We start from the raw sequence: 226,005 nt of genomic DNA, 5'->3' as shown, positions 1-226,005 counted from the left end.
CGTTCAGCAGGCGCAGCAGCGTTGACTTCCCTGATCCGTTGGCACCGATCACGGCAATGCGTTGTTCGTCAAGCGTCAGGGACAGGGGGGACAGAATGCGTTTCGGTTCCTTGATGCGTGGATCGGCGGAGGCGATGCTGACGCCTGCGCTGGCCAAAACAATGGAATTTGTCACTGGTGAATTCACTTGCGCCGGCGCACCAGCAGGTCGGGGAAGGCGCGGTGCAGGCTCAGTGCGATGGCCACGGCCACTACGTTCTTTAGGATGTCGCCGGGCAGGTAGATGACATCGGCCGTGACGGCGGCGGAAAGGGCCATGCCCTTGGCCATGAACCCGGCGATGCCAAACGCATGAATGACCACTGTGCCAACCATGGCCGCACCAAAGAGGCCGGCCATGCGCCAACGGCTGCGCACAGCGAGGGTTGCCAGCAGGCCCACCACGGCTGCGCCAAAGATGAACCCGACGATGTAGCCGGCGGAGGGGCTGGCCAAGACGGCAGGCCCGGCACGGAAGCCGCTGAAGATGGGCAGCCCAATCAGGCCCAACAGCACGTACAGGCCCACGGCTGCTGTGCCGCGAGAGAATCCTAGCACCAGCCCGCACAGGCTCACCACCAGGGTCTGCAAGGTGATGGCAACACCCAGGGGGCCAACGTTGATGCCGGGGACGGCAATCGAGGCAGCCATCAGGGCCGCAAAGACAGCAATGAGTGAGAGATCCATCGCACCCCAGCGGCGGCGCCCGGAACGGGGCGTTTCTGGCTGTGGCCCGCCGTCGGGCAGCGCGTGGGAAGTGCTCAGGGCCGTGCCCTTGTGACTCAAAGGACTCATTGTTGCTGCTTTCACTCAATTTTTCAGGGGGCGGGATTTTCGCCGCACCGGAAGGTCGTTAGACTAGATAGGTTGTGCAAGGTGTTTCTGCCCGTTTGGGCCGGATGCGTTGACGACACTTGCCCGCTTATGTGAAAGGTTACTACGTTGATATCGGTCCAAGACCTTGAGTTACGTGCTGGAGCTCGATTGCTCATGGACGAAGTATCATTCCGCATCGACAGCGGCGACAAGATCGGTCTGGTGGGCCGCAACGGTGCCGGCAAGACCACCTTGACCCGCGTTCTGGCCGGCGAGGCACTCCCCGCAGGCGGCACGGTCACGCGCACCGGAGAAATCGGCTATCTGCCGCAGGACCCGCGCACCCCTGACATGGAGCAGCTGGCCAAGGACCGCATTCTTGCGGCCCGCGACATGGACAAGGTCATCGCCAAGCTGCGCAAGGCCGAGGACGACATGGCCAGCGAAGACAACACCATCCGCGACAAGGCAATGCGCCGCTACGACCGTCTGGATGCCGAGTTCCAGGCCGCCGGCGGTTATGCTGCCGAAGCCGAGGCTGCATCCATTTCCTCCAACCTGGCCCTGCCCGAACGCATCCTGAACCAGCCGTTGAAAACCCTTTCCGGTGGACAGCGCCGCCGTGTCGAGTTGGCGCGCATCCTGTTTTCCGGTGCGAAGACCATGCTCCTTGATGAGCCCACCAACCACCTTGACGCTGATTCGGTGGCCTGGCTGCGGGACTTCCTCAAGAGCCACAATGGCGGTTTGATCGTGATTAGCCACGACGTCGAACTCCTGGATGCGACCGTGAACAAGGTCTACCACCTGGATGCCAACCGGGCCACGATTGACCAGTACAACCTCGGTTACAAGAAGTATCTGTCGCAGCGCGAAACCGATGAACGCGCCCGACGCCGGGAACGCGCCAACGCTGAAAAGAAGGCCGGCGTCCTGATGGATCAGGCCAACAAGATGCGGGCCAAGGCCTCCAAGGCCGTTGCCGCTCAGAACATGGCCAAGCGCGCCGAACGCCTGCTGGCCGGACTCGAAGAGGTCCGGGCCCAGGACAAGGTGGCGGCACTACGCTTCCCAGATCCTTCTCCGTGTGGGAAAACTCCGCTGATGGCCGAAGGGCTCAGCAAGTCTTATGGTTCATTGGAAATTTTCATGGATGTCAGCCTCGCCATCGACCGCGGCTCCAAGGTTGTCATCCTGGGCCTCAACGGTGCCGGTAAGACGACCCTGCTGCGCATGCTGGCAGGCGTGTCCAAGCCTGACACCGGCGAGATCATTGCCGGCCACGGCCTGAAGGTTGGCTACTACGCCCAGGAGCACGACACCCTTGACGTAAACCGCACCGTCCTGGAGAACATGCGTTCAGCGGCCGGGGACATGAACGACGCCGAAGTTCGCGGCATCCTTGGCTCGTTCCTGTTCTCAGGTGATGACGTGAACAAGCCCGCCGGCGTCCTTTCCGGTGGCGAAAAGACCCGCCTGGCCCTGGCCACGATCGTCGCCTCCAGTGCCAACGTGCTGCTGCTTGATGAGCCCACCAACAACCTTGACCCCGCCAGCCGTGCGGAGATCCTGGGGGCCCTGAAGAACTACACCGGCGCCGTTGTCCTGGTCAGCCACGATGAGGGTGCCGTAGCGGCCCTTGACCCCGAGCGTGTGGTGCTGCTGCCCGACGGCGACGAGGACTTGTGGAACCCGGAATACTTGGACCTGATCACGATGGCCTAAGCTGCCAGCAACCGATGGCCCACGCTCGCCAGGTTGCCGGGAAGTCGCCTCAGCGATTTATCGGGGCCGTGAGTGGGGAACGACGGCGGGAGGCGACTTGGACATCCAAGTCATCTCCCGCTGTTCTGCTTTGTGGGCCCACGGCTTTGAGGGTTCCCTCGCGAGCTTGCGAGCGGAGGGCGAAGCTGGGGACTAGCGCACGGCAGTTTCAGTTGCCCCTGTTGCTTCAAGGAGCTGCTGGTAACTGATGGAGAGCATGGCCTGGTGGCTGCCGGCGCCGGCCCACAGCACCGGATACTGGGCCAGGTCCGTGTCGAGGAAGCTGCGGATGGGGGACGGGTGCCCTAGGGGTGCCACACCACCAACAGGCTGGCCGGCGTGCTCGAGCACAAATTCCGGGGTGGCACGGCTGATCTTGGGGAGCCCGTGGTCGCGGGCTACTCTCCGGGTGTCCACCTTGGCGCCCCCGCTGGAGAGGATCAGGAGTGGCTTGCCGCCGCATTCAAAAATGAGGCTGTTCGCGATGGCGCCAACCTCACAGTCCAGAACCGCCGCGGCCGTGGCAGCGGTTGCCACCGAGTCCGGGACAACGATGACGGTGTCATCCAGCCCGGCCGAGGTGAGGGCAGCCCGGACGTTTTCAACGACGGGATCAAGAACCTCAGTATTATTGTGCGCGCTCATGGGCTAAGCCTAGCGGCCGAGGGGCTCGTTGCGAGCTTGCGAGCGATGGGAGGCTGCTAGGCGCTAGCGGCCGAGGGGCTCGTTGCGGGCATGCGAGCCATGGGAGGCCGATAGTCACTATGACAAACATCTCAGCGAAGCGGTTGGCGGTGCAGGGTTTGGCGGCCTGCCGCTTAGAACCCCTGGGAGTCAAGCAGGGCGTCTTCGGCTTCTTCGGCGGTTGGCTGGGCGCCCGGCTTGCGAACCTTGGTGTGCCTGCGTGGATGGAATGCCGAACCGCGGCCGTACAGCTCTTCCACGGGAACACCTGATTCGGCGGCTTCCATGGCGTCGTAGTCGTCGTTGCGGCGCTGCATGCGGGCGGCGTAGCCAAAGCCCACAAAGGCCAGGACGCCAAACGCTATCCACTGGAGCGCATAGCTGAGGTGGGAGCCTTCATCGATCGACGGTGCGGGGAAGGGTGTGGGGTTGGCAGCGGCCGCCGGTGATTCTGTGGCGAGCTGTGCGTAGGCGCCGGTCTTAATGTCATAGGGGAGTTGTGTGGCGTACTCGGCAAGGTCGATGGAGGCCAGCTGCCCTTCCGGGGCGCCCCGGTCCAGTGTGGGTTCCACCGGCTTGAGCCTGGCCACGACCGTCACCACTCCGGCCTCGGGCTGCGGAACAAAGTCCGGATGTCCGGGCACCTTGTAGCCGATGGGCAGCCAGCCGCGGTCGATGATGATGGTGTCGCCGTTGTCCAGCGTGAGCGGCACCAGCACCTCATAGCCGGGGGCGCCGTTGAGGGGGCGGTTGCGGACAATGCGCTCATCCGATGTCTGGTAGGTGCCGTTCATGCGCACCTGTGTCCATTCCCTGGCGGGGTCAAGGGTGTCGAAGTTCTTCGCAATGTCCTGGTAGTCCGCCACCTGTCCGGCATAGTTTTGCTGGATCTTGGAAATGTTCTCCACGACGGCGTTGCGCCTGTTCATCTGCCAGTTCCCCAGTGCTACACAGGCCACGGCAAAGATGAGTGCCATGGCAAAGTAGCCCATCCACCTGCTGGAGAAAAGAAACTTGTACGTCTTCATGAACTAGGCGGAATCCTTAGGAGTCAACGGTTGCGGGTTCGGCTGCGAGTTCAAGGGGAGGGTTTCCTTCCACAGGGAACGGCTCTGGAGATAATCTTCAAGCCAGCCGACATGGTCCTCGCACGCCAGCCAGATCTTACGCCGCTCAACTGTGTGAATCTTGGGATTGTTCCAGAGCAACTGCATGGTGGCGTCGGCACGGCAACCCTTGCGGGAGCACTTGGGTGTCTCGGGAGCCGGCGGTCTATTCTGCCCTTCGCCTGTCTGTCCTTCGCCGGACAGCATGTCAAAGATGTTCATGGTGTTTCTCCTCCTGCGCAGCTTCCTGCGCCGGCTCCGTGGGGTCACTTGGAATGCCGGGGCCCATGGGCCAGGCGAAACCCCCAGCGGCGTAGGCGCCTGCAGGGGGCGTGCCTTCGCCGGCAAAGTTGTCCTCGCCATTGGCGGGCGTGCTCTCGCCGGCCGGGGTGTCTTCGTCTGTGTCGGGGACGAGCTCGCCGGTGAGGATGTCACCGGGGGAGGGTGCGCCGTCGAACGTTTCCGGATCCCCAACCCCCAAGGAGTACAAGGGTGCCTCGTCAAGGAGCTCCACGGTCTCGTGCGCGTTGATGTCCGCGCCGCTGTTGGCGATCATCACGGCGACCCACGGCAGCACCACGGCGCCGATGATGGGCACGAGCTTGAACCATCCGTCAAAGACGAAAATGGCGGCCAGGCACACCATGCGGATGCCCATGGTGACCGAATATTGCACCATGCGTCGGCGCATGTCTTCGCTGTGGGGATCGGCGGCGTTGGTAATGGCTTGAACACCGGTGTCGGGGGCGCTGTGACGGTACTTGCTGCGCCGGCCGGCACCGAATTTCGGCGTAGCTGATTGGTCTTTCATCACACTCCAAGGGACGCCTCCATTCTCTCACTGCCCGGGTGCACAACCAAAAAGCCAAGTGTGTGCCGTGGCGGCTTTCACCGTAGGATTCACTAACTGAAGCTGAATTAGCCATAGAAGAATCAAGATTGACTTCCAGGAGGAATACATGAGTGCACCGGCAGGCGAAGAGCGCCAGGGTCGCAGTGTTTTGGTTACCGGCGGAAATCGCGGCATTGGTCTGGCCATTGCCAAGGCCTTTCTGGCCAACGGTGACAAGGTCGCCGTGACCTACCGCAGCACCTCGGAACTGCCCGACGGAATTCTGGGCGTCCAGGCCGACGTCACGGATGCTGCCTCCATCGACGCCGCCTTCACCGAGGTTGAGGCCGCCCACGGCCCGGTCGAGGTGCTGGTTGCCAACGCCGGCATCACGAAGGACACCTTGCTGATGCGCATGAGCGAAGAGGACTTCACCTCCGTCGTGGACACGAACCTCTCGGGCGCGTTCCGGGTCATCAAGCGCGCCTCCAAGGGCATGATCCGCCTGCGCAAGGGCCGCGTGGTGCTGATTTCCTCCGTGGTGGGCCTGTATGGTTCGCCCGGGCAGGTCAACTACGCCGCTTCCAAGGCCGGCCTGGTCGGCATTGCCCGCTCGATCACCCGTGAACTCGGCTCACGCGGCATCACGGCCAACGTGGTTGCCCCCGGTTTCATCAGCACCGACATGACGGCCGAACTGCCGGAAGCCACCCAGAAGCAGTACCTGTCGACGATTCCGGCAAACCGCTTCGCCTCGGCCGATGAGGTCGCCAACGTGGTCCGCTGGGTTGCCAGCGACGAGGCCTCCTACATCTCAGGCGCCGTCATCCCCGTTGACGGCGGACTCGGCATGGGCCACTAAGGCACGACGGCGCGTGCCCGGCCGGTGCCGCAGCGCGTGCCGCGGCGCCGATGTACTCGGAAGTACGCCGCGGCGCCGCTAAGATTCGACATGGATGGCCCGGGCGGGCACCCGAAAGGGTCCCGCCGCGTGGAACGTAGAAATTGGATGTAAGGAAAGTATTTATGGGAAAGCTTGACGGAAAGACAGCCATTGTCACCGGCTCCTCACGCGGCGTCGGCGCCGACGTGGCAAAGTTCCTGGCCGCAGAAGGTGCCGCAGTGGTGGTCAACTACCGCCAGAAGGCTCCCCGCGCCAACAAGGTTGTGGCGCAGATACAGGAAGCCGGCGGCCGCGCAATAGCCGTGGGCGCGGACCTGACCACCCAGGAAGGCGTGCAGGCACTTGTCAGCGCTGCCCTGGAAAACTTTGGTTCGCTGGACCTGGTGGTGCTGAACGCATCGGGCGGCATGGAAAGCGGCATGGCCGAAAACTATGCCCTGGCGCTCAACCGCGACGCACAGGTCAACCTGCTCAACGCCGCCATGCCGGTGCTGCCGGCCGGCTCACGCGTGGTATTTGTCACAAGTCACCAGGCGCATTTCATCGAAACCGTGCCCACGATGCCCGAATACGAGCCCGTGGCCAGGAGCAAGCGTGCCGGCGAACACGCACTGCGCGCGTTCATCCCGAACTTGGCCGCAGAGGACATCTCACTTGTTGTGGTCTCCGGCGACATGATCGAGGGCACCGTGACGGCCACCCTGCTGGACCGTGCCAACCCGGGCGCCATCGAGGCCCGCCGCGCCGAGGCCGGCCGTTTGTACTCCGTGGCGGAATTTGCCGCCGAGATCGCCAAGATGGCCACGGCCGAGGTGCCCAGCGGCCACACCGAATACGTTGGCGGAGCCGACTACTTCAACTAGCCCCTGCCCCACCCCGGCAGACGCTCCTGCAGATCCGGGGTTGTTTTCCCAAACGCTCCTGCAGATCCGGGGCATAATCAACAAACGCTCCCTCACATCAGGTGGGGGAGCGTTCGTTGTTATACGACAGAGCCGGAGGAAGCGGCGCCGGTTACGGCAGGTCGGGCTAGATGTTGGCCAGCGCCAGCGCCACGTCAAGGTTGGGGATGTTGATCTGCGCGTCGGCCACTGCACGCACGGCAGGCTTGGCATTGAAGGCAACCCCGAGCGCCGCAGCGGCCATCATGTCGAGGTCGTTGGCGCCGTCGCCAATGGCCATGGTGGCCTTCACCGGAATGCCCGAGAGCGCACTCCACTCGCGCAGCTGCACGGCCTTCGCCGCCCGGTCAACCACGGCGCCCGAGACCTTGCCGGTCAGGTGCCCGTTCACGATCTCAAGGTCATTGGCCAGTGCGAAGTCCAGGCCCAGCCGTTCCGCCAGGGGCGCCAGAATCTGTGAGAATCCGCCCGAGACAGCGCACACAACGTGTCCCGCTGCCTTGGCCTGCGCCACGAGCCGTTCGGCGCCTTCCGACAACTTGATCTTCTCGCCCACCTCGGCCAGCACGCTGACGGGCAGCCCGCCCAGGGTGGCGACGCGGTGGTGCAGGCTCTCAGCAAAGTCCAGGTCGCCGCGCATGGCCGCCTCCGTGACCTTGGCAACTTCCGTCTCGGTGCCGGCATGGGCGGCCAGCAGCTCAATGACCTCCTGCTGGATGAGCGTCGAGTCGACGTCCATGATGATGAACTTGCGCTTGGCATTGCGCAGGGAGTCAGGAACGACGGCGGTGCTCACGTTCTCAGTGCCGGTCTCCACAAGGGCCTTGCGCAGGCGGGCCAGGCGTGCCGCAGCCTGGGCGTCGCTGGCTCCGCTGGGATCAAGGGACCCCAGTTCAAGCACGGCAACTTCGAAGCCGGGATGGCTCTCCGCGCGTTCAGAGGCAACCGTGTAGCCGTGTTCGGACAGGACGGTCCGGATGTTTTCAAGGACTGAGGGGGAGAGCGTTTGGCCATAGCTGACTGCTGTAAATGTGGAGGGCATGATTGTATTCTAGCCAAGAGCACCCGCGCTGGCCCCACCTGGAGAGTGCGCTGGTTAGCGCTGGCCGCCTTTCGTGTCATAGGCTCAGTGCTTATGAGTGAAGTTTTGGGTTTGGCCGGTGTCAGCGTAGTCCGCGGCACCAAAACACTGTTGGACAACATCGATTGGCGTGTCACGGAGGGCGAACGTTGGGTGGTTCTTGGCCCCAACGGTGCCGGCAAGAGCACCTTGTTGCAGATCGCCGGAGCGCGCATGCACCCCACCCGCGGTGTTGCGGGGATCCTCGACGAGGTTCTGGGCGCCGTTGACGTCTTTGAGCTGCGCCCGCGCATCGGCCTGGCTTCCGCGAGCCTGGCCCACCAGATTCCGGAGCACGAGAAGGTACTGAACGTGGTGGTGACCGCTTCCTATGGCGTCACCGGGCGCTGGCGTGAGGATTACGAGCGCGACGACGAACGCCGCGCCTTTGGCTTGTTGGAGGAGTGGGGGGTTTCCACGTTCTTCAACCGCCCCTTTGCGTCGCTGAGCGACGGCGAACGCAAGCGTGTGCAGATCGCCCGCGCCCTGATGAGCGATCCCGAACTGCTGCTGCTGGACGAGCCCGGCGCAGGCCTGGACCTCGCCGGCCGCGAAGGCCTGGTCAAGCGCCTGAGCGAACTGGCAGCCGACCCCCTGGCACCAAGCACGGTTCTGGTCACCCACCACCTGGAGGAAATCCCCCCGGGCTTCACGCACGCATTGCTGCTGCGCGACGGCGGAATCGTTGCCCAGGGCCCCATCGCGGACGTCCTGACGGAGGAGAATCTCTCCACTACCTTCGGCCTGCCGCTGTCTGTCACAAGCACCGCCGGACGGTACACGGCGACGGCACGCGCCTAACCGCCGTCGTACGCTCCCGCCCCCTTTTTCCCATCAAGGCTGTTCCCACGCCCCTTCCCACGCAGCCCTTCACGCCCGCCACTCCTTGAATAGGACCCCACCACAGCAGTGAACGCGCTTGAATCCTTCTTCATCCTGCTTGGCGGGCTGTGGGCCGGCACCATCAACACGGTGGTCGGTTCCGGCACGCTGGTCACGTTCCCCATCCTGATCGCGCTGGGGGTTGCCCCCGTCATGGCGGTGGTCAGCAACGCCATGGGCCTGATCGCGGGGGGCATCTCCGGCACGTGGGGGTATCGGCGCGAGCTGAGCGGCATGAGGGCGAACCTGCGCAGGCTCATGCCCGCATCGATTCTGGGCGGCATCACGGGCGCGGCACTGCTGCTGCACCTGCCGGAGTCGGTGTTTGCGCTGGTGGCGCCGGCTCTGATTGTGCTGGCGCTGGCACTGGTCATCTTCCAGCCGAAACTGCAGCGAGCCATCAAGGCAAGGCGCGACGCCGGCCCCTCCACCCGCTCGCACGACGCCGCCATGGTAGTGCTCGTGTACCTGGCGGGCGTGTACGGCGGCTATTTTGTTGCCGCGCAGGGGGTGCTGCTCGTCGCGATCCTGGGCATCTTCATGTCCGGCACGCTGCAAAACGCCAACGCCGTCAAGAATGTGCTCTCGCTGAGCGTCAATGTCGTGGCCGCCATCTCCTACCTGATCTTCGCCCCGGAGAAAATCATCTGGCAAGTGGTGGCACTGATCGCCGTCAGCTCCCTCGCCGGCGGCTTCATTGGCGCCCGCATCGGCCGGAAACTGCCGCCGCTGGTGCTGCGCAGCGTCATCGTCGTCCTGGGTCTCGTGGCCTTGTTCTTTATGATTCAGAAACTGGTTGCCCCATGATCATCCATCTTGACAACGCCGCCGACCCCCGCGTCAGCGACTACGTCTCCCTGACGGACGTCCAGCTGCGGAAGGTGAAGGAACCAGCCGAGGGCCTCTACATTGCCGAAAGTCCCAAGGTGGTGCGCCGCGCACTGGCCGCCGGACACCGGCCGCGGTCCTTTTTCCTGGCGGAGAAGAGACTGCCGGAGGTGTTGGACGTGCTCGAAGCCCACCCAGACGTCCCCGCGTTTGTGGGCACCGGCGCCATGCTCGAGCAAATCACCGGCATCAACCTCCACCGCGGAGCCCTGGCCGCCATGCACCGCCCCGCACCGGTGAACCTGCCCGAGCTGCTGGCCGGTGCGCGACGTGTGGCCGTGCTGGAAGACGTCAGCGACCACACCAACATTGGCGCCATCTTCCGCTCCGCCGCGGCGCTCGGCGTCGACGCCGTCCTGATCAGCCCGAGTTGCGGCGACCCGCTGTACAGGCGCAGCATCCGTGTCAGCATGGGTGCGGTGTTCCAGGTCCCGTGGGCACGCCTGACGGATGGGCCAGCCGGACTGGATGTGCTCCATGAGGCCGGATTTACGACGGCGGCACTTGCCCTGGTCGCGGAATCGCTCACCATCAAGGAACTCGCCGCCCGCAACGATCACAAACTGGCTCTCATCCTCGGCAGCGAGGGCAATGGGCTCAGCCCCGATACTCTGGCGCGCGCCAAGCACACCGTCATGATCCCCATGCACGCAGGCGTGGACTCCCTCAATGTTGCCGCCGCCAGCGCGGTGGCGTTCTTCGCCACTGATCCACGGGGCTGAAACGGCTCGCCGGATGCCGCATCCAGGCCGCCCGCCACGAGTAGTGTGGAAGCATGAAGATTGATGAGAAAGTGCCCGCCTTTTCGCTCCAGGACCAGCACGGCGAGCTGCGCAGCCTGGCAGAACTGACCGCAGACGGGCCCCTGGTGATTTTCTTTTACCCCCTGGCCGGCAGCGGCGGCTGTACCAAGGAGGCCTGCCACTTCCGGGACCTGGCGGCAGAGTTCGCGAAAGCAGGGGCCTCCATTGTTGGCATCAGCACCGATTCCGTGGCGAAACAGCTCGACTTCGCCACGAAAAACCATTTTGACTATCCCCTTCTGAGCGACACGAAGGGTGAGGTGGCAGATTTGTTTGGTGTCCGGCGTCGTTTGTTGGCAAAGTCACTTCCCACCAAACGGGCCACCTTCATTGTGGATTCCGGCCAAATCCTGCGTTTCCAGGTATCCAGCGAAACCAATATGAACGTGCACGCCAACGATGCGCTGGCTGCCTTGGCCCAGCGGGCTTGGTGAAATCGTCGCAAGCCGGTAAAGTTTCTAGCTGGTCCTTGTGGCCATAACATTCATCCGTCTGGCAAAATCCAGGCAATAACACTCTGAGGTTCATAGTGAAGCAGAACACCCACCCCAAGTACGAAGCAATCGTTTTCAACGACCTGGCTTCCGGCACCAAGTTCCTGACGCGCTCCACCGCAACGTCCAAGAAGACCATCGAATGGGAAGATGGCAACACCTACCCCATCATCGACGTGGAAATCTCCTCAGAGTCACACCCGTTCTACACGGGCAAGCAGCGCATCATGGACAGCGCCGGCCGTGTCGAGCGCTTCAACGCCCGCTTCGCAGGCTTCGGCAAGAAGTAACACTTCTTCCCACAGTTTTTATGGCAGGGCCCGCACCGTATGGTGCGGGCCCTGCTTTTTAATCGAGTACGCAGTTGTTGGACTCGGAAAGCGAATTCCGGAGCTTTTTGGTCCAACAACTGCGTACTCGATTCCAGCGGGCCCAAGTTCGAGGTTGCGGAGTGGTTTTGCGTGGAGCCCGTGTGACGGGAAGATGGAGTCATGTCTTCTCTACTGCACGGCGAATATAAGGTCCATGGCGGAAAATTGGTGGTCGTTGACGTCCAGGTGGCGCACGGGCTCCTCAAGGGAGTCCGTGTCAGCGGAGATTTCTTCCTGGAACCCGACGAGGCGCTGGAGCGCATCAACGATGCACTGAACGGCTTGTCGGCCTCGCTGCCTGCCGAAGCATTGGCGGATGCCATCACGGCAGCCCTGCCGCCTGACGCCGTGCTATTTGGCTTCTCGGCCCAGGCAGTCGCCATCACCGTCCGCCGGGCACTGACCAAGGCAACAAGCTGGATTGACCACGAATGGGACGTGATCGCACCGACGGTGCTGCCCACTGCCATCAATGTCGCCCTGGACGAGGTGCTCGCCGAAGAGGTGGGTGCCGGGCGGCGCAACCCGACCCTGCGTTTCTGGGATTGGGACGAGCCGTCCGTGGTGATTGGCTCCTTCCAGTCGGTGCGCAACGAACTGGACCCGGCCGGCGTCGAAAAATACGGCATCAACGTGGTGCGCCGGATCAGTGGCGGGGGGGCCATGTTCATGGAGGCCGGAAACTGCATCACCTACTCCCTGTACCTGCCCCAGACCCTGGTGGACGGGCTGAACTTTGAAGACTCGTACAAGTTCCTTGACGCCTGGGTGCTGGCCGCACTGGAATCCATGGGCATCGAGGCGTTCTATGTCCCGCTCAACGACATCGCCACCGACAAGGGCAAGATTGGCGGAGCCGCCCAGAAGCGCCTGAGCAACGGCGCCATGGTCCACCATGTGACCATGAGCTACGACATCGACGCCGACAAGATGGTGGAAGTGTTGCGGATCGGCAAGGAAAAACTGTCGGATAAGGGAACCCGCTCCGCGAAGAAGCGCGTGGATCCGCTGCGGCGCCAGAGCGGCATGAGCCGGGCGGAAATCCTGGCCCGCATGTCCGAGACGTTTACCGCCCGCTACGGCGCCCGGCCCTCCACCCTGACCGAGGCCGAACTGGCGGAGGCGGCGCGCAGGGTTGAGACGAAGTTCGGCACAGACGAGTGGCTGCACCGGGTCCCATGAGTTCACGTGCCCGCACCGCCGCGACGCTGAGGAGCCGGTGGCCTAACCAGCCGCCGGCCTCGTTTGCCTTCGTCATGGCCACGGGCATTGTTGCCTCCGCCCTGCTCGACGCCGGCTGGACCGTGGCGTCCTGGACGCTGCTGTGGATCGCCGTCGGTGGCCTGGCACTGCTGTTCATCGGCCTGCTCGGCCGCCTGCTGAACCACACGGACGAGGCCGTCGCTGACTTCCGCAACCCGCACAAGGGTTTCGGCTACCTGACCATGGTGGCCGCCATCAACGTGGTGGGCATTGGTTTCCATCCGGTGGCGCCGGCCGTCACCTGGATCATGGCAGCCATGAGCATCCCGCTCTGGCTGTTCCTGGCCTACGGCGTTCCGCTGTCGATGATGCTGCGCACCGAAATTGGTGAGGCGCTGCGCCCGCGGCTGCTGCCCGTGGACGGCACCTGGTTCCTGTGGGTGGTCTCCACCCAGTCACTGTCGATGGCCGCCGCCTCCCTGGCCTCGGGCGGCAGCAGTGTCCGGCTGCTCAGCGACGCGGCGGTGGCATTGTGGGGCGTGGGCATCATGCTGTATCTCACCCTCACGACCCTTGTCATGCTGCGGTTGCTGACGGGCGGTGAAAACCTGGGCGGGATTGTGCCGACCAACTGGATCTTCATGGGTGCCACCGCCATCACCGTCTTGGCCGGGTCGATGATCCTGCACCTGCCGTCCGAGGTACCCGTCATCGCCATGGCCGGCCCCACGGTGGGCGGCATCAGCTACCTCCTGTGGGCGTTTGGGCTGTGGTGGGTGCCGCTGCTGGTGGCCTTCGGCTTCTGGCGCCATGTGGTGCGGCGCGAGCCGGTGCGCTACACCACTGCCCTGTGGTCGATCGTGTTTCCGTTGGGCATGTTTGCCGTGGCAACGTATAGGTTCGGCACGGAGAACCACATGCCCCTTGTGGCGTGGGTTGGCAATGTGGCAACCTGGGTTGCTGTGGCGGCGTGGCTTGCGGTTGTCCTGGGCATGACCGCCACGTTCCTCCGCTGGGTGCGGCGAGGGACGCCTGCAGCCTAGACCGCAAACGCCCCGCACCATCCGTCACAGCAGGCCAAGCCCGACGGCGCCCGCCTGCCGTTGCGCTGTTATTCGCTACGCGGGCTTGCAGTTAAGCCGCAGCCTGTGCCCGCAGCGCCCGCAGCAACTGGTCCCGCTGCTCGATCACCATCCGCCGCAGCCCGGGCGCCGCAGCCGGGTGCCCAGCGAGCCAGCCGTCGGTGCGGTGCACCACGGGATGGTGCTCGGGGGAGGTGCCGGGCACCAGATCCTGGGACAGGGGGAACAGCCCGCGCACAATGCGCCCCGCAATTTCCAGGCTCCGGCCGTTCCACACGTCCTCAATGGCCAGGAAGTACGGCTCGATGAACGGCTCCAGCAGCGCGGCGTCGCCCACCGTGAAGCCGGCAATCGTGGCACTGAGCAGTTCATTGCTGAGCGCCGTTTCCGCAACGGCTTCCTGCCAACGCTGTGCCTTGCCCTCCGCCACCGGCAGTGCGGCAATCGCCGTGCAGTGGTTGGCCCGGTGCTCGGCCGTCGTGTCCGCCGCCAATTCAGCATCCACATCGGCCACGGTCGCCGCGCCGCGTGCCGCCAGCTGCTGCCACAGCAGCCAGCGTAGGCTGCCGTCAACCACCAGCCCGGGCGGAACGTTGACTCCCGCCAGCCACTCACGGCTGCGCGGGTTGACCGCGTCGGCGCCGCGGCCCAGCAGCGCCAGGGTGCGCGCCCATATGAGCTGTTCGTCGCTGCCCGGCGCCGCCTCCTGCAAATGGTGTTCGACACCGGCACGCAACAGTTCCGCGGCGCCGGCACGATCAGGGGCCGGGCAGTAATGTTCCAAGGCCGACAGTGCATTGTCCGCCAGGGTCTGCAGCAGGCTGGTGTCTGCCTCGCCTCCTGCGTGGGCCACCACCGTGCGCAGGTATACGGCGGCAGGCAGGAGAGCGTCTCGCGTGGCGTTCCACAGCGCCGACCACACGAGGCTGCGTGCCAGCGGGTCCGCAATGGTGCCCACACCGGTCAGGGCTGTGCTGAGCGAAGCAGCGTCCAGGCGAACCTTGGCATAGCTCAGGTCCTGGTCGTTGACCAGTACCAGGTCGGGGGACGGGCGCCCAACAGCCTCGGCAACCACCGTCTCCTGCCCCACCACATCGATGGTGAACGATTCGCTCCGGACCAGGGCTCCGGCGTCGTACTTGAAAAAGCCAACTGCCAGGCGGTGCGGGCGTAGGGCTTCGCTGCCGGTGACCGGGTCGATGGCCGTCTGGGTGATGGTCAGGGAGCTGACGGCGCCCTTGTCGATGTCCAGGTCGGGGGTCAGCGTGGACATGCCGGAGGTGCCCAGCCACTGGCCGGCCCACTCGTCTAGGGCGCGGCCCGAGGCTTTGCTGAGCGGGTCCAGCAGGTCGCCCAGGGAGGTGTTGGAGTACTCATGGGTCCTGAAGTACTCCCGCGAGCCGGCGATGAACGCGTCCTGGCCCACGTACGCCACAAGCTGTTTGAGCACGGAGGCGCCCTTGGCGTAGGTGATGCCGTCAAAGTTGGCCTTGGCGGCTTCCAGGTCGGGAATGTCGGCGACGATGGGGTGTGTGGTGGGGAGCTGGTCCTGCGTGTACGCCCAGGCCTTGCGCCGGCTGGCGAACATGACCCAGGACTTTGGCCCCCAGGGGGTGGCTTCGGCCACGGCGAGGTGGCCCATGAAGTCGGCAAACGATTCCTTCAACCACAAATCGTCCCACCAACCCATGGTGACGAGATCTCCAAACCACATGTGCGCCATCTCGTGCATGATCGTGTTGGCGCGCTGCTGGTAGGCGGTGTCGGTGGCGCGGGAGGCGTGCAGATACGCCTCGGTGAAGGTGACGAGGCCCGGATTTTCCATCGCGCCGAGGTTGTATTCGGGCACGAAGGCCTGGTCGTACTTGCCGAAGGGGTACGGGTAGTCGAAGAGCTCGTTGAAGTACGCCAGGCCAGCCTTGGTGACCGTGAAGATCTCAGCGGCATCAAAGTGGCCCGCGAGGGAGGCCCGGCAATAAGCGGCCAGGGGGATCTCCAGCTCCTGGCCGGCGTGGGCGCTGTCCGCGCCAAAGGTCATGGAGAAGTGGTCCTCCACCTTGAAGTACGGCCCCGCCAGGACGGTGGTGATGTAGGTGGAGATGGGCAGGGTGGGCGCGAAGTCCCAGCGGCGGGCTCCGGTCTCCGGCAGCACGTCATGGCGGGCCACCGACTGGTTCGAGGCAACTTCCCAGCCGTTGGGGGCGGTCACGCGGAAAGTGTAAGGGGCCTTCAAATCGGGCTGTTCAAAGTTCGCAAAGACGCGGCGCGCATCGGCCGGCTCATACTGTGTATACGTGTAGGTCTTGCCGTCGGCGGGATCGACGAAGCGGTGCAGGCCCTCGCCGCTGCTGGAGTACGCGGCAGTGGCGGCGACCACCACTTCGTTCTCGGCAGCCAGGTTCGGCAGGTGGATGCGGGAGCCGTCCACCACCTCGCTGACAGCCAGGGAGGTGCCGTTTAGGACAACCGACTCAACACTGAGTCCGATGAAGTCAAGGAACGTGCCGGCCTGCTCCGTCGCTTCATCGGCAGCGGAGTCATCCGCCGGCACCTCCGCCGCGAAGGTGATGGTGGTGGTGCTGGGGAAGCCTGGGACCGTGGGGTCTTCGGCCAGGCTCAGGTCAAGGTCAACGTCATAGTTGTGAACCGTGATGAGGGATTTTCGGGCAGCTGCTTCGCTTCGCAAAAGATTAAAATTGGACACCAATTCATTCAATCACGGACCCTTGGAAAAGGTGGATCAAGTCAGCAAAGGCTGCTGAGTTGAGAAGGGCGGGTCAGGCCGACATCAGGTGCACCGCGCCGAATGCCAGCGCGGCAATCAGAACCCAGGAACACAGCGCCATGAGCGTGGCCCGCAACCCGGTGGCCAGCAGCTCGCGGACCCGGACACTGGAGCCCAACCCGAACAGTGCCGCACCCAGTGTGATGTCCTGGCCCAGTGCGCCAGCCTCAATGGCACCCTCGGGCAGCCAACCTGTGGTGCGCAGCGCCGCCATGAGCAGGAAGCCGATCACGAACAGGGGGATCACGGGTGGGAACTTGGGGGCCGCCACGGGGTCGGCGCTGGCCGCGCGTTTGAGCTCCAGGGCCTGGGCATGGCGCTTGCGCTCAAGCGCACCGGCCACGCCAACAATGGGGGCCAGCAGCACAACACGGGTCAGTTTGACCACCACGGCGGCGCTCAGGGCAACCGCGCCGGCGGTCTGTGCCGTGGCCACCACTTGTCCCACATCGTGGACTCCGGCGCCCACCCACTGGCCGAACTGCAGTGTGCTGAGCCCAAGCGGATTCATCAGCAGCGGCAGAATACCGATGGCGAGCGTGCCACACAGCGTCACCAGGGCCACCGGGATGACGGTGTCCTCATGCTTAGTGCCCTTGACCGCGGCCATGGCGCCGATTGCGGACGCGCCGCAGATGGAAAAGCCCGTAGCAATCAGCAAGGGAGTGTCGCCCGCCAGCCGGAACAGCTTGCCCAGCACCAGCGTGCCGGCAAAACTGAGCAGCACCACGGAAATGATGAGGGCCACGCTGAGCCAGCCAAGGTCCATGATGTCGCCCAGGCTGAGCTTGAGGCCCAGGAAGACAATGCCGGCGCGCATCAGGTGCTTCCCAGCAAAATTCAGCCCCTTCCGCCACGGCCCCTGGCACAGCGCCGACGTTCCTGGCAGGTTGACCGCTGCAATGCCAAGCACGACGGCGACCGTCATGGCCGGGAGCATCGGCACCAGTGCGTGGACCAGGAGGGAGACGGCCACCGCGGCCAGGGCGACGCCCAAGCCGGGAGCCAGCGTACGTGCCGTCGCAGCGAAACCGGGACTGCCGGCGTCGGGCATCACCACGGGCTGGGCTTGTAGTCCTTGAGGAAGACACCGTATTGGTCCTCGCCGGACTCTCCCATCACGATCGGGTCGTAGACCCGCGCTGCGCCATCCACCAGGTCAAGGGGTGCGTGGAAGCCTTCTTCAGCCAGGCGCACCTTGGTGTAGTGCGGGCGTTCGTCGGTGATCCAGCCGGTGTCGACCGCGGTCATGAGGATGCCATCGGCGTCGAGCATCTCCTTGGCGCTGGTGCGGGTGAGCATGTTCAGGGCGGCCTTGGCCATGTTGGTGTGCGGGTGGCCGGGACCCTTGTAGGCGCGGGAGAACTGTCCCTCCATGGCGGAGACGTTCACAATGTATTTGCGGTGCGCGGTGGATGCCGTCATGGCCGGACGCAGGCGTGAGACGAGCAGGAACGGTGCCGTGACGTTGCACAGCTGGACCTCGAGCATCTCCAGCGGGTCGACCTGGTCGACGACCTGGGTCCAGCTGTTGATGGCCGCCACATCGGGGACGAGGCCCCCGGCGTCAATGGCCGTGCCTGCCTCGATGCGCTCCAGCGAGGCCGAGCCCATAGAGAGCGCCAGCGACGCAAGCTCGTCACCGGCCAGCTTGGGGTGTTCCAGCATTTGCGTGGCCAGCGCCAGGGGGTGCTTGTCATGGGCGTGGCCGAAGGTGACCAGTTCGGGCATGGGGGTGTCCGTGGGAAGATCCTCGAGCTCGGCATCAACCAGCGGCTTGTAGGCGTTGCCGGAACGGCGCACGGTCTGTGCCGCGTTGTTGATGATGATGTCGAGGGGGCCGGCCTCGTTGAGGGAATCGGCCAGGGCCACAACCTGGGTGGGGTCGCGCAGGTCGATGCCTACGATGCGCAGCCGGTGCAGCCATTCGCTGCTGTCTTCCGTGGCGGCGAAACGCCGGGCTGCATCCTTCGGGAAACGGGTGGTGATGGTGGTGTGTGCACCGTCGCGCAGGAGGCGCAGGGCAATGTACATGCCGATTTTGGCGCGCCCACCCGTGAGGAGGGCAGTCTTGCCGCTGAGGTCGGTCCGCGCGTCGCGCTTGGAATGGTTGAACGCGGCACAGTCCGGACACAGCTGGTGGTAGAAGGCATCGACCTGGGTGTAATGCTGTTTGCAGATGTAGCAGGGGCGGGAGCGCAGAAGCGTCCCCGCCGTGTCGCCAGTCGTTGAGGGTTTGAGCTTGTTGCCCCGTGTCTCATCGTCGATGCGGTCCGGCGCCGCCGTCGCGGTCAGCGCAATGACGGCCTTGTCGGCGTCGTTGATGGCGTCACGCTTGACGACCCGGCGGTGCCGCTTGACGGCTTTGAACATCTTTCCTGTGGCCCGGCGTACCAGGACATAGTCGGGATGTTCTTCGTCGTAGACGTGGATGTTCTCCAAAACCTTGAGGCAATTTTGGATTTCTTCAGGGGTCAATTCAGGGGCGCTCACCCAACAATGTTAGCCTCTTCACCGGCCGCCACAGATCCATCAGTAACCGCACTGATGGCCGCGATCTGGTTCGCCACCACTTTCTCAATGGTCTCTGGGGCGAGCTGGTGCCGGTCGATGGCCAGAGCCAGGGCCTCGGGGAGCTCCGCGGCTGCTGCCAGGGCCAGCTGCTTTTCCTGCTCGTCTGGGGGAGAAACAATCTGTCCCTTGCTCAAAACCGTCAATCCCGACTCGGTGATGGTGAAGCCGCGGGCCCTGTCCAACTCCGGGTCCACACCAATGGTGACCCCGGCGGGGATTTTGACGTTCTTGTCGATGATGGCCCTGCGCACCACTGCACCAGCCCCCACCGTCACCTTGTCCATGAGGACCGATTCCTGCACGCGGGCGCCCGCAGCTATATAGACGTCGTGGGACAACACGGAATTTTCCACCACACCGCCGGAGACCACCACACCGGCGGCAACGATGGAGTCCAGCGCCGTTCCGACCGAGTTCTGTTCGCCACGGACAAACTTCGCAGGCGGCGAGGTGGTGCTGCGGGTGAAGATGGGCCATGCCCTGTTGTACAGGTTGAAGATCGGCATGGGGGAAATCAGGTCCATGTGGGCGTCGTAGTAGGAGTCGATGGTCCCCACATCACGCCAGTAGTTCCGATCCCGGTCCGTGGCGTCGGGGATGTCGTTGGTCGAGAAGTCGTAGACGAACGCCTCGTCGCGGTTGACGAAGTAGGGGATGATGTCCCCGCCCATGTCATTCTTCGTGTCTTCCTTGACGGCGTCCTGCTCCAGTGCCTCGACCAGGGCCTCCGTGTCAAAAACATAGTTGCCCATGGAGGCCAGGAACTGGTCGGGGGCATCCGGCAGCCCTGGCGTGGATTCGGGCTTCTCAACGAAGGCAGAAATCTTGTGGGCACCAATCGCACCGGCGACTTCAGCGCCGTCGATCTCTATGACACCGAACTGGTCCGCCATCTCCAAGGGCTGGCGCACGGCGGCAACAGTGGCCCGGGCACCGGAATTGATGTGGCTTTGCACCATCTGATCAAAGTCCATGCGGTAGACGTGGTCGGCACCGACCACAACCACAATGTCAGGTTCGGCATCGACGATGAGGTTCATGGACTGGTAGATGGCATTCGCGCTGCCCAGAAACCAGCTCTTGCCGCGGCGCTGCTGCGCCGGAACCGAAGCAACATAGTTGCCCAATTGTGTGGACATCCGCCATGTTTCCGAAATATGACGGTCCAAACTGTGCGATTTGTATTGCGTCAACACCACAATTTTCAAATATCCCGAATTTGCCAGATTGGACAAAGCGAAATCGACCAACCGGAACCCGGCGAAAGGAACAGCTGGTTTAGCGCGGTCTGCTGTCAAGGGCATCAATCGTTTACCCTCACCGCCTGCTAAAACGATCGCCAGAACTTTCTTGACTGACATGATCCAACCTCCGACAGTTTGAATGGTGCACCTTGCCATGGCCTTGTATGGGTCACAACACCTTCACACTAGAACAAATGTGTCCCGACAGACTACCTTGAGAGTGTGCGTATAGATATTGTGACAAAAGAGTTTCCGCCCGAGATTTATGGCGGCGCTGGCGTGCATGTCGCCGAGCTCAGCCGCGTCTTGGCAGCCAAGGTAGATTTACGTGTACACGCGTTTGGAAATGAACGCGAGATGAACTTTCATGGCGCCACTGTTGCCTCTTATGGGAATCTTCCCGAGCTTTCAGAAGCAAATGCGGCCGTGCAGACTCTTGGTGTTGATTTGCAGGTAGTTTCAGCCATTGAGGGCTCGGACCTGGTCCATTCCCACACCTGGTATGCGAACATGGCTGGTCATATTGCTTCACTGTTGCATGGCATTCCGCATGTGCTCAGTGCCCACAGTCTGGAGCCGTTGCGGCCGTGGAAGGCCGAGCAGTTGGGCGGCGGTTATGCCGTGTCGTCCTGGGTTGAGAAGACCGCGTATGAGGGTGCTGCCGCCATCATCGCCGTCTCGGATGGCATGCGCCAAGATATCTTGCGCAGCTACCCCAACGTTGATCCTGCGAAGGTGAAGGTCATCCACAACGGCATTGACGTTGCTTCCTGGCAGCGTGATGAGAAGGACGACGTCGTCCGTTCCCTGGGGATTGATCCGGACCGTCCCAGCGTGGTGTGGGTTGGGCGCGTGACGCGCCAGAAGGGTGTGCCTTACCTTTTGAAGGCGGCCGCCGCATTGCCGCCGGAGGTTCAGTTGGTGCTGTGTGCCGGAGCTGCCGACACCCCCGCACTCGGCGCTGAGGTCAACGAATTGATTGCAGGCCTCAAGGCGCAGCGCGATGGCGTGATCGTTATTGAGCGCATGCTTCCGCGTGCTGAGCTGATTCAGGTCCTGAGCCATGCAACCGTGTTTGCCTGCCCCTCCATTTACGAGCCGCTGGGCATTGTGAACCTTGAGGCCATGGCCTGCGGTGCCGCGGTTGTTGCCAGCGCCACGGGCGGCATCCCCGAGGTGGTGGCACACGGTGAGACCGGTTTGCTGGTGCCACTGGAACAGGTCGGCGATGGCACCGGCACTCCGCTGGATCCGGATAAGTTTGTTGCCGACTTTGCTGCCGCGATGATCGAAGTGGTCAACGACCCGGCCCGGGCACGATCCATGGGGGTGAAGGGTCGCCAGCGCGCAACCGAACTGTTCTCCTGGGAGTCGATCGTCGAACAGACGCTTGAGGTGTACAGCAGCGTGCTGCCTGAGCAGTAGCTGCTGTTGCAGTGGCGCAGTGGGTGCGATGGTGCAGAAGGTGCAACCTGCTGTTACAGGGGCCTCTGAGGAGGACCCGAACTGCTCATCCCCGCCCAAGGCAACAGCCCCTCGAGTTCTGATCTGAGCGTTGAGATCAGAACTCGACGAATGTCCTAACCAGGGTCGGCATCGAACAAGCTCTACGCCTTCGTGAGCTGGCAGTTGTTGTTCCCAAAAAAGCGATTTGACGGCACCTACTGCCAGTTCGCGGCGGCGAAGGAGAGAGACGGGGAAAAAACTCCGCAAGCACAACCTATTCTCGCGAGGTTTGAGATCGCGCCCTCCCCGAGGCCGCGTCCACCCGAGGACAGGGCGTGATCTCACATCTCGAACCGTAAGCCGACGGCGGGGGGGCACCTTCGCTGAAAAGGTGACCCCCCGCCGTCGGACTTCAGGTGAGCGAAAGGCTACTTCTTCGCGGCCGCCTTGGCCTGGGCGATCAGCACCTTCTCGTCGATCGGCGCATCCGAGCTGGCACGCAGTGCACGGTAGTACTCGCGTGCCTCATCCTGGCGCTCACGCTCAATGCCGGAGGCGATCGGTGCGCGCAGGTGCTCGGGTCCGTAGCCAAACGCGTCGACCAGGTCCAGTGCGTGGGGGCGCAGCTTGGCGAGGACGCGGTTGATGTACGGGGCAAGGGTGCGGGCGCGCTGCATGGAGATGCGGCCGTTCATCAGGTACCAGTCGAGGTGCTTTTCAATCAGGCCAAGGCCAAACAGGTCGCGCAGACGGGTCAGGACATGCTTGGTGCCGGCGTCCTCAACACGGCCAAGAGCCGCAGTGAACGCCTCCCACTGCAGGAGCTCGGCATGGGCGCGGGCAGCTTCAATGAGGTCGTTCTGGTTCTCGTTGAAGATCTCTGCACCCTTTTCCTTGGGCAGCTTTGCAGCCTCCTTCAGGGCGCCGGCAACATCGGCAACCATGGTCTGGACCCGCTCGGTCAGCATCTGGCGCTGCGTGTCCTCGTCCTTGAGCGCCTTGGCCGACTTCTGGGCCGAGCCGGTGTCCGTGACGAACTGCGCCACCTGGCGCAGACCCGTCTTGTGCAAGGTCAGCTCGGCTGCCTGGCCGACGACGAACCGGGCCAGGATACCGAAGTCCAGATTGCGGAACTCCTTGCTGTAGTCGGCCAGCAGGCGCTTGGCCACGAGCTGCAGCAGCACTGTGTTGTCGCCCTCAAAGGTGGCGTAAATGTCGAGGTCCGCACGCAGCGAGGTGAAACGGTTCTCCACCATGAAACCGGCGCCGCCGCAGGCTTCACGGCACTCCTGCAGGGTGTCGAGGGCATGCCATGTGGTCATGGACTTTAGTGCTGCGGCGAGGGTTTCCAGGTCCTGGCGGTCCTCGTCCGTGTCGTGCGCGCCCGAGAAGACGTCGTCGAACTTCACCAGCAGTTCCTCGTGCGCAAACGCGGCCGCATAGGTCGTGGCCAGCAACGGCAGCAGGCGGCGCTGGTGGCGCTGGTAATCCATAAGGACAACCTCTTCGGTATCCGAGGCGGCGTTGAACTGGCGGCGTTCAGTTGCGTACTGGATGGCGATCTTCAACGCCACCTTTGAGGCCGCCACGGCAGCACCGTTCAGTGACACGCGGCCCTGCACCAAGGTGCCAAGCATCGTAAAGAAGCGGCGCCCCGGGCTGGCGATGGGGGAGCTGTAGCTGCCGTCAACGGCCACATCCCCATAACGGTTGAGCAGGTTGGTGCGTGGGATCCGCACATTGTGGAAGGCCAGGCGGCCGTTGTCGATGCCGTTGAGCCCGCCCTTGATATTGTCATCCAGCCCCTCAATGCCCGGCAGGAACTCCATCGTGTCCGGGTCGCGCAGGTCAACGTAGAACGCATGGACACCGTGATTGACGCCCTTGGTGATGAGCTGGGCAAACACGACGGCAGCCACACCGTGCACTGCAGCGTTGCCCAGGAATTCTTTCCAGGCAGCCCGGAAGGGGGTGTTGATGATGAACTCTTGCGTGCCGGCGTCGTAGGTGGCCGTGGTGCCAATGGATGCCACATCAGAGCCGTGGCCAATCTCCGTCATGGCAAAGGCGCCAGGAATGTCCAGGTTCATGATGCCCGGCAGCCACTTGTCCTGATGTTCCTCGGTGCCCAGGTGCAAAACAGCCGAACCGAACAGCCCCCACTGCACGCCACCCTTGATCTGCAATGACGGATCGGCAATGACCAGTTCCTCAAAACCGGCAACATTGCCGCCGTGGTCATCCGAGCCGCCCAAACGCGTGGGGAACGCGCGGTGGACACCGTTTTGCGCCACCAGGATGCCCAGCTGCTTGAAGACCAGCTCACGGTGTGCAACGTGGCTCAGGCCCTCAACTTTGTGCAGTTCCGGCTGTCCTGCAAGCTTGCGTGCCTGCCGGCGCACCTCAGCCCACCGGCCAAGAAGCAATTCGCCAAGCTGTGCAACGTCAACACCGGTGTTTTCGTCGTTGTTGGCGGGCGAAACAGTGGTCATTACATTGGTCATGATTATCCTTCTGTTGCGATTACTGTGCGGGGGAGAGGGCTGGGGCAACCAGCTTCCCCACGCCGTCGAAAAGCCAGGCTGAAATTTGTTCAGCCATGGCCTGGGAATTGGGTTTGGCCGGATTTTCCGGGGTCTGCAGCCATAATTCACCGGCTGTGCGCACCAATCCGATGGCCGCGGCGGGCCAATAGTCCAGGAGCGCCGATTCCGGATCGCCCAACAAGTGCCGCAGCGGGTCCGTGATCATCTCCGTCACCGAGTCGAAGAAGCCGCTCAAGTCACCTGATTGGCGGGCGTCTCCCTCGCTGGTATTTGTGGCGAAGAAATATACGTTGGGGGAGGTCTGTGCCATGTGCAGGTACGCGGCGACCATGGCGGTCACGCCGGTGCGCGGCTCGGAGGCACCCTGCCGGGCAGCCGCAATCGTGTGCTGCATCTGCCGGATGACCACGGCCCCCACCGCCTGCCGCAGTCCTGATTTGTCGCCAAAATAGCGGTAAAACACTGACTTGGATGTGCCGGCGGTGACGGCGATGTCTTCCATGGAAGCATCCGCGCCGAGCCTGTGAATGGCCCTCCGTGTTGCCTTTATTAACGCACGACGGCGTTCCTCGCGGTGCGCTTCCCACCTCGCCGATCGCCCGTCTACAGGAGAGATCGTTGTGGCCGGGGCGCCGCCGCCGGCCGCGGCACGAACTGTATCCACAGCGGCGTGTGCTGTGTCCGCGGCAGGGGAACTGCCCGGAAACGGTTCTGGGGTGGGTGGCGGTTGGCTTGACTCGCGCCGTAACGTGTTCACGATACTCAGCGTATCAGGTACGCTGAGTATCAGTAACCAACGGTGTTTCCCAAGGAGAATGCATTATGACCAGTCCCACAACGCCCACAGCCGCACAGGCCGCCCCGGCCACACCCGCTACACGCCCCGGTCTTCGCAAGGCCGTTGTTGTGGGTGGAAACCGCATCCCCTTTGCCCGCTCGGGCGGTGCGTATGCGCACTCCTCCAACCAGGACATGCTCACGGCTGCACTGGACGGACTCGTTGCCCGCTTCGGATTGGCGGATGAAGAAATTGGTGAAGTTGCAGCCGGTGCCGTGCTCAAACACTCGCGCGATTTCAACCTCACCCGGGAAGCCGTCCTGGGTTCCGCGCTGTCAGCCACCACACCTGCCTACGATCTCCAGCAGGCCTGCGCCACGGGCATGGAAGCCGTCATTGGACTCTCGAACAAGATCAAACTCGGCCAGATTGACTCCGCTATTGCCGGCGGCGTCGACTCGGCATCGGATGCACCCATCGCCGTCAGTGAAGGCCTGCGCAGCATCCTGCTGGACCTGAACCGTGCCAAGACCACCGGCCAAAAATTGAAGATCCTCAGCCGCATCCGCCCCAAGGATCTCTCTCCTGACGCCCCGTCCACGGGTGAACCTCGCACCGGCCTGTCCATGGGAGAGCACCAGGCGCTGACCACTGCACAGTGGAACATCACCCGCGAGGCCCAGGACGAACTGGCCCTGGCCAGCCACAAAAACCTGGCAGCAGCCTACGACCGCAACTTCTTCGATGACCTCATCACCCCGTTCCGCGGCCTGAACCGGGACTCGAACCTGCGCGCCGATTCCTCCATGGAAAAGCTTGCCAAGCTCAAGCCCGCCTTTGGCAAGTCACTGGGGGAAGGCGCAACCATGACAGCAGGCAACTCCACGCCGCTGACCGACGGCGCCTCCACCGTGCTGCTTGCCTCCGAAGAATGGGCCACCGCCCGCGACCTGCCCATCCTGGCCGACGTCGTTGACGGTGAAGCCGCCGCCGTCGATTTTGTGCACGGCAAGGACGGCCTGCTCATGGCCCCTGCCTTCGCCATTCCCCGTCTGCTGGCCCGCAACGGGCTGACACTGGATGACTTTGACTACTTTGAAATCCATGAGGCCTTCGCCGGAACGGTACTTAGCACCCTTGCCGCCTGGGAGGACGAGGAGTTCTCCAAGACACGCCTCGGCCTGGACGGCGCCTTCGGCTCGGTGGACCGCAGCAAGCTGAATGTGAACGGCTCATCCCTTGCCGCCGGCCACCCCTTCGCCGCAACCGGCGGACGACTCGTGGCAACACTGGCCAAGATGCTGCACGAACGCGGCGCCGTTGATGGCCGCCCCGCACGCGGCTTGATCTCCGTCTGCGCCGCCGGCGGCCAGGGCGTCGTCGCAATTTTGGAAGCACGGTAGACGCATGAACCAGCAGAACACATCCTCCAGCACGCGTGGCAGTGCCAACAAGCACGGCGCCGACAAGTACACAGAATTTGTCAGCCGCGGATTCGGCAAGGACCTCGCCAAGCGCTTGGGCCTTCCCCAGCCCGCCATCCTGCGCCGCTACAGCCCCCAGGCCCCGTTGGTTGAGGGCCCCATTTTAGTGGTTGGCCAAGGAGCAGGGTCCGACGGCGTTGCCCAGGTGTTGCTTAATTGGCACCTTGATGTGCGGCGCCATGCGACACCCAAGGAAAAGTTGGGCGCCATCGTCGTGGTGCTGGACGAACTGGACCACCCGGAACAGCTCTCAGCACCCATGCTCACCATTGGTGCTGCCCTGCGCGATTTGAACAAGAACGCCCGGATCGTCAGCATCTCCCGCACGACAACGACAACGACGACCGACGCACCCGCGCTGGCTGCCGCACGCAACGGTGTCGACGGGATCATCCGTTCGGTGGCCAAGGAACTCCGGGCAGGCGCCACGGCCAACGGCGTCCTGCTGACCAATGACATTGCCGCCAATTCGCCCAGCGCCATGGCAGCCCTGCGCTTCTTCCTCTCCGGGCGGTCAGCCTTTGTCGACGGGCAGTTCCTGAGCGCCTCGTCCGCCGGCTCGGATGAAACCCAGGATTGGGTCAAGCCGCTGGAGGGCAGTGTCGCCGTTGTCACCGGAGCCGCCCGCGGCATTGGTGCAGCCATCGCCCGCACACTTGCCCGCGACGGAGCCACGGTGATCGCCGTGGACGTGCCGGCAGCGGGGGACCACCTGGCCGCCGTCGCCAACGAAATCCATGGCACGGCGCTGCAATTGGACATCACGGCACCCGACGCAGGAACACGCATCCTGGACCACGCCATGGAACGCTACGGCCGGATCGACATCGTCGTCCACAACGCCGGGATTACCCGTGACAAGCTGCTGGCCAACATGGACGGCGCCAAGTGGGACTCGGTCATCGCCGTGAACATCTCCTCGCAGCTGCGCATGAACGAGGCGTTCCTGGCGAGCCCCGACTTTGGCGCCAACTCGCGCATCATCAGCGTTGCCTCAACCAGTGGCATTGCCGGAAACCGCGGCCAAAGCAACTACGCCGCTTCGAAGGCCGGGGTCATGGGCATGGTCCGGTCCACCGCGCCCCTGCTGGCCCCGCGCGGTGGCACGGTGAACGCCGTCGCGCCTGGTTTCATCGAAACCGACATGACGGCGAAGATGCCCTTCGCCACCCGCGAGGTCGCCCGTCGGCTCAACAGCCTCCAGCAGGGCGGCAAGCCCAGCGATGTGGCCGAGGCCATCGCCTTCTTTGCCCAGCCCAATGCCGCCGGCGTCACCGCCAACGTGCTGCGGGTGTGCGGGCAGAACATCGTGGGTCAGTAATGGCGCAGACAGTGTTGACCGAGATGCCATCCCTATCCAAGCTGTACTTGAATGCCGCCGCGTCGGCGGCCAAGAACAGGCTGCTGCGCGCCGAGCCGGCGGTGGCCCTGCCGGCCACGGCGGTGGAAGTACGCGGTGTGCGGGCCGACCTGGCCAAGGTCACCGAGTTTGCGCACCTCATGGGGGAGCCCGCCCGCGACGTGCTGCCCTCCGGGTACCTGCACGCCTTCGCCTTCCCCGTGGCCATGAGCGTCATGGTTGCTGACGAATTTCCGCTGCCGCTCTTGGGGATGATCCACCTGCGCAACCAGGTGGAACAGCTGGCTCCCGTGATGTTTGACGATGAATTGTCGATCCGGGCATGGGCGCGGGACCTCACCGGCCACCGCAGCGGGACACAGGTGCAGATCGTTGCCGAGATCCACAACGCCGATGGCACGGCGCTGCTGTGGCGCGGGGTTTCCACGTACCTGGCCAAAGGCATTTTTCTGCCGGGCTTGGACAAGCCGACGACGGCCGGGGAACGGGTGGACTTCGTCCCGCCGGCGCCGACGGCGCAGTGGCGGCTGGGTGTTGACACCGGACGCGCCTACGCCGCCGTTTCGGGTGATTTCAACCCCATCCACCTCAGCGTTTTGAGCGCCAAGGCGCTGGGCCTGCGCCGCTCCATCGCCCACGGCATGTACGCTGCCGCCCGGGTGCTGGCCACGGTGCCGCTGGCCAAGCCACCAGCCTTCAGCTGGGATATTTCCTTCGACTCGCCAATCTTTTTGCCCGCCGCCGTTTCCCTGGAGGTCCTCGACCACCGGAGTAACGACGGCGCCTGGCTGAGTTCGGAGTTCACGGCCTGGAATGCGCACAGTGCCAGGAGGTACTTCAGCGGCACGGTGACCTCCGCCTGAGGCACTGCCCCTCCCCGCCGCTGGCCGGCGGGGAGGGCCCGTACTCGAAGCCTGAGGGCGGGGCCGGGCTAGTTGTTCAGGGATTCCTCGTAGGGGTAGGCGGCAATGACGTCCTGGATGCGGTCGACGGCGGACGGGTCCAGCCGGCTGGGGGCCACGCCGTTCCACGCCTCGACTGCGACGTCGCCGAAGTTGTGTCCGTGGCTGGCCGGCACAGCCTCACCCATGAACATGTCGAAGGCCACCTGCAAATAGGTGACTAGTGGAATCCAGCGCATGGCGTCGCTGACGTCGGGTGCGCGTCCGCCAGTGCTCTTGGTGCCGGCCAGCCATTCGGGTTTCTCCCAAATCAAACGCGGGGTCAGCCACGTCACGGCGTCGGTGCCGTGTTGCAAATAGGCCACCCTTGCTGGCTCCCAGGGCCCCTGCAGTTTGTCGAAATCACCGGTGTTGGACAGCCAGCGAACGTTGCGGCCACCGTCAAACACTGGCTGCCACACGGGCGATCCCGGATCACGTTGGGCCTGCAGGGCGCCCCAAGGCTGGGAGTTGTTGGGTGCACCCGAGAAGACTGCCCCGTCGATGCTGCTGGCGAGGTCGTCAATGCCGGAAAAGGCCGACTGCATGCCGGAGGCGCCAAGACTCAGCCCGTAAACCAGCAAGGCGGGGCGTTCTGTGGCGGGCATGGAATCCCACTCAGCTTTCACCGCGTTGTACAGCGCCTGCCCCGAGTCGCGGGGCAGGTCCTGGTGAAAGAGGAAGGACACCCAGCTTGGCTGGTAGGAGTACTGCATGGACACAATTGCCGTGTCGCCGCCGTGCAAGTATTCCAGCGAGTCAACCGCCTGGCGTTCCAACCAGCCGGATCCTGTGGGTGTGGCAATCATGAGCGTGCCGCGGTCAAAGCCGCCGGTGCGCTTGAGTTCGGCAACGGCCAGTGCAGCCCGTGCCGCCATGGACTCTTCCTGTGCCGAACCAACATAGATTCTCACCGGCTCCAACGCCGGATGACCTGTGACGTTCTCAATGGTGGCTGCGCCCGGGCCGCCACCCACAAAAGCCCGGCCCTGCATGCCCAACTTGTCCCACTCGACGGCTGAACCGGCGCCGGCGGAGCGGTGGTCCTCGGCCGGCTCCACAATGCCTGCGGGCGTTGTTTCGTTCCGCGCCGCATAGACACCGTCGGTGCCCCAGAGTGCAGCCGACACCACAATGCCGAGCCCCAAGGTGGCAGCCAGCAATCCGGCGAGCCATCCGGTCGGGGTGACCAGCCCCGGCGGCAGCCCGGCACGCCGAGCCCCGTGGCGTCCCAGGACGGCCAGCCTGCGCAGGCCCCCACGGAGGCCAAAAACAATGCCGGCCAGCAGTATCGCCACAGCGAAGAACATGCCAACATCCAGCCCGTCAACGGGCGGCATGTCCACATGCGCACGCACATCGTTTTGCCATCTCACGGCCAGGACACCGACCAAGGTCACATAAAGCAGGCCCGCTGCGCCGACAACTTGCCACAACCACCGCGGGAGGTGCAGGGTCACCGGAACGCGCCGCTTTCCCGGGACACCTTGGGTCTCCGGAACGCGCCGCTTTCCCGGACAGGAGTCCATGCGTCGTCGGACGAGGAAAGCAGCAACGCCCCGGTAAAGCCCGGCCGCCGCCACATATGCCAGGGCGAAGCTCACGCCGGCGAGGAAGCCCTGAAAGAGTGCCGGCCGGGGGACCAGCGACGGCGTCAGGGCCAGGGCAACTGCCGAGACACCTGCCAAGAGGCCAACGATGGAGGCGGGCCGGACAGTGTTCATGGGTGTTTTCTTCCCTGTGTCAGAACGAAAGCCCCAGCTTATCGGCAACACGGCGCAGACACGGTGAGCCCTAGTTGATTTCGTCGTTGACCGTGGCCCGTTGACCGGCGGTACTGCCAGCCGCATGCGCAGTGCTCGAACCGTAAGCCATGTCCTGGCGTCGGGCGTTGCGTACATCGGGGTAAAGCTCATGGGCGTGTTCATCGGCCCGTTCCCTCCGGCTCGCCAGCACAAGCTGGTTCCCCGGTTCCCCGGCAACGGCCTCTTCCTTATAGAGGGAGCTCAGCCGGTTAGCGACGGTGACCAGGAACCCCAGCTGGAATTGGCGCCGTTCCAGCGTCTTTTCATAGGCGCTCAGGTGCGGCTTATAGGGATACGCTGCCCACCAACTGGCCATGGCAGTGTCCAATTGCAGCAGCAGCGAGCCGAAGAGCCGGCGAATCTGTGCAACGTCGGACTCGGCACCAATGAGATAGATGACTTTCTTGGACGGCGTGGTGGCCTGTAGCACCTTCACGGTGTCAAAGGCGCTGGCGACGGCGATGAAGCCTCGCGCCTGGCCCACCCGGTACTGCCCGCCCAATTCAAAGCGGTCCTCCACCATGAGTTCCTGCGGCTTGCCGGCCTTGCCCGCTTCGGCGTCGATGGCGGCCTGCTGAATTCCGTACCGCACCATGAGGCGCTCCGCATGTTCCTGGAAGGTCTGCGCCTCGGCAGGGAAGGGGGTGCTCTCAGCCTTGGCCAGCAGTTTCGTGATGAGCTTGAGGGTCTTCTTCGCCTTGTGGGCTGCTTCGTTGTTTGTTTCCATGATGGTTGGCCCCTGTTCCTTGCAGCTGTGATGCTCACGACACTATCTGCCGGGTCTGACATTCTGGCCCGCATTCATGCATTCACGCATTCCAGGCATCCGGGCAAACAAAAAACTCCCCAAGGAACTAATACGTTCCTTGGGGAGTTGCTTTGTGCGCGGAAAGGGACTTGAACCCTCACCCCGTTTCCAGGACTAGCACCTCAAGCTAGCGCGTCTGCCATTCCGCCACCCGCGCAGGTGATCACAGGAAACTGTTTCTCGCTCTCGCTTGAATCGTTGTTTCCTGCAGCAGCGATGAAAACAATAGCACGACTTTTGCCGGAAACCACAATCGAGGGTGTCGACCCCGGTTCCGCACCCGCAGGAGGCGCCCCAAGGTGCCAAAAGGTAGGCTGGATCAAACGCGTCAAACAAAGGAGTTTTCCCTTGAATATGGTCAGGCCCGAGGACGAAGTTGCCGGCATCTGTGCCGATCTCATTCGATTCGACACCAGCAACTTTGCCGACAATGAGGGTCCGGGGGAGCGGGCCATTGCCGAACACACTGCCGCCTTAATTTCCGACGCCGGCCTCTCCCCAGAGCTGTACGAGTCGTCACCGGGGCGGGCCAACGTGGTCACGCGCATCGAGGGCACCGATTCCTCCCTCCCCGCGCTCGTGGTGCACGGGCACCTGGACGTGGTGCCGGCCGAAGCCGCCGACTGGACCGTTGACCCGTTCTCCGGCGAGGAGCGCGACGGGCTGATCTGGGGCCGCGGCGCCGTAGATATGAAGGACATGGACGCCATGATCCTCTCCGTCATGCGCTCCATGGGCAGGGAAGGGCGCAAGCCCAAACGCGACATTGTCTTTGCCTTCTTCGCCGATGAGGAGGCCGGCGGAACGTACGGTGCCCGCTGGTCGGTGGACAACCGTCCCGACCTCTTTGAAGGGGCCACCGAAGCCATTTCCGAGGTGGGCGGCTTCTCCACCGATATCAATGGCAAGCGCGCCTACCTTCTCCAAACCGCGGAGAAGGGCCTGGCCTGGCTGCGCCTGACGGCACACGGGCGGGCCGGGCATGGCTCGCACATCAACAGCGACAATGCCGTCACCCGGCTGGCCCGCGCCGTGACCCGCATCGGCGATTACGAGTGGCCCATCGAATACACCGACACGACGCGCGCCTTCCTGGAGGGCGTCTCGGAACTGACCGGCATTGAATTTGATGAGTCAAACCCGGAAACCCTCCTCAGCCAGCTCGGCACGGTGTCCCGTTTTGTCGGTGCCACGCTGCAAAACACGGCCAACCCCACATTCCTCAGCGGCGGCTACAAGGCTAATGTGATTCCGGGCACGGCCGAGGCCATGATCGACATCCGCACCCTGCCAGGCCAACACGAGCAGGTGCTGGAAATCGTCCGCGAACTGGCGGGCGAGGGCATTGACATCTCCACCATCCACAACGACGTCTCCCTGGAAACCCCCTTCGCCGGCAACCTCGTGGACGCCATGATCGACTCCCTGCATGCCGAAGACCCCGGCTCCACCGTCCTGCCGTACACGCTATCCGGCGGCACCGACAATAAGTCGCTCAGCCGCCTGGGCATCACTGGCTACGGCTTCGCACCGCTGCAACTGCCGCCGGAGCTCGATTTCACCGGCATGTTCCACGGCGTCGACGAACGCGTCCCCGTCGACTCGCTAAAATTCGGCGTCCGCGTCCTTGACCGCCTGCTGAGCAACTACTGATCCTCCCCACCGGCCGGGCCAGTAAATCGCTGGGGCGATTTCCCGGCAACCTGACCGGCGTGGGCCCACCCACCGGCCGGGCCAGTAAATCGCTGGGGCGATTTCCCGGCAACCTGACCGGCGTAGGCCCACCCACCGGCCGGCCAGCCCACTTCCGAGAATGAAAGGCACGATCATGACACCCGAGGATTTGTTGCCCGATGACCTGCTGGAACGCTTTCGCGAACGCGCCAAGGGCTACGACGAGCGCAACGAGTTCTGTCACGAGGACCTCGCCGAGCTGAAGACGCAGGGTTACCTGCGCATGTTTGCCTCCGTGGACGACGGCGGCCTCGGCTTTGGTCTGGAACAGGCGGCTGCCGCCCAACGCAGGTTGGCAACAGCGGCCCCGGCCACAGCCTTGGCGATCAACATGCATTTGGTGTGGACCGGCGTCGCGCATCTTTTGCATGAGCGCGGGGATGACTCCCTCCACTACGTCCTGCAAGAGGCGGTGGCCGGGGAGGTGTTTGCTTTTGGCAACTCGGAGGCCGGCAATGATTCGGTGCTCTTCGACTCAAGCACCGTCGCCGCGCCGCTGGGCGACGGCAGCTATTCCTTCACCGGCACAAAGATCTTCACCTCGCTTTCACCGGCCTGGACCCGCCTGGGTATCTTCGGCAAAGACGAAACCGGGGAGGAGCCGGTCCTGGTGCACGCCTTCATCACCCGCGATGCGCCCGGCTACACCATCAAGGATGACTGGAACACGTTAGGCATGCGTGCCAGCCAGTCCAACACGACAGTGCTCGACGGCGTAGTGGCAGCACCCGAGCGCGTCTTTCGGAAACTTCCGGTGGGTCCCAATGCGGATCCGCTGATCTTCTCCATCTTTGCCTGCTTCGAGACGCTGCTGGCCGCCGTGTATACGGGGCTGGGGGAGCGGGCGTTGGCGATCGGCGTGGCGACGGTGCAAAAGCGTAGGTCCAAGAAGTCGGGGAAGAGCTACGCACAGGATCCAGACATTCGTTGGCGCATTGCCGACGCCGCACTGGCCATGGACGGGCTGTACCCGCAGCTTGAGGCCGTCGCCCGCGATGTGGACAACCTGGTGAACCACGGGAGCCAATGGTTCCCGAAGATGGTGGGGCTGAAGATTCGCGCCACGGAAACGGCACGCACGGTGGTGGACTTGACCATCAGGGTCAGCGGCGGCGGCAGCTACTTTGCCGGCAACGAACTGGGCCGGCTGTACCGGGATGTGCTGGCCGGAATCTTCCACCCATCCGATGACGAGTCGGCGCACGCAACCATTGCCAATGCCTGGTTGGGGCCGATCGAACCCTAAGCCGCAAGCGCCCGCCCGGTGTGGCTGTTGTGCAGCGGGGCCGGGACCGCGCACTGGCATTTAGCTGCACGCGGGGCGGGCCTAGTAAACGTCGAGGGTCCGCTCCACACGCAACACTTTTCGGCGCATGAGGTATTTGCGCTCACCGCCCATATATAGGGTGCTGCGTTCAAGTTCCCATTTGCCGTATTCGGCGTGTTCACGCAGGCGCTGATAGGCGGTGGGAACGGACTCGCCGTGGGTCACGGTGATCAGCAGATATTCATATTGCCGCAGCGGCGCACCGCGTCCGGTGAGCACCGGTTGAATGATTTCCCGCATGAATTGTCCCTCTCTGCCGGCAACCCTTAACTGTGCTGGCTTAACCCAAGCTACCCCTTGCGGATCGATGTGGCGTGCTTCTGGGAAAAGGACTTTCAAGTTCGCGAACTCACTGGTAGCGTCATTCGCATGAGCATCGATCCCCGCGCAGCACTGAGTGCCTTGACCACAGCATTGGAAGAACACTTGGTGGCCGCCTCAGCCCGCCGTGGGGAAGAAGACCCCATTGTTGAAGCCACATTCCTGGGCATCATCGACGCCTTTGAGGCGTATGAGGAAGCACTCTTTGACGCGTTTGATGAGGTGACCCCGCTGGTAATTTACGGTGAGGACGACGACTTCGACGAAGCTGACGCCGACGAAAACGATGACGCGGCTCAGGACAGCAACGACGAGCTGGAACCACTCAGCGACTAGCCAGCAGTTAGAGCCGGGATATTTCGCTCAGTACTGTCACAATCTGCTCCGGTAGGGGTGTGAGCTCGGAATTCAGGATTTCCTTGAGCTGCTCCTGCGTGCGTGGACCCACCACCGCCGCCGAAACTGCCGGATGTTCCAGCAGCCAGCTCAGGGAAACGTCCAAGGGCGTCCGGCTCAGGCCACGGGCGGCCGTGACGAGCGCATCGGTGATCCGCGCCGGACGGCCCTCCAAATACTTCTCCACATAGCTGCTCATGGTGGGACTGGCTCCCCGGGAATCTCCGGGCACACCACCGCGGTACTTTCCCGTCAGTGTGCCCCTCCCAAGGGGTGCCCAGCACAAAAGCCCGGCGCCCACGTGTTCGGCCGCGGGAATGACTTCGCGTTCCGCGTTGCGCTCCAGCAATGAATACTCCACCTGGTTGGCCACCAGCGGAGTCTCACACAAGGTGGCTGCACGGGCCAGCTGCCAGCCGTTGTAGTTGGAAACGCCGGCGTAGCGGACGCGACCGCTGCGTTCGGCGTATTCCAGTGCCCCGAGCGTCTCCTCAAGGGGTACGTTGTCATCCCAGATGTGGGCCAACCACAGGTCCAGGTGGTCGGTTCCCAGCCTGGCCAGCGAGGCGTCCAGCCCCGCCAGCATGGCGCGACGGGACGTGTCGACCATGCGCTTGCCGTTGCGGTGGCTGATGCCGGCCTTGGAAATGAGAACAACATCACTACGGGGAACAACGTCGCCTATCAAGTCGCCAAGAATTGCCTCGCTGCGTCCCTCGCCGTAGCTGACGGCAGTGTCAATCGTTGTTCCGCCCGCTCCCAGGAAATCCCGCAGCAGCAGGCCGGCACTTTCTTCGTCGGTTTCCGTGCCCCAGGTCATTGTGCCCAAGGCCAAGGCCGAGACACGCAGTCCGCTGGTGCCCATGAATCGTTGTTCCATGACGCCAAGCTTACGGTGATTTGCGCAGGCACCGGGGCACCCGCCGTCGTCCATGAACATCCGGGGGCCGGTCCATGCTCTAGGCTAAAATGCGTGAACTGGTTTGAAGCAGCCTTCCTGGGCCTCGTGCAGGGCCTGACAGAATTCCTCCCTATTTCCTCCAGCGCCCACTTATTTGTGGTGGGAAAGTTTCTGCCTTCGGGTGCGGATCCCGGCGCGGCCTTCACGGCCGTCAGCCAGTTGGGCACGGAAACGGCCGTGCTGATCTTCTTCTGGCGCGATATTGTGCGCATCGTCAAGGCCTGGTGGGGCTCCCTGCGGGGACGTGTGCCGCGCACCGACCCCGATGTCCGCATGGGCTGGCTGGTCATCATCGGCAGCCTGCCCATCGCCCTCCTCGGCGTGGTTTTTCAAAGCCACATTGAATCCACCCTGCGCAACCTGTGGCTCGTGGCCACAACGCTCATCGTCTTCGGCCTGATCCTGGCCGTGGCAGACCATGTGGCAAGCCAGAAGCGGGACCTGACACAGCTCACATACAAGCACGGCATTCTCTATGGTTTCGCCCAGGCACTGGCGCTGATCCCCGGCGTTTCCCGCTCCGGCGGCACCATCACGGCCGGCCTGCTCATGGGATACACCCGTGAGGCCGCCGCCCGCTACGCATTCCTGCTGGCCATCCCCGCCGTCTTCGGCAGCGGCTTCTATGAGCTGTACAAGATCTTTGGCGAGCACGAGGGTGCGCAGGGCCCGTTTGGCATTGGTGAGACCGTGCTGGCCACGATCATCGCCTTCGTTGTGGGTTACCTCATCATCGGCTGGTTCCTGAAGTACATCTCCACGAAGAGTTTCCGCCCCTTTGTTTGGTACCGGATTGCCTTGGGTGTGCTGCTGTACATCCTGCTCGGCACAGGGGTCATCACGGCGTAGCCCGGGCGGGTCCGCAAAGCCGCTTCGCATCTCCCGGGCCCTCGGCGTACAGCGCCCATCCACCCCCAAAGTCTCGCTTCGCTCGCTCCGGGCCCTCGGCGTATAGCGCCCATCCGCCTCCCCAAGTCTCGCTTCGCTCGCTCGGGGCCCCTCGGCGTATAGGCTTGGCTCTGTGAAAACTTGGAAGTCCCATGCCCTGCCTCAGCTGCCCGGCCTCATGCCGGCCCTCCACCTGCATGAAACAACCCAGCAACGGGTTGTTCCCTTGCCTGACACGGACCCGGCCAGCATCTACGTCTGCGGCATCACCCCTTACGACGCCACCCACATAGGCCACGCCGCAACCTATGTAGCGTTTGACCTGCTCAACCGTGCCTGGCGCGACCAGGACCGCACCGTCAGCTATGTGCAAAATGTCACAGACATCGACGATCCCCTCCTGGAACGAGCCACCCGCGACGGCGTTGACTGGCGGGAACTGGCCATCTCCCAGACGGCCCTGTTCCACGCGGACATGGAGGCCCTGAACGTGCTGGCCCCGGACGAGTACATCGGCGCCGTCGAGGCCATCGAATGGATCGTCCCCGAGATTGAAAAGCTGGTTGCGGCAGGCATTGCCTACCCTGTCACCGGCACGGATGGGGCGCCCGACGGCGACATTTACTTCTCCGTCGACGCCGCCTCGGCTGCCACCCAGGTAAGCGGTCCGGACGCCGCCTGGTGGCTCGGCCAGGTCTCCGGACTCACCGAAGAAGAAATGCTCCCGTTCTTCGCCGAACGCGGCGGCGACCCCGCCCGTCCCGGCAAGCGCCACCCCCTGGACGCGTTGCTGTGGCGTGTTGCCCGCGACGGCGAGCCGGATTGGGACGGTGCAACGCTCGGCCGCGGCCGGCCCGGCTGGCACATCGAGTGCACCGTCATCGCGCAGAAGTACCTGCCGAAGCCGTTTACGGTCCAGGGCGGTGGCAGCGACCTCGTCTTCCCACACCACGAGATGGGGGCAGGGCACGCCTATGCGCTGGCGCAGACACCCATGGCCCGGCACTACAGCCATACAGGCATGGTGGGCCTTGACGGCGAAAAGATGAGCAAGTCGCTGGGCAACCTGGTGCTCGTGTCCAAGCTGCGGGCCGGTGGCACGGATCCGGCAGCCATCCGCCTGGCCATCCTCGCCAACCACTACCGTTCGGACTGGTCCTGGACCCTGGAACTGCTGGGCGACGCCGAGTACCGCCTGGAGCGTTGGCGCAAGGCAATCCACCTGGCTCCGGAAGGGTCAGGCAAGCCGCTGCTAAAGGAACTGCGTGCAGCGCTCAGCGCCGACCTTGACGCACCCCGGGCACTGGCCGCGGTTGATGCGTGGAGCTCACAAGCACTCTCAGCCGGTACAGCATCCTCGGAGCAGGACTCCGACCTGGTCTCAGACTCCATCGAGGCACTGCTGGGCATCGAGCTCTAAACAATCGATGCTAGGAATCCAGACCCCAGGAATCCAGACCGCAGCAATCCAGTTTTAAGGCTGGTCCTGGCCGCGGCGGCGCAGGTACCGTTCGAACTCCTTGGCAATGGAGTCACCCGTTGCTTCGGGAAGTTCAGCGGTGTCCTTCGCCTCCTCCAACTGCTGGACGTAGGCGGCAATTTCCGCGTCACCGGCGGCCAGCTCGTTCACGCCGCGCTCCCACGCCTGCGCATCCTCTGCCAGGTCGTGGGTGGCGAGGGGAACGTGCAGGAAGTCCTCGATCCTGTTCAAGAGCGCCAGCTCGGCCTTGGGTGAGGGCGCCTGGGCCACATAGTGCGGCACGGCTGCCCACAATGAGATGGTGGGCAGCCCGGCCAGCATGGCCACCTCATTCAGCACCCCCACAATTCCCACGGGGCCCTCGTACTGCGAGGACTCCAGGTGCAGGCTCTGCGCCAGCGCCTCGTCGTCGCACGTTGCGGTGACGGGAATGGGCCGGGTGTGCGGCACGTCAGCGAGCAGGGCGCCCACCAAAATAATGTAGTTGACGTTCAGCTCGGCAGCCTTCGCCAGCAGTTCAGCCGTGTAGGCACGCCACCGGTACGACGGCTCAATGCCGTGCACCAAGACAACATCAATGTCTGTGTCGGGAATGGCGGCCTTGGCAATTTTCGTCAGGGGCCACTTGATCTTGCGCCCGCCACGGGATGTCAGGCGCACTTCCGGTCGGGTGAACTGAAAGTCGTAATATTCGTCAGGTTCAATGACGGCCACACGTTTGGCGTTCCACAGCCGGTGCAGGTGCGCCAGCGCGTCACTGGCGGCCTCACCGGCGTCATTCCATCCCTCAAAGGCCGCCAGCATCACCGTCACACGGTCTTCGCCGGGCAGGCGAACAAGTAGCTGCCTTGCTTCCGCATCATCGTTTCTGCTCACATCTCCACCCTACGGCCCCAATGCTGCACGTGCACTAGTCACCACGCGCGGCCGCAGCAGGAAACGGGCGCCGCGGCGATCCACGTAGACTGGTGGCATGCTTTCACACGCTGCCGATGACCTGCGCCCGAGAACACCAACCCAACCCGAGCTCAAAGCCGTCCTGTGGGACATGGACGGGACCCTCGTGGACACCGAGCCATATTGGATCGCCGCCGAAATGGAGCTGGTCGCCGCCCACGGCGGGCAGTGGAGCGAGGCCGATGCCATGTCCCTGGTGGGCAACGCCCTGGATTCCACGGCGGCCGTGCTGCAAAATGCGGGCGTGCAGCTTGAAATACGCGAGATCATCGACCATCTCTCCAATTCCGTCATCGCCGGCATCCGCCGCCAGTTGCCGTGGCGCCCTGGTGCTAGGGAGCTGCTGCAGGAACTGCACAGCCGCGGTGTCCGCTGCGCCCTCGTCACCATGAGCGAACGCCCCATGGCCACGGAGGTGGTCAAGGCCCTTGACGGGGACTACTTTGAGTTCCTCATCACCGGTGAGGAGGTGGAGAACGGCAAACCGCACCCCGAGCCCTACCTGAAGGCCGTGGAGCAGCTGCGTGAAAGCGACCCCACGCTCACCATCGCCCACTGCGTCGCGTTTGAGGATTCCATCCCCGGCGTGGCCTCGGCCATTGCCTCCGGTGTCGCCACCATCGCCATCCCGCATGCCGTGCCGTTGCCGGAGGATCCCCGCCGCACCACGTGGGAGACCCTGACCGGCAAAACGTTCGACGACGTTCGTGCAGTCGTGTTGTCCCGTGCCGTTACCGCTGGGGCTGCCTTGTGAGCGGTGCCACCCAGGGTGCCAAACCGCGCCGCGAGGGACTCGTCCTTGGCACGGTGCGCGGCACCCCCATCATTTTGGCGAACTCCTGGTTCTTCATCGCTGCCGTCACCGTCCTGATTTTCGGTCCTCAGCTCAAGGGCAGCTTTGGCGGCTGGGCCTACCCTGTGGCGTTTGCCTATGCCCTCCTGCTGCTTTTCTCCGTCCTCATCCATGAGCTGGCTCACGCCATGGCGGCCAAAATGTATGGCTGGCCCACACACAAGATCGTGCTGAACCTCTGGGGCGGACACACCGAGTTTGATTTCAGCAAAGCAACCCCCGGCAAGGCCCTTGTGGTGGCTTTTGCCGGCCCCATCGCCAACTTTGTGTTGGCCGGCCTGGGCTGGCTGGTGCAACTGGCGCTGCCGGCCCCCACCTCCATGGCCGCCCTGATTGCGATCCTGCTGACAAACATCTTCGTCTGGGCCAACCTGCTCATTGGCGCGTTTAACATCCTGCCGGGACTGCCGTTGGACGGCGGCCGGCTTGTTGAGTCGATCGTGTGGAAGAGCACGGGGAGCCAGGAAAAGGGCACCGTCGCCGCAGGCTGGGCGGGCCGGATCATCGTGGTGGTGCTCGTCGCTGCCGTTCTTGGCGTGCCGTACTTCAGCGGTGGCCAACCGGACTTCACCACCTCGTTCATCATGATCTTGCTGGCAGGCTTCCTGTGGATGGGCGCCTCCGCCTCCATCAAGGGCGCCAACATCCGGCTACGCCTGCCCGGCATCACAGCGGGAAGCCTGGCCGCTCCCGCCGTCAGCGCCTCAGCCCAGTGCAGTGTTGCCCAGTTGTGGACGCTGCGCGGGGAATTCCCCAGCGCCCCGATCGTGCTCTTCGGCACCGACGGGCGGCCGAGCGCCGTCGTCGATGAACATGCCTTGGCGAACGTGCCCCCGCAGGCCGCAACCACCACACCGGCAACCGCTGTTGCCAGGACGCTGTCCCAGGGCGCTTATGTCCCCGAGGCAGCGAGCGGCGCCGAGCTCGTGACGTACCTTTCCCAGCTTCCCGATACCGAGTATGCCGTCATAGACGGCCACGGCAAGGTCAGCGGACTGCTGAGCCAGGCCAAGGTTGTTGCAGCCATCACCGGCAAGGCACTGGCCTAGGGCCAAGGCGCCCCACCGGGACCGCCCGGCCACCATCTTTTGCGAGTACCCATCACGAACAGGAACCACCCATGAACCAGCAACAAACCAGCACATCCGCCGCACCGCACGGCGCCGACGTGCGCCGCGGCCCCTTCCGTGCGGGGGAGCGTGTCCAGCTCACCGATGAGCGCGGCCGCATGAACACCGTGACCCTGACACCGGGCACGGCCTACCACACGCACAAGGGCTTTTTGAATCACGATCTGCTCATCGGCGCGCCCGAAGGGTCCATCGTGGAAAGCAACGTTGGCCAGCAGTACCAGGCCCTGCGCCCGCTGCTCTCGGACTTTGTGCTGTCCATGCCGCGCGGCGCGGCCGTGGTCTACCCCAAGGATGCGGGGCAGATCATCACGATGGGCGACATCTACCCCGGCGCCCGCGTCGTGGAAGCAGGCGTTGGTTCCGGCGCGCTTTCCATCTCCTTGTTGCGTGCGGTCGGCGACAACGGCTTCCTGCACTCCTTCGAACGTCGCGAAGAGTTCGCCGACATTGCCCGCGGCAACGTGGAAACCATTTTCGGCGGGCCGCACCCGGCCTGGAAGATCTCACTCGGCGACTTCCAGGACCAGGTCGTGGCGCAGGAAGAGCCCGGCAGCATTGACCGCGTTGTCCTTGACATGCTGGCACCCTGGGAATGCTTGGACGCTGTGGCCACCGTTTTGGCGCCGGGCGGTGTGTGGATCAACTACGTTGCCACCGTCACCCAGCTCTCCCGCACCGCCGAGGCCATCCGTGCCGACGGGCGTTTCACCGAGCCCGACGCTTGGGAGTCCATGGTCCGTGGCTGGCACCTTGAAGGCCTGGCCGTCCGCCCTGACCACCGCATGGTGGCCCACACCGGCTTCCTCATGGTGACCCGCCGCCTGGCCGACGGTGTGACCGGGCTGAACCTGAAGAAGAAGTCCAAGGGTGAATTCAGCGCCGAGGACCTCAACGCCTGGACGCCGGAGGCTGTGGGTGAGCCGGCCGTGTCCGACCGGAAACTGCGCCGCGCCGCCCGGGACGCCTCATCAACGGTGCAGACCAAAGGGACCAAGAGCAAGGCCGCGGGCGAGGTTCCCGCCACGGAGAACCAAGAGCACTAAACTCGAAATTACCAGCCGTCTGCGAAAGGGATACTGGCCATGAGCGATTCACCCCACTCCACCCCCGCCAACCAGGGACCCTCGAATCCCGAACGGTCGACTCCTGTTGGGGGCGACGCTGCGCCCGGTTCACCGGGCGCAGGATATTCCACCGGCCCGGGGCAGCAGGCGGTGCTGGAACGCCAGCTCAACGTCTTACGGGACAAGGCCCGCAACCTGGACCGCCAGTTGGCTTCCGCCACCCAAAACAATGCCAAACTGGTCGCGATGCTGGAGACCGCCAGGGCCGAGATCACCAAGTTGCGCTCGGCGCTGGAGAACGACGGTGAACCGCCCTATGGGTTCGGCACCGTCCTGGCCATCAACACCCCACGCACAGGGTCGGGCGTCAACGCCGCCGTGACCCGGGAGAGCCTGGATATTTTCGCCTCCGGGCGGAAGATGCGGGTCGGTCTGAGCCCGCTGCTGAAGTTGTCCGAGCTCACTGTTGGCCAGGAAGTCCTGCTCAATGAGGCTTTCACCGTCATCGCAGGCCTCGGCTATGAGCAGGTGGGTGAGCTCGTCACCGTCAAGGAACTGCTGGGCAGCACGAGGGTCCTGGTAGTGGGCCGGGCCGACGAGGAACGCGTGGTGCGACTGGCCGGCGCCCTGCAGGACGGCTCCGTCAAGGTCGGTGACGCGCTGACCCTTGAAGGCCGCACCGGCTATGCGCTGGAGAAGGTGCCGCGGTCGGAAGTGGAAAACCTGATCCTGGAGGAAGTCCCCGACATCTCCTACTCGGACATCGGCGGGCTGGCCTCCCAGATCGAGCAGATCCGCGACGCCGTCGAGCTTCCCTTCCTGCATCCTGAGCTATACCGCGAACACGGACTCAAGGCACCCAAAGGCATCCTGCTCTACGGCCCTCCCGGCTGCGGCAAGACCCTGATCGCCAAGGCCGTGGCCAACTCACTGGCCAAGCGTGCGCGGGAACGCTCGGGCGTCAAGGACCAGAAGAGCTACTTCCTGAACATCAAGGGCCCAGAACTGCTGGACAAGTACGTGGGGGAGACCGAACGCCAGATCCGGTTGATCTTCAGCCGCGCCCGTGAAAAAGCGTCGGATGGCAGTGCCGTCGTGGTGTTCTTTGACGAAATGGACTCGCTGTTCCGCACGCGCGGCACGGGTGTTTCCTCTGACGTGGAAACCACCATCGTCCCCCAGCTCCTGAGTGAGATTGACGGCGTCGAACGTCTTGACAACGTCATTGTCATTGGTGCCTCCAACCGGGAAGACATGATTGATCCGGCCATCCTGCGCCCGGGCCGGCTGGATGTGAAGGTCAAGATCCACCGTCCCGACGCCGAGGCAGCCGCGGATATTTTCGCCAAGTACGTCACCACCACCCTGCCGTTCCACCCGGACGACCTCACCGCCAACCACGGTGACCTGCAGGAAACCGTGGACGCCATGATCCAGCGCACCGTCGAGGCCATGTACGCCACGGACAAGTCGAACGAATACTTGGAGGTCACCTACGCCAACGGCGACACCGAAATGCTGTACTTCAAGGACTTCAACTCTGGCGCCGTCATCCAGAATGTGGTGGACCGGGCCAAGAAGTACGCCATTAAGGACCTGTTGACCAGCGGTGAGAAGGGCATCCGGATCGAACACATGCTCCGCGCCGTCGTGGATGAATTCCGTGAGCATGAGGACATGCCCAACACCACCAACCCGGACGACTGGGCCAGGATTTCCGGCAAGAAGGGTGAGCGGATCACGTACATCCGCACCATTGTCCAAAGCAAGGAAGGCCAGAATCCGGGCAGGACGCTGGAGACGCTTCCCAACACCGGGCAGTACCTGTGAGCGTTGTGCGGGTCATGGGCGCGGAAACCGAATACGGCATCCATGCCCCCCAGGGCGGAACGTTCAACGCCACGTGGCTGTCCACCCAGGTTGTCAACGCCTACTCACAGGCCACGCGGCACCGGGCGTCGGCCGGCGGGGAAACACGCTGGGACTACACCGATGAGGACCCCCTGGCCGATGCGCGCGGCTGGTCCATGCCCCGCAGCGCAGCACACCCCAGCCAGCTCACGGACACCGAGCTGACCGCCGCCCAGATTGCCCTGGAAGGCGGCGAAACCGGCGACTCCACCGCACCCTTGATGATGAACATGGTGCTGGGCAACGGGGCACGGCTTTATGTGGACCACGCCCATCCCGAATATTCCTCACCCGAGGTCACCAACCCCCTTGACGCCGTGCGCTGGGACGCCGCGGGGGACCTTGTGGCCCTCGCCGCCGTGCGCAGGATCGCCGCCACGGACGGGCTGCCCGGGATCAACCTGTACAAGAACAACACCGACAACAAAGCGGTGTCCTACGGCAGCCACGAGAACTACCTCATGCCGCGCAGCGTGCCGTTCAAGAACATTGTGTCCGGGCTGACCCCGTTCTTTGTCACTCGGGCCATCATGTGCGGTGCCGGCCGGGTGGGGCTTGGCCAAGACGGCTCCGGAGCAGGCTTCCAGCTCAGCCAGCGCGCCGATTTCTTTGAGGCGGAGGTGGGCCTGGAAACCACCATCCGGCGCCCCATCATCAACACCCGCGACGAACCGCACGCCGTGGCCGACAAGTACCGGCGACTGCACGTCATCATTGGCGACGCCAACCTGAGCCAGGTCTCCAATTACCTGAAATTCGGCACCACCGCACTCGTCCTGGACATGATCGAACGGGGCACCGCCCCCGAACTGGAATTTGCCGACCCCGTGGCGGCCCTGCGGGCCGTCAGCCACGACTGGGCGTTGCGCGAAACCCACCTGTTGACGGACGGCACCCGCGCCAGCGCCCTCGAGGTGCAGTGGCGCTACCTCAACGCCGCAAAGGCACACTGTGCAGCCAACGGCTCCAGCCACCCGGAGACCGGCGACGGGCACACGGGCGCTGTGCTGGCGAAATGGGAGGAGGTGCTCACGGGGCTCGGCCAAGACCCCATGTCGCTGGCCGGGCAGCTGGAGTGGGTGGCCAAGTTGCACCTCCTGCAGCAATACCGCGCCCGGGACAAGATGTCCTGGGACGATCCGCGGCTGGGTCTGATTGACCTGCAATGGTCTGACATCCGGCCGGAGAAGGGGCTGTATTACAAGCTCCTGGAGCGCGGTCGCATGGCGCGTGTGGTCACGGACGAGTCCATTGCGGCGGCAGTCGAGGCGCCGCCGTCGGACACCAGGGCGTACTTCCGTGGCCGCTGCATCCAGGAATTTGGTGCCCATGTGGTGGGTGCCAGCTGGGATTCAGTCATTTTTGAGCTGCCCCAGCTGCGCCGGCTGCAACGGGTCTCCACGAAGGAACCATTGCGGGGAACCAAGGAATTGACGGCCACCTTGTTTGATGAAAATCCCGAGCTGGCGGATTTCCTGGAGCAGCTGCTCGCCACCTCGCATTAGCTGGTGTGTCGCGTCCGGAAAGCAACTCGCACAATCTCGCCCCGTCCGTGGCAGGATGGAAGCCAAGTACCGGCCCCGGTATTCATGACCACGCAAAAAGGACGCATCATGGCTTCACAGGAACAGAAAAACGTCTCTTCCCGTCCCGAAGAGGAACACGTCGAGGACGTGCCGCTGCCGGCACCGTCCCCCGATTCAGCAGCCGCGCAAGCGGCCACCTCGGGCGTCGATGACCTCCTCGATGAGATTGACGGCGTGCTTGAGGTCAACGCCGAGGAGTTTGTGCGCGGTTTCGTCCAGAAGGGTGGCCAGTAGGCACCATGGGCACCCCCATGAGCAGTGGGTTCCCGGCGCTGGAAGCCGGGGGCACCCCGTCGTCGTTCTTTGACCATGTGAGCCGGCGCAATCCTGCGCTGCTGCCGTTTCGGGCAGACCTGCCGGCCGGTGTCGTCCCGGCCACGCCGCACGGCACCACCATCGTGGCCCTGACCTTTGCCGGCGGGGTGCTGATGGCGGGGGACAGGCGCGCCACGATGGGTTCCATGATCGCCAACCGGCACATTGAGAAGGTGTTCCCGGCGGACCGCTATTCGGTGCTGGGCATCGCCGGAACGGCCGGAATCGCCATTGACATTGTGAAGCTGTTCCAGGTGGAGCTTGAGCATTACGAGAAGATTGAGGGCACGCTGCTCAGCCTTGAGGGCAAGGCGAACCGGCTCGGCGCCATGATCCGTGCCAACCTGCCCATGGCGTTGCAGGGGCTGTCCGTGGTGCCGCTGTTTGCGGGGGTTGAGTCCGCCCGCAGTGCGGTGGGGGACGCTGTGGGGCGGCTGTTTTCCTATGACGTCACCGGCGGTCGCTACGAGGAGCTTGAGCACCACAGTGTTGGCTCCGGATCGGTGTTTGCCCGCGGTGCGCTGAAGAAATTGTGGCGTCCGGCGATGACGGCGGCGGACGCGGTCGAGGTGAGTGTCGAGGCACTCATCGACGCCTCCGACGACGACTCCGCCACGGGCGGTCCGGACCTGGTGCGCCAGCTGTGGCCGGTTGTGTATCTTGTGACGAACGACGGCGCCACCCGGGTTCCGCCGCAGACGCTGGCTGCCGTGGTGGAGACTATTATTGCCCGGCGGACCATCGAGCGCAGGGAGGCTTAGCATGGCTCAGCAATTTTATGTTTCCCCTGAACAGGTGATGAAGGACCGCGCCGACTTTGCCCGCAAGGGCATTGCGCGCGGGAAGTCGGTGGTGGTGCTCAGCTGCCGCGACGGGATGGCCCTGGTGGCGGAGAATCCGTCGTCGACCCTGCACAAGATCGGTGAGATCTATGACCGCATAGCGTTTGCCGCTGTGGGCAAGTACAACGAATTTGAGAGCCTGCGCCAGGCCGGCGTGCGCTACGCTGATGTGCGCGGCTACTCCTATGACCGTGTCGACGTCACGGCACGCGGGCTTGCCAGTGTTTACGCCCAAAGTTTGGGCACCGTTTTTACTGCCGAACAAAAACCGTTCGAGGTGGAGCTGGCGGTGGCCGAAGTGGGCCGCAGCGAAGGCGAGGACCACATCTTCCGGCTGAACTTTGACGGTTCCATTGCGGACGAATCCAACTTCCTGGCCATGGGCGGGCAGGCCGAACTAGTCCAGGGCGCACTGGGGAAGTTGTGGACCCCCGGGGCTTCCCTGGGCCAGGCCCTGCGCTGGGCCGTCACGGCATTGGAGGCGCCGAGGGCCCCGGCCGAGAGTGCCGGTACGTCAACCGGGGCAGCAACCCGGGCGGGCGCCAGCGTAGCAGCCGGGACCGGCGCACACCTGCCGGCCGCCATTCTGGAAGTGGCCGTGCTGGACCGCAACACCCCGGCCGTGGGCGGCTCGCACAGGGCCTTCAGGCGGCTGGACGACACCGAGGTTGCCCGGGCGCTGGCAGCAAATCTCTAATCTGCACCATTTGAACCATGACCCAAGGAGACACAACCGGTGGACCGGCGGATATTCGGCATTGAAACAGAATTTGGCGTCACCTATTCCGCGCCGGGCGCCCGGCCGCTATCGCCGGAAGAAGTGGCCCGGTACCTCTTTCGAAAAGTGGTGAGCTGGGGCCGTTCCTCCAACGTTTTTTTGCCGAACGGTTCACGGCTGTACCTCGATGTTGGCTCACACCCCGAGTACGCCACGGCCGAATGTGACGACATTGCCCAGCTCATCGCTCATGACAGGGCGGGGGAGCGGATCCTGCACGAGCTGGTGCAGGAAGCACAGTCCCGCCTCGAATTGGAGGGCTACACGGGGAAGGTGTTCCTGTTCAAGAACAACGTTGACTCGGCAGGCAACTCCTATGGCAGTCACGAAAACTACCTCATCACCCGCAAGGGCGAATTCAACCGGCTGGCAGACATCCTGATCCCGTTCCTTGTCACCCGGCAGCTGCTCTGCGGTGCCGGCAAGGTGCTGCCCGCCCAGCAGGGTGGCAAGTATGCGTTTTCCCAGCGCGCCGACCACATCTGGGAGGGCGTCTCCTCGGCCACCACCCGCTCCCGGCCCATCATCAATACGCGCGATGAGCCCCATGCCGACGCCGAACTGTACCGCCGGCTGCACGTCATTGTGGGTGATTCAAACATGTCCGAGACCACCACCATGCTCAAGGTGGGCAGCGTGGACCTGATCCTGCGCATGGTGGAAGCCGGCACCATCATGGCCGACATGCGTCTGGAAAACCCCATCCGCAGCATCCGTGAAATCTCCCACGACATCACGGGCAAGCACCCGTTGAAGATGGCCGACGGACGCACCCTGACGGCCGTCGAGATCCAACGCCACTACCTGGCCAAGGTCAGCGACTTTGTGCGCACCCACGGCGCCCACAACGACCAGGTGCCGCGCATCCTTGAGCTGTGGGAGCGGACCCTGGACGCGGTTGAGGCCGAGGACTATTCAACGATTGACACGGAGATTGACTGGGCCATCAAGGCCAAGCTGATAGGCGCCTACGCGGACCGGCACAACCTCGAGTGGGGTTCCCCTGAAGTCGCACAGCTCGATCTGCGCTACCACGACATCTCACCCGACCGCGGACTGTTCAACATGCTGGAACGCCGGGGCGCCGCGGCACGGGTTGTTGAGGACGCGCAGATTGCCGAAGCCACGGAGGTGGCGCCGGTGACAACACGGGCCCACCTCCGCGGAAAGTTCGTGACAGCGGCGAGGGATTCCGGGCGAGACTATACGGTTGACTGGGTGCACCTGAAACTCAACGACCGTTCCCACCAGACCATCCTGTGCAAGGACCCCTTCAAGAATGCCGATGAGCGTGTGGATCAGCTCATCGACTCCCTCCGGGCCGACTACTGACAACGGCGCGCCGTGGTGGGCACGGCACGCTGGTGGCTGGGAAGAAACTCATAGGGATTCCCTAGCTTCACAAGGGCTGTATGGGGGAACTGTCCAGCTTGGCCGGATAGGCTGGGTGTTGGTTTTCTGTACAGCCAGCAGCACCATGTCCGCTCGTTCCCGCCGTCGAAAGTGTTTTTTGTGCGCCGACTTCTTGCTCTGCTTCTTCCACTCCTACTCCTGGTGAGCGCTTGCTCCTCGGGGGCCTCCGATTCTGGCGCATCAGGTGATCCCAGCGCGCCAGTGTCCATTCCACCGGCCAACGCCGAGGCACTGTCCTCCGTCAAGGTCGAGGACCAGGGCAAGGGCAAGGCCCCCGCGGTCACCTTTGACAAGCCCCTGGCCATCACGGCCGAATCGGTCAAGGTTGTCACCGAGGGCAAGGGTGAGCCGGTCAAGGCAGGCCAGTCCGTAACACTCCAGGCCATCGGGTTCAACGCCGAGGATGGGAAGACCAACGGTAACAGCTACTCCGACCCCGCAGGCGAAAAGCTCGTCTTCGATGACGCGTTCAAGTCCACCAACCCGTTGGTGTACACCACCTTCGTTGGGGCCAAGGTCGGTTCCTTTGTGGCTTACGCCTTCCCCGGCACGGCAGCGGTTGAGGGCAGCACGGCAGCCCCCGCCCAGCCCGCCCAGCCAACCGTCTTGACGGTCTTCCAGATCGAATCCGCCGCCGATGTTGCCAAGCCGCTAGCCAAGCCCGAGGGCGAGACAGTCACCCCGCCGGCAGGTCTGCCCACCGTCAAGGACAGCGACAAGGGTGTCCCGGTGATCACCGTCGGCGACGCCAAGGCGCCCACCGAGCTCATCGCCCAGGACCTCGTCACCGGCAAGGGCCCCGCAGTGAAGGCCACCGACACTGTCGTCGTCAACTACGTTGGCGTCAACTTTGTGGGCGGCGAAATTTTCGACTCCAGTTTCGACCGTGGCACCCCGTTCACCACCCCGTTGAACAGAGTCATCGAAGGCTGGACCACGGGCCTGACCGGCAAGACTGTTGGTTCACGTGTGCTGCTCGTCGTTCCCAAGGCCATGGCCTACGGTGACGGCGGCCAGGGCAAGGCCAAGGGCGACCTCGTGTTTGTTGTTGATATCCTAGGTGTCCAGTAATCCCCACCAACCCCACCCACAAGGAGCATCATGTCTTTTGGAGCACGCAAGTTTGACCGCACCAAGCCGGAAATCGAATTCCCGGACCACGGCGTCCCCACGGAACTTCTCATTGAGGACCTGATTGAAGGCGACGGCACCGAAGTGGTGCGCGGCAGCGCCGTCTCAACGCACTACGTCGGTGTGGCCTTCTCCACCGGTGAAGAATTCGACTCCTCCTGGGGACGTGGCACCCCGCTGGATTTTAAGGCCGGCATCGGCCAGGTCATCCAGGGCTGGGACCAGGGCCTGCTCGGCATGAAGGTTGGCGGACGCCGCCGCCTGGAGATCCCCTCGGAACTGGCCTACGGCTCACGCGGCGCCGGCGGAGCCATTGGCCCGAACGAAGCGTTGATCTTCGTGGTGGACCTCGTAGCCGTCCGCTGACAGCAGTCCGCTCCCAGCGCTGCGCAAGCCTCTTGAACTGACCCGCAGTAGTGGCTGTTTAACACTAATTTTGACGTGTTTTGCAGCCACTACTGCGGGTCAGATGCTTAAAGGCGACGGCGGGGCCATGGGCGTAACAATCGTGGCGCCTAGTAATGTGGCCATGTGCCCACAAAAATTGATGCGACTGAACGCCTGCTGAATTTGGTGATCGCCCTGTTGGGCACCCAGCGGGGTCACAGCAAGAAATATCTCCGCGCAAACATCAACGGTTACGCCCCCGAGGCGTCCACAGGAACCGAGGAAGCCACACTCCTGCAGTCCTTTGAGCGCATGTTTGAGCGGGACAAGGCCACCCTGCAGGATCTGGGCATCCCGATCTCCCAGTCTGGCCCCGATGGTTCAGACATGCATGAACAGGTGCTGTACCGCATCAATCCCGAGGAATACCGAGTCCCCGAGATCCGTCTCGATGAAGCCGCCATGTCGCTGCTGTCCGTCGCCGCAAACCTGTGGGCCGAGGCCACACTCGGTGCCGCTGCCCAATCGGCCCTGCGCAAGATAGCCTCCCGCGCCGGCACCGGCTGGTACGACGACGATTCCACCTCCCGCTCCCGGATCCGGACCGCGGAGCCCAGCTTTGAGCCGCTGTGGTCTGCCCTGCGCCACCACCACCCCGTCACGTTCAGCTATCGCCGCTCCGGCGCCACGGAGAGCACCACCCGCACCGTCGCGCCGTGGGGGCTGGGCAACAAGTACGGCCAGTGGTATCTGTCCGCTTTTGACACGGACAAGCAGGCAGTGCGCAACTTCCGGCTCTCCCGCATCACTTCCGACGTTCACATCCATGCCACGGAATCCTTCGAGCGCCCGGCTACGTTCGCGATTGCCCCCGTATTGGATACCCTGGGCACCGGCAACGAGCTCACGGCCCGCATCGCCATCCCCACCGGCACGGCACACTGGCTGCGCAGCCGCAGCGGCACCACCGCGGTGCAGGAGCCGTCGTGGCGGCGGGACGGCTGGGACGTTGTGCAGCTGAGCTACCGTGAATCCGAGTTGATGGCCGACGACGTTGCCTCCATGGGTGCCCAGGCGCTGGTCCTGGCACCTGCCGAACTCCGCGACGCCGTGGCGAACCGGCTGCGCGCAGCCGCCGCAGCCGCGACTGCCACGCTGGAACACACCGAGTGGAAGAAACCGCTGGCCGGCCCGCCCGCGAAGAAGAAGGACTCCAGGGACAGGCTCATCCGGCTGCTGTCGATGGTGCCCTACCTGGTTGCCAATCCGGGGGTTGACGAGTCTGAGGTCCTGGCCGAGTTCGGCATCACGGCCAAGCAGTGGGCCAAGGACATGGACACGCTGAACGTCACCGGCCTGCCCGGATATTTTCATGGCGACTTGATGGATGTGACGAACGAAGCGGGACAGATTTTCATCCGTGACGCCGAAACCCTGGCCAGCCCCCTGCGCCTGAGCCAGGAGGAGGCCTGCTCCGTCATGGTGGGCCTGAAGGCGCTCTCGGCGGTTCCCGGCACCGCCCAGGCACATGCGCTCGAGGCCGCCATGGCATCACTGGCCGCGGTGGCGGGCAGGGACGCATGGCTGGCAAACGCCGTCGGACTTGAAATAATTTCAGGGACCGAGACCCAGACCATCGCCGCACTGCAGGCCGCCATCGAGGACGCCCGCGCCTGCAAAATCACCTATCTGGTGCGTTCCCGCGACGAGTTGACCAACCGCACCATCGAGCCGTTCAAGCTGTTCTCGGTAGACGCCGCCTGGTATGTGCGTGCCTGGTGCAGGGAGTCGGGTGCGTTGCGCAGCTTCCGCGTGGAAAGCATCAAGACCTGGCACGACGCCGGTGCGCAACTCGGTGCGCCGAGCACACTGGGTGCGGGGGAAACAGGGAACGGGCTGTACCACCCCACCGCCGACGACGTGCAGGTGGACCTGGTGGCCGACGCCTTGACCGCCCGGCGGCTGGCCCCTGCCTACGACGCGAAGCTCTTTGATGTGGGTGAGGGCAGGGTGGGGCTGCGGCTGCTTGTAGGCAGGACATCAATCCTGCCGGCCCTCATGGCGCGGCTGGGTGGGCATGCAGCCGTTGCCGCACCCGAAACGGCGCGCCTGGAGTCCGCTGCGTGGCTGATGGCCGCCGCCGACAGCTATGACGCTTATGGCTTAACTGTCAAGGATGTTCCCAGCCTCGACGGATAGACTCGGAAAATGCCTTGGTGGTCTTGGATTGTCATTTGGATTGCGCTCATCGCGCTGTCCCTGTTGTTTATGGTCTTTTTGGGCTTCAGGTTGTGGCGCGGGGTGGTGGCGCTGGCCCGCACCTTCAACCAGGTCAGCGCCGAACGCAGCGCCTTCTGGGACAAAAGCCTGGAAAAGGCCCGCGTGGAGCACGTCACAGAGGAACGCACAACCATTCCCGGCGGCGCAGTTTTTGCAACGCCTGAAAAAATGAAGGATGATTACCTAGCTGCCAAGGAAGAACGGCGTTTCGCCCGCCTTCTACGGCGCGTCGCCCGCAGGAAAGAACGCGGACAACTCCAATCCTTGCGCGACATCGAAGCAATACAGGACGTAGGATGAACCAAAAGGAAAGGCGTTACCGTGGGAAGACTTTTTGAGAGCCCCTGGGCTATCACCATCATCATCATTGTTGTTCTGCTGCTCTTCGCAGCACCGAAGCTGCCCGGCATGGCCCGCAGCCTTGGCCAGTCCATGCGGATCATCAAGTCCGAGGTCAAGGAAATGAAGAACGACGGCAAGGACGACGCGCCGTCAGCCGGCCCCACAGCTTCAGCGGCACCAGCCGCCCCCGAGGCGCCCTTTGAAGGCAAAATCGTCAACGATCCGACTCAGGGCAAAGCACCGGGCGAGGGTACCGGAACCGGTACCGGCGCTCAGTCATAGAAGCCATCGCAGAACCGGTGGGCGCAACAAAAGGCCGCAAGGCCAACCCCGAAGGGCGGATGCCGCTCAAGGCGCACCTGATTGAGGCGCGGAACCGGCTCTTCAAGAGTGCCCTGGCGATGATCCCCGGGGTGATCCTTGGCTGGATCGTTTATGAACCGCTCATGTATGCGCTGACGGAGCCTTTGCGGGACATCAGTGCCATCCGCGGCATTGATGCACAGTTGAATTTTGAGGGCGTCACAACGTCCTTCGACCTGAAGATCCAGATCTCGCTGATCCTAGGCCTGATCATTGCCTCACCGGTATGGATCTATCAGCTGTGGGCGTTCATCACGCCAGGGCTGACCAAGAAGGAACGCCGGTACACGCTCTCCTACATGTTCGCGTCTGTGCCGTTGTTCCTGGCCGGCATTTTTGCCGGCTGGATCATCTGGCCGAACATTGTCCGCGCCCTGACCTCCTTCACGCCCGAGGGCGGCAGCAACATTATGAAGGCCATCGATTACCTGCAGTTCGCCTTGCAGTTGATGTTGTTCATGGGTGTTGCCTTTCTGGTGCCGGTTTTGCTGTTTGCATTGAACGCCATTGGGCTGGTGCGGGGGCGGACCTATTTGAAGGCCTGGCGCTTCACCATCCTGGGTGTCACGATCGTCTCGGCCATGGCCGCCCCCGGCTCGGATGTCATGAGCATGTTCTTCCTGGCCGCCCCGCTCCTGGTGCTGTACTTCGGTGCGATCGGCCTGTGCATGCTCAACGACAAGCGCAAGGACCGCCGCACCGCAAGGAAGACGGCCGAGTCCGAGGCCACCGCCGATGTGGCCACGCCCTCAACCGACCTGGAGATCCTCTAAGGTCAGTGGGGCTTGGCGGCTGACGTAGGCTAGAAGCATGCCGAACTCTGAAATGCGCAGTCCTTCCGAACGATACCTGGAAGCCCAGCAGCGCTTCGCGGACCAGGGCAGTAATTTTGCCGCATTCGCCGCCACATTGGCGTTTGAGCTGGATGCTTTTCAAGACACCGCGTGCCGGGCCGTTGAGGCCGGCCGCGGTGTTTTGGTTGCGGCCCCCACAGGCGCAGGGAAAACGATCGTTGGCGAGTTCGCCGTGTACCTGGCCCTGCACAACGGGCACAAGGCGTTTTACACCACCCCCATCAAGGCCCTGAGCAACCAAAAGTTCCAGGAGCTCAGCGAGAAGTACGGGGCCCACAATGTGGGGCTGCTGACCGGCGACACCAGCATCAACTCCGAAGCCCCCGTGGTCGTCATGACCACCGAGGTGCTGCGGAACATGCTGTACGCGGACTCGGCCACGCTAACAGGCCTGGCCTACGTGGTCATGGACGAGGTCCACTACCTGGCCGACCGCGCCCGCGGTGCCGTATGGGAGGAAGTCATCATCCACCTCCCCAGCGAGGTGGCGGTCATCTCGCTCAGCGCCACCGTCTCCAACGCCGAGGAATTCGGCGCCTGGCTCGGCACAGTGCGCGGGGACACAGCCGTGGTGGTGTCCGAGCACCGGCCCGTTCCCCTGTGGCAGCACGTCATGGTCCGCAGCGACCTCGTGGACCTGTTCGCCGAGAATGTGGCCTTCGACGAAATCGCCGCCGGCACCAATGCAGCCGGCTCCACGGTCTCCGCCAAAACACCCAAAATCAACGCCGACCTCCTCAAGCTGGCCCGCAGCGAATCCGTCTCCACGGGCCGGGGGAGCAGCTACGGGCGCAGGGGTGGCAGCCGTGGCAGCCGCGACGATAGGGGCCGCGACGGCGGCCGTAACAACCATGGCGGGGAGCGTGGCGGGCAGAGTTGGGCACGTCCGGCCTCGCGCCCCCAGGTCATCCGGGCCCTTGAAAGCCAGAACCTGCTGCCGGCCATCACCTTCATTTTTTCCCGCGCCGCCTGTGACGCCGCCGTGCAGCAGTGCGCCGCCGCCGGGCTGTGGCTGACCACACGGGACGAGCAAGACGAAATTGCCCGCCGGGTTGATGCCGCCACGGCCGAGCTGCCCGATTCGGACAAGGAAGTGCTGGGCTTCTGGGGCTGGCGCGACGGCCTCCTGCGCGGCCTGGCCGCCCACCACGCAGGGATGCTGCCCAGCTTCAAGGAGGTCGTTGAGGACCTGTTTGCCGACGGCCTGTGCCGTGCCGTGTTTGCCACCGAGACCCTGGCCCTGGGCATCAACATGCCCGCCCGCACCGTGGTGCTGGAGAAGTTGGAGAAGTACAACGGCGAGGCCCACGTTGGCATTACCGCGGGGGAGTACACCCAGCTCACCGGCAGGGCCGGGCGCCGCGGCATCGATGTTGAGGGACACGCCGTCGTGCTGTGGCAGCCCGGCACGGATCCGGGCGCCGTGGGCGGTCTCGCCTCCAAGCGCACCTACCCGCTGAACTCCAGCTTCCGCCCCACCTACAACATGAGCATCAACCTGGTGGCACAATTTGGCCGCGACCGCACACGCGCCATTTTGGAGTCGTCCTTCGCCCAGTTCCAGGCCGACCGCTCAGTGGTTGACCTGGCAAAGCAGGTGCGCTCACGCGAGGAATCGCTGGCCGGCTACGAGAAGTCCATGACCTGCCACCTGGGCGATTTCAACGAGTATGCCAAACTGCGCAGGGAACTCTCCGACCATGAGTCCGGCGCCTCAAAGTCCAAGGCCAAGCAGCGCCGCGACGCCATCACACACTCGGTGGCGGGCCTCCGTGCCGGGGACGTGATCATGGTGACCGGCGGGCGCAACGGGGGGTACGCCGTCGTGCTTGATGACGACGCGCATTCCCGGGCACCCCGGCCCGGCATTCTTGGCTTGGACAAGGAATACCGGCGGCTGAGCCTGCACGACTTGTCCGGCCCCGTTGAGGCGCTGGCGCAGGTGCGCGTGCCCAAGGGCTTCAACCCGAGAGTGCCCAAGGACAAGCGGAACCTGCTGGCCGCGGTGGAGGCGAAACTTGCCGCAGGCAGTGGGGTGCTGCCGCACCGCTCGGCCGCTTTCACCTTCCAGGACCCCGGCGAGGACGAGGCCATTGCCAGGCTGCGCCGGAATTTGCGCGCCCACCCCTGCCATGGCTGCAGTGAGCGCGAGGACCATGCCCGCTGGTCGGAGCGGTGGTGGAAGCTGCGCAAGGAAACCGACGGCATTGTTAGGGCCATCCAGGCGCGCACCAACACGATTGCACGCACCTTTGACCGGGTCATCGACCTGCTGGCGAGCTACGGTTTTGTTGTGGCAGACGACGCCGGCGCCTTGCGTCCCAGCGATGACGGCCAGCGACTGCGCCGCGTGTATGGGGACAAAGATCTCCTCATTGCCCTCGCCCTGCGCCAGGGTTCCTTCTCGGATCTATCCGCGGCCGAGCTGGCCGCTTTCACCACCACCCTGGTGTACCAGTCCAAACGTGACGCCGAGGGCGCCCGGCCGCGCATGCCAAGCGTCAGCCTGGAACAATCCGTGGAAGACGTGATCGTACTCTGGTCCCGGCTGCAGGACGCGGAGGAGTCGCACCGGCTGCCGCTGACGAGCGAACCCGAGCTCGGCCTGGTCTGGCCCATGTACAAGTGGGCACAGGGGCGCAGCCTGCACGATGCGCTCAACGGCACCGACCTGGCCGCAGGTGACTTTGTGCGCTGGACCAAGCAGGTGATCGACCTGCTGGGCCAGCTCGGCCAGGTGCCGTCCCTGCCCGCTGAGTTCGGTGCCGTGTGCAGGAAGTCCGTTGACCTGCTGCGCCGCGGCGTCGTGGCGTACACCGCCGTTATCGATGCGGAGCCGGATATGGATGATGTTCCTGCCATCGACGAGGTTCCGGGCCTGGATGTGATGCCCGATGTGGCGGAAGCGGCCGAGGTGTCCGAGGTGGCGGAAATCGAGGGGAACCCGGTGGCGGAATAGGGACTTTTCTTGCGGCCCCGCTGGTTGTACGTGCTGGTGACCGCTGCCCTGTGGCACGGTGTTGTTTGGATTTATTGCTGATTTTCCTGAAAGGACCTTCCTTCCCATGTCATTGACCCTGTACCGCAACGGCTCCATCTACAGCGCCGCAGACCCCTTTGCCACGGCCATGCTGGTGGATGGGGATGTGGTGGCCTGGGTCGGCTCCGAGCATGCTGCCACCTCCCTGCTGGATTCGCGAATGCGGGAGGTGGACCTGCACGGTGCACTGGTGGCGCCCGGCTTTGTTGACTCCCACGTGCACGTCACCGAGACGGGGCTGGCCCTGGAGTCGGTGGATCTTTCCGCAGCCCGCGGGGCGCAGGACGTACTCGACCTGGTGGCGGCTGCGACCGGGGGGTCCGCCGGCATCATCCTGGGCCGTGGCTGGGACAATTCCGCTTGGGGAGATGACCGGCTGCCCACCGCCGCCGAACTGGACAGGGCCGCCAGCGGCCGCGAGGTCTACCTTGCCCGCGTCGATGTTCATTCGGCCCTCGTGTCCGCCTCCCTGGCACAGCGCTGCGCCCTGGCAGCCCTGCCCGGCTGGGACGGCGACGGACTGGTCAGCGCCCGGGCACACACCACCGCGCGCGATGCCGCCCGCAACGTGACACCCGAACGCCGTCGTGCGCTGCAGCAAGGCGCACTGCGCCACGCGGCCGCCAACGGTTATGTGGCACTGGCTGAGATGAGTGCCCCGCACGTTGGTTCGCCCGATGACCTGCAGGCGCTCATGGCCCTGACCGCGGCTGAGGCAACCGAGGCGCTGCCGGAGATCCTGCCTTATTGGGGCCAGCTTGTTTCCAGCGCCGATGAAGCGAGGGGCGTGTTGGCCGGGCTTGGGGTCGACGTGTTGGGCCTGGCTGGGGATTTGAACATTGACGGATCCCTGGGTTCGCGCTCGGCGTTCCTGCGCCAGCCGTACGCGGACGCACCCGATACCGAGGGCAGTGCCCAGCTGAGCGTTGAGCAGGTGGCCAACCATTTGGCGGCAACGTCCGAGCTGGGGTTGACCGGCGGCTTCCATGTGATTGGCGACGGCGCCATGGAGATCGCGATTGCCGGCCTGGAGCAGGCAGCCAAGCAGGTGGGCATCGACGCGATCCGCGCAGCCGGACACCGCTTTGAACATGCCGAAATGGTCGATGCTGCTGCCATGGCAGCCTTGGCCAAACATGCTGTTGGCGTTTCCGTGCAGCCAGTTTTTGATGCACTCTGGGGTGGAACGAACGGCATGTATGCCCAGCGGATGGGTGCCGAACGTGCACTGGGGTTGAACCCGCTGGCCCGCTTCTATGAAGCGGGAGTGCCGTTGTTCTTTGGCTCCGATTCACCGGTCACGCCGCTGCACCCGTGGGCCAGCGTCCGTGCTGCGCTCAACCACCACGAACCCTCCTCACGCATTTCCGCCAGGGCCGCCTTCATCGGCCACACCCGGGCCGGCTGGCGCGCAGCCAAGTCCGAGAACCCCTTCCATGGACAGCTGGGCGCCGGGGCACCGGCCAGCTTTGCCATCTGGGATGTGGAGCAGCTCATGGTGCAGGTTGCCGACGAGCGGGTGCAGTCCTGGTCAACAGACCCCAGGGCCCGGACGCCGCTGCTGCCGGCCCTTGATACAGGCAACGATCCGCGCTGCCTGCAAACTGTTCACCGCGGCAGGGAGCTGTACGCGGCCGACGACTTCACCAACGGCACTTAACACGGCAAGTTACCGACAAGTACTTCCCTGCACAACCATGGTCCCTGACCTGCGATGATAGGCATCGTCGCAGGTCAGCGCCATGTTGACAGCAAGAGAGCGGGCAATTAGCTTTAGGGGAGCGGAGAGCCTCCTTTTGGGGGAGGCACCCGGTCGGTGCGGGAGACCGTCTTACCGACATATGGAGATAAGTCCACGCGCCAGTAGAAAACAGATCGGCCTCGTGCACCCCATCGTGCACGTTCAGGGCTGCCATCTGGTCCGAAGGCGCGTGGGCTTATCTTTTCCCCAGACTCCTCACTTATACTTGAGCATTGACTTGGTCTGCCCGCGTATCTTGTGCAGACACCGCATGCTGGCACTGGTGGAGGCAACACTTTGCTTCCCAGTGCTGTCAGAACTGAAAGGCAGCAATTTTTGCGTGTCCTGACGATTATCCCCACCTACAACGAGATTGAGTCGTTGCCCAAGACGCTGACCCGCCTTCGGGCCGCAGTGCCCCATTCGGACGTTCTCATCGCCGATGACAACAGCCCTGACGGCACGGGCGCCCTGGCCGACGAGTTTGCTGCCAAGGACCCACAGGTACATGTCCTGCACCGCGCAGGAAAGGAAGGGCTGGGGGCCGCCTACCTTGCAGGTTTCACCTGGGGCCTTGCGGCCGGCTACGACGTGCTTGTTGAGATGGACGCCGACGGCTCCCACCAGCCCGAGCAGCTGCCGCTGTTGCTGGACGGCATTGAGCAGGGTGCGGACCTGGTGCTTGGCTCCCGCTGGATCCCCGGCGGCAAGGTCGTGAACTGGCCGCTGCACCGCAAGTTGATCTCCACCTGCGGCAGCCTGTACTCGCGTGTGCTGTTGGGCATCCCCATCCGGGATGTGACAGGCGGGTACCGCGCCTTCAAGCGCGCCACCCTGGAAGCCCTGGATTTCGACTCCGTTGAATCGGTTGGTTACGGCTTCCAGGTGGACATGCTGTGGCGTGTCTGCCAAAAGGGCCTGACGGTCGTGGAAGTTCCCATCACGTTCGTTGAACGTGAGTTTGGCGCCTCCAAGATGAGCGGCAACATTGTCCAGGAAGCCATGGTCAACGTCACCAAATGGGGACTGGCCGCCCGCTGGAACAAGCTCACCCGCCGCACCAAGTGAACCCTTAGAACAAATTCATCCGCCCCATAGATTTCAGAGTTAAAAGCAAACGCCCCTGGGAATGCTCCCAGGGGCGTTTGTTGCACTAGCCCTTGCTTAGACCTTTTCGCCGCGCTTTTCGCGCAGGATGGTCAGCCGGTCGGCCAGGATAACTTCCAGCTCGGGCAGCGAGCGGCGTTCCAGAAGCATGTCCCAGTGGGTGCGGATGGGCTTGTCATTGGAGGTGTCGGGTGCTTCTCCGTTGACGAGCAAGGCTTCCTTGCCGGTCTTGGATGTCCAGGTTGCCGGAATCTCGGCTTCGCTGGAAAACATGACAAACACCTGCTCACCGTCAGCGCATCGGTACTCCACACGCTGACGGGGGGCCGGCTCCACACCGGATTCGGTTTCCATGCTCTGTGCGCCCAGGCGCATACCACGCAGACTGCGATCGCTCATGACTTCTCCCTCAAGTAGTTCACTGTTGGTTCAACGCTGCTCATCCGCCAGTTGTTCCTGCTCTGTGTGGATGAGGCGAAAAAGTTGTGGCCGGGCAAAATGCCGCGCGGCCAAACACCTATTATACGTGTTTGGCCGCGCGGCGGGTTCCGAACAATACTTAGGCAGCGCCGGGGCTAAACCTGGGCACCCGTGGCGGGCTCACCGGCGTCGTCCGTATCAGGGGTGGTGGTCCCCAAAACGTTGCCAATGCCCTTCAGCGCCTCGCCAACTTCGCTGGGAATGATCCACAGCTTATTGGACGTTCCTTGGGCGATCTTGGGCAGCGTCTGCAGGTACTGGTAGGCCAGCAACTTCTGCGTCGGATTGCCCTTGTGGATGGCGCCGAAGACCTTCTGGATAGCCTGGGATTCACCATCTGCACGCAGGATCGCCGCCTTGGCATCACCCTCAGCCTTCAAAATGGAGGACTGGCGCTCACCTTCAGCAGTCAGAATGGCTGACTGCTTGGTGCCTTCGGCCGTCAGGATGGCGGCACGGCGGTCACGCTCTGCGCGCATCTGCTTCTCCATGGAGTCCTGGATCGACAGTGGCGGGTCAATGGCCTTGAGCTCAACACGGCTGACGCGAATGCCCCAGCGGCCCGTGGCCTCATCAAGGACGCCGCGAAGCTGGCCGTTGATCTGGTCACGGGAGGTCAACGCCTCTTCAAGGTTCAAACCACCCACAACGTTACGCAGGGTGGTGGTGGTCAGCTGCTCCACGGCCTGAATGTAGTTGGCGATCTCGTAGGTTGCTGCACGCGGGTCGGTGACCTGGAAATAGACGACCGTGTCGATGGAGACCACAAGGTTGTCTTCGGTGATCACGGGCTGCGGCGGGAAGGATACAACCTGCTCGCGCAAGTCCAACAGCGGCAGCAAACGGTCCACGAATGGAATGAGCACCGTCAGGCCGGGGTTGAGTGTGCGCTGGTACTTTCCGAGCCGTTCGACGACGCCCGCACGAGCCTGCGGAATGATGCGCACCGAACGGACAAGGACTATTACTACGAATATCAGCAGGACTAAAACAACAAACAGCCAAACAATGGTGCCGGCTCCGTCTCCCATGAAATCCCCTCTTTTCTATATAAAGATGTTCTGCAGCCATTTTCGGCACGCGGGCATGCACCCGCGTGCGTGGCTGCAGCTAAGCAGTTGTTGTGGCTGTTCCCGCAGGCTTGTGTGCGGACGGGCCGCTCACGATTGCGGTTGCGCCGTCAATGGCAGAGACTTCCACTGCTGCGCCGACAGGCAATTCACTGCCGCCGGAAATGCGGGCGGTCCAAATGTCGCCGCCGATCTTCACCAGGCCGCCACCCATGCCAACCGTTTCCAGAACCACGGCCTTGTGGCCGATCAGGCGGTCAACATTGGAGAGCTGGTCGGCAGGCCCGCGGTGCAGGTGGGCAAGAGCCAGTGGTCTGATGAGCACCGTAGTGGCGAGGGCAACAACGCAGAAGATGACAATCTGCAGCCACAACTCAGCGCCGAACAGGAATGCCACCAGCGAGGCCAGGGCACCCACCGACATCAAGATGAAGTACAGGTTCAATGTCAGCATCTCGGCAACGGCCAACAGCAGGAACACCGTTAGCCAGATGATCCAACCAAAGTCATTAATCCATTCAAGCATTGAGTCCCCCTTAGAGACTTATATTGCGTAGCTACGAGCCTACTACGCGCAGCTGGGAAAATGCGGCTAAATGACGGCCTGCAATGGCATTCTCAACGGGTCCGATCCCACCTCCCGGCTCAGCCGGGCCAGAATGGCCACCGCCTCGCGCAAATCCTCGTCGGCATAACAAAACGGCAGCCGCAAATACCGTTCAAAGGCGCCGTCAATGCCAAACCGGGGGCCGGGCACGATCCCCAGACCCTGTGACCGTGCCGCAAGAGCCAGGGCGGAGCTGGAAATGGTTTCAGTGTTGATCCACAGGCACAACCCACCGTCGGGCACCTCCACTTGCCACTGCGGCAACTGCTCCCGCAACAGTGCAACAGCCGTGTCGCGGCCACGGCGCAGCTCGGCGCTGCGGCTGGCCACCATGGTGGGCCAATCCTGCACCAGCCGGGTGGCCACCAGCTGTTCCAGCAGCGGGGTGCCAAGGTCGACGGCGGGCCGGTTGCGCAGGAGTTGGGCCAGGATTTCCCGTGGTCCGCGCACCCAGCCAACCCGCAAGCCTCCCCAGGCGATCTTTCCCAGGGAACCCAGGGTGAGAATGTTCGGGTTGAAGGTGGCCATGGGAGGCAGGGGGCCCCTGTCGATGTCCAGGTGCGCCGTGGTTTCATCCACCACCAGCACGGTGCCTTCCCGGGCCGCCGCCGCTGCCAGGTATTCTCGCTCGTGAAGCGACATGCTCATGCCGGTTGGATTGTGGAAGTCCGGCATGAGGAATGCCAGGCTGGGGGCCGCCCGCCGGATCTGCAGCAGGGCCTCGGGCAGGTCCCAGCCGCCGTCCTGCCGGACGGGGAATGCCAGAACACGGGCGCCCACGGAGGCAAAGGTGTCCAGCGCATGCGGGTAGCTGGGTTGTTCAACCAAAATCCGTTCCCCGGGGGAGTAGAGCGTCCGGGTGACAAGGTTCAGTGCATGCTGGGCCCCGATGGTGACCATGATCTGGTCCGCGGAGGTGGGCAGGCCCCTGTCACGGTAATGCTGTGCGAGTGCTTCACGGAGGTCTGGCAGGCCCACCAGGTCAAAGCCGTCATGGCCCAGGTAGCTGGACAGTTCCTGCACGGCGGCAGCATAGGCGGCGTGCAGCCCGGGATAGGCGGGGGCGGTTGCCTTCGTAAAGTCAAGGGCCATTCCGCCGTGCAGGGCATGTTCGCCGCGTTCCCGGCCCGGCAGCCGCAAGGTGCTGCCGGAACCGCGCACGCTCTCAAGAAAACCGTCGTCGCGCAATTTTGAATAGGCTGCCGCCACCGTGGTCCGGCTCAGCTCCAGCGCCTGGCTGAGCTCCCGTTCGGCCGGCAGCTTTGCCCCGCTGGCCAGCCTGCCATCCATCAAAAGGACACGGATGCGCTCGGAGAGTGCCTTGTAGGCGGGGGCGTTGCTGCGCCATTCACCCAGTTCACGTGCCAGTCGGCGTCCGGTGACAAAGGAATTCATAAGGCCACCTTAGTGCAATTGGCTCTACCGCATAAGGCCAGTTTGCCTAAACTTGAGTCATGACCTCGTTCTTTTCCACCCAAAAGCTCCCAGTCCGGCTCGTCCGGCTCTTTCTGGGGCTCGCCCTGTACGGCGTGTCAATCGCCTTGATGATCCGCGGCAACATCGGCGCCTCACCCTGGGACGTCTTCGCACAGGGGCTCTCCCGCACCACCGGGATTTCCTTTGGACTGTGCACCATCGTTATCAGTGGCGTGGTCCTGCTGCTGTGGATTCCGTTGCGCCAGCGCCCGGGTTTTGGCACGTTCGCCAACGCCATTCTGGTGGGCGTGTTTGCCGACGTCGGATTGGCCTTGATCCCGCAAGCCAATCAGCTGGCCCTGCAGGTCCTGTCCTTCGCCGCCGGCCTATTCCTGCTCGCCTTCGCCACGGCGCTGTACATCGGCGCGGGCCTGGGCCCCGGCCCGCGTGACGGCTTGATGACAGGACTCGTTCGGGTCAGCGGCAGGCCGGTGTGGCTGATCCGCACCGGGATTGAACTCAGCGTGGTGGTGGTCGGCTTCTTCCTGGGCGGAGTTGTCGGCGCCGGAACCGCGGCCTTCGCCTTGGGCGTTGGGCCGCTGACGCAGCTCACGTTGCGTTGGCTGCGGGTCGACCTGCACGCCAAGAGCCCACGCTCCTCCATGGTAAATCTGGATGAACCCCTCGAACCGCTGCCCAACAATCAGGGAGCGCTCTGACGCCTGGCCTGGCGACTGGCCTCAAACACTTCGGGGCTGGAACATCGAGATCCGGAAAGCTGCGGTTGCCCCGGTGACCGCCGGCAGGTGGCGCAGCTTCTCTCCCAGCTGCACCGGATCCATATGGTGCCCCGCCGGCCCCATCAAGGCCACATTGCCAATGTCGGCCGGGGCCAGTTGCAGTGGCACCAAGAGTTCCTGGCTGCCGAGCAGCTCAAACTCGCCACCGAACGACTCCTTCAGCGCCGCTTCCTTGTCCTCCTGGATACCCAGCAGCCCGGCCTCGTCGGCAATGTCGGCCAGGTGTCCCGGCAGCGGTGTCACCACCAGCAAGTGGCCGCCGGGCTTAAGGATGCGGGCAAACTCACGGCTGTTCCGGGGTGCGAAAATGACCAGCACGACGTCGGCCACCCCGGCTCCCAGCGGCAGCTCACGCCACAGGTCCCAGACAATGTTCACGGCATCGGGGTTGCGGCGGGCGGCGCGGCGCAGGGCGAACTTGGAAATGTCCAATCCCACCGCGGCAACATTGTGGGAGGCGTCCTGCCCCAGTTTGGCGAGGATGTGCTGCAGGTAGTAGCCAGTGCCCGTGCCGGCGTCGATGATCAGTGCCGGTTCGGCGTCCGATGCGACCCCGGGCCCTGCACCACGGCCGGCGAGCAGCTCACGCACGCCCTCGCTCAGAGCGTCGGCCAGCTGCTGATAGTGGCCGGCGTCGAGGAAAGCATCGCGGGCCTCAACCATGGCGGCCGTGTCGGGGACAAACTTGGTGCCGTGCCCGGTCAACAGGTTCAGGTATCCCTGGCGGGCGAAGTCGAAGCTGTGGCCGTTGCCGCAGGAAAGCGACCGGGGCGTGCTGTCGGAGAATTCGAGGCCGCAGATCGGGCAGAGCAGGGAGTTCAGTGCGGCGGTGTCCATCCATCAAGCCTAGTGGCTGGCGGCGGCGTGGCCAGAATTCCCGGGTGGCCTCGCAGTGCGAGAGGCGGTGTCACTCGTCGACGGAACTGCTCGCCGTGGCGTCCCCAACTCTCGGGCACTGACGAATTCGAATTTGCAGTTGTTGGACCAAAAGAGCCCGGAAAGCGATTGCAGAATCCAACAACTGCAAACTCGAATCTGATTAGGGGAAGGTGATCACCCAATGAAGGGACACCCGCAAGCAACGTGAAACGTGGAACAGCTAGAACCGCAGCCCGGCCTTGGCCGCCGCGACCTCCGGATTGGCCCAGAATGTGCTGTACTCGGCGTTGCCGGCCAGCGAGCGGGTGTGCGCCTTGTCGATATAGAGGGTGCCGAACAGATGGTCGGTCTCATGCTGGACGATTCTTGCCTGCCACCCTGAGAAGGTGGCGGTGTGCGCGGTGCCGTGTTCGTCGTCGTACTTCAACTCCACGGAGGCCGGCCGGTCCACCACCGCCTGCCAGCCGGACATGGACAGGCAGCCCTCGTAGTGTGAGGCCAGTGCGTCGCCCACCGGCTGGTAACTGGGGTTGATGATGGTGAACAGCTCAAGTGGCTCGCGGTCACGGGCGGCGGCGTTCTCGGCGGTGCTCTCATACTGGTCCTCGAGCACGGCAAGCTGCAGCGGGATGCCGATTTGCGGGGCGGCCAGGCCAACACCGGGGGCGGCACGCATAGTTTCCGTCATGATCTCGATCAGCCGGGCCAGCTCGTCAGGAGCGAGTTGGCCGGTGAACGGCAGGGCGCGGGACCGCAGCACGGGGTGGCCGGCCTGCACGATCGCGGGCAGTTTCCCGGCGTCCAGGACGGCGGCGACGGTGACGCGCAGATAGGCGTCGTCGATCAGCAGTAACTCAGGCATTGGAGTCCTCGATCCGCCACGTGCCCACAGGAGTGTAGGCGCTGTCCATGATGGTTTCGGCAGTTCCCGGCGCGAGATCGTAGTGTTTGAGGTTGCCTGCCCAGTATCGCAGGATCCGGCCCAGCTCCGGCTCGGCGTCGCCTGCGAGCGCGTCCATGTCAACGTCCAGGGTGAATTTCATGCGCCTGCCTCCTGTGGCATTTTGTCGGGCTTTCCCAAGGTTCCATTGTGTCAAGCAAAACCCGCACCCCTTGCCAGAAACGCGGTTCGGGGCCATGGTGGCTTTAAGGGTTGCGACCAATGGGGTGTTCCCAAGGCGTTGCACCTCAAGGGTACGAATCAATTAAGGGGATTGGCATGTCTTCCAACAGTTTCGATGCACGCGGTGAGCTGACCGTTGACGGCGAGCGCTACGAGATTTACCGGCTGGCGGCGGTGCCGGGGTCGGAACGACTGCCGTACAGCCTGAAGATCCTGCTGGAAAACCTGCTCCGCAATGAGGATGGCCGCCTGGTCACGGCCGAACAGGTGCGTGCCGTGGGGGACTGGGACCCCAGTGCGGAGGCGAGCCAGGAGATCCAGTACACGCCGGCCCGGGTGCTGATGCAGGACTTCACCGGCGTCCCCTGCGTGGTTGACCTGGTGGCCATGCGCGACGCCATGGCAGATCTGGGCGGGGACCCGACCAAGATCAACCCGCTCATTCCCGGGGAGCTGGTCATTGACCATTCGGTCATTGCCGACGTCTTCAACCGCCCCGACGCCGTCTCCATCAACTCAGAGTTTGAGTTCCGGCGCAACAAGGAACGGTATGAGCTGTTGCGCTGGGCCCAGCAGTCGTTCGCGGACTTCCTGGTAGTGCCGCCAGATACCGGCATTTGCCACCAGGTCAACCTTGAGTACCTGTCCCGGGTGGTGTTCACCAGGACGGTCGACGGCGTGGCGCAGGCTTATCCCGACACTCTCGTGGGCACGGACTCGCACACACCGATGGTGAACGGCTTGGGCGTGTTGGGCTGGGGTGTGGGCGGCATCGAGGCCGAGGCTGCCATGCTGGGCCAGCCGATGAGCATGCTGGTGCCGCAGGTGGTGGGCTTCAAGCTGACGGGCGAACTGCCGGAAGGCGCCACGGCAACCGACCTGGTGCTCACTGTGGCAGAGCTGCTGCGCAAGACCCGGGTGGTGGGGAAGTTCGTGGACTTCTTCGGCCCCGGCGTTGCCAATGTGCCACTGGCGAACCGGGCCACTTTGGGCAACATGAGCCCCGAGTACGGTTCCACGTGCGCCATCTTCCCGATCGACCAGGAGACCCTGGACTACATGCGGCTCACCGGCCGCTCCGAACACCAGATCGCCCTCGTGGAGGCGTACGCCAAGGAGCAGGGCATCTGGCACGACCCCAACCACACACCCGACTACAGCCAGATCGTGGAACTGGACCTGTCCACCGTGGAGAGTTCCATCGCCGGGCCGAAGCGGCCGCAGGACAGGATCCCGCTGCGCAGCGCCTCCCGCGCCGTCCGCGGTTTGCTGGCGGGGGAGTCCCAGGATGTGGCGGTGCTGGCCGGCGGACTCGACGACGCCGGGGATGGATCGTTCCCCGCGAGCGACCCCGTGGCCATCAGCAACCGCATCCCGCGCGACGAGCCACCGCGCGTGTTTGAGGACGACGGCTCCGGGGACTCCCTCGAGTGGCCGAGCGATCCGGCGTCGTTTGTGCTCGAGGGCCAACAGCTCAGCCTCGACCACGGCGACATCGTCATCGCGGCCATCACCTCCTGCACCAACACCTCCAACCCCTCGGTCATGATCGGCGCCGGACTGCTCGCCAAGAAGGCGGTGGAATTGGGGCTTGACCGCAAGCCGTGGGTGAAGACGACGCTGGCGCCGGGCTCACGGGTCGTCACCGACTACCTTGACCGGGCGGGGCTCACCCCGTACCTGGACAAGATCGGCTTCGGCCTGGTGGGCTACGGCTGCACCACCTGCATCGGCAACTCCGGCCCGCTCATCCCCGAGGTCAGCGCCGCCGTCACCGGCAAGGACCTGAACGTCTCGGCCGTCCTCTCCGGCAACCGCAACTTCGAGGGCCGCATCCACCCCGAGGTGAAGATGAACTTCCTTGCCTCCCCGCCGCTGGTTATCGCCTACGCATTGGCGGGCTCCATGCATGTTGACCTCCTGCGTGAACCCCTGGGCACCTCCTCCTCCGGCGCACCGGTGTTCCTGAAGGACATCTGGCCCACGACGGCGGAGATTAAGGAAGTGGTTGACGCCAGCCTCGAGGCGCACATGTTCACGGACGGCTACGCGGATGTCTACCACGGTGATGAGAACTGGCGCGGCATGGAGGTGCCCGAGGGTGACATGTTCGCCTGGTCGGATGTCTCCAGCTATGTCCGCAAGCCGCCGTACTTTGACGGCATGGCGCGCGAGCCCGCACCCGTGACGGATATTGTGGGCGCCCGCGTGCTGGCACTGTTGGGGGACTCGGTCACCACCGACCACATCTCCCCGGCAGGGAACATCCGGAAGTCTTCGCCGGCCGGGCAGTACCTGCTGGAACAGGGTGTGGCACAGGCCGATTTCAACTCCTACGGTTCACGGCGCGGCAACCACAACGTCATGATCCGCGGCACCTTTGCCAACATCCGCCTCCGCAACCTGCTGGTGCCGGGCACGGAGGGCGGCTTCACGAAGCGCTCTGCCGACGGGGAGGTGGAGACCATCTTTGACGCCTCCACTGCCTACCTGGCCGAGGGCACCCCGCTCGTGGTGCTGGCCGGCACGGACTACGGTTCCGGGTCCTCCCGTGACTGGGCGGCCAAGGGCACCATGCTGCTGGGTGTCAAGGCCGTGCTGGCCACCTCCTTCGAACGCATCCACCGCTCCAACCTGATCGGCATGGGCGTGCTGCCGCTGCAGTTCAAGGACGGCGAGTCGGCCGCCTCGCTGGGCCTGACCGGCTTTGAAAGCTACTCCGTCCTGGGCCTGGCCGGGGCGAACCCGCTGCCGCGCGAGGTCATGGTCAGGGTTTCCTCCGACGGAGGCGGCACCCGGGATATTGCCACAACCCTGCGGATCGACACCCCCGCCGAGGAGGCGTACTACGTTCACGGCGGCATCCTGCAGTACGTGCTGCGCCAGTTGCTGGAGGACTGAACCTGTGCCGACCCACGCCCACGCCCTCCTCACCCCACCCGCATTTCAGACGCTCCTGCAGATAACGGGCGGTTTTACCCAACGCTCCTGCAGATAACGGGGCGTTGAGATCGGACGCGGTCCCGGAGGACGCCGCGTCAACTGAGGGTTGACGGGAGCGGTGCGTCAACCTATGGTTGACGCATGAGCTCTTCACTTGATATTTCAAACCCCGCCCCGCTGGATGACCTCATCTCAGCCCTGGTGCGCTCCCATGACAGCGTGCTGGAACAGTTGTCCGGCGCCATGCTTGTTTCGGAACACCTTGGCGCGGTGTCCGATCACTTGATCGGCCACTTTGTGGACCAGGCCCGGCGTTCAGGGGCATCGTGGTCCGACATTGGGCGCAGCATGGGCGTGACGAAACAGGCGGCCCAGAAACGCTTTGTCACCAAGGCGTCGGGGGAGCAGCCAGACCTGGACGCGAGCCAGGGCTTCAGCCGCTTCACCGAACATGCCCGCAACGTGGTGGTGGCCGCGCAGAACGAGGCGCATGCCGTCAAGAACATCTCGATCAGCCCCGAGCACCTGGTGCTGGGACTGCTCGCCGGAACGGACACCACGGCAGTGCGTGCACTTGCCGCACAGCACGTGCCGCTGGAGGCCATGAGGCAGGCCGCTGCGGGAACGCTTGCGGCACCAGCAGACACGGTCCCGTCCCTGGTTCCCTTTGCTGCGGACACCCAAAAGGTCCTGCAGCTTTCCTTCCGGGAGGCCCTCCGGCTGGGCCACAACCACGTGGGTAGCGGGCATCTTCTTCTGGCACTGCTGGAACATGAAAACGGTGCCGGTGTTTTGGCCGACGCGGGCGTGGACCGAACGGGCGTTGAAGACTTTGTTACGGCCGAACTCGCCCGGGAATCCGCGGCCTATGAGCAGGCCGCCGCGGAACGTGCATAATGAAGAAATGACAGTTGAAATCAAAACCGATCGCCTTGCCCTGCGTCCGTGGCAGGATTCCGACGTCGACTTTGTCTTCGATCTTTACTCCCGCTGGGTGGTGCAACGCTTCATCGGCACCGAACCGGCCGTGATGGAAAGCCGCTCCGAAGCGGTCGAGCGGCTGGAGCGATTCAAGGCACTGGACCACCCCGTGCACGGCATCTGGGCCGTGACCCGCAAGGAAGACGGACTGCCCGTCGGAACGCTGCTGCTCAAGCCTATTCCCGCCTCAGGTGAGGAACCACTACAACCCTCGTCCGACGTCGAAATCGGCTGGCACTTCCACCCCGACCATTGGGGCAACGGCTTTGCCTCCGAAGCGGCGACCGCCGTTTTGGAGCATGCCTTCGCCTCAGGGCTGGAGCAGGTGGTGGCCGTGACGAACCCCGTCAACGAGGCATCGCAGAGCGTGTGCCGCCGCATTGGCATGGAGCACCAGGGCCTGTCCAAAAAGTACTACAACGCCCCGTGCGAACTGTTCGTGATCGAGAACCCGGCCGCTCCGCAGCCCGCCGAATAGTGTACCCGGGGCCCGGGCCGGACACCCGGCCCGGGCCCTTCCTGCCCCGAGGAGGAATCATGGCCGAGACCCTGTCCGGCGGCAATATGAACGCCGTGGAACGCGACGGCGACACCGTCACACGCACCGCGGGTCCCTGGACGCCAACCGTTCACCGGTACCTGCAATATCTGGGCCGGGCGGGCATCGACTGGATCCCGCAGCCCATCACCATCGAGGATGGCAGGGAACGGCTGAGCTACGTCCCGGGGGAGGTGCCCCCGTACCCGCTGTCTGACTGGGCGTGGCATGAATCCGTCCTCATCGACGGGGCCCGCCGCCTCCGCCAGCTCCACGACGCCAGCATTGGCTTCTGCATGGATGGGGCCGCTTGGCAGGCGCCGGCAAAGATTCCCGCCGAAGTCATCTGCCACAACGACTTTGCGCCCCACAACCTCGCCTTCCATGACGGACAGCTCACCGGGGCCATCGACTTTGACATGTGTTCGCCCGGGCCGCGACTGTGGGACCTGGCCTATTTCGCAACCCGGGCCGTCCCGCTCACCCGGGACACGCCGTCGAACGCGCCGGGCATGGGTCAGGCCCGGCGCCGGGTCCAGCTCATCCTGGACGCCTACGGTTCCGATGCCAGCTGGAAGGATGTGCTCCGGGTTGCCATTATCCGGCTGTGGGACCTGGCAGATTTCTCGCGCGGTAAAGCCGTTGATCTCGGCAAGCCTGAACTGAATGACGATGCCGACATGTACGAACGCGACGCCGACTTCCTCCGTGGGGAGCAGGCCGGCAAGGGAAATGTCGTGCCCTGAGGAGTGGAGCCCGCCACCGCAGAAGCGACTCGGTGCAAAGCACAATCCGCAGCTTGATGCACCGTGAATCACTGGAAAGGCTCAAAGTGACAGCAGGAACACCGCACACGATGCTCATGGCAGACTGCGATGTCGACAGTATCCACAAGCAGGCCGAGCAGCACCAGGCACGGAATTCCAGGCTTCTCAAGGAGATTGAACGTCGCGGCGGGGGCCTCGCCCAGGACCCCGAGGAGACTACCCTCCATACGACCGCCTACGACGCAGACGGCACTCAACTGCTGAATCTGCTGGAAGCCTTTGCCCATACCTTTGGCGAACAGGCACCCTACCCGTATGAGGGGCGGATCCCTGGAACATGGGGCCAGATGCTCTCATGCCATGCCCAGAAGTTGTTGACGGTCGAAGAGTTTAGTGAAATTGGCCATGCCGTTGGCCGGTGACATTGTGTACGGTGATGGCGGCCAAGTGGACAACGCCAGGCTCATGGACCTGTACACGTCAGTGGGGTGGAGCAGTTATACGGACTCTCCGGAAACATTGCTTGCTGCCGTGGCCGGTTCCTCAAAGGTTGTCTCAGCCTGGTCAGGGGATCAATTGGTGGGCCTGGCCCGGGTCATTTCCGACGGCGCCAGCATTTGGTACCTGCAGGACATTCTGGTTCGACCGTGCTTCCAGCGGAGGGGAGTCGGCCGGACACTGGTACGCCACGCATTGGAAGGCTACGGGGGAGTGCGCCAAAAGGTACTGCTGACCGACGATGGAACCGGGCAAAAGGCCTTCTATGAGTCCCTTGGTTTCGAGGAAACAGCCGCATATGGCGGCGGTGCCTTGAGGTCCTTTGTGCGCTTCGACTGAACCCCCGCACCTGCGCAGACAGGCCGGGCTGGAAGTGGCCGGTTCCGGCGTCGTGCGTAAAGAAATGGGTTCCAACTGGAGTGAGCAGAAACGGAGAACCTTTCCTCCGTCCCTCATCGGTTCACCGCGCTAAAGTGGACTGCGACGCTGACCGACGAAAGAGGCCCCATGAGCACCGATGCAGACGTGGAAACAACAACCACAGGACGGCATGCAGCCGACAGCCACGACCTGATCCGTGTGCAGGGTGCTCGGGTGAACAACCTCAAGGACATCAGCGTGGAGATTCCCAAACGACGCCTGACGGTATTCACCGGCGTATCCGGATCCGGCAAGAGCTCCCTCGTATTCGGCACCATCGCCGCCGAATCCCAGCGCATGATCAACGAAACGTACAGTGCGTTTGTGCAGGGCTTCATGCCCACACTGGCGCGACCCGACGTCGACGTCCTGGAGGGGCTGACGACAGCGATCCTCGTTGACCAAGAGCGGATGGGCGCCAATCCGCGCTCCACCGTCGGTACCGTGACCGACGCCAACGCCATGCTGCGCATTGTGTTCAGTCGCCTGGCCCAGCCCCACATCGGCTCACCGCAGGCCTACTCATTCAACGTCGCCTCCATCTCCGGCGCCGGCGCCGTCACCATCGAGAAGGGTGGGGAGAAAATCAAGGAGCGACGCAGCTTCTCCATCACCGGTGGCATGTGCCCGCGCTGTGAGGGCATGGGCAAGGTCAACGACTTCAACCTCGATGCGCTGTTCGACTCCGAAAAGTCCCTCAGCGAGGGCGCCGTCCTAGTGCCCAACTACAGCATGGACGGCTGGTACGGGCGCATCTTCGCCGGCTCCGGATTCTTCGACATGGACAAGAAGCTGGCCAAGTTCACCAAGACCGAACTGCACGACCTCCTGCACAAGGAACCCGTCAAGATCAAGGTCGAGGGCATCAACCTGACGTACGAAGGCATCATTCCCAAGATGCAAAAATCCATGCTGGCCAAGGATGTGGACGCCATGCAGCCGCATATCCGTGCCTTCGTGGAGCGCGCCGTCGTGTTCACCACCTGTCCCGACTGCAACGGCACCCGCCTGGCCGGGCATGCCCGCAATTCCAGGATCGACGGTGTGAGCATCGCCGACGCATGCGCCATGCAGATCAGCGACCTCGCCGCCTGGGTCCGTTCACTGGACGAGCCCTCTGTGGCGCCGCTGCTCGGGGCACTGGGGGAGACCCTAGACTCTTTCGTGAACATCGGCCTGGGCTACCTGTCCCTGGACCGACCCTCCGGCACGCTGTCCGGCGGCGAGGCCCAGCGGACCAAGATGATCCGTCACCTGGGATCTTCCTTGACGGACATCACCTACGTCTTCGACGAGCCGACCATCGGCCTGCACCCGCATGACATTGCCCGCATGAACCAGCTCCTGCTGCAGCTGCGCGACAAGGGCAACACCGTCCTCGTCGTGGAGCACAAACCCGAGGCCATCGCGATCGCCGACCACGTGATCGACCTGGGCCCGCGGGCCGGATCCGACGGCGGCGAGGTGGTCTATGAAGGCACCATCGCGGGCCTGCGCGCCAGCGGTACCCTTACCGGCAAGCACCTCGACGACCGCATGGAGCTGAAGGAGACCTTCCGCAAACCCACCGGCATGATGGAGGTGCGCGGCGCCAACGAGAACAACCTGAAGGACGTCGACGTCGACATTCCCCTGGGCATGCTCACGGTGGTGACGGGCGTGGCCGGCTCCGGCAAAAGCTCCCTCATCCACGGCTCCGTCTCCGGGCGCGAAGGTGTGGTCACGGTGGACCAGGGTGCCATCCGCGGCTCCCGCCGCAGCAACCCCGCAACCTACACGGGGCTGCTGGACCCCATCCGCAAGGCGTTTGCCAAGGCCAACGGCGTCAAGCCCGCCCTGTTCAGCGCCAATTCCGAGGGCGCCTGCCCCACCTGCAACGGCGCCGGCGTCATCTACACCGACCTCGGCATGATGGCTGGCGTCTCCACCGTCTGCGAGGAATGCGAAGGCCGCCGCTTCCAGGCCGCCGTCCTCGAATACCACCTGGGCGGGAAGAACATCAGCGAGGTCCTGTCCATGTCGGTGGATGCGGCGGAGGAATTCTTCCGCGAAGGCGAGGCCAAGCTGCCAGCCGCGCACAAGATCGTGAGCCGGCTGTCCGACGTCGGACTTGGCTACCTCAAGCTCGGCCAACCCTTGACCACCTTGTCCGGCGGTGAGCGCCAGCGCATCAAACTGGCCACGCATCTGGGGGAGAAGGGCGGCATCTACGTCCTCGACGAGCCCACCACGGGCCTGCACCTGGCCGACGTCGAAAAGCTCCTGGGACTCCTGGACCGGCTGGTCGAGTCCGGGAAGTCGGTCGTTGTGATCGAGCACCACCAGGCGGTCATGGCGCATGCGGACTGGATCATCGATATAGGTCCCGGTGCCGGGCACGACGGCGGCAGCATCGTTTTCGAGGGAACGCCGGCGCAGCTTGTGGCTGGCAAGGGGACGCTGACTGGTGAGCACCTGGCAGCGTACATCGGCGCCTGATTGTCGAACGGTGTTCGATTGTGCGCGACTCTGTGGAGTTGTCTTATCTGGTGGGCGGCCCCGGACCCGTGGTCGTCATTTTGCATGGGCTGGCGGGGGAGTCGGGGGAGTTTTTCCCCACGATGAACGCACTGGCTGCAGGCTTTCGTCGGTGGCTCTGGAATGGCGCTATATTGATCCAGGTTCGCGTGGTTAGGGTCCGGGACGGATCTTTGTCTCAGATTCCTCCATTGCCCGTGGGGAGGGCTCGGCTTGAGCCAGTCGACGTTGCTGCCTGCACCCTCAGCCGTTCTTCACTTGTTGCCCGACGGGATCAGCAAGTCGGCAAGTACGGATGGTACTTTCCATATCACTGAGATCACCCGAGTGGTACCATAAAGTTGTACCAGAACCCAGGGAGGGTAAATGTCCGTAACGGCCAGTGAGGCAAGAAAGAATCTCTTTCCCTTGATTGAGCAGGTGAACAACGACCGCATGGCGATTCGGATTACCTCCCGGAAGGGCGACGCGGTCCTGCTCTCAAGGGACGAGTACGAAGCTCTCGAGGAAACGGCGTACTTGCTGCGTGTACCCGCGAATGCCAAGCGCCTGCTGGAGAGCCTGCAGCAAGCAAGCACCGGGAACTTTCATGAGCATGACCTTGTGGAATGAGACTCGCATTTACACCCCATGCCTGGGATGACTACACATACTGGCTTGGTGCCGACAAGGCAATGCTCACGCGAATCAACCGCTTGATAAACGATGCTTTGCGGGATCCTGCGGCAGGCATTGGCAAGCCGGAACCATTGCGCTATATGTTTGCTGGCGTCTGGTCCCGACGGATCACCGAAGAGCATCGCCTTGTGTACCTTGTTGAGGGCGAAGACCTGATCATCTTGCAGGCTCGATACCACTACAAATAGCTGAACTGCGGTCCACCTTCGGATCCTCATCCATTGCGCCGATAATCTACATTATGTCAAGTAAAGCGAATCTGGCACTCCCCGATCCGCGTAAACCAGCCGATTTGTGTCCTGTCTCATCTAAAGTGACGCAATCTCAAGTTAGTTGAAGCATTAGTCCAGTTCGTCTCAAGTTAGTTGACGCATTGTCCGGCGTGTCTCAACTTAGTTGACGCACCCGAACCGTGGCCGGGACTAAAATCCAAGCTATGGGACGCTCAGCCGCGGCGTCCGACGCTCTCGCCGGGCACCACGCTCCAGCAAGCACCCTGTCATTCAGGGAGCAATTCACCAGCGCCTCAACAACATCACTATTGGCTGACTGCTGGATGGTCCCGTTCGAACATGCCCAGCCCATTCGTGCCACCGCGGCGTTCAAGGGCCAACGAAATTTCGCGGGCCTCTGGTGGTGCACCACAAACCAACGCCACGTCGGATTCGAATCCTGGTGCGAACGCGACAACCTGATGTCCCTCGACTTCGACCCGGATGTCACAGGCATCTCATCCCAACCCTTCCGGATCATTTGGTCAACACCACTCCCCCAGCATTCCCATGTCCCGGACTTCTTTATCCGACACGCTGACGGAACCGCCGTCGTGATTGACGTTCGTCCCGATGAGCGGGTGAAACCCGCTGACGAGGAAGTCTTCCAGGCCACCATGCGCCTATGCTCCACCGTTGGCTGGGAATACCAGCGCCTCGGAGCGTTGCCTGCCGTCTATGTAGGGAATTTGCGCTGGCTGTCCGGCTACCGCCATCCCCGGTGTGCTCGCGAACCCTCACTGACCCAGTTGTCGGCTGTTCTCGCTGCGGCCGGAGCTCAAACGATTGGCAGCCTCGCGAACATTATCGGCGATCCGGTCATCACCCTGCCGACCCTATTTCACATGATGTGGAGCCACAAGATTAGGGCCGACCTTTGGCGACATCCCCTATGCAACGACACACTGCTGACGTTGGAGGCCTCTGCATGATCGATAAAGCTGAGATGTTGAGAATCGGTGACGACGTCGAGTTGCACGGGATCCGGTACCAACTAACTGGCCTTGACGGTGGTATTGTCCTGCTTGCCGCCTCAGGCGAAGCACCTGTCGCCATCAAAGTCAGCGCCCTCGTCGCGGACAAGAGTTTCAAAGCGCTGAACATTGTGTCCCTCCGGCGGAGAATCGCAGGACCATCACCGCTATTCGAAGCGCTGCCCCAGGAAGTTCAGCGGAAGGCGAGATGGCTTGAAGGGCACATCACCGAAGTCCTCGACGGGGCACCCTGCAATGCGGACGTGACGTACATGCCCCGGCGAATCTACAATCCACAACTGACATCGCTCAGGCAGCGGGACCTAGCCAAAATTGCCGAACTCGACGCACAAGGAGTCCGGTTCAGCCTCAGCAAACTTGAACGGCTCAGGCGAGCCTACGAACGCCAGGGGGTTCTCGGACTCGTCGATCAGCGCCTCATCCGCCGTGACCCCGTGGCAGGAAAGACGGATCAACGGGTGGTGGATGCCACCATGAAGGTACTTGAACAGAACACACATCAATCCTCAGGCGCCACTGACCGCCTAATGCACCAAGTCGGCCAAGCGTTGGATGCCCAGCACGGGGCCGGCACAGTTGCCCTGCCATCGCGAGCCACTTTCCACAGGCTGATAGGCCGGCTCGCTGAAGGCCGACACGCTACAGGCTCGGCCCGCACCCGGCGCACGCTGGCCCAGCAACCAGCAGCACCCTTCGGCGCCGTCTACCCTGTCAGGCCAGGGGAACTGATGCAGATTGACTCCACTCCCCTGGATATCGCCGTTGAACTCGACGACGGCGTCATAGGACGGGTCGAGCTGACAGCGATGGTTGATATTGCCACACGCAGCATCCCAGCCGCCGTCATCCGCCCCACCACCAAGGCCGTGGATGCCGCCCTGTTGCTGGCACGGTGCATGACCCCGGAGCTCATGCGGCCAGGCTGGTCACAGGCCGCCTCCATGGCGGCGTCCGCCATGCCCTACCGGTCCATGAAATCCATTGACGAGCGCCTGGCAGGGGCCGCCGCGAAACCCGTCATCGTGCCTGAAACCATCGTCTGCGACCATGGCAAGGCCTACCTCTCAGCCACTTTCAAGAATGCCTGCCGCAGCCAAGGCATCAACCTTCAGCCGGCCCATCCAGACACTCCGACCGACAAACCAATCATCGAGCGGACGTTGCAATCCATCGGCACCTTGTTTGCCCAGTTCGTCACCGGATATCTGGGCTCCTCCGTCGAGCGTCGTGGCAAGAACGCCGAGCAGCAGGCCATCTTCTCCCTCCCGGAGATCCAAGACCTCCTGGACGAGTGGATTGTGACCGGTTGGCAGAACCGTCCCCACGACGGATTGCGGGATCCATTCACGACCTCGCGGGTACTGTCTCCGAATGAAAAGTACGCGGCATTGCTCGCCGTCAGCGGCTACGTTCCGGCACCTTTCACCGCGGAGGACTACCTGGAATTGATGCCCACGGAAACACGAGTCATCAACAGCTACGGAGTAAAGATCCGCCACCGCGTCTATGACACCGAAGAGCTGAACCCCTACCGTGGCCAAAAATCCGGGATGAAAGCCCTCAACGGCCTCTGGGAGGTCAAATACGATCCCTACGACATTGCATGCGTTTGGATCCGCAACCCTCAAGATGGTGGCTGGATCACCGCCTATTGGCGTCAACTTTCCTCCGGAGCCCAACCCTTTGGTGACGACATCTGGAACTACGCCCGCCAGGTCGTCGCCGAGCGTGGCATCACGACGCCATCCGAATCTGAGGTCAAAACTGCTGTGGAGGCCATCCTCGACAAGGCTTCCCCGCCAGCCAAACCAGCAGCAAGACAACGAAAGAATCAACGCGCAGCAGCCCGTAACAAGGCCGCCATCAACTCCCAACGAACGCGCCCCGGACTCGGCAAACCACTGCAAGAAGCAAAGCCCCCGGCGACTCTAGTACCGACTATCGAACCAGCGCCGGACCAGGAACAGGACTCCCCGCCGGTGGCCAAGATCATTCCCTTGAAGATCTATGACCCCCAAAAGGAGGCCGACAAATGGTGGTAACAGAACTTCGAACCAGCGGTCGCGCCCCCACCACCACGCTGCAGGGCTGGCGCAGTTTCGTGGCCTCCACCGCACCCAACATCGAGCTGGCCGACACAGCAGCGTTGGCTGCAATGACCGCTGCTCGCCGTGAAAGCTACGACGAACAACGCATCAGCTACCACTCCGAATTCGTCCTGGCAGAAACATCCACCGTCCGCAAGATTGCAAACCAGGGCAAGATCTTGGTGATGCTCAACCAGCGCGAGATCAGCGCCCGCCGTGGCCTGATCGTCTCAGGCCCCTGGGCGTCGGGGAAGACCACAGCGATCAAGCTCCTGGGCAAAACCCATGAACTACTCGTCAAACGGAAATATCCCGACCAGCGAGACCGGATCCCGGTCGTCTACATCACCACTCCCCCAAAGGGCTCCCCCAAGAAACTCGCCAGCGAATTCGCGAACTTCCTCGGCCTTCCCTACCGAGCCAGACAGAACGTCACCGACATAGCCGACGCCGTCTGCCAAGTCCTCACCATGGCCAAAACAGAACTCGTCATCGTCGATGAAATCCACAACCTCAACCTGGCCACCAGTGCCGGGGAGGACATGTCCGACCACCTGAAATACTTCACCGAACACATGCAAGCAACCTTTGTCTATGCGGGCATCAACGTGGAGAATTCCGGCCTGTTCACTGGCATGCGGGGCCGGCAAATCTGTGGCCGTTCCGTGCTCATGACCACCGGGCCGTTCCCGCTCACCGATGAGTGGGACTCGCTCGTTGCGACCCTTGAAAACGGGCTGCGCCTCCACGATCACGTGCCGGACACACTCACGGCCCAGAGCCAGTACCTACACCACCGCACAGGCGGCAGCATAAGCAGCCTCTCCCACCTCATCCGCGAGGCAGCCATCCTGGCCATCCTCAACGGCACCGAACGAATAGACCGGGCACTGCTCGACGACATCATCCTCGACCACGCCGCCGAATCCATCGCGCCCCGGCCAGCGGCAATGAATCCGTCCAACCAATGACTGCACGCCAGTTTCTGCCAGAACCGGATCGCCCCCTGCCCAGGCCCGTACGGCCCTACCAGGATGAGACAACCCGATCTTTCATCCGGCGCATCAACAACGCCAACATGCTCAAGCCCGGCGAGCTCATCAAGACAATGCGCAGGGATCGACGGCCATGGATGTACTACCTCGCCACATGGAACGACACCCGACCGGACATCCTCCTGCTGGCGATGCCGCAACTGGCCAACCGGCACCCGGATCCGCAGCTGCGGCTAAAACTCATTGGCCGGCCAATCCGCACAACCCATGCCCCTGCCTGCCACCACTGCACCCTGGCCCGCGGCGCCGGCCCCTACGTGGAGGTCTACACCACCCACGAACGCGTCATCTGCCCCAACCACGGACTCTGGATCGGAGACGGTGTCGGTACGATCGCCGACCAATTCAACATCGACGCTTGCCCGGAAATCATTGAAGCCTGGCACCACCATAAGAACCTCATCACCCGACACGGACACGCACAAGTACGCCGCGCATTCCACATCTCCAGCGTCATCAACTGGAGCTGGTACGAGCAATTCCAGCACTTCAGCACCGCTATGAACACATACGAATCCCTGACAGCAAACCACCCCCGAATAACCAACAGCCCGGCACTGGTTGCGGCGGCTCTCTACCCCTCCATCGTCATGCTCACTGCCGCGATCGCCTCCCCACGCTGGCGATACATTGTCCGCTCACCCCATCCCGAAGCCTTCCTCGACCGAGTCGGCAACGAGATCACCGAGGGCTGGACACCGCAGGGAGCATTCGATCCGCTTCGGCACTGGATGGAAACCAACTGGTCAGCAGAATTTCGTGGTTCCGACACAATCCTCCCGCCCAAACACTGATGACAGGAGCCTGAACGGACCGGCCAATTTGGCTCTAAATACTGTGCCGTATGTCGCCCGCTCACCGGACAAGTCACCGGACAGGTCTAACGGGACGGTCGACTTTCCTGTGAATCTCGAAACTTCTAAATGCGCAGGTCAGGGCAGGGTGCGTACCGTTTGAGGACCCCTTTGCGGGACGTATCAGAGACGCCCTTTCGCGGTGGTTCGGCAGTTCCTGCGGACACAGAGCGCTCCTCTGCATTGGTGTTCAGAGAGCCGCACGTCAGGTTCGGCGGGCATTCACGGCGAAACCTAGCCCAGTAATGGGATAACGGGCGCACCTTGGCTTGCCCAAACACCCGACGGCCGAAAATGACTGTGCCTCTCCTAATACCTTTTGGTGATCAGGAGAGGCACTATTCTTTGTGGATAAATGATGGTTGTAGAAGGCTCCTGTCTAGATCCTGACTCGCTGTTCAGTCTGCAGGGAATTCCGAAGCCACCGGTGTAGCTGCTGAAGCGCGATTAACCTCAGCTGCAGGTCGGCCGGCTGCGTAGCCTTCTGCGATCAAAACTGCCATAACAGACAGTATTCCAACGCAGAGGATAGCAAGACCAAGTAGCCCAACTTGAACTGTTTGACTAGTGTACGTGTCTGGTGAATTAGGATCCCGAACCCACAGTGACGTTTTTCCAACCATGATGAGAATGACTCCCACCACGGTCGTTGTTAGTGACACTGCCCAAGCAGCTGTGCGTGCCCATCGTTGCACCTTAGTGTTTTGCGTCATTGTGAAAGACTACTGCCCGACCGTGAAGCCCTGAACGGGAGAGAATGCTGCAAGAGTTCCAGATGTGCTTTGCAGTACCCAGCTGACATTTGTTTGGCCAGTGACTTTGGTTCCCTTCCAGTATTGAACTTGGTAGGTTGCACGTGTTCCTGTGGCCCAGGCCTTGAAAGATGAGCCCACGGGTGCAACACCTGAGGTCCAAGCGATTGTTCCAGATACGGTTTTAGTCGAACTAAATCCGAGGTTAGCGGCAACGTCATTCACACCTATTCCAAGGCTCGTTTGGATGGTTGTTCCAACGGTGTAGGTGTTTGAAATCGTGCACCGACCTCCTCCAGCTCCTGCGGCCACCTTGCAGATGCCAATCTGTTTCGTTTTGTCCGTCCAGTTCGAGGTTTTCTGGACATTGACAACGGTGTATTTGTACATGGTTACCTGAGCCAGCGGACTCGCAACAGGAACGTCAATCTGTGCATTGAGCCCAGCTCCATTCGTCATTGAATCGGGAACTGGTTCTTCAGCTGCGGATGCAGGTGCCAAGCCACTAAAAACGAGAATACAAAGCGCAACGGTGGTCCATAGAATTTTCTTCATTGAAAATGATTCCCCCATGCTCTTGATGCTGCGTGCGTGTTGTCACGGATATGTGATCTCATCAACATACAGGGAAGGCACTCCATATAACTAGAAGAGTGGCTTTCCAATTTGGCCGCGAGTGTTACGGTTCCTGAAAGTTCTGTAGGGATAGCTGTGGGCTCCTTCTAACCCAGGCACTTGCAAAGTCGTTTCGAGGTGCACACCTTCCTCCGTGGACGAATGTCCGCATTTGGTCCCACTCTAGGTTCCCCAGCGGACAGCCCAACAGTCCTCAAAGCTACTGTTACTTCAGGTGAGCCGGCCGACCTCTGACCGACCGGCTTGCGGGACTTTGGCGGCATCTATACAGGACGCCTCTAGCCTGAAGTTACGCAGGTTAAGACAGGAAGATCCCCGGAAACCCGGGGATCTTCCTGTCTTAGCGTCTGGGGTGTCTGGCTACTTTCTGTAGGTTTTGGCGTGGTCTCGGATGAGGTTCAGGGCTTGGTGTTGGGTTGGTGTGGGGGTGGCGAGGAGCTCGAAGGTGCCGGTGGTTCCGGCCATGGTCATGGTGTTTCGGGTCCGTGTGGCGAGGTGGCGCAGCAGGCCCTGGTAGGTGTAAGCGGGGGTTCCGTCAGCGAGTTGCTGCGTGCTGGCCTTACGCTGCGCGGCGGCGGAGCGGTTCACGGCGGCGACGGGTTCCTCGGGCACGGGACGGTCCTCATCGGTGAACGTCAAGGGTTTCAGGGCGTCGCGGAGGTGCCAGGTCAGGTGCCCGGCGAGCATGCATAAAAACACGTGGGACCGGGTCCGTTCCTCGGTGTGGTGGTAGATCGGGCGCACATGCAGGTCCCGTGATTTCAGGGACTTGAAGATCTTCTCCACGTTCGCCAACGATTTGTAAACCCGCACCGTCTCGGCAGCATCCATGGACTCCTCGGAGACGTTGGTGCGGATGACGTAAATCCCGTCCAATTCAGCTTCCTTGGCGATGGATTCCGGGTCCCGCACCCAGGTGAAGGAGGTGTCTTCGATGGTCAGGGTGAAGTGCTTGGCCATGTTGTTTTTCCCCAGCGTTTTACCGACCCGCAGCCCGGTCTTCCCGGCGTCCTTGAGCCGGCCAGCGATCACTGCTTTCTGGATGGTTTTCAACCGCTCTTCCGTGACATCGAGCAGCTCGGCACGTTTGTGTTTGCGCATGGCGGCCAGGGCTGGGTTGTAGCACGCGATCAACCGTTCCCCGGGGTAGTCGGGGTGGGTGATCTCGGCCAGGTTCTGCTGATCGAACAGGCTCATCTGTAACGGGCCCTGGTCCTGGGCCAGTTCCTGAATCGCGGTGTTCCGCAACGCACTGACCCACCCCAACGTGGTGTCCTTCAGTGCGGTAATGCGGGCGGAGGTGATCATGCCCCGGTCCCCAACCATGACCATGTCCTGGACCCCTGCGAGGTCCTGGATTTCGGCGGCAATACTGATGAACGCGGTCGGATCCGCCGTGTTCCCGGGGAAAACCCGCACAGCGATCGGAACCCCGGCCCGGTTGGCCAGCATCCCGTATTCAATCTGCTCCACACCCCGCTTTTTATCCCGCGAATACCCGAACGCGGCCAACGGGTTATGGGTGCCCGTCACCCAGGACGAGGAGAGATCGAACAATGCCAATTTATCCGGGTTGACCTCCGGGCGCAGGTACGCCCTCGCCAACGCTTTCTCAATCACTGCTTGGCGGTTTCCGAGCCAGTCCATGGCACGGTACAGGTCATCGGTACTCACCGGTCCCAGATCCCGGCCCAGGGTCGTATCTGCGAAGAAAGACAGCGTTGCCAGCTTCGAGGACGGGGCGCACATTCGGGCCGCCAATAACGCCATGACTAGATCACGTTCCCGACATGCCGGGCCGAGCATCGCCTCAAAACCAAGCCCGCGGGCCATCGCATACACGGCGTCAACATGACCGTGGGGCAGGGACCGGAGGATTTGCAGGGCGGCGCCGGCCTCGACCATGGTCTTGCCCGCCAACGAGGCACGCAGCGTCTCCACAGCAGTGTCTGGCAGGGCTGAGAGGTTCGCCAAGGTCTCGTGCTTGACCTTCCCGTCCTCCCGGAACGAGGTGCGCAGCAGCACCGACCGGTACTCGACCTCGACCCCGGCTTTGTTCACCCGGCGGGACGTGTTCACGGCTACATGCATCGCAGGCACAGTCTTCGTCATACCCACAGAATATGCCCCACAGCGGCAAAAGTGAAGGGGTTTTACCAATATTTTAGTGGCTACAAATATTGGTACAAAAGTGGTGTATAGAAGAGGCTTCGGATAGCAGATGTGGGTCGATCCGGTAGCGGGCGCGTGGAGACCGGGTAGCGCTTTCGGTCGTCCCGAATGAGGACGGCTTTCATGGCTCGTCGTCCTTGGCCACCTTGCACCAGGAAGGCCTACCTTCTCAAACCCCTGCCGGCTCTTCCGTATCCCCAAGCAGTGCCCATGTCGACAGACAGCCACGAAAGCTGTTCAACGGCGGCTGCACGCGGATCAGGTCATGACCGAGGACATCGGGCTCCTGCCCGTGGGAACCGACGCCGACGAAGCGCGCCGCTGAGTCGAGGATACTGCTTAGGCGAATTGCTCCACCGCGACATCCTTCAAGGTGCACCTGCCGGTCTCGATGTGTTTTCATGCCCAAGATCCCTGCCATAGCAACCGTGGACCGGCTGCTGCTCCAGGGCTACCAGGCCAGTGGCGACTCATCTGGCCGCCCTGGCACTGACAGTAATTGAAGTGGCACAACTGCGCTAAATCACCGTTTCCGAATGGCCAGCCCACAAACCTGTAATTGCAGGAACCTCTCACGGACGCGATTCCCTGTGCGGCGAGGCCATCGCAGAATCCACCTCCACCCCGTCGTCTCAAATGCCGGCGAACACATCCAGCTCGACGGATCCAGCATGGACCGCCGCACCCACATCGGAAGGCAGCGTGACGCAACCACAAATAACAAAAGCAGCGGCGTGGGAGCGGCGTGGGACCGGGCGCTACCGGGTCCCACAGCCGCTATCCGATCGACCCACACGTGCTACCGAAAGCTTCTGCTAAACAAGTGGCCCTTCCCCCGGAATCTAGAAGGAAACCGGGGAAAGAGCCAACGTAACTTCAGACTAGCGGGTCCCACAAGCCTGTTTTGACGCCAAAGAAGCCATCTTCAGGATTCCTCAACTGGTGGTGTTATATGGGGTGGCTTGTGAAAAAGTAGAATATCCGACGCTAAGGTTTTGTCGAGCGCCGTAGCGGCCTGTATTTGCCGGGTTTGATCTTGTTGGTGCGGGGCCAGGTGTAGTCGCCGGTGAGGTTGATGTGTTCCCATCCCAGTGCGCGGTAATGGTCTGCGTGTTGATGGTGCCGCCGATCAGCGGCGCCAAGGTGGCAAGCTCTGGATCATCACCGGACATCGCGAAGGCCTGGCGTCGGATATTCGACGAATTCACAAGCTGCCCAACTATGCAGCTATACAGATCATCAAGAGTTGCTCATCGAAGGAAGGCTCGAATCAGGCTGCGGAGAATCAGCCGAAACACTCGCCTTGACCTCCAAATGGTACGCACGCATGGCTTCACTCAAGACGAAAAGCAATGACACGAATGGCAGCGTCGGGAAAACATTTATCGGGTTCCCCTCCCAGGCAAGATCGACGACTCGGTAGAGCTATAGGAGAACCGGGCGGTGAACAAGCGAAGCGCAACCCCGCCAGGGGCAGAATGAACGGACTCACATCTACATCCCAGCTACATGTCACTTAGCGACACGTTTAGCAGTACCGCGCCAAAAACCAACAACACACCGACGTCCAGCAAAGAGGCCTAAGGTGGCGCTGGGCGACAGCCCGACGCCACCTTAGGCCTTACATGTGCTGTGAATTGCGCTGTTTCGTTCGATGGGAGATGGCCGCCGAAAGTGCTGTGAGTAAGGCGGTGGCAATCAGAAATGGTGTGATGCCCCCCGGGAAAAAGGAGGGATTACCGATGTTCAGCAGCGCCGGAATGACAGTGACCAAAATACCGATGATCAGTAGTCCGAGAGCGCTAGGGGAGACTTTCTTGTCCCTGGTGGGGTTCATGATTCATTCTCCTTGTCTACGTCTGGTATCCGCACCACGGTACACCGGTGATATGAAGGGTGAGTCCTGTGGGTTGGCCGTCATGCTGGTTGCAAGCGATAACTGCAGCGGCCCCGAATCCCATGACGGCGGCTGCAATTGTGCCGATGGGTGTCGTAGCCAGATCAATGCCCGGGATGACAGCAAGAATTGCAGTTACTGCTCCAATGCCTGCCGCGCCCAAGCCCATTTGCACTGCAAGGTTGGCGCCGGAGCAACTGTTTATCTCAATATGAGTTCCCCAAACGTCTTTCCACGCCCTTGTGCGTCCGGCACAGGAGGCGAGTGCCTGGACTGCTGAAGATTCCTCAGTGGAGAGAGTTGCAGGCAGAGTACCTTGGGGTGCGTTGGTAACGATACCGCCGGCACCGACAAAGCCGGATAGGAATTCCGTCAGGATGCCCGGATCGGAGATGTGAGCTTCGGCCTTGGCGTAGTCAAGTGTGACTGTGCCGTTCTCAACAAGGAGTTCACCTGCCAATGAATTCGTCTGTTCAACCAAGACGGGGCTAGGGGCCTCCTGTGGTGGTGCTGCAGCGCCCGCAATACTGAAACCGAGAAAACCGAGGACTGCGATGCTGGCGATGGCACGAAATGATCTTGTCTTTAATGACATGTGGAGCTCCCTCATTTTATCCCCATCACTGTGACCTGATTGATGGAGTTTTGCTCCAGGAATAGAACCCTCCTGGATCTGTCAATCTAAGGGAACACCGATAACGCCCTGCGTCCCCTTACTAACGACTCTATGCACGGTATCCAGAATCTGTTCCATAACTTCAGGTTTCCTATCCAAAAGAACAGTACAGATCACAGCCCTGGGCCCTCAATGCTAACCATCAAGTCGTAAGAACACTCCATCACGCAGCCATCAACTCGATCGGGGAGGAGAACAGCAACGAACCACAAGCCGGTGCATTGGTCCAAAATCAAGCTGCCATAATCAGGTAGCTCTGACGACGGTCTCACCCCGTTCCCCAGTGGAACTGTTTGTATTCGGGGTTGCTTCCTTAGGGTCAAGTTTTGCACCAATCGGCCTGGCTTAGCACCAACCACTGTTCCGTTGCTGGTCAGACCCCAAGGCCGGCATAGCGATGTCCTGGCCTGTGATACCTCACTTACCAGCGAACCTCGACGTGGAGCGGCACGCAGAAGTCAGTCAGCCAGGCCAGGTCGGGCTCCAAGGCAAATGCCCGGGCCCATTGTGAATCCACCACCAGGTCAGCCATGTCCACGCGGTCCCCAAACAGAACATAAGCCCGGTCGGTGTTGCAGCGGTGGCTCATCCACACGGCACCATCGAGTCCGGCCGCGTGGGCGGCCGCAGCCCAGTGCACGGTCTCGCCGTAACGCGCGGCAGTAGTGGCAGTAATGTCCTTGGCTTCGATCTTGAGGGTCCGCAGGCCGGTGCCCATGAACTTCGCCAGGCGCAGCTCGCGTGTGGGAAGGATCCTGGCCATGACCTTATCCCGGCAGGCTTCCGCGGTGATCATGCCGCCAGCCATCGGGACGTCGTGAAGGAGGGTCTCGCAAATGGCAGCCTCGTCAGTGGCCGCTGCATACAGCACAGGCACTGGCGGATTTCCGAAGTACGCAAACCGGGTGCGGGAACCCATGCCCGGATTGAATTGGTTCGCGCGGCGGCCAGATACATTGCTAAAGAGCCTGTACATATGCTCGCCTGCGGGCACAGTGAAGACCTGCGGCTCAAATTCACCGTGCGGCCCGACTACCACTGAACTCCATAGTGGTTCTTGGCCGCTTCAAGCACAACAGCTGGTTCATCGAGACGGTCCACCGGGCGATCATCATCCAACTGACCTGTGCGTGTGCAAAGCCACTGCGTCAGGTCCTCCGCACTGCGCTGGTATTTTGCGATGATCTCCAGCAGGGCCGCGATGACTGGCCGCACTTCATTGGCCCGGCGAACGAATTGAAAGCCAGGGTAAAGAAAAGCGTTCTTGCGCTTGATGCCCAACAGCTTGCCGGCCTTCCGGCGATCGGTGGCGAAACCAGTCGGCGATTTGGCGTTCGACCCCAGCAATGCAGCCACTTCGGCGCCAGTAAGCATGCCGAATTCGGACTCGATATCCCGCCAGGCATTCTCTGTGGCCTGGACGCCGCGTGCCATCTGCGCCGACACCGGCACCTCAAGGGCTTCTGCTGCCAAGCCCAAGGCTTCGCGGCTGCGGTGCATATTTATGACAGCCTGGTCCAGGGCGTCGTGCGGCGCCTCAGGAAACACTGTGCTCATAACCAAACCTCCCTTAGTTTCCAGAGTTTCAGTCTAATGCAGGAATCTCTGGATTGTAAGGGTTGAACGCCAGGCGCTCAACAGCTATGCGTCAATCATCCATCCCGACCATATGGCCTCGCGTCTGGTCAGACGAAAAGATCAGCATGTGCCAAGTCGAAGAGGACAGGGCGTCGTCACCGCTATTCGGACAATCCTCGGACTCAAGTTAGGCGTCCGGTAGACCTTCCCTTGTGCACACGAGAGCCGCTGTTCTACTCCTGTGAGTATTGAAATCGTAGTATGTGAGCCCTCAGTGATCAGAGATGAGAATGTTGTTTGCGATCTTGGTCCAGCCCGCTTCGATTTTTCCAGTGTCCGCATCATCCGCCAGTAGTGTTGCCACTGCCCCGCCCTCTCCATATAACTCGACAATCGTGTCAGAGCCGTTATTCGAGCCGCATCCCATATGCCAACTGGGGGAGTCGCCCGGCGGGACTATTGCAAGGCAAGCCGTCAGAGAATCATCGCTTTCCGAAACGAAATACCGGACTCCGTCACGGGTTGCCAGTAGCCGCGCGGTTTCAGTATTGGCTGGATTCGGGGCCGTAACGAATGCCGGCAAAGCATCGTCGGCCGTGGCATCACGGTCGAGTGCCTTGATTGAGGTCTGCCCGGAACAGCCGCTCAGCAGAAGAATGGCAATGCCTGCCGCGGCAACGATCGAAAGTGACATGCGTTTCATTTTTCTCCCCAAATAGCAATCTCACTCGAGGCTACAGCATCGGTCACCTCGAACGGCACGAGCAAACAAAAACTACGAAGCCAGACAAGATGTCCCGCAAGCGGTTCCCCTAGCGACGGACTAGCCCTGCTTCCTGATTCAACAACACGTCAGCCGGACGTGGGCGGGCGATCGCTGCCTGTTGCCCCGCCCCGGCCAGTCGACCGCCCCTGCGCAAGCGCCGCCATTACCCGTGCATGCGCACTGTCCCGGTCCACACCCGCATGCTCCAGTGCCCGATCCAGGCGGTCGCCATGGACACTCAGCACCCCGAACAACAGGTGCTTGATCCCGACGTGATCCGAATGAAACTCCCGCGAGGCGCGCTGCGCGGCCTTGAGGGCATCCAAAGCCTCGGGGGTGAACGGGAATGATGCTGAGGTGTCCAGCGGACCAGGGGAGGCGAAACGCATTATCGCCTCACGCACGTCATCGGGCCAGACGCCCAGTGCCGTCTGCACCGCGTCCGGTTCAGCGTGCAAAAGCCCCAACAGCAAATGCTCGGGACCGATGTACGCGTCATGCATCATCCCCCTTGCCTCTTCCTGTGCCAGGACCACCACCCGCACAGCCCTGTCGGTGTAGTTGCCAAACTCCGTCGAACGTCCCATGCCCATAGGGTAGTCTTCGCGGCGGGCCAGCACCACGGGTGCGCCTCCCGATGCGCGGAAGAGCGCACGTCCCGCAGGAGGTTCCGCTTACGGGGGGTCAGTGCATCAGCCTAATTCGGTGACAAACCCGATCTTGTTACCGTCTGGATCGGTAAGTTCAAAGAACTCCACGACCCCCTCGAACCGTTGTAGTTCACTGACAACAAGCCCCTTCTCCGCGAACCCCTGCTGCTCGGCGGCGGCGTTCTTGATGCTGATGTTCACGGAGATACCATCATGGCCTGCGAGTTCAGGGACTAGCCTCGAGATTTCATGGCGGTATGACTTTGCGGCGTCATTAAAGCCTGAAAGGTGCCTCTGACATGGGAAAATGTAGTTACCACACCAAATTTTCCGCACATGTTCAGGAGCACCTTGCAGGTGAACAACATTACCGGTTTTTACCCCTCTGTTCGAGTTGACGCCACCGGCGACGGGGTCGTGTCCCAGGGCGGCGGCATCGTCCTGACGGAGATGATGAAGGCTTCTGGCCTGACCGCTGGGTTGGCCGAGGTTCTGGAGCCGTGGCGCAAGCCGTTCGCCACACACAATCCCGGGAAGATCCTCACGGATCTGGCGTTGTCGTTGGCAACGGGCGGTGACTTCGTCTCCGACATTGACCGGCTCCGCAACGAGCCCGAGGTCTATGGCCTGATCGCCTCGGATCCCACGATCAGCCGCTTGTTCAAGGTCCTGGCCACCGCACAGCCGGCGAAAGTGTTGATGGCGATCAATAAGGCCCGTGCCGCATCCAGGGCGCATGTGTGGGAACAGGCCGGGGAAGACTCGCCCCTGCAAGGCGCCAGCAGGAAGAAGCCCCTGGTCATCGACCTCGATGCTTCCCTGGTGAATTCCCATTCAGAAAAGGATGACGCCCGGCCAACCTGGAAGAAGGGTTTCGGCTTCCACCCGTTGTGTTCCTACGTTGACCACGGCGCCGCAGGTACCGGCGAGCCCTTGGTGACCTTGTTGCGGCCCGGCAACGCCGGCTCGAACACGGTCGCCGACCACATCCAAGTCGTCAAGGACTCCATCAAACAACTACCTGCTGGGTGGCGGTCCGGGCGGAAGATTATGCTCCGCACCGATTCCGCCGGTGGCACTCATGGGTTCCTAGACTGGCTTACCGACAAGCGCCGAAACTTCTCCTACTCCGTCGGGTTCACGATCAGCGAGGCCGTCGCCACGGTGCTGCCGTTAATCCCAAAGAAGGGCTGGTCCCGGGCCTACGACAGCGACGGCACCGAACGAGACGGCGCCTGGGTTGCCGACATCACCGGCATGCTCGATCTGTCCTCGTGGCCGGCAGGGATGCGGATCATCGTCCGTAAGGAAATCCCGCACGTGGGCGCCCAGTTGAGGATCACCGACATCGACGGGCACCGGTACACGGCCATCGCGACGAACCAGGAACATGGCCAACTCGCTGACCTTGACGTCAGCCACCGGCTCCGCGCCCGCTGTGAAGACAGGATCCGCAACGCCAAAGACACCGGCTTCGCGAACCTGCCCTTCAAATCCTTCACCGCCAACGAACTCTGGTGCCATGTGGTCATGATGGCCACCGAGCTCATGGCCTGGACCCAAATGATCGGCTTCAAGGACTCCAAAGCCCGCCGGTGGGAACCGAAAAAGCTCCGGGCCAGGCTTTTTGAAATCGGCGGGAAACTCGCCAAACACGCCCGCCAAACAACCCTGCACCTGGCCTCCAAAGCACCAGAGGTGCAATTGCTGCTCAAGGCAGTGAAAAGGATCGCCGCGCTCAGCCCGCCATAAACGGCAGCAAGCCGACCATCCGAACTCACCCCAGGAGGGCCAGAACCAGCACCACCGTGACCGGTGTGGAACCGTCACCGACAACCGCCCCACAGGACAGCGGCCAGAATGTCACACCCAAATGCCAAACTAAGACCATTCAGGCAGACGGTCAGCCCTGATCCACCAGAAACCTCGTGTCATGAAAGTTCGAGGCGTGCGCCACGAGGCGCTTGTAGTTCGAATGGAGGTGTAAGACCTCGGTCTTCCGGCACTCGTAGGTGCTGGTTGAAGCTGACGGCAGCTGAGCCCATGGATTGATGGGTGAGGTGGGAGCAGCCGTGACAAAGTCGGAACGGTCCGGGATTCCTTGACGGACCGTGTCTGGTGAGCGAGGCGAGAAGGTATACGAAAGGAACCGGCGTTGTTACACCTCTTCAACTTTCACCTGCTCTAACCAAGGAAATTTGGGCAGGGTTGCGGTGCGCACCCACCGACTGATTGTTCAGGTCGGTTGGGGAACTCTTGGTCTGGTTTGCCTCGTTGGGGCCAGGAGATCACGGTGAAGGTCTACGGCGTAGCCGTGATGATGCCGCAGGGGTAAAGCCGGGTGCCTAACTCGCTGATCGAATGCAAGTGAACGTGGGAACCAGAAACGTTTCGTTCCGTACTGCTGTTTGTGGGTGGTGCGGATAGACACTTTGCCTGTTGAAGGGCGTTTCTGGGGCGGAGTCGCCGTAGTAGTCCGAGGCCGGGAAAGCCGGTCACATGGCGAAGGGCGGCAGTGTGTCAGGTAGTGGAATCGTGTAGAAGGTTGGAGGTTCATTGGTGAATACCGGTGATGACATGCGTGCCCGCAGTGATGCGGCGTCGGTGTTAGTACAACGGATGCAGGTAAAGCTACATCGGTGGGCCGGGAGTGATCCCGGCAAGAAGTTTGATGATCTGTTTAACCTTGTCTGTGACCCCGATTTCCTTCTGGTTGCGTGGGAACGCGTGGCCGGTAACCGGGGTGCGCAGACGCCCGGGATTGATCAGGTAACGAAAGAAACCATCAATTTCTGGGTCGGGGCGCAGGAGTTCATTGATCACATCCGTGGTTTGTTGAGGTCGGGCACTTTCCGGCCGCAACCAGTGCGACGGGTAGAAATCCCTAAAGGCAGTGGTAGTGGGAAGATCAGGCAACTGGGTATTCCCACACTGGCTGACAGGGTGGTGCAGGCGTCGCTGAAACTAGTGCTGGAACCGATCTTCGAGGCGGACTTTGCGCCGTTTTCGTATGGGTTCCGGCCGAATCGGCGGGCACAGGACGCTATCGCAGACATTCACCACTTCGCTATTGCGGGGTATGAGACGGTGCTTGAAGCCGATATCAAGGCGTGTTTTGATCGTATCGATCACACCGCGTTGATGGGCCAAGTGCGCCGTCGGGTGAGTGACAAGCGAGTGCTGGCACTGATCAAGGCATTCCTCAAGGCCGGGATCATGACTCGGGACGGTCAGCTGATCGGCTCGAAAACCGGCACTCCCCAGGGCGGGATTCTCTCCCCGTTGCTGGCTAATATTGCGTTGAACGTGCTTGATGAGTATGCCGCTAAGGCATGGTCGGAGCGTATGGGCACTAACTACCAGCGGCAAAAGCTGATCGCCAAGGGCGGTGCCACATGGAAGCTCATCCGATACGCTGACGATTTCGTATGCGTTATCAGAGGGACGAGCGGCCATGCGGAAACGCTGAAGGAGGAGATCAGGGAGGTTCTAGCCCCGCTGGGGCTGGAGTTCTCGGAAGAGAAGACCGGGGTAGTCACGATCGATGAGGGATTCGATTTTCTCGGATTCACGATTCAGCGGCGCCGCAAGCGCGGGACGAACAAGTCCTACGTGTATACGGTGCCGTCGCAGAAATCGATCAAGTCCGTGCGGTCAAAGATCGCACAAGCCTGTTACAGATCGACCCTGCATCAGGACTTTTCTGAGCTGCTCAAGCGGCTTAATCGGATCCTGGGCGGGTGGGCCAACTACTTCCGGCATGGCGTCTCGAAGAGTGTCTTTGGAAACATTGACAACTACGCGTGGCAACGTGTTTGGAGATGGTTGAAGAAGAAACACGGACGCATGAAGATACGGGACATGAAACGTAGATTCTGCATCAATGGATGGCAATTTGCCACGGCAACAACTCGTTTCACCGGGGCCTCAACAGTCCCAGTAACGCGCTACCGTTACCGCGGCAAGAACATCCCGAACCCGTGGAATCAACAGCCCTTGAACATCCGTATCACCGCCGGGTAATGATGCATGGAGAGCCGGATGCGGTGAGAGTCGCACGTCCGGTTCGGCGGGCAGCCACGGCGAAACCCGGCCCAGTAATGGGCAAACGGGCGCGCCGTGGCTGACCCAACTAAAGCGAGCTGCAGCCAAAATGCACCGAGATTGAATTCTGCGAGGCCCTCCATGGGAACCTGATCAGGCTCACCCAATTCGAACGCTGATTGGTACCAAGCGATCGAACGCTCGAGATCGCGAACAGGGATGCCAACTGTGACGGTTTCTGCCTTCATGGCACCAACCTAGCAGTCCCCTGCAATTGCCGACGGCCGGAGCTACCCTGATCAGCCTCATCCTGTTCTTGGTGCGTATGGAAGCAGTCCATTCTGGTGCCGGTCCCGCTATGACATCTCACTTCGAGAATCACGCTCCTGGGCGAGCACGGCATGAAACGTCCGCGAACACCGTCCCGCAGAGCGTTCCCCTACGGAACGGGCGCGTCTCGACCAATCACGGGTGAAATGGCATCGCAAGTAGTGAGCTTCTAGTGGTCAAAGACGAGAATGTTGTCTGCGATCTTCGTCCATCCCGGTTCAAGTTTCCCGGAGTCAGAGTCGTCCCCTAAAAAAATCGTTGACAACTGTTCTTTTGATGACGACATATTAACAATTTCACCGCTTCGTCTCGCGTCGCTGCAACCAACCTGCCAGTCGGAACCCTCACCTGACGGAACAACGGCCAAGCAGGTGGTTCTGGCATCGTCGCTCTGCAGTGCGAAGTACCGCACCCCGTCTCTGGTGGCGAGCAGGCGCGAACTGTCCCTGTCCACTTGGTCCTGCAAGGTGACGAATGCAGGCAGTGTGTCCTCGGGTGTAGCTGCAGCGTCCAGAGCCTTGAGCCCCGACTCGCCCGAACAGCCGCTCAGTAGAAGTGCAGCAAGGCCCGCCGCCACAAAGAGCGGAAATGATACACGTTTCATTTTTCTCCCCCAATATGGATTTCACCCGACGCTACAGCATAGTTCCGCCGCGAAGCACAAGAATACGAAAACCATGATGCCCAATACGGTTTCCCGCAAGAGGTTCCCCACACGGGAAAATGACGGCTGCACAGACGAGTGCTGATATTTACGCAGAGAACCTCTGACGCTGATATTCGCTATCCGTGGAGGCTATCTTTCGGGTTCAAGTCGCGCGCGTAGTGCAACATCTTGTGTTCAAGTCCGTTCAGCAAAACGAACGCCGGATTCCCAGAAGCGTTGCCAAAGCCGGACCGCTCCAAGATGCGCTGAGACCCGCGATTGGCGAGCGTCGTCATTGCAGTGATGGTCTGTATACCGCGCTTCTGGCCGAAAGCGCACGCGAGCTTGACTGCCCGTCCAGCATGTCCAATGCCGGTTGCTTTCTGTGCAATTCGGAACCCCAGCGAGATGGAGCCCTCCCTCACATCGACTAGGTTGACCCGCCCGACTAGTCGATTCGTTTCGTCACGAACAATGAAAAAGAAAGAGTCGCCGGCTGTTTGCTCGTTTATGAGCGCCTGATTGTTCGCTTGGAACTGTAAAAAGTACTCGTCTCCGCGGTCCGGCACCCACTCTGCAAAATATTCGCGATTGTCACGTTCAAAGGCGAATAGTTCCGGAAAAACTGCAAGACTTAGCGGTTCTATCACCGTCGTAATTTCGAATTCAGCTGGCACCTCGTCACTATACCCCAGTCGGCAGCCGACCCGCGCAACCACCTCAGGCACTCCATAGCATCTTCGGCTTGCGGAGCGCTTTGCCACCAGATGAAAGGTGCAGAACTTAGAGGCAGTAAGGATCAGTGAGAATAGGGCTATGCCAAATGCCAACGACATCGTGACGTTTCACGAACCATCTGTTCCCGAAGGGCAAGCCCCCTACGTTCCTGGCGCAGGACCATCACTGAATTTCGACATAGTCGATTGGAGTGATGCATGGCCAGGGCAATTCCAATTGCTCGCCAAGGAGATCGAGGGCGCTCTGGGCTGGCGCGCGCTGGTCATCGAACATGTTGGCTCGACTTCAGTTCCGGGCCTCCCCGCCAAACCGATTATCGACATTGACCTGATCGTCGCCGACCCCAACGACGAGGCATCATACATTCCAGCACTTGAACGCGCCGGTTTCGAACTACGGGTTCGGGAACCTTGGAGGTTTGGACATCGAGTCCTGCGCCACTTAGAGCCGGCTTGCCATCTGCACGTCTTTGCCTATGACAGTCCCGAAGTAATCAAACATCGAATCTTCCACGACTGGCTTCGTGCCAATACTGACGATCGCGTTCACTACGCAGATACCAAGCGTAAGGCGGCAGCTTTGTCGCGGGCCGCCGGCGAACATTCCATGCAGTACAACGCCCGCAAGGAACTCGTCATCAAAGAGATTTACCGTAAAGCGTTCATCGCCACAGGTCTACTCAAGGCCTGGGAACTACCAGAAGGGGCGCATCGTCCCGCATACCGTTCCCCTTACGGGCGATCTAACTCAGCGCAGAGGACTTCGGACACTCAGTGCAGTCGCCTTCGGAAAACGGCAGCCGGATTGCGAGATCTATTAGAAAGTTCCTTGTAGCCGTACATGTTGCCCTATTTGATTTGTTCCGCGCCGTCTTGCCGTCAACCCGGGGTTGTGGTGTCGGGTAAGCCAGTACTCATAGCGCTGACAATGGTGCAATGACAGGCTGAGGTGAAGAAGCAGACCCTGCTTTACATGAGCGTGCCGCCGGCTGTGAAGTCACAAATGCTTGGCGGGGTCTTGGCACAACAGGTGGGGTAGACCCTGGACGCAGGCGGGATGGCGGGCACCGGCGCCAACTTGTGTGCGAGAAGAGACCGTGGAGCAGAATTTTCCGTGCGCCGTGCGCCGTGCGCCGTGGGGCGGGGTTAGGCGGACTGTCCTTTTGGCCAGTGACCTTCCGTTCTATTTGTGATGGAATAAAATATGTCCGAAATATGGACATGTCGCATTGATTTCTATGGGGGAAATAAATTGAGACGAATATTAGGTGTATTGACAGTCGCAGCAGTATTGGCCTTTGGGTTTGGTTCAGTGCCTGCACAGGCTTTCGAAGCAGTTCCGCAAGACACATCCGGTTCAAACGAATTTCAGGTCACTGACTACCAGAGTCAGCAGGTGGACTTGGTCCTCAAGAGCGTTTCGAACGTTGACGGTGTTGATCAGTTCGACTACACCGAAGCTGTCGCAGCCGGCGTTGATGCGGAATTTGCGACAGAGTTCGCAGCCGGATTCATTGCTGGTGGGGGTGTGCCATTCAACGCGCCCGCTGGTGTAGAAGTCGCCGGTGCGGAGCTTGCTGAAGTTGCAGGTACAGTTGCAGCCGCAGCCGCAGCGTGTCAGGGACGAACTGGTTCGAATTTCTATTGGTGGGGACATCAGATTCGGATGGACTCGTGCCTCACTAACGTTGTGATCAACGCAATGTGGGGCGGTGTCGGAGTAGCTGGTTTGGTTGGCATATTTGCTTCTCCGACAGGCATTGGTGCAGCCGCAGCTGTAGTGGCAGCAGCAATGTTTACAATTGGTGCAGCTGGACTCGGAATTTGCGCGTCGTGGGGATCCGGGATATACATCAACCAGCTCTATGTTGGCCCTCCTATCTGTTGGGCTCAGTAAGCACAGTGTAACAAGGTTAGGAATACGTAATGAGTGCCTTCTGGAATGGTAGTAATGCCACTATTCGCATACTTTTCATCGTTTGCGCAACTCTCTTAGTGGCCGGGTTGGTAGTATCCGCAATTGCTTTGTTCTCCACTACTGCGGGGTCAACCTCATTTGACACTGGGCTATCTGTTGGACGAATTCTGCTACAGATTGGTGCAGTTGCAGGTGTTATTGGCGTCCTATTGAACATCAAGAAGCAGCGGCAAGAACGCGATTCTCAATAAATGTTACTCTTTGTTGAAGAAGTCATTAAGGATTTTCTCTAGGTCCTCAATATTCGAAGTGCCCGGTTGATACATTTCAGCCGGGCACTTATTCGGCTCGGCTGGGCCATTGGAGGTTCCTCTTGTGGGCCCAATGCTGTGCAGAGAACTTTAGACAGCATGTGCAGTCGCCATTAGAGGAAAATGACAACGGGAAGGGCATACAGACGAGTAACGATACTTGTGCAGACCCCATCCGGAAAACGGAGTTGAGAAGTCTCACTAGCGCTCGTTTATTCACTTCGTCCTGCAGAGCCATGCACGGGTGTCTGCGCCCGCTGTTAGATGAGGTGTTGGACGGCGATTCGAGTTGCGTCGGCGATCAGCTTGTCATCGTAGGTGGCGTCAGGTGTTGTTCGTGTGGACAAAACTGCGATACAGATCGGATTTCCTGCAGGTGGGTGGATGATCCCGATATCGTTGCGGGTGCCGTATGCACCTGCGCCGCTCTTGTCCCCGATTTTCCATTCCTGGGGAACACCGGCGCGGACCAGATTGGCTCCAGTGGCATTCCCTTCCAGCCAGTCGTTAAAGATTGCGCTCTTCTCTGCGCTGAGACCTGACCCGAGTGCGTAATGTCGCAGGTCATTTGCCAAGGCACGTGGCGTGCTGGTGTCAAGCAGCTCTCCAGGGACTGCACTGTTGAGGGCGCCCTCAACTCGATCCATTTGCGTGACATCATCGCCAAGTTCCCGCAGTTTCCCATTCAGGCCCTGTGGGCCTCCCAGTTCCTGGAAGAGTAAGTTACCGGCGGTGTTATCAGAGTGCCGGACGGCCGCCTCGCACAATGCTCGAACCGTCATCCCCTGTTCGAGATGCTTCTCGGTGACGGGTGAGTAGGCCACAAGGTCCTCGCGGGCGTAGTGAATTACCTCATCAAGCTCGTGGACAGTACGTTGGTTGAGCACAGCCGCAGCGGCCAGCGCCTTATAAGTTGAACAAAATGCATACCGCTCGTCAGCCCTATACGAGACCGCCGCATTCGTTCGTGAATCCACCGCGAAGACCCCCAAGCGGGCGTCGTATTTCTTCTCCAACGCAACGAATTCAGTATCACGGTCCGAGGTACCGGATGCTGGCTGTGGCACTTGCCCCGATTCGTTCGCAACAACGCACCCCGCCAAGGGAATCAGGGCCATGGATACCAATAACGCGCGCCGGGGCAACCGGCCAGCAGACGAAGACAACATGCCTTCATACTTCCACAGGAATCGAACCTAACTGCCCCACACCCACGAAGCCCCGCTCGTTACCCACCTACGGGGAACCCCTCAACCAGATCGCCACCTTGCGTCTCACGACCAGCCGACACGCAGGACCTGCAGACGGCCAAGACCACCACCATGGCGAATGAAAGCGGCATGGTTGCCGCGATTCCCCCTGGGGACATCGTTGACGTGGACCAGAAGGACGAATCAAGCCTGCTCCGTTGCAGCGACGACGGTCATTTGTGGATGGGACTGATCTATGTGTCCCTCGTGCCGGGCGCCGACGGGCCCGGCTATGTGCAAGAGATCAAGGAAGCGTGGACTGGCAAAAACGGTTGGCAGGTGACAACGAACCACCGCGCAGGGACACGACGTCGTAGATATCCTGAACGATGCCGGTTACAGCCATGGCGTTGACTTTTCGAAAAAAGAACAATGCCATCCGGGCCATGCCCTTTTCTCCCTACTTCACCATTGATCCGCATATGAGTACGGCTAACGAGTACTGAGGATGGAATTTAGGCCCGGCCCGGCTGGCGGCGGTTCTGCAGGAATTGCAGCACGGCCAAGACGCGTCGGTGGTCGGTGGGTGTTTGTTGCAGGCTCAATTTGGAAAAGATGGAGCTGATGTGTTTTTCCACGGCGCCGCCGCTGACCACGAGCGCCCTGGCAATGCCCGCATTCGTGAGCCCCTGGGCCATCAGTTCAAGGACCTCCGACTCCCGTGGGCTGAGTGCGTTCAAGGGATCGGCGGCGCTCCGGTTGCCGAGCAAAGCGCTGACGACCTCCGGATCAATCACGGTGTTTCCCGTGGTGACGCGGCGGACGGCGTCGGCGAAATCCTCAAAGCGGGCAACCCGGTCCTTGAGTAGGTACCCCAGCCCAGCGCCTGTTGCTGCACCCGCCAGCAGTTCGCTCGCATAGCTCAACTCCACATATTGCGAGAGCACCATGATGGCCACCGACGGATGCTTCCTTCGGACGTCGAGGGCAGCCCTCAGGCCTTCGTCTCGGTGAGAGGGCGGCATCCGCACATCCGTGATGAGCAGGTCCGGGACATGCTCATCCACCGCTTTGAGAAGTTCGACGCCGTCACCCACCGCCGCGCACACCTCGGCACCGATCTCCTCGAGCAGGCGGACAAGACCCTCACGGAGCAGCACGGAATCTTCAGCTAAAACAACACGCATGGATCAACAATATTGCCCGTGTGCGGTGCCCGGCGGCTCATGGATGCAAGGGGATGAGGGCGCGCACGGTGGTGGGTCCGCCGTCGGGGCTGATGATTTCCAGCGAGCCGTCCACGCCGGCGAGCCTGTCGACGAGGCCGGCAAGACCGTGGCCCTTGCCCACATGGGCGCCGCCACCGCCGTCGTCCATCACCTCGATGAGCAGCTCGGTGGGATGCGCAGCCACATTGATGGCGGCCTGGTTGGCTCCCGAATGCTTCGAGACGTTGGCCAGGGCTTCTGAGACAACAAAGTAGGCGGCATTCTCGGCACTCTCGGCAAGCCGGGCTCCGTGTTGGAGGTTGCCGGCGACAGTTGCGGGGACTGCCGACTTCCCGGCCAGCGACTCTACGGCCGCCCGCAGCCCCCTGTCGGTGAGCAGCGGCGGGGCGATGCCGCGGGACAGCTGGCGCAGCTCGGTTAGGGCCTCGCGACTTTGCTCCAGCGCGCCGTCCATGAGCTCGCGGGCGGCTTCCGGGTTACTGTCCATTTGCCGCTGAGCCGCGGCGACGTCCATCTGCAGCCGGATGAGGCGCTGCTGCGGGCCGTCGTGCAGATCGCGCTCGATCTTACGCAGCGTGCTGGCTTCCTCCGAAACCACCTGGGCACGGCTCGCAGCCAACTCCTCGCTGCGGGCACGCAGGGCGGCGGTTTCGTTGGTGAGGAGGGCTCGGGTGGTGGCGGCGTCGGCGGTGGCGAGGAGATGGGTGATGAACGGGAGGGCAGCAGCAGCAAAAGGACTGCACCGTAGACCAGTCCCAGCCATGCCTCTACCGTCTCCGGGCTGACGCCAAGGTACTTGTCCAGACCGATAAGTTCAACTAGGGAGGAGTTGAGTCCAAACAGGGAGATGTTGTCCGCGGGCAGGAATCGGAGCCAGAACCATTGCGTCAACCCGCCGAGACCGGCAACCAAAAAGGTAATGGCGACGCAGAAAGACACTGTGCGCAGGGGAAATGTCACGAGGAAGCCGTGGATGAAGTCTTTCCACAACTGCGGGTCGGCAAGATTTTTGAACATGCCGCTGACGGTGTTTTTGTGCGGGGCCCGGTAGTGGACGGGAGGAATATCCCCGGCCCAGCGCCGCAGTGCACTGCGGTTGACGTTGGCAAACCAACGCGCCGTGGCCAGACAGGCCACCAGGATCGGCAGCCCCACCCAGATGACGAGAGTGGAGATCCCGAGCGTGAACAAGGTGACAAGCGCCGTGAACGAGGCAAGGGAAACGAAGAAGCCGGGCAGGATGTACGCCAGGTCGGCGCCGATCTGGTGCCACGTCGCGGGACGCAGGATAAACCACGACTTTTGCCGGGCGGGTGCTAGGGAGTTGGTCATGGTTCAATTCTTGTTGCGGCAGAGTCCTGAAACCATCATGCCAGCCGGTGAATGCGGGGTGGGGTTTTCCCCACCCTCCGGCGACTGCAAAGTCGCGCAGGATGCGTTGAAACCGATGAGCTCGAGCGTATGCTCGGGATAGTTTCGGATTTTCCGGGTGGCCCCGGTGACGTTGTTGTGACCCAGTCGCTTGAGAATGGTTATGGCAATGTTTAGCGTTGCCATCACTCGCGGCGCCTGCCCGATCCTGACTTGGGACTCGTCTTCATTCCACGTGACATCCCGCCGCGACACCACGTATAACGAGGACCACAACCACCAGGTGCGCACCGGCCACGCGCCCAGGAACATCGCTACCCTCACCAATGCGGCGCTCACCGCGCTATGGGCCGCGGGCCTACCGGAGATACGGCCGACCACTCAGGCGCTACACGCCCAGAAAAATTGATCCAAGCCGTCCTTGCCGTGGTCTTAATCGCTTTCAAGAACCCAGCGAACTTGCCTTAGGCGCCGTGTTGGCAGAGCATGGCGTCTCGTAGAACGTTCCCCTGTGGAACTGTCTGAACTGAGAGTCGTTGCGTTTCGTGGTGCGACATTTAGCTCTGCAAAAAATGCGACATTTAGCATTGAAAACCACAACGATGCAGGTCAGGGACGGATATGTCCGGTCTCGCGACCGGTTTGCGGGACCGTTTTGATTTGACTATGCGGGACGCCTCCTGCGGTACGAGACTCCCAGGCAGCCTTGTTTGGTAAAGCATCCGATGGGCTTTTTCTTCCGTGTTCTTAGCGGCACAAAATCTGTTGGCTGGTAGCGTGAAGTTCCAGGGTGTTCTTCGTACTCACTAGGGCTGTTCCCGGGCCGTGGAACCGATGAATCATGGCAAGGAATTGATTTCAGCATGACAATTGAGCGCAACCTGTCCGACTTTGTTAGGGCCGGAAACCAAGGCGAGAATCCGGAACTCTATGAGATCGAAAATGGTGCCCTCGATAGGGAGAACATTGTCTGGGATGCGTTGAAGCAAAAAGCATCCTGGGACGGCAAACAAATCGTTGACCTCGGGTGCGGCTCCGGGTATTGGTTACCACGCTACGCCGAGACAGCCGAACCCGTCATTGGCGTCGAACCAGAAGCCGAGCTCATGCCAGCTGCACGTGCCAGAACTCAAAGTGCACACGTTCTGGCTGGTTCAGCCGAGCATATTCCGCTCGCGGATTCCAGCGTGGATGTTGTCCACGCTCGATTCGCATACTTCTTTCCGACTCCGAAGAATGACTGCTCGGCTGGTCTCGCCGAGGTGCTGCGGGTACTTCGGCCAGGCGGCTCCTTGGTCGTCGTTGACAACGATCACCTTCACGGTGAGTTTGCGCGACTTCTTGCCCAAAACCCATGGGCGGCAGCAACTCAGGGAGAAGCCGAATACATTCAACGGTGGTGGTCCGAAAGAGGAGCCAGTCGCCATGAAGTGATGAGCAGTTGGACCTTCGATACTCCCAATGATTTGACAGCAGTAATCAGGATGGAATTTCCCCCTGAGGTATCGGAACCGTGGCTGGGTCTGAACCCCGAACGCACAAAACTAACGTACGGATACGTCTTGCATCATTTGCGACGGCCTGGATAATTCCAAGGAATCCGAGCGTTGCCACTGCTTGTCGTCTGAAAATCGCCGCTGCTCCAATACACCCCATAGCGCTGTCCCGCAGGCCGTTCCGCATACGAGAAAGACCGCCAACGTCCTAGCAACGGGTCAGCAGGCTTTTTTTGCGGTATCGATTCAGAATGGGTGCGCGACCCTGGAACTTCTGTGGGCGACTGCTCTATTCTCTGGCCGATTCCAGCGCCTAATCACATATGCTCTTACCCTCGGGGATGTTGATGGTGTCGAGGACCTTGTCGGTTGCGGTGTCAATGACAATGACATTGTTCTTCGGCCAGGAATCATCTACATGGACCTTGTAGTTGATGTCCTCTGGTGCGACAGCCTCTGCTGTCCCGTCCGGTGTCTTGCGCATGGCATCAAAAATCCGCCCTGTCTCAGACACCACCGTCACGGTCTCCTGGGGAAGTTCGGACGCATCACCATCGACCGGGGTCGAATTCCAGATGGTCTCGAATCCCCCGATGCAGTTCTCCCTGGAAGTAGAGATATTTTCACCTACAGCTTCAGGTGACACATTGGCCTGGGTCGCGCAGCCTGTCAGCACCATCGTTGCGACCACCGCAGTCATTGCCATAATTTTCTTCGACTTCATTTCCCCCACCGTTACGTTCAGATCTTCGAGGTACAGAGCCTAGCAGGGCTCTCCACGCCATTCTCGGGCTTAGCCCGGGGCCACGATGGTCCATGGCGGGCAGGGTGGCAACCTGGCGCGTGTTCACCGGTCAAGTCTTGCAGTAGGCACAAGAATGCCTTTCATACCAAGGGATGAAACCGTTTATCGTGATGACCGGTGCGCATTCCACCTTCGGGGTGATGTGAAGCGTAGTGTTGCTGTGTTTCGATGTATTGAAGATCAGCCACCAGGCCTGTAACTCATTGGGGGAGCTATGAAATTTGTTCGATTACTCGCGGTTGGGATCATTTTCACCTCGTCTATCTCGGGCTGTACGACGGCGACAGCACCTATCAAGACAGTCCAGAGCCCCACGCTGGAGTCAGGAAGCTCTAGCCCAATTGCTACCGCACCACTTTCTAAGACCCTGTCCGGAACATTTGTTTCCCAGGCTGTTCCAACAAGCGGCAAGGCCATCATTACCCAGACTCCCGATAGCCTGACTCTGGAATTAGAAGACTTTTCCACGAGCGCCGGGGACGAACTGCATGTGACCGTTAGCACGGGGGCTTTGACCAAAAATACAGCTGGAGACAACGTCGTCAATGAACCCCCCATGTACATGCTGGGGAAACTCAAATCCATCTCTGGAAACCAGAGTTATGACCTGACATACACGATGCAGTCATTTCCGGAAGCTCAAAGCATCTCTATCTACAACAACAACACCCGAGAAGCGTTCGGGTCAGCAAATCTGCTAGAAAAATAGGCCCCAGCATGGATCAACCTCAGGATGCATAGATCACCGAAGCGGACCGCGAAACGGTCGCTGCCCAAATCACCCGCCACGGCGTTGGGCTTCTGAGGGGTACCGCGTTCACAGCCCTTCTGATCATCTACGTGGCCTTGACCCTAGCTGTTTCCTCCCAAGTCCTATTCCACTCTGGCGGGGGCGTAACGCCCAATCTTGGCACCTTAGTTGGCTTGGCCTTCTCGGTATCGCTGCCCGGATTTGGCTATCTCTGCACAGTTCGGGACAAGAACGGGAACTTCATGGCCCCCACTGTGATGGTTGTGCTGATTTTTATCAGCTATGGCCTGCTGGCTGGGGTTGTTCTCGTCTTGGGGCTGTACTTGGCAATCGAAACATCTTCAACTATGGGTAACGTTGCCATGTGGGTGGGTATCCTGTCACCGATTCTGTCCGTCGCTCTGTCCATGCTCCTCGCCGGCATCGTCCGGACAAGACTGGTGTGGGAACCGGGCTCAAAGAGACTCAAGACTGCCAAATACTGGCTGTACCTTTCCCCGCCGTCGTTATTCCTGATTTGCCACGTGCTGTACATCGTGGGCCGCCTCGTCGGATGAACCCAAGAGTCCCAAGAGCGAGAAACAGTGAGGCCTCCAGATGTGGGGGCCTCACTGTTTCAACTATCTGGTTGTCAGCCAACCACCTCGAAGATCGCTATCCAAGCTTCTGGGCGAATGGGTAACAATTCGCCGCCCGCGGTGACCCCCGTGATATTCGGGACGTGGAACACCTTCCTATCGATGCTGGAGCCGAAGCTGACACGACGAGCGTATGCATAGATGTCCCGTAGTACGTTCCTCTGTGGAACGTGTGGATCCCCCGCGCCGTGACGAAAAAAGCCGGCAGGCGTAGGGCATCATGGACTGATGGATCCAGTCACGATTGCACGCTCTTATGTCGAGGAAATGCATGCCGGAGCGGAAGCATCAATCCTGGGTGGCAGCGCTGCCCTGGGCAGATCGACTCCGACATCGGATCTTGATATAGCCATCCTCTATCGAGCTGGCGGTTCGAACTACGCGGAAACCGTCCGGTATCGCGGATGGATCGTCGAAGCTTTCATTCACACCCCCGAGAGTCTGGCCTTCTGGTATGAGAAGGAAAGGACACTGCGCTGCGCCGTAATCGGAGATATCTGTGCAAGGGGACTCCTGCTCACCGACCACGGGCCCGGCAAGCAATGGCAGGATGAGGCGCGCCGTTACATGCGGCAGGGGCCCATGCCGTTGACCGACGCCGAACGCGACCTCCGCAGGTACGACCTCAGCTGTTCAATGGATGACCTTTTGGGCTCCAGTTCTCCAGCCGAAACGTTTGCCATTGCCTCGGACGTGTTCCGCCAAACCGCCGAACTGCTGCTGCTCCGACACCAAAAATGGTTGGGCAACGGCAAATGGGCGGTGCGGCGCCTGGAACAGTTGACCAACGATGAGTCCGCGTTGGGGCTCTTGGCCTGGGCGGCCTCAATAGACCATGACTCCCAGAAGCTGGCCGTGATTGCTCGAGATGTATTGGACCAAAATGGCGGATACGCGATGGAGGGCTTCTTGCGGGGCACCCGCTAGAGGTTCCTTTTCGGGCGAGTGGTCGCCGCCTAGGAACTTTCTTTGTAAGCGTGCAGCATCTGATCCGGCAGAGCATTCGAGGAGTGATTAGCCCGCTCCGCAGCAGCAGCGGCTCGCTTCCTTAACTGGTACTCGTGAATTAGAGCTGGGACCGCAGTCCAGGTGAGAACAGCAAGTTTCGCCCACATAGGCAGGTCCCCGATGAATGCGATCGCCACAGCAAAAAGGAAAGTGGCTACATATACGTACCGGAACAACTTCATTGAATGAACTTACCAGCCGGCGCCGCCCCACCGGTGCTGATATTGCGCTATGAGGATCCGGACTGACCAAGTTTTTGTTGCAATCCACTGTCCCCAGGAGGTTGGCCATCTGGGATCGTCAGCATCTAGCTCACCATCCGATCACGCACATTTTGGCCATTCACCCACGCTCGCTTTCGCAGGCTGACGCTTTAACGAAGTAACCCCGAAGCTAGGCTTCGGGGTTCTCGATGTATTAGCAAGCGATGCTCGTTCGCTGCGTTGCTCATAGCTTACTACATAATGGGAGGATGGCCCAACGCGAAAAGATGGTTTCCGCCTCCCTCGGTGCCCCCAGGCTGGCCCCCTATTTGTCAGCATGCCAGAACGACTTAGGTCGGGCCATTGAGCTCTACGAGTGGAACCTCCACTTGGGTGCGGCTTTCCAGGAGATCACGATGATCCTTGAGGTGGCTGTGCGCAATGCCATCGACGAGCAGCTGAAACCCTGGAACAAGGACCAGAGCAGGAACACCCACAATCCTGGTTCCGACTTCACCGATGAGTGGATAGCCCATCCTGCCATTCCTTTGCATGGTCTGATGTCCGCTCACTCCAAGAACGCCCAGAGCTACGCACAGACGGGCAGGGGCAAACGCCCTCCGCACCATCCGCGGAAACACGCACCCATCTCACATGACGACCTGCTGGCACAGTTGAGCTTTGGCACGTGGCCAAGCATCCTTCCCAATCCGAACCGGCCGCGGGTCAGCACCCCCAAGATCCGCATCTGGGAAGAAGCAATCGTCTATGCCTTCCCTAAAATCGATCCCGGGGACGCCGGCATACGACAGGTCTGTGAACCCCTGAAACGACTTCACAACCTCCGAAACCGGGTGGCCCACGGTGAGCAGCTACTGGAGGTCAACGTACAGGCGCGGTTCAGTGACGTACTGCGCGTGCTTGCCTTCATTGACCAAGACTTGGCCGACTGGTGCGTCGACGTTAGTCGGGTACGAGCGGTCCAGAAGCAGCGTCCTAGAACGCCCTAAACCCATCAAGCAAAACCTGGTCCACGACGAGATCAACGTTGAGTTTCCGATCAAAAGAGAACTTCACAGATGCGACGTCCCCGTCAAGGTTCCCCTCCGGAACAGTTTCTGCACCTCCAACGGCAACGAGCTTTCGTTCAGATAGCGCCCAGAGCGCTGAACGCACTCTGGCCAGAAGAGGGCCGACGCGTGTAGGTTGTTGATCAGTGCCCATTCGCGCTGGACTCAAGGAGTTGGCGACTGTGAAAGAACTTCGGACCATGCCCCTGTGGGCGAGCATACTATCGCTTTGCGTGGCCGCAGCGGCAGCTACTTTTCTAGTCATCGGGCTATTCCACGCGCTAACTGGTGCCGGGGCGACGCAAGTGCTCTTTGACGCTGTGATTGCTGGCGCGCTGGCCCTCGGCGCATGGTCCGTCGCAGTCAGAGGAAACCCCGCGCTTTCGAGGCATCGGAACACCCCGCCCAACCGTCGGAGCCCCCTCGACTGGTGGTGACTTCGCTCCGCCGTTTTTCCCGGGGTGAGGAAGCTCTTGCAGACTGGCCCTGCAAACGAGCCAGTAGTGCTTGAACCGATATTGGGAGCATTCAGATGTCCCGCAGGACGTTCCTGCTACGGACACGATCGCGGCTCTACCGCTTAAATTGTGAACTGGCTCGGCGGCCGTTGAGTTCCTAAGGGTCAGCGACGAGAATGTTATCCGCGATCTTCGTCCAGCCTGGTTCAAGTTTTCCGGTCTCCGAGTCATCTCCGAGAAGAATCGTGGACAGGGAGCCTTTTAGCGAGGACATATTTACGATTTCACCACTGCGTCTCGTATCGCTACAACCAACCTGCCAGTCAGGATCCGTGTCAGGTGGAACAACGGCCAAGCACGTCGTTCTGGCATCCTCGCTCTGGAACGCGAAGTACTGCACCCCGTCTCTGGTGGCAAGCAGCCGCGAACTGTCTCTGTCCACCTGTTCTTGCAGGGTGACGAATGCGGGCAACGCATCTTCGGTCGTGGCCGCACGGTCCAGAGCTTTGAGTCCAGACTCGCCGGAACAGCCACTCAGCAGAAGGACCGCAATGCTCGCCGCCGTGACGAGCGGAAATGCCAGACGTTTCATTTTTCTCCCCCAATATCGATTTCACCCGACGCTACAGCATGCGCCCTGCAGTCAACCATAGAAATACGAAGCCATGCTGCCCAGGAAGGTTTCCCGTAGAAGGTTCGGCTTGCGGGACGCCTGAAATCGGGTTGGAAACTGCCTGGCGGGAGCGTGTCGGTTCACCGGGGCCGTGACGCGGCGGTGCCGTTGAGCGCTTGTTGGACGGCATCAGCGAAGTGTCGAATGCGGGGGCTTTCGTGATCGGCCCGCCACACGAGCCCCAACGCAGAACTGGGCAAGCCCTTCACTGGCACGAACCGTACATCAGAGCGTTGATTGTATGCTGCTGTCGCGGCACACAAGATGAGGCCGCTTCTGCTGGATGCGACCTGCGATAGACCTTCCTGAACGGTGGTTGCCCCGCCTCGCGTTGGAATCCTGATTCCTTCTGGGGTCATTGTTGGCGAATGCACTTTTCGCCAGTACTCAGGAGCTGGACCGGTGATGGGCACGAGGCTGACCTGTGCCAAATTTTCAGCAGTGACTTCTTCCAACGTCCCAAAGGGGTGGTCAACAGAAACAGCCAATGTCTGGGTCTGTTGAGAGAAAACGAGCCCGGTCACCAATTCGGGTTCTTCAACGGGGAGCAGTACCACCGCCACATCGACACGACCAGCCAGCACATCACTGAACGGATCACCCAACGGCAACTCCTTGATATGAACCATGGCCCGCGGATGTTGCGACTCGAACTGGGAGATCGCCTTCGCAATCGAATCGTAAATTGCACCTTGAAACCCCACCCGGATCGGGGTCGGTAGATTCCGTGCGCGCATTCGTGCCTGCTCAACCACTCCGGCCAAGGCACGATAGGTAGGAACTAAGGAGGCCAGAAACTCAGCCCCGAACTCAGTGAGATGCACCCGACGACTGGTACGCGCCACCAGAGGTGCGCCGATGCGACGCTCCAACGCGCTGATCAGCTGGCTAACCCGGCTCTGCGAAATGAACATCCTCTCCGCAGTACGGCCAAAATGCAGCTCCTCAGCGAGAACAATAAAGCATTCGATCTCACGCAGGGGAAGCTCCGACACGTCTCACTCCAACCTTCTAATCAACTACCTATCGAACCGAATATACCTCATCGATTAGCCTGCCTAATAGGTTCATGATCTATTCGCCGTTGATCCAACCCACTACGCCAGCTTTGCTATGGGTATGACTAATTCAACGTCCGTGCCAGAATCACGACAGCTCAGCTCACCTCACACCCCATCGTCGCCGACCTCCGAGCCCCTCGTCGAAAACCGGTGGGGCGCAATTCTCCTCGTGGCGCTGGCAACGTTTATCGTCGTGGCGGCCGAGATGATGCCCGTGGGTCTCCTGACCCCTATCGGAGCCGCACTGGCACGGAGCGAAGGAACAATCGGTCTTTCGCTGACGATCACCGGCTTAGTAGCTGCTGCCACCGCCCCCTTTGTTCCCGTCCTCAACAGCCGGATTGACAGACGAACGACACTCATTGTCCTGATGCTCCTCGTTGCCGTGGCGAATTCCATGACAGCAGTTTCACCAAATTTCGCCGTCATGGCCGCCGCTCGCATTCTCCTCGGAGTGAGCATGGGCGGGGTCTGGGCTCTCGCCGCGAGCGTGGCCCCCAAGCTGATGAAGCCTCGATCCGTCGGGATGGGGACAACTATCATCTTTAGCGGAATCGCCGTAGCCTCAGTTCTCGGCGTTCCTGCCGGCGCCTACATCGGTGCTGCTGTCGGATGGAACGCCGCCTTCTGGGTCCTCGCCGCAGCCGCGACCATGATCTCCCTGGCGATGATCGTCGTCTTACCGAAGATGCCCGCTGGTGCCGGCGTTCCACTGAGCAGTCTCGCGGCAGCTTTCCGGAATCCAGGAGTCCGTGTCGGTCTCGCGATCACCGCGTTCATCGTCACGGCTCACTTTGCCGCCTACACCTATGTTCGTCCAGCGTTGGAATCCTTCGCCGGACTGAACGCATCCCTCATTGGCACGATGCTCTTGATTTATGGCATTCTCGGCATCATCGGAAATTTCATGGCCGGCCCGACAGCAGCCAAGACCCCAAAGACCGTGGTCACCACCCTGAGCCTGGGAATCGCTGCTACGCTCGCACTTTTCCCTTACCTGGCAACCACCACCATCGCAGCCGCCTTACTCATGGCCCTCTGGGGCTTATTCTACGGAGGCATCTCGGTAAGCACTCAAGCATGGATTGCCCAAGCAGCACCCTCACACCGGGAAGCCGTCGCGGCCCTCTGGGTCAGCGTCTTCAACGCCAGCATCGCCCTCGGCTCATTCACCGGCGGACAAATCTACGACGGCGCCGGCCCCAACTTCGTCTTCTGGTTCACCGCAGGAACCGCCACACTAGCGATTCTCCTTGCGATCAGTCCGACGGCAGGCTCCCGGCAAGTAACGCCAGGAACTCCACAACACTGAGAGACTCCGATTCAACGCCTGGCCCAACGACAGCTCTTTCAGCGAACACACGCAATGTCCCAGTGACGGTGCCACTACTGGGATGGGTCAACCGTGTCTGGCCTGCGGGTCTCGTGGCTTGCCCCGGCTTCTGCAGCCACAGAAAGTTCCTCGTCAGAAATGCTCAGCATCAACGGACTGTCACGCATGGTGAAGAGCTGTGTGAATACCTCGCGACTGTTGACCTTCCAAATGTTAGGCGGCACCTCTTCATCCTTCCACGGCATTGCAGTCCGGCCATAGAGATCCGCAAGTATGCCCGACACGGTGCTGTGGCCAAGGAAGGTCGCAGGGGCCTGCGCCTCGGGGAACGTATAGAGGTGGAAATGACCGCTCATGACCCTGCCGCGAAACGAGTCCCATGAGGCAAAGGAAATACCTGGCAGGTCAGCGAGCAGGGTAAATGACGCCGTCGATGACCCGTCCGAGTCGTGATTCAAGCGTTCCCCGGATTTAAAGAAAGGGCGCCTGAGGAGAATCTCGCGTTCCTCATCGGAGCTGGACCATCTTCCCGCCACCAGTTGCGCGACTAGGACAGCAATTGTGGCTGGATCGGGAATCAGATCGCTGCTCGGCTCTATGATTGTGGGCATATGGCAACACGACCGCCAGAACGCGGCGAAACCAGCCGCGAACTCTTAATGATTCACGAAAAAGGATGACGCGTGAGCTCCGGGGCCGAGATCAAACAACTGCGCTCAATTCTCACCTGCACGCGGCCACCACGTAGTTGCTGTCCCGCAGAGCGCTCCCCTGGGACACCGCGCACTTCTCTGGTTGCATCACGGTCTCGGCACTGAATCTGCGTCTGTGAAGGCCCGTTTTTCAGGCGTCAATTCCAGGATATTCATTAGCGCCGCCAGTTTCGCTACCGAGAATCCAGAAGTGCGTTGACGGATCAATTCAGGACACGCATCAATCGCGAGAAACATTCCTCTTGTGGGCCGATTGACGAATCCCCTGCCTTCACTGATATTTAGGCACATGTCTAAGTATTATGACGAGCTCGACGCCGTGCTCGTCTCTCTCGCGGATCCGACACGCCGTGCCGTCGTGGAACGGTTGGCGAAGGCCCCAGCGGTCGTGTCCGAACTCGCTGCACTGTTCTCGATGTCGTTGCCGTCACTCATGCCGCATCTGAGCGTCCTCGAGAACGCGGGAGTGGTCACGTCGGAGAAGCACGGGCGTGTCAGCACCGTGAGCCTGCGACCGGGCGCCCTCGATGTCCTACACCTGTGGCTCGGCGAGCAGCGAACACCCGCGGAATACCAAGCCGACAGGCTGGGTATCCACCTGATCCGCACCACCTCTGAAGGAGACCTGATATGACCCGCATTCGCATGGACCTGTTCGTCTCGCTGGATGGCTACACCTCTACAACCGGCCGATCACCCGAAAATCCGATGGGCGAGGACTGGGGTCGCCTCACGGCGGCCTACGCAGCGACCCGCACGTTCCAGGAGCAAGTCTTTGGAGATACCACCGGTACCGGCACGGCCGGCATCGATGACGCCTACGCTGCCGCGTTCTTCGAGGGCGTTGGCGCCGAGGTCATGGGCGCGGCAATGTTCGGCCTGCACTCGTTCCCCGACGATCCGGACTGGAAGGGCTGGTGGGGTGACCAGCCGCCGTTCGGCACCCCGGTCTATGTCCTCACCCACACCGCACCGCGTCCGTCGATCCCGATGGAGGGCGGAACAACGTTCCACTTCCGCAGCCGCCCCATCGAGGAGGTGCTCGCCGAAGCGAGAGAAGCAGCCGGCGGCCTGGACGTGCGCGTCGGCGGAGGGATTGGCATCGCGCGCGATTTCCTGCGTGCCGGCCTGGTTGATGACCTGCATCTCATGGTCGCCCCCATCCTCCTTGGCCGCGGAACCCGGTTGTGGGACGATCTGCCTGGCCTCGATCTCACCCACAGGGTGACGACAGAAGTCGCCGAGAGCGGCGCCATCCACGTCACTTTCACTCGATAGGACGCACCCATGACAATCGAACGCCGACTTGCCCGGGCCGGTTTTACCCTGACCCGCGACTACCCCGCTCCTATCGAGCGCGTCTGGAACGCATTCGCCGAAGAGGACAAGAAGCTGAGCTGGTGGGGCGCCGGTGACGCCATTGAACCCGGTGAGTGGGTATTCGACTTCCGCGTCGGCGGCCACGACTTCGATGCGGGGACGTTTCACAACGGTCCGATCTCGCGGTACGAAGCCACGTACACCGACATCGTCGAGCACGTCCGCATCGTCACGACGTACGACATGTGGCTCGACGGGGTCCACTTGTCGACGTCGGTGGCGTCGTTAGAGTTCGAGCCCATAGACGAGGGCACCCGGTTCACGCACGTCGAGCACGGCGTCTTCTTCGACCAGTTCTGGACCGATGGGCCGGGCCGCGAGAAAGGCACGCGGGGCCTGCTCGAGGCTCTGGGCAACTACCTCGCGTGACGATCCCCCCGCATGCAGCTCCGGCAGCGCTTGGATTGCGGGCATCCCGGCAAAGACGTCAATGCGATTGGTTTCACGCCATCCCGTGCCCGCAGACCGTCCGTCGTGCGGACGCCCTGCTTGTGGGGGCGTGTGACTGTGGCGCGTGGCAAGGATAGGGATTAGGTCCCCCTCGTTGAGGAAGCCATCGAAGAGTGCAATGACGTCGTCCAGCCGTTCACTGGCGGCTTTCCCGGCGGGAAGAGATTACCGCAGATAAGAAGGGCGCTCACGAACCGGCGCGCTCTACGTTGTGAGGCCTCGAGCAGGTTTTCACGGCCCGACGGAGCCTCGATTTAGAGCCGCCTGCTGCCGCTCGCCGTGGTCGAGTGCACGCGTCCCCCAACTGGTGAGTTCCCGTACCGCTGTGCTCACTTGGCCCTTGCTAAGACCAGTCGCATTCGTCAGCTCATCGAGGGTTATCGGCTCCTTGGTGAGAAGTATGGACGCATAGACTCTCCCCGTCGCGCGCGGCAGTTGCCAATCGGCAAGTAAATCCACAAGGCTTTCCGCGAACTGTCCGCGGCGGGTCACCCATGTGGTGTCCTGGTCGTCGTGGCCGTTGCCGCGCTTTGCATGCGATCTGTCCGCTCGATTCAAGTCGCAGACTAGGTCCACTTGCCGTGCGGGCTCCCGCCGGCTGCTAGGTTACCGAGGCGCTGCCAAACGTCCAATCTTGGTCACGACCGCCCCGTCTTTTCTGCAAGTCCACACGGCATGTCCGCCAACCGCTTTTGCACCGAGCGGGTGGTTCCATGGGTGCAAGGGACACGGCGGCCAGTTGCTGGTCCCGGGGATGTCTTGCTGGTCAAACACCCACTCCTGAGCGCCGTCGGCCGCTGCCGCGACAGCGGAATCCAGAGGGGTGGCGAGATCCACGTAACATCCGTGGCCCGAACTGTCTGGTGCGGTCAGCATGGCCAGCCATAAATCATCCTCGGCTTGCTTTTCAAAACGCACCGCTGGCAGCGGTGCACCAGTGGCCCGCATGTCCCTCAAGACGGGTGCCAGGACTTCCTCAACGTTCATGACACTACTCTAGGTTGCAGTCTTGGACTCATGGCTGGCCTGGAGATAAGTCGTTCCATGGACACCTCCGGAGCGGTCTGGGCCTTTCTGCCATCAACTCAGCCCGGGTTTAGTGCCGGGCGCCCGGCACCGGCCCCTCCAAGGTGCGGTGATCGGCGTCGTCCTCAAAAGCAAAAGTGTGCGGGCCCGTGCGTACGAAGCCTTCGAAACGTATTGTCGACACCCTGGTGCCATGGGCTCAGCATCATAGCGCCTCCGCGCATCTGTCCGTTTTCAGCAGGAAAACTTGGACGGTTGGTCCACGCGCCTAGAGCGACTTGAGCATTTCCAGCTCGTTCTTCGCGGTGCCAAGGTTATAGGGAATGGTGTGCCCCGTGGCGGTGAATCCCGTACGTTCGTAGTATCTCCTGGCTCGGGCGTTGTCCTCGTGGACATGAAGTGTCAGCCGGCCGCCCTCGGTACGGGCCCATGCCTCGACGGTTTCCAACAAGGCATCGGTCAGCCTAATGTGGCGGCCACGCCATTCCGGCGCCACGAACACCCCCACCAAAAGAGGCCCCGTCACGGAATCCGGTACATAACCGCCCATGGTCCCCACCCACTGGCCGGCGCCGTCAGTGGCAGCAACTTGGATCTGCTGGTCGCCGGTCCCCCGCCCGCCCCGCCGCCGCCATTCCGCCTCATCGACCCTCAAGGCATCATCCAAGGACTCAGCATAGGCAGTCGGGGTGTCCCGGATCATCGCCAAGCGGATGTCGCGGACTTCACGCCAATCGGACGGCGTCGTGGGACGGATTGAAAATTCATGGGTGGTCATTCACAGAATCCTAATTCATGGCCGTGGACAACTGGACCGTATGATCTGAGACGAACCTGTTGTCACACCGCAAGGGAGCCTGCATGAACGCGTTGCCCGAATTCGTTTCGCCCACAGACGCCGCCGACCAGGTCGCCCGGTCGCAGGTCCTCTCCCCCGACATTCGCCCGCTCTGGTCCGGGGCCAAACTCAGCGGGCCGGCCTACACCGTCCAGTGCGCTCCAGGCGACAATTTGATGCTCCATGCTGCAATCCACCGGGCCCCCGCCGGGTCCGTGATTGTGGTCGACGGCGGAGACGCCTCCCACGCGGTGGCCGGCGGCAACGTCTGTGCCGTAGCGCACCGGCGCGGCATTGCGGGGTTTGTCATCGACGGGGCCATTCGGGATGTTGCGGAGATCCGCGAGCTGGGCTTTCCCGTCTTTGCCCGCGCAGTGGTTCCCAAGCCCGGACTCAAGGCCGTGGCGCTCCCTTTGCAGCAGACCGTCAACTGCGGCGGCGTCCTGGTGCATCCGGGTGATCTCATCGTTGCGGACGAGGAGGGCATAGTCGCCGTGCCTGCCGCGGACGTCGATGCGGTGATGGCTGCGGTATCTAGTAAGTCCAAGGAGGAACAGGCACAAACACTCGACGAATGGGAGTCGGACCACGCTCAGAAGATCGACTCAATCCTGCGGGCTGAGGGCTTGGATTGGTGATCGGCTGAACGAGCCGTTCTGTCAAAGCACGACGGCGTGCACCTCGCCAGTACTTTGGCCACCGATCCGGTTCGTGACAGATGGCAGGCGTCGCTCCACGTCGACGCGGCCTATATTGGTGTTGTGAGCACTACATGGGATGCCAGCGCGATGGGCGTGATAGGCCTGCCGTCGGGCCGGCTGCTACGCGGCCGCGGCCTTCGCCTGCCAGCACCGTCCGGTCCCACACCGGATTCCGGAATCTACCTTTTGGGACGCATCCCGGCCCCGTTTGCCTGGGAGTACCGCTGGGTGCGATGGCCCGATTTTTGGCTTCCCAGAGACCGCGCCGTTGCACTGGAGGCGTTTCGCGAGGCCTGGCTTCGTTCCGAATCTGAGCGGGTGGAGGTGGCCTGTGGCGGCGGCCGGGGACGTACGGGAACAGCGCTTGCGTGCATTGCCGTGCTCGACGGCGTGCCTGCCGACCAGGCGGTGGCGTTTGTTCGCCAGCAGTACAACCCGCACGCGGTGGAGACGCCATGGCAACGACGATACGTCGCGCACTTCACCGCGGAGTGAACCCACGGGGCAAATCGACGGAGTGACTCAGCGGGCCGGGTGCGCATCATGCCAGTGTCCCCCAGGAGCATCCAAGCGTGCGTATTGAACCAACGGCGCCTGGTCCTCGTTTAACGGGCACAACTGGCCACCACAAATGCACTGGCCACAAGATCAGCAAATCAGGTGGGGCAGTCATGATTCTTCCCAGGGACTTCATCGATGCAGCGTTGCGGATGCTGATAGCCGTGGCACTGGCCATCGACGCCATCGTCCACTTGCAGCTTGCCTCCTACTATCAGGTGGCAGTGCCGGGCGGCATCGGACAGGGGAACCTCTTCCGGATTGAGGCCGTCGCTGCCATCCTCGCCGGCCTGTATGTTTTGCTCCGTGGCAGCCGTCCTGCCTATGCTGCCGCGCTCGTCGTTGCAGCCGGAGGGGTTGCGGCGGTCCTGCTGTACCGCTACGTCAACGTTCCGGCATTCGGCCCGATCCCGGCCATGTATGAACCTGTCTGGTTCTTTCAAAAATCGTTCAGTGCGGTGGCGGAAGGAGCGGGAGCCGTGCTGGCCGCCGTCGGACTTTTCCGGCCACGCATTGCCCACTGAACCATCCAGGCCCATACTGCGTATTAGCGTCAGGAGGTGGGAATGCGCCAGGACGAGCAACAGGCATTGCGGGAGTTGCACGGCGACTACGCCCAGCTGCTCTGGCGGTTCGTGATGCGGCTGGTCCATGAGCGGGCGCAGGCCGAGGATGTTGTCCAAGAGACGCTGTTGCGGGCGTGGCAGCATCCTGAGGTCTTGGCGCGGGAGCCGGCCGCGCTGCGTGCCTGGCTGTTCACCGTGGCCCGGAACCTCGTCATCGACGATTGGCGCAGCGCCCGGCACCGGCACGAGTTCGGCACGGACCAGCTGCCTGAGCTTCCCGCCGACGACCAGACGGAGAGGGTCCTTGATGCCTGGCTGGTGGGCGATGCCCTGGAGACCCTCAGCCCCGAGCACCGCGAGGTGATCCGGCAGGCTTATTACGGCGGGCGGGACACTGCGTCGATTGCGTCGGCGCTGGACATCCCCGAGGGCACCGTCAAGTCTCGGCTGCATTACGGCCTGCGGGCGCTGCGGCTGGCGTTGGAAGAGAGAGGGGTGAGCGGGCGATGACAGCCTCCGACCCCTACGCACTGTGGGACGGCGCGTATGTGCTTGGCTCCCTGTCCGCGGCCGAACGCCGTGAATTTGAGGCGCACCTCTCCGGATGCCCGCGGTGCCAGCGACAGGTTTCGGAGCTGTCCGGACTGCCCGGATGGCTCTCCCTGACCCGTGGGGAAAACGCTGCCGTTGCCCTGTCAGCAACCCCTGCGACAGTGACCGGACCTGCTCCGCTCTATGCAGGGCTGGCCGCGAAAGTGGCCGTCCGCCGTCGTAAGTTTGTGCTGGCTGCAGCGGCTGCCGCCATTGCCTTGGCAGGTACGACGGCGGCCATCACCACCGCGCTCGACACCAGTACCTCTCCCCCACCGTTGGCAATCAGCAGTGCCTCCTCCAGCGTCCAGCTCACCTTTTCCGGCATGTTGCAGCGCGGCATGACGGCCACGGGAACACTGGCCAGTTTTCCGTGGGGCACACAGATCGACTGGCACTGCTCGTATGCCCCGGCCTCGCTGTACGCGGGCAGCCCGGGAGGCCAGGACTATGTGCTGGTGATGGTCTCCACCGCCGGGGTGGAAACTACCGTGGCCAGCTGGACTGCGGGGCCGGGCAGCGATGTCTCGCCGACTGCGACCACCGGGCGCCCGGCGCATTCCATCGCGCGGCTGGACATCCGGGACAGCACAGGGACCACGCTCCTCAGCGCGGTCCCGTGATTCTTATCTGCTGCCAATGTGCCCAAACGGGTCAGTAACCGCTGCCGACCTGTGCCGGCGCAGAAGTGGCTGCCGGTGCGGACATGACCTTTGCTCCATTGGCGTCGACCACCCACCAAATGCCGCCGTATCCCTGGCCCGAGGTGTCCCCCGGATTCTTGTCGGCAGCGTAGGTGTACAGTGGCAGCCCGTTCAGGGTGACCTGCTTGGCACCGTCCGTGCTGGTAATGGTGCCGACGGTTCCGGTAACACCGTGGATGGTTGGCGTGGCCGCGGTTGTGGTCACCGCGGGCCACAGGCTGATGCAGGGGCCGGTGCAGGCGCTGACGGCTTCATTGGGTTTGTCTTGGTCATAGAAGTAGACCGCCATCCCGGCACCGTTCACAAGAATGGTGCCCAGGGACGTGCTGGCTGTGTGCAGAGCGCCGCTGGCGGATTGGGCTTGAGATGGGGCAGATGAGCCGGCAGAATTCCCAGGGGCGTTGTAAATTCCGCCCGGTCCGGCGGTGCTGCCGCATGCCGTGAGGGCCGCCAGCGCCAGCGCGCTGAGGGCGAATCCAATTTTGGCTTTCATGACCGCTTCTCCCATTGCCTTCGTGGAACCGGAGATGGCTCCATGCACAGCACACGAGATGGCGCCCAGCCCGGTTCACACATGGCAGGATCTTCTTAATGGACAAGACCGTATTGACCGGAGAATTGCTATGCGACGGCCCCGAGCAGCTTGCCGCCGTGGTTGAGCACCTGCCCCGTCACATTGAATTGACGCGTGCCGAGCCGGGCTGCCTTTCCTTCGAGGTGGCCCAAACCGACGATCCCTTCGTGTGGGATGTTTCCGAACGGTTCCAGGACGCCGTTGCCTTTGAGCTCCACCAGGCGCGGGTCGCGGCCAGCGAGTGGGGCTGTGCAACGGCAGGCATCAAGCGGAACTACTCCGTCACCGGGTGATCTGCGCCGGCGAGAACACCGGCAATGGACTTCAGGTGAGCCAAGACCGTCTTCACATTGGCCCGTTCGAGGTTTCCTGGCGGGCCAGGCAGTCGATTTGCCGTCCCGGGGCAAACCGGGTAATCGGCAGGAGCACCAGGTCCGGGTGGTGGAGCCTATCGGTGGTGTAGCGGGGCATCAGCGCAACGCAGTCACTGGCGGCAACCACGGCGGCTGCAACGGAGAATTCGTTGCTGCGGTGCGAGATTCGGGCCTCGGTTCCCGCCACGCCGGATTCTCACGCCCCATCGATGTCCACCTGGAAATTATCGCCGACAAAGAGAACATTGCCCGGCGGCAGCTGCAATGCCTCGCACGGCACTATGAACGCCCTGCCAGAGGAGTTCAATGCCCGTCTGCCGAGCATCGAACTGCTGGGACGGAATCCGGAGCGGACTGACGGCAAGGCCATGGTATGACCTGCTGCACCATTGCGACAACGACGCCTGCTCCTCGCACAATACGAGAGCCGCGCTGCCGGTCACCAATGCGGCGGGCCCGTTTCAAGAACCTGTCGCAGCAGCGCGTGGGCACTCCAGCGCATGGACGCGGCGGCTTCTGCGCGGGACAAGCCGCCAATGTCCGTCAGCCAGACCAGGGATTCAATTCCGATCGCGCTGCGAATTGCCAGAACCAGGCGGTGCAGCTCGGTCTCACTCATTTTGCCGGACAGCGGCGAGAGAGCTTCCGTGATCCACGGAATGGCCCTGCCCTGCCGCAGCGGAAGGTCGTCGCCAGGCAACGCGGGATCCAGTGACAATCTGAGCATGGTCCGCTGCTGTGCTTCCGTTTCGAGAATCATGTCCGTGAACCTGACAACGACGGCGTCGAGCCGTTCCGCGGGGTCGCCGCTCGGGTTGTCCGGCAGCATGGAATGCAGCGCGGTCTCCGGGTGGGCGGCCGCTAAGAGCTCACGCTGCCCCGGGAAGTAGCGGTAGGCCGTGCTTCGGGCTACCCCGGCCGCCACAGCTGCCTCGTCCACGGTTGGCGTCTTGCCAGCCGCGACCATTTCCCGTGCAGCACCTACCAAGGCATCGAGGGTCCGGCGCTTCTGACCGCTGCGGCCGATTTCCACATAAGGGGTTGACATGTGATTCATGATACCTCAGTCTCGTTATGAGACAGCAGTCTCATAACCTCGTGAACCCAACAAAGAGGCGAGTCCCATGGACACGAAGAAGCAGAGCAAATCATTCATCCGCCAAGCCGGGGAAGGCGAGCGGCGGTGGTTCTATGGAGGGGGCGTCCACACCTGGCTGGCCACGGCCGAAGAGACCGGTGGCGCCTCACTGATCTACTCCGACACCCTGGAGCGCGGCAAGTTGACACCCATGCACATTCATCCAGATACGGATGAGGCCCTGTACATCCTCTCCGGCGAGATCCTCATGAATCTTGATGGGGCTGAACAGCGCGTCGGCGCAGGGGGTTTGGCCATGGCGCTGCGCGGCCAACCCCACGCCTTCAAGGTCACGGCCGAGAACACCAGCCTCCTGTGTTTCCAGACGCCCGGAAACGCGCAAGCCTTCTATCTGGGCGCCAGCACGCCACTTCCAACTGACGACGCGGCCACTGGTCCGGTCGATTTCGAGCGCATCGCAGAATCGGGCAGGCTCAACGGCGGAATCGTCATTGTAGGGCCGCCGCCTTTTGACTAACGATCGGAGCGCCTGCACCTCAGGGTTTTCTCTGTCTGCGTGTGACTGGCACATGGCATGAGCTGTTTCGGCGCGGATATTGTGGGAATGTCCATGGTGCCATCACCCAACTTGTCTGTCTGCCGGGACAGTGGCTCACAAAACACACCTGCCCTGCAATGTTGGTTTTGGGCGGCGCACCTGATGACACCAACATGCCCAGGAATTCCGCGCTCCCAACGAGCAGCCAGACGCATCGGAGGCACCACGCGTGTTCATGGCGCACGTTCACTGGGCCGCCAGCACCTTCAACTCCTTGCTGCGCGGCACCATTGCAATGGGCAATGGGCATCGGGCATCGGGCATCGCGGTGCCGGCGCGGTCGGGTTCGTGTTCCGCCACAACCGCCGCCACTGGCCCATGTCAGCATTCCAAAGCCTCTCGGACTCGGAGCACACCATGACCCAACGACCTTACGGGAAATCGTGGCACAAGGGCCCGGCACCACCCGGAGAGCCTGGGCTAACCGGATACGCACTACCCAGCTTTTCGGAACTAGAGAACACGTCAAGGAGCTGTGCGATGCAGATCCTCTCAATCTTCATGGACTGCTGCTGCTGATTTCCGTTCGTGAGAACACCAACAGCCACTCCCAGTTCCCTGAGGCGCCGAAGAGTCTGTTTCGCGGCTGTACACGGCGTCCTCGATTTCAAACCACTGTGCGGCAAGGGCTACGGGGACGTCAACCCCATAGCCCTGCATCAATCTTTTCAAACCGACATGGACGGAGGAGGCATGGTCGAACAGGGTGTTGTCCAAGTCCAAGAGAACAACTCGAATGCCCATCTCCCCAGACTAACCGTCCGGTCACAGCGACTTTGGTATCGTGAATGGCAGCCCATCTTCGACTCAGGAAAGGACTGCCCCGCCATGAAGGACTGGATCCAGCAACACCGCGTGAGCGCGGCCCTCAGCGGCCTGACAGTGCTTATTGCGGCTCAATTGTGGGTTTCCGTGGTCATCGGGACCACGTGGTCAGACGCACTTCTCCGAATACTTATTAACGCCGTGATGAGTGCCGGCTTCCTCTACCTGGTGGTCCGATATGACAGAAGACAGAAGGCCTCCTTGGCGACGCAGGGCATCCTGGTCCACGTCCGCCGCCCAGGCTCCCGGCCCGGATCTCTCGACGACCTGTGGGCCGGTGGCACCGCCACGTGCAGCCGGGGCCAGCTCGTCTTCCAGGAAGCCATGTCCGGAACCGATATTTCCTTGGGCAAGCCTGTGAAGTTCGACGTCGTTGCCGTCACCGATGAGCCGCGGAACGCCACCCGTGCAAAATCGAATCCGCTGCCAGCCAACCTGACGATTCAAACTTTTGTGTTGCCCGGCGGAACAGTTCAAGTGGCGGCCGACGCTGATTCGCTCGCACGCATCAACGAAGAAGTTTTCAGCAGCTAACGGCGGCAGGGCTCCAGGACTGCGGGTTTGGCGTCCTAGTCGTGCAGGAGAATTTGGTACAGATTGTGGTCCTGCCATGTGCCGGCAATCTGGAGGTATCGTGGCGCCACGCCAATCTGCTGAAACCCGGCTTTCTGCAGCACTCTTTGTGAGGCCATATTGTGCAGCAGTGTGCATGCTTCGATGCGGTGCAGCCCGATTTGCTCGCGCGCCTTTTTGACTACCACCTCTACAGCCGCCGAGGCGAGGCCACGTCCGGCATATTCATTGTCCACCCAATAGCTCAGGACGCCACTTTGGAGCGGGCCCCGGACGATGCCTGCCAGATTGAACCGGCCAACACAGGAACTTCCGGCAAACAGGCCAAAGGGATAACCGTCACCGGATTCATGGACCGCCAGCCGGCGGGAAATGTCGGCTGCGTGCCATTCCTCGGCGTAGTACTCTGCAGGATGAATCGGATTCCATGGTGAGAGATGGCTACGGTTGCGCACATGCGCAGCAGCCACCGCGGCCGCATCACCCGGGCGCAGGATGCGCATGCTGACATCTACACTGAGCTGGATCGACTGCGGCATTCCCCCAGAATACCGGCGGACAGCTACTGCGCCGGGATCGCCCCAACGTTCGGAAATTCGCCGGGGTCAGCGCAGCCATTGCGCCAGGGCAACAATGATCCCCTCCGGACCCACACATAGGCCATGAGCCAAGCACCTTCGTATTCGCCGATGCCGCCGACCAGCCTGTAACCGTCGGCAGCCAACTGGTCGACGACTGCGCGCAGGTCGTCCACTTCAAAGACGAGGCTGGGCAGGCCCAGCTCGTGGGCCATCGCTGCCGAGCCCGCGGTGTGGTTGGGGCGGACGAAAGGCGACAGCTCCACTGTTGTGCCGCCGTCGGGCTCCTTCAACATGACTATTTCCGTACGGGATTAGGGGATCCCACACACGGTGTCCAGGAAATCGCCCTCCAGGAACATCGGTCCGCCCTCGACCTCAAGCCCAACAAAGAACGCAGTAACTGCTTGGGGGTCAGCGACGGTGATGCCGACATAGTCAAAACGCAGTATGCGTGAGATCAGGTCAACGTTTCAATAAAGAAGCCGCGCCCGGTCCGGACAGCTCGTGTGCATCCACAGGCCGTCCCGACACGGCAAGCAGCAGGGCGATGGCCGCGCCCTGAACCGCCAACCCGTCGCCGTAGACAAAATCGGTGTCCGAAGCCACCAACTGTAAGCCTTTGGCCCGTTCCCTGCCCCCGCCCATCTTGATGGAGGACCCGAGCTGGAATTTCAATGCAGCAGCGACAGGGAGAGAGGGGTATTCACGCTTGATCCCGAGCGGGCGCCGAATGTCCTCACCATGGACGAACGCCTCCACCAGCCGGGTCGCGACCGGTGCGGGCGGGCTGCTGGTGAGTGAAAGCACGTCGCGAAAGGTCGACAGGGTTGCCTGCGGAGTCTCCCGGCGTTCCCGTGCAACCCCTACGGCATTGTCCCGATCGAAGTCGAATCCGGAAGCCACCATGCGTGCGATGAAGCTCAACCGCGTCGTCGTCGCAGTGTCGACTAGATGGGCCAGCACATCGTGAACGTCCCACCCGCCGCACAGCGATGGCAGCTCCCACTTTCCGGCTTCCAATTCCTGCAGATCATCAATGAGTGCCCTGCGTTCATCATGAACGACAGGCCAGATTGTGGAGGCGCGCCAGCTGGTCATGGCTCAACTTAACCATGACGACACCCTGGTCGCAATCAGTCTGTTCGAGTTCTACCCTGCAGTTTCCCGCGGGAGTAGACTCGGCAACGGACAGCAGTTACTGGACCAAGGAGTGCGCCATGGGCATCATTTCCGTGGACTTGTTTTTAACCCTCGACGGCGTGTATCAGGGACCCGGCGCTCCGGACGAGGACCGCAGCGGTGGTTTCACACTGGGAGGCTGGCAAGCGGCTTCTTCAGATGCCGAAGCGGGTGCGGCAATCACTGCCGGCATTGAGCGGATGGATGCCCTGCTGCTGGGCCGCAAAACATACGACATCTTTGCCGGCTACTGGCCGGCCTTGCGCGACAGCACCCCCATTGCGGCAAAATTCAACGCACTGCCAAAGTTCGTGGTTTCGCGGACAATGACCAACCCGGAGTGGGAAGGCACCACGGCGCTGTCGAACATGGCGCTGGTGGCCGCATTGAAGGGCCAGTTCCACGACATGCACGTGGTCGGCAGCGGCAACCTGGTCCGGTCCTTGCTTGAAGCGGACCTCGCGGACAGGCTGAACTTCTTCCTCTATCCGTTAATCCTCGGATCCGGGAAACGGCTGTTTGCCGACGGCACCGGCGTCCCGGCGGCCTTCAGCCTGGTGCACCCGCCAACAGCGTTTCCCAAGGGTGCCGTCGCCCTCGTCTACGAGCGGGCAGGGGTCCCGGTGACCGGCTTTGACATGGGCGAGATGACATGACGGAGGCAAGCGCTTTGGGCAGGCCGGAACCGTTCAAGGCAGATGGGTCGGGGCGGCTGTTGCACGGCACCAAGGCGGATCTTACCGTGGGTGACCTGCTGGAGCCGGGCCGCCGCTCAAATTTCGCCGGCGGCAGGATTGCGAACCACATTTACGTGACCGAGACTTTGGATGCGGCCACGTGGGGTGCCGAACTGGCAGTTGGCGAAGGCCGCGGACGAATCTACATCGTGGAAGCGCTGGGCTCCGTGGAAGACGACCCCAATGTCACGGACAAGAAATTTCCAGGCAATCCGACCCGGTCCTACCGCACCCGGGAACCGGTCAAGGTCATTGGGGAACTCACCAACTGGACGGGGCACCCTCCCGTCACGTTGCAGGCCATGCACGATCAGCTCGCCGATCTGACGCGCCGGGGTGCCGCTGTCATCGACGACTGAGCCCACAGGCCGGGCCAACACACCAAATCTGTCAGCGTCGACTCGCCCTGACAACCCTGAGCCGCGCGTCGGCAATGTCCCAGATCGTAACCCGGCAAGTGTGAAGGCGGTGAGTATGGCGGATCCGGTTTCTGGGCATCCAAGGCGGGCTGGTCCGCCTTGAGTGCGTCTACCTTTTCGGCGTCTCTCCGTAGGGGTACCGGTGGTGCACTCCCCTTCCCGCAGTGTGACCTCGCGCGACTGCTGGCCGCTGTCGATCAAATCAACAATGCTCTGGCCCTTGTTGCAGACCATGAAATTTGCTGGCGAGACGCTGCGCTGGGTCTCAGGCGGGAGGTCCTTGGCCTTCGTGTCGCCGCCGGCACAGAACCTGACCTGCCCCATCGCCTGGTCCGGGGCGCCCAGCCGTCGCCGGCACGGTGTCCATACCCGAGACGGTGATGGCGGCCACCGCGGCAGGCACCGCAATCCACCAGAATTTGGCCCGCTTGCTGCGACGGATGGGCCGCTGCAGCTGCTCTATCTCCACGGTGCTTTTGCATGCCGGGCGCGGCACGCCGGACAGAGGGGTGTTGAGCAGTTGGAGCAGTTTCTTGTCATCGCGGAACAGTGCCGGGTGGACAGCCAAGGTCCTGAGCTGGTTGTCAACAATAACCAGGGTGCCCGCCTGGTCATCAATGACGGCCAGGGCCGCCGCCGCTGTGGCAACACCTTCCGTGATCCGCGAAGCGAACCAAAGATTTTATGCTATCGCCCATGCCGGGTGTTTCGGCGCGAGAAACTACTTCCGGGTGCCCTCTTCCCGGCCCGTTTCCGGACCGGGATTCTCCGCACTGCCCAGGTCGACGGCGGTGCTCGAGTTCCCGGCAGGCGGCCGTCCCAGCGGTTTGAGTTCGCTGACGAGCACGCTAAGAACAATCAGGGCTGCCCCGGCCAGTGCCAGGGCTGGCAGCCGGTCCCCCGCGAGGCGTCCAATCACACCTGCCCAAACGGGCTCCCCCGCGTAGATGATGGTGGCCCGTGTGGGGTCCACCGACTTCTGCGCCCAGTTCATGGTCAGCTGGATGACGCAGCTCGCCAGGCCCAATCCGACCCCGGCCGCAAGCCACACCCAGGAGAAGGTGGGCACGACTTCCCCCGTGGCAGGCATGGCCACAAACGCCAGGACGCTGCACACCAGCAGCTGCACCACTGTCACCCGGCCCAAGTTCACCTTCGCCGCGAAGAGGCTGATCAGCACGATCTCCGCGGCGATGGCAACTGTGCTCAGCAGGGTGACCACTTCGCCGGTACCCAGACCGACTTGGAGGGCGCCCGGTCCCGCGAGAAGCACCAGCCCCGCGAAGGCCAGGGCAGCCCCGGCGAAAGCCATGATGTGGGGCCGTTTCCGGAACACGGCCCATTGCAGGAAGGGCACAATCGGGACGAAGAGCGCCGTGAGAAATGCCGAGGTGCTGCTGCTGATGGTTTGCAGACCCACGGTTTGCAGGCCGTAGCCAAAGAAGATCATGACCCCGATGGCTGCGCCGGCGCCAAGGTCGGCACGTGTCATGCCGCGGAGGGCGCGGTGGAAGATGAGGGCGGCGGCCAGCCCTGCCACGGCGAAGCGGATGCCGACGAAGAACATGGGGCCGCTGTACCGCATGGCCAGGTGTATGACGAGATAGGTGCCGCCCCACAACACCGTGATGGCGAGCAGGGCCAGCTCCGGCCGGCTCAGGGAAAGTGGGCGCGGTCGACGCGCGGTGTGCACCATTTACAACATCCTAGGTGACGTTGGGACGGCCCAAAGCAGCCCGGAGCCAAGGCCAGGTGCGGCACCCGGGCGAGGTCCGGCGTCGTGCTTAAACGCTGAAGTGCACATCCTCCGTGGCGACGACGGCCGCTGCGCGCCCCGGGGCGTCCTCGTACTGCCAGTACAGGTTGGTGTGGGCGATGACTTGCTCTGGCCCCGGTGCACCCCATTCGCTGTTGTCAGAGGTGGTGTGGGCATCACTGACGAGGGTGACGTCGTAGCCACGGGTGAAGGCGCCATGGATGGTGGAGCGGATACAGGCGTCGGTTTGGGCTCCTGCCACAACCAGGGCGCCTACTTCGCCCCGGGCCAGGACCTCCTCGAGGTCCGTGCCTTCGAAGGAGTCCCCGAATGACTTGTGCACCAGCGGTTCGGTCTCGAGGCGGACCAGTTCGGGAATGTACTTCCATGCCTCGGATCCCTGGGACAGGTCTTCGTCGTTGTGCTGGACCCAGACAACCTGGGTTCCGGCGGCACGGGCCTTGGCTACCAGGGACTGGATGTTCGCCACAACCGGCGCCCGCTGGTACGCATCGGCCACGACGTCATTTTGGACATCGATGACCAGCAGTGCTGTGTTCGGGCGGCCTGGGAGGGTGGTCATGACAATCCTGTTCATGGGTGTGCGGCGGGGGTGCCGCACAACACACTACGCCGGTGCGCCCGGCAAGTGAACACCCGCCGGGCTGGAAACACCTGGCGGGTGCTCGGATCAGGCGTGATGAATTTGGCCAGGCTACTTCTTGCCTGGTTTGCCCGGCTTGCCGGTGTTGATGGGCAGCGCCGGTACGGTGGTTTGGCGGTTGGCCGTGAGGTCGATGCCGAAGTCGTTGGCGAAGACAAGGCGGGTGTCCTTGTAGATGCCGGGGTGGTTCTCATCCAGCTCAAAGACTCGGGCCCCGCGGAGCCGGTTGCGGTCGGCACCGGGCAGGCCATAGGCGCCAAAGCCGGCACCGGGGGCGTAGCCCAGCTGCACGCCAAAGTAGTTGCCCACATAGCTGTTGATGTGGTCGTGGCCCACAAAGTACCCCTTCACGTCGCCGCGTTCCAGGAAGGCGTTGAACAATCCGGAGTTGAAAGGGCCGGGGCACTCGTCTTCATTGCGCTCGCCAACGATGCTGTGCTTGGTGAGGGCACGGGTGTGGTCCGTGTCCGTGCGGGAGTCGATGCTGTCGAACCACATGGCACGGTGTTCGTGGAGGGCAATGTGGCCCCACATGAGCGAGGGGATCTTGGCGCCGTATTTGCGTTCCGTGGCGATGGACTGCTCGCGGTACCAGCTGACCTGGTCCATGCGGATCCAGTCCCAGGTGGGGTAGCCGGAGAAGTCCTGGCCGTCGATGCGCTCCGGTGCGTACCGGCCGGAGTCGATGAGCCACAGGCCGAACGCCGGTGTCTTGCCCTTGGCCTTGGAAGATTGGATGAGCAGCTGGGTGTTGGAGGTGCCTGTCAGTCCCTCGATGTTGTCCGCGTTGCTGTTGTGCTCGTAGCTCTGCAGGAAGGCCAGCATCTTGGCTTCTGTCATGCCGCTGAGGGCTGCGGAGTCTTCGTCGTGGTTGCCGAAGGTTACGGCCCAGGGGATTTGCCGGCTTTCCATGGGGCCGACCACGTGGTTCAGTGCCTGCTGAACTTCCAGTTCGTTGTCGCAGCCGCCGTTGATCACATCGCCATTGATGACCACAAAGTCGGGCTGCTCCTGGTCCAGGGTCTTTTCCATCAGCTCGATGGTGCGGCGGTCGGTCTGCTCGTCGTCCTGGGTGTCATTGAACTGGACCACCTTGAAGGTGCCGTCGGCACGGAATTCCAGCGTCGGCTTGGGTGCCTTCGCGCCGGGCGCGGCGGTGCCCGCCGTGGCCGTTGCGAGGGTGAGGCCCAAGGCGCCCAGTGTCCCTGCAGCCAGTGCCGTCCTGCGGCTGAATTTTGCTGGGCTGGTGTTCTCCGTCACTGTTGCCTCTTCCATAATGTTGATGCCCGTTTCGGGCTGCATTCCGGAAAGACAGTAGAAGGCCAGTGTGGCCGGTTCACCTACACAGGGCCGCCAGTGCGGAAACAAGAGGTGAACGTCCCGCCGGCCCGGTGGCATTCTCGGCGATTTGCAGGTAGCGGCCAGACTTGCGAAACAATGGTGCGATGGACATTGACGCAACGCTGGACCAGGTTGAACGGCTCAAGACGGCACTGGTTGACTACGCACTCTCTCCGGGATTCGCCAAGCGGCTCGCCGCAATCCGTCAAAGGTCAAGCCTGCAGGGTGGCTCCATGGAGAAGTTGACTGACGCCGTGGAGTCGTTGCTCTACGAGGGCGGCGACGGCCGAGAACCACTGCTGGACCGGTACCTGCGCACCAACAAGACCCTGACCCCACAAGACCGTGCCGTGTACGAGGCGTGGCGGGACAGCAACGTGTTCGGGGCATTCCGCGTTGAGAAGAGCAACGGCGCCGAGCTCCTGCTGCACAACCTCCTTGACGAGATGGACTACTGCACCTACGCAACCGCCGGCGTGGACCCTTCGAGCCCGGCCGTGCGCGGCGGCTTCGGCATTCTGCGCGTGGTCCCCACAGGCGAGCTCTGGACCATCAGCGGCAATGTGAGCCTGTTCAAGCCGGCAGATCGCCCCGTCATTGAGGACTTCGCGGTGAAATTGCTCCAGCAGATCCCCCGACTGCCGTTCCGAAACCCTGACAAGCTTGAGAGCGCACGCGCCCTGGTCAGGGAGCAACACGAAGTCTTCACAGGGACATTCGGCTCGCATGTGGTGCTCGGCACCGGCGCTGAAACCATTGATAGCTACCGCACGTTCATGGAGACCTTGAACACGGAGCTGACCATCAAAAATCCTGCCGACCTCTCTGCTCCCCGGACTGGCAAGCAGATTGCTCCGGACAGCAATTTCCCGTCGGAGTTGCGTGAGGCGGGGGACGTGGCGTTGTTCCACCACCCGGTGAAGTCGACGTCATTCCTGGTTGGCTACCGCGTGGCTCGGGAGGCTCACCGCGTCCCGCCGTCCACGTCACAGGACGTCGGTGCCGAGCGCATCCGCGACTACATGTACGACGATTCCGTCCCGGCCCATGTCATTGCGGACCTGGCCGAGCAGTTCCCGGACACCGTCAACCAGGCTTACCGGGTTGCCTTCTCCGAGCCTGGCTTTGACTGGAAGAACGACGGCGCCGCCCTCCTTCGCGAGAACAAGCCCACCGACTTTGAAGATGCAGACATACCGGATATTACGAGTGTGCCGACCCCGCTGCGCAACGCGATGCTGCGGCTGGCGCAGGGCGCTTAAGCGCTGCCCGCCCCGGCTTCCCTGTCCAGCACGCCTTCCCCGAAGGCGGTACTAAGGAAGGCGAGGGCGTCCTGGTGGCCCAATCCCAAGGCTCGAATCTGGTGGGCATACTCTTCCGCAGACTTCTGGGCCTGCCTGTGCACGGGGTCATCATGGGCCGAAACGAAGGTTCCGTGCCGACCCCGCGTTTCAATGGCACCATTCAGCTCCAGTTCCCGGTAGGCCCGCGCCACAGTGTTGGGGGCGAGACCAAGGTCTGCTGCCAGTTTCCTGACTGTTGGTAGCCGAGTCTGAGGTTTGAGGGTTCCGTGGTGGATGAGGCCCAGGACCTGCACCCGGATTTGTTCGAATGGAGGAACCGCTGAGCGGGGGTCCACTCTCAGCATCATGACTGGCCCAGCCCGCTGTTGGACGGCTCCGGGTTGCCGGGCTGGAACGTGAAATTGGGCCACAGACGCTGCCGGAACCAGTTGAAGGACCTTCCGTAGCTGAATGTGAACAAGATTGCGAAGTAGCCGCACATGGAGATCGCTTGTCCCAGGGCGTTGCCCGTGGTGGTTGGCACGGTCGCGTCCAACCCGTCCAGGATGCCCATGCCGATCCCCGAGACGGCCAACCAGGCCATGACCGAGGCGAGCAGGCCTAGTTTGCGGATCACGTCAGCTTTGATGGCGTCGTCCCAGGCCAGTTCAAGGGTGTCAGCCGCCGGTTGTGGCAGTTGAAGTATCTTGCGCGCCATGACGGTGCAGATGCCAAAAACTACGGCAGCAGCAACAAGAATTAGCAGGGCAGGTCCGCGCAACAGGCTGTCCACGTCAATCACACCGATGGCTCCCAGCACCACGCCCGCCACACCCAGCCCGGCAGCCAACGCCATGAGGACAGGGGCCGCACGAAGCCTGGTGGGACTGGTGTAATCAGCGAGCGTGACCGCCTCCAACCTGGCCATGCGCGGCGTGTCAGGTTGCCGGCCGAAGAGCGAATCGCGCAGCGTCAGCGCTACATCGAAGGTCGTCACGCCGACGAAGACGGCAGGGATGGCGATTGACCACATGAAAGTGAAGGGCAGTCCGTTGGTACGCAGGAAAGTGTGCACACCAACAGCAACCAGTCCGCCTGCCAATCCCCCGAGCAGTGCAGCATTGGAACTGCGAAAGAGCCTGCGCCGGAGCGAATTGTTAATGCGTTCGGTCCCGATTGGCAGCCCGACCCGCTGCGCAAACATGAAGACTTGCTGCTGCTGGTATCTGGCGGTTTGCACGGTAATGAGGCGATAGCTGAAAACCGCGACGAGAAAACCGATCGCAATCCAATCAAGCACCGATTCGAAAGGCATTGCACTCCTTTGATTGAGGTCTGTATCAATGTAGCATTACAACAACTCCGGAGCCTACCTCGTTTTAAATGAGTCGATCACCTGCCCGCTGCCGCGGGCAGCCGTGACAGTTATGCCGTGTGGCCCGGGTGGGGCCCACCGTGCAGGTGGGCGAGTCCGCCGTCGTGGTTGAAAATGCTGAGGATCTCCACGGGACCTTCGTGGGCGCAGATGGCGTGCGGGACCATGGTGGAGAACTCGGCGACTTCGCCGGGGTGGACGAGGATGGTCCGCTCCCCCAGTTCCAGGCGGACAATGCCGGCCAGAACGGTGAACCAGTCGCGGCCGGGGTGCACACCGTGCTCCGGCGGGCGGTCGGGGGTGATGCGCATTTTGGCGACGGTTTTGCCGTACATCCCGTCCTCGCTTGAGAGTATCCAGGTGGTCAGGCCCTGGGAGTGCCCGGGCTGGGGGCGGATGACGACGTCCTCGTCGCCGGCGGATTCCACCAGCGCATCCAGCGTGGTGCCGAATGCTCGGGCGATGGGGACCAGCTGGTCGAGCGCTATGCGCCGGTGGCCGGTTTCGAGGCGGCTCAGTGTTGAGGGACTGAGGGAGCAGCGGCCGGCGAGGTTCTCCAGGGACCAGCCGCGGGCCATGCGGAGGCTGCGGATGCGCTGGCGGATTAAGGCATCAACATCGGTTTCTTGCGTCATACGCAATAGTCTATGCGCACTACGCACCAAGTCGCTATCGTGGAAGCATGACAGCACATGCACAACACCACGGACATTCACACGGCGGCCACGGCGGGGGCCATGCGCATGCGAGCGGCGCGGAACTGGCGGAGACCCTCGACCTTGACGCCCGCATCCTTGGCTCCTACCTGGACGAGGCCACGGCATGGGCCGGGGACCTTGCCGTGAAGGCGCCAGCTTCCATCATTGACGTTGGTGCCGGATCCGGCGTTGGCACCCTCGCACTGGCCCGCCGCTTCCCCGACGCCCACATCACCGCGCTCGACAAATCCGCCGAGATGTTAGATAACGCCCTCAAAGCGACCGCGGAGCAGGGACTTGACGGCCGCGTGGCTGGATTGCAGGCAGACCTCGACGAGGCTTGGCCTGCGAGCGCAACGGCCGATCTCATGTGGGCTTCCTCCTCGCTCCACGAACTCACCGACCCGGAGCGCGCCATGGCGGAGATGTTCGAGGCGCTGAATCCTGGCGGCCTGCTCATCGTTGTCGAGATGGACAGTCTGCCCAGCTTCCTTCCCGAGACACCGCCTGAGGGGTCCGCCGTCGTGCCCGGCCTGGAATCCCGCCTGCACGCAACGCTGGCCAGCAACGGCTGGAACCAGTATCCCGAGTGGACAGCAGGGCTGGAACGTGCCGGATTCGCCGTCGAACGCCGCCATTTCCCCACCACAGGAAGCACGACGCCGGAACTCGCCGCCCGCTATGGACGCATCTTCCTGGGGCGGATGGGTTCGGCGCTCGCAGGCACCGCCGCTCCTGCCGACCTCGCGTCGCTGGAGCTGCTACTGGGTGACGGCCCGGAGTCCCTGGAACGCCGCTCCGACCTTGAGGTGCGCGGGCACCGCACAGGGTGGGCCGCCCGCAAGGCGTAGACGCCAGCATCAGGTGGCAATGACCTACTGGGGACGGCGCCCATCGCGCTACTTTGTAGATGTTACGTAATTACGTATAATCAGATTATGTCTTTTGCAGATCTCGAAAAACGGCTGGCTGCCCTGGAACAAACGGTCGCTCAACTCACCGCCCGGCAGGGCGAGGCTCAAGTTGCCGCACCCCTGCCTGACCACATGAGTGAAAGCCTGTGGGCCCTCCAGGGACTCGAAGCCCGGGCGTCGAACGGCGCAGTCCTCTATACCGGCAGTGTGGCGACCCCGGCAGGCAGTTTGGTTCGATGGCAGTATGCCCAAACGGGCCCTGATCTGTTCGCTGAGGATTGGAGTGAGCAGGCGGAACGGCTCTCAGCGCTGGGGCATCCCGTGCGGCTGAGGATCCTGCAGGCCGTACTAAACGGTTCCACCAGTGCTGCCGCACTGGCGGAAGAGGTCGACGCCGGAACAAGCGGACAGGTCTATCACCACCTCAAGGAGCTCACTGCCTCAGGATGGCTGACCAGCCCCAGGCGCGGCGTATTCGACGTCCCGGCATCGCGTATCGTCCCCTTGCTGGCCATTCTGCTGGCGGCGGGAACTCCCAACGCATGACGCCTTTGATCAAAGCAGACCATGTCAGCGTGCTGGCCGGCAGCTACGTGCTGCTCCAGCCTGTCAGCTTCACCGTTGGTACAGGCGTAGCCCTCGCAATAACTGGTTCCAACGGATCGGGGAAGACCACGCTGCTGCGCGTGCTGGCAGCCCTTACCTCCCCCTCGACTGGGGCCGTGGCCATTGCCGGAGAGGTCCCCGACGATCGAAACCGGACGTTTAGGGCCCGAGTCGCAGCTTTGATCGGGTTGCCACCCCTGGCCCGCAACCTGACATTGCGGGAGCACATGATGCTCGTCGCCACTTCGTGGGGATCCACTATTTCTGAGGCCGCAGACACCGCGGACCGTCTCCTCGAAGAGCTTCGGATAACCGGGCTGCACGACAGGTACCCCCACGAGCTGTCCTCCGGGCAAACACAACTTTTTGCACTCGCTCTGACTCTCTCGCGCCGCTTTGATGTTTTGCTGCTGGATGAGCCCGAGCAGCGGCTGGATCCTGACCGGCTGGAATTGGTCGCCGGTGTGCTGCGGGGATTGGCCGATGCCGGGAAAACCCTTGTGCTTGCCAGCCACAGCAAGTTTCTGATTGAGCACGTCAGTGACCGTCAGCTGCCGTTGACCCAGGCTGCATATGTCAACCATCCCTGAACGGCTGCACACGGTCCGCCAGATGTACCGTCTCCGGGGTGACGGAAAAACTGCCGCGGACGTCAGCTATGCGATCTATGTTGGCGTGCTCCTGCTTGGTGCCGTGGCCTTCCCATGGGTGCGTGCAGTCGCGTTGACCATGGCAGAGCCGGAGGTGCTTCTCTTCTTCACGGATCCGGCGGCGGGACAGATTGCGGGCGTTGCCTGCGGCATGATGCTGGTTGGTTTGGCGGTCTTGGGCACCCTGAGAGGCCCAGCACTGCTCGCACCCTTCTTCACCGCCGCACTTGCCGGCAATGACCTGCCCCGGAGCCGCACCCTTCTGCGGCCATTCTTGGCTGCTGCATTTGGACTGATGGCAGTGCTGGTTGGTGCCGCCGTGACTATTGGTGGAGTACTCCTGTCGACCGGTAGTTCGACGGCGTTGCAGAGCATTGCTTTCGTGGCGGGTACTGCATGTTTCAGCGTGCTTGGTGGCGTTGCCTGGTTGGCAGGGCAGGCCCGGCACGAGCAAAACTCGGGACGGCTGCCAACCGTACTCTTGGCTGTCGTGCTGTTTGCCTGGCTTGTCCCTGTTTTTACGGACTTTTCCCCGTGGGGATGGCTTGGACTCCTCTGGCCGTCGGGCGAGGCAGGGAATCAGTGGGCGCTGGTGGGTCTCGCAGCGGTTGCGGGGGTAGCGGCATCGGGGGTCCCCCGGCTCTTGAACTCACTCACAGGAACCGCCCTGCTGGAACAAGCACACCACTGGCAGGCCGCCGGGACGTTTGCATGGCTGGGTGATGCGAATGCGGCGCTGGCAAACTATCGGGTCCCGCCTCGTCGGGGCCGGACGTGGCAAGCCGTGAAGCACGTCGCTGTGCCGCTCCGCTTCATCGTCCGTGACTTCGTCGGTGTGTGGCGCACCCCCTACAGGGCACTTGCCGGGACCATATCCATGGTATTTGGCAACCTGCTGCTGTTTCTCGCACCGATTCTTGAAGTGGCGCCGGCGTGGCTGTACGGTGGACTGGGAGCCTCTTTGTGCTACATGGCCGCGGGTGTTTTCAGTGACGGGTTCCGACACGCGGCGGAAACAGCGTCGGCTCCTGCGCTCTACGGCTATTCCACCCCGCAGCTGTACGGCCTCCATGCCCTGCTTCCTGCGTCATGGGCCCTGATGTGCACCGCCATTGCGGCGGGTTGTGCCGCAGTGGCGGGAGCACCCATCAGCCTTGCAGCCGCGGCGGTGCCGTTGGTCTTGGTCGCTGTCCGCGCCTACGACAGCATAAAAGGGCAGCTGCCGCTAACGCTTCTTACTCCCATGCCCACCCAATTCGGGGACATGTCAACAATCGCAGTCCTGGCATGGCAGGCCGACGCACTGCTCATTTCAACTGCCGTTGGAGCAGTGACTGTGGCCCTGGCTGCCAACAGTTCGCCAATCGGGACCGCCATCTTCTTGGGCTGCGCGGAGGCAGCAATGCTCGTCATGACCCGGCGCAGGATGCGCAACCAGTGAGATCCCTGCCTTAATGGCAGCGGCCCGATCGCCCCAACTGCCGTGCGGGTGTTGCCGGGCAGGGACAGCTCGAGGCGGACTCATGCTTGCATGGGCGGTTCACGTGGACAACCGTCATTTCAGAGATTGCAAAAGAATCTCCGCTTCTGGATCCGCCCACCCGGCATGCAGATAGGCTGCTCTTATGACAGTCATCGTGTGGGCACCCGGGGACCTGATCGTCGCGAGCAACGAGGGCGTGGATGTACGGCTGGCCGGTGTTGAGCTGACGTCTGACGCACCCGTACATCACGGCGCCAAACCGGGCGAGCGCGGCGTCAGGATCGGGCTTGAGGCTAACAGGAATCTAGAGACTCAGCACAGGGACCTCGCTTACCTTGAAGCATTCGAGGCATGGGACGCCGAGCAAAAGCTGCACGGCAAGGGCAAAGCGGGCTCTCCCCCGCCCATGCCGGGTCAGGTGGTCCTGAGTGCGGTCAAGCCCGTCATCACCGACAATCACGACACCGACTATCGTTGTGTCGGCGGGCAGTGGGCAGGGACCGGCACGGATTGGGACGGTTCTTGGACGTTTGTGCCGGAACCGCCCGCAGGTGTCAAACACCTCACCATCGAGTTCACCGTCAACGGGGATCTGACAGGCAAGAGCTGCCGGGTGCAGCTGGATTGAACACTGCACGCCTGACGATTTCAGCCCGAAGAGGTACGCCCCTGGCCGCGACCGCCCCGCCGGTAGGCTGAGCCCATGACACCAACACCCGCCACGCCGGGCCCGCCTGATCTGGATCCCACTGACTTGGATCCCGCAGCGCTGCTTGCCGGACCGCGCGGCAGGCGGTTGTGCCTCGAGCTAGCTGACATGGCCGCCACGGCAGCTTCCGTGGAAGCCGGCCAGAGTGACTTTGGCATGGCCCGGTTTTACGCCTCCTACCACCTTGACCCCGGCCGGGGGCGATCTGTTGTCATGTTCGGCCCCGGATCGGATGCCGAACTGCCCACACCAACTCCCCATGAGGTGGCGGCCCTGCTTGACGCTCTGCCGCTCCCCCTGCTCACCGAGACCGGTCTCCTCGAAGCTCTGTGTTCCACCGTGAACTCGGCACGCTATTGGCAGGAACCGGATGGCGACGACGTCCTGGCCGCGACACCAAAAATGCGCCGCGCCCTCCGCCGCTTCGCACAGCTGCTGGCGGACTCGCCCCATACGCAATGGTGGACGCCACCCACGGATCCGGCCGGTCAGTGGGCAGTCACGTTTTTTGACGATCCGCCCCGTCCCCCTCCGGCGCGCAAGGGCGCTGCGGAGACGCTCGAGCAGTGGCGCCTGGACGTGAATTCCGAGGAACTGCGCTCCGCCACGGACCGACCCAGTGACCCCACGGCGAACTTTAGCGGCGCCTGGTGGTCCCGGCCGCCGTCGGGCCTGGCCAGCAGCACGCGCTCATTGGGCGCCCATGGTCCTGCGGGCCTGTGGCTCGTGGAGGACGGATTCGGCGAAACGGAAGCCGCCATTGAGCAGTTGCACGCGCCGCACGGTGCGCGAATCTTCGAGATCGACTCCCCCGCTGCATGGGCGCAGCTGTGCCGCGAGCACTCGCTGGAGGTCACCGCCGCCAAACGCCACGACTGGTACCGCACCACCGGGCGGATCGGTTCATGGGTCATGCCTGACTGGTCCCGCTTCCAGGAGAAGTACGACGGCGTGCACCTCACCATGGGCGGCTACCTGACAACGGCGGGTGTTGTCATCCCCGTCGACGACGGCCGTGCCAGCGTATTGGCGGGCTGGGACCCGGACGCGACGTACTGGCTCCGCGATGTCAGCGGCGATCCCACCTCACGCCAGACGTGGCTGCAGGACCAGGATGGACCGGGGTGGGCGGCACAGGGAGAACGGCGGCGCAGCCTGACCATGCCGGCCCGCAGCGATTGGTCCGCCAACCACAGCGGCTACCGGGTGTCATCCGAAATGGCCAGACTGGGTGCGGGCGAGGAGCTGTGGCAGCGCGTTTCAGCCGACGTGCTGCGCTGGAAGGTGAAGACGCGCAGCGGCTTTACGGTGGACACACCCGGGCCTGTGTCCGAAGGCGACCAGGTCAACGTCACCGCCAGCTTCCTCGGCGTCAAGGTTGTTGAGCCGGTGGAGGTGGTGGCCTTGGTGGAGGAGCCGGACCGGGTCGGCTTCGCCTATCGCACCCTGCCGGGGCATCCCGTCAGTGGCGAGGAGGCGTTCATCGTGCACCGCCTTGGCGAGGAGGTGCACCTGACCATCCGGTCACTCACGCGGGCAGCACCGCAGCAGCCGTGGCGGGCCCTGTTTCCACTCCTGATGATCACCCAGAAAGTCGTACGCAGACGCTACCTGCGAGCGCTGCACTAAGGAACGACCGGAATCGGGCCCACACGCCACCGACGCTGCCAACGCGTTCGAATCGGTGTTCGAATTAGTGTTCTAATCTTTCACGTGGACTGTTCGGGCCGCAGGAACGGGGTCATCCGTCCGGTTTGGGCACCACAATCGCAAAAGGGACGCCGTTTGCGTAAAAAGCGGGTGGTAGACAACCGTCTTTTTGCGCAATCACCGTCCGATGTTGAGCGAGCCCACTATTTTGGGCGGGTTCGGTGCTGTGGAGGGAAAGACGCTGCGGGTTGCCACCGATCTCGCGCACCAGACGCGGCCAAGACAGCTGAGCCGGCCACGATGGCGGCATGATCGGCTCCCACGCCGGCGGCGTTCATGTTCCCGTCCCCGTACCCGGCGCCCGACCCGTCCCCGTACGCGTACTTCCCGCCGCGCAGGGCCGAGGCCACCGCCGCAACCAAACACGCGACGATCGCGAAGCCAAATGCCACGGTCAGCCCGTCGGCGAAGGGGCCGGAAATGAGCGCCGGGAAAAAGCCGCGACCGGTGAGGTAGGCGGCGTCGGACGGGGGAAGCTGCGACAGCGCGGCCGGACCCAACAGCGTCTGGACCGGGTTGTAGCCCAACAGTGAGGCAAACAGGACGGAGACCGGGGGCAGGTTGGCGACCCGTCCGGCGTCGACCGCGGCCACACCATGGGCGCTCAGCCCGGCATTCAAGGTGGCGGGCAGGGTGCGGGCCAGGCCGGTGACCATGAGGGAGAAGAAGATGCCGATGGAGAGCACCATGGCGGAGTTTTGGAAGGTGGTGCTCATGCCCGCACCCACGCCGCGGCGGTTGGGCGGCAGGGCGTTCATGATGCCGGCGCGGTTGGGCGCGGCGAACAGGCCCATGCCGATGCCGTTCAGCAGCAGGGCCAGGGCGAACGTCCAGTAGTCGAAGTTCACGGGCAACAGCAGCAGCCAGCCGAAGCTCAGCGCGGCCACCACCATGCCGCCGGTAGCGAGCAGGCGGGCGCCGCGGCGGTCGGAAATGGCGCCCGAGATGGGCCCGGCCACGAGGAAGCCGGCCGTCAGCGGCAACATGTAGATGCCTGCCCAGAGCGGGGCGTCAACAAAGCTGCAGCCGTGGCGCGGGAGCCAGATACCCTGCAGCCAGATGATCAGAATGAACATCAGCCCGCCGCGGCCGATGGCGGAGAGCAGGCTGGCGAGGTTGCCGGCCGTGAACGCCCGGATGCGGAAGAGGGAGAGTTCGAACATGGGTTCGTCCACCCGCAGCTCCACCACCACGAAGATGCCCAGGACGACGGCGCCGCCCACCAACGCTGCCAGCACCCACGGGTTGGTCCAGCCCATGGTGTGGCCGCCATAGGGCTGGATGCCGTAGGTGATGCCGACCAGGACAGCGATCAGGCCCCCGGCGAAGGTCCCGTTGCCCCACCAGTCAAGCCGCGCCGGCTGGCGCGTGCCAGTTTCGTGCAGTCGCAGGTAGGCCCAGACGGTGCCGAAGATGCCCACCGGCACCGAGACGAGGAAGACCAGGCGCCAGTCGATGGGGCCGAGCAGCCCGCCAATGATCAGGCCCAGGAACGATCCTGCAATGCCGGCCACCTGGTTCAGCCCCAGGGCCAGGCCTCGCTGGTCCACGGGGAAGGCGTCGGTGATGATGGCGTTTGAATTGGCCATCAGCATCGCCCCGCCCACGCCCTGGAGGATGCGCATGACGATCAGCCACATCACAGCTGGCGTGCCCTGCAGCCACGTGACCGCCAGCAGGATCGAGAACACCGTGAAGATGGCGAAGCCGGCGTTGTACATTTTCACACGGCCGTACATGTCGCCCAGCCGGCCAAAGCTGACCACCAGCACGGCCGTGACCACCATGTAGCCCATGATCAGCCACAGCAGCAGGCTGGTGTTGCCCGGGGCCAGCGGATTGATGCCGACGCCGCGGAAGATGTCGGGCAGCGCGATCAGCAAGATGGAGGCGTTGATGGATGCCATAAGCACGCCGAGGGTGGTATTGGAAAGGACGATCCACTTGTAGTGCGGCTTGGCCAGGTCCCGGGTTCTCCGGTCCGACCCTCTGTCCACACCCTGCAGCTTGGCCTGAAGCACGCCTGCCAGCCCCCTCGAATAGATCTGGGGCAGGGGAATTAGTTACCTCTGCTAACTATTAATGGTAGTCGCGTTGGGGCTCGGCGGCACTGAAAGTTGACTGACAGTTCGCTGGCACCTTCCGGTTGCGCCTCCCATGAAGCACGACGGCGCCCGGCCTCGCCAGGAGGGCGGCCCCTCCGGGCGGGCCAACCATTCCAGGAGGGCGGCCCCTGTCACCAAGGCTTTAGCGAGGTATCCGGATCCAGCGGGCCGCGCCCGGCCAGCCACGCCATGAACGCCCGGCGGGTATCGGGCGACCCCATCCGGCTGGAGGTGCTGGCGAGCAGTACCGTCAGATCCCAGTCAACATACTCCTCCGGCCAATCCAGGGGCGTGTAGCCGAGTCCGAGGTCCACGTGATGCATTTCGACCTCGCGCAGCCGGTGCGCAGGGCAGTCAACTACCCCATAATCGCCGCCGCCGAGGAAGTGTCCGTTGGGCCAGCCAGCAGCCGAACACTGTTCGAATATATCTTCGATCATGCCTTGGCTTGCCGCGAGGTCGGCGAGGATCTCCGCGGCGGGGCGGCCGGCCCCGGACTCAATCTCACTGGCCCGCTGCTCCTGTCCTTGCTCATACTTCGGCACGTCTTCCCCCACCAGCGAACCGGCTAGGCGCCGCGCGTGCGCATCCGCATTGCGGGCCAGGTGCGTCAGGACATGGCCCACGCTCCACCCGGGCAGGGCGCTCGCCGAGCGCATGTCACTGTCGTCCAACTGTTCCACCCGGCGCATGAGGCGGACCTGTGCCTCGCGGACCAGCTCGGCTGCCCGCTGGGGATTGCTCTCAAGATCCATGGAGGGTTCCTTTCCAGCCAGATCTGGTGTTGCCAGCTGACGGGTTGTCGGTCGAAGTGATGTCGCCTCAGGGGCGCACCCATGGCAGCTCCATGCCACGGGAGGGGTTGATGTCGCCAAAGCCGGCCTTTTCGTACAGGCGCCGCCCGGGCGGGTCGGCAATCAGGGTGATGTAGGGGTTTTCCGGGGCATGCCCACGAATGTGTGCCACGAGCATGTCGATGACCCGCCGCCCCAGGCCGCGGCCCTGATATTCAGGCAGGGTGGCCATGTCGGCAATGTGGAAGCACCAGCCTCCGTCGCCAATAACCCGGCCCATGGCCACAGTCCGGCCCGATGCAACCTCCCGCACGTGGCAGAAGAACCAGCTGCCGGACAAAGCCCCCGCAGCCTGCTCTGGCGTTTTTTGCGACAAGCCCGACTCCTGGCGCAGGCGCAGATAGTCTGCGAGCGCGGGAGGGCCGGCAATCAGGTCAAAGTCATCCACATGGGTCATGGCCCCAGTCTTCCATCTGCGCACGCAGCTTCGCCAACGAACAACAGTTTCCAGCAATCCGGCACGCCCCACGCCCCAAACATCAACCCTGGCCAGCGTCCACCGCCGCTGGCAAAAGCGCCCCGAACGCACGGCGCTCGCAGACATGCGCCGCATCCTGGAGCTGCTGCACATCGACAATGCCGGCCTGGACCTGCAACTGAACTGGAGCGGGCACAACCTGCCGTCGCTGAGTGAGTCGGCGAACGTCTCCCGCAGTGCGGGGCTGCCCTTCACGCTGGCCAGGGGGTCCTTCCCCTCCCGTCGGACACGGCGCCTGCCATAATCGTGTACCGGAATGTCGGAATGCCCAGGAGTCGCGGACCAACTGCCTGCGCCACGCAGCGGGCGCAACCGCCGTCGAGGTTGAAATATCCACCACCGGGGATCACGTGCACGTGGGCATTGCCAACAACGGCACTCCGCTTCCAGAGGCGAGCGCCGGCCGGGGGCTGGCCGGGTGCTTGTGAACGACCGCCTAGCTGGCGCTGACTCCCAACATTTGCCATGTCACCCGAATGACACCGAGGTGAGCACTGCCTAAAACAGCCCCCATCCACATCCTCGTCATCGACGACCAGCCGCTGGTCCGCATGGGCGGCACCGGGGCCACCAAAATCAACACCCGCCTCCGCGGCAGGGTGATCGTACTGACCACCTTCAACCTCGGCAAGTACGCCTTTGGCGGTCTGAGCGCGGGGGCCAGCGCCTTCCTGCTCAAAAGCACGACGCCGGATATCCCCACCCAGGCAATGCGCACGGTCGCCGGCGGTGAATCCGCCGTGGAGCAGTGCGTCACCCGGGCACTCGTGGAGCACTGTGTGAGGACCACTGCGGCAGTTGGGGGCCCAGCGAGACCGGGCAGATCCGCCGTCGAACTTCTTAGCCGGCGGCGACACGACGTCTTCCCGTGCATCGCTACGGGACTATCCAATACTGAGATCAACCAGCGCCTTTACCTGACGCCGACAACTGCGAAGAACCACATCAACAGGATTCTCGCGAAGCCGGGTATGGGAGACCGCGTGCAGACCGTGCTCGTGGCCTACACACTGGGCCTGGTGCATTGACCCGTTCCCGAATCACCGTTGCGCCGCGGCCCAACACCCTTCAAGTTGTTATGTTATTCATATAACAATAGACTTGCTTCATGTTGATTCGACTGACACCCAACGAGGCGCTTCCCCTGCATGAGCAGATCGCCCAGGCGTTGCGTGAGGGCATCCTCAACGGCTCCATCCGCGATGGCGAGCGGTTGCCGAGTGCCAAGGCGCTGGGTGACTCGTTGGATGTCAGTCTCCATACCGTCCTCCGCGCCTATCAGGGATTGCGGGACGAAGGGCTCATTGAACTGAGACGGGGGCGGGGTGCTGTTGTCACTGCGGTGCCGGAATCCACCCGGGACAGCGCCGCCAAAATTTTGGACGACGCCATCAACCAGCTCAAGGGCCTTGAGCTGCCAGCCGAGACGATCCTGGGACTCTTCCGTTCACGACTTGAAAGCACCCAGACACCATGACCACAACCTTGAACAAGCAACCGGTGGACGACACCCCGGACCCGCGGCTGTGGCTGGGCGTTGTTGTCCCAACCATCGGCATCATCCTGGCTGGTTTGTTACTGGCCATCAGCTGGCTGCCCCGTCTGCCTCAGGAAATCGCGCAGCAGTGGGATTGGGCGTCCGGAGCCGTCAATACGCAGGGTTCCCCGTTGGCCATCTCATTGCAAATGTCCGGCTCGGCACTGGCCATGGTGCTAGTGCTCTGCATTATGCAATGGAGCGGAAAGCTCACTGGCTGGGGGCGCCGCGGCAATGTCTGCGCACTGTCGGCCGTCGCGTTCATCATTGCCCTGTCGGTACCGCTGGTACTGCACCGGCAGCTGGGGCTTGTTGATCCGCTTGCGGCACCGGATCCCCGAAATGCCGTGCTTGTCCTGGCAGTTGCCGGCGTGGCCTATGGCCTGCTCTGCATGCTGGTCGCGGGCGGGCGCCCCCTGGCAATTTCCGACAGTGCCGGGGCGGAGGTTGCACCCATGAACCTGGGTGCCGGGGAAATCGCGGTCTGGAGCGAGCACATCACGGGCTGGGTGTTCCTGCTCGCTGGCGGCGTTGGCGGGACCGGACTGCTGGTTGCATCAGTGTCCACAGACATGTGGGCGTTGGCGCCTGTTGGAGGCGTCCTGCTGGTTCTGGGCATTGTTTGCGGCCGCTGGAACGTCACCGTGGACCACCGCGGCCTGCGCTGCACCACGTTGCTGGGGCTGGGCCGCTTCACCATGCCGGCCACCGCCTCCACGATCGCGGACGTTTCAGCGGTGCGTGGATTGGGGGAATTCTTGGGCTGGGGACTTCGAATTGGCTCCAACAGCTCTGTGGCCCTTGTTTTTCGCAATGGTGAGGCCTTGCGCGTCAAGGACGCGGAGGGGCGGAGCCTGACGGTGACGGTCAGGGATCCGGCAACCGCGGCAGCGCTCTTCAACGCACAGGCAGCGCTCGCCTCCGCAACTGTCTGACAGCCAGACTACCCAGGCGGCTGCGGCACCCATGGCGGGCAATCCGCCGTCGGACTTCCCTCACCAGGGAATTGTTTCATTCTCCCAGCGGGTGAAGATGCCAGTGGGGCCGTCCTGGCCGAGCAGCGCCCCACGCACCACTTCACGGGATCCGTCCTCAACGCTCTGGGTGCCGGCAAAGTTGTTGAGATTGGTGCTGGTGAACCCCGGCGAGACCAAGTTGACCTTGAAGCCGGTCTGCTCCAGCTCCACCATGATGGCGAGTGTGATGGTGCTCAGGACTGCCTGGGATGCCGGGTAGGTGGGGCCGAACTGCCCATGGGCTGGATAGCGCGGGTCCGCGTTCGCCGCCAGTGAGCCCACACGGTTGGAGACGTTGATGATGCGAGCGCCCGCCAGTTGCGCAAGGAGGGGCAGCATGGCCTGGTAGACGGCAAGCACACCAAAGACGTTGACGTCCCACACCGCGCGGACCTCGTCGAGCGAGGCCCTGCTGGCACGGGCCGCAGGCACGTAGTCGTCCATGGTCAAGGTGCCCTTCAAGGTGTTGGAAATGCCGGCGTTGTTTACCAACACGTCCCGGCGGCCCGCTTCCCGGTTGATGCGGTCCGCAGTGGCGGCGATGGATGCCGCATCGGTCACGTCGAGCTGCACCGCCATGGCCCCGTGACCGATGTTGCTGACCGCTTCTTGGCCGCGTGCCAGGTCTCGCGAACCGATGAACACGGTCAGTCCCTGGGCTGCGAGCGCCTTGGCCACCTGCCCCCACGCCCTGGTTGTGGCCGGTGACCAGTGCGATGCGGGTTGTGTCCATGGGAAGCTCCTCGATGTTTGTTCCGTGCTTAACCAGCGCCATTCCATGGGGGAACACTGGTCAAGGGAATTGCCGGCATTTTCAAGACGCAAAGCCACCTGTAACTTGGAAACCATGATTGAACGCGTAGGAGCACTTGCATCCATCCACTTGATTGCCTGGATCTAGATCTGATGGCCGGCTTCTACTTCCGGCTGCTCGGTCTCGAGGAAGCCTTTGCCTCACCAGACCCAGGCCGGAGTCCTGGAGACTCTTCCCCGGTTCTCATAGGAATACCAGGGAAGAGTCTCATGGCTTTTAGATAACAGCACTCTGCCACTCGCACTGATAGGCCAAAAGCGCTGCTAGGCACCGCAGGAATCGTCGAGTCGCTTCGTTACACCGATTCCCAGACGACCTCGGTAGTCGCGACAGCGGTTTCTGTGCCAAGGCCAGTTCGGTGGATCACTTCAACATTCACGCTTACACGTTCATAGGCATTATCTTGATAGAAATCACCTGAATAGTCATGCCCTGCGTTTTGATCGACGATTCCTGTGTTAGTTCGGTAGCCGTCGCGGGAACCCTCGGGCCTGTAGACACCAAAGTATCCCCCAATTGCTGTCTTGTTTACGACTACGGGCCATACCGCAGCATCCATGGGACCTGCAATCTGCGTCACACGAAGGTAGTAGTGCGGAAATACGCTCGTATGAAGCAGTGGCCGGCGCGGCATTTCCGAATTAATGTCGGCGTCTACGTCTTTGTCATAGTCAACGCGCATCACCACACGGTCTGCGATCGCAAGTACCGCTTGGACACTGATGCCGTCGGTGGAGACGTGAGTGGCGACGATCGTGATTTCACCAGGACCGGTTCGAACAAGCCCCTCAACTGCTGCCATACCACTTACAGCCTGAAGAGTCCCTTGCGTTGCGGTTGCTCCTTCGTTCGTCACAGCCGCAGGGCCAGAAGTGGTGTAGGCAATCAGCCCGTCTGCCGGCAGCCCAGCTTCCGTCAACTGGATAGCAACAGCCGAGAACCCCTGGCCGACAGCTACGTTCTTCGGTTCGGCTCCGAAAGAGACCTCAAAACTGGTACGGGATGCACTGGCGGCTGGGGCCGCGATGGCTGCCGCAATAACAGGCACCGACCAAGCCGCTCCAATGGCCACCGACCTGCGCGACGGCGAACCTGCATGCGATAATTCTTTTTTCAAAACTATTCATTCTCCAATAAGACAAAATACATTTTAAGAAGCTCTCCTGTCACCAGCGGTCAAACTTTTGAGCATGTTAGCTGCGCATGACTCGCCATGCTTGAACTCAGGCCCAGCAACCTTATGCTCGAGTAGGATGATTTACAATTTCAGCCCAAAATACTGAGCCAGGACATCCACAAAGTCCCAGCCCCACGAAACGCTTCGAGGCTCAGACCTCCTGAAGTAGGTTTTTTTGTTTTCGTTGTGATTTGGCTGGCTTCGGCGACCTTGTAGGTGAGGGTCCGGTGGTCGCCGGGGAGCCTGGTTGGGGTGTTGTTGAGTTCGTCGGTGAGCAGTGTCAGGGCACCGGCGATGCGTGGGCTGTCGGGCCGGTCGAGGATGACGGTGATGCCCTTGTCGGTGTAGGTGATGGTGCCGCCGGAGTCGCTGAGATCGCCGCCGTCTTTGGTGTCACCCGTCAACGGTCTGGTTATGGAAACAGTTGCTGGCTGAGGGCGGCATTGTTGCGTTGGTGCCGGAAAAGAAGGGCCCGAAGAAAGCATCCCGGCTGACCGACACTGTCATCACCCGAATCGTGGAACTGCACAGCAGCGGCCTGTCCCAGCAGGCCGTCGGCAACGCGGTGGGCGTCTCTGAGTTCAGCGTCCGTCGGGCCTTGAAAATCGCTGCGGAACAAGCCACTACTGACGCTGCGGAAATAGCAGCGACTGCGGGTTTACCCGAAGCATTGGAACCAGCACCAGTACCGGCGCAACTGTTTGAGCTGCCGCTCGTGCCAGCGCCGGCGCCCCGCACCGCCGAGCGTGCTGCCGCCGGTCTGCTTGAAGGTGCGGCCCCGGTATTTTTCCCGTCCGCCCATGGTCGCCATGCCGGATTGTTTCTGGCCTTTCCTGCCCTGGAAAGTACCGGCCTGCTCGCCTGCGCGAAGGACGTGTACGGGTCCTTGCCGAACGGTTTCTACGGGCTGGAAACGATCCTGATTGATAGTGTGCTGCGGGCACTGGCTGGGGCGGCCCGGGCCGAGGGTGCCACCCGTTTCGACCCGGAAGAGCTGGGCAGGGTGTTGGCGTTGGATCGGCCCCGGAAGTGAAAACCATCCGTCGCAGGATCAGCCAACTCGCCGAAATCGGAAAAGCCCAGGAACTGATTGCCGCCCTAGCCAAACACCATCTGGCCGGCACTGGTCCTGGCGGTGAGGACCTGGCCGCGATCCTCTACGTTGACGGGCATGTGCGCGCCTACCAGGGCACGAAAAAGATTGGAAAACTCTACTCAACGAGGCTCAAGTTCCCGGTCCCGGCGACCGAGGAAACCTGGGTCACCGATGCCCACGGCGCCCCCGTGTTTGTTGTCATGGCCGCCCCGGGTGCGTCCCTGGCCGCGGAGCTGCGCGATCTCCTGCCGGAACTGCGCACCGCGGTGGGTGACGAGCGGCGGGTGTTGGTTGGTTTTGACCGCGGAGGCTGGTCCCCGGCGTTGTTCAAGAACATGAATGCGACTGGTTTTGATGTTTTGACTTGGCGCAAAGGCACCACCAAAGACATCGAAGAGAAATTGTTCACCGAGGTGTCCCACACCGACGAGCACCGTGAAGAGAAGACCTGGTCGGTGGCTGACACGCTCGTAGACCTGCCCCTGGCAACAACGAAGAAGACCGGTGAAGTCTTCACCATCCGGCAGATCAGCCGAATCGTGGGAACCACCGGTGGCGGAACCCGGCAAATTCACATCCTCACCACCGACCGGGCCCTCCCAGCCGGGGAGGTGGTGTATCGGATGGGGAATCGGTGGCAGGAAAACAAGTTCCGCTACGCCCGCATGCACTTCGAGCTCGACTGCCACGACTCCTACAGTTCCAGTGATGACAATCAGGACCGTTTGGTGCCGAACCCTGCCAAGGCCAAGGCCTACCAAAAAAGTTGTCGCCGCACGAAACGTTCATTCCGAGGCCGCTGCCATCGCCGATATCAACCTGATGGCCCTGAAAACCCCGGAAGAAGGCAGTAAAGAGTTGACCGTCACGGTCACCAGTGCCATGCACAACCAAGCCATGACGCCGCTCTGGGAAGCAGAGAACGTGCTGATTGCTGCGGAGAAGGCCCACAAGAAGATCCCGGCGAAGCTCCACCTCGGAGAACTAAACCCCGGCCAACAAGTCCTGGATACAGAGGTGAAGATGATCCACACCGGGATCCGGATGGCCGCCTACAACACCGCGATGACGATCGCGAGGGAGATCCGCACCAACACCGGCTACCGGCGCGCCAACCAGGAAGCCCACGCCCTCATGCGTCAGATGTTCAACCAGACCGGCGACATCGATACCAGCGAGCCCGGCCACCTCACCATCAGGCTCGATCCGCTGCCAACCAAGGCCAAAACCGCGGCCGCCGCCGAACTCTGTGCCCACCTCACCAGCACCAAAACCCGCTACCCCGGGACCGACCTGATCCTCAAATACGCCATCAAAACCAAGGCTCCGGCTCTCATCAATTAAATCGTGACGTCAGGAGCCCTGAGTACTGGAACGGGCCCTTGACCTGCTCGTCCACAAATCGGGTCGGCACCTCCATGGCGGTGATTCGACTCGACATGTGCAACGGGAGCCCGAAGTGCCAGGCCCGCCAGGATACTTCCAGGCCCAGTTCGATGAGGCCCGATGTCACACCCGCCACAGCGGTTTCCCTGGACCCTGCCATCGACTCGGTGTGCGTGTCAATGCTCCGCGACAGGGCAAACAGCTCAGCCATGCCACGCGACGTGCTGGTGACACATTCAAAGGAGACAGCCATGTTATCCAGTGTCCCAGACTCGAGCTGGCAGGATGGCACCATGACAAGCAACGACCGGACCACGCTGCTCATGCCGGAAGTCCGCCTGGCGCTTGAGGGGCTCGGGATCGTCCACGAGGCGCGCCCCTGCCCCGGCGAGCTCCGCCTGGGGCCAACAGAACTGGCGAAGATTCCCGCCGTCGTGCTTGTCGAGGGACTGGCCACACCGAGGGAAGTCGCCCCTCCGCGGGAGGAACCGCAGCCATGACGTTCGGTACAACGCCGGTGACCCACGTCGGCCTGAATGAATTCGACCCGCCCAACCCCGACGTCTGGCCAGCCACGCTGGCCCCGGTGCAGCAGGTCCTGCGGGAGGGCCTGGACCTGGGCCGTGCCACCATCTTTGTGGGCGAGAATGGTTCCGGCAAGTCAACCCTGGTCGAGGGCATTGCCATGGCCTACGGCGTGAATCCGGAGGGCGGATCCACCGGCGCCATGCACCACAGCCGCCCCACCGAGTCCAACCTCCACAGCGGCCTGCGCGTGCGGCGCAACCCTGGTGCCAGCAAATACGGCTACTTTCTGCGCTCCGAAACCATGCACGGCTTCTTCACCTACCTCGAGGACAACCCCTCCACGGGCAGGCCCGACATCCGCTTCCACGAAATGTCCCACGGCGAGTCGTTCCTGCAATTGATCACGGACAGGTTTCGCGGCGGCGGCCTCTGGATCCTCGACGAACCCGAATCGGCGCTGTCGTTCTCCGGCTGCCTCTCGCTGCTGAGTGTCCTGACGCAGTTGCTGGACGAAGGCGATTCCCAGGTCATCCTCTCCACCCACGCGCCGATGCTGGCATCCCTGCCGGGCGCCAACATCTACGAGGTGGGCCGCTGGGGGCTGCGGCCCAACGTCTGGGAAGACCTTGAGCTCGTGCAGAATTGGCGATCCTTCATGGACGCGCCGCAGCGGTTCCTGAAGTACCTTTAGCCTCGACTATTGGCCGTCGTAGGCGGCCTGCAACTCCGCGATCACCAGCTTGCGCATGCCCATCATGGCCTTCATGGCCCGTCCGGAACCCTCAGCGTCGGGACCGTTGAGCACGCCCGGCATCATGGTGGGCACCAGCTGCCAGGAAACACCGAACTTATCCTTGAGCCAGCCGCACATGCTTTCCTCGCCGCCGTCGGCAGTCAGGGCATTCCACTTCGCATCCAGTTCCGCCTGGCTGTCAAAGTACAGCTCAAAGGAAATTGCCTCATTGAACGTGAACTCGGGGCCGCCATTCAATCCCCGGAAACTGCGCCCATCGAGTTCGAAGGCGACGGTCAGTGCCGACCCCGGAACGCCGGGCCCCTCGGAGCCCCAGCGGGCGATCTCCCCGATCCGGGAATTGGGGAACAGCCCAACATAAAAATTCGCGGCTTCTTCAGCCCGCCCGTCAAACCACAAACACGTACCAATGCCGCTCATCGCCACCACTCCCGCCAGTTGCCCCGCAGGAGGAACCCTGCGGGCCTACAAAAAAGGCTAGAACGCGAGCACCCCGGCATCAATGCCTACTGCAGGTAGTTTTACCGCGGCCGACGGCGGGGCTTGGCCTTGACTGCGTCGTTCTTCACCAGAAAGAGCACAAACCAAGCCATAAACGCAACAACCCCGGCACACAGCGCCGGTGTGGAAGTCAGGAATCCGGCCAGGCTCCGGCTGCTGGACATGGACGCCGTACCCAGCAGAAACTTACAGCGCACCGCCGAGCCCACAGACCCAGGAGGCGGTGCGGCGGACGATGCCCGAGAGCACCGTGCGTGACACGGCCGGACCCTTCCTGAGGTGGGCCATGGATCGGGCAAAATGGCCCACGCAAGTTTGCGACTAAACTGCTCTGTGTGACACAGACAAAAACCACCCCCAAAATTCTTCTTTACACGGCCGCCGCAGACATCGTGCTGGTGCTGGCGTTTGCCCTGTCGGGCCGGCGTTCACACAGTGAAAGCCTCACGGCCGGCGGCGTACTGGCCACGGCATGGCCGTTTCTGGCAGCCCTGGCCGCGGGCTGGCTCGTCACCCGCATGTGGAAGGCGCCGCTGCGCCTCTGGCCGCAAGGCGTCTGCCTGTGGCTGATCACGGTGGCGGGCGGCATGCTGCTGCGCATCCTCTCCGGCAGCACCGCCGAACTGCCGTTTGTCATCGTCGCCACCCTGGTTTTGGCGCTGTTCCTGCTCGGGCACCGGCTCATCGGCGCCCGCGTGACGCGGCGCACCCAACAACCCCGCAACTAGTAGCGTTTGCGTTACGATCGACTAGGACAAACGGCCCACAGCAAGGGCCCTGTCCCGAGCTTTTTCCATTGAACTTCCACACGACAAGGACCACACCTGTGATCACCGCTTTTGTCCTGATCAAAACCGATGCAACGCGGATTCCCGAGTCCGCCCAGGAGATTTCCGAGCTTGCGGGCATCAGCGAGGTCTATTCGGTGACGGGTGAGTGGGACCTGATCGCCATCGCCCGCGTGCAGAAGCATGAGGACCTCGCCGACGTCATCGCCGATAAGCTCTCCAAGGTGAAGTCCGTGGTCTCCACCACCACGCAGATCTCCTTCCGCGCCTATTCCCAGCACGACCTGGATGCCGCGTTCGCCCTCGGCTTCGACCACTGAGCCCGGGAATGCACCTGGAGATTGCCGTCCAGGACGTCCCCGGCGCACAGTTGGCCGCAGCCCACGGCGCAGCCCGCATAGAACTGTGCAGCGCCCTGCAACTAGGCGGCCTGACGCCCTCGCAAGGTCTCATCGGCAGTGTCAGGGCCGCTGCACCGGCGTTGCCCATCCACGCCCTGGTCCGGCCCCGTCCGGGAGGTTACGCGTATGACTCCGCCGAGGTTGCGCTCATGGTTGCCGAGATCAAGGCATTGCACGACGGCGGTGCCACCGGTGTTGTCATCGGCGCCTTGACGCCTCAGGACGGCATTGATTACGCCGCCGTGGAGACCATGATCGCTGCCGCCGACGGCCTGCACATCACCTTCCACCGTGCCATGGACCATCTTTCAATGGACGACGCCGTTACTGCCGTTCCGCGGTTGGCCAGCCTTGGGGTGCAGCGCATCTTAAGCTCCGGCGGGGCTGTGCGGGCGCGCGACGGGATAGCCCAGTTGCAGGCCATGCACGCGGCTGCCGGTGGCGCCTTGGCTGTCATGGCCGGAGGCGGGGTTGATGTTTCCGACTTTGCCTCGTTCCACGCGGCAGGGCTGCGCGATGTGCACCTCTCAGCAAAGAGGACGGTCAACCAGCGTCCCCCTGAACCCCTGACCGCCTCCGCCGAGGCTGAAGACCACAGCTACTTCGCCACCGATGCAGCACTTGTTGCGGAGGCGGGGCGGGCGGCCCGGGCACTGGCGCCCGCTTAGTCTCGGGCACGGACAGACGCGGGCCCCGGCAGGTGCGGGCGCTTTCGTAGAAAGTGCTACGCCTGTCCGTGGCTCGCCCGCGAGCGACGCGACAGCGAGTCGATGATGACCGCAAGCAGCAGCACCGCACCGGTGATCATGTAGCGGATCGACGAATCCAGGTTCAGCAGGGTCAGCCCGTTGGAAATTGACTGGATCACCAGGATGCCCAGCAGCGCCGAGTACGCGCTGCCGCGTCCGCCGAACAGGCTTGTTCCGCCGATAACGGCCGCGGCAATGGCGACGAGGTTCGTGTCACCGCCACCGCTGGACAGGCTTGCCGAGGTCAGCCGTGCCGCGGCGAGCAGGCCGCCGATCGTCGCGAACAGTGTACCGAGCATGAGCACCGAAATGTAGATCCGGTTGACTTTTATCCCGGCACGCCGTGCTGCCTCCACGTTGCCGCCGACGGCAAAGACTGCCCTCCCCCAGCGGGTGCGGACCAGGAAGAAGTTCATCACCACCACCAGCAGCACAAACAGCAGGAACATCAGCCCGATGCCGCGGTCGGTCGCCAAATAGGCGACGGCAACAACCAAGACCACCAACAGTGACGCGCTCTTGATGATCATCAGCGAGACCGGGCCGGTAGACAGCACCGCCGACCGGCGTCGCCTGGCACGCAGCCAATCCGAGATGAACATGCCCGCCGCTGCAACAACAGCCACCACGAGGGCAAGCCACGGCGGCAGAAACCAGCCCTGCGCGAATTGCACAATCCACGAGTCGTAGGGCAGGTTGATTGACCCGTTCGGGCCCAGCACCCGCAACTGCAAGCCGAGGAACGCGAGCAGCCCGGCCAGCGTGATCACGAATGTCGGAACTCCAAACCGGGTGAACAAGAGCCCGTAGATGAGCCCTATCAGGAGGCCAACGGCCAGCGCCACCACGATCGCCACCCAGATCGGCCACCCGCCGACCGTGATGCCCACACCGAGGATCGCAGCGGACAGCCCGCTGATGGAGCCGACCGAGAGGTCGATCTGGGCCACCAGCAGCACCAGCACCACCCCGATCGCGATTGTGCCGGTGGCAGCGCACTGCAGCGACAGGTTCACCAGGTTGTTTGCTGACAAGAAGTTTGGGTTCATGATCTGGAAGATGGCCCAGATGACAATCAGGCCCACCACCACCGGCAGCGATCCGAGGTCACCGCCCGCCACCCGGACACGGAATGACGCGATGGCGCCGCTGATGCCGTCGTTGCGGGCGAGCCGCTCATCCTGCCGGTCGGCGGCCAGTTCGGACGGGGGTTCGGGCGGGGGTTTGGGCGCGTGCGGGGACGGTGTCGCAGGACTGCTCGGCGTTGTCATGATGGCAGGCCCTCCCCTGTGTCTGGCCCAAGTCCCTGTCCGGCATCCCCAGCCCTGCCATCGGCGAGCTGTGCGCTGGCGCGCCGCGTCACCGCATTGTCAGTGGCACCGGTAATCGCGGAGATGATGTCTTCGTAACTGACATCTGCAATCATGAAATCACCGTTGTTGCGTCCCAGCCGAAGGACGACGACCCGGTCGGCAACTGCCTGCACGTCTGCCATGTTGTGGCTGATCAGCACCACCCCGAGACCGCGTTCGCGCAGCCTCTCCACGAGGTTGAGCACTTCCGCAGTTTGCGCGACACCGAGTGCGGCTGTTGGCTCATCGAGGATGACCACCGCCGGTTCACCGATCAGCGACCTGGCAATGGCGACCGTCTGGCGCTGCCCTCCGGAGAGTGACGCGACAGCGATCCTCACAGACGGGATCTTTGCGGACAACTGCCGCAACAACTCCCACGACCGTTTCTCCATTTCTTCCTCGTTGAGGGTGAAATTGCCCACCTCACGTCCAAGAAACAGGTTCGATACAACGTCGAGATTGTCGCAAAGGGCGAGGTCCTGAAACACGGTGGCCAATCCCAAGGTTCGCGATGCGGCCGGTGACGGTATCGAGACCGGCTTGCCGTCGAAGCTGATCGAGCCGGAATCTTGCGGATGCACCCCTGCCAGTATTTTCACGAGCGTGGACTTGCCCGCACCGTTGTCTCCAACAATCGCAACGACCTCACCGCGGAAGATGTCCAAGTCCACTGCATCCAGGGCCCTGACTGCGCCGAAACTCTTCGAGATGCCACGCAGGCTCATCACCGGCTCTCCGGTGGGCTCGGCCTGGTGGATTGAGGATGCTTGCAATGTCACGAACGTCTCCTTCGAATCGGCGTTGAAACGAGTGGCGGGCCGGACTTGGACGTACACCCGGCCGGCGTCGCTTCGCAGCAGCGCCGGCCGGGTGCAGCCGTTACTTGATACCTGCCTTGTCGCAGGCCGCCTTGTAATCTGCGGTGCAGATCTCGGCCACCGTGTAGAAGCCGTCCTTCACCACCGTGGACTCAATGGTGTCCACCGTGACCGCGACCGGAACCAACAGGAACGACTGGATCTCTGCACCGCCCTTGGTCTTCACCGTGACGTCACCCTTCGGCGAATCGCCCTTGGTCAGGTCGATGGCGAGCTCGGCGGCCTTCTCGGCTTCCGGTTTGAGGGCCTTGTAGACCGTCATGTACTGGTCTCCGGCGAGGATGCGCTGGATTCCTGCGAGCTCGGCGTCCTGTCCGGTGACCGGGGGAAGCGGTGAAACGCCGGCTGCCTTCATTGCAGAGATGGCAGCGCCACCGACTGGGTCATTTGCGGCATACACTCCCTTGATCTGGCCCTTGAACTGGGTCAGCTGGCCGGCGACCCAGTCCTGGGCCTTGGCGGGTTCCCACCCGGGTGTGTCGAACTCGGCGAGAACCTTGTAGCCGCTGGCGTCGATGACCTTGTGGGCCCCCGACTTGAACTGACTGGCGTTGTTGTCGGTTGGCGAACCATTGGCCATGAGAATGCCGCCGTCACCGGGCTTCACGCCGTCGGCTTTCAGCTTGTCAACGAGCGCGGTGGCCTGCAACTCGCCAACCTTCACATTGTCGAACGAGATGTAGTAGCTCAGATCCGCGCTGTTGATCAGGCGGTCGTAGGAAATGACTGGAACGCTCTTTGCCTTTGCCTCTGCGACGATCGCGGCCGCTGCCTCACCATCAAAAGGGTCCAACACGAGAACCTTCACCCCTTGGGTGAGCATCGACTCCGCCTGCTGTTGCTGCTTGGCTGCATCGCCGTCGGCATTGGCGTAGAGCACCTTGCAGCCTGCGCAGAGTTCCTTGACTTTGGCTTCGAAGTACGGTTTGTCTGCGCTTTCATAGCGGGCCGTGACCGAGTCCGGAAGAAGCAGGCCAATCTGGGCGCTGCTTCCACCCTGGCCTGACGAGCCGCCGCCGGCGCCGGTGGCGGGGGGATTTTGGGCCCCATTTGAACACCCGGCAAGGGCACCCAGTGTCAGCAGGATAGCGGCGCCGGCGGCAACCGATCTCATCGTCGCTATCTTCATGGAAATACCTCCAAATACGCGCCGCCCGCTTTGGCGGTTGGTCTCAGCGTGGCACTCGGCGGTGTTGGCGTCAAGGGTTGTACGGGGCTATTGGCCCAGCTGGCCAGACGATGAAATCCGGACAAATACGACTCTATGCTCTTCCGTGGGTGGGTTCACCGTGGGACCGTCGGACCGTCACGCCGTCGGACCGTCACGTCTTCAAACCCTTTCGCTCGGCTGGAGGGCTGTTGTGGCGATCCATCGCTCTGGTACCGGACACCGGCCCTGTTTCCTGGTGCAGGGGTGCGGGAAACTCGTACGGGAGGGGGTGTGCTTCGTCGAGAATGACCCTGGGCCGTAGCGTGTGGCTTCTTGTTTCGCCGAGAATGGCCCGGAGCCGCGATATGCCACCAAGGTTGCGCCCTTCTCGCGAGCCTGCACCATTTTCGACGAAACACGGTCAGAATGCTGCGAGTTTGGCCCCTTCTCGGCGCGCAGTCTCCAGCCAAACCTCGGCGGAGCCGCTGGGATCGAATGATCTGGCATGTCGCACACCGCCGGTAAGACCAGGACGGAGTGCTCTGCACCCCTGCCGGAAACAGCCAGGGCGAAAACTTCCAGGGCGACAGCGGCTTGAACGCTGACAGCCGGGATGGTGGGCCCCAGCCTGACCCACCCCACCTTCGTATTAGTCACAAGAGCCAGTTTTACACCCAATAACCAACCACCAACAGGGGGTGAAATTGGGCGGAATCATCCATTGCAGAGCCGCTCCAACAGATCAAATGTAGCCCGGGTTGGGGATGATGCCGACACTAACATGGGTGCCCTTGGCGGCTTCCGACATGGCCGAGTCCAGCTCGGACAGCGGATTGGTGGGGCTGACGAGTTCGGCGAAGGGGTAAGCGTCGTGCCGTTCCTCCAGGTAAGAGACGGCGTCGATCAGGTGCCGCGGCGTGTAGTTGTGGACGCCGCGGATGGTTTTGAGCCCGCGAACCATGGCCTCGGGGTCAACGGGGACCTTGTCTACGGGGTGGACGCTGCCAACCAAAACCGCCACTGCCCCAATGTCCAGGGAACAGATGGCTTGCGACACGGCTGGGGCGGAGCCGGACGCCTCGATGGCGAGCTGCACGCCGTCGTCAAGCCCCAAGGACGCAAGCACGCCGGCCAAGGAAGCTGCTGAGGAGGCATCAGCCAAGGGATCGACCGTCGCCACCGCGCCAAAGCGCAGTGCTGCGGCCCGCCGCGAAGGATCAGCGTCCGAGACGATGACGCGGGCACCGCGGTCGGTTGCCATGGCGGCGGCGGTGAGCCCCATCAGCACAGCGCCGGTCACCACCGTCGTGAACAATGCCCTGGCCGACTTTTCCCTCTATGGCGATGCCAGGGCAACCGCCGGCGCCATCCCGTGGACCTACTTTGAATCCCAATTCTCCGGCAGAGTGCGCGCCCTGCTGAACACCGCCCAGGCGGCGCTCCCCGGGATGAAGGCACGGGGCTCCGGCAGGATCGTCAATATCGGCTCCAACCTCTTCAACAACCCCGTGGTCCCGTACCACGATTGCACGACCGCCAAGGCGGCCCTCCTGTCGCTGACCCGGACTCTCGCCGTGGACCTCGGCCCGGAGAACATCAGGGTGAACATGGGCTCCGGAGTGCTCCTGCGCACCAGGGACGCAAGCGCCGCGACATCGGAGGAAGTGTTTGACTACATCGCCGCGGCAACGCCCTTGTGCAGGGTCACGACTCCGGCCGAGCTTGCAGATGCCGTCCTGTTTTTCGCCTCAACCTGGGCTCGTTTGGTGACCGGGCAAAACCTCATGGTCGACGGCGGATTGGTGATGAATTGGTGGAGTAGCTTCCCCCGCGCCGCCAACTGCACCTGAACGTTTTCCTGCACGGCTGCGGGCACCACGGCGCCTCCTGGCGGCTGCCCGGCGCCCCGGTCAACGAGCTGGCGGACATCCGCTACTACGGACGGCTTGCCCAGGCCGCCGAGCGGGGACTCTTTGACGCCGTCTTCCTTGCCGACGGCCAGTCCGCGGACGACCCCGCCGCCGGGTCGCTGTGGCAGCTGGAGCCACTGATCATGGTGGCCGCAATGGCCCGGGCGATGGAGTGGATCGGCCTGGTCAGCACTGGTTCATCCACGTTCTACGAGCCCTGCCACGCGGCCCGCATGCTGGCGTCCCTGGACCACATCAGCGGCGGGCGCGCCGGGGTGAACATCGTCACGTCCATGTTTGACGCCGAGGCGCGCGACCCCGGCCTGCCTGCCCTGCCGCCGCACCAGGAACACTACTCGAGGGCGGCGGAGTTCAGTGACGTGACCTTGGCCCTGTGGACTTCCTGGGTCGGCGGGACCCTGATGAGGGACCGGCAGGGACAGTTTGCCGACCCGGTGCCGATCAGCGCCCTGCTCCACGCCGGGGAGCACTCCACCGTGGAGGGGCCCCTGAACGTGCCGCGGTTCCCGCAGGGCCACCCCGTGACTTTTCAGGCAGTGGCCTCGGAGCCGGGGCGTCGACTCGCGGCCTCCTACGCCGAGGGGATATACGCCGTCGCCTACGACCTGACGAGCGCGCATGAGTACTACGGCGACGTCAAGCGACGCATTTCCGGCGCCGGCCGCGACCCGGACAAGGTGGCGATCATGCCTGGGCCTGTGACCTATATCGGCCGCACCGAAGCCGGGGCACGCGCCAAGCAGGCGGCCGTTGACGCCTTCCTGCCGAAGGAGATGTCCCTGGCGCAACTGGGCCGCTTTGTCCAGTGCGACACGAGCGGCTGGGAACTGGATGCTCCGTGCCCGTGCTCGTGCCGGCGTCGGACTTCACCGGACCGCAGCGCCGCTACGCCACCATCTTGCGGATCGTCGAGACGGGGCGGCCCACAGTGCGCCAGCTCCTGGGCCGGCCGGCTGCCGGCGGAGGGCACGCCACCATGGCGGGCAGCGCCGCGCAGGTGGCAGCTGAAATGCAGCGGTGGTTTGAGGGTGGAGGCGCCGATGGGTTCAACTTGATGCCTCCGCGGCAGCCGGAATCGCTGGACGACTCTGTAGAGCTGGCGGTTCCGGAACTGCAACGGCGCGGACTGTTTCGCACAGCGTATTCAGGGACGACCTTGCGTGGGCAGCTTGCCCAGGGGCGCCCCGTACCCGCCCCGCGTCCCGCAGTTAGGGGGCGTCACCCAGCCCGGCCAAAAAGAGACCCAGCCCAAAGTCAAAGGCAGCATCCGCCCCGCTGTCCGCCTCAGCCAACAGGCCCGCGCGTGCAAGCCCTGCACGGGTCTGTTCCTGGGTGACGGCACCCAGGACATAGTTGATTAACGCAGCTGCGGCCCAGCGCTCCCCCTCCGGGGACAGTCCCCGCCCGGCCAGCAGCCGGCGCAGCTGCAGCAGCGGCGAGGGTCCTTCTGGTGCCAGGACATGGGCCAACGCCACCACTTCGGCGCCGTCGCGCACGGACAGGAGGGCGGTGCGAATGGACACCGCCCATTCGTGCAGGGATGCTGCTTCCCCAACAGCGTCCAGGATCATCCCGGCCAGCACCGTGAGGAGGTCCTGCTTGTTCTTGATGTGCCAGTAGAGGGCGCCGGGCTGGACCTCAAGATCCCTGGCCAGACGGCGCATGGAGAGGTCCGCCAGCCCGTAGTCGCGCAGGATTGTCATGGCGGCATCGACTATCTGCTCACGAGTGAGCGCCACGGCATCCGGTCCTTTCAACTGTGCTGGCATACTCCAGCGGCACCCCTCCATCTTGCCTCATGTTGCGAGGGTCCAATTGACAGGTGCACCACCAACTCCCACAATTGAACAGTGTTCAATTACTTTGATGACCTCGCCGGCCGGCAGTTGACCGGCACCACCCTGACCCGCATGGAGGCCTTGGCCATCCTCGAATCCGCCGACGACCAGCTGCTCGAGGTGGTGGCCGCGGCAGCGCGCCTGCGCCGCACCCACTTCGGCAACACCGTGAAGGTGAACTACCTGGTCAACCTAAAATCGGGGCTGTGCCCGGAGGACTGCACGTACTGCTCGCAGCGCCTGGGCTCGGCCGCCCAGATCCTGAAATACACCTGGCTCAAGACCGAGGATGCCGTGGCACAGGCGACCACCGGCATCCGCGCCGGAGCCTCCCGCGTGTGCATGGTGGCCAGCGGCAAGGGCCCCAGCGACCGCGACGTGGACCGCGTGGCCGGCATGGTCAGCGAACTCAAGGACCAGCACCCGGACGTTGAGGTGTGCGCCTGCTTGGGCATCCTCAAGGAGGGACAGGCAGGGCGGCTGAAGGCCGCGGGGGTTGACGCCTACAACCACAACCTGAACACGAGCGAGGAGATGTATGCGGACATCTGCTCAACGCACGAATTCTCCGACCGCGTGCGTACCGTGGAGCAGGCCAAGGACGCCGGCCTGTCCCCTTGCTCCGGGGTGATCGTGGGAATGGGCGAAAGCCATGACCAGCTCATTGACGCCGTGTTCGCCCTGCGCGAGCTGGGCAGCGATTCCATTCCCGTGAACTTCCTGATGCCATTCGACGGGACCCCGCTGGAGGGCACCTGGCTGCTGACCCCCGCCGCCTGCTTGCGCGTGCTTGCCCTGGTCCGCTTTGCCTGCCCCGCCACGGAGCTGCGCATGGCCGGCGGGCGCGAGATGCATCTGCGCACACTCCAGCCGCTGGCGCTGCACGTGGCCAATTCGCTGTTCCTGGGCGACTACCTCACCAGCGAGGGCCAGCAGGCCACGGCGGACCTGGACATGATTGCGGACAACGGCTTCGTGGTCCTGGGCAGCAAGCAGGCCCAGGAGCCGGACGACGGCGGCACGTTCGGCGGCGGGTCCCTCACCATTCGCCGCCGCGGCGCCGGCACGGAAATGGCCCCCAATGCTTGATGGCACAGGCTCGGCGATCCCCCTCATGGCGGAGACGCCGCCTGCCCGCACCACACTCATCGAGCGCGACCAGGGACTCTTGTGGCACCCCTATGCGCCCTTGGACGGTGACGCGCCGTATGCCGTGCATGGGGCGCAGGGCACGCGGCTGAGCCTTTCCGCTGCGGACGGCACCCGCTTTGAGGCGGTGGATGCCATGAGTTCGTGGTGGTCGGCCATCCACGGCTACCGCAATCCCACGCTGGATGCGGCCCTTGCGGAGCAGGCCGGCCGTTTCAGCCACGTCATGTTTGGCGGCCTGACGCATGAGCCCGCCGTGCGCCTGGCCGAACAGCTGGTGTCACTGACCGGACTGGACCACGTGTTCTTTGCCGACTCCGGCTCGGTCTCCGTTGAGGTGGCCCTCAAGCTGGCCGTGCAGTACCAGTTGGGGTGCGGCCGGCCAGGACGCAACCGCTTCCTGGCGCTGCGCGGCGGATACCACGGCGACACCTTCGCCGCCATGGGCGTGTGCGACCCCGTGGATGGCATGCACGCCGCCTTTCCCGCGAACATTGCCAAGCAATTGTTCCTGCCGCGTCCGCCCGCGGCCCGGCTGACCGCCGGAACGCTCACCGCCTGCCCGGATGAGGTGGCTGCATGGATTGATGCCCTTGAGGCAACGGTTCATGCCCACAGCGCCGAGCTGGCGGCCATCATTGTGGAACCCGTACTGCAGGGCGCCGGTGGCATGCATGTTTATGCCCCCGCATGCTTGGCCGCCGCCCGGCGGGTGGCCGATGAGCATGGTCTCCTGCTGATTGTGGACGAGATTGCCACCGGCTTTGGCCGGACCGGGAAACTGTTCGCCTCGCAATGGGCACAGGTGGTTCCGGACATCATGTGCGTGGGAAAGGCCCTGACCGGCGGCTACCTGACGCTGGCCGCCATGCTGTGCTCGGGCCACGTGGCCAAAGTGGTCACCAACTCCCCGCTCCGGGCGCTGCTCCACGGGCCGACGTTCATGGCCAACCCGCTGGCGTGCGCCGTGGCGTCGGCCTCCCTGGACCTGCTCGCAACGTCGGGATGGCAGCATCGGGTGGCCGGCATCGAACAGGGGCTAGCGGCAGGCCTGGCCCCGGCGCGTGCACTGAATTCGGTGCGGGACGTGCGCGTGTTGGGTGCCGTGGGCGTGGTGGAACTTGCCGGGCCCGTCGATGTGCCCGCCGTGACCGCAGCGGCACTGGAATGCGGCGTTTGGATCCGGCCGTTTCGCAACCTCATCTACACCATGCCGCCCTTTGTCAGCTCGGCCGGGGATGTGGCCGCCATCGGGGCCGGCATCTGCACCGCCGTCGCCCGGGTGCACGGCTGATGCCGGCCGCAACCACGGCCATGCAGGCCTGGCTTGGCTCACGTGCCGATGTCCGCGAACGGCGCGGCCTCCTGCGCAGCACCGAACCACAGGCCGGGCTGGTCGATTTAGCCTCCAACGACTACCTTGGCCTCTCCGCCGATCCCCGCGTCATTGAGGCAGCCACCCGGGCCCTAATCGAACACGGCGCCGGGGCCCGCGGCTCCCGGGTGGTGTGCGGCACCACGGCGGCACACCAGGAATTGGAGGCGCAGCTGCGCCTGCTCACAGGCCAGGAGGCGGCGCTGGTGTTTTCCAGCGGCTACACCGCCAACATCGGCATCCTGACGGCCCTGGGCGGCCCCGGCACCCTGATGATCCACGACGCCCACGTCCACGCCTCCCTGCTTGACGGCATCAGGCTCTCCCGCTCCCCCTCCGTCGAGGTGGCCCACCACGATGTGGCAGCCATTGCGGCTGCCCTGGCCGGCCGCACCAAGCCGAGGGCAGTGGTGGTGCTGGAATCCATTTACTCGGTGCTGGGCGACGCGGCGGATCTGGCCGCCGTTGCCGCGCTCTGCGCCAGCTTTGACGCCCTGCTCCTGGTCGATGAGGCCCATGGGATCGGCGTGGCGGGCCAGGGGCGGGGCGCCGTCCACGCCGCCGGCCTGGCCGGTGCGCCGCATGTTGCCGTCACCGCGACGCTGTCCAAGGCGCTCGGGTCTCAGGGCGGGGCCGTGCTGGGCTCGGCCCAACTGCGGGACCATCTGGTCAACACGGCCAGGACGTTCATCTTCGACACGGCCCTGGCACCGGCCGCGGCAGCCGCAGCAGCACGGGCAGCGGCCATCATCCGGCAGGAACCCGAATTGGCCGGCCAGGTGCTTGCGAACGCGGCTGCGCTGGCCGCCCGCTGCGGGGTTCCGGCGGCCGCCGGCGCCGTGCAGTCCATCCCGGTGGAATCGGCCGGCCAGGCCGCCGCCGTGGCATCGGCGCTGCGGTCACAGGGGGTGTCCGTGGGCTGCTTCCGCCCGCCCAGCGTGCCCGACGGCGTGTCCCGAATCAGGCTCACGGCCCGGGCCAATATCTCCGCAGCCGAACTGGAGTGGGCTGCCGCCACCGTGGCCCGAGCTGTGGCCTTCGGGCCGGATGGAGGTCCGTCATGAGCTACCTGATAGTCGGTGATCCAACCCAGGTGCGGGACATCATGCGCCGCACGGAGGACTTTGCCCCCACCAACGCCTTGACCTCGGTGGTGCCGCTGGCCCCTGCCACCCTGCGCATCCTCAGCAAGGTCCGCTTTGCGCTGCCCCCGGTGTTGGCATCCGCGACCGGGGCCCAACACCGTGCGGTGCGCACCCTGGTGGGCAAGTTCTTCACCCCCGCAAAGGTCGCAGCCATCGAGCCTCTCGTCAGGGAGCTGGCGCGGCACAGGCTGGCGGCTGCCAGCACTGCGCTGCAACGGGGCCCGGTGGATTTGGCGGAGTCTGTGGGCAGGCACATCCCACCGGCGGTCATGGCGGAGCTGACGGGGCAGCAAATTCCGGAACTGGACCTCCTGAAGCGGTGGAGCACGGATTCCCTTGAACTCTTCTGGGGCTGGCCCGACCCCGATCGGCAGTTGTTGCTGGCTGCCAGTGCTGGCGAATTCTACTCCTGGCTGCGGCTGGAGGCGGCCGCTGCCAGGGGAACGAAATCGCTGTTTGGCGTCCTGGACGCTGCCGGGCTCTCCAGCGCCGAGGTGTGTTCACTGGGGTATTTTCTGGTCATTGCCGGCCAGGAAACCACCTCGCAACTCATCAACACGGTCCTGTTCCGTGGACTGGAACGCACAGGAGTGACAGAGTCCGTTGCGGGCCCCGCGGAGCCGGGCTCGGCCGGCGGCTGGTCCGCACTGGCCGATCCGGATGCAGCCCGCGACCATGTCAGGAACGTGCTCGCCACGGAGTCCTCCGTCCATACATGGCGCCGCGAGGCCTTGCAGGACACCCACGTGGCAGGGCGCCCCATCCCCGCCGGTGCGGAGATCCTGCTGGAACTGACGGGCCGGCACCCGGAGCAGTCCGGTCACACAGCTTTTTCTCTGGCGTTCGGACATGGCCTGCACCGGTGCCTGGGCGCCAAGCTGGCCGAGCTGGAAACCGCGCTGGTCCTTGAGGAGACAGCCCGCGCGCTGCCTGGTCTTGAGCTGGCGGGCCCACCTCCGCGGTGGTTGCGGCTGCTTTCCTTCCAGTCTCCGCTGAGCGTCAATGCCAAAGCAACTAACAAGGGAACCCCATGACCGTCACCTATGTAACCGGCACCGACACCGACGTGGGCAAAACGCTGACCACGGCTGCCCTGGCTGCCGCACTTGCGGCCTCGGGCGCCACCGTGGCCGTGTACAAACCAACCCAGACGGGCGTTGCAGCAGACGGTCACGGCGATGTTGACGAGATTGCCCGGCTCAGCGGCGTCGGCGCGGTTCACGAGGGGATCCGGTTGGGGGAACCCATGGCGCCCCGGGCTGCCGCCCAGCTGGCGGAGCGGGAGTTGCCGGACATGCAACTCCATGTGGACCGCATCATGGAACTGGCCGCGTCCCATCAGCATGTGCTCGTCGAAGGCGCCGGCGGGTTGTTGGTAGAGCTGGACGGACACGGTCGCACCCTGCGCGACGTCGCGGCGGAAACTCAGCGCCTTGTCAGGACGCGGTTCGTGGTGGTGTGCCGCAGCGGCCTGGGAACGCTGAACCACACCCGGCTGACACTGGAGGCCCTGCGCCACAAGGGCCACCACACACCAGCCCTGGTCGTGGGCTCCTGGCCTGCAACGCCGTCGACCATTGAACGGAGCAACCTCGAAGCGCTGCAAAACCAGGCTGGAGCTCCATTTCTGGGGAGTCTGCCGGCCAAGGCCTCGGAGTTGGACCCGAGCGCCTTTCGCCAAATGTCCCCCCACTGGCTGAACCTGCCCGCATGGGCGCGGGCCGACCAACCCTAGACGGCGGGCTCCTCAGTGTCGTCCGGGCCGGTGAGGTCCATTTCAAGCAGTTTGACAGGCTTGGATTTGGTGACGATCCGGTGGATGACCCACAGGCCGAGGAAGATCGGGATGCCGATGTAGGACGAGAGGACTTCCACGCCGCGGCCTGCCAGGACGGCCTCGTAGTTCTGCCCGGCTATGACCAGGATCAGGACTGCGAAGGCCAGGATGGGGCCGATGGGGAAGAAGGACGCCCTGTACGGCAAGTCGCTGACCTTGTTTCCTTGGGCGAGGAATCCCTTTCTGAAGCGGTAGTGCGAGACGGCGATGCCTGCCCACACAATGAATCCGCACAGCCCCGAGACGTTGAGGAGCCAGGAGTAGGCGGCGCCTTGGCCGACGATGGCGCTCAGGAAGCCGAACAGCCCGACGGCGGCCGTGGCCAGCAGGGCGGCCATGGGCACACCGCGGGAGTTGGTGCGGCCGAAGATTTTGGGGGCCTTGCCGTCGTGCGCCATGGCGTAGAGCATGCGGGTTGAGGCGTAAAGCCCGGAGTTGCCGGCCGAGAGGATGGCTGTGAGGATGACGGCGTTCATGAGTGCGGCGGCGAAGGCGATGCCGGCGCGTTCGAAGACGAGGGTGAAGGGTGAGGCGGCGATGTCCGCCTCACCCGATGCGAGCAGGCTCGGGTCGGTGAACGGGATCAGGCAGCCGATGACGAAGATGGCGCCGATGTAGAAGATCATGATGCGCCAGAAGACCGAGCGGATGGCGCGCGGCACTTCCCGCCGCGGATTCTTGGCCTCGCCGGCGGCCACGCCCACAAGTTCGGTGCCCTGGAAGGAGAATCCGGCGATCATAAAGACGGAGATGATGGACACCCAGCCGCCGTGGAAGACGTCCTCGCGGTTCTGCCAGTTGTTCATTCCCGGGGAGTTTTCTCCCAGGATGCCGAAGATCATCAGTACCCCGGCCACCAGGAACAGGAGGACTGCCACGACCTTGATTGACGAGAGCCAGAATTCGCTCTCTCCAAAGGCCCTGGCCGAGAGCGCGTTGATGCCGGTCAGCAGCACCAGGAAGCTGCCAGCCCAGACCCAGCCGGGCACTCCCGGGAACCAGAAGTCCATGATGATGCCGGCTGCGACGAGTTCGGCGGCAACGGTGATGGCCCAGTTGAACCAGTAGTTCCACCCGATGGCGAAGCCGAAGGACGGTGACACGAAGCGGGTCGCGTAGGTCTGGAAAGAGCCTGCCACGGGGATCTTGGCGGACATCTCCCCCAGGGACTGCATGAGCAGGAAGACCATGAGGCCAACCAGAGCGTAGGCAACCAGGGCGCCGCCGGGACCGGCTTGTGAGATGGTGCCGCCGGAGGCCACGAAGAGGCCGGTGCCGATGGCCCCGCCAATCGCGATCATCTGAAGGTGTCGGCTGCTCAGGCCGCGCTTGAGTTCATTGTCGTTTGCGCTGCTGTGCGCTTTCGGATCGAGCTCAGGTTGTACAGAAACTTGACTCATGGGTGGAATGTGACTCCTGGCTGGTGGTCCTTGTGGGGCCCGGAATGCCTCTTGAGGGACCGGTGGTGTCTGGTTCCCGGTGAAACTGCAACCCTCCATTATGTCGGGAAATTGTCACAAAGCAGGAGTCAGTGGCGCGCATCACTCGGTTCGACCGAACTAATGAGTGCTTTCCCTGCTCACCCGGCCGCCCGGATCTCTCTAGTGACAAGCCGACGCCGCGCTTTGCCTCAGGACCCCGCAACGCCCTCTTCAAGCCACTCCACCAGCGCGGCGCCCAATGCAGCGGCGATCTCGATGGGGGGTTCACGCCACTTTCCCGCCCGAGGCGGAGCCCCTCGACCACAGGGCCTGGGCTGAGGCATGGGCCGGGGTGGGGCGGACTCGTGGCCGATATTTCGTCACAGCATTCGGCTAACGCAAGGGCGCGAGTACACCCCGAAATGCGATTAGGCAAAGCGTTTGACCGCCGGATAGACAAGGGTGGGGCGATTTGAAGTCGCCCATGACTCACTAACATTCATTCAACCGCCCGGAGGCATAAATCCTATTTCGACGTCTGGCCTCGGCCAGTATCGCCATTATTCTCGCAGGCACGGGCGCAGTCGCGCTCGCACCAGCGGTATCCGCTTCCACAGCACCTGCCGCTCCTGCGGAGCCGGGTGCATCCACCACCGCAACAGCCGCATCCGCCGACAACCTCCGCGACCCTGACAAGAGCATCGCCTTTTACATCGGCAAGAATCGTTCCGACTCCGGACACACCCTGCTCGGCGGCTTTGGCCACGAGCCGTCAAGCCACTGGCTCGAGGTAGTTCCGCGCCAACAGCACCCAGCGGGATCGACGATGACCGTCGGTGCCACCGAAACGGCCGAGATGCCGGGAGTGCTCACCGAGATTCCTCAGGTCAAAGAGACCGCCCGGTACATCACCTCGAACTACTCCGAATTCGAAGGATTTCCGTCGCCCCTCACCAACGGCGGATTGAACGAGCACGGAGTCGCCGCCCGCGACGTGTGGTCGAACTCTCGGGAGGAATTGTGGGACATGACCCCCACCGACCAGAGCGGTCCGAGCTACTCCGATCTCTCCCGCATCGCCATGGAACGGGCCACCACTGCACGCGACGCCGTCGACATTCTCGGCAAACTTATCAACGAGCACGGTTACACGACCTACGGCGGAAACTCGCATATCTTCGCCGATGAGAACGAAGGCTGGGTATTCGTCGAATTCTCCGGGGGTGAGGGTCTCTGGGCCGCCGAGAGGCTCAGTGCGGATGACATCCGCGTTTCCTACCCGGGCTACATCCAGGACTTCCCGGTCGACGCGATCAAGGGCAGCAACCCCGACTATGTGGGTTCACCTAACCTGCTGGACGTCGCAGCCAAACAGGGGTGGTGGACTCCCGGCGGCGATACGATCAATCTCCAGAAGGTCTACGGACAAGAGTTCCCCACCGGGCCCTTCAACGTAGGAGTGGATGCCGATCCCACCGATCCCTCGCCGTACCGCAACCCGATCTCGCTCGAGGCCGAGCTTGAATCCATGGACGCCCTGAGTCTGCAGGATATGATGCGCCTCGTTCGCGATCCGCGCTGGTCCGACGACCGTTCCGGCTACGGGCAGGTCGCTGAGCTGCGCGACGACATCACCGATTCGGCACTGCGCACACTCTGGGTGGCGACCACAGCATCGGTGACCGCTCCTTACATCCCCGTGATGATCGGCACCGACGACGTACCTGTCGAATACTCCCAGCACCGCTACCTCACGGCCGGGGCCTCCGCCAACTATCTCTCGCCCGAGTACGCGGAACAGGAAGCGACCGAATACGCCACCCAGACCTTCAAACGCCTGATGTACGCGACGTGTGCCCGTCCCAAGGACTACCTTGCAGAGGTGACGGATGCTTTCGAGGGGATGGAAACCAGCTGGATTCGCCAGCACGAGGAGGTCATCGCCGATGCGCAGAAGCTGTACACCGACGGAGACTCCAAGGGTGGCGCGCAGGTTCTCACCTCTCTGACTCACGAGACCGCTCTTGACGGTCTCGCTCTCGGCGGATACCTGCTTGACGACATCCTTGCACGGAGCGCTGCTGACGGCGGGATCCACAGGCCCGACGTCGATGTACCCGACGGAACAACCGCGTCGGCACGCAGTCTCAGCATGGAATTGGACGGCGCCACCTCGCGCGATCGCATGAACTGCGACCTCGGCGGGGGCTGGGCGGACGGCAGCACAGCCGACCGCCAGGGCAAATACGGCGACCCGGCCAACGTGCCCGATTTCAGTGCGAACGCTGCAAAAACGGCGGCGAACATGAACGGTGCTGCGCTGCTGCCTCTCTGGATCGCGCTCAGCGGTGTTGCCGGGCTGGGTCTTGGCGCCGGCGGCCTCTGGCTTCTCACGCGTCGTCGTTCCGCTTAAGCACCAAGCCGTTGGGGCCTGCGCTCTGCTCGGTCGGTGAGGGTAACTCGCCAGCTGAGCGGAGCGCAGGGCTGCTCGATAGGAGCATGGCACCTGGCACTCCGTCGAAACTGCCAATGTGCGCCAAGGTGAACATCCGCCGTCGCGTTTTCATTGGAGGCGCTGTCCGGCGCCGCAGTTGGAGCCAGGGGCAGGTTCCCTATTAGGTATTTCTGAGGGTCCCGCGGCCATGCGCTGTGGGGCCCTCAGCTTTCCATTCACGCCAGCACTTCCACCGCCCTCATGGCATGACGTGCCTGGGTGCGGGCTGTGCTCGCCTCGCGATCGGCGCCCGGTGGTATTGCGGCGGTGCGTAGTCGACGCCGACACCCAGTGCCGCCGCGGCGCGCAGCGGGAAGTTGGGATCGCGCAAAAGGGCCCGGCCCAGCATGACGACGTCGGCCAGCCCTGTTGCCACGATATGCTCGGCCTGTCTCGGATCGTCAATGAGCCCGACGGCGATGCTCGGCACCCCTGCCTGGGTGCGCACTGCCGTGGCGAACGGAACCTGGTAACCCGGCCCCACCGGAATGTGGGTGCCCGGGACGTTGCCGCCTGAGGAAACATCGGCCATGTCGGCACCATGCCCTGCCGCCCATCGCACGACTGTGACGGTGTCCTCGAGCGTCCAGCCGCCTTCCACCCAGTCTGTGGCGGAGAACCTCACCAGCACAGGAATGTCCGGGCCCACCTCAACTCTGACGGCGGCAATGGTTTCCAGCAGAATCCGGGCCCGGTTCGCCAGGCTGCCGCCATAGCCATCGGTGCGTTTGTTGCTCAGTGGCGACAGAAATTGGTGGAGCAAATAGCCGTGTGCGGCGTGGATCTCGATGAAGTCAAAGCCAGCGTCGGACGCGCGGCGGGCGGCAGCAGCAAAAGCGTCCACCACATCCCCAATATCCCCCGTGGACATCGCCACCGGCTGGTCATAACCGGGGAACGCGAGGGGGCTCGGCGCAATGGTGGGCCATCCGCCGTCGTGCATGGGAACGGTGCCCTGGCGCGCATCCCAGGTCCGGAAGGTGGAGGCCTTGCGGCCGGCGTGGGCGAGCTGGATGCCGGCGGCGGCACCCTGGCTGTGGATGAAGGCGGTGATGCGGGAGAACGCGTCGCGCTGGGAATCGTTCCACAGGCCCAGGTCCTGCGGGGAGATCCGGCCTTCCGGCGCTATGGCAGTGGCTTCGGTGAACACGACGCCGGCGCCGCCGCGGGCCAGCGATCCGAGATGGACCAGGTGCCAGTCGGTGGGTACGCCGTCCTGCTTCTCGGCGGAGTACTGGCACATGGGTGTGACCCACAGGCGGTTGCGGACGGTGGTGCCGCGGACCGTGATGGGTGCAAAGAGTGCTGATGTCATGGTCGTTTCCCTCTGTTGGTCTCAGCTATGAAAACGCAATGAGGCGGCCGTGGATTCCCGCGCCGCATGCGGCGATGACCCACACCGTTGCGCACCACGCCGTCAGGGTGATAATTTTTTGGTACTCGTGATGAACCGGCAGGAGGTGAGACCCATGAACGCAGTATCCACAGTGGGCGCTCCCCTGCAGTCCACGAGCTCGCGGCCAAGGTAGCCGTCACCGGGAGCGCCCGACAAGGCAATTCGCGAAAGGCGACTCCCATGACTACAAATTCTTTTTCAACCCCGCATTCCACCCCCTCTGACCCCTGCGCGCGTGCACTGGTCCTTGGCGGCGGCGGATCGGCCGGCAATGCGTGGCTGATCGGCGTCATCGCCGGCTTGTTTCAATCCGGCATGGACGTCACCGGCGCCGATCTGATTATTGGCACGTCGGCCGGTGCAACAGCCACCGCCCAAATCACCGGAACGAGCCCGGGGCGGCTGCTTGCCGATATCCTTGCAGCTCCCGTGCTGCCACGGCCGGTTGATGTCATGCCCGGCGCCGGGCGCGGGCGCCAAGGATCGGCTTCCGACTCTTTGCGCAGGACGGGCGAGGTGATCGCTGCTTCTTCCAGTCCGGCTGAGATGCGCCGTCGTATGGGTGAATCGGCGCTCTCGCTGGGCGCATCATCAGACGGCGCGGCGCAGGCGCGGTGGCGTGCCACCGTCGCATCCCGGCTGTCCAGCCAGCAGTGGCCGCAGCAGCGGGTGCTACTCACTGCGGTCGATGCCAATAGCGGTGAACCCGTCGTGTTTGACCGCGACGGCGGAGTCTCCCTCACGGACGCCGTTGCGGCCAGCTGCGCCGGCAGCTTCGCCTACAGAATCGGCGACAGCCAATACATCGACGGCGGGTACCGGCGCAACAGCGAGAACGCCGACTTGGCCGCCGGGTACGGGCGCGTGCTGGTGCTGTCACCATTGGGTGGCAGGACACGCCACCCGCTGGAATGGGGCATGCAACTTGCCGTGCAGGTTGACGAGCTGCGCATGTCCGGCAGCATGGTGGAAACGATCCTTCCGGACCGCAACTCTCTCGCTGCGTTTGGCGCCAGCATGATGGATCTGTCCACACGACCGGCCGCTGCTCGGGCTGGCTACGAGCAAGGCAAGGGGGTTGCCGGTCAGCTGGCGGAGTTCTGGGGCTGAGCGTCGGGCCAGGCACCCTGGTTCATTTTCACGCGACGGGATGCGCCTCGAGCCAGGCGAGGACCTGCTGCGCGTGGGTGTTGGGCGGGAAGATCGGGTAGAACACGTGCTCGATGACGCCGGCTCTGACCACCAGGGTCAGGCGTGAGTAGAGGCGCGGATGGCCCGGTGCGGCGAAAGTGGGCAGGTTCAGGGCCCTCGCAAGCTCGAATCCGGTGTCGGAGAGCATGGTGAAGGGCAGGCGGAGGCGGGTGGTGACCTCGCGCTGGTAGTCGGGATCCTGGCTGGAGAATCCATGGACGCGTTCGACGCCGGCCGCCTGGAGTTGGGCGAAATGGTCGCGGAAGTCGCAGGCCTCGGTACTGCAACCGCGGGCGCCGGGAATGGAGTCCCAGCCTTCAGGCAGGTCGGTGCCGGGCAGGCCTGTGAGCGGGTACAGGTAGATGATGGACCGGCCAGGGCCGAGATTGGACAGGTCCATTTGCTGGCCGTCCGTTGCTTCGTGGACCAGCGAGGGCAACGTCAGGCCGGGAAGGTGGGCTGCGGCGCCGTCGTCCTCGGGGACGGGAAGGTTGTCGGGGAGGGTTGTTGCGTAGTCAGTCATGTTCGACTCCTTGATGAATGTCCGGGCCGCGCCCTGCTGTAGCCGTTCGGCCAGCAGTTGTCGGCGGGAGGTGAGGGATGCGATGGCGTGGTCCAGTTCGGTGATGCTGTCCCGGTAGGCGGCCAGGGATGCCGGGCACTCGTCGCTGTGGCGGTGCCCGGCGTCCAGGCATTCCAGGAACGGCTTCGCCTTGGCCGGGTTGATGCCATGCTGGGCGAGTTCACGGATTTCCTGGACCTTGCGCAGGTCGTCGTCCGAGTAGTGGCGGTAACCGTTGCATTGCCTTTTGGGCACGACAAGGCCGAGCAGTTCGTAGTAACGGACGGCCTTGATGGTTGTTGCTGATTTCGCGGCGAGTTCACCTATGAGCATTCTTACCTCCTGCAATCAACCTAAACGTTACCCCCGGGGGCAGGGTCAAATTCGGGTTTCGCAGCGGCGCTGACAACGTCCCTTGCACCGCATAGAAGAACGCCCCAGGAGCGTCTCCGAGGCAAGGGCCTGTGGCTCGCCACTATTATCCACGGGCCGCTTGACCTGGCCTAGTTCGCCGCGTCATCCCGAAACACGGCAACACCGACGGGGCATGCGTGCTTTTCGGGGATCGGGCGGAGCCTCCAGATCCTGTGATTGCTCCAGGACTCGGGCAGAACTAAAGAGTTGGCCGGGAATTGGAATTTGAACACAAAAAACACCAACCCCTCCGCGGCAATTTGCACTGCCGCGCCCTTGGAAGGACTGGTGTTTCCGATGTTGCAGCCGGCGTTTACTCAGCAGCCTTCGTCTGGGCGGCGTACTCTTCCTGCGTCGGCTCCAGTGCCACGTTGACGTACGACTCGTCCGTCATCGTGCCGGCTGCGGGATCAGTCGAAGCCACCTTGGCGTCAGCCCAGGGGCTGCCCTCAACCCACGTGGCTCCGGTCTTGTCGACCAGCTGGGCGAAGAAGTCATCCTTAACCAGGGTTTCGTACGCTTCCTTGTACGTCATGCCAACAACATCGGGAACGGCACGCTGCTCCTGTGTGGTTGTGGCCGTTACACTGGGCGACTCGCTCGGACTCGTTGCAGGTGCATCGGTGCCACACGCGGCGAGACCGGCAACCAGGAGTGCAGCGACGGAAAACTGAATAAATTTCTTCATGGGCCTAACCTCATCGTCAAAGTGCGGGGCGGAATTCATGCTCCACCAAGTTTCTTTCCAACCATCAATCCTAAAGCCATGATTTGGATTACACAGCGCAGAAGGCGGATTCTATGCGCCACATCACACAGCCAATCGTCCGTCACTTCAGCAGCCGGCGCACGCGGCCAGCTAGACAGCCGGGCGAGCAACGCCGTCGTGCTTGGATTTGCGCCAACCGAGAGCCGCAATCCCCCACACCGCCAGGAACAGCCCCACCAGGAGCAGCCCGGCATGGCCGAGGTCCAGGTTGGCCAGCCAGGTGGTGACCGGATCGGTCAGTCCGAGGACATCGTGCATGATCGCGGCGATGGTCAGCGCGGAGATGAACAATGCGGACGTTGCAGACAGGCCGGTGATGACCATGTTGAAACCGATCCGGCGGGCCGGGTTCATGACGGCGGAGCGATACATCTTCATCATGGCCATGCCGTTCGCCGTGTCGCACAGGGTCATTGCGGCCGTGAACGCCAGCGGCAGGGCCATCAAGGCGGCAAGGGAAATTCCGGCCAGCGCGGCGGATGCCGTCAGCAGCAGGAACGCGATGGTGGATGCCGTGTCAAAGCCCAGACCGAACAGGAACCCCAGCACGTAAATGTCTCGGGGGCGCTTGACCTTGGACAGCGGCTTGTCCATGAGCCGGGCGACCATGCCGGTGGGTGCCAGCTCGTCATCCCGGACGGTCCCTCCCCGGCGCACCCGCCGAAACAAGACGTTGGCCTTCAGGAAGGCGGAGCCGTTGAACAGGCCGATCGCCAGCAGGAACAACGCTGAGATGCTTGCGCCGAACAGTGCCAACGCCGTGTTGGCTGCCGAACCCTCATTGAGCACGGCACCCATGATGCCGGCACCGCTGACCACCAGGATGCCTGCAAGCAGAACCACCGAGCTGTGCCCCATGCTGAACGCAAAGCCAACACTCACCGGTCCCCGGCCCTGGGCAGCGAACTTGCGGCTGGAGTTGTCAATCGCCGCGATGTGGTCCCAGTCGTAGCTGTGCTTCACTCCCGCCAGATAAGCGGTGATGACCAGGCCGATGGCCAAGGGGTGCACATCGCGCATCAGCGAGAACACCATCAGGCCCACCACAATGAGGTGCAGCAGGGCCACCGCCAGGAACGTGGCGCCCATCCGTTGGGCCACCGGAAGCTTTTCACGTTCCAGATATCCCAAGCGGGCAATGGCCGACATTAGTATTTCCTCAAGTTCAGTGGTTCTTGGCCGTACCACCGCGCGCGGAGCAGGTCCACGGCGGCGGCCAGCAATTCATTCAATGACTCTGTCGAGTGGGACAGTGCCCGGACGGCAAAGCCGGGTCCGTCCAACAGCGTGATCCCCAGCTGCCCGCCGTCGTTCTTGGGTGCCAGCAAAGCGTGGAGTTCATCCACGAGTGCGCCATCAACCCGGGCATCCATCACCAGTAGCGAGCCCAAATGCGTATATTCGGCCATGAAGGCGCTGCTGTCCACGGGCGATCCGGTTCCCGGACGGATCAACAGATTGTCCAAGACCGTCAGCCTGCCGCCGATGGAAATTTCATTGCGCATGCGGATCTCGTCGTACCGGAACAGCTCACCGTCAGGGGACCAACCGGGCGTGACCACCTCGGCCATGACCAGCGACGCCGACGGATCCATGTCCACCGTTGTCACCTGACCGTAACTGGCCTCCCGGTAGGCGATCAACGGATCCGGCAGCAGTTCCAAACGCGCGCCGGCGCCGAGATGGACGTCGATGTGCTGCTCGGCCCGGTCGTTCGGCGTCCGGTAGACCTTCGTGGCCGACTGCGTCGTCAACAGCAGGTCAGCCCCGTCGGCCACCGAAACCTCGATCAGATACTTGTCCCCACCGAGATACGCGCCGCCCGGGTTGATGATCACATAGCAAACCTGCCCCGACTCATCCAGGTAGTGCGGACGCAGGATCCGCAGGGCACCATCATGGAACTGCTTCACCGCGATGGACCTGCCGTCGCGTCGGTCGATGTCGAGTGAAAGCGTGCCAGCCCACTGGCCATGCGTTCCGAGGCGGCCGACGGTGCGGGTTTCGACGAGCTCGACCAACGGAAGTCCTAGTTCGCCAGGTCAAGCATGAGCACGTCGCGCTTGAGCCAGTTGATGACGTGTTCCAAGCCGTCGTCGGTCTTCAGGTTCGTGAAGCAGTACGGCTTGTGGCCACGGAATTCGAGGGTGTCGGCCTCCATCACGGACAAATCCGCACCCACGTACGGGGCCAGATCGATCTTGTTGATGACGAACAGATCCGACTTGATCATGCCCTGCCCAGCCTTCCGCGGGATCTTCTCACCCTGCGCCACATCGATGATATAGATCGAGAAATCCACCAATTCCGGGCTGAACGTGGCCGAAAGGTTGTCGCCGCCCGACTCGATGAAAATGACCTGCAGGTCAGGGTGCCGCGCTTCCAATTCCGCCACCGCGGCCGAGTTCATGGACGTGTCCTCGCGGATTGCGGTGTGCGGGCAGCCGCCGGTCTCAATGCCGATGATCCGATCCAGCGGCAGGACGCCGTTCGCGGCGAGGATCTTCGCGTCCTCGATCGTGTAAATGTCGTTCGTTATCGCGGCGCTCGACACCTGTCCGTCCAGGGCACGCGTGAGGCGCTCCACGAGCTGAGTCTTGCCGGCGCCAACCGGGCCGCCAATGCCAATCTTGATCGGTTTCATGTGCTTCTCCTTCTGTCTAAGTTCTTGATCTGTGGTCTTGCTGCCCAGACGATGCTGCCGCGTTCCCCAAAAGACCCCTGAAGGTGCTGCCGCGTCGGGAGGTGGGTGTCCGCCATCGAGGCTTTGTCATGACATGAACATGCGGGCGCGTTGGCGTTCGTGTTGCATTTGCGCGATTTCCAGGCCCGGTGCCGTAACACCGAAGTCCTCGCGTCCCAGCGTCAGGACAAGTGCGACGCCGTCACGCACCTCCCGGTGTGCGGCGGCAAGGACGCGTTGGCCGGCATTTTGGCCGAGCGGAATGCCGCGGATCGCGTTCTGCGTCAGCGAGGTGACGGTGGAAAACAGGTACGTGCTCAGCAGTTCCTCCAGCGGCACGCCCAGGTTCTTGCCCGCGATGGCGAAGGCCAGGGCCGGGTGGCCGGCGCACTCCCCCGAGCCGACCGCCGTCGCATAGTCCTCAAGTTCCGCGCAGGGGAAGACAGAGCCGGCGATGTCGAGCATGCGCGCACCCATCTTCACCCCGGCCTCCCGGATCTCCCGGGGCAGGGCTGCTGCGTGCAGTTCCCTGTCCACGCGGAACAGTTCGGCCGGGGTGTCCGCCTCGTAGGCGAGGCGGATCGCGAGCCCGTCCGAGTGGACGAGCTGGATGCGGATGAACTGGGTCAGCCAGTTCGCGAAGCTTTGCTCATCATGAACAATGCCCCGCTCGAGGTGTGTTTCCATGCCGAGTGAGTGGCTGAACGCGCCGGTGGGCAGCGCCGAATCGCTCAGCTGCAGCAGCGGCAACAGGTAACTCGGAGCGGCCGTCATCTTAGTGCGTGTGTTCTGCGTGGCGGAACGGCACGGGCATGACGCGTTCCTGCCGTGAGTACGGCACACCCACGTGCTTGAGGTAGTCCTCCACCGTGTGGTCGTAGGCGAGCACCATGACCTGGGCCTGGTACTCGCTGTCCTCGCCGAAGAACTGGGCTTGCATGTGCCGGTTGCCGAGGTTGTGAGCCACGACGCCCATCTCCCTGACGGACTCCGGGGCGATCACCAGGACGTCGCTGTGCTCGACGGAGATCACGATGGCGTCCTTGTCATCAAGATGGAGGACATCGCCGTCACGGAGGTCGGCCACGGCGTCTCCGGCCAGACGGATGCCCAGCTCTCGGCCATGGTCGGTGGTGACGCGCAGGATGCGCTTGACCAGCAGGGCCAAGGGCAGCACGACGCGTTCCTCATGCAGACCGTCAAGTGCCGCCGGGTCAAAGCTTGCTGTCGCCGGGTCAAACTTATTGCCAAGGATGGCTTCAATAATCAATGGTTCTCCTTTTAGAACAGGAAGTAGCGTTGCGCCATGGGCAGCACGCTGGAAGGTTCGGCCGTGACAACCTCGCCGTCAACACGAACCTCGTAGGTTTCCGGGTCCACCTGGATGTCGGGTGTTTCGCCATTGTGCTTCATGTCGGCCTTGGTCAGGTTGCGGATGCCGTGGCAGGGACGCACCTCGTGTGCCAGGCCCAGCTCGGCAGGAACCCCCGCATCGATGGCGGCCTGGGACAGGAACGTGATGGAGGAGGAATGCACCGCCCGGCCCAGCGAGCCAAAGTTGTGACGGAACGTGCGCGGCTGCGGTGTGGGAATGGAGCCGTTGGGATCTCCCATGATGGACATCACCATCTGGCCGCCCTTGATCACCATCTCCGGCTTCACACCGAAGAACGCCGGCTCCCAAAGCACCAGGTCGGCAAACTTGCCTTCCTCAACACTGCCAACGTAGTCACCGATGCCGTGGGCAATCGCCGGGTTGATCGTGTATTTCGCAACAAAACGCTTCAGCCGCGCATTGTCGCCCAACTCGGGGTCGTCGTCGTACTTCCCCCGCTGGCGCTTCATGGCGTCTGCGACCTGCCAGGTGCGCAGGACCACCTCGCCGACGCGGCCCATCGCCTGGGAGTCGGAGGAGGTGATGGAAAAGATGCCCAGGTCGTGCAGGACGTCCTCGGCGGCGATGGTTTCTTTGCGGATGCGGGAGTCGGCGAACGCCACGTCCTCGGGGATGTCCGCGCTGAGGTGGTGGCAGACCATGAGCATGTCCAGGTGCTCATCGATGGTGTTGACGGTGAAGGGCAGGGTGGGGTTGGTCGACGCCGGCAGCACGTTGGGCAGGGCGGCGATCTTGATGATGTCCGGGGCGTGGCCGCCGCCGGCGCCTTCGGTGTGGAAGGTGTGGATGACGCGGCCGTCGATGGCCTTGATGGTGTCCTCCACGAAGCCGAACTCGTTGAGCGTGTCGGAGTGGATGGCGACCTGGACGTCGAATTCATCGGCGATTTTCAAGGACATGTCGATGGATGAGTAGGTTGCGCCCCAGTCCTCATGGACCTTCAATCCGATCGCGCCGGCGCGGACCTGCTCGGCGAGGGGTTCACGGGCACTGGCGTGGCCTTTGCCGAGCAGGCCGACGTTGATGGGGAGGTTGTCCACGGCCTGCAGCATCTTGGAAATGTGCCAGGCTCCGGGACTGACGGTGGTTGCCTTGCTCGCGTCTGACGGGCCGGTGCCGCCACCGATCAGTGTGGTGACGCCGGATGCCAGGGCGACGGGGACCTGGTCGGGGCTGACAAAGTGCACGTGGGTGTCGATGCCGCCGGCGGTCATGATTTTGCCTTCACCGGCAATGACGTCGGTGGCGACGCCGATGGTGATGTTCACGCCGTCGGAGATGTCAGGGTTGCCGGCCTTGCCGATCTTGAAGATGTGCCCGTCGCGCAGGGCGACGTCCGCCTTGTAGATGCCGGTGTAGTCCAGCACGATGATGTTCGTGATGACGGTGTCCGGGATGTCTTCGTCCCTGGTGCGCTGGCCGTTTTGGCCCATGCCGTCGCGGATGACCTTGCCCCCGCCGTAGACAACTTCCTCCCCATATTTGGTGTGGTCGTGTTCGATTTCGAGGAAGAGTTCGGTGTCTGCCAGTCTGACGGCGTCACCCGTGGTGGGACCGTACAGGTCGGAATACTGCTTGCGGCTCAGTTCAAAGCTCATTGTCCGTCCTTTTCGGTGGTTGCGTTTTGCCCGGCACCTGGGTGGGCGTCTGCGCCGTCGAGCTTCCCATTGACTTGGTCACGGAAGCCGTACACATGACGGGTGCCGGAGAGTTCGATGAGGTTCACGGTCTTGGGATCACCGGGTTCGAAGCGGACGGCGGTGCCCGCGGGAATGTCGAGGCGGCGGCCGTATGCGGCGTCGCGGTCGAATTCCAGGGCGTCGTTAACTTCGGCAAAATGGTAGTGGGAGCCGACCTGGACGGGGCGGTCCCCGCGATTGACGACGGAGAGTTGAATGGCTTCGGAACCGGCATTGCAGAGCACCGGCTCATCACGCAGAATGTATTCCCCTGGTTTCATGGGTGGGCTTCCTTTGGCGCGTAAGGCTGGTGTCAGCGAATGGGATTGTGCACTGTGACTAGCTTGGTGCCGTCGGGGAAAGTTGCCTCGACCTGAACATCCTTGATCATCTCCGGCACCCCTTCCATGACATCCGAGCGGGAAAGGATGGTGCTCCCCCAGCTCATCAGGTCAGCAACTGTGCGGCCGTCGCGTGCCCCCTCGATCAACTCATAGGTGAGGATCGCGACCGCTTCGGGGTGGTTGAGTTTCAAGTTCCTTTTTTGCCTGCGGCGGGCCAAATCGGCGGCGACAACTATCATGAGCTTTTCCTGCTCACGGGGCGTCAAATGCATATATTCCTCCTCAGGAGCTAACGGATCTAAGTCTCCACCCGTTATCTGCAACCGGCAAGAGACTACGCCGGGAGGTCCGTGGAATATTGTTACAGTAGCATGGCGTTTCGGTGGCGCATAACTCGCGAATTTACGCGGGTTTTCGGGGGTGTGCCGGGTGGGTGCGGGACTTAAGCGGGGACGCGTTTATAGGGGGGTTTGTGTCGTGGATTGTGGCAGACTTTGGCCGGCGGACCCCTTTGGTGCGTTTACGTGCTAGGGAACTTGGGGCAGCGCACCACAGGCCCGGCCCCGGGAATGTCCCGGGACCAGGCCTGCCAGGTTGCGGCGGGTTGGGCTAAGCGATCAGCTCAGCCAATACAGCGGTGCGGACCACCATCTTGCCCGTGTTCGCCCCCTGCATCATGCCGAGGAACGCGTCGACGGCGTTGTCGATGCCATCAACCACCGTTTCGTCGAAGGCGATCTCACCGGCCGCGAACCATTTGCTCATGTGGCCGTTGAATTCCGGGGCCAGGTCAAGGTAGCTGCCCAGCGTGAATCCCTTGAGCGAAAGTCCGCGGGTAATCATGTTGACCATGTTGTCCGGGCCCACCTTGCGGTCTGTGACGTTGTAGCCGGCGATGGCACCGCAGAGGGCAGCGCGGCCGCCGGGGTTGAACACGTCAAGCGCGGCTTCCAAGTGGTCCCCGCCGACGTTGTCGAAGAAGACGTCGATGCCCTCAGGTGCGGCGGCGGCGAGCAGTTCGCGCACAGGTCCGGACTTGTAGTTGAAGGCGGCGTCGTAGCCGTACTTCTCCGTCAGCAGGGCGACCTTCTCCTCGCTTCCGGCCGAGCCGATGACGCGGCCGGCGCCCAGCAGGCGGGCAATCTGGCCGGCCGCGGTACCAACGGCGCCCGCAGCGCCGGAAATGAAGACGGTGTCGCCGGGCCTCATGCCGGCGATCGCGGTCAAGCCCACATAGCCGGTGAATCCCGTCATGCCGAGCATGCCCAAGTAGACCGACAGCGGCACGCCGGGCAGTTCGGGAACAACCTTGAAGCAGGCGGCGTCTTCCTGGACAACATCCCGCCAGCCGAACTGGTGGAGCACCACTGACCCAACGGGAATATTCTCGCTCGTGGATTCAACGACGCGGCCAATGGCCCCGCCAGTCATGGTCTCACCCAGTGTGAATGGCGCAGCATAGCTCTTGGCGTCACTCATTCGCCCGCGCATGTAGGGGTCCACCGACATGAACTCGTTGACGACCCGGACCTGTCCCGGCCCGAGCTCTCCAAGCTCCAGCTTCACGGTGGCGAAATCGGCGGCAGTGGGCCAGCCACTGGGTCGGGCGGCGAGCTGAATCTGGGTGCTGACTGATGTGGACACGGTGTGAACTTCCCTTGGTGTGGCAGGTGGTGTGGCTCCGCGCTCCGGTTTGCGGTGCACATGGCCTATTATGGATTGAATGATCCACTATATAGTGGACTGACTGGTTCACAAAATGAGGGGCTCCATGGGACGCGCACAAACGTTTGACACGGACGAAGTCGTCCGCGCTGCACGGGCAGTGTTTTGGGAACGCGGCTATGAGGATGCCTCCCTGCCCAGCCTTGAGCGCGCCACGAGCCTGAGCCGCTCAAGCATCTACCACGCCTTCGGCAGCAAGCGCGGACTCTTCGACGCCGCCTTGGCCAGCTATCTTGCCGAGATCATCCGCCCCCGGCTGCAGCCGCTCAACTCCCCCGATGTGGCTCCGGAGGCGATCACCGACTACTTCAGCGGCCTGCGCGCCGCCCTCGCCCAGCCCGATTCCCTGCAGTCGCACAATGGCTGCCTGCTCCTCAATGCGGCGGGGGCGCCTATTTCCCATGAGGAAGCCGTGAGTCATGCGATCGCCGGCTACCGGGATGAGCTGAAGAACTCGCTCGGCCGGGGAGTCGCCGCCCACCGTCCAGGGATTGACGACGGCGCCCGTCTCCAGTTGGCCACTGTGCTGAGCTCACTGGTGGTTGCGGCCATGACCTTGTCCCGCATCGACAATGCGCAGGCCGTGGCCACCCTGGACACGGCTCTGGCGTTGCTGCAGGATTAATTCTCCCGGGAGCGCCCGCCCGCCCGCCTGGGCAGGCGCCTTGGTGAGGATTCGCGCCGCGGTGGTGGCCGCCGTCGTACCTCCCCTGCTGCAGGACGTCTTGCCGATCCGCGCCAACTCCGCCGGGACAATCCTGTCGGGAACAAGCAACGGCGGGCTGGCCTCAACTGTGCCGGGCCGCGACATCCCAGGGGCACCGGACGCTCAAACCGGGGCAGTTGCGGCAGAAAAGATCGCCTCCAGCCTGGCACCGGGCTTCGTCCCGCCTCCGCCAAGGAGTGCCCGAACATCATGCTAAAGCACCTGCAGCGTGGTGGATCCGTCACCTCCATGACCATCGGCGGAACTGTCATCGGCGGACCTCATCCGCAGTGCTCGCGATAAGGGGGCGCGTGCCTCATTTAGAAAGTGCTCGCGAAATCTCCGGCTGTGGCCTGGAGTTCCTGGTGCGCTGGCGGAAGGGCTTGCGGGTCGCATTGTCGGCGCATGGATGATGCCCCACCCGTGCAACAATTCATTCATGAACTTAGTGTGGGGCGAGGAATGTGTAGCGAAGATCCAGCAGCAACTGGTTGGGATGACGGCTCCGGACGGCAGCAGTCTTGAGCAAACTGCAAGGAATATTTGTGCAGCCACTGTGCGGGAGGGTGTTTTGCCTGCCACGTTGACTGTCGGGGCTTTCGCCTTCAGCCTGGCGATTCTGCTGTTGAGCCTCTTCCCGAGGGAATCGATGGCACGGACCCGTCGCTTGGCCACCGTCGTCCTGTCGTCCGCCGTCTGGGCCGGGTCAATCTGGGCGGCTTATCTGTTGGGTGCGTGGTATCTGCAGTTTGCGATTGGTGCTGGAATTCTTGCCGCGCTGTTCTTTCTCATCTTCATCATCATTGCTGACCAGCTCGCCCCGTCACTCAACGGAGGGGATGCGTGGCTCAAGGGCCAGTGGCGGGCCCGGGCAGGGAAAGGGGGGCCCCGCACCTGAGGAAACGACGGCGCAATGGTGACGCACGCCGTCGTGCTTCCGTGGCGGCAATCAGCTGGTGGTGCTCACCGCCCAAAAGACGCTGGCCAGGGACCGGCTGATCAGGCAGGTGCAGGGCATGGCGAAAGACCCTGACGTGCCCCAGCCGGTTCCCCATGAGTTGCGGATGGTGAAGCGCTGGCAGGCATCGTTCTAGCCCACCGCTACCACGCAGTGCCCGCCCAGAACTGCTTCGCCGGCTCCGGGCATGGGGACGGTGCCGGCAACCTCGACGCTTTCGAAGCGGCCGTACACGGTGAAGCCGAAACCGCCGGGTATCCAGACGCCAGGCAGCCCTTCAGCTGGCTGAGCGACTGGCCCACGCGCGAGTAGGTAACGGCCCGTGGGTCCTTGGCAGCCGCAAAGCAGGAAGGCGGCGGATGGACGGCGAACCGTGTGATGTCGTACGGCCACAGAGTTTCATCACAGACGCCCGAGCCGGCGACCGACTTGATGCCGTTCTGGATCTGCGCATCGGCGTCGGAACCGACAGTGCCCTCGATGACGCGCTGGTTGTAATGGATGAACAGGTGCGACGGTGTTGAAGTGTCGGCGAGACCCTCCTTCAGCGCAGCAGACCGGATCACCCCCAACACCGCCTGCACCGATGCACCGATGCACCGATGCCAGCTCGACGGTGGACCCCTCAAGAATGTTTGCGTGCCGCGCATAGCCGTGCACCTCCAGCACCTGCCCGCCACCATGCCGGGACACATTTGGTGCACTCCACGACCAAGCTGTGAGTCAGCGACATATTGCAGACGAGCTGGAGGCAGGTCAATCCTGAGGTGGGGGTTTGGGGTTGGTTTTGTTAGAGGAGGGCGGCTACCGACTGGTACCCGTCGCCGATCTCCTGGCTCGGGACGTCCCACACCCTTGTTGTGCCTGTGGTGCCGGAGTGGGGCCAGCCCGGGTCGCCGTCGGACAGGAAGCGGAGCGCCGAGGCGTGCAGTTCATCGGCCAGCTTTTGCGGCGGGGCGTCGCCGGCAATCTCTGTCACACCCTCGCGATCCAGCAGGTCGAAGAAAAAGGGCACCTCAAGGCAGTCGAAGGCGCAGTCGTGGACCGGGGAGCGCCAGGAAAAGCGGTACACCCAGGTGGGCGCCGTGCCGCGGGCTTTCACCAGTGCCGGGATGAAGGCGCGGAAGACGGAGTCCGTCAGGTACCTGCCCATGATCGCGGCCGTGCCACGTGCCTTGACGTCCGCATTGGCGCCCAGATAGTCGCTGCGTTTAGTTCCGCGCAGCCCGATCCGTCCCAGCAAGAACCCGGCGGGAATCCATTTGAGCTTGTTCTTCATGTCGGAAAAGATCATCGAGAATTCATCGTCGTTGGAGCCAATGACGAGTGGCTTGTCTGCTCCGACGCCCGAGCGGATGGCCTCTATCGTGGGCTGGGTGATGAGCCCGCCATCCATGACGGGTCCCAGACTGAGTCCTTCCTCGGCCAGGGACTGCAGCATTTTCAAGGGTGAGCCCTGCGGCATCGCGGCCTTTTTCTGCAGCCCCAACAGCCTTTCCTCATCGACCGATTCAAAGCCGGTGCGGGTGGGCGCCACCCCGGCCTGTTCCGCCAGCTTCCTGGCAAATTCCCGCGACCTGTTCAGCGTGACGTCGGCGGTCACCCCCGATGAGCAATACACGGCGCTGAACAGCTTTTGTGCGCTCGGCAGGCCCAGCACGGTTAGCACCGCTCCACCGCCGGCGGATTGCCCGGCGATCGTGACGCGCGCCGGGTCGCCGCCAAAGGATGCGATGTTGCGCTGCACCCATTCCAGCGCAAGCAGCCAGTCCAGGACGCCACGGTTGTGCGGGGCACCCTCCACCCAACCGAATCCTTCAAAGCCCAGCCGGTAGGACATCACCACGGTGACGGCTCCGTCGCGGGCAAAGGCGGTGCCGTCGTACCAGAGGCTCGCCGGGGAACCGGAGGTGAAGCCGCCGCCGTGGATTTAGACCAGGACGGGCAATCCGGCGTCTTCGCCGGGCGACGGTGTGAACACGTTGACGTTCAGTGTCGACGGGCCTGCAACAGAGGGTTCCGGGATCAGCGTGCTCCCATTGTCTCCACGTTGCGGTGTGGCCCCCATTTCCAACGCATCCCTGACACCCTCCCACGGCCCATGCGGAACCGGGGCGCCAAACCGCAGCGGGCCCACGGGAGGTTCCGCAAACGGTATGCCCAGGAAGACAGCGCACTGGTTCCGCCAGGCGCCCCGGACGAGTCCCGCCGTCGTGCGTGCCTCAACGAAAGCTGTCACGGCGCTCACAGCCGCAGCCCGTGCCCGAGGCTCGCGTGCGGATCAGCAGTATTCACAGGTACTCCTTGTGACGGATTTGTAAAACGGTATCCCGTTCTGTTTTAGCGGTCAAGGAGGGGATGCGCCTATGCTTGGCCAATGGCTGCACGAGGATCTTACGCAAAAGGCATCGCCAAGCGCGACGAAATTCTAACCACCGCCCTTGAGGTGATTGCCACACACGGCTACCGCAAGACCTCCCTCAGGGAACTTGCCACCGCCGTCAACCTCAGCCAAACCGGACTGCTGCACTACTTTGGCACCAAGGAGGACCTCTTCATTGCGGTGCTGCGCAAGCGTGACGAGGTCGATACGGAGACCTACGGCCTGGGCAGCGGGAAAGTGATTGGCATCGAGGCGTTGCTGAATGTGGTGCGGCACAATATCGATGTCCCGGGACTGGTTCATCTCTATACGCAATTTTCCGCCGAGGCCTCCGACGCCAGCCACCCCGCCCATCATTTCTTCCAGGAACGCTCAGCTTACTTTCGGCGCATGATCACCACCAGCATTGAGGCGCAGCAGGCGGCAGGCACCTTGCCCCCGGCACTCGACGGCGAAGACATCGCCATGCTCATGATCGCCAGCAGCGACGGCCTCCAGAGCCAATGGCTGCTGGATGACACCATCGACATGGTCGGCGGTCTCACCCGGCTGTGGGAGGCATTGACGCGCAAGTAGTTCAGCGCCGACCGCACCGCCCTTCCCGCGTCCGACGGCGCCCGCGTCACCCAGGCCGGGCCCGCCCAGCTGCCGCAGGCCGGCAACCCGGGGTCCGCCGTCGCGCCTCCCACAGTCAACAAGACCCTTGCGAGCCTTGCGCTTTGAAACCGAGCGCTATACGGTATTCGTATGGGGCCCGCCTGCGGACTGCCCCCCTAGGCAACCCGTGGGCGCAGCCAGCGCCGGCCAACGACGGCCGCACCACAGTCAATCACCGCTAGCAAAGGACCGTCATGACCAACCCCACGCCCGAAGAAGTTGTAGGGTCCCTGAGCCTGGAGCAGAAGGCTGGACTGACCAGCGGTGCGGATTTCTGGACGTCGCAGGAGGCTCCCGGCGTCCCATCCATCATGCTGACCGACGGCCCGCACGGCGTGCGGAAGCAGCAGGGCGGCTCCGACCACCTGGGCCTGAACGCCAGTGTTCCCGCGACCTGTTTCCCGCCAGCAGTCGCGCTGGGTTCAAGCTTTGACGCCGAACTGCTGGGCCGGGTGGGCGTTGCCTTGGGCGAGGAGGCGCGCGCCGAAAGTGTTGGCGTACTGCTCGGACCGGGCGTGAACATCAAGCGCTCCCCCTTGTGCGGGCGCAACTTCGAGTACCTCTCGGAGGATCCGATCCTGTCCGGCGTGCTGGGCGCGGCCCTGGTCAACGGTTTGCAGTCCCAGGGTGTTGGCGCCTCCGTGAAGCACTTTGCCGCGAACAACCAGGAAACCGACCGCATGCGCATCTCGGCCGACATCGATGAACGCCCGCTGCGCGAAATCTACCTGCGCAGTTTCCAGCGCGTGGTCCAGGACGCCGCGCCGTGGACCGTCATGTGCTCCTACAACCGCATCAACGGCGTGTTCGCCTCCCAGGACCCATGGCTGCTGACCTCCGTGCTGCGCGAGGAATGGGGTTACCAAGGCCTGGTGGTTTCCGACTGGGGAGCCGTGGTGGACCGCGTTGCATCCCTGACCGCCGGACTTGATTTGGAGATGCCGTCCAGCGGCGGCCGCACCGACGCCGAGCTGGTGGCCGCCGTCGGCGCCGGTACGCTGTCCGAGACTGTTTTGGACACCGCCGCCGTGCGAGTGGTGGATATGGTGCAGAAGGCCGTTGCCGGCGCGGATTCCTCCGCCACGTATGACGCCGCCGCCCACCATGCACTGGCCCGTGAGGCGGCTGCTGCCAGCATGGTGCTTTTGAAGAACGACGGCGTCCTGCCGCTCTCCCCCGATTCTTCCGTTGCCGTGATTGGCCATGTGGCGCAGGCTCCGCGTTACCAGGGTGCCGGCAGTTCGCAGATCAACCCGACCCGGCTGGACAATGCGCTCGATGAGATCCGCGCCCTGTCCACCCTCGAGGTTCCCTTTGCTGCAGGCTACAGCGAGGACGGCTCCTCCACACCCGAACAGACGGCAGAAGCCGTGGCTGCCGCCTCCGCCGCCGGCACCGTGCTGTTGTTCCTGGGCGTTCCCGCCGCGCAGGAATCCGAAGGCTTTGACCGCGACCACCTGGAGCTCCCTGCCCAGCAGCTCGAGCTGCTGGAAGCCGTCTTGGCCGTCAACGCCCGCACCGTGGTGGTCCTGTCCAACGGCGGTGTGGTGCGGCTATCAGCCTTTGCCGAGCGTGTCCCGGCCATCCTGGAAGGCTGGCTCCTGGGCCAGGCGGGAGGCGGGGCAACCGCACAGGTGCTGTACGGCGTCGTCAATCCCGCGGGACGGCTGGCCGAAACCATCCCGGTCCGGCTCGAGGACACACCAGCCTACGGGAACTTCCCGGGCGAGCACGGCCATGTCCGCTACGGCGAGGGTCTGCTGGTGGGCTACCGCTGGTACGACGCGCGCGACATGCCGGTGTCCTTCCCCTTTGGGCACGGCCTGTCGTACACCACCTTTGAGTATTCGGATATGAGCGCCGTGGCGGACGACGCCGGGATCACCGTTTCACTGACTGTCACGAACACCGGCGGCCGGGACGGCGCCGACGTGGTGCAGGTGTACACCGGCCTTTCCGATTCGTCCGTTGCACGGGCCCCGCAGGAGCTGAAGGGCTTTGCCAAGGTTCACCTGGCCGTCGGCGCCAGCTCGTCGGTTGTTGTTCAGGTGCGCCGCGAGGACCTGGCGTACTGGGACACCCGCATTTCTGCTTGGACTGTTGAAGGCGGCCCTTACACGGTGTCCGTGGGCGCCTCGAGCCGCGACATTCGGGCCGAGGCGTCCGTCGAGGTGGCCGGAGACGAGATTCGCGTGCCGTTGAGCGTTGATTCAACCATTGGCGAAGTTATGGCGCACCCGGTGGCTGGCCCCATGATCATGGCAGCCGTGGGTGGTGATGGTTCGGGCGGGATCCTAGGTGATCCGTCGATGCTGAAAATGCTGGAGTCGGCGCCCATTGGGCGCATGATGGGCTTCCCGGGATCGGGTGTTGAGCCGGAGCAGTTGGCCCAGCTGCTGGCGGCCGCAAACGCGGAGTAGCCCCTTTGCGCCGTTGCGCCGCTGATCGGGCTTGTCAAGGGATCGAGTTTGCAGTCCCGTTCCTGACTGCAGCCGGCTTGCCAGCAGGCACGACGGCGGCAGACTAGGTCCGCTTTTGGCGCACCTTGCGCGGTTGTTGCAGCCAGGGACGCAGCAGCCGCATGCTCAATGGCAGCAGGAGGTACGTCATAAGCGGCGTCAGGATACAGATGTTGAGCAGCACCGCTAGCACCAGCGGCCAGCCTTCGGTCACAGGCTTCAAGAGGATATTGGAGAGCAGGCTCAGCGGGAAGAAGGGCAGGAAGATGCCCACTGCCTGTTTCCACCGGGGCGGCACCACCGTCTCGGGCACCGTGATGGAGACGTCGCCCGGCTGGTCAAACCAGCCCTCGATGCCTGTGCGGTGCTCCACGCGGGTCATCTCCATGAGTCCGCCGCTGCTGTCGATCCACCACTTGCGCTCGTGCGATTCATCCCAGGCACGCAGCGTTTCCACGTCGGAGAAGCGGTACATGACGTGCCATTCATTGGACTCCATGCTGCTGCGAACCCAGCCTGAGCCAAGGTAGCCGGGCCATTCGCGGGCAAGCTCCTGGCCGGCATGCGCCCACGCGGCAAATTGACGGTGGTAGCCGGGCTGGACGGTGCGGGCGATGGAAACAGTGACGGGTTGAAGTTTAGGCACTGCGCAATTGTAGTGGACTTTGGCAAGCGACATCCACCATGTGGACAGCGCGGAGGCTGCTGGGCCGCGTCCTCAGTCAACGTGGCCAGGACGGACACCCCGGCCGGGCGGCCGCACCCAACCTGCGCGCTGGCGAGGCCCAAGCGCAAAGGGAGTGCCCGGCGTCGTGCTTGACCTAGTGGCTGGGCTTCTTGTAGATGCCGTGGGTGGCAATCAGGCCCATGATCACCGTGATGACGACGATCGCTGCAATGACGATGACGAGTCCAAACATGTTCATGGTGGCTCAGCTCCTGTGGTTTTGGCCGGTTGCAAAGCGGTTGGCAAACGATTTCGACGTTGACGTCCGCCTACCACCATCATGCACCCGCCAGGCAAGGAGTGGCCAGAGCGGGGCCCAGGGGCCGTCCGATCTTCCTGGTCAAACTATGTCCCTGCGGGGATGCCACGGCTATCATCAGAGTCAGTCATCCAATGGACGGAGCACTCCATGCAGCTCGGCGCATTCTCAGTCAGCCTCACGGTCAAAGACCTCAAGGTCTCCGTGGCGTTTTACGAAAAGCTCGGATTCACCCACCACGTTGGTGATGTGGCCCAGAACTGGCTCGTGATGAAGAACGCGGACGCCGTGATCGGACTGTTCCAGGGCATGTTCGAGAAGAACTCACTCACGTTCAATCCAGGCTGGAACCAGGACGCCCGACCTGTATCGCCGTTTACCGATGTGCGCGAGATCCAAAAACGACTCAAGGCAGACGGTGTGGAATTCGTCACCGAGGCCGATGAGGCCACGTCCGGCCCGGCCAGCTTCGTGGTGCTGGACCCCGACGGGAACCCCATCATTGTGGACCAGCACGTCTGACCGGGGCATAACCATGAAGCTGACATTGACTGAATTCGTGAGCTTGGACGGAGTCTGCCAGGGCCCGGGCTCGCCCGAAGAGGACACCAGCGGCGGCGTTACATGTGGCGGTTGGTTCGTCCCGCACATGGACCAGGACTTCCTCGACCTCGCCGCCGCATGACTGGCACTCGCGGACGCCCTGCTACTGGGCCGCCGCACGTACACCGCCTTCGCCCGCGACTGGCCGCACATCATTGACCCCGCCGACCCCTTCACGGCACGCATGAACAGTCTGCCCAAATATGTTGCCTCCAACTCTCTGGTTGAGGGTTCGTGGTACCCCACCACCATCCTGTCCGGCGACGTCCGGGCGCGGCTCACCGAGCACAAGTCGCAGCCGGGCGGAGAAATCCCAGTACATGGCAGCGCCACACCGGCCCAATCACTGTTCGCAGGCGAACTGATCGACGAACTCCGACTCGTCATCGCCCCAGTCGTCGTGGGCAGCGGCCGCCGTCTCTTCCCTGACGGCTGCGCTCCTGCCGGGCTGCGCCTCATCTCCTGCCGCACCCCGCCCGGGGGCCTGTCCCTCAACAACTACCAGGTCACGGGCTCCCCCGCCTTCTCCACTTACACCGGCGTGAGTGACGTCACCTCCCACTGAGGCACGACGGCGGCGGGCGGCGCATCGCCGTCGTGCTTGGCCGCGGCTCTTGGCCGGTCGTGCAAAACTTGAGTCATGGATCTGATGGTTTCACCAACGCTGACGATTCCCGCGGCGGAGCTCGGCTGGCGGTTTTCGCGTTCCTCAGGGCCTGGCGGCCAGCATGTGAACACCTCCGACAGTAGGGTGGAGTTGCTGTGGAACGTGGCCGAATCCGAGGTGCTTTCCGATGAGCAGCGGGCCTTGCTGTTGACCGGGCTGGGGCGCAGGCTGGCGGGCGGCGTCATCACGGTGGCCGCGCACGAACAGCGCTCACAACTGCGCAACCGCGAAATTGCCATGGAAAAACTGGGCGCACTCGTTGCCGCGGCCTTGGCTCCGCCGCCCGCCTCGCGCCGCTCCACCAAACCCACCCGCGGATCGAAGCGGCGGCACCAGGCCGCGAAACAGCAGCGTTCGGCGACGAAACAACTGCGGAAACGGCCGCCGTCGGACTGACTTTCGGTACTGTTGAGCCATGACAGGCACGACGGCGGTTTTGCTGGCGGCGGGTGCCGGGTCCCGGCTGGGGCTCGGGCCCAAGGCGCTGCTGCCGTTTCGTGGCACCACACTTGTTGCCCATGCGGCGGGCGAACTGTTGCGCGGGGGCTGCACCGAGGTGGTCGTGGTGATCGGCGCGGGCGCCGCTGACGTGCGCGCCACTCCCCTGCCGGCCGGCTGCCGTGTTGTCTTCAACCCTCGTTGGGAAGAGGGCATGGGAACCTCCTTTGCCGCCGGGATCGCCGCGGCCGGTGACGGACCCGTCCTGGTGGCGCTCGTGGACCAGCCGGGCATGAACTTCGGAATCATAGAAATCCTGCTTGCCCGCCACAGGCCCGGGCGGATCACGGCGGCCGGGTACCGCTCCGGCCATGGAGTGGCGGGCCTAGGCGGCGCCGACCCATGTGAGACGGATCCAAAGGGGACGGACCGCGGGGCTTTGCGGCGAGGCCATCCAGTGTTGTTTTCGCCGGAACATGCATCCCGGGCCGCCGCCATGGCATCAGGCGATTCAGGCGCCCGCTCCTACCTCGCGGCCCATCCGGACATCGTGTCCCTGGTGGACTTCAGCCGCTTCACCGATGGCGCCGACATCGACACCCCGGAAGATCTGCACCTGCTCAAAAACCCTGACCCCGAGCCGAACTGCCCCGAGCCAACCTGACTGCTCCTACCCTTCACCCACCCATCACCCACCCCGCCGAGGTGTGAGATCGCGCCCTGTGCTCGTGCCTCGTACAGGGCGCGATCTCACACCTCGGCAGTGGCACTGCCCCAGGGTGACGGGCGCCCGACCGTGGAAGGTGGCCTCCCGTCGTCGTACTTTAACAGGAGGAACATCACCTTCAGGAATAAGGCCCGGGGCGTCGGGGGTTGTCGCGAAGGTACACCCCAACCAAACCCCTGGAGATGTCCTTGAACCTGTTTTCACCCGTCATGCTCGGCGATCTCGTACTTCCCAACCGGCTGGTCATGGCACCGCTCACCCGGTCCCGTTCCGGCCGCGACGGAGTGCCCGGGGAGCTCGTTGTCGAGTATTACCGCCAGCGCGCCTCCATGGGCCTGTTGACCAGCGAGGGCGTCTACCCCAGTTTCGCCGGGCAGGCGTTCGTCCGCCAGCCAGGCCTGGTGACGGATGCACAGATCGAGGGCTGGAGGCGGGTCACCGACGCCGTGCACGCCGACGGCGGCCGCATCATCGCCCAGGTCATGCACTCGGGCCGGGTCACCCACCCCGACACCAACGGCGGGCGGACTGTGGTCGCCCCCAGCGCTATCGCAATCGACGGCGTGACCCGCACCTATGAAGGCAAGGCGCCCTACCCCGTGCCACACGCGCTGGAACCGGCAGATTTGGCCGGCGTCGTCGACGAGTTCGTCCAGGGTTCCCAAAATGCCATGGCCGCCGGCTTTGACGGTGTGGAACTCCACGGCGCCAACGGGTATCTCCTCCACGAGTTCCTGGCCCCGTCCGCCAACCAGCGTAGCGACGACTATGGCGGCAGCGCGTCAAACCGTGCCCGCTTCGTCATCGAGACCGTCACGGCGGTGGCGGAGGCCATCGGCGCCGGCAAGACATGGCTGCGCATCTCCCCCGAGCACAACGTCCAAGGTGCCCTGGAAACCGACCCTGCCGAAACCGAGGCCACCTACACTGCGCTGGTGGCCGGCATCGCATCCCTGGGTCTGGCGGGCCTGAGCATATTGCACAAGGATCCCTCGGGTCATCTGGTCCAAACACTGCGCACCCGCTTCGGCGGCCCGGTGTTGCTGAATACCGGCTTTGAAACTGTCACAACCCTTGCCGATGCCCGGTCCACCGCTGACTGGGCGGACGCCGTCGTGGTGGGCCGGCCTGCCCTGGCCAATCCTGACCTGGTCCGCCGCTGGGCCGAGGATCTTCCGTTGAACGAACCGGACCATCGCACGTTCTACACCGAGGGCGCCGCCGGCTACACGGACTACCCGTTCTGGGCCAACTAGCACCAGCGGACGCCCGGGAAGCAACAGCCGCGACCAGCTCTGCCGGGGCGTTTTTCGACTGCCGGGCATTGCCTGAAAGTCGTTGTCTCCGGGGCCACTCGGGGGTGCAGCAGCTGGACGGGAATCCCTGTTTAGGGTGCACCCCCACACCACACGGGGAACCGGGAAAACCCTGTCTGGGGGCTCCGTTGCAAACTTCCGTTATAAGCGCTTACACTTGCATTCGTGAGTGCATGCTTCCCTTTTTTCCCTGCCTTTCCCGCGCAGGTGACGCCCAATACAAACATCTTGGTGTTGACGGCTGTTTGACGTTGCAAGTCATCCGTTGGCTGTACTGGAAGAACCACTTTTTGACCCCTGCGTCTGTCAAGGAAAGGGCTGAGGCCGTGTTGGATGGGTAAGCTGCACCGTGCCATGATCCAGGACGTGGCCATGCTGTCCGGATTGTCAATCTGCACTGTTTCACGGGCGCTGCGGGGCCTCCCCAACGTTTCGGCAACCTCGTATGACAAGGTTGCGGATGCTGCGGCCCAACTTGGGTACGTGGCCTCGTCGGCAGCGTCCCGCCTGGCAGGCGGCAGCACCGGTTCCATCGCCATCATCGCCCCCACCACCACCGCCTGGTTCTTTGCCCATGCCGTGGAAACGGCGGAGGAGGTGTTTGCCGCCAGCGGACACGACACCATGATCATCAGTTTGCGCAACGACCCGGCAGTCCACCAGCGGCTCTTTGGCGACTTGGCCGCCCTCGCTCAAAAAGTGGACGGAGTGCTGCTGCTCAATATCGAGTTGTCGGATGCTGAGATCGAGGCACTGGACGTGTCAGCCCTGGCTGTGGCCAGTGTGGGCATGCACAACGTCCCCTGGGACAATGTGGGGATCGACAATGTCGCGGCAGCCCGCCTGGCCACCGAGCATCTTCTTGGCCTGGGTCACTGGGACTTGGCCATCCTGTCCAACCGTGAAAAGGGCAACCGTTCGGTGCTGACCGCCACCGAACGGCGGCACGGCTTTGAATTGGCCCTTGCAGAGAGGGACATTATGGTCGACCCGGATCTGGTTATTGACGCCGGCTCCAGCATTGAAGGCGGGCAGCGGGCCATGAACGAACTCATTGAAAACCGCGGTCTTCCTAGCGCCGTCTTTGCAGGCTGCGACGAAACTGCATTCGGCGCCCTGACAGCACTGCATGACCATGGACTCTCCGCACCAAGGAACATCTCCATCATTGGACTGGACGAACACCCCATGAGCAAGTTTATGGGCCTGAGCACCGTGCAGCAGCCGGTTGCCGACCAAGGCGCCTTGGGGGCGAACCTGCTCGTGGAAAGACTGCAAACCCCGGCCTCCGGGCTGGAACCGGCCAACCACCTGCTGGCCACAACCTTGCTCACCCGTACAAGCACCCGGCGCAAACGGTGAACCAGCCCGTCCCAGTTCCGCAGAGCTTTCCCTTCCCGCCCGCGCATGCCCTGCATTTGCCCGGCACCCCATTCGTCTGAAAGGACACACCGTGTACGCAAATTCTCCCCGTGATCCCTGGACTGGCGCCAAAGCCGTCCTCTTTGACCTGGACGGGGTGCTCACCCCCACCGCCGAGGTCCACGAAACCGCGTGGCAGGAACTCTTCGACGGCTACCTGGCCCACATCGGATCCACGGCCCACTACCGCGGCAGTGACTACTTTGAATACATCGACGGCAAGCCCCGCTTTGACGGGGTCCGCGACTTCCTGTCCTCACGCAGCATCACACTGCCCGAAGGCGGGCTGTCCGATGACCCATCCCTGAACACCGTCCACGGCTTGGGGAACCGCAAGAACAAGGTCTTCAACGACATCGTCTCCTCCCGTGGCGTGGCCCCCTACCCGGGGTCTGTGCGATTCATTGCGGAAGCCGAAGCCCGCGGCCTGATCCTCGCAGTGGTCTCTTCCTCCCGGAACGCACCGGTAGTACTCAAGGCTGCCGGGCTGGAAAAGCATTTCCCCATCGTGGTGGACGGGGTGGTAGCCAACGCTAAACACCTGCCAGGGAAGCCCCACCACGCAACTTACAGTTATGCCGCAGAACTGCTGGGTCTGCCCACCGCCACGTGCATCGTGGTGGAGGATGCCGTCTCAGGCGTCCAAGCCGGGGCGGCTGGAGACTTCCATTCCGTCATCGGCGTCAATCGAGGAGCCGGTGCCAGGACGCTGCTCGACGCCGGAGCCACCTATGTGGTGGATGACCTCGCCGAACTGCTGTGACTGGGCACTCCTGCACACGGCTGCAGCACATCCGCCCCACCACGGTTGCCGTCACATCGCCACCGCTGCACCAGATTCTTCATTCCACCACCACTAGATACAAGGACCGCCAACCGTTATGGCACTGATTTCATCAGATCGAACCCGCTTCCCCGCTGACCCGTGGAAGCTGCTGGAAAGCACACACACCCCCGGACAGGTGGGTGCGTTGGAGACCAACTTCAGTATCGGCAATGGCCACCTGGGGATCCGCGGCGCCCACTTCTCGCCCGAGGACACCGAACTGCCTGGAACGTTCATCAACGGATTCCACGAAACGTGGGAGATCAAACACGCCGAAAACGCCTTTGGTTTTGCCCGCACGGGCCAACGCATCCTCTATGTGCCGGACGCCAACAACTTCACGGTGGTCATCGACGGCGAAGAACTTACGTTGGCGGGTTCCACTGTCCTGGAGTACCGGCGCATCGTGGATTTCGCCACCGGTATCTACACCACGGACATCACCTGGGCATGCGAGTCCGGGGCCGTCGTCATGACCACGGAGAGGCGTGCAGTGGGCTTTGAGGTGCGCGGCAACCTCGGCCTGTCCCTGACCCTGAGCAGCGACCGGGACATCTCCGCCGACATCACCTCCACGCTTGTGAACCGGCAGGACCAGCCCGTGGAGGACCAGTCCGCCTCGGACCCGCGCCGCCCGGGCCGCCATGCCGGCAGGGTTTTGCTGCCGCTGGATTTGGACGGTGCCGGCGGATCGTTGCGCATGTCCTGGCAAACTGCCGAATCGCACCAAAGGGTGGGAGTCGCCGTCGACCATGTCCTTTCCACACAAGAGCCGCCCGCCGAGACGGTGGCGGACCAGGATCTGAGCACCGTCCGCTACGTTGTTGCCGTGCAGGCCGGGGAGGTGCTCACGCTGGAGAAATCGGTGAGCTACGCGGTGGCGGACGAGGGGTCGGACACGGATGTGCGTGCCGTGGCTGCCGCGGATCTGCGCCCGGTGCCGGAGATTTTTGCTGACAGCACCACTTACTACGCCCGGTACTGGGCCACGAGCGACATCGTGGTGGGCGGCCTGCCGGAACTGCAGCAGGCGGTGCGGTGGAACCTGTTCCAGCTCGCCGCGGCGACGGCGCGGGCGGATGTGGCGGGCATCCCCGCCAAGGGCGTCTCAGGTTCCGGCTACGAGGGGCACTACTTCTGGGACCAGGAAATCTACCTCCTGCCGTACCTGACCTACAACAATCCGCAGGCGGCCCGTGCTGTCCTCCAGTTCCGGCATGACCTGCTGCCGCTGGCCAAGGAGCGCGCCGCCGAGCTGAGCGTTGACGGTGCCCTGTTCCCCTGGCGGACCATCAACGGGCTGGAGTCCAGCGCGTACTATGCCGCGGGCACCGCGCAGTTCCACATTGCCGCAGCGGTCGCTTTTGCCGCCAACCGGTACGCGTGGGCCAGTGCCGACGCCGACTTCCGTGACCACCAGGGCGCGGACCTGCTCGTGGAGACGGCCCGCATGTGGGTGTCGCTGGGATTCTTTGGTGCCGACGGCTCCTTCCACATCCATGGTGTGACCGGCCCGGACGAGTACACGGCCGTGGTCAACGACAACCTTTACACCAACGTCATGGCCCGCTTCAACCTGCGCGCGGCCGCAGCCTGCCCGCATCCCGGGGTCACCGACGCAGAACGGACCATGTGGCGGGGCGCTGCCGACCGCATGCACCTGCCCTTTTCCCGGGAGTTCAACATCTACTCCCAGGACAACGACTTCATGACGCTGGAGGCATGGGACTGGGACACCCCGCGGGACAAGTACCCGCTGCTGTTGCACTTCCACCCGCTGGTCATCTACCGCCACCAGGTACTCAAGCAGGCCGACACTGTGCTGGCCATGTTCCTGCAGTGGCAGGAATTCACGGCCGAGGAAAAGCGCCGCGCCTTTGATTTCTACGACCCGATCACCACCGGCGACTCCACCTTGTCGGCGTGTGTGCAGGGCATCATGGCCGCCGAGGTGGGCCACCCGGTACAGGCCATGGCCCACTTCACCGAGGCCTTGTTCATCGACCTGGACAACTCGCACAACAACACGATCGACGGCGTCCACATCGCCTCCACCGGCGGCATCTGGAGCTCGCTCGTGTCCGGTTTTGCCGGCATGCGTGACCAAGGCGTGATGCTCAACTTCGACCCCCGTCTGCCCGCCGATTGGGACAGCCTCGACTTCCAGTTAAAGGTGCACGGAAACCTCCTGGGCGTCTCCCTCACCCATGGCGGGATCACGTTCAGGTACGACGGCGGCACTCCCCTCCCCCTGAAGGTCAGGGACACGGTGGTGTCCGTCGCGGCCGGGGAGCCGGTCACGGTGCCACTGGCAGAGGCACCCGCACTGGTCCCCTTGGCGGGTTAGCTGTACCGGGGCCCGCACCGGGCGGGCTGCTGGCCCGGTGCGGGGCCGGGCGGGTTTTTCTCCGCAGGGCCGCCGTCAGTTGCGCAGATCCATCCATTGCACCTGCTCGTCGGATCATTGAAGGGAAAGTCCCGCCATCGAGGTGCCGGTTTCCTCCACGCTGCGGGGACCGATGAGCGGGAATGTCGGAAATGGTTGCGCGAGCACATAGGCCAGCGCAATCGCGGTGGGGGTCACGCCCAGTTCGGCTGCCAACTGCCGGGTCCTCCCTGTTGGTCAGGTGTTCACAACCGGCCCACGGGACATCCAAGGCACGGGCCAGGCCGAAGTGATCACTCACCGCGGCAAAGCCCGCTTGCCGTGCTTGGCGGCGTACGCGTTGGCTTCAACGAAGCGGGCCGGGGTCCAGTTGGACCCACCAAAGACACGCAGCTTTCCCTCCTCAAGCTGCCGTGCAAGTGATGCCGGATCGCAGTACGGCGTGTGGGCGCCCTTGCCTATGCTGAAAACGTCCTTCCGGATTCCGCGGTTGGCAACCCATTGGCCCAGGAGCTGCTCCTGCCGGCCGCCGCCATAGATGTGGGCCGTGTCGAAGGCGTTGCCGCCGCGCTCGAAGAAATCGTCGAACATGACCGAGGCGTGGCCCAGGGTTTCCTGGTTGTCGCAGCCTATGACGAGGCGGGCAACCTGTTTCGCCACCCCGGCGACCGTGCCGTAGTGCATGGCAGCGTCGTCGCGGCGCTCCAGGGGGCGCCCGGAGGCGGTGGGGACCGGTGCGGAGTCTGCCTCGAAAGGGTATTGCAGGCCGATCGTGGAACGCCAGCTATCCAGGACCTGTGCGTTGCCAAGAGTGGCGGCCCAACTCATGTTTGGGCTCTGTTGCTGCGCCGCAAACTCGGCGACGGAGTCCGCCTCAAGGGGGTATTGGTGAGCGGGGGCAATGTGGATTGTCTCCACCGGCTCCCCCGCCCTGGCCACAACGATGTCGGAGCCGTCCGCAGTGCTGGGCAGCCACGGATCCGCCACAGTAATGGTGCCGTGGGAGCCGGGGACGGTGGTTTCATTTCTCCCGGTCAGTCTCACGCCGCAACTCACCTGCGCGGTGATGCCCTGCGGGAACCCGAGGGCAGCGGTGGCCCATTCGTCCACACCGCCCGGACCGATCGTGCCTTTCGCCGAGAGGGAGACAGCTTCGGCAAAGTTGGCCCCCTGCGGCGCCGGCCAACAGCCGTGCGGTGGAAACCGGGTATCCGCCGACGTCCAGGATGCCGACGCCGGCCAGGTTGGCGTCCATGAGCCGGTGTCCGGCCGGCAGCTCCGAGGCGAAGGAGAGGGTGAATTCTATGTGCTGCACGTCCCCGGTGGCACCATCTCGGACAAGTTCCGCCAACCGGATTGTCTGCTGGTGGAAGCGGCACATGAACCCTTCCGCGTAGTAGCGTCCGCTCCGACGCGCCGCCTCGATCACAGCCATGGCCCCGGCGTGGTCCACCGAAGCCGGTTTCTCGCAGATGACATGCTTGCCCGCCTCCAGGGCAGCAATCGCCAGAGCGACGTGGCTGGTGTGCAGGGTGGCAACGTAGAGGGCGCCAACACCGGGATCGGCGAACAGCTCCGGGTAGCTTGCATGCGCACGGACCTCCGGCCCAAAACTTGCGGCAAAGCTCTGGGCCCGGGAAGGACTGCGCCTGGCCACCGCCACCCATGTGCCGGTGCGGCTGTGTTGCAGTTCTTCAGCAAAACGTCGGGCGATTCCGCCCGGTCCAACGATTCCTCAACTGATTTTAGTGACCAACGCCATCACTTTCGCTCTCCCGGCGAGCACCGGCTTATGGAGGGTGTGAGCAGGCAGGACCGTGGTGCCGTGGCTCACACAATGCGGGTCAGCGTAGCAGCTGGAACCTTCTCCGGCAGTTGCTGACGCGTTCGGCCAGCCCTTTGCCGGGAACGGCGGAAGGTGGGCCTGCGCTGGAAGGTCAGCTCCCGCCGTCGTACATCAACACATGCCGCGGCACCTTCAAGACCGGAGGGGGTCCCTGCGTTAGTATGGCCGAATGCGATGGTTTCTACGATGAGGCGGGAGGCGTCCTTGGGCGCGCATCCCTCCCCGGGGCTACCCCGGGGCACGAATTATTGCCTGATTCATGCACCGCAGGTGCGTCACTGCGCTCCGCGCAGCAGCGCACCCGCACAGACAGCCAGGTCATCGGAGAAACCATCGCAGCCCTGACCACTCAGCACGGCCCCGAGCATGCCGAGCCGACTACAGCCTCTGTTACGGCAGCCTCGGCGACCCTGAAGCGCACACCCCGACCGTCGTCATCCACCATTGCCTCGACGCTGGCACAGGCCTTTCTCGGTTCCCCTGACTGGTCCAAGCCCGGCCTCGTGGACGCCGGCGCCCACGTTCTGGGAGCACGACGGCGTTGGCTGGGACCGCTGGCTGCCCACGTTCTGCGGGGGTATCCCAGGCCCCCGGTCGATGCCCCGAGGGAACTCGCCGCGGTGGTTCTGCAGTGTGAGCCTTTTCTGGACGCTCTCGCCAAGGCCGCCCAGCAGCGCAAGCCGATCCGTCTGGCCAATTATGTACTGGCTTCGGCCGTGGCCCGTGAGAACCTCGTGCAGGGTGCGCCCCGCATCGACACCTTGGCGGATCTCGCAGCCTTACTCCATGTTAACTGCGGCGAACTTGAGTGGTTTGCCGACACGAAGCATTGGAACCGGCGGGCGGGCGGCACATTGGCGCATTACCGCTACGAGTGGCGGACGCGCCCGGGCAGGCTCCCCCGGCTGCTCGAGATTCCGGCTCCGCGCCTGCGCTCCATCCAGCGCACAGTCCTGCGCGAACTGCTGTATCCACTGGAGCTTCATGATGCGGCGCACGGATTTGTGCCGGGCCGCAGCGCCGTCACGGGAGCGGCCCAGCACACCGGGCGGGACGTGGTGGTGAACCTCGATTTGGTGTCCTTCTTTGCCAAGGTCACGGCCGGTCGCGTGTTCGGCACGCTGCGGCAATCCGGTTTCACTGAGGCCGTGGCGCACCGGCTGACGGGCATCGCCACGCATGTGGTTCCGCCGCGTGTTTTGTCCCTGATGCCTCCCGGCGGTGATCCGGCCGAGAGGTTTGCGTTGCGCCAGGCCCTCTCCCTCCCGCATCTTCCGCAGGGTGCGCCCACCTCGCCCATGCTCGCGAACCTGTCTTTGCGCCGGCTGGATGCGCGCCTTGCTGGCCTAGTTGAGAAGTTCGACGGCGGCTACACCCGGTATGCCGACGACCTCGCCTTCAGCGGTGGTCGCGACATGGCGCGGCGCGCGGATGCTTTTGTACGAGCCGCCACCGTGATCGTGAAGGATGAGGGGCACAGCGTCAACCGGCTGAAAACCCGGGTGCGCCCGGCCGGAGTCCGCCAGAGCGTCACCAATGTGGTGGTCAACGAGCGCACGAATGTTCCCCGCGTGGACTTTGACCGCTTGAAGGCAACCCTCCACAACTGCCGCGTCCACGGCCCGGAATCGCAAAACTGGAATGGGCACCCTGATTTCCGCGGCCACCTGCTCGGCCGGATTTCCTGGGTTGCGGCGCTCAATCCTGCGCGGGGCGCCAGGCTGCGCCAGGATTTCGACCGCATCCAGTGGTGATCTCCTCCCGCCCTTCCTCCCGCCCGTGCCACTGCTGAGATGTGAGATCGCGCCCTGCCGCTGGCTCAGTAGTCGCCGCGCGCGGGCGTCATCTCACACCTCGGCGGAAGGGCAGGGGCGTTGACGAGGGTCATATGCTGGGGGCATGACGACGACGTCCACTGCTTCCGCGGCCACGCTCGCTGCCAGCCTGGCCGAAACCGGTTACCTGGCCGACGAGGGCCTGTCCACCATCGCATATCTGGCCTTGGCCATGGAACGGCCGCTGCTGCTCGAAGGCGAGCCCGGCACCGGCAAGACTGCCATGGCAGAGGCCCTCGCGGAAGCGTTCAAGCTCCCGCTCATCCGGCTCCAATGCTACGAGGGCATCGATGCCGCACAGGCACTCTACGACTGGGACTTCACAGCACAGATCCTGCACCTGCGCAGTGTTGAGGCTGGCGGCGGGAACTTGACAACAGCCGAACTCGAGAAATCACTGTACGACGAGCGGTTCCTGCTGGCCCGGCCCATCCTGAAGGCGCTGCAGCAAAGCCCGGCCGTGCTGCTGATCGACGAAATTGACCGGGCGGACGACGAATTTGAGGCGTTCCTGCTCGAGGTGCTCTCCACCTACCAGGTATCCATCCCGGAATTCGGCACGGTCAAGGCAGCGACCCCGCCGATCGTGGTGCTCACCTCGAACCGGACCAGGGACCTGCACGACGCACTCAAGCGCCGCTGCCTGTACCACTGGATCGACCATCCGGGACTGGCCCGCGAGGTGGCGATCGTGCGCACCCGACTTCCAGAGGTTCCGGCCTTGCTGGCCGAACAAGTCGTCCGCGCCGTGCAGCAAATCCGTTCCACGGACGACGTCATGAAGCCGCCCGGCGTGGCCGAAACACTTGACTGGGCCCGGGCGCTGCACCTGCTGGGCAGCGTTGAGCTGGACCTGGAATCTGCCGCGGCCAGCATCGGGGCGCTGTGCAAATACCGCGAAGACACCGAACGCGTCTCGGCAACGCTGGCCAGGATGCTGGGCTGAACCATGAGGCCGTCTCAGGTGGGGGTACTGGGAGCTGCGGGGGCAGGGCCGCCTGTGGGTGCCCCGGCCGAGGAGATCCTGCTGGCCTTTGCGTCAGCCGTCCGCGCTGCCGGCGTCAAGGTGACCGCGGACCGTTCCCGCAACTTCGTCGACGCCGTCTCCCGGCTGTCCATGGAGAACCGCAGCGACGTGTTTTGGGCCGGGCGCGCCACCCTGTGCACCGCGCCGGAGGAGCTGGACACCTACGCGCGCACCTTTGAGGCCTGGTTTTCGCCCGGACATGCGGCCGTCGGGCAACAGGAAGGTGCTGCCACCACCGTCAAGGCGGCCGCCCTGGACGACGGCGGCAAGGCGGAAAGCGACGGCGGTCAGGAGTCCTTGCAGGCCATTGCGAGCCGGCGCGAATTGCTGCGCCACCGTGACGTGGCCACCCTTGACGCCTCCGAACGGGCCCTGCTGAACCACCTGTTCAGCGAACTGACCGTCACTTTGCCGACACGTCAGACCAGGCGAAGGAAACTGGACCGCCACGGCACCATCGACCGCGTGAGAACGCTGCGCGAACAGCTGCGCCGCGGCGGCGAGCCCGGTCCGCTCAAGCATGCGAAGGCTCCCCGGAAGCCACGCCGCATCGTATGGCTGATCGACGTGTCAGGTTCCATGTCTCCCTATGCCGACAGCCTGCTGCGGCTGGCCCACCGGGTGGTGGCGGCCGCCCCGGCGCAGGTGGAAGTATTTACACTCGGCACCCGGCTGAGCCGGGTCACCGCGGCACTGAAGCTGCCCGACCCCGAGGACGCACTCGCACTGGCGGGAAAAGCAGTGCCCGACTGGTCCGGCGGCACCCGGCTCGGCGAGGTCCTGCGGGCGTTCAACGACAGGTGGGGACAGCGCGCGGTGGCAAGATCCGCCGTCGTGATCATTGCCAGCGACGGATGGGAACGCGGGAACCCGGCACTTCTGGGACGGCAGGTGGAGCGCCTGCACCATGTGACCCGGCACGTCATCTGGGCCAACCCGCATCGGGGGAAAAACGGTTACGCACCCGTGCAGCAAGGAATCAGGGCCGTCCTGCCGCACGTTGATTACTTTGTGGGGGGCCACTCATTGAAGAGTTTTGAGGAGCTGTTGGACGTGATGGGCAATGCGTGAAGTGTTGAAGGATCTATTCGAGGCAGTCGAAGCAGGGCACACCGTCGGCTTGGGGACGGTGGTGCGCACCTTCCGTTCCGCGCCGCGGCCGGCCGGGGCCTCCATGATGGTCGACGCCGGCGGGCTGGCGGTGGGGTCCGTGTCCGGCGGGTGCGTGGAGGGGGCACTCTACGAGCTCGCCACCGAGGTGGCGGAGGACGGGACGCCCGTGCTCCAGCGCTACGGCATCAGCGACGACGATGCCTTCGAGGTGGGCCTGACGTGCGGCGGCATCATCGACGTATTTGTGGAAGCCGTCTCGAAGCAGACGTTCCCGGAGCTGGCCATGGTCGCCAAGGAAGTGGCGGCGGACCGTCCTGTGTCCGTGGTGACAGTCATTGAACACCCGGACCCGGCCTGGCTGGGGCGGCACCTGGTGGTGCATCCGGACGGATTTGAGGGCTCCTTGGGCAGCGAACGCGCCGACCACGCCGTCAGCGACGACACCTTGGGCCTGCTCGCCGCCGGGCGCAACACCACGCTCATGTATGGCCCGGACGGTGAGCGCCGAGGCGATGGCATGCGCGTGTTTGTGGCCAGTTTTGCCCCGCAGCCCCGCATGCTCGTGTTTGGCGCCATCGACTTCGCCGCCGCCGTCGCCAAGCAGGGCAGCTTCCTGGGTTACCGTGTCACGGTGTGCGACGCCCGCGCCGTGTTCGCCACGAGGGCCCGATTCCCCGTCGCCGACGAGGTGGTGGTGGAATGGCCGCACAGGTACCTGCAGGCACAGCTCGACGCCGGGCTCGTTGACGCCCGCACGGTGATTTGCGTGCTCACGCACGATCCCAAGTTCGACGTGCCGCTGTTGGGGGTGGCGCTGCGCCACGACGTCGCGTACGTCGGGGCCATGGGGTCGCGCAAAACCCACGACGACCGGCTGGACCGGTTGCGGGAGGCGGGACTGTCCGACGTCGAGCTGGGAAAGCTCTCCAGCCCCATCGGTCTGGACCTGGGCTCACGCACGCCGGAGGAAACGGCCGTCTCGATCGCGGCGGAGATCATTTCGCTGCGCTGGGGCGGGGAGGGTGGGCGGCTCAGCCACATGGGCACGCGCATCCACCACGTGCCCGTGGCCGACGCCCAGCATGAAGTCCCCGTGGCCGGCGCCGAGCACGAGGACGGACAGGAGCCGGCGGACGCGGAACCCCAGCAAAAACACCGCTACAACAGGCCCTAACTTTCCGAGGGGCCGTCATGTAACGTAAGACACATCATGGGCTGGAGCGCGGCTGGTTGGCATGGGCTCCTTATGTAACTAGGAGATCTCAATGGCGAGTTCCAAATCCATCCACGTAGACGTTGACGGTGTCGCTTACACCGACGACGTCGAACCCCGGCTCTTGCTGGTCCAGTACCTTCGCGAGCGGCTGGGAAAAACCGGGACGCTGATTGGCTGCGACACCACCAACTGCGGGGCCTGCACCGTGCACCTGGACGGCGTCAGCGTGAAATCGTGCACCATGTTTGCTGTGCAGGCGGACGGACACCAGGTCACCACGATCGAGGGCATGGCGGTGAACGGCAAGCTGGCCCCGTTGCAGGAGGCGTTCCACCAGTGCCACGCACTGCAGTGCGGTTTCTGTACGCCGGGCATGATCATGGCATCTGCGTCGCTGCTGAAGGAAAACCCGAACCCCACAGAGACGGAGATCAGGGAAGGCCTCGAGGGCAACCTCTGCCGCTGCACCGGCTACCAAAACATTGTGGCCGCGGTAAAGTCCGTGGCGGACGGCGTGCAATACGGTTACTCCGGGGTTTCCGTGGCCGAGTCGCTCGTTTCCGAAGATCTGGTCGGCGACGACTCAGAAACGGCAGGTGTGTCATGACCACCACAGTTGAAGGGGGCGCCTCGCCGGCTCCCCGCGCCGAGATCGGCCAGGCAAGGCTGCGCAAGGAGGACGCACACCTGATCACCGGCCGCTCCCGCTTCACCGACAACATGGTGCTGCCCGGCATGCTGCACCTGGCCATGGTCCGCAGCCCGTACGCGCACGCCAAGATCACATCCATTGACACCTCCGCGGCAAAGGCCTCCCCCGGTGTCATGACCGTCCTGACCGGCGCCGATGTGGCGGAAGAACAGGGCTCGCTGCCCAATGCCTGGCCGGTCACACCAGACCAAAAGGCACCCGCGCATCCGGCCATTGCCGTTGACGAGGTGGCCTTCTCCGGGGAAATCGTGGCCGTCATCATCGCCCGCAGCGTGGCCGCAGCCCGGGACGCCGTCGAACTTGTTGACGTTGACTATGACGAGCTGCCGGTGGTCATGGACCTGGAAGAGGCGTACACCGACAAGGTGCTGGCACACACCACACTGGAGTCGAACAAGTCGGCCACATGGGTTTTCGACTCGGCCGAGGCCGGCACCGGTACGTCCATCACGGAAGCACTGGCGAATTCCGATGTGGTGGTGGAGCGAACCCTGTACCAACAGCGGCTCATTCCGGCCTTCATGGAACCGCGGTCCACCGTGGTGGATCCCACAGGTGAGCAGATCACCATGTGGAGCGCCACACAGATCCCCCACATCCTGCGCCTGATGCTGGCGCTGACGCTGGGCATCCCGGAAAGCAAGGTCCGTGTGATTGCCCCGGATGTGGGCGGCGGATTTGGCGGCAAGCTGCAGGTCACCCCGGAGGAGGTCATCACCTTGCTGGCTGCCCGGCGCATGGGCAAGCCGTGCAAGTTCACCGAAACCCGCAGCGAATCACTGCAGGTGGGCCACCACGGTCGGGCACAGGTGCAACGGCTGAAGATCTCCGCCACGAAGGAAGGCATTGTCACCGGCCTTGACGTGAACCTGCTGGCAGACATGGGCGCCTACCTGGGCCTGATCACCTCCGGCATCCCCATCCTGGGCGCGTTCATGTACAACTCCATCTACAAGTTCCCGGCGTACAGGTTTGAATGCAATAACATTTTCACGAACAAGGCGTGGACGGACGCGTACCGCGGGGCCGGACGGCCGGAAGCTACGTTCGCCATCGAGCGGATGATGGACGAGCTCGCCACGGAATTGAACATGGATCCCCTCGAGCTGCGCGAGAAGAACTGGATCAAGCACGAAGAGTTCCCGTTCACCACCGTCGCCGGGCTCGAGTACGACACCGGAAACTACGAGGCAGCCACCGCCAAGGCCGTGGAGCTCTTCGACTACGAGGGGCTGCGCGCCGAACAAAAGCGCCGACGGGATGCCAAGGAGACGGTCCAGCTGGGCATCGGTATCTCTACCTTCACGGAGATGTGCGGGCTGGCCCCGTCACGGGTGCTCGGTTCACTGAACTATGCGGCCGGCGGCTGGGAACACGCCTCGGTGCGGGTGCTCCCCACCGGAAACGTTGAGGTGGTGACGGGTTCTTCGTCGCACGGGCAGGGCCACGAAACAGCGTGGAGCCAGCTCGTTGCCGACCGTTTGGGCGTGCCGTTTGCCAATGTCGAGGTGCTGCACGGCGACACGCAGGTGTCCCAGCGCGGCCTTGACACGTACGGCTCCCGCTCACTGACAGTGGGCGGCATGGCAGTGCTGGCCGCGGCGGACAAAGTCATTGAAAAGGCCAAGGTCATCGCCGCGCACCTGATGGAGGCCAACGAGGACGACCTCGACTTCGCCAACGGTGCATTCACCGTCCGTGGGACCGAGACGTCCACCGGCCTGGGCGAGATCGCCTTTGCCGCGTTCTCCGCCCACAACATGCCCGACGGGGTGGAGCCCAACCTGGACTCCGAAGCCACCTTCGACCCCGTCAACTTCTCCTACCCCCACGGCACCCACCTGGCGGCCATGGAGGTGGACACCGAAACCGGCCAGGTCAACATCCTCAAGTATGTGTGCGTGGACGACATCGGGGTGGTGGTCAACCCCATGCTCGTGGAGGGGCAGGTCCACGGCGGCCTGGCCCAAGGCATCTCCCAGGCGCTGTATGAGGAAGCGGTCTATGACGACGCCGGAACGCTTGTTTCGGGGTCGTTCGTGGACTATCTCGTCCCCAGCGCCCCGGATCTGCCGCACTACATCACGGCCCGCACGGAGACACCAGCCACGAGCAACCAGCTGGGCGCCAAGGGCGTGGGCGAGGCAGGCACCATCGCCTCCACCCCCGCCATCGTCAACGGCGTGCTGGATGCCATCCGCCACCTCGGCGTGAAGGACGTCAAGATGCCGTGCACCCCTGCACGTGTGTGGCATGCCCTGCAGGAAGCCAAGACCACCGGAGGAGTGCAATGATTCCGAGCCCATTCGACTACGCCGCGCCCACAACCGTTGAGGAGGCGCTGGGCCTGCTGGCCGCCGCCGATTCAGCCGGGGACGACGTCAAACTGCTCGCCGGGGGTCAAAGCCTGATCCCCGTCATGAAGCTGCGCATGGCCGACCCGTCCCTGGTCATTGACCTGGGACGGATCCCCGGCCTTTCCGGCATCACGGACGACGGCGGATCCCTCACCATTGGTGCCATGACCCCGCACCATATGGTGGCCACGGATTCCCTGATTCTTGCCCATGCACCCCTGCTGGCGCAGGCCGCAGCAACCGTGGCCGACCCCCAGGTGCGGCACCGCGGGACGTTTGGCGGTGCCCTGGTCCACGCCGATCCGGCCGGCGACATGCCCGCGGCCGTGTTGGCCACCGGGGCATCGTTCACTCTGTCCTCGTCCGCCGGGCAGCGGAACGTTGAGGCTTCCAACTTCTTCCAGGGCTACTTCACCACGGCCGTTGAGGAGGGCGAGATCCTGACCAGCATCACGGTGCCGAAGTTCACCGGCTGGGGTTCTCATTATGAGAAGTTCACCCGGGTGTCCCAGCAGTGGTCCATCGTGGCCGTGGCCGCCCTGGTCCGGGTGGAAGGCGGAGTGATTGCCGAGGCCCGACTGGGGCTGACCAACATGGCCAGCACACCGCTCCGTGCCACGTCCACCGAGGCTGCGCTGGTTGGCTGCGCGCTGACTGAGGAGGCCATCACGGCAGCCAGTTTGCATGCAGCCGACGGCACCGAACCCGCCAGCGACATCAACGGGGACGCCGCGTACCGGCGGCATCTGGCAACTGTTCTGGCCCAGCGGGCCGTGCTGGCCGCCGCGGGAATGCAGCGGGCCGGACTGCACATGGCGGGGGCATAAGCGGACGATGGAACTCAAACACCACTTCATAGTTCCCAGTTCACTCGAGGACACGTGGCGATCCTTCAACCAGTTGGAGGAGATCGCCCCGTGCTTCCCCGGCGCCACCCTGACGGGCGTCGACGGGGACACCTTTACCGGAACGGTCAAGATCAAGCTCGGGCCCATCGCCATGATGTATGCGGGCACGGGCCAGTTCCGCTCCAGGGACGAGATCACACACACGGTTGTCATTGAGGCGTCCGGGAAGGACAAACGGGGCAACGGAACGGCGGGCGCCACCGTCACGGCGGTGCTTTCGGCAGACGGCGACGGGACCACTGTGGATGTCACCACGGACATGAACGTCACCGGCAAGCCGGCGCAATTTGGTCGGGGCGTCATCCAGGACATCTCGGACAAGCTGCTGGAGCAATTCGTGCAGTGCGTCATCCGCAAGGCCGAGGAGCCGGAAATTTCGCCGGTTGAACCCGCGCCGCCGCCGCCCATTGGGACACCAGAACCGCCGCCGCCTCCCCATAAAGGCGAGCCTGTCGTTGGGCCGGCGCCCCATGTCGGCACAGCCACGGGGGCACCGGTACCACCGCCACCCGCAGCCCGGCATGCTGCACCTCCACCGGTTGCGGCTGCTGAACTCGATTTGGGTTCGGCAATGGTGCCGGTGTTGGCTAAGCGTTTCGGCCCGTTGCTGGCGGCAGCGGCAATCCTGGTGGTATTCATCGCCGTGTGCCGCAGGGGCCGGCGGAAGTAGTCCGGAGCATCGGTTGAGCCCACGCGAGCATCGACTTCTGACGGCGCAAAGGATCTCGGCGCCGCCGCGGACCGCTCGGATGCAGCAACGAACCTTTCCTGCAGCTGCCCGGTGCGGGTATAGAGTTGTTCCTGTGTTGTTCCCAATAGCAAGTCTGCTGCCCTTTGGGTGTTTGGAGGTCGCCGGCGTTTTTCATGCCGGCGGCAGATAGCCCTGTCCCCTGAGTATCATTCAGCTGCACCGCTGTGCCGCTGCCCGCCCGCGCTTTACGCGTCCTGTGCGGGATCCACTCCACACTTATGCCCGCAATGCCTTTTGCCGCCGCGGGCAGGACAGAAAAGACTAAAACCTTGCTTCCCCTGACCGAAAAACAAATTCGTTCATCCTTCCTCAACGCCTCCCAGCGGGAGCGCAGCAACCTGAACCTGCCGGAGAACTTCGACTCCCTGGATTGGGAAAACCTCGACTTCATGGGCTGGCGCGACCGCAAGTATCCTGCCCTTGGCTACGTCATTGGGTGGGTTGACGGGGCGCCAGCAGGCATCCTGTTCCGGCATGTCGAGGGCCGGATTCGCTCGCGGGCACAGTGCTCGTGGTGTGAGGACGTCACCTTGCCCAACGAGGTGGTGTACTTCAATGCCAAGCGCCCCGGCCCCGCAGGACGCAACGGCAACACCATCACCACGTTGATGTGCACCAGCTTTGAGTGCTCCACGAACGTTCGCCGGCCAGCACCACCGGCCTACGTGGGTTTTGACGTGGAGGCTGCCCGGCAGGGACGCATGCACGGGCTACAGCAGCAGGTCCAGAACTTCATGCACAACATGCTGGCGGGCGCTGAGTAGCGCCGCTGGAGCCGCGAAGGGCATGCATAAAAGCATGCCAGTTGCAGCTTCAGACAGCGCTCCATTCCACCCGTCGACAGGTGAGTCATCAGCCCCGCCTAGGGAACGGCTGACACCCCCATCTCCACAGGCACCAGCACCGGTGAGAGAATCGAGCAACGCCGCTATTGAGCGTCCCCACAACACCAGGTCCATTGCTGCCGCGTTCGGGAAAACACCCCGTAAGGTGCTGCGGCGTTGGGAGTTTGCTGAAATGTGGATCTCGACATGTGGGCCCAACCGGTGGCGGGCGTCACACGTGGCGTAGTGTTGATCGAACGCGCACATTCCAGATACGGGACTCTCACTAAAACGCATGGCGAACAACGACAAAACCTCACTCTTCACTTCCCTGGCCCGCATGGGGCCACAACTAAAGCCCATCATGTGGCGCCTGATCCTGGGCCTGCTCACAGCCCTTGCCGCCAGCATCGTGGCCCTTGCCATTCCGCAGGTTTACAGGGTGCTCGTCAACACGGCCCTGGAACCCGGGAACGGGACGGGCGCGCTGTGGGTGGGGACCGGCGTCGTGCTTGTCCTGGGCATCATTGAAGCCTGGCTCATGGTGCTGCGCCGGCAGTTTGTCATTGTCCCCGCCACCACGGTGGAAACCCGCATGCGCACCAGCTTCTACCGTCACCTGCAGGCCCTCGCCGTGGAATTCCACGACCGCTGGGGCTCCGGCCAGTTGCTCAGCCGGGCCATGAGCGATTTGAACTTCATGCGCCGCTGGATGGCCTTCGGCGCGATCATGCTGGTGGTGACGGCCCTGACCGTGGCGATCGGGATCGTACTGATGTTCAGCATGAGTTGGGAACTGGGCCTGATCTTCCTGGCCGCCGCCGTGCCGATCGTCATTTTTGGCTTCACGTTCCGCCGCTCGTATGGGCACGCCAGCCGCAGGAGCCAGGATCAGGCCGGTGACCTCGCCACTGTTGTGGAGGAGTCCGTACACGGCATCCGCGTGCTGAAGGCTTTTGGCCGCGGCCGCGAAGCGCTCGACTCCTTCGCCGGCCAGGCACAGGAACTCCAAGCCACCGAAATCCACAAGGCGAAGTCACTCGCCTCCTTCTCCCTCGTTGTCACTCTCCTGCCCGAACTGGCCTTGGCCGCCGGCTTGGTGGTGGGCATCCTGTTGGTCCACGGCGGGAAGCTCGACGTCGGAACTCTCGTCGCGTTCTTCGCCACTGCCGCCGTCGTGGCCGGGCCGGTTGAATCCGTGGGCCCCCTGCTCTCGATGACACTTACCGCCAAGACGGCACTCGACCGGCACTTCGAGGTCATGGACGCCGAAAACACCATCACCGACCCGGCCAATCCCGTCCGGCTCCATGCGGTGCGTGGAGCGCTGGAATTCCGTGGCGTGCACTTCCGCTTCCCCGACACCCCCGCCGGTTCACCCGACCTCCTCAACGGCGTCGACCTGGAACTGCGGGCCGGTGAAACCATGGCCCTGGTGGGCGTCACGGGCAGCGGAAAGAGCACCCTGTTGAACCTGGTTCCGCGCCTGTTCGATGCCACCGGAGGCGCCGTGCTGCTGGACGGCACCGACATCCGGGCGCTATCGCTGAAGGATCTGCGCAGCCATGTTTCGGTAGCCTTTGAGGACACCACACTGTTCTCCAACTCCGTGCGCGAGAACGTCCTGCTCGGCGCCGCGGACCATCCCGGACTGTCCCCGGACGAGGTGTTGGAACAAGCCCTGGATGTGGCTCAGGCCGGCTTCGCCCACACGCTCCCCCAGGGCGTGGACACGCTCATCGGCGAGGAAGGGCTGAGCCTGTCTGGTGGGCAGCGCCAGCGCATCGCCCTGGCCCGTGCCATCGCGGCCAAGCCGGCAGTGCTGGTGCTGGACGACCCGCTCTCGGCCCTCGACGTCAACACCGAGGAATTGGTGTCCCGACGGTTGCGCCAAGTCCTTGAGGGGACCACGACCTTGATCGTTGCCCACCGCCCGTCCACCGTGGCCATGGCGGACCGGGTGGCGCTGCTGCAGGACGGGCGCATCTCAGCCGTTGGCACGCACACCGAACTGCTGGGCACCAACGAACACTATCGCTACGTCCTGGCCAGCCTCGATACGCAACCCAAGGACCTGGACACCGGGCTGGACGACGACCTGCCCGATGACCTCGGCACCGGCCCGCTACCCATCGCAGCCCGGTTAGACGCACCCAACCCAGCCGCCACCACCGGAAAGAGCACCCCCGCATGAGCCGGCGAAACAAGAAAACGCAAGCTTCGGCGTCGACCGTGGAGACAGACAACCGCGACGCAGCCACGGCACATGGCACCGCCGGTGAGGACCGGGTGGAGCTGAGCCGGGAGGACAGCCGCGCCGTGCGGCAGCGCTCGGTGCGGCTGCTGCGCACGCTGCTGCGCCCGGTGCGCGTCAGGTTCGCCATCACGGTTACGCTGGTCATCCTGTCGCAGGCGGCGAAGGTGGCCGGCCCGCTGTTGATTGCGTTCGGGATCGACTCCGCGCTGCCGGCATTGAGCGCCCCGGACCAGGACTGGCTGCCGCTGGCGGTCACGGGAGGCGGCTATGTGGTGGCGGCGCTCGCCGCGTCGTGGCTGACGGCGGCTTACCTGACGGCGACGGCGCGGCTGAGCCAGGCGATGCTCCTTGACCTGCGCATCCAGGTGTTCCGGCACACGCAGCGCCTCAGCATGGAATTCCACGAGAACTACACCTCGGGGCGCATCATTTCCCGCCAGACGTCCGACCTTGAGGCGTTGCGGGAACTGCTGGATTCGGGCATTTCCTCCCTCGCCTCCGGCCTGGTGTTCATGGTGCTCACGGCCGTGTCCATCTTTGCCCTCGACTGGGTGACGGGGCTGCTGGTGCTGGCCACTGCGGTGCCGATGTTCTTCCTCTCGCGCTGGTACCAGAAGCATTCGCAGGCCGCCTACCGTTCCTCGAGGGTGGTTTCGGCGCGGCTCATTGTGCACTTCATCGAGACCATGACGGGCATCCGGGCGGTCAAGGCGTTCCGCCGCGAGGAAGACAACGCGGCCCGTTTCGACGAGCTGGCCGAGGACTACCGCCGCGTCACCGTCCGCTCCATCAACCTCAACGGCGTGTTCCAGCCGGGCCTGGTGCTGATCGGTAACGTGGCCGTCGCGGCGGTGCTGCTGGCCGGCGGCTACCGGGTGCTCGGCGGCGCGTTGGAAGTGGGCGCCCTGCTGGCCCTGCTGCTGGCAACCAAGCGCTTCTTCCAACCTGTGGGCCAGATGGCCATGTTCTACAACTCCTTCCAGTCGGCGCAGGCTGCGCTCGAGAAGGTGTCCGGGTTGCTGGAGGAGATCCCCACCGTTCGGCCACCCCGCAATCCGGTCCCGCTGCCGCACGCCCGCGGCGACATCCGCTTCACGGCCGCCGAGTTCGGCTACGGTTCCGGGCCGGTCATCCTGCCGCGCATGGACCTGCACATCCCTGCGGGCCAGACGGTGGCGGTGGTTGGTGCCACCGGGGCCGGAAAGTCCACCCTGGCCAAGCTCATGGCCCGCTTCTATGACGTCACCGCAGGGTCCCTGACGCTCGACGGCGTGGAGTTGCGTGAGCTTTCCACCGCCGACCTGCGCCGTGCCGTGGTCATGGTGACGCAGGAGGCGTTCCTGTTCAGCGGCACCGTGGCCGACAACATTGCGCTGGGCCGGCCGTCCGCCAGCCGTGCGGAGATTGAGGCAGCCGCCCGCGACGTGGGCGCCGATGAGTTCATCCGGTTGCTGCCTGACGGCTACGACACCGACGTGAACAAGCGCGGCGGCCGAGTCTCCGCCGGGCAGCGCCAGCTCATCTCCTTTGCCCGCGCCTTCCTGGCCAACCCGGCCGTGCTGATCCTGGACGAGGCCACGTCCTCACTGGACATCCCGTCCGAACGACTCGTGCAGGAGGGCCTGCACCGGCTGCTCGGCACGGAGGCAGATGGTGCCGAGCCGGGCAGCGGCTCCACTGGCGGGCGGACGGCCCTGGTCATTGCGCACCGCCTGTCGACCGTGGCCATTGCGGATCGGGTTCTGGTGGTGCACGACGGGCGAATCGTGGAGGACGGCTCCCCCGCCGAACTGCTGGCCGGCGGCGGCCGTTTCGCGGAGCTGCACGGCGCCTGGCAGGATTCCCTGGTCTAGCTCACGCCGCTGGAGGCCGGGCCGCCACAGCTGGCAGAATGTAACCCGTGGCAAATGGAACAGAGAAGCGGCGGCGGAGCGCGCGGTCGAAAAAGAGGCCGCGCATGGCACGCACACACAAGAAGCGCACTGCCCGGCAACGGCTGGGCTCCTGGTTGGGAATTCTGGGCTGTTTCGCCGCCTTCCTGGGACTGTTCTCGCTGGCTGTTGGCACCGTTTACCTGCCCTCAGCACTCTCCGCCCAGCGGGCCGAGGTGGAACTCCACCAAAGCGGCTCCCCCACCGCCGGGGTGATTGTGGAGATCAAGCGATCCTCCACGCCGCATGCCCGCCCTGGAGGCGGGAGCACCACCTACTACCCCGTCACCGAGCCGGTCACCGGCGGCCAGCAGACCACCTGGACGCGGTACCAGAGCACCAAGGAAGAACGGTGGAGCGTGGGCCAGCGCCTGCCTCTTCTGTACGACCCCAACTAACCCGCGCGCATGGTCATTGACACCCCGGAGGCAACCGAGCTGCTGGTCAGCAAGGTGGATTCGTACCAGGTGCAGTTGCTGGTCGGTGGCGCATCAGCAGTGGTCAGCGTCCCCTTCTACTTGGCTGCCCGGCACCTTGACCCGTCCTCCCGCAAGAAGCGCAAGCGGACCCGGCAAACCTTGTCGCCACAGATCCTGGCCCGGCAAAAATAGCTGCCGGGCATCAACAACGTTCCGGGTGGGATTCGGCGACTTAGCCTGCCGCCAGGATTTGGGCCAACCCAATCACCGGGATGGCCGGAAATTCCACCCGTGCAGGGGCGGGATCAAATGCCGCCGCACCGTTTTCCATCCACAGGGCGGCCCGGGCCATCCGCGACATGAAGGGTGACAACGGTGCTGCCGCCACGGCCATGAGGTGCAACCCCACCGTCGGGATGTGCTGAATGGTGCCGCTGCCGTGCAGGTGAATCAGCGCCTGTGCCAAATGGTCGAGCGTGGCGCTCACACTTCCCCATTCAACAGTGCGGTTCCGCAGCGCGGGGTTGGTCAGCGACTCCACCACCAGGGCTGCCGCATCGGAGGTGCCCGTAAACGTGATGGGCGCCTGCCCCGAACCGAACACTCTGGCCTTACCGGTCGCAGCAAGCGGTTCCCCAACCACCTCGGCAAATTGTTCCAGGAGCGGTCCAATCCGGATCACCGTCCATTCCATGCCGGAGGACATGAGCGCCTCCTCCGCGGCATGCTTCATGCGCAGGAAAACCAGCGGCGCATCCGCTGCCGCGCCGTGCATCGAAAGAAGGACAAAGTGGCCCACTCCGGCCCTGGCAGCGGCCTCCATAAGCCATATGGCGCCGTCTCGGTCAACGCTGCGTGGGTTCCCGGCCCGCCGCAACCCAAAGCCGGAAGCCGTGAACACCACGGCGGCGCAACCCGCCACGGCGCCTTCGCAATCGGGACGGGAGGTGAGGTCGCCGCGGACGCGTTTGACGCCGTCGTCCACGCCAACCCCATCCACACCGGCGGGGAACGGTGCCGACCTGCCGCGCGCCATGAGTCGCACGGGGATGCCTGCGTTCGCGAGCAGGCGAACCACCTGCGAGCCAAGCCGGCCGGTGCCGCCGGCCACCAGGATCACGGCGCGCCTGGCCGGCGAGTATCCGGGACACCAGTGACCATGGCACGGACGGCGTCATCAACGGTGCCTGAGCTGTGTTCCACGGGTTCCAGGTAGAACCGTGCGGCTGTGATGAGGTCTGCCGTGACGGTGAGGATAAGCACCCCGGCCATGGCGACCGTGCCGCCGTCGGCACTGGTCCCGGCCGTGCCCCATTCAACCCAGACCTGCCCGTCAGGACCGGTGGCCGTGTTGACCGTGTGGACGCGCAGGTCCGGCACGCCGGCAAAGAGCGCGGTCCAGTTTTTCCGGACCTGGCCCCGGCCCGTGAATCCACGGTCTGGGTGGTTGGGTGATTCGTTGACGTAATCGTCGGCAAAGCACGCCACGATGGCGTCCACGTCATGGTCGGCGGTGGCGCGGAAAAGGCGGTGGACAGGGCCGTCGGGCAAGTGGTTCATTGCTATCTGGCCGTTCATGCCGCACTCCCTGACTGCCGCCCGAAGGCGAAAGTTGCTATCATCAATTTAGATACAGTGAACTGTAATGATTGGAGTATAGATCCCATGTCGGAGCCGGTCAATGGTTCGCGCGGCTACGATTCCAGCCGCCGCCGTGAGCGTGCCGAAGCGTCTCGCAGTGCGGTCCTCGCACACGCCCGCGAGCTGTTTTTGGGCCGGGGTTTTGGCGCCACCACGATCGCCGAGATTGCCCGGCGGGCTGGGGTGTCCCCCGAGTTCGTATATAAGAATTTCGGTGGCAAGCCGGGACTGGTCCGCAACATTCAGCAAGCCAGCCTCCTGGGCGCCGGCGGGCTTCCGGCTGAGGAACGTTCGGACAATGCCCAAGCGGCGGCCGCAACCGGGCGCGAACTCATGGAGCAGTGGGGGCGGATGAGCGCGGAGGTAGCCCCGCTCGCCGCCCCGGTGCTTCTGCTCATCCGCGACGCCGCAGCCGGGGGCGATGCTGACATGGCAGCCCTCATGTCCGAAGTCGATGCGGCCCGCCGTGACCGGATGCTGCATAACGCCAGGGCGCTTGCTTCCCGAGGATTCCTGGCTCCCGGCGTGGACGTGGCCCGGGCAGCGGACATCATGTTCGCCTGCACCGCACCCGAATTGCATGAGAGCCTCGTCGGCAAGTGCGGCTGGGCGCCGCAGGAATTTGGCTCCTTCATTGCCGGAACCCTCGCAGCCGCACTGCTGCCGTGAAGGGTGGCCCCGCGCTGCCTAAACATGGTGACACGCTTCCTGCCGAAAAGTATTCTTGATGGTATGGCATACGCCGTGCTTGTTTTCTGGATCATCCAGGTGTCAGTGGGAATCTCCCTGCTGGTCAGTTGGTGGCGCCACGGTCGTCGCGGAGCCGCCGTCATCATCACCCATGTCGCCTCGGTGGTCGTTGGCTTGGGGCTGTGGATCGCTTTCCTGCTCAGCAGCGCCTTGTGGCCGGCATGGGCAGCCTTCGCGCTGCTGAACGTCGGCAACGGATTTGGCGACGCCATGCTGGTGGGCCGGCATCGTTCACAAGCCGGCCCCACGGCAAGCTACCTTTCGGCAATCCTGGCGGTTGTGAAGGGGTGGATGCCGCCGCGTGTCACCTTCCATGCACTGTTCGCCGGCGTCGTCTACTTCAGCTGCCTCGGAGTCTGCCTTGGCGCCACCGTGGCAGCCCTGGGCTGAGTGCCCCGTCATCTCCGGTTCTCCGCCAAAGCCTCGGCGCGGTGCAGCAGGTATTCGCGCACGTCGGGCTGGCGGGCCAGATTGGCCGCGGCGATGAACTCAGGGGTGGCTTCGGATGCACGTCCTGCCTGCGCCAGCAGCTCAGCCCGGGCTGCGTGGAAGGGCTGGAAATGTTCGACGGCGGCACGCAGCCCAGGTGCTTCACCGTCACCGATGGCGTCAATCACTGCAAGACCTGCTTCAGGACTTTCAGCCCTTCCAACAACAGCGGCCAGGGCGACCCTTGCGCCAAGGCCGGGCGCGACGGTCACGAGTGCTGCATAGAGGGTTCGCAGTGCGGTCCAGTCTGTCAGTCCTGTGCGGGCCCGCGCGCAGTGGACGGCCTGGATGGCCGCCTCGAGCTGGAATCGCCCCGGCGCACCAACGGGAACGGCGTGGCGCAGGAGCGCATCACCCTCGGCAATCTGGGCTGCATCCCACAACGTGGTGTCCTGTTCCTCGAGCGGGCGAAAAACCCGATGTGTGCCCGCCGTATTTCGCCCCGGCATCCGTGCCAAGGAGAACGTGATCAACGCGGCTAGGCCCCACGCCTCCGCTTCGGTTTCCACCAGCCTGGCAAGCGTCAGGGCAAGGTATTGGGCCTCACCACTGAGGTCCGTTTCCCCCGCGTGTCCTTCCCTCCCACCGTGCTTTCGGGCACCGTCGTCGTAGTCGTTGATCTCCCACGACTCGTCTTGCCAGGCCATCGCGTAGCAGCCGTAGATGGCTTCCAGCACAGCAGGCAGCCGCCCGGGCATGGCCTGCCGGTCCGGCACAGTAAACGGAATGCGTGCCTCCTTGATCTTCCTCTTGGCCCGGACCAGGCGCTGCGCCATGGCCGCGGCGGGAACGGCGAAGACAGCGCCGATCCGGGCCGCATCGAAGCCCAGCACGGTTTGCAGCATGAGTGGGGTGCGCACCGCGGGGTCGATGGCAGGATGGGCGCACACAAATAGCAGCTCCAGGCGCTTGTCACCGATCGCATCCACCTCGCCAAGTTGCGCATCTGGCGAGCCCACCTGGGCCGCGGCCCCCAACGGCGCAAACTTCCGTTGGTACGCCGACTTCCAGGAATCCCGCTGCCGGTTGCGGGCCACCGTGAGCAGCCATGCCTCCGGGTTCTTGGGAACGCCACTGGACGGCCACGTGGTCAGGGCCCGTTCAAACGCAGCGGAGAGGGCATCTTCGGCCAATGCAACGTCACCCGTCGACGCTGCCAGAAGCGCTACCAGTCGGCCATAGGAGGTGCGGGCCGTCCGCTCGGCGACCACCCGCGCTTCCTGTCCGCTCACGTATTTGGCCGCCATTCGCCGTCGACCGTGAACAAGGCGCCGGGACGCACCTCAACGGCGCCCCACCCGATGGCGGGAGCTTTCCGGCCCCATTCAATCGCCGCGTCCAGGTCCGGCACGTCGATCACGATGGTGCCGCCTAGTTGCTCCTTCGTGTCGACAAATGGCCCGTCCTGCACGTGCAGCGTACCGTCGGCCATGGTCAGCGTGGTGGTGTTGGAGGATGGTTGGAGCACCTCGGCGCCGAGCAGCACGCCGGCCTCATGGAGAGTTGCCGCGTAGCTGGCGAAGGCCCGCTGCCCCTCCGCCATGACTTCCTCGCCGAGCTGTGCGGCGTCCATTTCTTGATAGTGCAAAAGCAATGTGTAACGCATGGTTCATTCTCCTTCGTCTTCACCCGGCCGTCCATGAACGACGGCGGATTGCCCGCCAAGGCGTGTGCCCCGGCGCTGCGCGGTGTTGCGCGTGCACAGTGGTGACGATCCAGCGGCCGGCAAATCGACACGCTCGGGTCTATCGTCCGGCGGGCCTGACAAGTCCCAGCTCGTAGGCCTGCACGACGGCCTGGACCCTGTCGCGGACACCAAGCTTGGCCAGGACGCGCGCAATGTGGGTTTTCATCGTGGTCTCGGCCAGGAACAGGGCCCGGCCGATCTCGGCATTGCTGGCCCCGTGGGCCAGGTGGCGGAGCACGTCCAGTTCGCGGGACGTGAGTGAATTGAAGGCCTCGGGCACGCCGCCGTCGTGCGGTGCCGGAGCCGTCACAAAGGCCTCAATGAGCCGCTTCGTGACAGCAGGAGACAGTAGGGCCTCGCTGGACATGACTTCGCGGACGGCCTGGATGAGGCGCTCCGGCGGGGTGTCCTTGAGCAGGAAGCCGGCGGCACCTGCCCGCAGCGACTCGTAGACATGCGTGTCCGGCGCTGACGGAGGCTTCGGTGGCCAGTGCCTACATCGTCAAGGAGTCGGCACCGTCGAGGGCCATCAGCCGTGCCGCGGTGCTGAGCTGCTGGCGCTAGCGCAAGGACGCCGGCGCGTCCATGGCTGCAAGTGCCGGATCGGCGTTGTGTGCGTCGTGCCGGTTTACAGCCGTTGGACTCATTGCCGCCTCGTTGAACTTGTCTTGCCTCAAAATGACCGAAGGTTCATTTTGAGGCAAGGTTCAATTCTGCCGTGCGTCAAGTGTTCGCGAGAGGTTTATTGGGGGCTGCTTTAACGTTCGCTCGAACCACAAGATGGCACCACAGCATGCGTCTAGACTGACTGCATGATCCCGTCACCAACATCGGTCAGCCTGGCCCTGGATGCCACCCCTGCCCCATGGTGGGAAGTCCTCGGTGCGCTGGGCCCGCTTGCGATTCTGTTGGGCGCTATCGTGGCCGCTGTCATCGGTGGATTTACGTTCCGGCAGCGTGCACTGGCCGACGACCGCAGCGAATGGTGGCGACGCGCACAGTGGGCATTGGACCGCGCGCTTGACGACCATCCATCCACCAAGGCGTTGGGCCTTGCCACCCTGGAGGTCCTAGCCCACAGCACGCTGGCACACGCCGACGAGCTGAAACTCTTCGACGCCGCCTGGGCATCTCTCAATGCCCCGGACGATGGAGAGCGAACGATGCTGGGAAGCAAGGACATGGCCCTCCCGGAACGCCGCGTCCAGGTTGCCGCGGCAAGGCTGCGCGTGACCCTCGACGACCGCCTTGGACGTGTTACTCCGGAGGAAGTCAAGGCACTGGCTAAAGAGCCGTTCTAGGTTCCCGCAATTTTCCTACGCCCTCCAGCGGTCCCCACCACCGCCCACTGGAGGGCTCAAATGCGATCGTTAGTGATACTAGGTGAGGACGTAGTTGCGATGGCATCCATCGTCGCTCGAGGGCTTGAGGAGTCCGTGAAGAAGCAGCTTGCCGCTCAGGCCAAGGAGCGCGGCCCTCTCTGGAAGCCGAGGTCCTCGCGCTCGGCAACAAGCTGGGCGCGGGGATCATCCAGGGACGCCACCGCATCGAGGTAGTCCATGATGTCCCTGGCGACAGGCTTGTCTAGTCTCTTGAAGGCCTGAGTTGCGTCCCGGTCATACTCAATCGTCCAAGCCAAGTTCAGCCCTAACGGTCTCAGCCGGGATCGTCTTACGGCGGCCAGCTCTGATGTCGGTGGCCTTCTGGGCCACGGAGTATTCCCACTCCAATTTATCTAGTCCGGAGGTAATGAGTTCGCGCAGGTAGCAAGACTTGGGACGGCCTGTGGATTCAGTAAGGCGGTCTCCGGTCTCTTCGGGTAGTCGCACGGCGGTAGGCATCAGCTAGGCATCCTTTAGGCGAGTCTAGGGCTGAATACCAGGCTGGTGGCAATGACCCGACAGACCTCAAGGTCGTTGGTCGATGCCCGGCTCGATTGCGGACGGGACAGGGACACTTCAAAACGGCACAGACACCGGTTGCCTACGTTTTCAGGAATAGTAGGACAGCCTTGACCCGGCGATGACCGTCGTCCGGGGCGAGGCCGAGCTTGGCGAAGATGTTGCCGATGTGTTTGGCCACGGCGGCATCACTAACCACCAGTTTCTGTGCGATCACCTGGTTCGCCAGACCCTCCGCCATCAGGGCCAGCACCTCGCGTTCCCGCGGGGTGAGTGAGGCGATGGGGCTGCCGGTCTTCCGGACCAGCAGGTGCGCCACCATCTCCGGGTCAATGACCGTGCCGCCCGCTGCCACGGTTTCCAGGGCGCGGGAAAAGTCGGCAATCCGGCCGATCCTGTCTTTGAGTAGATAGCCCACGGCCCCGTCGCTTTCGGACAGCAGCGCCGCAGCGTAGGCGTCGGCAACGTATTGCGAGAGCACCATGACCGGCACCGGACCGTGCGTGCGCCGGATCTCGAGGGCGGCGCGCAGCCCGTCATCCTGGTTGGTGGGCGGCATGCGTACGTCGGTGACGATCAAGTCGGGCAGGTGTCCGGCGTCGTCGGCAGCATTGACGGCGGCCACCAGCCCCGGCGCGTCCACCGCGGTGGCGATCACCACATGCCCTAATTTTTCCAGCAGGCTCGTCAGGCTTTCCCGCAGCAGGGTGGAGTCGTCGGCGAGGATGATGCGCATGGCTTTCGCTTTCCTTAGGGGATGGTCGACGGCGGGATGCCGGCCTTGGTGGGCAGGATCAGTGAGAGGGTGGTGGGGCCTCCGGGCGGGCTGTCCACGGCAAGAGTCCCGCCCAGGGTTTCGGCCCGTTCCATCAGACCGTTCAGTCCGGTTCCGCGGGTGGGGTCCGCGCCGCCGCGGCCGTTGTCGGTGATGGTCAGCTGAAGCCGGCCAGCTGAGTCAAGGGCGGTGACCTTGACTTCACTGGCAAGGGCGTACTTGACGGCGTTGGTGAGTGCCTCGCTGACGGTGAAGTAGGCGCAGGCTTCGGTGGCCGCATCCATCCTCCCGACCTGGGCATCGAGGGTGACGGACTGACCGGCGCGCCCGGCCAGTTCCTGGAGGGCGGCTTCGAGTCCGTGGTCACTCAGGACGGCCGGGTGGATGCCGCGGACGGTGGCGCGCAGGGTGGCGAGGGCGTGTTCGGCGTGGTCATGGGCTGCGGCCACCGACGCCCGGGCCTCCCCCACAGGCGCACCGGCGCGCTCGGCCAGCTCAAGGTCCACCTCGGCGAGACCCAGCCTGACGGAAAGGGCCACGAGTTCCTGTTGGACGCCGTCGTGCAGGTCCCGTTCAATTCGCTTGCGCTCCTGCTCGAAGGCCGCCACGAGGGATATCCGGGACTGGGTGAGACGCTGGATGTTGCGCTCCAGCTCGCGTTCGCGGGGTGCGAGCAGGACGCGGGTAAGTGCTCCCTGGCCGGCAGCCAGCAGGGCGTTCGCATAACTGGAGAGGGCCAAGGCCATAAGCACGGCGACATAGGCCAGCCACGCAAGGCCAGGGTTCGGTTCGACGGCAAAATCGCCGAAGAACACCACCCTGGTGGGGCCGCGGCTGGCCTGCGCCGCCACGGCAATGGAGCCTCCGACAGCGAGGGCCTCAATAAACAGCAGCGCCATGCTGAGACAGCCCAGCAGCAGCGTGGCAAACAGACTGCCCACAGCCCGCCAGGTCGCGGCCTCGGCCAGCCGGATGTTCAGCCAGTTGCGGCGCTCACCGCGGCCCACCGGGACATGGGCCGACTCGATGCGGGCGAACCCCAGCAGCCGCACCCGCCGCCGTTCCAGTGCCCCGACCGCGAGCGCCCACAGAGGGATGAGGACGAAGGTGACCACCACAAGCGGCAGCAGGACCAGGCCCAGGACTGCCCCGGACGCCACGTACAGCAATGAGCGCCAGGGCCAGCGTGAGCCCCAAAAGTGCCACGGCCGGCCTGCGAGCGCGTGCCACACGGTTTTGTCCATTGATTCAGGCTATCGGGTGCGGCGCCGCGAGCCGTGCAGGGTATAGCCAGCACTACCCTTGATTCGGGTGCCTGCGCGACTGTTTTCCTCCGCAGCCACTGGTGGACTGGAATCATGAGAACTCCGCTGCTCGTTGCCCACTCACTGTCCAAGACGTTTCCGCCCGCCTCGCGCAAGGAACCACCCGCCGCCGTGCTGCACGGGGTGTCCCTGTCTGTTGCCCCCGGAGAGATGGTGTCCATTGTGGGGCCTAGCGGCTCGGGCAAGTCAACCCTGCTCTATTGCCTGGCTGGTTTGGAAAGTCCGACGTCGGGCACGGTCACCCTGGGTGGGAGGGACCTTGCCTCGCTGTCGCGATCGCAACTGGCTGCCCTCCGCCGCGAACAGCTGGGCTTTGTGTTCCAACGGTTCAACCTCATCACCTCACTCTCGGCATGGGAGAACGTGGCACTGCCGGCCAGACTGTCCCGCCGGCGGGTTTCCTCCACCGGCATCGATGGGGCGCTGGCCTCCGTGGGGCTGGCCGACCATGCCCGAAAACGTCCCGGGCAGCTGTCCGGCGGGCAACAGCAGCGGGTGGCCATTGCCAGGGTGCTGGCTCAGCACCCTGCCCTCGTGTTTGCCGATGAGCCGACCGGGTCCCTGGACACTGCCAACGGGGCAGAGGTGCTGTGCCTTCTGCGCGAGGCCGCCTCCGCCGGGACAGCGGTGGTCATGGTGACACACGATCTGGAGGCCGCCGCGCTCGCGGACCGGGTGCTTGTCCTGCGTGACGGCTCCATCCACACCGAGATGCACTCCCCCACCCCAGATGCCGTGCTGGCAGCGGTGCGGTCTGCTGGTTCCGGAAACACAAGCGGCACTACTTCCGCCGGCTCCGAGAAGAGCGCCGGAACACTTCCGGCTGCCGGATCGGCGGTGGCCCCGTGACCCGCCTGTTGCTTGCCGAGCTG

Annotated in this window: 233 protein-coding genes, 1 tRNA gene and 5 pseudogenes (2 of these 239 cut by a window edge); 135 read left to right on the top strand and 104 right to left on the bottom strand. The window is 63.3% G+C overall.

The genetic code is table 11. From position 1 onward, the window contains the following. Window positions 1–157: the beginning of an energy-coupling factor ABC transporter ATP-binding protein gene (locus tag art_RS03315; RefSeq protein WP_052136880.1), read on the bottom strand. The gene continues 533 nt to the left of window position 1, outside the view; the window shows 157 of its 690 coding nt (coding positions 1–157); it begins with the start codon at window positions 155–157; its stop codon lies off the left edge, out of view. Between the two features lie 26 nt (window positions 158–183). After that, entirely contained in the window at window positions 184–834 is a 651-nt protein-coding gene (locus tag art_RS03310; RefSeq protein WP_082000075.1) for a biotin transporter BioY, read from the bottom strand. A gap of 147 nt (window positions 835–981) precedes the next feature. Between art_RS03310 and art_RS03305 the strand changes: the two genes are divergently transcribed. After that, a complete protein-coding gene (locus art_RS03305) occupies window positions 982–2,580 on the top strand; it encodes an ABC-F family ATP-binding cassette domain-containing protein (protein WP_038462487.1) in 1,599 nt (532 codons plus the stop codon). A 192-nt stretch (window positions 2,581–2,772) separates the two neighbouring features. On the opposite strand, the gene art_RS03300 is transcribed toward art_RS03305, so the two are convergent. The 4 genes from art_RS03300 to art_RS21475 all read right to left on the bottom strand — a co-directional run bounded on the left by art_RS03300 (window position 2,773) and on the right by art_RS21475 (window position 5,220). Beyond that, window positions 2,773–3,264 carry a YbaK/EbsC family protein gene (locus tag art_RS03300; RefSeq protein ID WP_038462486.1) on the bottom strand — a complete coding sequence of 164 codons (492 nt, stop codon included), beginning with the start codon at window positions 3,262–3,264 and terminating at the stop codon, window positions 2,773–2,775. Between the two features lie 173 nt (window positions 3,265–3,437). Continuing rightward, a complete protein-coding gene (locus art_RS03295; RefSeq protein ID WP_038462485.1) occupies window positions 3,438–4,331 on the bottom strand; it encodes an SURF1 family protein in 894 nt (297 codons plus the stop codon). A gap of 3 nt (window positions 4,332–4,334) precedes the next feature. After that, complete coding sequence (locus art_RS03290) at window positions 4,335–4,631, bottom strand: hypothetical protein (protein WP_038462484.1); 297 nt, start codon at window positions 4,629–4,631, stop codon at window positions 4,335–4,337. Further along, a complete protein-coding gene (locus art_RS21475; RefSeq protein ID WP_157875130.1) occupies window positions 4,618–5,220 on the bottom strand; it encodes a DUF3099 domain-containing protein in 603 nt (200 codons plus the stop codon). Before art_RS21475 ends, art_RS03290 begins: the two co-directional genes overlap by 14 nt. 148 nt (window positions 5,221–5,368) lie before the next feature. On the opposite strand from art_RS21475, the gene fabG reads away from it, so the two are divergent. Both fabG and art_RS03275 read left to right on the top strand, forming a co-directional pair. Continuing rightward, entirely contained in the window at window positions 5,369–6,103 is a 735-nt protein-coding gene (gene fabG / locus art_RS03280; RefSeq protein ID WP_038462483.1) for a 3-oxoacyl-ACP reductase FabG, read from the top strand. Window positions 6,104–6,267: 164 nt separating this feature from the next. Continuing rightward, a complete protein-coding gene (locus tag art_RS03275) occupies window positions 6,268–7,008 on the top strand; it encodes an SDR family oxidoreductase (protein WP_038462482.1) in 741 nt (246 codons plus the stop codon). A gap of 166 nt (window positions 7,009–7,174) precedes the next feature. On the opposite strand, the gene serB is transcribed toward art_RS03275, so the two are convergent. Continuing rightward, a complete protein-coding gene (serB, locus tag art_RS03270; RefSeq protein ID WP_038462481.1) occupies window positions 7,175–8,089 on the bottom strand; it encodes a phosphoserine phosphatase SerB in 915 nt (304 codons plus the stop codon). 93 nt (window positions 8,090–8,182) lie between these two features. Between serB and art_RS03265 the strand changes: the two genes are divergently transcribed. The 7 genes from art_RS03265 (at window position 8,183) to art_RS03235 (ending at window position 13,851) form a co-directional block, all read left to right on the top strand. Beyond that, window positions 8,183–8,968 (top strand): ABC transporter ATP-binding protein, encoded by a 786-nt coding sequence (locus art_RS03265; protein ID WP_038462480.1) that lies wholly within the window; start codon window positions 8,183–8,185, stop codon window positions 8,966–8,968. 108 nt (window positions 8,969–9,076) lie between these two features. Continuing rightward, complete coding sequence (locus art_RS03260; protein ID WP_052135951.1) at window positions 9,077–9,856, top strand: sulfite exporter TauE/SafE family protein; 780 nt, start codon at window positions 9,077–9,079, stop codon at window positions 9,854–9,856. Next, window positions 9,853–10,659, top strand: coding sequence for an RNA methyltransferase (locus art_RS03255; RefSeq protein ID WP_038462479.1), 807 nt, complete (start codon window positions 9,853–9,855; stop codon window positions 10,657–10,659). The genes art_RS03260 and art_RS03255 overlap by 4 nt, the downstream gene beginning before the upstream one ends. Before the next feature lie 53 nt (window positions 10,660–10,712). Then, entirely contained in the window at window positions 10,713–11,174 is a 462-nt protein-coding gene (locus art_RS03250; RefSeq protein ID WP_038462478.1) for a peroxiredoxin, read from the top strand. A gap of 95 nt (window positions 11,175–11,269) precedes the next feature. After that, on the top strand, window positions 11,270–11,524 hold the full coding sequence (locus art_RS03245; protein ID WP_038462477.1) for a type B 50S ribosomal protein L31: 255 nt from the start codon (window positions 11,270–11,272) through the stop codon (window positions 11,522–11,524). Window positions 11,525–11,725: 201 nt separating this feature from the next. Continuing rightward, window positions 11,726–12,787, top strand: a complete 1,062-nt coding sequence (locus art_RS03240; protein ID WP_038462476.1) for a biotin/lipoate A/B protein ligase family protein — start codon at window positions 11,726–11,728, stop codon at window positions 12,785–12,787. Continuing rightward, window positions 12,784–13,851, top strand: a complete 1,068-nt coding sequence (locus art_RS03235; RefSeq protein WP_157875129.1) for a tellurite resistance/C4-dicarboxylate transporter family protein — start codon at window positions 12,784–12,786, stop codon at window positions 13,849–13,851. Before art_RS03240 ends, art_RS03235 begins: the two co-directional genes overlap by 4 nt. Before the next feature lie 91 nt (window positions 13,852–13,942). Here the strand turns inward: art_RS03235 and pepN are convergent, their stop codons facing one another. From pepN to glgC, 4 genes are all read right to left on the bottom strand, one after another. Next, window positions 13,943–16,594, bottom strand: a complete 2,652-nt coding sequence (pepN, locus tag art_RS03230) for an aminopeptidase N (RefSeq protein WP_038462475.1) — start codon at window positions 16,592–16,594, stop codon at window positions 13,943–13,945. A gap of 73 nt (window positions 16,595–16,667) precedes the next feature. Further along, window positions 16,668–17,729 (bottom strand): YeiH family protein, encoded by a 1,062-nt coding sequence (locus art_RS03225; RefSeq protein WP_038462474.1) that lies wholly within the window; start codon window positions 17,727–17,729, stop codon window positions 16,668–16,670. After that, entirely contained in the window at window positions 17,729–19,168 is a 1,440-nt protein-coding gene (locus art_RS03220) for an SDR family NAD(P)-dependent oxidoreductase (RefSeq protein ID WP_038462473.1), read from the bottom strand. The genes art_RS03225 and art_RS03220 overlap by 1 nt, the downstream gene beginning before the upstream one ends. Continuing rightward, window positions 19,165–20,610: a glucose-1-phosphate adenylyltransferase gene (gene glgC, locus art_RS03215; protein ID WP_038462471.1), complete on the bottom strand. Its 1,446-nt coding sequence runs from the start codon at window positions 20,608–20,610 to the stop codon at window positions 19,165–19,167. Before glgC ends, art_RS03220 begins: the two co-directional genes overlap by 4 nt. Before the next feature lie 105 nt (window positions 20,611–20,715). On the opposite strand from glgC, the gene glgA reads away from it, so the two are divergent. Continuing rightward, window positions 20,716–21,918, top strand: a complete 1,203-nt coding sequence (gene glgA, locus art_RS03210; protein WP_038462469.1) for a glycogen synthase — start codon at window positions 20,716–20,718, stop codon at window positions 21,916–21,918. A gap of 449 nt (window positions 21,919–22,367) precedes the next feature. Here glgA and art_RS03205 read toward each other — a convergent pair whose 3' ends face one another. Continuing rightward, window positions 22,368–24,443 (bottom strand): acyl-CoA dehydrogenase, encoded by a 2,076-nt coding sequence (locus art_RS03205; RefSeq protein ID WP_038462467.1) that lies wholly within the window; start codon window positions 24,441–24,443, stop codon window positions 22,368–22,370. Between the two features lie 19 nt (window positions 24,444–24,462). Next, a complete protein-coding gene (locus art_RS03200) occupies window positions 24,463–25,149 on the bottom strand; it encodes a TetR/AcrR family transcriptional regulator (RefSeq protein ID WP_052135949.1) in 687 nt (228 codons plus the stop codon). A 158-nt stretch (window positions 25,150–25,307) separates the two neighbouring features. On the opposite strand from art_RS03200, the gene art_RS03195 reads away from it, so the two are divergent. The 3 genes from art_RS03195 to art_RS03185 are packed head-to-tail and all read left to right on the top strand — an operon-like array spanning window position 25,308 to window position 28,970. Next, entirely contained in the window at window positions 25,308–26,666 is a 1,359-nt protein-coding gene (locus art_RS03195; protein ID WP_052135948.1) for an acetyl-CoA C-acetyltransferase, read from the top strand. A 4-nt stretch (window positions 26,667–26,670) separates the two neighbouring features. Continuing rightward, the gene (locus tag art_RS03190) at window positions 26,671–28,068 is read left to right on the top strand and encodes a 3-oxoacyl-ACP reductase (protein ID WP_052135947.1); all 1,398 of its coding nucleotides are present in this window, start codon (window positions 26,671–26,673) and stop codon (window positions 28,066–28,068) included. Next, the gene (locus art_RS03185) at window positions 28,068–28,970 is read left to right on the top strand and encodes a MaoC/PaaZ C-terminal domain-containing protein (protein WP_038462465.1); all 903 of its coding nucleotides are present in this window, start codon (window positions 28,068–28,070) and stop codon (window positions 28,968–28,970) included. Before art_RS03190 ends, art_RS03185 begins: the two co-directional genes overlap by 1 nt. Window positions 28,971–29,038: 68 nt before the next feature. Here art_RS03185 and art_RS03180 read toward each other — a convergent pair whose 3' ends face one another. The 3 genes from art_RS03180 to art_RS03170 form a co-directional block, all read right to left on the bottom strand. Next, window positions 29,039–30,772, bottom strand: coding sequence for an alpha/beta-hydrolase family protein (locus tag art_RS03180; protein ID WP_052135946.1), 1,734 nt, complete (start codon window positions 30,770–30,772; stop codon window positions 29,039–29,041). A 70-nt stretch (window positions 30,773–30,842) separates the two neighbouring features. Continuing rightward, window positions 30,843–31,580, bottom strand: a complete 738-nt coding sequence (locus tag art_RS03175; RefSeq protein WP_038462463.1) for a DUF2786 domain-containing protein — start codon at window positions 31,578–31,580, stop codon at window positions 30,843–30,845. A gap of 155 nt (window positions 31,581–31,735) precedes the next feature. After that, window positions 31,736–31,818: transfer RNA gene (locus tag art_RS03170), tRNA-Leu, on the bottom strand. A 191-nt stretch (window positions 31,819–32,009) separates the two neighbouring features. Between art_RS03170 and art_RS03165 the strand changes: the two genes are divergently transcribed. Continuing rightward, a complete protein-coding gene (locus tag art_RS03165) occupies window positions 32,010–33,314 on the top strand; it encodes a M20/M25/M40 family metallo-hydrolase (protein ID WP_157875127.1) in 1,305 nt (434 codons plus the stop codon). A gap of 175 nt (window positions 33,315–33,489) precedes the next feature. Further along, a complete protein-coding gene (locus art_RS03160; RefSeq protein WP_038462459.1) occupies window positions 33,490–34,641 on the top strand; it encodes an acyl-CoA dehydrogenase family protein in 1,152 nt (383 codons plus the stop codon). Between the two features lie 81 nt (window positions 34,642–34,722). On the opposite strand, the gene art_RS03155 is transcribed toward art_RS03160, so the two are convergent. Then, window positions 34,723–34,962, bottom strand: a complete 240-nt coding sequence (locus art_RS03155; RefSeq protein ID WP_052135945.1) for a DUF5703 family protein — start codon at window positions 34,960–34,962, stop codon at window positions 34,723–34,725. 129 nt (window positions 34,963–35,091) lie between these two features. Between art_RS03155 and art_RS03150 the strand changes: the two genes are divergently transcribed. Continuing rightward, complete coding sequence (locus tag art_RS03150; protein ID WP_038462457.1) at window positions 35,092–35,379, top strand: hypothetical protein; 288 nt, start codon at window positions 35,092–35,094, stop codon at window positions 35,377–35,379. Window positions 35,380–35,386: 7 nt separating this feature from the next. Here the strand turns inward: art_RS03150 and art_RS03145 are convergent, their stop codons facing one another. After that, entirely contained in the window at window positions 35,387–36,319 is a 933-nt protein-coding gene (locus art_RS03145; protein ID WP_038468467.1) for an aldo/keto reductase, read from the bottom strand. A 93-nt stretch (window positions 36,320–36,412) separates the two neighbouring features. Here art_RS03145 and art_RS03140 point away from each other — a divergent pair, with 93 nt between their 5' ends. After that, window positions 36,413–37,249: an undecaprenyl-diphosphate phosphatase gene (locus art_RS03140; RefSeq protein ID WP_038462455.1), complete on the top strand. Its 837-nt coding sequence runs from the start codon at window positions 36,413–36,415 to the stop codon at window positions 37,247–37,249. Between the two features lie 172 nt (window positions 37,250–37,421). Next, on the top strand, window positions 37,422–38,708 hold the full coding sequence (gene mshC, locus art_RS03135) for a cysteine--1-D-myo-inosityl 2-amino-2-deoxy-alpha-D-glucopyranoside ligase (protein WP_038462454.1): 1,287 nt from the start codon (window positions 37,422–37,424) through the stop codon (window positions 38,706–38,708). A gap of 54 nt (window positions 38,709–38,762) precedes the next feature. On the opposite strand, the gene art_RS03130 is transcribed toward mshC, so the two are convergent. After that, a complete protein-coding gene (locus art_RS03130) occupies window positions 38,763–39,644 on the bottom strand; it encodes a PAC2 family protein (RefSeq protein ID WP_038462452.1) in 882 nt (293 codons plus the stop codon). Window positions 39,645–39,741: 97 nt separating this feature from the next. Here art_RS03130 and art_RS03125 point away from each other — a divergent pair, with 97 nt between their 5' ends. The 18 genes and pseudogenes from art_RS03125 to art_RS03040 all read left to right on the top strand — a co-directional run bounded on the left by art_RS03125 (window position 39,742) and on the right by art_RS03040 (window position 60,826). Continuing rightward, window positions 39,742–40,479: an HAD family phosphatase gene (locus art_RS03125; RefSeq protein WP_082000072.1), complete on the top strand. Its 738-nt coding sequence runs from the start codon at window positions 39,742–39,744 to the stop codon at window positions 40,477–40,479. Continuing rightward, the gene (locus art_RS03120) at window positions 40,476–41,627 is read left to right on the top strand and encodes a site-2 protease family protein (RefSeq protein ID WP_038462450.1); all 1,152 of its coding nucleotides are present in this window, start codon (window positions 40,476–40,478) and stop codon (window positions 41,625–41,627) included. The genes art_RS03125 and art_RS03120 overlap by 4 nt, the downstream gene beginning before the upstream one ends. Window positions 41,628–41,698: 71 nt before the next feature. Continuing rightward, on the top strand, window positions 41,699–42,754 hold the full coding sequence (locus art_RS03115; protein WP_038462448.1) for a tRNA (adenine-N1)-methyltransferase: 1,056 nt from the start codon (window positions 41,699–41,701) through the stop codon (window positions 42,752–42,754). Between the two features lie 177 nt (window positions 42,755–42,931). Further along, window positions 42,932–44,605: pseudogene (gene arc, locus art_RS03110) on the top strand (proteasome ATPase); the annotation flags it as partial. Window positions 44,606–44,619: 14 nt separating this feature from the next. Continuing rightward, window positions 44,620–46,191: a depupylase/deamidase Dop gene (gene dop, locus art_RS03105; RefSeq protein WP_038468459.1), complete on the top strand. Its 1,572-nt coding sequence runs from the start codon at window positions 44,620–44,622 to the stop codon at window positions 46,189–46,191. A 108-nt stretch (window positions 46,192–46,299) separates the two neighbouring features. Further along, window positions 46,300–46,506, top strand: coding sequence for a ubiquitin-like protein Pup (locus art_RS03100; protein WP_038468456.1), 207 nt, complete (start codon window positions 46,300–46,302; stop codon window positions 46,504–46,506). Between the two features lie 5 nt (window positions 46,507–46,511). Beyond that, complete coding sequence (gene prcB, locus art_RS03095) at window positions 46,512–47,348, top strand: proteasome subunit beta (RefSeq protein WP_052135943.1); 837 nt, start codon at window positions 46,512–46,514, stop codon at window positions 47,346–47,348. Between the two features lies 1 nt (window position 47,349). After that, entirely contained in the window at window positions 47,350–48,126 is a 777-nt protein-coding gene (gene prcA / locus art_RS03090; RefSeq protein WP_038462446.1) for a proteasome subunit alpha, read from the top strand. A gap of 39 nt (window positions 48,127–48,165) precedes the next feature. After that, entirely contained in the window at window positions 48,166–49,539 is a 1,374-nt protein-coding gene (gene pafA, locus art_RS03085) for a Pup--protein ligase (protein ID WP_038462444.1), read from the top strand. Between the two features lie 282 nt (window positions 49,540–49,821). Beyond that, a complete protein-coding gene (locus art_RS03080) occupies window positions 49,822–50,691 on the top strand; it encodes an FKBP-type peptidyl-prolyl cis-trans isomerase (RefSeq protein ID WP_367643758.1) in 870 nt (289 codons plus the stop codon). A 30-nt stretch (window positions 50,692–50,721) separates the two neighbouring features. Then, window positions 50,722–51,117, top strand: coding sequence for an FKBP-type peptidyl-prolyl cis-trans isomerase (locus tag art_RS03075; protein ID WP_038462442.1), 396 nt, complete (start codon window positions 50,722–50,724; stop codon window positions 51,115–51,117). Between the two features lie 165 nt (window positions 51,118–51,282). Further along, window positions 51,283–53,337 carry a YafY family protein gene (locus tag art_RS03070; protein ID WP_038462440.1) on the top strand — a complete coding sequence of 685 codons (2,055 nt, stop codon included), beginning with the start codon at window positions 51,283–51,285 and terminating at the stop codon, window positions 53,335–53,337. Window positions 53,338–53,346: 9 nt separating this feature from the next. Beyond that, on the top strand, window positions 53,347–53,718 hold the full coding sequence (locus tag art_RS03065; RefSeq protein WP_038462438.1) for a hypothetical protein: 372 nt from the start codon (window positions 53,347–53,349) through the stop codon (window positions 53,716–53,718). 21 nt (window positions 53,719–53,739) lie between these two features. Further along, window positions 53,740–54,042, top strand: a complete 303-nt coding sequence (gene tatA, locus art_RS03060) for a Sec-independent protein translocase subunit TatA (protein WP_038462436.1) — start codon at window positions 53,740–53,742, stop codon at window positions 54,040–54,042. A 17-nt stretch (window positions 54,043–54,059) separates the two neighbouring features. Next, window positions 54,060–54,896, top strand: a complete 837-nt coding sequence (gene tatC, locus art_RS03055; RefSeq protein WP_253901458.1) for a twin-arginine translocase subunit TatC — start codon at window positions 54,060–54,062, stop codon at window positions 54,894–54,896. A gap of 37 nt (window positions 54,897–54,933) precedes the next feature. Continuing rightward, complete coding sequence (locus art_RS03050) at window positions 54,934–57,936, top strand: RNA helicase (RefSeq protein ID WP_253901457.1); 3,003 nt, start codon at window positions 54,934–54,936, stop codon at window positions 57,934–57,936. Between the two features lie 106 nt (window positions 57,937–58,042). Continuing rightward, the gene (locus tag art_RS03045; RefSeq protein ID WP_038462434.1) at window positions 58,043–59,677 is read left to right on the top strand and encodes an amidohydrolase; all 1,635 of its coding nucleotides are present in this window, start codon (window positions 58,043–58,045) and stop codon (window positions 59,675–59,677) included. 417 nt (window positions 59,678–60,094) lie between these two features. Further along, window positions 60,095–60,826 (top strand): polyprenol monophosphomannose synthase, encoded by a 732-nt coding sequence (locus art_RS03040; protein ID WP_038462432.1) that lies wholly within the window; start codon window positions 60,095–60,097, stop codon window positions 60,824–60,826. A gap of 96 nt (window positions 60,827–60,922) precedes the next feature. On the opposite strand, the gene art_RS03035 is transcribed toward art_RS03040, so the two are convergent. The 4 genes from art_RS03035 to art_RS03020 all read right to left on the bottom strand — a co-directional run bounded on the left by art_RS03035 (window position 60,923) and on the right by art_RS03020 (window position 64,417). Then, window positions 60,923–61,264, bottom strand: coding sequence for an RNA polymerase-binding protein RbpA (locus tag art_RS03035; protein ID WP_038462430.1), 342 nt, complete (start codon window positions 61,262–61,264; stop codon window positions 60,923–60,925). Between the two features lie 176 nt (window positions 61,265–61,440). Beyond that, the gene (locus art_RS03030) at window positions 61,441–62,376 is read right to left on the bottom strand and encodes an SPFH domain-containing protein (RefSeq protein WP_052135942.1); all 936 of its coding nucleotides are present in this window, start codon (window positions 62,374–62,376) and stop codon (window positions 61,441–61,443) included. Between the two features lie 79 nt (window positions 62,377–62,455). Beyond that, window positions 62,456–62,941 carry an NfeD family protein gene (locus art_RS03025; protein ID WP_038462428.1) on the bottom strand — a complete coding sequence of 162 codons (486 nt, stop codon included), beginning with the start codon at window positions 62,939–62,941 and terminating at the stop codon, window positions 62,456–62,458. Window positions 62,942–63,007: 66 nt separating this feature from the next. After that, the gene (locus tag art_RS03020) at window positions 63,008–64,417 is read right to left on the bottom strand and encodes a PLP-dependent aminotransferase family protein (protein ID WP_038462426.1); all 1,410 of its coding nucleotides are present in this window, start codon (window positions 64,415–64,417) and stop codon (window positions 63,008–63,010) included. 59 nt (window positions 64,418–64,476) lie between these two features. Between art_RS03020 and art_RS03015 the strand changes: the two genes are divergently transcribed. Next, window positions 64,477–65,157 carry a YitT family protein gene (locus art_RS03015; protein WP_052135941.1) on the top strand — a complete coding sequence of 227 codons (681 nt, stop codon included), beginning with the start codon at window positions 64,477–64,479 and terminating at the stop codon, window positions 65,155–65,157. Between the two features lie 21 nt (window positions 65,158–65,178). Here the strand turns inward: art_RS03015 and art_RS03010 are convergent, their stop codons facing one another. The 3 genes from art_RS03010 to art_RS03000 all read right to left on the bottom strand — a co-directional run bounded on the left by art_RS03010 (window position 65,179) and on the right by art_RS03000 (window position 67,160). Then, the gene (locus art_RS03010; protein WP_038462424.1) at window positions 65,179–66,075 is read right to left on the bottom strand and encodes a putative RNA methyltransferase; all 897 of its coding nucleotides are present in this window, start codon (window positions 66,073–66,075) and stop codon (window positions 65,179–65,181) included. Window positions 66,076–66,337: 262 nt separating this feature from the next. Further along, entirely contained in the window at window positions 66,338–66,979 is a 642-nt protein-coding gene (locus art_RS03005; protein ID WP_038462422.1) for a peptide deformylase, read from the bottom strand. Then, a complete protein-coding gene (locus art_RS03000; protein WP_038462420.1) occupies window positions 66,972–67,160 on the bottom strand; it encodes a hypothetical protein in 189 nt (62 codons plus the stop codon). Before art_RS03000 ends, art_RS03005 begins: the two co-directional genes overlap by 8 nt. A 176-nt stretch (window positions 67,161–67,336) precedes the next feature. Here art_RS03000 and art_RS02995 point away from each other — a divergent pair, with 176 nt between their 5' ends. The 13 genes from art_RS02995 to art_RS02935 all read left to right on the top strand — a co-directional run bounded on the left by art_RS02995 (window position 67,337) and on the right by art_RS02935 (window position 81,785). Further along, the gene (locus tag art_RS02995; RefSeq protein ID WP_038462418.1) at window positions 67,337–70,141 is read left to right on the top strand and encodes an aconitate hydratase; all 2,805 of its coding nucleotides are present in this window, start codon (window positions 67,337–67,339) and stop codon (window positions 70,139–70,141) included. Between the two features lie 183 nt (window positions 70,142–70,324). Further along, entirely contained in the window at window positions 70,325–71,080 is a 756-nt protein-coding gene (locus tag art_RS02990; RefSeq protein WP_038462416.1) for a Clp protease N-terminal domain-containing protein, read from the top strand. A gap of 7 nt (window positions 71,081–71,087) precedes the next feature. Further along, window positions 71,088–71,642, top strand: a complete 555-nt coding sequence (locus art_RS02985) for a GNAT family N-acetyltransferase (RefSeq protein ID WP_038462414.1) — start codon at window positions 71,088–71,090, stop codon at window positions 71,640–71,642. A gap of 59 nt (window positions 71,643–71,701) precedes the next feature. Next, the gene (locus tag art_RS02980) at window positions 71,702–72,448 is read left to right on the top strand and encodes an aminoglycoside phosphotransferase family protein (RefSeq protein WP_038462412.1); all 747 of its coding nucleotides are present in this window, start codon (window positions 71,702–71,704) and stop codon (window positions 72,446–72,448) included. A gap of 56 nt (window positions 72,449–72,504) precedes the next feature. Next, window positions 72,505–72,891: a hypothetical protein gene (locus art_RS02975; protein WP_162182026.1), complete on the top strand. Its 387-nt coding sequence runs from the start codon at window positions 72,505–72,507 to the stop codon at window positions 72,889–72,891. Continuing rightward, a complete protein-coding gene (locus tag art_RS02970) occupies window positions 72,875–73,306 on the top strand; it encodes a GNAT family N-acetyltransferase (RefSeq protein ID WP_052135940.1) in 432 nt (143 codons plus the stop codon). The genes art_RS02975 and art_RS02970 overlap by 17 nt, the downstream gene beginning before the upstream one ends. A 168-nt stretch (window positions 73,307–73,474) precedes the next feature. Beyond that, on the top strand, window positions 73,475–75,865 hold the full coding sequence (locus art_RS02965; RefSeq protein ID WP_038462408.1) for an excinuclease ABC subunit UvrA: 2,391 nt from the start codon (window positions 73,475–73,477) through the stop codon (window positions 75,863–75,865). Window positions 75,866–76,270: 405 nt separating this feature from the next. Then, a complete protein-coding gene (locus tag art_RS02960; protein WP_038462406.1) occupies window positions 76,271–76,516 on the top strand; it encodes a type II toxin-antitoxin system Phd/YefM family antitoxin in 246 nt (81 codons plus the stop codon). Next, window positions 76,513–76,770, top strand: coding sequence for a Txe/YoeB family addiction module toxin (locus art_RS02955; RefSeq protein WP_038462404.1), 258 nt, complete (start codon window positions 76,513–76,515; stop codon window positions 76,768–76,770). The genes art_RS02960 and art_RS02955 overlap by 4 nt, the downstream gene beginning before the upstream one ends. A 248-nt stretch (window positions 76,771–77,018) precedes the next feature. After that, complete coding sequence (locus tag art_RS02950; RefSeq protein WP_216699579.1) at window positions 77,019–77,786, top strand: TnsA-like heteromeric transposase endonuclease subunit; 768 nt, start codon at window positions 77,019–77,021, stop codon at window positions 77,784–77,786. Then, window positions 77,783–79,891 carry a Mu transposase C-terminal domain-containing protein gene (locus art_RS02945; RefSeq protein ID WP_038462400.1) on the top strand — a complete coding sequence of 703 codons (2,109 nt, stop codon included), beginning with the start codon at window positions 77,783–77,785 and terminating at the stop codon, window positions 79,889–79,891. The genes art_RS02950 and art_RS02945 overlap by 4 nt, the downstream gene beginning before the upstream one ends. Beyond that, window positions 79,882–80,907 carry a TniB family NTP-binding protein gene (locus art_RS02940; protein WP_038462398.1) on the top strand — a complete coding sequence of 342 codons (1,026 nt, stop codon included), beginning with the start codon at window positions 79,882–79,884 and terminating at the stop codon, window positions 80,905–80,907. The genes art_RS02945 and art_RS02940 overlap by 10 nt, the downstream gene beginning before the upstream one ends. Continuing rightward, window positions 80,904–81,785 carry a hypothetical protein gene (locus tag art_RS02935; RefSeq protein WP_038462395.1) on the top strand — a complete coding sequence of 294 codons (882 nt, stop codon included), beginning with the start codon at window positions 80,904–80,906 and terminating at the stop codon, window positions 81,783–81,785. The genes art_RS02940 and art_RS02935 overlap by 4 nt, the downstream gene beginning before the upstream one ends. A 782-nt stretch (window positions 81,786–82,567) precedes the next feature. Here art_RS02935 and art_RS22080 read toward each other — a convergent pair. From art_RS22080 to art_RS22075, 9 genes are all read right to left on the bottom strand, one after another. Continuing rightward, entirely contained in the window at window positions 82,568–83,170 is a 603-nt protein-coding gene (locus art_RS22080) for a hypothetical protein (RefSeq protein WP_157875125.1), read from the bottom strand. Between the two features lie 423 nt (window positions 83,171–83,593). Then, window positions 83,594–85,345: an IS1634 family transposase gene (locus art_RS02930; RefSeq protein ID WP_052135939.1), complete on the bottom strand. Its 1,752-nt coding sequence runs from the start codon at window positions 85,343–85,345 to the stop codon at window positions 83,594–83,596. 1,681 nt (window positions 85,346–87,026) lie between these two features. Next, on the bottom strand, window positions 87,027–87,242 hold the full coding sequence (locus tag art_RS02925; protein ID WP_038462393.1) for a hypothetical protein: 216 nt from the start codon (window positions 87,240–87,242) through the stop codon (window positions 87,027–87,029). 16 nt (window positions 87,243–87,258) lie between these two features. Beyond that, window positions 87,259–87,897 (bottom strand): hypothetical protein, encoded by a 639-nt coding sequence (locus art_RS02920; protein ID WP_157875124.1) that lies wholly within the window; start codon window positions 87,895–87,897, stop codon window positions 87,259–87,261. A gap of 502 nt (window positions 87,898–88,399) precedes the next feature. Next, window positions 88,400–88,897, bottom strand: coding sequence for an RES family NAD+ phosphorylase (locus art_RS02915; RefSeq protein WP_157875123.1), 498 nt, complete (start codon window positions 88,895–88,897; stop codon window positions 88,400–88,402). A 113-nt stretch (window positions 88,898–89,010) separates the two neighbouring features. After that, window positions 89,011–89,535, bottom strand: coding sequence for a hypothetical protein (locus art_RS02910; protein ID WP_038462389.1), 525 nt, complete (start codon window positions 89,533–89,535; stop codon window positions 89,011–89,013). A gap of 292 nt (window positions 89,536–89,827) precedes the next feature. Continuing rightward, a complete protein-coding gene (locus tag art_RS02905; RefSeq protein WP_038462386.1) occupies window positions 89,828–90,250 on the bottom strand; it encodes a hypothetical protein in 423 nt (140 codons plus the stop codon). Window positions 90,251–90,408: 158 nt separating this feature from the next. Next, window positions 90,409–90,909 carry a Clp protease N-terminal domain-containing protein gene (locus art_RS02900; protein ID WP_162182025.1) on the bottom strand — a complete coding sequence of 167 codons (501 nt, stop codon included), beginning with the start codon at window positions 90,907–90,909 and terminating at the stop codon, window positions 90,409–90,411. A gap of 105 nt (window positions 90,910–91,014) precedes the next feature. Beyond that, window positions 91,015–91,173, bottom strand: coding sequence for a hypothetical protein (locus art_RS22075; RefSeq protein WP_157875121.1), 159 nt, complete (start codon window positions 91,171–91,173; stop codon window positions 91,015–91,017). 156 nt (window positions 91,174–91,329) lie between these two features. Between art_RS22075 and art_RS02895 the strand changes: the two genes are divergently transcribed. After that, the gene (locus tag art_RS02895) at window positions 91,330–92,724 is read left to right on the top strand and encodes an IS1380 family transposase (RefSeq protein WP_038468427.1); all 1,395 of its coding nucleotides are present in this window, start codon (window positions 91,330–91,332) and stop codon (window positions 92,722–92,724) included. Between the two features lie 807 nt (window positions 92,725–93,531). After that, entirely contained in the window at window positions 93,532–94,995 is a 1,464-nt protein-coding gene (ltrA, locus tag art_RS02890; RefSeq protein WP_038468424.1) for a group II intron reverse transcriptase/maturase, read from the top strand. Here ltrA and art_RS22070 read toward each other — a convergent pair. The 3 genes from art_RS22070 to art_RS02880 all read right to left on the bottom strand — a co-directional run bounded on the left by art_RS22070 (window position 94,959) and on the right by art_RS02880 (window position 96,669). Next, a complete protein-coding gene (locus art_RS22070; RefSeq protein ID WP_157875120.1) occupies window positions 94,959–95,264 on the bottom strand; it encodes a VOC family protein in 306 nt (101 codons plus the stop codon). The two genes, ltrA and art_RS22070, sit on opposite strands and share 37 nt — an antisense overlap. 251 nt (window positions 95,265–95,515) lie before the next feature. Next, complete coding sequence (locus tag art_RS02885) at window positions 95,516–95,950, bottom strand: hypothetical protein (protein WP_157875119.1); 435 nt, start codon at window positions 95,948–95,950, stop codon at window positions 95,516–95,518. A gap of 179 nt (window positions 95,951–96,129) precedes the next feature. Then, window positions 96,130–96,669 carry a GNAT family N-acetyltransferase gene (locus art_RS02880; RefSeq protein ID WP_162182024.1) on the bottom strand — a complete coding sequence of 180 codons (540 nt, stop codon included), beginning with the start codon at window positions 96,667–96,669 and terminating at the stop codon, window positions 96,130–96,132. 139 nt (window positions 96,670–96,808) lie between these two features. On the opposite strand from art_RS02880, the gene art_RS21470 reads away from it, so the two are divergent. Together art_RS21470 and art_RS22065 are read left to right on the top strand one after the other, a co-directional pair. Then, complete coding sequence (locus art_RS21470; protein ID WP_082000506.1) at window positions 96,809–97,564, top strand: GrpB family protein; 756 nt, start codon at window positions 96,809–96,811, stop codon at window positions 97,562–97,564. Window positions 97,565–97,933: 369 nt separating this feature from the next. After that, window positions 97,934–98,626 (top strand): hypothetical protein, encoded by a 693-nt coding sequence (locus art_RS22065; RefSeq protein ID WP_157875117.1) that lies wholly within the window; start codon window positions 97,934–97,936, stop codon window positions 98,624–98,626. Window positions 98,627–99,218: 592 nt separating this feature from the next. On the opposite strand, the gene bla is transcribed toward art_RS22065, so the two are convergent. Further along, a complete protein-coding gene (bla, locus tag art_RS02870; RefSeq protein ID WP_052135935.1) occupies window positions 99,219–100,127 on the bottom strand; it encodes a class A beta-lactamase in 909 nt (302 codons plus the stop codon). A gap of 153 nt (window positions 100,128–100,280) precedes the next feature. Here bla and art_RS22060 point away from each other — a divergent pair, with 153 nt between their 5' ends. Then, on the top strand, window positions 100,281–100,562 hold the full coding sequence (locus art_RS22060; RefSeq protein ID WP_157875116.1) for a hypothetical protein: 282 nt from the start codon (window positions 100,281–100,283) through the stop codon (window positions 100,560–100,562). 101 nt (window positions 100,563–100,663) lie between these two features. Here art_RS22060 and art_RS02865 read toward each other — a convergent pair whose 3' ends face one another. The 4 genes and pseudogenes from art_RS02865 to art_RS22055 form a co-directional block, all read right to left on the bottom strand. Further along, window positions 100,664–101,335: a response regulator gene (locus art_RS02865; protein WP_038462379.1), complete on the bottom strand. Its 672-nt coding sequence runs from the start codon at window positions 101,333–101,335 to the stop codon at window positions 100,664–100,666. A gap of 37 nt (window positions 101,336–101,372) precedes the next feature. Then, window positions 101,373–102,140 (bottom strand): sensor histidine kinase, encoded by a 768-nt coding sequence (locus art_RS22845; RefSeq protein WP_052135934.1) that lies wholly within the window; start codon window positions 102,138–102,140, stop codon window positions 101,373–101,375. 14 nt (window positions 102,141–102,154) lie between these two features. Beyond that, window positions 102,155–102,709: pseudogene (locus art_RS23255) on the bottom strand (sensor domain-containing protein); the annotation flags it as partial. A gap of 3 nt (window positions 102,710–102,712) precedes the next feature. After that, the gene (locus tag art_RS22055) at window positions 102,713–103,087 is read right to left on the bottom strand and encodes a hypothetical protein (RefSeq protein ID WP_157875113.1); all 375 of its coding nucleotides are present in this window, start codon (window positions 103,085–103,087) and stop codon (window positions 102,713–102,715) included. 524 nt (window positions 103,088–103,611) lie between these two features. Between art_RS22055 and art_RS02850 the strand changes: the two genes are divergently transcribed. Continuing rightward, complete coding sequence (locus art_RS02850; protein ID WP_038462375.1) at window positions 103,612–104,337, top strand: class I SAM-dependent methyltransferase; 726 nt, start codon at window positions 103,612–103,614, stop codon at window positions 104,335–104,337. A gap of 220 nt (window positions 104,338–104,557) precedes the next feature. Here art_RS02850 and art_RS02845 read toward each other — a convergent pair whose 3' ends face one another. After that, window positions 104,558–104,968 carry a hypothetical protein gene (locus art_RS02845; protein ID WP_157875112.1) on the bottom strand — a complete coding sequence of 137 codons (411 nt, stop codon included), beginning with the start codon at window positions 104,966–104,968 and terminating at the stop codon, window positions 104,558–104,560. 295 nt (window positions 104,969–105,263) lie between these two features. Between art_RS02845 and art_RS21460 the strand changes: the two genes are divergently transcribed. The 4 genes from art_RS21460 (at window position 105,264) to art_RS02825 (ending at window position 108,659) form a co-directional block, all read left to right on the top strand. Next, window positions 105,264–105,758 (top strand): DM13 domain-containing protein, encoded by a 495-nt coding sequence (locus art_RS21460; RefSeq protein WP_082000069.1) that lies wholly within the window; start codon window positions 105,264–105,266, stop codon window positions 105,756–105,758. 284 nt (window positions 105,759–106,042) lie between these two features. Further along, on the top strand, window positions 106,043–106,357 hold the full coding sequence (locus tag art_RS02840) for a hypothetical protein (protein WP_038462370.1): 315 nt from the start codon (window positions 106,043–106,045) through the stop codon (window positions 106,355–106,357). Between the two features lie 309 nt (window positions 106,358–106,666). Then, the gene (locus art_RS02835; protein WP_052135932.1) at window positions 106,667–107,365 is read left to right on the top strand and encodes a nucleotidyltransferase domain-containing protein; all 699 of its coding nucleotides are present in this window, start codon (window positions 106,667–106,669) and stop codon (window positions 107,363–107,365) included. Window positions 107,366–107,918: 553 nt separating this feature from the next. Next, a complete protein-coding gene (locus art_RS02825; RefSeq protein ID WP_038462365.1) occupies window positions 107,919–108,659 on the top strand; it encodes an Abi family protein in 741 nt (246 codons plus the stop codon). Between the two features lie 675 nt (window positions 108,660–109,334). Here art_RS02825 and art_RS02820 read toward each other — a convergent pair. Both art_RS02820 and art_RS02815 read right to left on the bottom strand, forming a co-directional pair. Continuing rightward, on the bottom strand, window positions 109,335–109,769 hold the full coding sequence (locus art_RS02820; protein WP_038462363.1) for a hypothetical protein: 435 nt from the start codon (window positions 109,767–109,769) through the stop codon (window positions 109,335–109,337). A gap of 161 nt (window positions 109,770–109,930) precedes the next feature. Next, entirely contained in the window at window positions 109,931–110,845 is a 915-nt protein-coding gene (locus art_RS02815) for a LysR family transcriptional regulator (RefSeq protein WP_038462361.1), read from the bottom strand. Window positions 110,846–110,969: 124 nt separating this feature from the next. Between art_RS02815 and art_RS02810 the strand changes: the two genes are divergently transcribed. Then, window positions 110,970–112,223 (top strand): MFS transporter, encoded by a 1,254-nt coding sequence (locus art_RS02810; protein ID WP_038462358.1) that lies wholly within the window; start codon window positions 110,970–110,972, stop codon window positions 112,221–112,223. Between the two features lie 74 nt (window positions 112,224–112,297). On the opposite strand, the gene art_RS22475 is transcribed toward art_RS02810, so the two are convergent. Further along, entirely contained in the window at window positions 112,298–112,855 is a 558-nt protein-coding gene (locus art_RS22475; RefSeq protein WP_038462356.1) for a hypothetical protein, read from the bottom strand. 391 nt (window positions 112,856–113,246) lie between these two features. On the opposite strand from art_RS22475, the gene art_RS02800 reads away from it, so the two are divergent. The 3 genes from art_RS02800 to art_RS02790 are packed head-to-tail and all read left to right on the top strand — an operon-like array spanning window position 113,247 to window position 114,706. Then, a complete protein-coding gene (locus art_RS02800) occupies window positions 113,247–113,591 on the top strand; it encodes a helix-turn-helix transcriptional regulator (protein ID WP_038462354.1) in 345 nt (114 codons plus the stop codon). Then, a complete protein-coding gene (locus art_RS02795; protein ID WP_038462352.1) occupies window positions 113,588–114,235 on the top strand; it encodes a dihydrofolate reductase family protein in 648 nt (215 codons plus the stop codon). Before art_RS02800 ends, art_RS02795 begins: the two co-directional genes overlap by 4 nt. Before the next feature lie 9 nt (window positions 114,236–114,244). Beyond that, entirely contained in the window at window positions 114,245–114,706 is a 462-nt protein-coding gene (locus art_RS02790) for an SRPBCC domain-containing protein (RefSeq protein ID WP_038462350.1), read from the top strand. Window positions 114,707–115,393: 687 nt separating this feature from the next. On the opposite strand, the gene art_RS02780 is transcribed toward art_RS02790, so the two are convergent. Next, entirely contained in the window at window positions 115,394–115,774 is a 381-nt protein-coding gene (locus art_RS02780; protein ID WP_038462348.1) for a hypothetical protein, read from the bottom strand. Between the two features lie 307 nt (window positions 115,775–116,081). Continuing rightward, window positions 116,082–116,591 (bottom strand): N-acetyltransferase, encoded by a 510-nt coding sequence (locus art_RS02775; RefSeq protein WP_038462346.1) that lies wholly within the window; start codon window positions 116,589–116,591, stop codon window positions 116,082–116,084. 83 nt (window positions 116,592–116,674) lie between these two features. Between art_RS02775 and art_RS02770 the strand changes: the two genes are divergently transcribed. From art_RS02770 to art_RS02750, 5 genes are all read left to right on the top strand, one after another. Continuing rightward, a complete protein-coding gene (locus tag art_RS02770) occupies window positions 116,675–117,289 on the top strand; it encodes an RraA family protein (RefSeq protein WP_038462344.1) in 615 nt (204 codons plus the stop codon). 123 nt (window positions 117,290–117,412) lie between these two features. Beyond that, window positions 117,413–117,847 carry a protein-tyrosine phosphatase family protein gene (locus art_RS02765; RefSeq protein ID WP_038468412.1) on the top strand — a complete coding sequence of 145 codons (435 nt, stop codon included), beginning with the start codon at window positions 117,413–117,415 and terminating at the stop codon, window positions 117,845–117,847. A 176-nt stretch (window positions 117,848–118,023) separates the two neighbouring features. Continuing rightward, window positions 118,024–118,434, top strand: a complete 411-nt coding sequence (locus art_RS02760; RefSeq protein ID WP_038462342.1) for a hypothetical protein — start codon at window positions 118,024–118,026, stop codon at window positions 118,432–118,434. A 42-nt stretch (window positions 118,435–118,476) separates the two neighbouring features. Further along, window positions 118,477–118,986, top strand: coding sequence for a sigma-70 family RNA polymerase sigma factor (locus art_RS02755; protein WP_038462340.1), 510 nt, complete (start codon window positions 118,477–118,479; stop codon window positions 118,984–118,986). Then, a complete protein-coding gene (locus art_RS02750; protein ID WP_052135931.1) occupies window positions 118,983–119,690 on the top strand; it encodes an anti-sigma factor in 708 nt (235 codons plus the stop codon). Before art_RS02755 ends, art_RS02750 begins: the two co-directional genes overlap by 4 nt. Before the next feature lie 31 nt (window positions 119,691–119,721). Here art_RS02750 and art_RS02745 read toward each other — a convergent pair whose 3' ends face one another. Beyond that, window positions 119,722–120,264 carry a hypothetical protein gene (locus art_RS02745; RefSeq protein WP_038468407.1) on the bottom strand — a complete coding sequence of 181 codons (543 nt, stop codon included), beginning with the start codon at window positions 120,262–120,264 and terminating at the stop codon, window positions 119,722–119,724. Window positions 120,265–120,362: 98 nt separating this feature from the next. On the opposite strand from art_RS02745, the gene art_RS02740 reads away from it, so the two are divergent. Further along, the gene (locus art_RS02740; protein WP_038462337.1) at window positions 120,363–120,638 is read left to right on the top strand and encodes a putative quinol monooxygenase; all 276 of its coding nucleotides are present in this window, start codon (window positions 120,363–120,365) and stop codon (window positions 120,636–120,638) included. A gap of 52 nt (window positions 120,639–120,690) precedes the next feature. On the opposite strand, the gene art_RS02735 is transcribed toward art_RS02740, so the two are convergent. Then, on the bottom strand, window positions 120,691–120,906 hold the full coding sequence (locus tag art_RS02735) for a LysR substrate-binding domain-containing protein (RefSeq protein WP_038462334.1): 216 nt from the start codon (window positions 120,904–120,906) through the stop codon (window positions 120,691–120,693). 252 nt (window positions 120,907–121,158) lie between these two features. Next, window positions 121,159–121,767, bottom strand: a complete 609-nt coding sequence (locus art_RS02730) for a TetR/AcrR family transcriptional regulator (protein ID WP_038462332.1) — start codon at window positions 121,765–121,767, stop codon at window positions 121,159–121,161. Between the two features lie 76 nt (window positions 121,768–121,843). Here art_RS02730 and art_RS02725 point away from each other — a divergent pair, with 76 nt between their 5' ends. Next, complete coding sequence (locus art_RS02725) at window positions 121,844–122,335, top strand: cupin domain-containing protein (protein ID WP_038462330.1); 492 nt, start codon at window positions 121,844–121,846, stop codon at window positions 122,333–122,335. Window positions 122,336–122,787: 452 nt separating this feature from the next. On the opposite strand, the gene art_RS23250 is transcribed toward art_RS02725, so the two are convergent. Beyond that, entirely contained in the window at window positions 122,788–123,027 is a 240-nt protein-coding gene (locus art_RS23250; RefSeq protein WP_157875110.1) for an HAD family hydrolase, read from the bottom strand. A gap of 217 nt (window positions 123,028–123,244) precedes the next feature. Between art_RS23250 and art_RS02720 the strand changes: the two genes are divergently transcribed. After that, complete coding sequence (locus art_RS02720) at window positions 123,245–123,775, top strand: hypothetical protein (protein WP_038462328.1); 531 nt, start codon at window positions 123,245–123,247, stop codon at window positions 123,773–123,775. Window positions 123,776–123,810: 35 nt separating this feature from the next. Here art_RS02720 and art_RS02715 read toward each other — a convergent pair whose 3' ends face one another. The 3 genes from art_RS02715 to art_RS02705 form a co-directional block, all read right to left on the bottom strand. Next, window positions 123,811–124,353, bottom strand: coding sequence for a GNAT family N-acetyltransferase (locus tag art_RS02715; protein WP_038462326.1), 543 nt, complete (start codon window positions 124,351–124,353; stop codon window positions 123,811–123,813). Window positions 124,354–124,376: 23 nt separating this feature from the next. Next, the gene (locus tag art_RS23245) at window positions 124,377–124,688 is read right to left on the bottom strand and encodes a VOC family protein (protein WP_367643757.1); all 312 of its coding nucleotides are present in this window, start codon (window positions 124,686–124,688) and stop codon (window positions 124,377–124,379) included. A 169-nt stretch (window positions 124,689–124,857) separates the two neighbouring features. Continuing rightward, entirely contained in the window at window positions 124,858–125,493 is a 636-nt protein-coding gene (locus art_RS02705) for a maleylpyruvate isomerase family mycothiol-dependent enzyme (protein ID WP_038462324.1), read from the bottom strand. 119 nt (window positions 125,494–125,612) lie between these two features. Between art_RS02705 and art_RS02700 the strand changes: the two genes are divergently transcribed. After that, window positions 125,613–126,230, top strand: coding sequence for a dihydrofolate reductase family protein (locus art_RS02700; protein WP_038462321.1), 618 nt, complete (start codon window positions 125,613–125,615; stop codon window positions 126,228–126,230). Next, window positions 126,227–126,670: an NAD(+)--rifampin ADP-ribosyltransferase gene (arr, locus tag art_RS02695; protein WP_038462319.1), complete on the top strand. Its 444-nt coding sequence runs from the start codon at window positions 126,227–126,229 to the stop codon at window positions 126,668–126,670. The genes art_RS02700 and arr overlap by 4 nt, the downstream gene beginning before the upstream one ends. Window positions 126,671–126,995: 325 nt before the next feature. Here arr and art_RS02690 read toward each other — a convergent pair whose 3' ends face one another. The 4 genes from art_RS02690 to art_RS02675 form a co-directional block, all read right to left on the bottom strand. Continuing rightward, entirely contained in the window at window positions 126,996–127,298 is a 303-nt protein-coding gene (locus tag art_RS02690; protein ID WP_038462317.1) for a hypothetical protein, read from the bottom strand. A 153-nt stretch (window positions 127,299–127,451) separates the two neighbouring features. Beyond that, window positions 127,452–128,426 (bottom strand): DMT family transporter, encoded by a 975-nt coding sequence (locus tag art_RS02685; RefSeq protein WP_082000066.1) that lies wholly within the window; start codon window positions 128,424–128,426, stop codon window positions 127,452–127,454. An 88-nt stretch (window positions 128,427–128,514) separates the two neighbouring features. Next, complete coding sequence (locus art_RS02680; RefSeq protein WP_038462315.1) at window positions 128,515–129,069, bottom strand: cysteine hydrolase family protein; 555 nt, start codon at window positions 129,067–129,069, stop codon at window positions 128,515–128,517. Window positions 129,070–129,201: 132 nt separating this feature from the next. Then, entirely contained in the window at window positions 129,202–130,452 is a 1,251-nt protein-coding gene (locus art_RS02675) for a metallophosphoesterase family protein (RefSeq protein WP_367643756.1), read from the bottom strand. Between the two features lie 143 nt (window positions 130,453–130,595). On the opposite strand from art_RS02675, the gene art_RS02670 reads away from it, so the two are divergent. Beyond that, window positions 130,596–131,753 (top strand): hypothetical protein, encoded by a 1,158-nt coding sequence (locus art_RS02670; protein WP_038462313.1) that lies wholly within the window; start codon window positions 130,596–130,598, stop codon window positions 131,751–131,753. Here the strand turns inward: art_RS02670 and art_RS02665 are convergent. The 3 genes from art_RS02665 to art_RS02655 form a co-directional block, all read right to left on the bottom strand. Then, a complete protein-coding gene (locus art_RS02665) occupies window positions 131,750–132,139 on the bottom strand; it encodes a GntR family transcriptional regulator (protein WP_052136875.1) in 390 nt (129 codons plus the stop codon). The two genes, art_RS02670 and art_RS02665, sit on opposite strands and share 4 nt — an antisense overlap. After that, on the bottom strand, window positions 132,139–133,089 hold the full coding sequence (locus art_RS02660; RefSeq protein WP_038462311.1) for a hypothetical protein: 951 nt from the start codon (window positions 133,087–133,089) through the stop codon (window positions 132,139–132,141). The genes art_RS02665 and art_RS02660 overlap by 1 nt, the downstream gene beginning before the upstream one ends. A gap of 110 nt (window positions 133,090–133,199) precedes the next feature. Further along, window positions 133,200–133,784, bottom strand: coding sequence for a helix-turn-helix transcriptional regulator (locus art_RS02655; protein ID WP_038462309.1), 585 nt, complete (start codon window positions 133,782–133,784; stop codon window positions 133,200–133,202). A 47-nt stretch (window positions 133,785–133,831) separates the two neighbouring features. Here art_RS02655 and art_RS02650 point away from each other — a divergent pair, with 47 nt between their 5' ends. The 6 genes from art_RS02650 to art_RS22840 all read left to right on the top strand — a co-directional run bounded on the left by art_RS02650 (window position 133,832) and on the right by art_RS22840 (window position 139,838). Then, window positions 133,832–134,698 carry a trans-aconitate 2-methyltransferase gene (locus art_RS02650; RefSeq protein ID WP_038462307.1) on the top strand — a complete coding sequence of 289 codons (867 nt, stop codon included), beginning with the start codon at window positions 133,832–133,834 and terminating at the stop codon, window positions 134,696–134,698. An 87-nt stretch (window positions 134,699–134,785) separates the two neighbouring features. Continuing rightward, the gene (locus art_RS02645; RefSeq protein ID WP_038462304.1) at window positions 134,786–135,307 is read left to right on the top strand and encodes a helix-turn-helix transcriptional regulator; all 522 of its coding nucleotides are present in this window, start codon (window positions 134,786–134,788) and stop codon (window positions 135,305–135,307) included. Then, complete coding sequence (locus art_RS02640; RefSeq protein WP_038462302.1) at window positions 135,304–135,957, top strand: ABC transporter ATP-binding protein; 654 nt, start codon at window positions 135,304–135,306, stop codon at window positions 135,955–135,957. The genes art_RS02645 and art_RS02640 overlap by 4 nt, the downstream gene beginning before the upstream one ends. Next, window positions 135,941–137,458, top strand: coding sequence for a hypothetical protein (locus art_RS02635; RefSeq protein WP_038462300.1), 1,518 nt, complete (start codon window positions 135,941–135,943; stop codon window positions 137,456–137,458). The genes art_RS02640 and art_RS02635 overlap by 17 nt, the downstream gene beginning before the upstream one ends. Window positions 137,459–137,642: 184 nt before the next feature. Continuing rightward, complete coding sequence (locus art_RS02630; protein ID WP_038462298.1) at window positions 137,643–138,128, top strand: hypothetical protein; 486 nt, start codon at window positions 137,643–137,645, stop codon at window positions 138,126–138,128. Between the two features lie 75 nt (window positions 138,129–138,203). Continuing rightward, window positions 138,204–139,838 carry a DUF1990 family protein gene (locus tag art_RS22840; protein ID WP_052135930.1) on the top strand — a complete coding sequence of 545 codons (1,635 nt, stop codon included), beginning with the start codon at window positions 138,204–138,206 and terminating at the stop codon, window positions 139,836–139,838. Window positions 139,839–140,062: 224 nt separating this feature from the next. Here the strand turns inward: art_RS22840 and art_RS02620 are convergent, their stop codons facing one another. The 3 genes from art_RS02620 to art_RS02610 form a co-directional block, all read right to left on the bottom strand. Further along, window positions 140,063–141,940 (bottom strand): MFS transporter, encoded by a 1,878-nt coding sequence (locus art_RS02620; RefSeq protein ID WP_253901456.1) that lies wholly within the window; start codon window positions 141,938–141,940, stop codon window positions 140,063–140,065. A 215-nt stretch (window positions 141,941–142,155) separates the two neighbouring features. Then, a complete protein-coding gene (locus art_RS02615; RefSeq protein WP_038462296.1) occupies window positions 142,156–142,779 on the bottom strand; it encodes a maleylpyruvate isomerase family mycothiol-dependent enzyme in 624 nt (207 codons plus the stop codon). A gap of 67 nt (window positions 142,780–142,846) precedes the next feature. Further along, on the bottom strand, window positions 142,847–143,275 hold the full coding sequence (locus art_RS02610; protein WP_038462295.1) for a GNAT family N-acetyltransferase: 429 nt from the start codon (window positions 143,273–143,275) through the stop codon (window positions 142,847–142,849). Between art_RS02610 and art_RS02605 the strand changes: the two genes are divergently transcribed. The 4 genes from art_RS02605 to art_RS20770 all read left to right on the top strand — a co-directional run bounded on the left by art_RS02605 (window position 143,274) and on the right by art_RS20770 (window position 145,828). Continuing rightward, window positions 143,274–143,600 (top strand): hypothetical protein, encoded by a 327-nt coding sequence (locus art_RS02605; RefSeq protein WP_038462294.1) that lies wholly within the window; start codon window positions 143,274–143,276, stop codon window positions 143,598–143,600. The genes art_RS02610 and art_RS02605 overlap by 2 nt on opposite strands. 307 nt (window positions 143,601–143,907) lie before the next feature. Beyond that, entirely contained in the window at window positions 143,908–144,384 is a 477-nt protein-coding gene (locus art_RS02600) for a response regulator transcription factor (RefSeq protein ID WP_052135929.1), read from the top strand. Between the two features lie 80 nt (window positions 144,385–144,464). Further along, on the top strand, window positions 144,465–144,833 hold the full coding sequence (locus tag art_RS02595; RefSeq protein ID WP_038462292.1) for a GntR family transcriptional regulator: 369 nt from the start codon (window positions 144,465–144,467) through the stop codon (window positions 144,831–144,833). After that, entirely contained in the window at window positions 144,830–145,828 is a 999-nt protein-coding gene (locus art_RS20770; RefSeq protein WP_052135928.1) for a hypothetical protein, read from the top strand. The genes art_RS02595 and art_RS20770 overlap by 4 nt, the downstream gene beginning before the upstream one ends. A 60-nt stretch (window positions 145,829–145,888) precedes the next feature. Here the strand turns inward: art_RS20770 and art_RS02585 are convergent, their stop codons facing one another. The 3 genes from art_RS02585 to art_RS02575 form a co-directional block, all read right to left on the bottom strand. Beyond that, window positions 145,889–146,587, bottom strand: coding sequence for an SDR family NAD(P)-dependent oxidoreductase (locus tag art_RS02585; RefSeq protein WP_253901455.1), 699 nt, complete (start codon window positions 146,585–146,587; stop codon window positions 145,889–145,891). Window positions 146,588–147,018: 431 nt separating this feature from the next. Further along, window positions 147,019–147,840, bottom strand: coding sequence for a hypothetical protein (locus tag art_RS02580; RefSeq protein WP_157875109.1), 822 nt, complete (start codon window positions 147,838–147,840; stop codon window positions 147,019–147,021). A 149-nt stretch (window positions 147,841–147,989) separates the two neighbouring features. Then, window positions 147,990–148,304 (bottom strand): hypothetical protein, encoded by a 315-nt coding sequence (locus art_RS02575; protein ID WP_038462288.1) that lies wholly within the window; start codon window positions 148,302–148,304, stop codon window positions 147,990–147,992. A 50-nt stretch (window positions 148,305–148,354) separates the two neighbouring features. Here art_RS02575 and art_RS23240 point away from each other — a divergent pair. Then, window positions 148,355–149,850, top strand: a pseudogene (locus art_RS23240) (putative transposase). Continuing rightward, a complete protein-coding gene (locus tag art_RS02560) occupies window positions 149,819–150,340 on the top strand; it encodes a putative transposase (protein ID WP_157875108.1) in 522 nt (173 codons plus the stop codon). Before art_RS23240 ends, art_RS02560 begins: the two are co-directional and overlap by 32 nt. Here art_RS02560 and art_RS02555 read toward each other — a convergent pair. Further along, window positions 150,333–150,635: a hypothetical protein gene (locus tag art_RS02555; RefSeq protein WP_216699578.1), complete on the bottom strand. Its 303-nt coding sequence runs from the start codon at window positions 150,633–150,635 to the stop codon at window positions 150,333–150,335. The two genes, art_RS02560 and art_RS02555, sit on opposite strands and share 8 nt — an antisense overlap. Between art_RS02555 and art_RS02550 the strand changes: the two genes are divergently transcribed. Together art_RS02550 and art_RS02545 are read left to right on the top strand one after the other, a co-directional pair. Next, the gene (locus art_RS02550; RefSeq protein ID WP_038462283.1) at window positions 150,634–150,882 is read left to right on the top strand and encodes a hypothetical protein; all 249 of its coding nucleotides are present in this window, start codon (window positions 150,634–150,636) and stop codon (window positions 150,880–150,882) included. The two genes, art_RS02555 and art_RS02550, sit on opposite strands and share 2 nt — an antisense overlap. Next, a complete protein-coding gene (locus art_RS02545) occupies window positions 150,879–151,601 on the top strand; it encodes an ATP-binding cassette domain-containing protein (RefSeq protein ID WP_038462281.1) in 723 nt (240 codons plus the stop codon). The genes art_RS02550 and art_RS02545 overlap by 4 nt, the downstream gene beginning before the upstream one ends. Window positions 151,602–151,607: 6 nt before the next feature. On the opposite strand, the gene art_RS02540 is transcribed toward art_RS02545, so the two are convergent. Further along, window positions 151,608–152,084 (bottom strand): VOC family protein, encoded by a 477-nt coding sequence (locus art_RS02540; RefSeq protein ID WP_038462279.1) that lies wholly within the window; start codon window positions 152,082–152,084, stop codon window positions 151,608–151,610. 101 nt (window positions 152,085–152,185) lie between these two features. Beyond that, a complete protein-coding gene (locus tag art_RS22045; RefSeq protein WP_157875106.1) occupies window positions 152,186–152,329 on the bottom strand; it encodes a hypothetical protein in 144 nt (47 codons plus the stop codon). A 171-nt stretch (window positions 152,330–152,500) separates the two neighbouring features. On the opposite strand from art_RS22045, the gene art_RS02535 reads away from it, so the two are divergent. From art_RS02535 to art_RS02525, 3 genes are all read left to right on the top strand, one after another. Continuing rightward, window positions 152,501–152,893, top strand: coding sequence for a DUF3054 domain-containing protein (locus art_RS02535; protein ID WP_038462278.1), 393 nt, complete (start codon window positions 152,501–152,503; stop codon window positions 152,891–152,893). Window positions 152,894–152,991: 98 nt separating this feature from the next. Then, the gene (locus art_RS02530; RefSeq protein WP_038462277.1) at window positions 152,992–153,273 is read left to right on the top strand and encodes an Lrp/AsnC family transcriptional regulator; all 282 of its coding nucleotides are present in this window, start codon (window positions 152,992–152,994) and stop codon (window positions 153,271–153,273) included. Between the two features lie 8 nt (window positions 153,274–153,281). After that, window positions 153,282–154,022 carry a copper homeostasis protein CutC gene (locus art_RS02525; protein WP_052135926.1) on the top strand — a complete coding sequence of 247 codons (741 nt, stop codon included), beginning with the start codon at window positions 153,282–153,284 and terminating at the stop codon, window positions 154,020–154,022. 56 nt (window positions 154,023–154,078) lie between these two features. Here art_RS02525 and art_RS02520 read toward each other — a convergent pair whose 3' ends face one another. The 4 genes from art_RS02520 to art_RS22835 all read right to left on the bottom strand — a co-directional run bounded on the left by art_RS02520 (window position 154,079) and on the right by art_RS22835 (window position 158,768). Beyond that, complete coding sequence (locus tag art_RS02520; RefSeq protein WP_082000065.1) at window positions 154,079–155,374, bottom strand: sugar ABC transporter permease; 1,296 nt, start codon at window positions 155,372–155,374, stop codon at window positions 154,079–154,081. Continuing rightward, window positions 155,371–156,183 carry an ATP-binding cassette domain-containing protein gene (locus tag art_RS02515; RefSeq protein ID WP_052136873.1) on the bottom strand — a complete coding sequence of 271 codons (813 nt, stop codon included), beginning with the start codon at window positions 156,181–156,183 and terminating at the stop codon, window positions 155,371–155,373. Before art_RS02515 ends, art_RS02520 begins: the two co-directional genes overlap by 4 nt. A gap of 154 nt (window positions 156,184–156,337) precedes the next feature. Then, window positions 156,338–157,465: a sugar ABC transporter substrate-binding protein gene (locus art_RS02510; protein ID WP_038462274.1), complete on the bottom strand. Its 1,128-nt coding sequence runs from the start codon at window positions 157,463–157,465 to the stop codon at window positions 156,338–156,340. Between the two features lie 763 nt (window positions 157,466–158,228). Then, window positions 158,229–158,768 carry a zinc-binding dehydrogenase gene (locus tag art_RS22835; protein ID WP_253901454.1) on the bottom strand — a complete coding sequence of 180 codons (540 nt, stop codon included), beginning with the start codon at window positions 158,766–158,768 and terminating at the stop codon, window positions 158,229–158,231. A 10-nt stretch (window positions 158,769–158,778) separates the two neighbouring features. Here art_RS22835 and art_RS02500 point away from each other — a divergent pair. Both art_RS02500 and art_RS02495 read left to right on the top strand, forming a co-directional pair. Further along, window positions 158,779–159,336, top strand: a pseudogene (locus tag art_RS02500) (SDR family oxidoreductase); the annotation flags it as partial. Further along, a complete protein-coding gene (locus tag art_RS02495) occupies window positions 159,327–160,472 on the top strand; it encodes an NtaA/DmoA family FMN-dependent monooxygenase (protein WP_367643782.1) in 1,146 nt (381 codons plus the stop codon). The pseudogene art_RS02500 and the gene art_RS02495, both read left to right, overlap by 10 nt. Window positions 160,473–160,625: 153 nt before the next feature. Here art_RS02495 and art_RS02490 read toward each other — a convergent pair whose 3' ends face one another. After that, entirely contained in the window at window positions 160,626–161,156 is a 531-nt protein-coding gene (locus art_RS02490; RefSeq protein ID WP_038468374.1) for a TetR/AcrR family transcriptional regulator C-terminal domain-containing protein, read from the bottom strand. A 111-nt stretch (window positions 161,157–161,267) separates the two neighbouring features. Between art_RS02490 and bioB the strand changes: the two genes are divergently transcribed. From bioB to bioD, 5 genes are read left to right on the top strand one after another with little or no spacing between them, the layout of a single operon-like run. Beyond that, window positions 161,268–162,344: a biotin synthase BioB gene (gene bioB / locus art_RS02485; RefSeq protein ID WP_038462272.1), complete on the top strand. Its 1,077-nt coding sequence runs from the start codon at window positions 161,268–161,270 to the stop codon at window positions 162,342–162,344. Continuing rightward, entirely contained in the window at window positions 162,337–163,698 is a 1,362-nt protein-coding gene (locus art_RS02480; RefSeq protein WP_253901453.1) for an adenosylmethionine--8-amino-7-oxononanoate transaminase, read from the top strand. The genes bioB and art_RS02480 overlap by 8 nt, the downstream gene beginning before the upstream one ends. After that, window positions 163,698–164,843 (top strand): 8-amino-7-oxononanoate synthase, encoded by a 1,146-nt coding sequence (locus art_RS02475; RefSeq protein WP_253901452.1) that lies wholly within the window; start codon window positions 163,698–163,700, stop codon window positions 164,841–164,843. The genes art_RS02480 and art_RS02475 overlap by 1 nt, the downstream gene beginning before the upstream one ends. Further along, complete coding sequence (locus art_RS02470; protein ID WP_038462271.1) at window positions 164,840–165,958, top strand: cytochrome P450; 1,119 nt, start codon at window positions 164,840–164,842, stop codon at window positions 165,956–165,958. Before art_RS02475 ends, art_RS02470 begins: the two co-directional genes overlap by 4 nt. After that, window positions 165,955–166,659 carry a dethiobiotin synthase gene (gene bioD / locus art_RS02465; RefSeq protein WP_038462269.1) on the top strand — a complete coding sequence of 235 codons (705 nt, stop codon included), beginning with the start codon at window positions 165,955–165,957 and terminating at the stop codon, window positions 166,657–166,659. The genes art_RS02470 and bioD overlap by 4 nt, the downstream gene beginning before the upstream one ends. Here bioD and art_RS02460 read toward each other — a convergent pair. Next, complete coding sequence (locus tag art_RS02460; RefSeq protein WP_052135923.1) at window positions 166,656–168,161, bottom strand: amino acid permease; 1,506 nt, start codon at window positions 168,159–168,161, stop codon at window positions 166,656–166,658. The two genes, bioD and art_RS02460, sit on opposite strands and share 4 nt — an antisense overlap. Window positions 168,162–169,008: 847 nt before the next feature. Between art_RS02460 and art_RS02455 the strand changes: the two genes are divergently transcribed. Then, window positions 169,009–170,595 (top strand): C69 family dipeptidase, encoded by a 1,587-nt coding sequence (locus art_RS02455; RefSeq protein ID WP_253901451.1) that lies wholly within the window; start codon window positions 169,009–169,011, stop codon window positions 170,593–170,595. A 280-nt stretch (window positions 170,596–170,875) separates the two neighbouring features. Here art_RS02455 and art_RS02450 read toward each other — a convergent pair whose 3' ends face one another. Next, window positions 170,876–171,991, bottom strand: coding sequence for an NADH:flavin oxidoreductase/NADH oxidase (locus tag art_RS02450; protein ID WP_038462261.1), 1,116 nt, complete (start codon window positions 171,989–171,991; stop codon window positions 170,876–170,878). A 261-nt stretch (window positions 171,992–172,252) separates the two neighbouring features. Between art_RS02450 and art_RS02445 the strand changes: the two genes are divergently transcribed. After that, the gene (locus art_RS02445; RefSeq protein ID WP_038462258.1) at window positions 172,253–173,182 is read left to right on the top strand and encodes a patatin-like phospholipase family protein; all 930 of its coding nucleotides are present in this window, start codon (window positions 172,253–172,255) and stop codon (window positions 173,180–173,182) included. 28 nt (window positions 173,183–173,210) lie between these two features. On the opposite strand, the gene art_RS02440 is transcribed toward art_RS02445, so the two are convergent. The 11 genes from art_RS02440 to art_RS02390 form a co-directional block, all read right to left on the bottom strand. Continuing rightward, window positions 173,211–174,158 (bottom strand): MerR family transcriptional regulator, encoded by a 948-nt coding sequence (locus tag art_RS02440; protein WP_038462257.1) that lies wholly within the window; start codon window positions 174,156–174,158, stop codon window positions 173,211–173,213. 394 nt (window positions 174,159–174,552) lie between these two features. Further along, window positions 174,553–174,927: a PASTA domain-containing protein gene (locus art_RS02435; protein ID WP_157875105.1), complete on the bottom strand. Its 375-nt coding sequence runs from the start codon at window positions 174,925–174,927 to the stop codon at window positions 174,553–174,555. A gap of 171 nt (window positions 174,928–175,098) precedes the next feature. Further along, a complete protein-coding gene (locus art_RS02430) occupies window positions 175,099–176,157 on the bottom strand; it encodes a HoxN/HupN/NixA family nickel/cobalt transporter (RefSeq protein WP_038462255.1) in 1,059 nt (352 codons plus the stop codon). Beyond that, the gene (locus art_RS02425; protein WP_367643755.1) at window positions 176,157–177,029 is read right to left on the bottom strand and encodes an urease accessory protein UreD; all 873 of its coding nucleotides are present in this window, start codon (window positions 177,027–177,029) and stop codon (window positions 176,157–176,159) included. Before art_RS02425 ends, art_RS02430 begins: the two co-directional genes overlap by 1 nt. Window positions 177,030–177,037: 8 nt before the next feature. Then, window positions 177,038–177,652, bottom strand: coding sequence for an urease accessory protein UreG (ureG, locus tag art_RS02420; protein WP_038462254.1), 615 nt, complete (start codon window positions 177,650–177,652; stop codon window positions 177,038–177,040). Window positions 177,653–177,778: 126 nt separating this feature from the next. Further along, window positions 177,779–178,465, bottom strand: coding sequence for an urease accessory protein UreF (locus tag art_RS02415; protein WP_038462252.1), 687 nt, complete (start codon window positions 178,463–178,465; stop codon window positions 177,779–177,781). A gap of 1 nt (window position 178,466) precedes the next feature. Next, window positions 178,467–178,961: an urease accessory protein UreE gene (gene ureE, locus art_RS02410; RefSeq protein WP_038462249.1), complete on the bottom strand. Its 495-nt coding sequence runs from the start codon at window positions 178,959–178,961 to the stop codon at window positions 178,467–178,469. An 11-nt stretch (window positions 178,962–178,972) separates the two neighbouring features. Next, window positions 178,973–180,685, bottom strand: a complete 1,713-nt coding sequence (gene ureC, locus art_RS02405) for an urease subunit alpha (protein ID WP_038462248.1) — start codon at window positions 180,683–180,685, stop codon at window positions 178,973–178,975. Beyond that, window positions 180,682–181,047 (bottom strand): urease subunit beta, encoded by a 366-nt coding sequence (locus art_RS02400; protein WP_052135922.1) that lies wholly within the window; start codon window positions 181,045–181,047, stop codon window positions 180,682–180,684. Before art_RS02400 ends, ureC begins: the two co-directional genes overlap by 4 nt. Window positions 181,048–181,079: 32 nt before the next feature. After that, complete coding sequence (locus tag art_RS02395; RefSeq protein WP_038462247.1) at window positions 181,080–181,382, bottom strand: urease subunit gamma; 303 nt, start codon at window positions 181,380–181,382, stop codon at window positions 181,080–181,082. A 337-nt stretch (window positions 181,383–181,719) separates the two neighbouring features. Beyond that, complete coding sequence (locus art_RS02390; RefSeq protein ID WP_038462246.1) at window positions 181,720–182,754, bottom strand: NADP-dependent oxidoreductase; 1,035 nt, start codon at window positions 182,752–182,754, stop codon at window positions 181,720–181,722. Between the two features lie 127 nt (window positions 182,755–182,881). Between art_RS02390 and art_RS02385 the strand changes: the two genes are divergently transcribed. The 4 genes from art_RS02385 to art_RS22470 all read left to right on the top strand — a co-directional run bounded on the left by art_RS02385 (window position 182,882) and on the right by art_RS22470 (window position 184,635). After that, on the top strand, window positions 182,882–183,460 hold the full coding sequence (locus art_RS02385) for a TetR/AcrR family transcriptional regulator (protein ID WP_038462244.1): 579 nt from the start codon (window positions 182,882–182,884) through the stop codon (window positions 183,458–183,460). Window positions 183,461–183,503: 43 nt separating this feature from the next. Further along, window positions 183,504–183,758, top strand: a complete 255-nt coding sequence (locus tag art_RS02380) for a hypothetical protein (RefSeq protein ID WP_157875104.1) — start codon at window positions 183,504–183,506, stop codon at window positions 183,756–183,758. A gap of 222 nt (window positions 183,759–183,980) precedes the next feature. Beyond that, window positions 183,981–184,439, top strand: a complete 459-nt coding sequence (locus art_RS02375; protein WP_038462242.1) for a hypothetical protein — start codon at window positions 183,981–183,983, stop codon at window positions 184,437–184,439. A gap of 58 nt (window positions 184,440–184,497) precedes the next feature. Continuing rightward, window positions 184,498–184,635: a hypothetical protein gene (locus art_RS22470; protein ID WP_162182023.1), complete on the top strand. Its 138-nt coding sequence runs from the start codon at window positions 184,498–184,500 to the stop codon at window positions 184,633–184,635. A gap of 7 nt (window positions 184,636–184,642) precedes the next feature. Here art_RS22470 and art_RS02370 read toward each other — a convergent pair whose 3' ends face one another. After that, window positions 184,643–185,065 (bottom strand): hypothetical protein, encoded by a 423-nt coding sequence (locus art_RS02370; protein WP_052135921.1) that lies wholly within the window; start codon window positions 185,063–185,065, stop codon window positions 184,643–184,645. A gap of 224 nt (window positions 185,066–185,289) precedes the next feature. Beyond that, a pseudogene (locus tag art_RS02365) lies at window positions 185,290–186,738 on the bottom strand (carboxylesterase/lipase family protein). A gap of 138 nt (window positions 186,739–186,876) precedes the next feature. On the opposite strand from art_RS02365, the gene art_RS02360 reads away from it, so the two are divergent. Both art_RS02360 and art_RS02355 read left to right on the top strand, forming a co-directional pair. Then, complete coding sequence (locus art_RS02360; protein WP_173425215.1) at window positions 186,877–187,458, top strand: TetR/AcrR family transcriptional regulator; 582 nt, start codon at window positions 186,877–186,879, stop codon at window positions 187,456–187,458. A 275-nt stretch (window positions 187,459–187,733) separates the two neighbouring features. After that, window positions 187,734–189,959: a glycoside hydrolase family 3 C-terminal domain-containing protein gene (locus tag art_RS02355; RefSeq protein ID WP_038462240.1), complete on the top strand. Its 2,226-nt coding sequence runs from the start codon at window positions 187,734–187,736 to the stop codon at window positions 189,957–189,959. Between the two features lie 103 nt (window positions 189,960–190,062). On the opposite strand, the gene art_RS02350 is transcribed toward art_RS02355, so the two are convergent. Beyond that, window positions 190,063–190,644, bottom strand: coding sequence for an antibiotic biosynthesis monooxygenase (locus art_RS02350; protein WP_038468358.1), 582 nt, complete (start codon window positions 190,642–190,644; stop codon window positions 190,063–190,065). 490 nt (window positions 190,645–191,134) lie between these two features. Between art_RS02350 and art_RS02345 the strand changes: the two genes are divergently transcribed. The 9 genes from art_RS02345 to art_RS02310 all read left to right on the top strand — a co-directional run bounded on the left by art_RS02345 (window position 191,135) and on the right by art_RS02310 (window position 199,330). Then, window positions 191,135–191,506 (top strand): VOC family protein, encoded by a 372-nt coding sequence (locus art_RS02345; RefSeq protein WP_038462238.1) that lies wholly within the window; start codon window positions 191,135–191,137, stop codon window positions 191,504–191,506. Window positions 191,507–191,543: 37 nt separating this feature from the next. Next, entirely contained in the window at window positions 191,544–191,669 is a 126-nt protein-coding gene (locus art_RS23110) for a hypothetical protein (protein ID WP_301537949.1), read from the top strand. Then, on the top strand, window positions 191,670–192,152 hold the full coding sequence (locus art_RS02340) for a dihydrofolate reductase family protein (RefSeq protein WP_301537960.1): 483 nt from the start codon (window positions 191,670–191,672) through the stop codon (window positions 192,150–192,152). A 75-nt stretch (window positions 192,153–192,227) separates the two neighbouring features. After that, a complete protein-coding gene (gene arfB / locus art_RS02335) occupies window positions 192,228–192,650 on the top strand; it encodes an alternative ribosome rescue aminoacyl-tRNA hydrolase ArfB (RefSeq protein ID WP_038462237.1) in 423 nt (140 codons plus the stop codon). 19 nt (window positions 192,651–192,669) lie between these two features. Next, window positions 192,670–193,356 carry an NTP transferase domain-containing protein gene (locus art_RS02330; protein ID WP_052135919.1) on the top strand — a complete coding sequence of 229 codons (687 nt, stop codon included), beginning with the start codon at window positions 192,670–192,672 and terminating at the stop codon, window positions 193,354–193,356. 245 nt (window positions 193,357–193,601) lie between these two features. Beyond that, window positions 193,602–194,675, top strand: coding sequence for an alkene reductase (locus tag art_RS02325; RefSeq protein ID WP_216699577.1), 1,074 nt, complete (start codon window positions 193,602–193,604; stop codon window positions 194,673–194,675). Window positions 194,676–195,068: 393 nt separating this feature from the next. Beyond that, window positions 195,069–196,097 carry a LacI family DNA-binding transcriptional regulator gene (locus art_RS02320; protein ID WP_038462235.1) on the top strand — a complete coding sequence of 343 codons (1,029 nt, stop codon included), beginning with the start codon at window positions 195,069–195,071 and terminating at the stop codon, window positions 196,095–196,097. 91 nt (window positions 196,098–196,188) lie between these two features. Continuing rightward, window positions 196,189–196,920, top strand: a complete 732-nt coding sequence (locus art_RS02315) for an HAD family phosphatase (RefSeq protein WP_038462234.1) — start codon at window positions 196,189–196,191, stop codon at window positions 196,918–196,920. Window positions 196,921–197,038: 118 nt separating this feature from the next. Beyond that, entirely contained in the window at window positions 197,039–199,330 is a 2,292-nt protein-coding gene (locus art_RS02310) for a glycoside hydrolase family 65 protein (protein ID WP_038462233.1), read from the top strand. A gap of 114 nt (window positions 199,331–199,444) precedes the next feature. Here the strand turns inward: art_RS02310 and art_RS22830 are convergent, their stop codons facing one another. The 3 genes from art_RS22830 to art_RS22820 form a co-directional block, all read right to left on the bottom strand. Continuing rightward, complete coding sequence (locus art_RS22830; RefSeq protein ID WP_253901450.1) at window positions 199,445–199,585, bottom strand: aldo/keto reductase; 141 nt, start codon at window positions 199,583–199,585, stop codon at window positions 199,445–199,447. 81 nt (window positions 199,586–199,666) lie between these two features. Continuing rightward, window positions 199,667–200,413, bottom strand: coding sequence for an aldo/keto reductase (locus art_RS22825; protein ID WP_253901449.1), 747 nt, complete (start codon window positions 200,411–200,413; stop codon window positions 199,667–199,669). Further along, complete coding sequence (locus art_RS22820; protein WP_253901569.1) at window positions 200,391–201,059, bottom strand: Gfo/Idh/MocA family protein; 669 nt, start codon at window positions 201,057–201,059, stop codon at window positions 200,391–200,393. The genes art_RS22825 and art_RS22820 overlap by 23 nt, the downstream gene beginning before the upstream one ends. 317 nt (window positions 201,060–201,376) lie before the next feature. Here art_RS22820 and art_RS02300 point away from each other — a divergent pair, with 317 nt between their 5' ends. The 13 genes from art_RS02300 to art_RS02240 all read left to right on the top strand — a co-directional run bounded on the left by art_RS02300 (window position 201,377) and on the right by art_RS02240 (window position 216,757). Next, the gene (locus tag art_RS02300) at window positions 201,377–202,969 is read left to right on the top strand and encodes a reverse transcriptase family protein (RefSeq protein WP_082000061.1); all 1,593 of its coding nucleotides are present in this window, start codon (window positions 201,377–201,379) and stop codon (window positions 202,967–202,969) included. A 145-nt stretch (window positions 202,970–203,114) separates the two neighbouring features. Continuing rightward, a complete protein-coding gene (locus tag art_RS02295; protein WP_038462232.1) occupies window positions 203,115–203,996 on the top strand; it encodes a MoxR family ATPase in 882 nt (293 codons plus the stop codon). A 3-nt stretch (window positions 203,997–203,999) separates the two neighbouring features. Then, window positions 204,000–205,148, top strand: coding sequence for a VWA domain-containing protein (locus art_RS02290; protein WP_082000060.1), 1,149 nt, complete (start codon window positions 204,000–204,002; stop codon window positions 205,146–205,148). Next, on the top strand, window positions 205,141–206,364 hold the full coding sequence (locus art_RS02285) for an XdhC/CoxI family protein (RefSeq protein WP_082000059.1): 1,224 nt from the start codon (window positions 205,141–205,143) through the stop codon (window positions 206,362–206,364). The genes art_RS02290 and art_RS02285 overlap by 8 nt, the downstream gene beginning before the upstream one ends. 91 nt (window positions 206,365–206,455) lie before the next feature. After that, window positions 206,456–207,013: a (2Fe-2S)-binding protein gene (locus tag art_RS02280; protein WP_038462228.1), complete on the top strand. Its 558-nt coding sequence runs from the start codon at window positions 206,456–206,458 to the stop codon at window positions 207,011–207,013. Next, window positions 207,010–209,412, top strand: coding sequence for a xanthine dehydrogenase family protein molybdopterin-binding subunit (locus tag art_RS02275; protein ID WP_038462226.1), 2,403 nt, complete (start codon window positions 207,010–207,012; stop codon window positions 209,410–209,412). The genes art_RS02280 and art_RS02275 overlap by 4 nt, the downstream gene beginning before the upstream one ends. Next, a complete protein-coding gene (locus art_RS02270; RefSeq protein ID WP_038462225.1) occupies window positions 209,409–210,302 on the top strand; it encodes a xanthine dehydrogenase family protein subunit M in 894 nt (297 codons plus the stop codon). The genes art_RS02275 and art_RS02270 overlap by 4 nt, the downstream gene beginning before the upstream one ends. 7 nt (window positions 210,303–210,309) lie before the next feature. Beyond that, window positions 210,310–211,053 (top strand): SRPBCC family protein, encoded by a 744-nt coding sequence (locus art_RS02265; protein ID WP_038462223.1) that lies wholly within the window; start codon window positions 210,310–210,312, stop codon window positions 211,051–211,053. A gap of 350 nt (window positions 211,054–211,403) precedes the next feature. Then, the gene (locus art_RS02260; RefSeq protein WP_038462220.1) at window positions 211,404–211,898 is read left to right on the top strand and encodes an FBP domain-containing protein; all 495 of its coding nucleotides are present in this window, start codon (window positions 211,404–211,406) and stop codon (window positions 211,896–211,898) included. 355 nt (window positions 211,899–212,253) lie between these two features. After that, window positions 212,254–214,152, top strand: coding sequence for an ABC transporter ATP-binding protein (locus art_RS02255; protein ID WP_082000057.1), 1,899 nt, complete (start codon window positions 212,254–212,256; stop codon window positions 214,150–214,152). Beyond that, the gene (locus art_RS02250) at window positions 214,149–216,068 is read left to right on the top strand and encodes an ABC transporter ATP-binding protein (protein WP_082000056.1); all 1,920 of its coding nucleotides are present in this window, start codon (window positions 214,149–214,151) and stop codon (window positions 216,066–216,068) included. Before art_RS02255 ends, art_RS02250 begins: the two co-directional genes overlap by 4 nt. A 104-nt stretch (window positions 216,069–216,172) precedes the next feature. Continuing rightward, complete coding sequence (locus tag art_RS02245) at window positions 216,173–216,544, top strand: hypothetical protein (protein ID WP_038462219.1); 372 nt, start codon at window positions 216,173–216,175, stop codon at window positions 216,542–216,544. A gap of 9 nt (window positions 216,545–216,553) precedes the next feature. Further along, window positions 216,554–216,757, top strand: a complete 204-nt coding sequence (locus art_RS02240) for a hypothetical protein (protein WP_038462218.1) — start codon at window positions 216,554–216,556, stop codon at window positions 216,755–216,757. 40 nt (window positions 216,758–216,797) lie between these two features. On the opposite strand, the gene art_RS02235 is transcribed toward art_RS02240, so the two are convergent. Together art_RS02235 and art_RS02230 are read right to left on the bottom strand one after the other, a co-directional pair. Next, window positions 216,798–217,685, bottom strand: coding sequence for an SDR family oxidoreductase (locus art_RS02235; protein WP_038462217.1), 888 nt, complete (start codon window positions 217,683–217,685; stop codon window positions 216,798–216,800). Then, the gene (locus art_RS02230; RefSeq protein WP_038462215.1) at window positions 217,682–218,143 is read right to left on the bottom strand and encodes a nuclear transport factor 2 family protein; all 462 of its coding nucleotides are present in this window, start codon (window positions 218,141–218,143) and stop codon (window positions 217,682–217,684) included. Before art_RS02230 ends, art_RS02235 begins: the two co-directional genes overlap by 4 nt. A gap of 87 nt (window positions 218,144–218,230) precedes the next feature. Between art_RS02230 and art_RS02225 the strand changes: the two genes are divergently transcribed. Both art_RS02225 and art_RS02220 read left to right on the top strand, forming a co-directional pair. After that, a complete protein-coding gene (locus art_RS02225) occupies window positions 218,231–218,875 on the top strand; it encodes a TetR/AcrR family transcriptional regulator (protein ID WP_038462214.1) in 645 nt (214 codons plus the stop codon). 63 nt (window positions 218,876–218,938) lie between these two features. Further along, on the top strand, window positions 218,939–219,346 hold the full coding sequence (locus art_RS02220) for a hypothetical protein (RefSeq protein WP_038462212.1): 408 nt from the start codon (window positions 218,939–218,941) through the stop codon (window positions 219,344–219,346). Between the two features lie 8 nt (window positions 219,347–219,354). Here the strand turns inward: art_RS02220 and art_RS02215 are convergent, their stop codons facing one another. From art_RS02215 to art_RS02205, 3 genes are all read right to left on the bottom strand, one after another. Further along, complete coding sequence (locus art_RS02215) at window positions 219,355–220,677, bottom strand: RNA polymerase sigma factor (RefSeq protein WP_253901448.1); 1,323 nt, start codon at window positions 220,675–220,677, stop codon at window positions 219,355–219,357. Then, the gene (locus tag art_RS02210) at window positions 220,674–221,051 is read right to left on the bottom strand and encodes a YciI family protein (protein WP_038462209.1); all 378 of its coding nucleotides are present in this window, start codon (window positions 221,049–221,051) and stop codon (window positions 220,674–220,676) included. Before art_RS02210 ends, art_RS02215 begins: the two co-directional genes overlap by 4 nt. A 139-nt stretch (window positions 221,052–221,190) precedes the next feature. Further along, window positions 221,191–221,499 carry a response regulator transcription factor gene (locus art_RS02205; RefSeq protein WP_052135918.1) on the bottom strand — a complete coding sequence of 103 codons (309 nt, stop codon included), beginning with the start codon at window positions 221,497–221,499 and terminating at the stop codon, window positions 221,191–221,193. Between the two features lie 445 nt (window positions 221,500–221,944). On the opposite strand from art_RS02205, the gene art_RS22815 reads away from it, so the two are divergent. Next, window positions 221,945–222,433 (top strand): hypothetical protein, encoded by a 489-nt coding sequence (locus art_RS22815; RefSeq protein WP_052135917.1) that lies wholly within the window; start codon window positions 221,945–221,947, stop codon window positions 222,431–222,433. A gap of 155 nt (window positions 222,434–222,588) precedes the next feature. Here the strand turns inward: art_RS22815 and art_RS02195 are convergent, their stop codons facing one another. The 3 genes from art_RS02195 to art_RS02180 all read right to left on the bottom strand — a co-directional run bounded on the left by art_RS02195 (window position 222,589) and on the right by art_RS02180 (window position 225,052). After that, window positions 222,589–222,771 (bottom strand): type II toxin-antitoxin system RelE/ParE family toxin, encoded by a 183-nt coding sequence (locus art_RS02195; RefSeq protein WP_038462207.1) that lies wholly within the window; start codon window positions 222,769–222,771, stop codon window positions 222,589–222,591. 344 nt (window positions 222,772–223,115) lie between these two features. Then, entirely contained in the window at window positions 223,116–223,769 is a 654-nt protein-coding gene (locus tag art_RS02185; RefSeq protein WP_038462205.1) for a response regulator transcription factor, read from the bottom strand. Between the two features lie 14 nt (window positions 223,770–223,783). Continuing rightward, a complete protein-coding gene (locus tag art_RS02180) occupies window positions 223,784–225,052 on the bottom strand; it encodes a histidine kinase (protein ID WP_038462203.1) in 1,269 nt (422 codons plus the stop codon). Window positions 225,053–225,166: 114 nt separating this feature from the next. On the opposite strand from art_RS02180, the gene art_RS02175 reads away from it, so the two are divergent. Next, window positions 225,167–225,982 (top strand): ABC transporter ATP-binding protein, encoded by an 816-nt coding sequence (locus tag art_RS02175; RefSeq protein WP_082000054.1) that lies wholly within the window; start codon window positions 225,167–225,169, stop codon window positions 225,980–225,982. Continuing rightward, window positions 225,979–226,005, top strand: partial view of an FtsX-like permease family protein gene (locus art_RS02170; RefSeq protein WP_038462202.1) — the beginning only. Its footprint extends 1,293 nt past the window's final position; 27 of the gene's 1,320 nt are visible here — the first part of the coding sequence; its start codon is at window positions 225,979–225,981; its stop codon lies beyond the right edge, outside the window. The genes art_RS02175 and art_RS02170 overlap by 4 nt, the downstream gene beginning before the upstream one ends.

This window comes from Arthrobacter sp. PAMC 25486, from assembly GCF_000785535.1.
In the GTDB taxonomy this organism is placed as follows: domain Bacteria; phylum Actinomycetota; class Actinomycetes; order Actinomycetales; family Micrococcaceae; genus Specibacter.
This window is presented reverse-complemented; position numbering and strand designations above follow the sequence as displayed.

Excerpts from the sequence above, each read along its gene's own strand:
- art_RS03310 (WP_082000075.1), bottom strand. The coding sequence starts at position 834 with ATGAGTCCTTTGAGTCACAAGGGCACGGCCCTGAGCACTTCCCACGCG.
- art_RS03300 (WP_038462486.1), bottom strand. The coding sequence starts at position 3,264 with ATGAGCGCGCACAATAATACTGAGGTTCTTGATCCCGTCGTTGAAAAC.
- art_RS03295 (WP_038462485.1), bottom strand. The coding sequence starts at position 4,331 with ATGAAGACGTACAAGTTTCTTTTCTCCAGCAGGTGGATGGGCTACTTT.
- art_RS03290 (WP_038462484.1), bottom strand. The coding sequence starts at position 4,631 with ATGAACATCTTTGACATGCTGTCCGGCGAAGGACAGACAGGCGAAGGG.
- art_RS21475 (WP_157875130.1), bottom strand. The coding sequence starts at position 5,220 with ATGAAAGACCAATCAGCTACGCCGAAATTCGGTGCCGGCCGGCGCAGC.
- fabG (WP_038462483.1), top strand. The coding sequence starts at position 5,369 with ATGAGTGCACCGGCAGGCGAAGAGCGCCAGGGTCGCAGTGTTTTGGTT.
- art_RS03275 (WP_038462482.1), top strand. The coding sequence starts at position 6,268 with ATGGGAAAGCTTGACGGAAAGACAGCCATTGTCACCGGCTCCTCACGC.
- serB (WP_038462481.1), bottom strand. The coding sequence starts at position 8,089 with ATGCCCTCCACATTTACAGCAGTCAGCTATGGCCAAACGCTCTCCCCC.
- art_RS03265 (WP_038462480.1), top strand. The coding sequence starts at position 8,183 with ATGAGTGAAGTTTTGGGTTTGGCCGGTGTCAGCGTAGTCCGCGGCACC.
- art_RS03255 (WP_038462479.1), top strand. The coding sequence starts at position 9,853 with ATGATCATCCATCTTGACAACGCCGCCGACCCCCGCGTCAGCGACTAC.
- art_RS03250 (WP_038462478.1), top strand. The coding sequence starts at position 10,713 with ATGAAGATTGATGAGAAAGTGCCCGCCTTTTCGCTCCAGGACCAGCAC.
- art_RS03240 (WP_038462476.1), top strand. The coding sequence starts at position 11,726 with ATGTCTTCTCTACTGCACGGCGAATATAAGGTCCATGGCGGAAAATTG.
- art_RS03235 (WP_157875129.1), top strand. The coding sequence starts at position 12,784 with ATGAGTTCACGTGCCCGCACCGCCGCGACGCTGAGGAGCCGGTGGCCT.
- art_RS03225 (WP_038462474.1), bottom strand. The coding sequence starts at position 17,729 with ATGCCCGACGCCGGCAGTCCCGGTTTCGCTGCGACGGCACGTACGCTG.
- glgC (WP_038462471.1), bottom strand. The coding sequence starts at position 20,610 with ATGTCAGTCAAGAAAGTTCTGGCGATCGTTTTAGCAGGCGGTGAGGGT.
- art_RS03205 (WP_038462467.1), bottom strand. The coding sequence starts at position 24,443 with ATGACCAATGTAATGACCACTGTTTCGCCCGCCAACAACGACGAAAAC.
- art_RS03195 (WP_052135948.1), top strand. The coding sequence starts at position 25,308 with ATGACCAGTCCCACAACGCCCACAGCCGCACAGGCCGCCCCGGCCACA.
- art_RS03190 (WP_052135947.1), top strand. The coding sequence starts at position 26,671 with ATGAACCAGCAGAACACATCCTCCAGCACGCGTGGCAGTGCCAACAAG.
- art_RS03185 (WP_038462465.1), top strand. The coding sequence starts at position 28,068 with ATGGCGCAGACAGTGTTGACCGAGATGCCATCCCTATCCAAGCTGTAC.
- art_RS03180 (WP_052135946.1), bottom strand. The coding sequence starts at position 30,772 with ATGAACACTGTCCGGCCCGCCTCCATCGTTGGCCTCTTGGCAGGTGTC.
- art_RS03175 (WP_038462463.1), bottom strand. The coding sequence starts at position 31,580 with ATGGAAACAAACAACGAAGCAGCCCACAAGGCGAAGAAGACCCTCAAG.
- art_RS03160 (WP_038462459.1), top strand. The coding sequence starts at position 33,490 with ATGACACCCGAGGATTTGTTGCCCGATGACCTGCTGGAACGCTTTCGC.
- art_RS03155 (WP_052135945.1), bottom strand. The coding sequence starts at position 34,962 with ATGCGGGAAATCATTCAACCGGTGCTCACCGGACGCGGTGCGCCGCTG.
- art_RS03150 (WP_038462457.1), top strand. The coding sequence starts at position 35,092 with ATGAGCATCGATCCCCGCGCAGCACTGAGTGCCTTGACCACAGCATTG.
- art_RS03145 (WP_038468467.1), bottom strand. The coding sequence starts at position 36,319 with ATGGAACAACGATTCATGGGCACCAGCGGACTGCGTGTCTCGGCCTTG.
- art_RS03125 (WP_082000072.1), top strand. The coding sequence starts at position 39,742 with ATGCTTTCACACGCTGCCGATGACCTGCGCCCGAGAACACCAACCCAA.
- art_RS03115 (WP_038462448.1), top strand. The coding sequence starts at position 41,699 with ATGAACCAGCAACAAACCAGCACATCCGCCGCACCGCACGGCGCCGAC.
- dop (WP_038468459.1), top strand. The coding sequence starts at position 44,620 with ATGGGCGCGGAAACCGAATACGGCATCCATGCCCCCCAGGGCGGAACG.
- art_RS03100 (WP_038468456.1), top strand. The coding sequence starts at position 46,300 with ATGGCTTCACAGGAACAGAAAAACGTCTCTTCCCGTCCCGAAGAGGAA.
- prcB (WP_052135943.1), top strand. The coding sequence starts at position 46,512 with ATGGGCACCCCCATGAGCAGTGGGTTCCCGGCGCTGGAAGCCGGGGGC.
- prcA (WP_038462446.1), top strand. The coding sequence starts at position 47,350 with ATGGCTCAGCAATTTTATGTTTCCCCTGAACAGGTGATGAAGGACCGC.
- art_RS03075 (WP_038462442.1), top strand. The coding sequence starts at position 50,722 with ATGTCTTTTGGAGCACGCAAGTTTGACCGCACCAAGCCGGAAATCGAA.
- art_RS03065 (WP_038462438.1), top strand. The coding sequence starts at position 53,347 with ATGCCTTGGTGGTCTTGGATTGTCATTTGGATTGCGCTCATCGCGCTG.
- art_RS03050 (WP_253901457.1), top strand. The coding sequence starts at position 54,934 with ATGCCGAACTCTGAAATGCGCAGTCCTTCCGAACGATACCTGGAAGCC.
- art_RS03045 (WP_038462434.1), top strand. The coding sequence starts at position 58,043 with ATGTCATTGACCCTGTACCGCAACGGCTCCATCTACAGCGCCGCAGAC.
- art_RS03035 (WP_038462430.1), bottom strand. The coding sequence starts at position 61,264 with ATGAGCGATCGCAGTCTGCGTGGTATGCGCCTGGGCGCACAGAGCATG.
- art_RS03030 (WP_052135942.1), bottom strand. The coding sequence starts at position 62,376 with ATGGGAGACGGAGCCGGCACCATTGTTTGGCTGTTTGTTGTTTTAGTC.
- art_RS03025 (WP_038462428.1), bottom strand. The coding sequence starts at position 62,941 with ATGCTTGAATGGATTAATGACTTTGGTTGGATCATCTGGCTAACGGTG.
- art_RS03020 (WP_038462426.1), bottom strand. The coding sequence starts at position 64,417 with ATGAATTCCTTTGTCACCGGACGCCGACTGGCACGTGAACTGGGTGAA.
- art_RS03015 (WP_052135941.1), top strand. The coding sequence starts at position 64,477 with ATGACCTCGTTCTTTTCCACCCAAAAGCTCCCAGTCCGGCTCGTCCGG.
- art_RS03010 (WP_038462424.1), bottom strand. The coding sequence starts at position 66,075 with ATGGACACCGCCGCACTGAACTCCCTGCTCTGCCCGATCTGCGGCCTC.
- art_RS03005 (WP_038462422.1), bottom strand. The coding sequence starts at position 66,979 with ATGCCTGAGTTACTGCTGATCGACGACGCCTATCTGCGCGTCACCGTC.
- art_RS03000 (WP_038462420.1), bottom strand. The coding sequence starts at position 67,160 with ATGAAATTCACCCTGGACGTTGACATGGACGCGCTCGCAGGCGACGCC.
- art_RS02995 (WP_038462418.1), top strand. The coding sequence starts at position 67,337 with ATGTCTTCCAACAGTTTCGATGCACGCGGTGAGCTGACCGTTGACGGC.
- art_RS02990 (WP_038462416.1), top strand. The coding sequence starts at position 70,325 with ATGAGCTCTTCACTTGATATTTCAAACCCCGCCCCGCTGGATGACCTC.
- art_RS02985 (WP_038462414.1), top strand. The coding sequence starts at position 71,088 with ATGACAGTTGAAATCAAAACCGATCGCCTTGCCCTGCGTCCGTGGCAG.
- art_RS02980 (WP_038462412.1), top strand. The coding sequence starts at position 71,702 with ATGGCCGAGACCCTGTCCGGCGGCAATATGAACGCCGTGGAACGCGAC.
- art_RS02975 (WP_162182026.1), top strand. The coding sequence starts at position 72,505 with ATGCACCGTGAATCACTGGAAAGGCTCAAAGTGACAGCAGGAACACCG.
- art_RS02970 (WP_052135940.1), top strand. The coding sequence starts at position 72,875 with ATGCCGTTGGCCGGTGACATTGTGTACGGTGATGGCGGCCAAGTGGAC.
- art_RS02965 (WP_038462408.1), top strand. The coding sequence starts at position 73,475 with ATGAGCACCGATGCAGACGTGGAAACAACAACCACAGGACGGCATGCA.
- art_RS02960 (WP_038462406.1), top strand. The coding sequence starts at position 76,271 with ATGTCCGTAACGGCCAGTGAGGCAAGAAAGAATCTCTTTCCCTTGATT.
- art_RS02955 (WP_038462404.1), top strand. The coding sequence starts at position 76,513 with ATGAGACTCGCATTTACACCCCATGCCTGGGATGACTACACATACTGG.
- art_RS02950 (WP_216699579.1), top strand. The coding sequence starts at position 77,019 with ATGGGACGCTCAGCCGCGGCGTCCGACGCTCTCGCCGGGCACCACGCT.
- art_RS02945 (WP_038462400.1), top strand. The coding sequence starts at position 77,783 with ATGATCGATAAAGCTGAGATGTTGAGAATCGGTGACGACGTCGAGTTG.
- art_RS02940 (WP_038462398.1), top strand. The coding sequence starts at position 79,882 with ATGGTGGTAACAGAACTTCGAACCAGCGGTCGCGCCCCCACCACCACG.
- art_RS02935 (WP_038462395.1), top strand. The coding sequence starts at position 80,904 with ATGACTGCACGCCAGTTTCTGCCAGAACCGGATCGCCCCCTGCCCAGG.
- art_RS22080 (WP_157875125.1), bottom strand. The coding sequence starts at position 83,170 with ATGGGGGAATCATTTTCAATGAAGAAAATTCTATGGACCACCGTTGCG.
- art_RS02930 (WP_052135939.1), bottom strand. The coding sequence starts at position 85,345 with ATGACGAAGACTGTGCCTGCGATGCATGTAGCCGTGAACACGTCCCGC.
- art_RS02925 (WP_038462393.1), bottom strand. The coding sequence starts at position 87,242 with ATGAACCCCACCAGGGACAAGAAAGTCTCCCCTAGCGCTCTCGGACTA.
- art_RS02920 (WP_157875124.1), bottom strand. The coding sequence starts at position 87,897 with ATGTCATTAAAGACAAGATCATTTCGTGCCATCGCCAGCATCGCAGTC.
- art_RS02915 (WP_157875123.1), bottom strand. The coding sequence starts at position 88,897 with ATGGGTTCCCGCACCCGGTTTGCGTACTTCGGAAATCCGCCAGTGCCT.
- art_RS02910 (WP_038462389.1), bottom strand. The coding sequence starts at position 89,535 with ATGAGCACAGTGTTTCCTGAGGCGCCGCACGACGCCCTGGACCAGGCT.
- art_RS02905 (WP_038462386.1), bottom strand. The coding sequence starts at position 90,250 with ATGTCACTTTCGATCGTTGCCGCGGCAGGCATTGCCATTCTTCTGCTG.
- art_RS02900 (WP_162182025.1), bottom strand. The coding sequence starts at position 90,909 with ATGGGACGTTCGACGGAGTTTGGCAACTACACCGACAGGGCTGTGCGG.
- art_RS22070 (WP_157875120.1), bottom strand. The coding sequence starts at position 95,264 with ATGAAGGCAGAAACCGTCACAGTTGGCATCCCTGTTCGCGATCTCGAG.
- art_RS02885 (WP_157875119.1), bottom strand. The coding sequence starts at position 95,950 with ATGAAACGTGTATCATTTCCGCTCTTTGTGGCGGCGGGCCTTGCTGCA.
- art_RS21470 (WP_082000506.1), top strand. The coding sequence starts at position 96,809 with ATGCCAAATGCCAACGACATCGTGACGTTTCACGAACCATCTGTTCCC.
- art_RS22065 (WP_157875117.1), top strand. The coding sequence starts at position 97,934 with ATGTCCGAAATATGGACATGTCGCATTGATTTCTATGGGGGAAATAAA.
- bla (WP_052135935.1), bottom strand. The coding sequence starts at position 100,127 with ATGTTGTCTTCGTCTGCTGGCCGGTTGCCCCGGCGCGCGTTATTGGTA.
- art_RS22060 (WP_157875116.1), top strand. The coding sequence starts at position 100,281 with ATGGCGAATGAAAGCGGCATGGTTGCCGCGATTCCCCCTGGGGACATC.
- art_RS02865 (WP_038462379.1), bottom strand. The coding sequence starts at position 101,335 with ATGCGTGTTGTTTTAGCTGAAGATTCCGTGCTGCTCCGTGAGGGTCTT.
- art_RS22845 (WP_052135934.1), bottom strand. The coding sequence starts at position 102,140 with ATGGCTGGGACTGGTCTACGGTGCAGTCCTTTTGCTGCTGCTGCCCTC.
- art_RS02850 (WP_038462375.1), top strand. The coding sequence starts at position 103,612 with ATGACAATTGAGCGCAACCTGTCCGACTTTGTTAGGGCCGGAAACCAA.
- art_RS02845 (WP_157875112.1), bottom strand. The coding sequence starts at position 104,968 with ATGAAGTCGAAGAAAATTATGGCAATGACTGCGGTGGTCGCAACGATG.
- art_RS21460 (WP_082000069.1), top strand. The coding sequence starts at position 105,264 with ATGAAATTTGTTCGATTACTCGCGGTTGGGATCATTTTCACCTCGTCT.
- art_RS02840 (WP_038462370.1), top strand. The coding sequence starts at position 106,043 with ATGGCCCCCACTGTGATGGTTGTGCTGATTTTTATCAGCTATGGCCTG.
- art_RS02835 (WP_052135932.1), top strand. The coding sequence starts at position 106,667 with ATGGATCCAGTCACGATTGCACGCTCTTATGTCGAGGAAATGCATGCC.
- art_RS02825 (WP_038462365.1), top strand. The coding sequence starts at position 107,919 with ATGGCCCAACGCGAAAAGATGGTTTCCGCCTCCCTCGGTGCCCCCAGG.
- art_RS02820 (WP_038462363.1), bottom strand. The coding sequence starts at position 109,769 with ATGAAACGTCTGGCATTTCCGCTCGTCACGGCGGCGAGCATTGCGGTC.
- art_RS02810 (WP_038462358.1), top strand. The coding sequence starts at position 110,970 with ATGACTAATTCAACGTCCGTGCCAGAATCACGACAGCTCAGCTCACCT.
- art_RS22475 (WP_038462356.1), bottom strand. The coding sequence starts at position 112,855 with ATGCCCACAATCATAGAGCCGAGCAGCGATCTGATTCCCGATCCAGCC.
- art_RS02800 (WP_038462354.1), top strand. The coding sequence starts at position 113,247 with ATGTCTAAGTATTATGACGAGCTCGACGCCGTGCTCGTCTCTCTCGCG.
- art_RS02795 (WP_038462352.1), top strand. The coding sequence starts at position 113,588 with ATGACCCGCATTCGCATGGACCTGTTCGTCTCGCTGGATGGCTACACC.
- art_RS02790 (WP_038462350.1), top strand. The coding sequence starts at position 114,245 with ATGACAATCGAACGCCGACTTGCCCGGGCCGGTTTTACCCTGACCCGC.
- art_RS02780 (WP_038462348.1), bottom strand. The coding sequence starts at position 115,774 with ATGAACGTTGAGGAAGTCCTGGCACCCGTCTTGAGGGACATGCGGGCC.
- art_RS02775 (WP_038462346.1), bottom strand. The coding sequence starts at position 116,591 with ATGACCACCCATGAATTTTCAATCCGTCCCACGACGCCGTCCGATTGG.
- art_RS02770 (WP_038462344.1), top strand. The coding sequence starts at position 116,675 with ATGAACGCGTTGCCCGAATTCGTTTCGCCCACAGACGCCGCCGACCAG.
- art_RS02760 (WP_038462342.1), top strand. The coding sequence starts at position 118,024 with ATGATTCTTCCCAGGGACTTCATCGATGCAGCGTTGCGGATGCTGATA.
- art_RS02755 (WP_038462340.1), top strand. The coding sequence starts at position 118,477 with ATGCGCCAGGACGAGCAACAGGCATTGCGGGAGTTGCACGGCGACTAC.
- art_RS02750 (WP_052135931.1), top strand. The coding sequence starts at position 118,983 with ATGACAGCCTCCGACCCCTACGCACTGTGGGACGGCGCGTATGTGCTT.
- art_RS02745 (WP_038468407.1), bottom strand. The coding sequence starts at position 120,264 with ATGAAAGCCAAAATTGGATTCGCCCTCAGCGCGCTGGCGCTGGCGGCC.
- art_RS02740 (WP_038462337.1), top strand. The coding sequence starts at position 120,363 with ATGGACAAGACCGTATTGACCGGAGAATTGCTATGCGACGGCCCCGAG.
- art_RS02730 (WP_038462332.1), bottom strand. The coding sequence starts at position 121,767 with ATGTCAACCCCTTATGTGGAAATCGGCCGCAGCGGTCAGAAGCGCCGG.
- art_RS02725 (WP_038462330.1), top strand. The coding sequence starts at position 121,844 with ATGGACACGAAGAAGCAGAGCAAATCATTCATCCGCCAAGCCGGGGAA.
- art_RS02720 (WP_038462328.1), top strand. The coding sequence starts at position 123,245 with ATGAAGGACTGGATCCAGCAACACCGCGTGAGCGCGGCCCTCAGCGGC.
- art_RS02715 (WP_038462326.1), bottom strand. The coding sequence starts at position 124,353 with ATGCCGCAGTCGATCCAGCTCAGTGTAGATGTCAGCATGCGCATCCTG.
- art_RS23245 (WP_367643757.1), bottom strand. The coding sequence starts at position 124,688 with ATGTTGAAGGAGCCCGACGGCGGCACAACAGTGGAGCTGTCGCCTTTC.
- art_RS02705 (WP_038462324.1), bottom strand. The coding sequence starts at position 125,493 with ATGACCAGCTGGCGCGCCTCCACAATCTGGCCTGTCGTTCATGATGAA.
- art_RS02700 (WP_038462321.1), top strand. The coding sequence starts at position 125,613 with ATGGGCATCATTTCCGTGGACTTGTTTTTAACCCTCGACGGCGTGTAT.
- arr (WP_038462319.1), top strand. The coding sequence starts at position 126,227 with ATGACGGAGGCAAGCGCTTTGGGCAGGCCGGAACCGTTCAAGGCAGAT.
- art_RS02685 (WP_082000066.1), bottom strand. The coding sequence starts at position 128,426 with ATGGTGCACACCGCGCGTCGACCGCGCCCACTTTCCCTGAGCCGGCCG.
- art_RS02680 (WP_038462315.1), bottom strand. The coding sequence starts at position 129,069 with ATGACCACCCTCCCAGGCCGCCCGAACACAGCACTGCTGGTCATCGAT.
- art_RS02675 (WP_367643756.1), bottom strand. The coding sequence starts at position 130,452 with ATGCAGCCCGAAACGGGCATCAACATTATGGAAGAGGCAACAGTGACG.
- art_RS02670 (WP_038462313.1), top strand. The coding sequence starts at position 130,596 with ATGGACATTGACGCAACGCTGGACCAGGTTGAACGGCTCAAGACGGCA.
- art_RS02665 (WP_052136875.1), bottom strand. The coding sequence starts at position 132,139 with ATGCTGAGAGTGGACCCCCGCTCAGCGGTTCCTCCATTCGAACAAATC.
- art_RS02660 (WP_038462311.1), bottom strand. The coding sequence starts at position 133,089 with ATGCCTTTCGAATCGGTGCTTGATTGGATTGCGATCGGTTTTCTCGTC.
- art_RS02655 (WP_038462309.1), bottom strand. The coding sequence starts at position 133,784 with ATGACGCAAGAAACCGATGTTGATGCCTTAATCCGCCAGCGCATCCGC.
- art_RS02650 (WP_038462307.1), top strand. The coding sequence starts at position 133,832 with ATGACAGCACATGCACAACACCACGGACATTCACACGGCGGCCACGGC.
- art_RS02645 (WP_038462304.1), top strand. The coding sequence starts at position 134,786 with ATGTCTTTTGCAGATCTCGAAAAACGGCTGGCTGCCCTGGAACAAACG.
- art_RS02640 (WP_038462302.1), top strand. The coding sequence starts at position 135,304 with ATGACGCCTTTGATCAAAGCAGACCATGTCAGCGTGCTGGCCGGCAGC.
- art_RS02635 (WP_038462300.1), top strand. The coding sequence starts at position 135,941 with ATGTCAACCATCCCTGAACGGCTGCACACGGTCCGCCAGATGTACCGT.
- art_RS02630 (WP_038462298.1), top strand. The coding sequence starts at position 137,643 with ATGACAGTCATCGTGTGGGCACCCGGGGACCTGATCGTCGCGAGCAAC.
- art_RS22840 (WP_052135930.1), top strand. The coding sequence starts at position 138,204 with ATGACACCAACACCCGCCACGCCGGGCCCGCCTGATCTGGATCCCACT.
- art_RS02615 (WP_038462296.1), bottom strand. The coding sequence starts at position 142,779 with ATGGATCTTGAGAGCAATCCCCAGCGGGCAGCCGAGCTGGTCCGCGAG.
- art_RS02605 (WP_038462294.1), top strand. The coding sequence starts at position 143,274 with ATGGCCCCAGTCTTCCATCTGCGCACGCAGCTTCGCCAACGAACAACA.
- art_RS02610 (WP_038462295.1), bottom strand. The coding sequence starts at position 143,275 with ATGACCCATGTGGATGACTTTGACCTGATTGCCGGCCCTCCCGCGCTC.
- art_RS02600 (WP_052135929.1), top strand. The coding sequence starts at position 143,908 with ATGGGCGGCACCGGGGCCACCAAAATCAACACCCGCCTCCGCGGCAGG.
- art_RS02595 (WP_038462292.1), top strand. The coding sequence starts at position 144,465 with ATGTTGATTCGACTGACACCCAACGAGGCGCTTCCCCTGCATGAGCAG.
- art_RS20770 (WP_052135928.1), top strand. The coding sequence starts at position 144,830 with ATGACCACAACCTTGAACAAGCAACCGGTGGACGACACCCCGGACCCG.
- art_RS02560 (WP_157875108.1), top strand. The coding sequence starts at position 149,819 with ATGGCCCTGAAAACCCCGGAAGAAGGCAGTAAAGAGTTGACCGTCACG.
- art_RS02550 (WP_038462283.1), top strand. The coding sequence starts at position 150,634 with ATGTTATCCAGTGTCCCAGACTCGAGCTGGCAGGATGGCACCATGACA.
- art_RS02555 (WP_216699578.1), bottom strand. The coding sequence starts at position 150,635 with ATGGCTGTCTCCTTTGAATGTGTCACCAGCACGTCGCGTGGCATGGCT.
- art_RS02545 (WP_038462281.1), top strand. The coding sequence starts at position 150,879 with ATGACGTTCGGTACAACGCCGGTGACCCACGTCGGCCTGAATGAATTC.
- art_RS02540 (WP_038462279.1), bottom strand. The coding sequence starts at position 152,084 with ATGAGCGGCATTGGTACGTGTTTGTGGTTTGACGGGCGGGCTGAAGAA.
- art_RS22045 (WP_157875106.1), bottom strand. The coding sequence starts at position 152,329 with ATGTCCAGCAGCCGGAGCCTGGCCGGATTCCTGACTTCCACACCGGCG.
- art_RS02525 (WP_052135926.1), top strand. The coding sequence starts at position 153,282 with ATGCACCTGGAGATTGCCGTCCAGGACGTCCCCGGCGCACAGTTGGCC.
- art_RS02520 (WP_082000065.1), bottom strand. The coding sequence starts at position 155,374 with ATGACAACGCCGAGCAGTCCTGCGACACCGTCCCCGCACGCGCCCAAA.
- art_RS02515 (WP_052136873.1), bottom strand. The coding sequence starts at position 156,183 with ATGAGCCTGCGTGGCATCTCGAAGAGTTTCGGCGCAGTCAGGGCCCTG.
- art_RS02510 (WP_038462274.1), bottom strand. The coding sequence starts at position 157,465 with ATGAAGATAGCGACGATGAGATCGGTTGCCGCCGGCGCCGCTATCCTG.
- art_RS22835 (WP_253901454.1), bottom strand. The coding sequence starts at position 158,768 with ATGGGGCTCACCGCCGCCGCCATGGCAACCGACCGCGGTGCCCGCGTC.
- art_RS02480 (WP_253901453.1), top strand. The coding sequence starts at position 162,337 with ATGCTTGATGGCACAGGCTCGGCGATCCCCCTCATGGCGGAGACGCCG.
- art_RS02475 (WP_253901452.1), top strand. The coding sequence starts at position 163,698 with ATGCCGGCCGCAACCACGGCCATGCAGGCCTGGCTTGGCTCACGTGCC.
- art_RS02470 (WP_038462271.1), top strand. The coding sequence starts at position 164,840 with ATGAGCTACCTGATAGTCGGTGATCCAACCCAGGTGCGGGACATCATG.
- bioD (WP_038462269.1), top strand. The coding sequence starts at position 165,955 with ATGACCGTCACCTATGTAACCGGCACCGACACCGACGTGGGCAAAACG.
- art_RS02460 (WP_052135923.1), bottom strand. The coding sequence starts at position 168,161 with ATGAGTCAAGTTTCTGTACAACCTGAGCTCGATCCGAAAGCGCACAGC.
- art_RS02455 (WP_253901451.1), top strand. The coding sequence starts at position 169,009 with ATGACCGTCGGTGCCACCGAAACGGCCGAGATGCCGGGAGTGCTCACC.
- art_RS02450 (WP_038462261.1), bottom strand. The coding sequence starts at position 171,991 with ATGACATCAGCACTCTTTGCACCCATCACGGTCCGCGGCACCACCGTC.
- art_RS02445 (WP_038462258.1), top strand. The coding sequence starts at position 172,253 with ATGACTACAAATTCTTTTTCAACCCCGCATTCCACCCCCTCTGACCCC.
- art_RS02440 (WP_038462257.1), bottom strand. The coding sequence starts at position 174,158 with ATGCTCATAGGTGAACTCGCCGCGAAATCAGCAACAACCATCAAGGCC.
- art_RS02435 (WP_157875105.1), bottom strand. The coding sequence starts at position 174,927 with ATGAAGAAATTTATTCAGTTTTCCGTCGCTGCACTCCTGGTTGCCGGT.
- art_RS02430 (WP_038462255.1), bottom strand. The coding sequence starts at position 176,157 with ATGTCGGCCATTGCCCGCTTGGGATATCTGGAACGTGAAAAGCTTCCG.
- ureG (WP_038462254.1), bottom strand. The coding sequence starts at position 177,652 with ATGAAACCGATCAAGATTGGCATTGGCGGCCCGGTTGGCGCCGGCAAG.
- art_RS02415 (WP_038462252.1), bottom strand. The coding sequence starts at position 178,465 with ATGACGGCCGCTCCGAGTTACCTGTTGCCGCTGCTGCAGCTGAGCGAT.
- ureC (WP_038462248.1), bottom strand. The coding sequence starts at position 180,685 with ATGAGCTTTGAACTGAGCCGCAAGCAGTATTCCGACCTGTACGGTCCC.
- art_RS02400 (WP_052135922.1), bottom strand. The coding sequence starts at position 181,047 with ATGAAACCAGGGGAATACATTCTGCGTGATGAGCCGGTGCTCTGCAAT.
- art_RS02395 (WP_038462247.1), bottom strand. The coding sequence starts at position 181,382 with ATGCATTTGACGCCCCGTGAGCAGGAAAAGCTCATGATAGTTGTCGCC.
- art_RS02385 (WP_038462244.1), top strand. The coding sequence starts at position 182,882 with ATGGGACGCGCACAAACGTTTGACACGGACGAAGTCGTCCGCGCTGCA.
- art_RS02375 (WP_038462242.1), top strand. The coding sequence starts at position 183,981 with ATGAACTTAGTGTGGGGCGAGGAATGTGTAGCGAAGATCCAGCAGCAA.
- art_RS02360 (WP_173425215.1), top strand. The coding sequence starts at position 186,877 with ATGGCTGCACGAGGATCTTACGCAAAAGGCATCGCCAAGCGCGACGAA.
- art_RS02355 (WP_038462240.1), top strand. The coding sequence starts at position 187,734 with ATGACCAACCCCACGCCCGAAGAAGTTGTAGGGTCCCTGAGCCTGGAG.
- art_RS02345 (WP_038462238.1), top strand. The coding sequence starts at position 191,135 with ATGCAGCTCGGCGCATTCTCAGTCAGCCTCACGGTCAAAGACCTCAAG.
- arfB (WP_038462237.1), top strand. The coding sequence starts at position 192,228 with ATGGATCTGATGGTTTCACCAACGCTGACGATTCCCGCGGCGGAGCTC.
- art_RS02330 (WP_052135919.1), top strand. The coding sequence starts at position 192,670 with ATGACAGGCACGACGGCGGTTTTGCTGGCGGCGGGTGCCGGGTCCCGG.
- art_RS02325 (WP_216699577.1), top strand. The coding sequence starts at position 193,602 with ATGTCCTTGAACCTGTTTTCACCCGTCATGCTCGGCGATCTCGTACTT.
- art_RS02320 (WP_038462235.1), top strand. The coding sequence starts at position 195,069 with ATGGGTAAGCTGCACCGTGCCATGATCCAGGACGTGGCCATGCTGTCC.
- art_RS02310 (WP_038462233.1), top strand. The coding sequence starts at position 197,039 with ATGGCACTGATTTCATCAGATCGAACCCGCTTCCCCGCTGACCCGTGG.
- art_RS02300 (WP_082000061.1), top strand. The coding sequence starts at position 201,377 with ATGGCCGAATGCGATGGTTTCTACGATGAGGCGGGAGGCGTCCTTGGG.
- art_RS02295 (WP_038462232.1), top strand. The coding sequence starts at position 203,115 with ATGACGACGACGTCCACTGCTTCCGCGGCCACGCTCGCTGCCAGCCTG.
- art_RS02290 (WP_082000060.1), top strand. The coding sequence starts at position 204,000 with ATGAGGCCGTCTCAGGTGGGGGTACTGGGAGCTGCGGGGGCAGGGCCG.
- art_RS02285 (WP_082000059.1), top strand. The coding sequence starts at position 205,141 with ATGCGTGAAGTGTTGAAGGATCTATTCGAGGCAGTCGAAGCAGGGCAC.
- art_RS02280 (WP_038462228.1), top strand. The coding sequence starts at position 206,456 with ATGGCGAGTTCCAAATCCATCCACGTAGACGTTGACGGTGTCGCTTAC.
- art_RS02275 (WP_038462226.1), top strand. The coding sequence starts at position 207,010 with ATGACCACCACAGTTGAAGGGGGCGCCTCGCCGGCTCCCCGCGCCGAG.
- art_RS02270 (WP_038462225.1), top strand. The coding sequence starts at position 209,409 with ATGATTCCGAGCCCATTCGACTACGCCGCGCCCACAACCGTTGAGGAG.
- art_RS02265 (WP_038462223.1), top strand. The coding sequence starts at position 210,310 with ATGGAACTCAAACACCACTTCATAGTTCCCAGTTCACTCGAGGACACG.
- art_RS02255 (WP_082000057.1), top strand. The coding sequence starts at position 212,254 with ATGGCGAACAACGACAAAACCTCACTCTTCACTTCCCTGGCCCGCATG.
- art_RS02250 (WP_082000056.1), top strand. The coding sequence starts at position 214,149 with ATGAGCCGGCGAAACAAGAAAACGCAAGCTTCGGCGTCGACCGTGGAG.
- art_RS02245 (WP_038462219.1), top strand. The coding sequence starts at position 216,173 with ATGGCACGCACACACAAGAAGCGCACTGCCCGGCAACGGCTGGGCTCC.
- art_RS02240 (WP_038462218.1), top strand. The coding sequence starts at position 216,554 with ATGGTCATTGACACCCCGGAGGCAACCGAGCTGCTGGTCAGCAAGGTG.
- art_RS02230 (WP_038462215.1), bottom strand. The coding sequence starts at position 218,143 with ATGAACGGCCAGATAGCAATGAACCACTTGCCCGACGGCCCTGTCCAC.
- art_RS02225 (WP_038462214.1), top strand. The coding sequence starts at position 218,231 with ATGTCGGAGCCGGTCAATGGTTCGCGCGGCTACGATTCCAGCCGCCGC.
- art_RS02220 (WP_038462212.1), top strand. The coding sequence starts at position 218,939 with ATGGCATACGCCGTGCTTGTTTTCTGGATCATCCAGGTGTCAGTGGGA.
- art_RS02210 (WP_038462209.1), bottom strand. The coding sequence starts at position 221,051 with ATGCGTTACACATTGCTTTTGCACTATCAAGAAATGGACGCCGCACAG.
- art_RS02205 (WP_052135918.1), bottom strand. The coding sequence starts at position 221,499 with ATGTCCAGCGAGGCCCTACTGTCTCCTGCTGTCACGAAGCGGCTCATT.
- art_RS22815 (WP_052135917.1), top strand. The coding sequence starts at position 221,945 with ATGATCCCGTCACCAACATCGGTCAGCCTGGCCCTGGATGCCACCCCT.
- art_RS02185 (WP_038462205.1), bottom strand. The coding sequence starts at position 223,769 with ATGCGCATCATCCTCGCCGACGACTCCACCCTGCTGCGGGAAAGCCTG.
- art_RS02180 (WP_038462203.1), bottom strand. The coding sequence starts at position 225,052 with ATGGACAAAACCGTGTGGCACGCGCTCGCAGGCCGGCCGTGGCACTTT.
- art_RS02175 (WP_082000054.1), top strand. The coding sequence starts at position 225,167 with ATGAGAACTCCGCTGCTCGTTGCCCACTCACTGTCCAAGACGTTTCCG.